The sequence below is a fragment of the Novosphingobium subterraneum genome, assembly GCF_000807925.1.
Lineage (GTDB): Bacteria > Pseudomonadota > Alphaproteobacteria > Sphingomonadales > Sphingomonadaceae > Novosphingobium > Novosphingobium subterraneum.
In genome coordinates this window covers 1-224,092 of the sequence record NZ_JRVC01000005.1, presented here as the reverse complement: position 1 = coordinate 224,092, position 224,092 = coordinate 1, and the positions used below count along the sequence as shown (strand labels likewise).

229 protein-coding genes, 2 tRNA genes and 2 pseudogenes (1 of these 233 cut by a window edge) are annotated in these 224,092 nt (G+C 63.2%); 116 read left to right on the top strand and 117 right to left on the bottom strand.

All coding sequences use genetic code 11. The features are described 5' to 3' along the window. The 5 genes from NJ75_RS07115 to NJ75_RS07095 all read left to right on the top strand — a co-directional run. Positions 1-92, top strand: partial view of an NAD(P)H-binding protein gene (locus NJ75_RS07115; protein ID WP_039332943.1) — the 3' portion only. It extends 856 nt beyond the left edge of the window; 92 of the gene's 948 nt are visible here — the last part of the coding sequence; its start codon lies off the left edge, out of view; its stop codon occupies positions 90-92. 68 nt (positions 93-160) lie between these two features. Further along, positions 161-1,576, top strand: coding sequence for an FGGY-family carbohydrate kinase (locus NJ75_RS07110; RefSeq protein WP_039332857.1), 1,416 nt, complete (start codon positions 161-163; stop codon positions 1,574-1,576). Then, positions 1,573-2,718, top strand: a complete 1,146-nt coding sequence (lldD, locus tag NJ75_RS07105; protein ID WP_039332855.1) for an FMN-dependent L-lactate dehydrogenase LldD — start codon at positions 1,573-1,575, stop codon at positions 2,716-2,718. Before NJ75_RS07110 ends, lldD begins: the two co-directional genes overlap by 4 nt. A gap of 19 nt (positions 2,719-2,737) precedes the next feature. After that, on the top strand, positions 2,738-3,811 hold the full coding sequence (gene rhaT, locus NJ75_RS07100) for an L-rhamnose/proton symporter RhaT (RefSeq protein WP_039332853.1): 1,074 nt from the start codon (positions 2,738-2,740) through the stop codon (positions 3,809-3,811). Between the two features lie 27 nt (positions 3,812-3,838). After that, positions 3,839-4,612 (top strand): DeoR/GlpR family DNA-binding transcription regulator, encoded by a 774-nt coding sequence (locus NJ75_RS07095; RefSeq protein ID WP_039332851.1) that lies wholly within the window; start codon positions 3,839-3,841, stop codon positions 4,610-4,612. 235 nt (positions 4,613-4,847) lie between these two features. Here NJ75_RS07095 and NJ75_RS07090 read toward each other — a convergent pair whose 3' ends face one another. Continuing rightward, positions 4,848-5,108: a hypothetical protein gene (locus NJ75_RS07090; RefSeq protein WP_230487782.1), complete on the bottom strand. Its 261-nt coding sequence runs from the start codon at positions 5,106-5,108 to the stop codon at positions 4,848-4,850. Positions 5,109-5,168: 60 nt separating this feature from the next. On the opposite strand from NJ75_RS07090, the gene NJ75_RS07085 reads away from it, so the two are divergent. Next, positions 5,169-5,411, top strand: a complete 243-nt coding sequence (locus NJ75_RS07085; RefSeq protein ID WP_039332849.1) for a helix-turn-helix domain-containing protein — start codon at positions 5,169-5,171, stop codon at positions 5,409-5,411. 3 nt (positions 5,412-5,414) lie between these two features. Here NJ75_RS07085 and NJ75_RS07080 read toward each other — a convergent pair whose 3' ends face one another. From NJ75_RS07080 to NJ75_RS07055, 6 genes are read right to left on the bottom strand one after another with little or no spacing between them, the layout of a single operon-like run. After that, positions 5,415-5,879: a low molecular weight protein-tyrosine-phosphatase gene (locus NJ75_RS07080; protein WP_039332848.1), complete on the bottom strand. Its 465-nt coding sequence runs from the start codon at positions 5,877-5,879 to the stop codon at positions 5,415-5,417. Further along, entirely contained in the window at positions 5,876-6,889 is a 1,014-nt protein-coding gene (locus tag NJ75_RS07075) for an acyl carrier protein (RefSeq protein ID WP_039332846.1), read from the bottom strand. Before NJ75_RS07075 ends, NJ75_RS07080 begins: the two co-directional genes overlap by 4 nt. Beyond that, a complete protein-coding gene (locus NJ75_RS07070; protein WP_039332844.1) occupies positions 6,882-9,086 on the bottom strand; it encodes a dehydrogenase E1 component subunit alpha/beta in 2,205 nt (734 codons plus the stop codon). Before NJ75_RS07070 ends, NJ75_RS07075 begins: the two co-directional genes overlap by 8 nt. 45 nt (positions 9,087-9,131) lie before the next feature. Further along, on the bottom strand, positions 9,132-10,028 hold the full coding sequence (locus tag NJ75_RS07065) for a carbon-nitrogen hydrolase family protein (RefSeq protein ID WP_039332842.1): 897 nt from the start codon (positions 10,026-10,028) through the stop codon (positions 9,132-9,134). Next, positions 10,022-10,609 carry a GNAT family N-acetyltransferase gene (locus tag NJ75_RS07060; RefSeq protein WP_039332840.1) on the bottom strand — a complete coding sequence of 196 codons (588 nt, stop codon included), beginning with the start codon at positions 10,607-10,609 and terminating at the stop codon, positions 10,022-10,024. Before NJ75_RS07060 ends, NJ75_RS07065 begins: the two co-directional genes overlap by 7 nt. Beyond that, entirely contained in the window at positions 10,609-11,031 is a 423-nt protein-coding gene (locus tag NJ75_RS07055; RefSeq protein WP_052242162.1) for a ketosteroid isomerase-related protein, read from the bottom strand. Before NJ75_RS07055 ends, NJ75_RS07060 begins: the two co-directional genes overlap by 1 nt. A 227-nt stretch (positions 11,032-11,258) precedes the next feature. Here NJ75_RS07055 and purC point away from each other — a divergent pair, with 227 nt between their 5' ends. The 4 genes from purC (at position 11,259) to NJ75_RS07035 (ending at position 18,485) form a co-directional block, all read left to right on the top strand. Continuing rightward, positions 11,259-12,044 carry a phosphoribosylaminoimidazolesuccinocarboxamide synthase gene (gene purC / locus NJ75_RS07050; protein WP_039332937.1) on the top strand — a complete coding sequence of 262 codons (786 nt, stop codon included), beginning with the start codon at positions 11,259-11,261 and terminating at the stop codon, positions 12,042-12,044. Between the two features lie 171 nt (positions 12,045-12,215). Next, a complete protein-coding gene (locus NJ75_RS07045) occupies positions 12,216-15,056 on the top strand; it encodes a M16 family metallopeptidase (RefSeq protein WP_052242146.1) in 2,841 nt (946 codons plus the stop codon). Positions 15,057-15,195: 139 nt separating this feature from the next. Further along, positions 15,196-17,505 carry a TonB-dependent receptor gene (locus NJ75_RS07040; RefSeq protein ID WP_039332838.1) on the top strand — a complete coding sequence of 770 codons (2,310 nt, stop codon included), beginning with the start codon at positions 15,196-15,198 and terminating at the stop codon, positions 17,503-17,505. Next, a complete protein-coding gene (locus NJ75_RS07035) occupies positions 17,505-18,485 on the top strand; it encodes an MBL fold metallo-hydrolase (RefSeq protein ID WP_039332836.1) in 981 nt (326 codons plus the stop codon). Before NJ75_RS07040 ends, NJ75_RS07035 begins: the two co-directional genes overlap by 1 nt. A gap of 110 nt (positions 18,486-18,595) precedes the next feature. Here NJ75_RS07035 and NJ75_RS07030 read toward each other — a convergent pair whose 3' ends face one another. Continuing rightward, positions 18,596-19,201 carry a TetR/AcrR family transcriptional regulator gene (locus NJ75_RS07030; protein ID WP_062342225.1) on the bottom strand — a complete coding sequence of 202 codons (606 nt, stop codon included), beginning with the start codon at positions 19,199-19,201 and terminating at the stop codon, positions 18,596-18,598. A 383-nt stretch (positions 19,202-19,584) separates the two neighbouring features. Between NJ75_RS07030 and purS the strand changes: the two genes are divergently transcribed. Further along, complete coding sequence (gene purS, locus NJ75_RS07025) at positions 19,585-19,818, top strand: phosphoribosylformylglycinamidine synthase subunit PurS (RefSeq protein ID WP_039332834.1); 234 nt, start codon at positions 19,585-19,587, stop codon at positions 19,816-19,818. Between the two features lie 17 nt (positions 19,819-19,835). After that, positions 19,836-20,513, top strand: a complete 678-nt coding sequence (gene purQ / locus NJ75_RS07020; RefSeq protein WP_039332831.1) for a phosphoribosylformylglycinamidine synthase subunit PurQ — start codon at positions 19,836-19,838, stop codon at positions 20,511-20,513. On the opposite strand, the gene NJ75_RS07015 is transcribed toward purQ, so the two are convergent. From NJ75_RS07015 to NJ75_RS07010, 3 genes are all read right to left on the bottom strand, one after another. Beyond that, positions 20,510-22,873, bottom strand: coding sequence for a putative bifunctional diguanylate cyclase/phosphodiesterase (locus NJ75_RS07015; protein ID WP_039332829.1), 2,364 nt, complete (start codon positions 22,871-22,873; stop codon positions 20,510-20,512). The genes purQ and NJ75_RS07015 overlap by 4 nt on opposite strands. Before the next feature lie 172 nt (positions 22,874-23,045). Next, positions 23,046-23,204 (bottom strand): hypothetical protein, encoded by a 159-nt coding sequence (locus tag NJ75_RS24720; RefSeq protein ID WP_011444689.1) that lies wholly within the window; start codon positions 23,202-23,204, stop codon positions 23,046-23,048. A gap of 120 nt (positions 23,205-23,324) precedes the next feature. Then, positions 23,325-24,920, bottom strand: a complete 1,596-nt coding sequence (locus tag NJ75_RS07010; RefSeq protein WP_039332828.1) for an isocitrate lyase — start codon at positions 24,918-24,920, stop codon at positions 23,325-23,327. Positions 24,921-25,066: 146 nt separating this feature from the next. Here NJ75_RS07010 and NJ75_RS07005 point away from each other — a divergent pair, with 146 nt between their 5' ends. Continuing rightward, positions 25,067-26,461, top strand: coding sequence for a helix-turn-helix domain-containing protein (locus NJ75_RS07005; RefSeq protein WP_039332826.1), 1,395 nt, complete (start codon positions 25,067-25,069; stop codon positions 26,459-26,461). Here the strand turns inward: NJ75_RS07005 and NJ75_RS23715 are convergent. Genes NJ75_RS23715 through NJ75_RS06995 form a run of 3 tightly spaced genes read right to left on the bottom strand, consistent with a single transcriptional unit; the run spans position 26,442 to position 28,994 of the window. Next, positions 26,442-26,603 (bottom strand): DUF2474 domain-containing protein, encoded by a 162-nt coding sequence (locus NJ75_RS23715; protein ID WP_082013299.1) that lies wholly within the window; start codon positions 26,601-26,603, stop codon positions 26,442-26,444. The genes NJ75_RS07005 and NJ75_RS23715 overlap by 20 nt on opposite strands. Then, a complete protein-coding gene (cydB, locus tag NJ75_RS07000) occupies positions 26,590-27,588 on the bottom strand; it encodes a cytochrome d ubiquinol oxidase subunit II (RefSeq protein WP_039332824.1) in 999 nt (332 codons plus the stop codon). Before cydB ends, NJ75_RS23715 begins: the two co-directional genes overlap by 14 nt. Further along, positions 27,585-28,994 (bottom strand): cytochrome ubiquinol oxidase subunit I, encoded by a 1,410-nt coding sequence (locus tag NJ75_RS06995; RefSeq protein WP_039332823.1) that lies wholly within the window; start codon positions 28,992-28,994, stop codon positions 27,585-27,587. The genes cydB and NJ75_RS06995 overlap by 4 nt, the downstream gene beginning before the upstream one ends. Positions 28,995-29,233: 239 nt before the next feature. On the opposite strand from NJ75_RS06995, the gene NJ75_RS06990 reads away from it, so the two are divergent. Genes NJ75_RS06990 through NJ75_RS06975 form a run of 4 tightly spaced genes read left to right on the top strand, consistent with a single transcriptional unit; the run spans position 29,234 to position 32,129 of the window. After that, positions 29,234-29,743 carry a GNAT family N-acetyltransferase gene (locus NJ75_RS06990; protein ID WP_039332933.1) on the top strand — a complete coding sequence of 170 codons (510 nt, stop codon included), beginning with the start codon at positions 29,234-29,236 and terminating at the stop codon, positions 29,741-29,743. Between the two features lie 22 nt (positions 29,744-29,765). Beyond that, positions 29,766-30,335 carry a DUF1285 domain-containing protein gene (locus tag NJ75_RS06985; protein ID WP_039332821.1) on the top strand — a complete coding sequence of 190 codons (570 nt, stop codon included), beginning with the start codon at positions 29,766-29,768 and terminating at the stop codon, positions 30,333-30,335. Beyond that, positions 30,332-30,934, top strand: a complete 603-nt coding sequence (locus tag NJ75_RS06980) for a CoA pyrophosphatase (protein ID WP_039332819.1) — start codon at positions 30,332-30,334, stop codon at positions 30,932-30,934. The genes NJ75_RS06985 and NJ75_RS06980 overlap by 4 nt, the downstream gene beginning before the upstream one ends. Further along, positions 30,927-32,129 (top strand): CCA tRNA nucleotidyltransferase, encoded by a 1,203-nt coding sequence (locus NJ75_RS06975; protein WP_039332817.1) that lies wholly within the window; start codon positions 30,927-30,929, stop codon positions 32,127-32,129. The genes NJ75_RS06980 and NJ75_RS06975 overlap by 8 nt, the downstream gene beginning before the upstream one ends. Here NJ75_RS06975 and NJ75_RS06970 read toward each other — a convergent pair. From NJ75_RS06970 to hisB, 16 genes are all read right to left on the bottom strand, one after another. Further along, positions 32,047-32,934, bottom strand: coding sequence for a phytanoyl-CoA dioxygenase family protein (locus NJ75_RS06970; protein WP_039332816.1), 888 nt, complete (start codon positions 32,932-32,934; stop codon positions 32,047-32,049). The genes NJ75_RS06975 and NJ75_RS06970 overlap by 83 nt on opposite strands. 1 nt (position 32,935) lies before the next feature. Next, the gene (locus NJ75_RS06965; RefSeq protein ID WP_039332814.1) at positions 32,936-33,469 is read right to left on the bottom strand and encodes a J domain-containing protein; all 534 of its coding nucleotides are present in this window, start codon (positions 33,467-33,469) and stop codon (positions 32,936-32,938) included. Positions 33,470-33,578: 109 nt separating this feature from the next. Further along, on the bottom strand, positions 33,579-34,097 hold the full coding sequence (gene pal, locus NJ75_RS06960) for a peptidoglycan-associated lipoprotein Pal (RefSeq protein WP_039332812.1): 519 nt from the start codon (positions 34,095-34,097) through the stop codon (positions 33,579-33,581). Positions 34,098-34,189: 92 nt separating this feature from the next. Continuing rightward, positions 34,190-35,569, bottom strand: a complete 1,380-nt coding sequence (tolB, locus tag NJ75_RS06955; protein WP_039332810.1) for a Tol-Pal system beta propeller repeat protein TolB — start codon at positions 35,567-35,569, stop codon at positions 34,190-34,192. Continuing rightward, complete coding sequence (locus tag NJ75_RS06950) at positions 35,566-36,525, bottom strand: hypothetical protein (protein ID WP_039332808.1); 960 nt, start codon at positions 36,523-36,525, stop codon at positions 35,566-35,568. The genes tolB and NJ75_RS06950 overlap by 4 nt, the downstream gene beginning before the upstream one ends. A 10-nt stretch (positions 36,526-36,535) precedes the next feature. Further along, complete coding sequence (locus NJ75_RS06945; protein WP_174544596.1) at positions 36,536-36,988, bottom strand: ExbD/TolR family protein; 453 nt, start codon at positions 36,986-36,988, stop codon at positions 36,536-36,538. 3 nt (positions 36,989-36,991) lie between these two features. Next, positions 36,992-37,693: a protein TolQ gene (tolQ, locus tag NJ75_RS06940; protein ID WP_039332807.1), complete on the bottom strand. Its 702-nt coding sequence runs from the start codon at positions 37,691-37,693 to the stop codon at positions 36,992-36,994. Continuing rightward, the gene (locus NJ75_RS06935) at positions 37,690-38,154 is read right to left on the bottom strand and encodes a YbgC/FadM family acyl-CoA thioesterase (protein WP_039332805.1); all 465 of its coding nucleotides are present in this window, start codon (positions 38,152-38,154) and stop codon (positions 37,690-37,692) included. Before NJ75_RS06935 ends, tolQ begins: the two co-directional genes overlap by 4 nt. A 75-nt stretch (positions 38,155-38,229) precedes the next feature. Beyond that, positions 38,230-38,607: a histidine triad nucleotide-binding protein gene (locus tag NJ75_RS06930; protein ID WP_039332803.1), complete on the bottom strand. Its 378-nt coding sequence runs from the start codon at positions 38,605-38,607 to the stop codon at positions 38,230-38,232. A 1-nt stretch (position 38,608) separates the two neighbouring features. Next, positions 38,609-38,932, bottom strand: coding sequence for a phosphoribosyl-ATP diphosphatase (locus NJ75_RS06925; protein WP_039332801.1), 324 nt, complete (start codon positions 38,930-38,932; stop codon positions 38,609-38,611). A 33-nt stretch (positions 38,933-38,965) separates the two neighbouring features. Continuing rightward, positions 38,966-39,130: a hypothetical protein gene (locus tag NJ75_RS24285; protein WP_156135729.1), complete on the bottom strand. Its 165-nt coding sequence runs from the start codon at positions 39,128-39,130 to the stop codon at positions 38,966-38,968. A 98-nt stretch (positions 39,131-39,228) separates the two neighbouring features. Then, on the bottom strand, positions 39,229-39,990 hold the full coding sequence (hisF, locus tag NJ75_RS06920) for an imidazole glycerol phosphate synthase subunit HisF (protein WP_039332799.1): 762 nt from the start codon (positions 39,988-39,990) through the stop codon (positions 39,229-39,231). Position 39,991: 1 nt separating this feature from the next. After that, positions 39,992-40,717: a 1-(5-phosphoribosyl)-5-[(5-phosphoribosylamino)methylideneamino]imidazole-4-carboxamide isomerase gene (gene hisA / locus NJ75_RS06915; RefSeq protein ID WP_039332797.1), complete on the bottom strand. Its 726-nt coding sequence runs from the start codon at positions 40,715-40,717 to the stop codon at positions 39,992-39,994. 22 nt (positions 40,718-40,739) lie between these two features. Next, positions 40,740-41,879: a glycoside hydrolase family 130 protein gene (locus NJ75_RS06910; protein WP_039332795.1), complete on the bottom strand. Its 1,140-nt coding sequence runs from the start codon at positions 41,877-41,879 to the stop codon at positions 40,740-40,742. A 67-nt stretch (positions 41,880-41,946) separates the two neighbouring features. Next, complete coding sequence (gene hisH, locus NJ75_RS06905; RefSeq protein WP_039332793.1) at positions 41,947-42,576, bottom strand: imidazole glycerol phosphate synthase subunit HisH; 630 nt, start codon at positions 42,574-42,576, stop codon at positions 41,947-41,949. Beyond that, positions 42,569-43,162, bottom strand: coding sequence for an imidazoleglycerol-phosphate dehydratase HisB (hisB, locus tag NJ75_RS06900; RefSeq protein WP_039332791.1), 594 nt, complete (start codon positions 43,160-43,162; stop codon positions 42,569-42,571). Before hisB ends, hisH begins: the two co-directional genes overlap by 8 nt. A gap of 86 nt (positions 43,163-43,248) precedes the next feature. On the opposite strand from hisB, the gene NJ75_RS06895 reads away from it, so the two are divergent. The 3 genes from NJ75_RS06895 to gmk are packed head-to-tail and all read left to right on the top strand — an operon-like array spanning position 43,249 to position 44,875. Next, a complete protein-coding gene (locus tag NJ75_RS06895; RefSeq protein ID WP_039332789.1) occupies positions 43,249-43,746 on the top strand; it encodes an SspB family protein in 498 nt (165 codons plus the stop codon). Between the two features lie 34 nt (positions 43,747-43,780). Further along, positions 43,781-44,173 (top strand): hypothetical protein, encoded by a 393-nt coding sequence (locus tag NJ75_RS06890; RefSeq protein WP_039332788.1) that lies wholly within the window; start codon positions 43,781-43,783, stop codon positions 44,171-44,173. A 51-nt stretch (positions 44,174-44,224) separates the two neighbouring features. Then, a complete protein-coding gene (gene gmk, locus NJ75_RS06885; RefSeq protein WP_039332785.1) occupies positions 44,225-44,875 on the top strand; it encodes a guanylate kinase in 651 nt (216 codons plus the stop codon). Between the two features lie 116 nt (positions 44,876-44,991). Here gmk and NJ75_RS06880 read toward each other — a convergent pair whose 3' ends face one another. The 3 genes from NJ75_RS06880 to NJ75_RS06870 form a co-directional block, all read right to left on the bottom strand. After that, a complete protein-coding gene (locus NJ75_RS06880) occupies positions 44,992-45,795 on the bottom strand; it encodes an SDR family oxidoreductase (protein WP_039332784.1) in 804 nt (267 codons plus the stop codon). 70 nt (positions 45,796-45,865) lie between these two features. Further along, a complete protein-coding gene (locus NJ75_RS06875) occupies positions 45,866-47,005 on the bottom strand; it encodes an acyl-CoA dehydrogenase family protein (protein WP_039332782.1) in 1,140 nt (379 codons plus the stop codon). Between the two features lie 3 nt (positions 47,006-47,008). Further along, entirely contained in the window at positions 47,009-48,169 is a 1,161-nt protein-coding gene (locus NJ75_RS06870) for an acyl-CoA dehydrogenase family protein (protein ID WP_039332780.1), read from the bottom strand. A 193-nt stretch (positions 48,170-48,362) separates the two neighbouring features. On the opposite strand from NJ75_RS06870, the gene NJ75_RS06865 reads away from it, so the two are divergent. The 6 genes from NJ75_RS06865 (at position 48,363) to NJ75_RS06840 (ending at position 54,609) form a co-directional block, all read left to right on the top strand. Further along, positions 48,363-49,211, top strand: a complete 849-nt coding sequence (locus tag NJ75_RS06865) for an SDR family NAD(P)-dependent oxidoreductase (protein ID WP_039332778.1) — start codon at positions 48,363-48,365, stop codon at positions 49,209-49,211. After that, positions 49,208-50,635 carry an MFS transporter gene (locus NJ75_RS06860; RefSeq protein WP_039332776.1) on the top strand — a complete coding sequence of 476 codons (1,428 nt, stop codon included), beginning with the start codon at positions 49,208-49,210 and terminating at the stop codon, positions 50,633-50,635. The genes NJ75_RS06865 and NJ75_RS06860 overlap by 4 nt, the downstream gene beginning before the upstream one ends. A 105-nt stretch (positions 50,636-50,740) precedes the next feature. Further along, positions 50,741-52,033, top strand: a complete 1,293-nt coding sequence (locus NJ75_RS06855) for an acyl-CoA dehydrogenase family protein (RefSeq protein ID WP_039332774.1) — start codon at positions 50,741-50,743, stop codon at positions 52,031-52,033. A gap of 11 nt (positions 52,034-52,044) precedes the next feature. After that, positions 52,045-53,133, top strand: a complete 1,089-nt coding sequence (locus NJ75_RS06850) for a Zn-dependent alcohol dehydrogenase (protein ID WP_039332772.1) — start codon at positions 52,045-52,047, stop codon at positions 53,131-53,133. Continuing rightward, a complete protein-coding gene (locus NJ75_RS06845; RefSeq protein ID WP_174544595.1) occupies positions 53,130-54,206 on the top strand; it encodes a phosphotransferase family protein in 1,077 nt (358 codons plus the stop codon). The genes NJ75_RS06850 and NJ75_RS06845 overlap by 4 nt, the downstream gene beginning before the upstream one ends. Positions 54,207-54,219: 13 nt before the next feature. Continuing rightward, entirely contained in the window at positions 54,220-54,609 is a 390-nt protein-coding gene (locus tag NJ75_RS06840) for a ribonuclease HI (protein WP_039332771.1), read from the top strand. 62 nt (positions 54,610-54,671) lie between these two features. Here NJ75_RS06840 and NJ75_RS06835 read toward each other — a convergent pair whose 3' ends face one another. Beyond that, positions 54,672-56,045 (bottom strand): class II 3-deoxy-7-phosphoheptulonate synthase, encoded by a 1,374-nt coding sequence (locus NJ75_RS06835; protein WP_039332769.1) that lies wholly within the window; start codon positions 56,043-56,045, stop codon positions 54,672-54,674. Between the two features lie 146 nt (positions 56,046-56,191). Between NJ75_RS06835 and NJ75_RS06830 the strand changes: the two genes are divergently transcribed. The 3 genes from NJ75_RS06830 to NJ75_RS06820 are packed head-to-tail and all read left to right on the top strand — an operon-like array spanning position 56,192 to position 59,402. After that, entirely contained in the window at positions 56,192-58,186 is a 1,995-nt protein-coding gene (locus NJ75_RS06830; protein WP_236727083.1) for a TadE/TadG family type IV pilus assembly protein, read from the top strand. Then, the gene (locus tag NJ75_RS06825; RefSeq protein ID WP_039332766.1) at positions 58,183-58,767 is read left to right on the top strand and encodes a TadE/TadG family type IV pilus assembly protein; all 585 of its coding nucleotides are present in this window, start codon (positions 58,183-58,185) and stop codon (positions 58,765-58,767) included. The genes NJ75_RS06830 and NJ75_RS06825 overlap by 4 nt, the downstream gene beginning before the upstream one ends. Further along, positions 58,764-59,402 (top strand): TadE/TadG family type IV pilus assembly protein, encoded by a 639-nt coding sequence (locus NJ75_RS06820; RefSeq protein WP_052242140.1) that lies wholly within the window; start codon positions 58,764-58,766, stop codon positions 59,400-59,402. Before NJ75_RS06825 ends, NJ75_RS06820 begins: the two co-directional genes overlap by 4 nt. A gap of 22 nt (positions 59,403-59,424) precedes the next feature. Here the strand turns inward: NJ75_RS06820 and NJ75_RS06815 are convergent, their stop codons facing one another. Both NJ75_RS06815 and NJ75_RS06810 read right to left on the bottom strand, forming a co-directional pair. Next, positions 59,425-62,316: a M16 family metallopeptidase gene (locus tag NJ75_RS06815; RefSeq protein ID WP_039332765.1), complete on the bottom strand. Its 2,892-nt coding sequence runs from the start codon at positions 62,314-62,316 to the stop codon at positions 59,425-59,427. A 54-nt stretch (positions 62,317-62,370) separates the two neighbouring features. Then, positions 62,371-62,937 carry an FKBP-type peptidyl-prolyl cis-trans isomerase gene (locus NJ75_RS06810; RefSeq protein ID WP_039332764.1) on the bottom strand — a complete coding sequence of 189 codons (567 nt, stop codon included), beginning with the start codon at positions 62,935-62,937 and terminating at the stop codon, positions 62,371-62,373. A 114-nt stretch (positions 62,938-63,051) separates the two neighbouring features. On the opposite strand from NJ75_RS06810, the gene NJ75_RS06805 reads away from it, so the two are divergent. The 12 genes from NJ75_RS06805 to NJ75_RS06750 all read left to right on the top strand — a co-directional run bounded on the left by NJ75_RS06805 (position 63,052) and on the right by NJ75_RS06750 (position 71,876). Further along, positions 63,052-63,630, top strand: a complete 579-nt coding sequence (locus tag NJ75_RS06805) for a NifU family protein (RefSeq protein ID WP_039332925.1) — start codon at positions 63,052-63,054, stop codon at positions 63,628-63,630. Between the two features lie 10 nt (positions 63,631-63,640). Next, entirely contained in the window at positions 63,641-64,258 is a 618-nt protein-coding gene (gene tsaB / locus NJ75_RS06800) for a tRNA (adenosine(37)-N6)-threonylcarbamoyltransferase complex dimerization subunit type 1 TsaB (RefSeq protein WP_039332763.1), read from the top strand. A gap of 20 nt (positions 64,259-64,278) precedes the next feature. Beyond that, positions 64,279-64,752 (top strand): GNAT family N-acetyltransferase, encoded by a 474-nt coding sequence (locus NJ75_RS06795; protein ID WP_039332762.1) that lies wholly within the window; start codon positions 64,279-64,281, stop codon positions 64,750-64,752. Between the two features lie 165 nt (positions 64,753-64,917). After that, the gene (locus NJ75_RS06790; RefSeq protein ID WP_039332761.1) at positions 64,918-65,355 is read left to right on the top strand and encodes a Ros/MucR family transcriptional regulator; all 438 of its coding nucleotides are present in this window, start codon (positions 64,918-64,920) and stop codon (positions 65,353-65,355) included. A 111-nt stretch (positions 65,356-65,466) separates the two neighbouring features. Beyond that, on the top strand, positions 65,467-65,889 hold the full coding sequence (locus NJ75_RS06785) for a Fur family transcriptional regulator (protein ID WP_039332758.1): 423 nt from the start codon (positions 65,467-65,469) through the stop codon (positions 65,887-65,889). Next, positions 65,873-66,646 (top strand): lysophospholipid acyltransferase family protein, encoded by a 774-nt coding sequence (locus tag NJ75_RS06780; protein ID WP_052242139.1) that lies wholly within the window; start codon positions 65,873-65,875, stop codon positions 66,644-66,646. Before NJ75_RS06785 ends, NJ75_RS06780 begins: the two co-directional genes overlap by 17 nt. Before the next feature lie 34 nt (positions 66,647-66,680). After that, a complete protein-coding gene (gene miaB, locus NJ75_RS06775; protein WP_039332756.1) occupies positions 66,681-68,006 on the top strand; it encodes a tRNA (N6-isopentenyl adenosine(37)-C2)-methylthiotransferase MiaB in 1,326 nt (441 codons plus the stop codon). An 87-nt stretch (positions 68,007-68,093) separates the two neighbouring features. Further along, entirely contained in the window at positions 68,094-69,116 is a 1,023-nt protein-coding gene (locus NJ75_RS06770; RefSeq protein WP_039332754.1) for a PhoH family protein, read from the top strand. After that, complete coding sequence (ybeY, locus tag NJ75_RS06765) at positions 69,113-69,616, top strand: rRNA maturation RNase YbeY (protein ID WP_039332751.1); 504 nt, start codon at positions 69,113-69,115, stop codon at positions 69,614-69,616. The genes NJ75_RS06770 and ybeY overlap by 4 nt, the downstream gene beginning before the upstream one ends. Before the next feature lie 20 nt (positions 69,617-69,636). Beyond that, complete coding sequence (locus NJ75_RS06760; protein WP_039332748.1) at positions 69,637-70,587, top strand: CBS domain-containing protein; 951 nt, start codon at positions 69,637-69,639, stop codon at positions 70,585-70,587. A gap of 9 nt (positions 70,588-70,596) precedes the next feature. Further along, on the top strand, positions 70,597-71,478 hold the full coding sequence (locus NJ75_RS06755; RefSeq protein ID WP_052242137.1) for a LysR substrate-binding domain-containing protein: 882 nt from the start codon (positions 70,597-70,599) through the stop codon (positions 71,476-71,478). Beyond that, positions 71,475-71,876, top strand: a complete 402-nt coding sequence (locus tag NJ75_RS06750) for a hypothetical protein (RefSeq protein WP_039332746.1) — start codon at positions 71,475-71,477, stop codon at positions 71,874-71,876. Before NJ75_RS06755 ends, NJ75_RS06750 begins: the two co-directional genes overlap by 4 nt. 216 nt (positions 71,877-72,092) lie before the next feature. Here NJ75_RS06750 and NJ75_RS06745 read toward each other — a convergent pair whose 3' ends face one another. Beyond that, positions 72,093-72,872: an inositol monophosphatase family protein gene (locus tag NJ75_RS06745; RefSeq protein WP_039332744.1), complete on the bottom strand. Its 780-nt coding sequence runs from the start codon at positions 72,870-72,872 to the stop codon at positions 72,093-72,095. A 166-nt stretch (positions 72,873-73,038) separates the two neighbouring features. Between NJ75_RS06745 and NJ75_RS06740 the strand changes: the two genes are divergently transcribed. Both NJ75_RS06740 and NJ75_RS06735 read left to right on the top strand, forming a co-directional pair. Then, positions 73,039-73,980: a helix-turn-helix transcriptional regulator gene (locus tag NJ75_RS06740; RefSeq protein WP_039332742.1), complete on the top strand. Its 942-nt coding sequence runs from the start codon at positions 73,039-73,041 to the stop codon at positions 73,978-73,980. 40 nt (positions 73,981-74,020) lie between these two features. Then, on the top strand, positions 74,021-74,359 hold the full coding sequence (locus NJ75_RS06735; RefSeq protein ID WP_039332740.1) for a hypothetical protein: 339 nt from the start codon (positions 74,021-74,023) through the stop codon (positions 74,357-74,359). A 12-nt stretch (positions 74,360-74,371) separates the two neighbouring features. Here NJ75_RS06735 and NJ75_RS06730 read toward each other — a convergent pair whose 3' ends face one another. Next, complete coding sequence (locus tag NJ75_RS06730) at positions 74,372-75,307, bottom strand: ribose-phosphate pyrophosphokinase (protein WP_039332738.1); 936 nt, start codon at positions 75,305-75,307, stop codon at positions 74,372-74,374. A gap of 118 nt (positions 75,308-75,425) precedes the next feature. Between NJ75_RS06730 and NJ75_RS06725 the strand changes: the two genes are divergently transcribed. The 4 genes from NJ75_RS06725 (at position 75,426) to gltX (ending at position 79,224) form a co-directional block, all read left to right on the top strand. Continuing rightward, entirely contained in the window at positions 75,426-77,096 is a 1,671-nt protein-coding gene (locus NJ75_RS06725; protein ID WP_039332736.1) for an NAD+ synthase, read from the top strand. 53 nt (positions 77,097-77,149) lie between these two features. Then, a complete protein-coding gene (locus tag NJ75_RS06720) occupies positions 77,150-77,347 on the top strand; it encodes a hypothetical protein (protein WP_039332734.1) in 198 nt (65 codons plus the stop codon). Positions 77,348-77,419: 72 nt separating this feature from the next. Continuing rightward, positions 77,420-77,848 (top strand): hypothetical protein, encoded by a 429-nt coding sequence (locus NJ75_RS06715; protein ID WP_039332732.1) that lies wholly within the window; start codon positions 77,420-77,422, stop codon positions 77,846-77,848. Between the two features lie 47 nt (positions 77,849-77,895). Continuing rightward, on the top strand, positions 77,896-79,224 hold the full coding sequence (gltX, locus tag NJ75_RS06710) for a glutamate--tRNA ligase (RefSeq protein WP_039332730.1): 1,329 nt from the start codon (positions 77,896-77,898) through the stop codon (positions 79,222-79,224). A gap of 168 nt (positions 79,225-79,392) precedes the next feature. On the opposite strand, the gene NJ75_RS06705 is transcribed toward gltX, so the two are convergent. Beyond that, positions 79,393-79,848: a peptidylprolyl isomerase gene (locus tag NJ75_RS06705; RefSeq protein WP_039332729.1), complete on the bottom strand. Its 456-nt coding sequence runs from the start codon at positions 79,846-79,848 to the stop codon at positions 79,393-79,395. Between the two features lie 110 nt (positions 79,849-79,958). Here NJ75_RS06705 and mgtE point away from each other — a divergent pair, with 110 nt between their 5' ends. Together mgtE and NJ75_RS06695 are read left to right on the top strand one after the other, a co-directional pair. Beyond that, a complete protein-coding gene (gene mgtE, locus NJ75_RS06700) occupies positions 79,959-81,404 on the top strand; it encodes a magnesium transporter (RefSeq protein WP_039332727.1) in 1,446 nt (481 codons plus the stop codon). Between the two features lie 15 nt (positions 81,405-81,419). Continuing rightward, positions 81,420-81,827: a DUF1489 domain-containing protein gene (locus tag NJ75_RS06695; protein ID WP_039332725.1), complete on the top strand. Its 408-nt coding sequence runs from the start codon at positions 81,420-81,422 to the stop codon at positions 81,825-81,827. On the opposite strand, the gene NJ75_RS06690 is transcribed toward NJ75_RS06695, so the two are convergent. The 4 genes from NJ75_RS06690 to NJ75_RS06675 are packed head-to-tail and all read right to left on the bottom strand — an operon-like array spanning position 81,824 to position 85,757. Further along, positions 81,824-82,516, bottom strand: a complete 693-nt coding sequence (locus tag NJ75_RS06690; protein WP_039332723.1) for a DsbA family oxidoreductase — start codon at positions 82,514-82,516, stop codon at positions 81,824-81,826. The genes NJ75_RS06695 and NJ75_RS06690 overlap by 4 nt on opposite strands. Further along, complete coding sequence (gene nudC / locus NJ75_RS06685; RefSeq protein WP_174544594.1) at positions 82,513-83,394, bottom strand: NAD(+) diphosphatase; 882 nt, start codon at positions 83,392-83,394, stop codon at positions 82,513-82,515. Before nudC ends, NJ75_RS06690 begins: the two co-directional genes overlap by 4 nt. Next, positions 83,394-84,689 (bottom strand): serine hydrolase domain-containing protein, encoded by a 1,296-nt coding sequence (locus NJ75_RS06680; protein WP_039332719.1) that lies wholly within the window; start codon positions 84,687-84,689, stop codon positions 83,394-83,396. Before NJ75_RS06680 ends, nudC begins: the two co-directional genes overlap by 1 nt. Before the next feature lie 3 nt (positions 84,690-84,692). Next, positions 84,693-85,757: an A/G-specific adenine glycosylase gene (locus tag NJ75_RS06675; protein ID WP_039332718.1), complete on the bottom strand. Its 1,065-nt coding sequence runs from the start codon at positions 85,755-85,757 to the stop codon at positions 84,693-84,695. A 29-nt stretch (positions 85,758-85,786) separates the two neighbouring features. On the opposite strand from NJ75_RS06675, the gene NJ75_RS06670 reads away from it, so the two are divergent. From NJ75_RS06670 to smc, 4 genes are all read left to right on the top strand, one after another. After that, positions 85,787-86,356: a DUF721 domain-containing protein gene (locus tag NJ75_RS06670; protein ID WP_039332920.1), complete on the top strand. Its 570-nt coding sequence runs from the start codon at positions 85,787-85,789 to the stop codon at positions 86,354-86,356. Continuing rightward, complete coding sequence (locus tag NJ75_RS06665; RefSeq protein ID WP_039332717.1) at positions 86,353-87,072, top strand: DsbA family protein; 720 nt, start codon at positions 86,353-86,355, stop codon at positions 87,070-87,072. Before NJ75_RS06670 ends, NJ75_RS06665 begins: the two co-directional genes overlap by 4 nt. A 211-nt stretch (positions 87,073-87,283) precedes the next feature. Then, positions 87,284-88,033, top strand: a complete 750-nt coding sequence (locus tag NJ75_RS06660; protein ID WP_039332715.1) for a thioredoxin domain-containing protein — start codon at positions 87,284-87,286, stop codon at positions 88,031-88,033. 31 nt (positions 88,034-88,064) lie between these two features. Continuing rightward, on the top strand, positions 88,065-91,505 hold the full coding sequence (gene smc, locus NJ75_RS06655; protein WP_039332713.1) for a chromosome segregation protein SMC: 3,441 nt from the start codon (positions 88,065-88,067) through the stop codon (positions 91,503-91,505). On the opposite strand, the gene soxR is transcribed toward smc, so the two are convergent. Next, a complete protein-coding gene (soxR, locus tag NJ75_RS06650) occupies positions 91,502-91,942 on the bottom strand; it encodes a redox-sensitive transcriptional activator SoxR (protein WP_039332918.1) in 441 nt (146 codons plus the stop codon). The two genes, smc and soxR, sit on opposite strands and share 4 nt — an antisense overlap. A 105-nt stretch (positions 91,943-92,047) precedes the next feature. On the opposite strand from soxR, the gene NJ75_RS06645 reads away from it, so the two are divergent. Then, entirely contained in the window at positions 92,048-92,425 is a 378-nt protein-coding gene (locus NJ75_RS06645) for a VOC family protein (RefSeq protein WP_039332712.1), read from the top strand. Further along, entirely contained in the window at positions 92,415-93,260 is an 846-nt protein-coding gene (locus NJ75_RS23230; protein WP_052242135.1) for an arylamine N-acetyltransferase family protein, read from the top strand. Before NJ75_RS06645 ends, NJ75_RS23230 begins: the two co-directional genes overlap by 11 nt. Here the strand turns inward: NJ75_RS23230 and ubiA are convergent. Then, positions 93,239-94,153, bottom strand: a complete 915-nt coding sequence (gene ubiA / locus NJ75_RS06635; RefSeq protein ID WP_039332710.1) for a 4-hydroxybenzoate octaprenyltransferase — start codon at positions 94,151-94,153, stop codon at positions 93,239-93,241. The genes NJ75_RS23230 and ubiA overlap by 22 nt on opposite strands. A gap of 46 nt (positions 94,154-94,199) precedes the next feature. Between ubiA and NJ75_RS06630 the strand changes: the two genes are divergently transcribed. The 3 genes from NJ75_RS06630 (at position 94,200) to NJ75_RS06620 (ending at position 96,733) form a co-directional block, all read left to right on the top strand. Beyond that, a complete protein-coding gene (locus NJ75_RS06630) occupies positions 94,200-94,949 on the top strand; it encodes a 16S rRNA (uracil(1498)-N(3))-methyltransferase (protein ID WP_039332708.1) in 750 nt (249 codons plus the stop codon). A gap of 111 nt (positions 94,950-95,060) precedes the next feature. Beyond that, complete coding sequence (locus NJ75_RS06625) at positions 95,061-96,434, top strand: glutamate--cysteine ligase (protein ID WP_039332706.1); 1,374 nt, start codon at positions 95,061-95,063, stop codon at positions 96,432-96,434. Next, complete coding sequence (locus NJ75_RS06620) at positions 96,434-96,733, top strand: putative quinol monooxygenase (protein ID WP_039332704.1); 300 nt, start codon at positions 96,434-96,436, stop codon at positions 96,731-96,733. The genes NJ75_RS06625 and NJ75_RS06620 overlap by 1 nt, the downstream gene beginning before the upstream one ends. Before the next feature lie 3 nt (positions 96,734-96,736). Here NJ75_RS06620 and NJ75_RS06615 read toward each other — a convergent pair whose 3' ends face one another. The 5 genes from NJ75_RS06615 to NJ75_RS06595 form a co-directional block, all read right to left on the bottom strand. Continuing rightward, a complete protein-coding gene (locus NJ75_RS06615; protein WP_082013296.1) occupies positions 96,737-98,071 on the bottom strand; it encodes a methyltransferase family protein in 1,335 nt (444 codons plus the stop codon). Between the two features lie 155 nt (positions 98,072-98,226). Continuing rightward, positions 98,227-99,567 (bottom strand): outer membrane protein assembly factor BamB family protein, encoded by a 1,341-nt coding sequence (locus NJ75_RS06610; RefSeq protein WP_039332699.1) that lies wholly within the window; start codon positions 99,565-99,567, stop codon positions 98,227-98,229. 18 nt (positions 99,568-99,585) lie between these two features. Then, positions 99,586-100,344, bottom strand: a complete 759-nt coding sequence (locus NJ75_RS06605; RefSeq protein ID WP_039332697.1) for a tetratricopeptide repeat protein — start codon at positions 100,342-100,344, stop codon at positions 99,586-99,588. 139 nt (positions 100,345-100,483) lie between these two features. Next, positions 100,484-101,653, bottom strand: coding sequence for a glycosyltransferase family 4 protein (locus tag NJ75_RS06600; RefSeq protein WP_039332695.1), 1,170 nt, complete (start codon positions 101,651-101,653; stop codon positions 100,484-100,486). Next, on the bottom strand, positions 101,650-102,504 hold the full coding sequence (locus NJ75_RS06595) for an alpha/beta fold hydrolase (protein ID WP_039332694.1): 855 nt from the start codon (positions 102,502-102,504) through the stop codon (positions 101,650-101,652). Before NJ75_RS06595 ends, NJ75_RS06600 begins: the two co-directional genes overlap by 4 nt. Positions 102,505-102,576: 72 nt before the next feature. On the opposite strand from NJ75_RS06595, the gene NJ75_RS06590 reads away from it, so the two are divergent. Then, on the top strand, positions 102,577-103,983 hold the full coding sequence (locus tag NJ75_RS06590) for a protein adenylyltransferase SelO (protein WP_039332692.1): 1,407 nt from the start codon (positions 102,577-102,579) through the stop codon (positions 103,981-103,983). 143 nt (positions 103,984-104,126) lie between these two features. Then, positions 104,127-105,542 carry a succinylglutamate-semialdehyde dehydrogenase gene (astD, locus tag NJ75_RS06585; RefSeq protein WP_039332690.1) on the top strand — a complete coding sequence of 472 codons (1,416 nt, stop codon included), beginning with the start codon at positions 104,127-104,129 and terminating at the stop codon, positions 105,540-105,542. A 4-nt stretch (positions 105,543-105,546) separates the two neighbouring features. Here astD and NJ75_RS06580 read toward each other — a convergent pair whose 3' ends face one another. Both NJ75_RS06580 and NJ75_RS06575 read right to left on the bottom strand, forming a co-directional pair. Continuing rightward, complete coding sequence (locus NJ75_RS06580) at positions 105,547-105,765, bottom strand: hypothetical protein (RefSeq protein WP_039332688.1); 219 nt, start codon at positions 105,763-105,765, stop codon at positions 105,547-105,549. A gap of 117 nt (positions 105,766-105,882) precedes the next feature. After that, the gene (locus NJ75_RS06575; protein WP_052242131.1) at positions 105,883-106,359 is read right to left on the bottom strand and encodes a glycine zipper 2TM domain-containing protein; all 477 of its coding nucleotides are present in this window, start codon (positions 106,357-106,359) and stop codon (positions 105,883-105,885) included. Between the two features lie 205 nt (positions 106,360-106,564). Here NJ75_RS06575 and rarD point away from each other — a divergent pair, with 205 nt between their 5' ends. Beyond that, positions 106,565-107,452 carry an EamA family transporter RarD gene (gene rarD, locus NJ75_RS06570; protein WP_039332686.1) on the top strand — a complete coding sequence of 296 codons (888 nt, stop codon included), beginning with the start codon at positions 106,565-106,567 and terminating at the stop codon, positions 107,450-107,452. A 4-nt stretch (positions 107,453-107,456) separates the two neighbouring features. Here the strand turns inward: rarD and pyrC are convergent, their stop codons facing one another. Continuing rightward, positions 107,457-108,497, bottom strand: coding sequence for a dihydroorotase (gene pyrC, locus NJ75_RS06565; RefSeq protein ID WP_039332684.1), 1,041 nt, complete (start codon positions 108,495-108,497; stop codon positions 107,457-107,459). 39 nt (positions 108,498-108,536) lie between these two features. Here pyrC and ygfZ point away from each other — a divergent pair, with 39 nt between their 5' ends. Then, positions 108,537-109,271: a CAF17-like 4Fe-4S cluster assembly/insertion protein YgfZ gene (gene ygfZ, locus NJ75_RS06560; protein WP_039332681.1), complete on the top strand. Its 735-nt coding sequence runs from the start codon at positions 108,537-108,539 to the stop codon at positions 109,269-109,271. On the opposite strand, the gene NJ75_RS06555 is transcribed toward ygfZ, so the two are convergent. Next, on the bottom strand, positions 109,255-109,842 hold the full coding sequence (locus tag NJ75_RS06555; protein ID WP_039332680.1) for a TetR/AcrR family transcriptional regulator: 588 nt from the start codon (positions 109,840-109,842) through the stop codon (positions 109,255-109,257). The two genes, ygfZ and NJ75_RS06555, sit on opposite strands and share 17 nt — an antisense overlap. 37 nt (positions 109,843-109,879) lie before the next feature. On the opposite strand from NJ75_RS06555, the gene NJ75_RS06550 reads away from it, so the two are divergent. Next, positions 109,880-110,764: a metal-dependent hydrolase gene (locus NJ75_RS06550; RefSeq protein ID WP_039332911.1), complete on the top strand. Its 885-nt coding sequence runs from the start codon at positions 109,880-109,882 to the stop codon at positions 110,762-110,764. Between the two features lie 37 nt (positions 110,765-110,801). Here NJ75_RS06550 and NJ75_RS06545 read toward each other — a convergent pair whose 3' ends face one another. The 3 genes from NJ75_RS06545 to rplU form a co-directional block, all read right to left on the bottom strand. Continuing rightward, positions 110,802-111,371, bottom strand: coding sequence for a GNAT family N-acetyltransferase (locus NJ75_RS06545; RefSeq protein ID WP_039332908.1), 570 nt, complete (start codon positions 111,369-111,371; stop codon positions 110,802-110,804). 232 nt (positions 111,372-111,603) lie between these two features. Next, entirely contained in the window at positions 111,604-111,873 is a 270-nt protein-coding gene (gene rpmA, locus NJ75_RS06540; RefSeq protein WP_039332678.1) for a 50S ribosomal protein L27, read from the bottom strand. 28 nt (positions 111,874-111,901) lie between these two features. Further along, positions 111,902-112,198: a 50S ribosomal protein L21 gene (rplU, locus tag NJ75_RS06535; protein WP_011444588.1), complete on the bottom strand. Its 297-nt coding sequence runs from the start codon at positions 112,196-112,198 to the stop codon at positions 111,902-111,904. A gap of 269 nt (positions 112,199-112,467) precedes the next feature. On the opposite strand from rplU, the gene NJ75_RS23225 reads away from it, so the two are divergent. Further along, positions 112,468-113,040, top strand: coding sequence for a hypothetical protein (locus NJ75_RS23225; RefSeq protein WP_156135728.1), 573 nt, complete (start codon positions 112,468-112,470; stop codon positions 113,038-113,040). A 51-nt stretch (positions 113,041-113,091) separates the two neighbouring features. Here NJ75_RS23225 and NJ75_RS06525 read toward each other — a convergent pair whose 3' ends face one another. The 16 genes from NJ75_RS06525 to coxB form a co-directional block, all read right to left on the bottom strand. Beyond that, entirely contained in the window at positions 113,092-113,514 is a 423-nt protein-coding gene (locus tag NJ75_RS06525) for a hypothetical protein (RefSeq protein WP_039332672.1), read from the bottom strand. Between the two features lie 63 nt (positions 113,515-113,577). Then, entirely contained in the window at positions 113,578-114,024 is a 447-nt protein-coding gene (locus NJ75_RS06520) for a molybdenum cofactor biosynthesis protein MoaE (RefSeq protein ID WP_039332671.1), read from the bottom strand. Then, entirely contained in the window at positions 114,017-114,253 is a 237-nt protein-coding gene (locus NJ75_RS06515) for a MoaD/ThiS family protein (protein ID WP_039332670.1), read from the bottom strand. Before NJ75_RS06515 ends, NJ75_RS06520 begins: the two co-directional genes overlap by 8 nt. 3 nt (positions 114,254-114,256) lie before the next feature. After that, entirely contained in the window at positions 114,257-115,261 is a 1,005-nt protein-coding gene (gene moaA / locus NJ75_RS06510; RefSeq protein ID WP_039332669.1) for a GTP 3',8-cyclase MoaA, read from the bottom strand. Next, the gene (locus NJ75_RS06505) at positions 115,258-116,019 is read right to left on the bottom strand and encodes an SDR family oxidoreductase (RefSeq protein WP_039332667.1); all 762 of its coding nucleotides are present in this window, start codon (positions 116,017-116,019) and stop codon (positions 115,258-115,260) included. The genes moaA and NJ75_RS06505 overlap by 4 nt, the downstream gene beginning before the upstream one ends. Continuing rightward, positions 116,016-116,390 carry a dihydroneopterin aldolase gene (locus NJ75_RS06500; protein ID WP_039332665.1) on the bottom strand — a complete coding sequence of 125 codons (375 nt, stop codon included), beginning with the start codon at positions 116,388-116,390 and terminating at the stop codon, positions 116,016-116,018. Before NJ75_RS06500 ends, NJ75_RS06505 begins: the two co-directional genes overlap by 4 nt. Positions 116,391-116,444: 54 nt before the next feature. Next, entirely contained in the window at positions 116,445-117,329 is an 885-nt protein-coding gene (locus NJ75_RS06495; protein ID WP_039332903.1) for a class I SAM-dependent methyltransferase, read from the bottom strand. Next, entirely contained in the window at positions 117,322-118,728 is a 1,407-nt protein-coding gene (gene thrC / locus NJ75_RS06490; RefSeq protein ID WP_039332663.1) for a threonine synthase, read from the bottom strand. The genes NJ75_RS06495 and thrC overlap by 8 nt, the downstream gene beginning before the upstream one ends. 59 nt (positions 118,729-118,787) lie before the next feature. Next, entirely contained in the window at positions 118,788-119,381 is a 594-nt protein-coding gene (locus NJ75_RS06485; protein WP_039332661.1) for an SURF1 family protein, read from the bottom strand. Continuing rightward, positions 119,381-119,752 (bottom strand): DUF983 domain-containing protein, encoded by a 372-nt coding sequence (locus tag NJ75_RS23710; protein ID WP_082013295.1) that lies wholly within the window; start codon positions 119,750-119,752, stop codon positions 119,381-119,383. The genes NJ75_RS06485 and NJ75_RS23710 overlap by 1 nt, the downstream gene beginning before the upstream one ends. Further along, positions 119,752-120,573, bottom strand: a complete 822-nt coding sequence (locus NJ75_RS06475; protein ID WP_039332657.1) for a cytochrome c oxidase subunit 3 — start codon at positions 120,571-120,573, stop codon at positions 119,752-119,754. Before NJ75_RS06475 ends, NJ75_RS23710 begins: the two co-directional genes overlap by 1 nt. 82 nt (positions 120,574-120,655) lie before the next feature. After that, on the bottom strand, positions 120,656-121,297 hold the full coding sequence (locus NJ75_RS06470; protein WP_039332656.1) for a cytochrome c oxidase assembly protein: 642 nt from the start codon (positions 121,295-121,297) through the stop codon (positions 120,656-120,658). Between the two features lies 1 nt (position 121,298). Then, on the bottom strand, positions 121,299-121,463 hold the full coding sequence (locus tag NJ75_RS24715; protein WP_169745704.1) for a hypothetical protein: 165 nt from the start codon (positions 121,461-121,463) through the stop codon (positions 121,299-121,301). Then, complete coding sequence (locus tag NJ75_RS06465) at positions 121,463-122,389, bottom strand: heme o synthase (RefSeq protein WP_039332654.1); 927 nt, start codon at positions 122,387-122,389, stop codon at positions 121,463-121,465. The genes NJ75_RS24715 and NJ75_RS06465 overlap by 1 nt, the downstream gene beginning before the upstream one ends. Positions 122,390-122,543: 154 nt before the next feature. Further along, positions 122,544-124,235, bottom strand: coding sequence for a cytochrome c oxidase subunit I (gene ctaD / locus NJ75_RS06460; protein WP_039332652.1), 1,692 nt, complete (start codon positions 124,233-124,235; stop codon positions 122,544-122,546). A 30-nt stretch (positions 124,236-124,265) separates the two neighbouring features. Continuing rightward, complete coding sequence (coxB, locus tag NJ75_RS06455) at positions 124,266-125,264, bottom strand: cytochrome c oxidase subunit II (protein WP_082013308.1); 999 nt, start codon at positions 125,262-125,264, stop codon at positions 124,266-124,268. Between the two features lie 269 nt (positions 125,265-125,533). Here coxB and pyrE point away from each other — a divergent pair, with 269 nt between their 5' ends. The 9 genes from pyrE (at position 125,534) to NJ75_RS06410 (ending at position 131,857) form a co-directional block, all read left to right on the top strand. Further along, the gene (gene pyrE, locus NJ75_RS06450) at positions 125,534-126,118 is read left to right on the top strand and encodes an orotate phosphoribosyltransferase (RefSeq protein WP_039332651.1); all 585 of its coding nucleotides are present in this window, start codon (positions 125,534-125,536) and stop codon (positions 126,116-126,118) included. Continuing rightward, complete coding sequence (locus NJ75_RS06445; protein WP_039332650.1) at positions 126,115-126,858, top strand: pyridoxine 5'-phosphate synthase; 744 nt, start codon at positions 126,115-126,117, stop codon at positions 126,856-126,858. Before pyrE ends, NJ75_RS06445 begins: the two co-directional genes overlap by 4 nt. Positions 126,859-126,868: 10 nt before the next feature. Then, on the top strand, positions 126,869-127,288 hold the full coding sequence (gene acpS / locus NJ75_RS06440) for a holo-ACP synthase (protein WP_039332649.1): 420 nt from the start codon (positions 126,869-126,871) through the stop codon (positions 127,286-127,288). A 62-nt stretch (positions 127,289-127,350) separates the two neighbouring features. Next, a complete protein-coding gene (lepB, locus tag NJ75_RS06435; protein WP_244885380.1) occupies positions 127,351-128,196 on the top strand; it encodes a signal peptidase I in 846 nt (281 codons plus the stop codon). A 5-nt stretch (positions 128,197-128,201) separates the two neighbouring features. Continuing rightward, entirely contained in the window at positions 128,202-129,263 is a 1,062-nt protein-coding gene (locus NJ75_RS06430; protein WP_039332899.1) for an AI-2E family transporter, read from the top strand. A 53-nt stretch (positions 129,264-129,316) separates the two neighbouring features. Continuing rightward, positions 129,317-130,423 carry a DUF3089 domain-containing protein gene (locus tag NJ75_RS06425; RefSeq protein ID WP_330217041.1) on the top strand — a complete coding sequence of 369 codons (1,107 nt, stop codon included), beginning with the start codon at positions 129,317-129,319 and terminating at the stop codon, positions 130,421-130,423. A gap of 20 nt (positions 130,424-130,443) precedes the next feature. Continuing rightward, complete coding sequence (gene ruvX / locus NJ75_RS06420) at positions 130,444-130,887, top strand: Holliday junction resolvase RuvX (RefSeq protein WP_236727081.1); 444 nt, start codon at positions 130,444-130,446, stop codon at positions 130,885-130,887. Positions 130,888-130,940: 53 nt separating this feature from the next. After that, a complete protein-coding gene (locus tag NJ75_RS06415; RefSeq protein WP_082013294.1) occupies positions 130,941-131,444 on the top strand; it encodes a PaaI family thioesterase in 504 nt (167 codons plus the stop codon). A gap of 50 nt (positions 131,445-131,494) precedes the next feature. Beyond that, complete coding sequence (locus NJ75_RS06410) at positions 131,495-131,857, top strand: PaaI family thioesterase (RefSeq protein WP_052242158.1); 363 nt, start codon at positions 131,495-131,497, stop codon at positions 131,855-131,857. Here the strand turns inward: NJ75_RS06410 and NJ75_RS06405 are convergent. The 4 genes from NJ75_RS06405 to NJ75_RS06390 are packed head-to-tail and all read right to left on the bottom strand — an operon-like array spanning position 131,854 to position 134,910. Next, positions 131,854-132,219, bottom strand: coding sequence for a DUF2794 domain-containing protein (locus NJ75_RS06405; RefSeq protein WP_230487778.1), 366 nt, complete (start codon positions 132,217-132,219; stop codon positions 131,854-131,856). The two genes, NJ75_RS06410 and NJ75_RS06405, sit on opposite strands and share 4 nt — an antisense overlap. Positions 132,220-132,221: 2 nt before the next feature. Continuing rightward, positions 132,222-132,947, bottom strand: a complete 726-nt coding sequence (gene epsC / locus NJ75_RS06400; RefSeq protein WP_039332639.1) for a serine O-acetyltransferase EpsC — start codon at positions 132,945-132,947, stop codon at positions 132,222-132,224. Positions 132,948-132,973: 26 nt separating this feature from the next. Continuing rightward, the gene (locus tag NJ75_RS06395) at positions 132,974-133,588 is read right to left on the bottom strand and encodes an HdaA/DnaA family protein (protein ID WP_039332637.1); all 615 of its coding nucleotides are present in this window, start codon (positions 133,586-133,588) and stop codon (positions 132,974-132,976) included. 32 nt (positions 133,589-133,620) lie between these two features. Continuing rightward, positions 133,621-134,910 carry a hypothetical protein gene (locus NJ75_RS06390; protein ID WP_052242127.1) on the bottom strand — a complete coding sequence of 430 codons (1,290 nt, stop codon included), beginning with the start codon at positions 134,908-134,910 and terminating at the stop codon, positions 133,621-133,623. A 112-nt stretch (positions 134,911-135,022) separates the two neighbouring features. On the opposite strand from NJ75_RS06390, the gene purM reads away from it, so the two are divergent. The 3 genes from purM to NJ75_RS06375 are packed head-to-tail and all read left to right on the top strand — an operon-like array spanning position 135,023 to position 138,214. Continuing rightward, positions 135,023-136,129, top strand: coding sequence for a phosphoribosylformylglycinamidine cyclo-ligase (purM, locus tag NJ75_RS06385; RefSeq protein WP_039332636.1), 1,107 nt, complete (start codon positions 135,023-135,025; stop codon positions 136,127-136,129). After that, positions 136,122-137,063, top strand: a complete 942-nt coding sequence (gene purN, locus NJ75_RS06380; RefSeq protein ID WP_039332634.1) for a phosphoribosylglycinamide formyltransferase — start codon at positions 136,122-136,124, stop codon at positions 137,061-137,063. Before purM ends, purN begins: the two co-directional genes overlap by 8 nt. An 8-nt stretch (positions 137,064-137,071) precedes the next feature. Beyond that, positions 137,072-138,214: an MFS transporter gene (locus NJ75_RS06375; RefSeq protein ID WP_039332632.1), complete on the top strand. Its 1,143-nt coding sequence runs from the start codon at positions 137,072-137,074 to the stop codon at positions 138,212-138,214. Here the strand turns inward: NJ75_RS06375 and NJ75_RS06370 are convergent. From NJ75_RS06370 to NJ75_RS06350, 7 genes and pseudogenes are all read right to left on the bottom strand, one after another. Then, positions 138,211-138,456 (bottom strand): hypothetical protein, encoded by a 246-nt coding sequence (locus NJ75_RS06370; protein WP_039332630.1) that lies wholly within the window; start codon positions 138,454-138,456, stop codon positions 138,211-138,213. The two genes, NJ75_RS06375 and NJ75_RS06370, sit on opposite strands and share 4 nt — an antisense overlap. 87 nt (positions 138,457-138,543) lie before the next feature. Next, a pseudogene (locus tag NJ75_RS25415) lies at positions 138,544-139,935 on the bottom strand (TonB-dependent receptor); the annotation flags it as partial. A 441-nt stretch (positions 139,936-140,376) separates the two neighbouring features. Further along, positions 140,377-140,853 (bottom strand): annotated as a pseudogene (locus tag NJ75_RS25410) (TonB-dependent receptor plug domain-containing protein); the annotation flags it as partial. A 227-nt stretch (positions 140,854-141,080) separates the two neighbouring features. After that, complete coding sequence (gene ndk, locus NJ75_RS06360; protein ID WP_039332627.1) at positions 141,081-141,503, bottom strand: nucleoside-diphosphate kinase; 423 nt, start codon at positions 141,501-141,503, stop codon at positions 141,081-141,083. Positions 141,504-141,581: 78 nt separating this feature from the next. Continuing rightward, the gene (locus NJ75_RS06355) at positions 141,582-142,013 is read right to left on the bottom strand and encodes a DNA polymerase III subunit chi (protein ID WP_039332625.1); all 432 of its coding nucleotides are present in this window, start codon (positions 142,011-142,013) and stop codon (positions 141,582-141,584) included. Continuing rightward, positions 142,013-142,168: a DUF2256 domain-containing protein gene (locus tag NJ75_RS23705; RefSeq protein ID WP_082013293.1), complete on the bottom strand. Its 156-nt coding sequence runs from the start codon at positions 142,166-142,168 to the stop codon at positions 142,013-142,015. Before NJ75_RS23705 ends, NJ75_RS06355 begins: the two co-directional genes overlap by 1 nt. Before the next feature lie 9 nt (positions 142,169-142,177). Then, entirely contained in the window at positions 142,178-143,650 is a 1,473-nt protein-coding gene (locus tag NJ75_RS06350) for a leucyl aminopeptidase (protein WP_039332623.1), read from the bottom strand. Between the two features lie 104 nt (positions 143,651-143,754). Between NJ75_RS06350 and NJ75_RS06345 the strand changes: the two genes are divergently transcribed. Then, a complete protein-coding gene (locus NJ75_RS06345; protein ID WP_039332621.1) occupies positions 143,755-146,034 on the top strand; it encodes an LPS-assembly protein LptD in 2,280 nt (759 codons plus the stop codon). 126 nt (positions 146,035-146,160) lie between these two features. Next, entirely contained in the window at positions 146,161-147,519 is a 1,359-nt protein-coding gene (locus NJ75_RS06340; RefSeq protein WP_039332619.1) for a peptidylprolyl isomerase, read from the top strand. Between the two features lie 3 nt (positions 147,520-147,522). Here NJ75_RS06340 and NJ75_RS06335 read toward each other — a convergent pair whose 3' ends face one another. Then, complete coding sequence (locus tag NJ75_RS06335) at positions 147,523-148,542, bottom strand: DNA topoisomerase IB (RefSeq protein WP_039332617.1); 1,020 nt, start codon at positions 148,540-148,542, stop codon at positions 147,523-147,525. A 90-nt stretch (positions 148,543-148,632) separates the two neighbouring features. On the opposite strand from NJ75_RS06335, the gene yghU reads away from it, so the two are divergent. Both yghU and NJ75_RS06325 read left to right on the top strand, forming a co-directional pair. Continuing rightward, positions 148,633-149,499: a glutathione-dependent disulfide-bond oxidoreductase gene (gene yghU, locus NJ75_RS06330; protein ID WP_039332615.1), complete on the top strand. Its 867-nt coding sequence runs from the start codon at positions 148,633-148,635 to the stop codon at positions 149,497-149,499. 88 nt (positions 149,500-149,587) lie between these two features. Further along, positions 149,588-149,662: transfer RNA gene (locus NJ75_RS06325), tRNA-Gln, on the top strand. Between the two features lie 435 nt (positions 149,663-150,097). Here NJ75_RS06325 and NJ75_RS06320 read toward each other — a convergent pair. Then, entirely contained in the window at positions 150,098-150,727 is a 630-nt protein-coding gene (locus NJ75_RS06320; protein ID WP_039332613.1) for a TetR/AcrR family transcriptional regulator, read from the bottom strand. 164 nt (positions 150,728-150,891) lie between these two features. On the opposite strand from NJ75_RS06320, the gene NJ75_RS06315 reads away from it, so the two are divergent. From NJ75_RS06315 to NJ75_RS06305, 3 genes are read left to right on the top strand one after another with little or no spacing between them, the layout of a single operon-like run. Continuing rightward, on the top strand, positions 150,892-153,093 hold the full coding sequence (locus tag NJ75_RS06315; protein ID WP_236727080.1) for a TonB-dependent receptor: 2,202 nt from the start codon (positions 150,892-150,894) through the stop codon (positions 153,091-153,093). A gap of 12 nt (positions 153,094-153,105) precedes the next feature. Beyond that, positions 153,106-153,885: an SDR family NAD(P)-dependent oxidoreductase gene (locus NJ75_RS06310; RefSeq protein WP_039332891.1), complete on the top strand. Its 780-nt coding sequence runs from the start codon at positions 153,106-153,108 to the stop codon at positions 153,883-153,885. A gap of 17 nt (positions 153,886-153,902) precedes the next feature. Continuing rightward, on the top strand, positions 153,903-154,766 hold the full coding sequence (locus NJ75_RS06305) for a tyrosine-protein phosphatase (RefSeq protein ID WP_169745702.1): 864 nt from the start codon (positions 153,903-153,905) through the stop codon (positions 154,764-154,766). A gap of 97 nt (positions 154,767-154,863) precedes the next feature. On the opposite strand, the gene NJ75_RS06300 is transcribed toward NJ75_RS06305, so the two are convergent. Continuing rightward, a complete protein-coding gene (locus tag NJ75_RS06300; protein WP_039332611.1) occupies positions 154,864-156,501 on the bottom strand; it encodes a sigma-54-dependent Fis family transcriptional regulator in 1,638 nt (545 codons plus the stop codon). A gap of 245 nt (positions 156,502-156,746) precedes the next feature. Between NJ75_RS06300 and NJ75_RS23700 the strand changes: the two genes are divergently transcribed. The 4 genes from NJ75_RS23700 (at position 156,747) to NJ75_RS06285 (ending at position 160,381) form a co-directional block, all read left to right on the top strand. Then, positions 156,747-157,097 (top strand): hypothetical protein, encoded by a 351-nt coding sequence (locus NJ75_RS23700; protein ID WP_062348066.1) that lies wholly within the window; start codon positions 156,747-156,749, stop codon positions 157,095-157,097. After that, on the top strand, positions 157,094-157,444 hold the full coding sequence (locus NJ75_RS06295) for a c-type cytochrome (protein WP_039332609.1): 351 nt from the start codon (positions 157,094-157,096) through the stop codon (positions 157,442-157,444). Before NJ75_RS23700 ends, NJ75_RS06295 begins: the two co-directional genes overlap by 4 nt. 17 nt (positions 157,445-157,461) lie before the next feature. After that, positions 157,462-159,048 (top strand): FAD-binding oxidoreductase, encoded by a 1,587-nt coding sequence (locus tag NJ75_RS06290; RefSeq protein ID WP_052242121.1) that lies wholly within the window; start codon positions 157,462-157,464, stop codon positions 159,046-159,048. Between the two features lie 127 nt (positions 159,049-159,175). Further along, positions 159,176-160,381 carry an aromatic ring-hydroxylating oxygenase subunit alpha gene (locus tag NJ75_RS06285; protein ID WP_052242119.1) on the top strand — a complete coding sequence of 402 codons (1,206 nt, stop codon included), beginning with the start codon at positions 159,176-159,178 and terminating at the stop codon, positions 160,379-160,381. Positions 160,382-160,557: 176 nt separating this feature from the next. On the opposite strand, the gene NJ75_RS06280 is transcribed toward NJ75_RS06285, so the two are convergent. After that, entirely contained in the window at positions 160,558-161,655 is a 1,098-nt protein-coding gene (locus NJ75_RS06280; protein WP_039332607.1) for an alpha/beta hydrolase fold domain-containing protein, read from the bottom strand. Positions 161,656-161,921: 266 nt separating this feature from the next. On the opposite strand from NJ75_RS06280, the gene NJ75_RS06275 reads away from it, so the two are divergent. From NJ75_RS06275 to NJ75_RS06260, 4 genes are all read left to right on the top strand, one after another. Further along, positions 161,922-162,884: an alpha/beta hydrolase gene (locus NJ75_RS06275; protein WP_236727086.1), complete on the top strand. Its 963-nt coding sequence runs from the start codon at positions 161,922-161,924 to the stop codon at positions 162,882-162,884. Between the two features lie 92 nt (positions 162,885-162,976). After that, a complete protein-coding gene (locus tag NJ75_RS06270) occupies positions 162,977-165,130 on the top strand; it encodes a TonB-dependent receptor (RefSeq protein ID WP_039332603.1) in 2,154 nt (717 codons plus the stop codon). A 67-nt stretch (positions 165,131-165,197) separates the two neighbouring features. Beyond that, on the top strand, positions 165,198-166,865 hold the full coding sequence (locus tag NJ75_RS06265; protein ID WP_052242117.1) for a carboxylesterase/lipase family protein: 1,668 nt from the start codon (positions 165,198-165,200) through the stop codon (positions 166,863-166,865). Between the two features lie 100 nt (positions 166,866-166,965). Further along, positions 166,966-167,967, top strand: coding sequence for a LacI family DNA-binding transcriptional regulator (locus tag NJ75_RS06260; protein WP_039332601.1), 1,002 nt, complete (start codon positions 166,966-166,968; stop codon positions 167,965-167,967). Here the strand turns inward: NJ75_RS06260 and NJ75_RS06255 are convergent. Next, positions 167,964-169,145, bottom strand: a complete 1,182-nt coding sequence (locus NJ75_RS06255) for a glycoside hydrolase family 68 protein (RefSeq protein ID WP_156135726.1) — start codon at positions 169,143-169,145, stop codon at positions 167,964-167,966. The genes NJ75_RS06260 and NJ75_RS06255 overlap by 4 nt on opposite strands. Before the next feature lie 308 nt (positions 169,146-169,453). On the opposite strand from NJ75_RS06255, the gene NJ75_RS06250 reads away from it, so the two are divergent. The 3 genes from NJ75_RS06250 (at position 169,454) to NJ75_RS06240 (ending at position 174,396) form a co-directional block, all read left to right on the top strand. Continuing rightward, positions 169,454-171,796 (top strand): TonB-dependent receptor, encoded by a 2,343-nt coding sequence (locus NJ75_RS06250; RefSeq protein WP_169804124.1) that lies wholly within the window; start codon positions 169,454-169,456, stop codon positions 171,794-171,796. Between the two features lie 67 nt (positions 171,797-171,863). Next, the gene (locus NJ75_RS06245; RefSeq protein WP_236727079.1) at positions 171,864-172,850 is read left to right on the top strand and encodes an alpha/beta hydrolase; all 987 of its coding nucleotides are present in this window, start codon (positions 171,864-171,866) and stop codon (positions 172,848-172,850) included. A gap of 256 nt (positions 172,851-173,106) precedes the next feature. Continuing rightward, positions 173,107-174,396 (top strand): adenylosuccinate synthase, encoded by a 1,290-nt coding sequence (locus tag NJ75_RS06240; RefSeq protein ID WP_039332593.1) that lies wholly within the window; start codon positions 173,107-173,109, stop codon positions 174,394-174,396. A 46-nt stretch (positions 174,397-174,442) separates the two neighbouring features. On the opposite strand, the gene NJ75_RS25015 is transcribed toward NJ75_RS06240, so the two are convergent. Beyond that, positions 174,443-177,112, bottom strand: a complete 2,670-nt coding sequence (locus tag NJ75_RS25015) for a beta strand repeat-containing protein (RefSeq protein WP_236727078.1) — start codon at positions 177,110-177,112, stop codon at positions 174,443-174,445. 25 nt (positions 177,113-177,137) lie between these two features. After that, positions 177,138-178,349 (bottom strand): surface lipoprotein assembly modifier, encoded by a 1,212-nt coding sequence (locus NJ75_RS06225; protein ID WP_236727077.1) that lies wholly within the window; start codon positions 178,347-178,349, stop codon positions 177,138-177,140. A gap of 335 nt (positions 178,350-178,684) precedes the next feature. Here NJ75_RS06225 and NJ75_RS06220 point away from each other — a divergent pair, with 335 nt between their 5' ends. After that, a complete protein-coding gene (locus NJ75_RS06220; RefSeq protein ID WP_052242114.1) occupies positions 178,685-179,716 on the top strand; it encodes a helix-turn-helix domain-containing protein in 1,032 nt (343 codons plus the stop codon). Positions 179,717-179,788: 72 nt separating this feature from the next. Here the strand turns inward: NJ75_RS06220 and NJ75_RS06215 are convergent, their stop codons facing one another. Genes NJ75_RS06215 through NJ75_RS06205 form a run of 3 tightly spaced genes read right to left on the bottom strand, consistent with a single transcriptional unit; the run spans position 179,789 to position 183,512 of the window. Then, positions 179,789-180,457 (bottom strand): SCO family protein, encoded by a 669-nt coding sequence (locus NJ75_RS06215; RefSeq protein ID WP_039332588.1) that lies wholly within the window; start codon positions 180,455-180,457, stop codon positions 179,789-179,791. A gap of 50 nt (positions 180,458-180,507) precedes the next feature. Then, a complete protein-coding gene (locus tag NJ75_RS06210; RefSeq protein WP_236727076.1) occupies positions 180,508-182,052 on the bottom strand; it encodes a DUF4139 domain-containing protein in 1,545 nt (514 codons plus the stop codon). Continuing rightward, positions 182,049-183,512 carry a DUF4139 domain-containing protein gene (locus NJ75_RS06205; RefSeq protein ID WP_039332586.1) on the bottom strand — a complete coding sequence of 488 codons (1,464 nt, stop codon included), beginning with the start codon at positions 183,510-183,512 and terminating at the stop codon, positions 182,049-182,051. Before NJ75_RS06205 ends, NJ75_RS06210 begins: the two co-directional genes overlap by 4 nt. Positions 183,513-183,614: 102 nt before the next feature. Here NJ75_RS06205 and NJ75_RS06200 point away from each other — a divergent pair, with 102 nt between their 5' ends. Then, entirely contained in the window at positions 183,615-185,369 is a 1,755-nt protein-coding gene (locus tag NJ75_RS06200; RefSeq protein WP_052242112.1) for a cation:proton antiporter domain-containing protein, read from the top strand. A 4-nt stretch (positions 185,370-185,373) separates the two neighbouring features. On the opposite strand, the gene NJ75_RS06195 is transcribed toward NJ75_RS06200, so the two are convergent. After that, on the bottom strand, positions 185,374-186,276 hold the full coding sequence (locus NJ75_RS06195; protein WP_039332584.1) for a LysR substrate-binding domain-containing protein: 903 nt from the start codon (positions 186,274-186,276) through the stop codon (positions 185,374-185,376). Positions 186,277-186,507: 231 nt separating this feature from the next. On the opposite strand from NJ75_RS06195, the gene NJ75_RS06190 reads away from it, so the two are divergent. Continuing rightward, positions 186,508-186,990, top strand: coding sequence for a hypothetical protein (locus tag NJ75_RS06190; RefSeq protein WP_039332582.1), 483 nt, complete (start codon positions 186,508-186,510; stop codon positions 186,988-186,990). 2 nt (positions 186,991-186,992) lie between these two features. Here NJ75_RS06190 and NJ75_RS06185 read toward each other — a convergent pair whose 3' ends face one another. Then, positions 186,993-187,859, bottom strand: a complete 867-nt coding sequence (locus NJ75_RS06185; protein ID WP_039332580.1) for a LysR substrate-binding domain-containing protein — start codon at positions 187,857-187,859, stop codon at positions 186,993-186,995. A 100-nt stretch (positions 187,860-187,959) separates the two neighbouring features. Here NJ75_RS06185 and NJ75_RS06180 point away from each other — a divergent pair, with 100 nt between their 5' ends. From NJ75_RS06180 to NJ75_RS06155, 6 genes are all read left to right on the top strand, one after another. Next, positions 187,960-189,366, top strand: a complete 1,407-nt coding sequence (locus tag NJ75_RS06180; protein ID WP_082013291.1) for a proton-conducting transporter transmembrane domain-containing protein — start codon at positions 187,960-187,962, stop codon at positions 189,364-189,366. Between the two features lie 4 nt (positions 189,367-189,370). After that, positions 189,371-191,923 (top strand): DUF2309 domain-containing protein, encoded by a 2,553-nt coding sequence (locus NJ75_RS06175; RefSeq protein ID WP_039332578.1) that lies wholly within the window; start codon positions 189,371-189,373, stop codon positions 191,921-191,923. Between the two features lie 82 nt (positions 191,924-192,005). Continuing rightward, positions 192,006-192,416 (top strand): hypothetical protein, encoded by a 411-nt coding sequence (locus NJ75_RS06170; protein WP_039332576.1) that lies wholly within the window; start codon positions 192,006-192,008, stop codon positions 192,414-192,416. 58 nt (positions 192,417-192,474) lie between these two features. Next, entirely contained in the window at positions 192,475-194,457 is a 1,983-nt protein-coding gene (locus NJ75_RS06165; protein WP_039332575.1) for a TonB-dependent receptor family protein, read from the top strand. A 154-nt stretch (positions 194,458-194,611) separates the two neighbouring features. Further along, positions 194,612-194,687 (top strand) — tRNA-Val (locus NJ75_RS06160). Positions 194,688-194,769: 82 nt separating this feature from the next. Continuing rightward, on the top strand, positions 194,770-195,438 hold the full coding sequence (locus tag NJ75_RS06155) for an extensin family protein (protein WP_052242108.1): 669 nt from the start codon (positions 194,770-194,772) through the stop codon (positions 195,436-195,438). A 71-nt stretch (positions 195,439-195,509) separates the two neighbouring features. On the opposite strand, the gene NJ75_RS06150 is transcribed toward NJ75_RS06155, so the two are convergent. The 5 genes from NJ75_RS06150 to NJ75_RS06130 all read right to left on the bottom strand — a co-directional run bounded on the left by NJ75_RS06150 (position 195,510) and on the right by NJ75_RS06130 (position 200,425). Next, positions 195,510-196,130 (bottom strand): response regulator transcription factor, encoded by a 621-nt coding sequence (locus tag NJ75_RS06150; protein ID WP_039332870.1) that lies wholly within the window; start codon positions 196,128-196,130, stop codon positions 195,510-195,512. A 277-nt stretch (positions 196,131-196,407) separates the two neighbouring features. Then, positions 196,408-197,157 (bottom strand): proteasome-type protease, encoded by a 750-nt coding sequence (locus NJ75_RS06145; protein ID WP_039332573.1) that lies wholly within the window; start codon positions 197,155-197,157, stop codon positions 196,408-196,410. 46 nt (positions 197,158-197,203) lie between these two features. After that, positions 197,204-198,031 (bottom strand): transglutaminase family protein, encoded by an 828-nt coding sequence (locus tag NJ75_RS06140; protein WP_369821047.1) that lies wholly within the window; start codon positions 198,029-198,031, stop codon positions 197,204-197,206. Beyond that, the gene (locus NJ75_RS06135; protein ID WP_039332507.1) at positions 198,028-198,975 is read right to left on the bottom strand and encodes an alpha-E domain-containing protein; all 948 of its coding nucleotides are present in this window, start codon (positions 198,973-198,975) and stop codon (positions 198,028-198,030) included. The genes NJ75_RS06140 and NJ75_RS06135 overlap by 4 nt, the downstream gene beginning before the upstream one ends. 16 nt (positions 198,976-198,991) lie before the next feature. Continuing rightward, complete coding sequence (locus NJ75_RS06130; protein WP_039332505.1) at positions 198,992-200,425, bottom strand: circularly permuted type 2 ATP-grasp protein; 1,434 nt, start codon at positions 200,423-200,425, stop codon at positions 198,992-198,994. A 195-nt stretch (positions 200,426-200,620) separates the two neighbouring features. On the opposite strand from NJ75_RS06130, the gene NJ75_RS06125 reads away from it, so the two are divergent. Then, positions 200,621-202,678: a molybdopterin oxidoreductase family protein gene (locus NJ75_RS06125; protein ID WP_039332502.1), complete on the top strand. Its 2,058-nt coding sequence runs from the start codon at positions 200,621-200,623 to the stop codon at positions 202,676-202,678. Positions 202,679-202,975: 297 nt separating this feature from the next. Here the strand turns inward: NJ75_RS06125 and NJ75_RS06120 are convergent, their stop codons facing one another. The 5 genes from NJ75_RS06120 to dksA all read right to left on the bottom strand — a co-directional run bounded on the left by NJ75_RS06120 (position 202,976) and on the right by dksA (position 206,804). Continuing rightward, positions 202,976-203,770, bottom strand: a complete 795-nt coding sequence (locus NJ75_RS06120; RefSeq protein ID WP_052242151.1) for an esterase/lipase family protein — start codon at positions 203,768-203,770, stop codon at positions 202,976-202,978. 97 nt (positions 203,771-203,867) lie between these two features. Beyond that, positions 203,868-204,296, bottom strand: a complete 429-nt coding sequence (locus NJ75_RS06115; RefSeq protein ID WP_052242106.1) for a DUF4112 domain-containing protein — start codon at positions 204,294-204,296, stop codon at positions 203,868-203,870. 5 nt (positions 204,297-204,301) lie between these two features. Next, the gene (locus NJ75_RS06110) at positions 204,302-205,768 is read right to left on the bottom strand and encodes an ABC transporter substrate-binding protein (RefSeq protein WP_039332500.1); all 1,467 of its coding nucleotides are present in this window, start codon (positions 205,766-205,768) and stop codon (positions 204,302-204,304) included. Between the two features lie 40 nt (positions 205,769-205,808). Next, a complete protein-coding gene (locus NJ75_RS06105) occupies positions 205,809-206,165 on the bottom strand; it encodes a PilZ domain-containing protein (protein ID WP_174544592.1) in 357 nt (118 codons plus the stop codon). A gap of 180 nt (positions 206,166-206,345) precedes the next feature. Beyond that, the gene (gene dksA / locus NJ75_RS06100; protein ID WP_039332497.1) at positions 206,346-206,804 is read right to left on the bottom strand and encodes an RNA polymerase-binding protein DksA; all 459 of its coding nucleotides are present in this window, start codon (positions 206,802-206,804) and stop codon (positions 206,346-206,348) included. A 294-nt stretch (positions 206,805-207,098) separates the two neighbouring features. Between dksA and NJ75_RS06095 the strand changes: the two genes are divergently transcribed. Then, positions 207,099-207,437, top strand: coding sequence for an SEL1-like repeat protein (locus NJ75_RS06095; RefSeq protein WP_039332496.1), 339 nt, complete (start codon positions 207,099-207,101; stop codon positions 207,435-207,437). Between the two features lie 9 nt (positions 207,438-207,446). Here NJ75_RS06095 and NJ75_RS06090 read toward each other — a convergent pair whose 3' ends face one another. Genes NJ75_RS06090 through NJ75_RS06070 form a run of 5 tightly spaced genes read right to left on the bottom strand, consistent with a single transcriptional unit; the run spans position 207,447 to position 210,629 of the window. Further along, a complete protein-coding gene (locus tag NJ75_RS06090) occupies positions 207,447-208,577 on the bottom strand; it encodes a GNAT family N-acetyltransferase (protein WP_039332495.1) in 1,131 nt (376 codons plus the stop codon). Positions 208,578-208,584: 7 nt separating this feature from the next. After that, positions 208,585-209,361 (bottom strand): glycerophosphodiester phosphodiesterase family protein, encoded by a 777-nt coding sequence (locus NJ75_RS06085; protein WP_039332493.1) that lies wholly within the window; start codon positions 209,359-209,361, stop codon positions 208,585-208,587. Continuing rightward, complete coding sequence (locus tag NJ75_RS06080) at positions 209,333-209,800, bottom strand: RidA family protein (RefSeq protein WP_039332489.1); 468 nt, start codon at positions 209,798-209,800, stop codon at positions 209,333-209,335. The genes NJ75_RS06085 and NJ75_RS06080 overlap by 29 nt, the downstream gene beginning before the upstream one ends. Then, entirely contained in the window at positions 209,797-210,429 is a 633-nt protein-coding gene (locus NJ75_RS06075; protein WP_039332486.1) for a hypothetical protein, read from the bottom strand. The genes NJ75_RS06080 and NJ75_RS06075 overlap by 4 nt, the downstream gene beginning before the upstream one ends. Then, positions 210,426-210,629 (bottom strand): DUF3572 family protein, encoded by a 204-nt coding sequence (locus NJ75_RS06070; RefSeq protein WP_322788216.1) that lies wholly within the window; start codon positions 210,627-210,629, stop codon positions 210,426-210,428. Before NJ75_RS06070 ends, NJ75_RS06075 begins: the two co-directional genes overlap by 4 nt. Positions 210,630-210,756: 127 nt before the next feature. Between NJ75_RS06070 and NJ75_RS06065 the strand changes: the two genes are divergently transcribed. Further along, the gene (locus NJ75_RS06065) at positions 210,757-211,119 is read left to right on the top strand and encodes a response regulator (RefSeq protein ID WP_039332483.1); all 363 of its coding nucleotides are present in this window, start codon (positions 210,757-210,759) and stop codon (positions 211,117-211,119) included. Between the two features lie 3 nt (positions 211,120-211,122). Here the strand turns inward: NJ75_RS06065 and NJ75_RS06060 are convergent, their stop codons facing one another. Then, positions 211,123-211,707 (bottom strand): Pycsar system effector family protein, encoded by a 585-nt coding sequence (locus NJ75_RS06060; RefSeq protein ID WP_039332482.1) that lies wholly within the window; start codon positions 211,705-211,707, stop codon positions 211,123-211,125. Between the two features lie 167 nt (positions 211,708-211,874). On the opposite strand from NJ75_RS06060, the gene NJ75_RS06055 reads away from it, so the two are divergent. Genes NJ75_RS06055 through NJ75_RS06045 form a run of 3 tightly spaced genes read left to right on the top strand, consistent with a single transcriptional unit; the run spans position 211,875 to position 214,106 of the window. Further along, positions 211,875-212,114, top strand: coding sequence for an acyl carrier protein (locus NJ75_RS06055; RefSeq protein ID WP_039332481.1), 240 nt, complete (start codon positions 211,875-211,877; stop codon positions 212,112-212,114). Positions 212,115-212,118: 4 nt separating this feature from the next. After that, positions 212,119-213,318, top strand: a complete 1,200-nt coding sequence (spt, locus tag NJ75_RS06050; protein WP_039332480.1) for a serine palmitoyltransferase — start codon at positions 212,119-212,121, stop codon at positions 213,316-213,318. Beyond that, positions 213,318-214,106, top strand: a complete 789-nt coding sequence (locus NJ75_RS06045) for a GDSL-type esterase/lipase family protein (protein WP_052242101.1) — start codon at positions 213,318-213,320, stop codon at positions 214,104-214,106. Before spt ends, NJ75_RS06045 begins: the two co-directional genes overlap by 1 nt. Here the strand turns inward: NJ75_RS06045 and NJ75_RS06040 are convergent. From NJ75_RS06040 to NJ75_RS06030, 3 genes are read right to left on the bottom strand one after another with little or no spacing between them, the layout of a single operon-like run. Beyond that, the gene (locus NJ75_RS06040; protein WP_039332479.1) at positions 214,103-214,990 is read right to left on the bottom strand and encodes a sterol desaturase family protein; all 888 of its coding nucleotides are present in this window, start codon (positions 214,988-214,990) and stop codon (positions 214,103-214,105) included. The two genes, NJ75_RS06045 and NJ75_RS06040, sit on opposite strands and share 4 nt — an antisense overlap. Further along, entirely contained in the window at positions 214,987-215,430 is a 444-nt protein-coding gene (locus NJ75_RS06035) for a hypothetical protein (protein WP_236727075.1), read from the bottom strand. The genes NJ75_RS06040 and NJ75_RS06035 overlap by 4 nt, the downstream gene beginning before the upstream one ends. 18 nt (positions 215,431-215,448) lie before the next feature. Beyond that, positions 215,449-215,883 (bottom strand): protein tyrosine phosphatase family protein, encoded by a 435-nt coding sequence (locus NJ75_RS06030; RefSeq protein ID WP_039332860.1) that lies wholly within the window; start codon positions 215,881-215,883, stop codon positions 215,449-215,451. Between the two features lie 303 nt (positions 215,884-216,186). Here NJ75_RS06030 and NJ75_RS25360 point away from each other — a divergent pair, with 303 nt between their 5' ends. From NJ75_RS25360 to NJ75_RS05995, 7 genes are all read left to right on the top strand, one after another. Then, the gene (locus tag NJ75_RS25360) at positions 216,187-216,990 is read left to right on the top strand and encodes a cold-shock protein (protein WP_039332478.1); all 804 of its coding nucleotides are present in this window, start codon (positions 216,187-216,189) and stop codon (positions 216,988-216,990) included. A 172-nt stretch (positions 216,991-217,162) separates the two neighbouring features. Beyond that, a complete protein-coding gene (locus NJ75_RS06020; protein ID WP_039332477.1) occupies positions 217,163-218,356 on the top strand; it encodes an aspartate aminotransferase family protein in 1,194 nt (397 codons plus the stop codon). Beyond that, positions 218,353-219,279 carry an ornithine carbamoyltransferase gene (gene argF / locus NJ75_RS06015; RefSeq protein WP_039332473.1) on the top strand — a complete coding sequence of 309 codons (927 nt, stop codon included), beginning with the start codon at positions 218,353-218,355 and terminating at the stop codon, positions 219,277-219,279. The genes NJ75_RS06020 and argF overlap by 4 nt, the downstream gene beginning before the upstream one ends. 57 nt (positions 219,280-219,336) lie before the next feature. Further along, a complete protein-coding gene (hslO, locus tag NJ75_RS06010; protein ID WP_052242148.1) occupies positions 219,337-220,197 on the top strand; it encodes an Hsp33 family molecular chaperone HslO in 861 nt (286 codons plus the stop codon). A gap of 148 nt (positions 220,198-220,345) precedes the next feature. Next, positions 220,346-220,774 (top strand): DUF3617 domain-containing protein, encoded by a 429-nt coding sequence (locus NJ75_RS06005; protein ID WP_236727074.1) that lies wholly within the window; start codon positions 220,346-220,348, stop codon positions 220,772-220,774. 67 nt (positions 220,775-220,841) lie between these two features. After that, the gene (gene queC, locus NJ75_RS06000; protein ID WP_039332470.1) at positions 220,842-221,540 is read left to right on the top strand and encodes a 7-cyano-7-deazaguanine synthase QueC; all 699 of its coding nucleotides are present in this window, start codon (positions 220,842-220,844) and stop codon (positions 221,538-221,540) included. After that, on the top strand, positions 221,515-223,107 hold the full coding sequence (locus tag NJ75_RS05995; RefSeq protein ID WP_039332468.1) for an MFS transporter: 1,593 nt from the start codon (positions 221,515-221,517) through the stop codon (positions 223,105-223,107). The genes queC and NJ75_RS05995 overlap by 26 nt, the downstream gene beginning before the upstream one ends. Here the strand turns inward: NJ75_RS05995 and NJ75_RS05990 are convergent, their stop codons facing one another. Both NJ75_RS05990 and NJ75_RS05985 read right to left on the bottom strand, forming a co-directional pair. Beyond that, on the bottom strand, positions 223,108-223,644 hold the full coding sequence (locus NJ75_RS05990) for a superoxide dismutase family protein (RefSeq protein ID WP_039332466.1): 537 nt from the start codon (positions 223,642-223,644) through the stop codon (positions 223,108-223,110). Positions 223,645-223,738: 94 nt separating this feature from the next. After that, positions 223,739-224,092: OmpA family protein (locus tag NJ75_RS05985; RefSeq protein WP_039332464.1), on the bottom strand; the 354-nt coding region annotated here is incomplete at its 5' end.

Genomic DNA, 224,092 nt, shown 5'->3' with positions numbered 1-224,092 from the left:
CATCGACGGGCAGCGACACCCTGTTCGACCATTATCGCGCCGTGCTGGATGGCCGTGCCAGCGTCGATCGCGGCGATCACGCGGTCTTCTGAGTTTTTGCTGGAAACGATCATATTTGATTGCTATTGATCGTTTATTGAAAAGTCTGCGGGAGAGCGCAGTGCCATCAGGCGCAACCATCGTCATCGATCTCGGCAAGACGCTGAGCAAGGTCAGCCTGTGGGACGCGGGCGGGACGATGCTCGACCGTCAGGTGCGCCCCAACGTGCCGCTGGAAATGGGCGGGATCCGTCGGCTCGATGCGCCCGCAACCGGCAAGTGGCTGATCGAGACGCTGGCTCGCTACGCCCATGCTCCGGTGGAGACGATCGTGCCGGTCGGCCACGGCGCGGGCGTGGTCGCGCTGGTCGATGGTGCGATGGCATTCCCGCCATTCGATTACGAGCAGGCCCTGCCGCCCGAGATCATGGCCGAATACCGCGCCCAGCGCGATGCCTTTGGCATGACCGGCTCCCCCGCTCTGCCCGATGGCCTGAACTTCGGCAGCCAGCTGTGGTGGATGGAGCGCCTGGCGCCCGAGGCGATGGCCCGCGCCACGTTGCTGCCCTGGGCGCAATACTGGGCGTGGTTCCTCACCGGCAATGCGTTGAGCGAAGTGACCAGCCTTGGCTGCCATTCAGACTTGTGGTGCCCGCAGGAGGCTGACTTCTCGCCCATGGCCAGACGCCTCGGCTGGGAGGAGCGCTTTGCCCCGCTCGCCCGCGCCGGCGATACCGTCGGCAAGATCCGCCCGGAGATTGCCGCGCAAACCGGTCTTTCTCCAAACGTCCGCGTGCTCGCCGGCCTGCACGATTCCAACGCCGCCCTGCTCGCCGCCCGAGGTTTTGCCGAGATGGCCGATCATGAGGCCACCGTGCTGTCCACCGGCACCTGGTTCATCGGTATGCGTTTGCCCGCAACGCCGGTCGATACGGCAAGCCTGCCCGAGGGCCGCGACTGCCTCGTCAACATAGACGTCCATGGCCGCCCCGTCCCCTCGGCGCGCTTCATGGGCGGTCGCGAGATCGAGACGCTGATCGAGATCGATACCCGCCGCGTCGACATCAAGCCTGACCAGCCCGCGCTTCTCGCGGCCGTGCCTGAAGTTCTGCGCGCCTCCCGCATGGTCCTGCCCACCCTGATGCGCGGTTTCGGCCCCTATCCGCAGGGCACCTTCGGCTGGGTCAACCGCCCGGAGGACTGGTACGAGCGCCGCGCCGCCGCCTGTCTCTATGCCGCGCTGGTCGCAGACACCTCGCTGGACCTGATCGGCTCGTCAGAACGCCTGCTCGTCGAAGGCCGTTTTGCCGAGGCCGAAGTCTTCGTGCGCGCGCTTGCCGCCCTTCGCCCCGACACCGCCGTCTATACCGCCAACGCCCATAACGACGTCTCGTTCGGCGCGCTGCGCCTGATCGATCCCACGCTCACCCCGCGCGGTGAACTCGTCCGTGTCGAACCGCTCGATGGTGACCTCGACACCTATCGCAACCGCTGGCACGCCGAGATCGACGCCGCGCCCGAGAGAACCGCCGCATGATCGCCGCCTCCATATCGGACTTCCGCGAACTCGCCCGCCGCCGCCTGCCCCACTTCCTGTTCGAATACACCGACGGCGGCTCCTACAGCGAGACGACGCTCAGGCGGAATGTCGAGGACCTGCGCGATATCGCGCTGCGCCAGCGCGTGCTTCGCGACGTTTCGGGGCTTGACCTGTCGACCGAACTGTTCGGCCAGAAGCTTGCTCTGCCTGTCGCCCTCGCCCCCATCGGCCTTGCCGGGATGAACGCGCGGCGCGGCGAATGCCAGGCAGTGCGCGCAGCCGAAACGGCTGGCATCCCTTTCACCCTCTCCACCGTCTCGGCCTGCTCGCTCGCCGAGGTGGCCAAGGCGGCAGCCAGGCCCTTCTGGTTCCAGCTCTACATGACCCGTGACCGCGGCTTCATGCGCGAATTGCTGCAGGAAGCGGTGGAGCTGAATTGCTCGACGCTGGTCTTCACCGTCGACATGCCGGTGCCGGGGAGCCGCTATCGCGACTATCACTCAGGCCTCGCCGGTGCCTCCGGGCTAACGGGCGCCATCCGCCGCACCCTGCAGGGCGCAGTGAAGCCTGCCTGGGCGTGGGATGTGGGCGTGATGGGCCGCCCGCATGGCCTCGGCAACGTGATCCGCAAGCTTGAGGGCAAGACCGGGATCGAGGACTTCTTCGCGTGGATGCGCGAGAACTTCGACAGTTCGATCTCGTGGAAGGACCTCGATTTCATCCGCTCCGAATGGAAGGGGCCGCTGGTCATAAAGGGCCTGCTCGATGCCGAGGACGCGGTGGAAGCGGCAAACCTCGGCGCCGATGGCATCGTCGTTTCCAACCACGGCGGCCGCCAGTTGGATGGCGTGCCCTCCACCGCACGCGCTCTGCCTGCCATTGCCGAGGCCGTGGGCGACCGGCTGACCGTGCTCGCCGATGGCGGCGTGCGTTCGGGGCTCGACGTGGTGCGCCTGCTCGCGCTTGGCGCAAAGGGCGTGCTGCTCGGCCGCGCCTGGGTCTTCGCCCTTGCCGCGCAGGGACAGCAAGGCGTCGAGCACATGCTCCGCCTGATCGAGGCCGAAATGCGCGTCGCCATGACGCTGACTGGCGTGAAAAGCATCAGCGAGATCGACAGCTCGATCCTCGTGAAGCCATAAGAACAAGGGACAGGAACCGATGGGCGCGAACCCGCTGCTGGGCGTAATCTTTCACTGGATCGGGGGCTTCTCCTCGGCCAGCTTCTATGTCCCCTACAAGCGCATCAGGCTGTGGTCGTGGGAGGTGTTCTGGCTGGCAGGCGGCCTGTTCTCCTGGGCGATCGCGCCGTGGCTGTTCGCCTCGATCCAGACGAAAGACCTCATTGGCGTCCTCTCCGCAACGCCGCGAGAAACTCTGATGTGGTGCTGGTTCTGGGGGGCAATGTGGGGCTTCGGCGGGCTGACCTTCGGCCTGACCATGCGCTATCTCGGCCTCTCGCTCGGTATGGCCGTGGCCTTGGGGCTGACCACCGTGATCGGCACGATGGGACCGCCGATCTTTGACGGCACACTGAGTGCCATCGCGGCAACGACCAGCGGCAAGCTGACGCTCCTTGGCATCCTGATCACGCTGGCGGGCATCGTCGTGGTCGCCCGCGCCGGCAATGCCAAGGAAGCCGACCTTGGTGGCGCAGCATCGGAGGGCGTGGCCGAATTCAACCTTCGCAAGGGCTTGCTTATCGCGACCTTCTCGGGCGTGATGTCCGGCTGTTTTGCCTGGGGCCTTGCCGCGGGCCAGCCGATCCGTGACCTGACGCTGGCCGCAGGCACAGATCCGCTTTCCCAGGGTCTCCCGGTACTCTGCGTCGTCCTCGCCGGTGGCCTCACCACCAATGCGCTGTGGTGCGCCTGGCTGATCGCGAAGAACCGCAGCTTCGGCCAGTTCTTCGGCGCAGCCTCGCCCGAGGCACAGCCGGGCGAACGTCCCAACCTGCTGGCCAACTGGCTGCTGGCCGCCTTGGGCGGCACGCTATGGTACGGCCAATTCTTCTTCTACACCATGGGCGAGAGCCAGATGGGCGAATACGGCTTCTCCTCGTGGACGCTGCACATGGCCTCGATCATCCTCTTCTCCACCCTCTGGGGCTTCGCGCTCAAGGAATGGAAGGGCGCATCGCCCCGCACCCGCGCGCTGGTGTGGACCGGTATCGGCCTCCTCGTCGGCTCGACCATTGTGATCGGCGCTGGCAACATGCTGCAGGCGAGTGCATAAGCGCCAAGTTAGGGACGATCGGGCACCATGCACGCGGCAGAACGGGAAAGACGCATCTTCGAGGCGCTGCGGCCAACCGGCTTTGTCAGCTATCGCGATCTCGAAGTCCTGCTCGATGCCTCGCCCGCGACGATCCGGCGTGACCTGACACGGCTCGAGGAGTCCGGCCAGATCGTCCGCGTTCACGGTGGAGCCAAGCTTCCCGAAACCGAAGATGCCGGTGGGCCGCGCCTTCTCGGCACCTCGTTCGATCAGAACATTACCCAGAACCTCGGCCCAAAGCAGGCAATCGGCAAGGCTGCAGCGGCGCTGTGCAGCCCAAGCGAAGGCGTGATGATCGATGGCGGCACAACCACGCTGCAGATGTGCCCCCATCTCGACGGTCTCGGACTGCAGGTGCTGACCAACTCGCTGCACATCGTCAACGCACTGCTCCCGCAGGCAGGCACGCGCATCCTGCTGCCATCGGGCGCAGTGTTTCGCGAACAGAACATCATCCTTGCCCCCGCCGGCGAGGAATCGATGCCACGCTTCCACGCCCCCCGCCTGTTCATGGGTGCCGCCGCCATCGGCCCGCAGGGCGCGATGCAGGCAGACCCGGTGCTGGTCGCCGCCGAACGTCGCCTGATCGACCGTGCCGAGGAAGTGATCCTCCTCGTCGACAGCAGCAAGTTCCGCAGCCAGTCAGGCACCATCGTCTGCGGTCTGGACGAGATCGACACCGTGATCACCGACAGCGGCATAACGCCGGAAATGGCAAAAACCCTGCAAGACGCCGGCGTGAAGCTGGTAATTGCCTGAACACAGAACAGTTCGGCACAACCGGAACACTGCCCCCTCCTCCGCTCGTCCTGAGCCTGTCGAAGGACACAAGCACAACGCCGGATGCTTCGACAAGCTCAGCATGAGCGCACTGGGAAGGGCCTTTGCTCCGATCCCGCTCGTCCTGAGCCTGTCGAAGGACATGCGCACGGTGCCAGATGCTTCGACAGGCTCAACATTTGCGGGGTTGGGCAGATTCAGAAAATAGGTCGCGCTACTTCGCCTGCCCGCGCATTTCCAGATAGGCCGCTTCGCGCGCTTCCGGCGAAAGCGTGAGAAGATAGCGGCTCGCCTCCCTGAACGTCAGGAACGGCTTGCCATCCACCACGATCGGCACGGTCCGCCCGTTGTAGATCCGCCGCAGCAATCGGCGTTGCGGTCTGGTGAGCGATGCGTCGGCCCTACCAGGTTCGATGTCAGGATCGGTTTCAGATCCGGCTTCAAGTTCCGTTTCAAGGCCCGTTTCAATGTTCATCTCAGGGCCTATAGGGCACAGGATCAACGCCTGCCATTTCAATCGGACAGAGGAGACAGAATGAGCGCCCGATTCACCGAAACCGAACTGTCCGAGCATTTCGCCCACTGCATCCAGGTACTCGGCGGCACGACCGCTGCCAGCCGCCGGCTCGGCGTCGACGAGCGCGCGATCCGGCGCTTCGTCACCGGCGAAAAGCCCATTTCCGAAAGGCTGCTGCAGGACACGGCAACCGTGCTGCAGGCGCTGATTGAGGAAGCCTCCGCTGCCGAAGCGCGGATCACGGCAGCCTTGGGCGCCTGATTCTCAGCGCAAGTAGCGCTTCACCAGCCGCTCCGCCGCTGCGCTGACGTCGGCCCAGGCCTGCTCGAAATCGTCCTCGTCGCCATAGTAGGGATCGATCACCGCCGTACCCTTGCGGCCAGGCACCAAATCCATCAACAGCCCGACTTCGGCAATGTGGCGCGAAGGCTCGATCCGGCGCAGGTCCTTGAGGTTCTGCTGGTCGAGCGCGAAGATGTGACCGAAGCGGTGGAAGTCTTCCGTCGTGACCTGCCGTGCGCGGTAGCTTGAGATATCGAGGCCGTGCTTCCGCGCGGTTTCCTGCGCCCGGGGATCGGGCGGTCGGCCGACATGCCAGTCACCGGTCCCCGCGGAATCGATGGTCATCGCCACGCCCGCTGCCACCGATTGCGCGCGCAAGGCCGCCTCGGCGAGAGGCGAGCGGCAGATGTTTCCAAGGCAGACGAACAGTATTGACGGTTGGCTCACGGGATCACGATACTCCGCTGGCTGGGTCTCCCCAGGCCAATCAGGAACGGATCCTCTCCCTGCCGCGCAGTGAACATGCTTCGTGACGCGATGTCCATCCATTTTCGAGCAATCAGCACCTGCCCGATAGCCCCGCCCAGCGTGTCGCCAGGCCCGAGCAAGACCACGCGATCCGGCGCGAACTCACGGATGCCCACGGTCATCGCGGCGGTGAAGTCGTAGGGGGCCAGGATCTGGTGCCCGAAAGTATAGTCCCACAGCGCCTCACGGTCGCTTTCGAACCGCCGCCACACCTTCCCTCGCCCGTCGATCAGCGGCACCTGCGGCTGATCGAACCAGTCCGCCGGAAACTGCGCCCGCGCCGCATCGCTGCTCTGCTGCATTAGCGGCGTGTGGAACGGCCCATGCCCAGCGAGCCGCATCGGCGGGCGCGAAAGTGGCGGCAAGTCCTTCTCGAACGCATCGAGCGCCGCAACCGGCCCCGCGACAACCAGCATTCCCCCCAGCCGGATCGAGGGCAGCACGCCGTGCCGCGCCATTGCCGCTTCAACCTCGGCCTGCAGTGCAGGATCGACCGTCCAATCCTCCCCCGCCAGCACCAGCACCGACTGTCCACCCGGCTCATGGCGCTGCGAATTGATCCCCATGCCATCGGCAATGGCAAAGCCATGCTCGGGCGAAACCGCCCCGGCACAGGCCAGCGCCGTGTACCAGCCCATCGAATTGCCGGTCACCGCGACAATCTCGAACCGCTCGCGGTCGATCTCGAGAAAATCCAGCCAGGCACAGGCGTGGATCAGCGGCGCCGCATTGTCCCCCCGCAAGTGCGCAGGCGTGAACTTCGCCGCCCCATCCAGTGCCGACAAGGTCTCCTTGCCCGCCTCGCCCCGCATCGCATCGAACCGCGCCAACCACTCCGACCCGGCATGATGCCGCCCCAGATAGCCCAGTTCCGGGGCATTGTAGGTGCCACGCCCGGGGCAGACGACAAGGACGGTTTCCTTAGCCACGCACCATCTCCAGCACCTTGGCCACGATCCCGTCCCGGCTCGGCAGGGTATGCGTCGCCGCGCGCGCCAGCGGGATGAAGCTGTCCGTCGCCGCCATGCGTGCAATTGCCTTGCCCGGCGCGCGCTCGGCCAGAAGCGCCATCAGCGCCTCGTTCTGCCCACCGGTGATGCGGCATTCGTCCACCACCAGCACGCGCGAACACGGCGCAACAGCCTCGATCACGGCATCTTCGTTCACCGGCCCCAACCAGCGCAAGTCGATCACGCGCACGTCCACGCCCTGCTCGGCCAGCAACTTGCGCGCCTGCAGCGAAAGATAGAATCCGTTGCCGTAAGTCACGATGGCAAGATCGGTGTCCTCGCCCGCAACACCGATCTGCCCGAAGGCAATCGCGCCCTCACCCGGCGGCTGATAGACGCTCGCCCACAAGCCATCCCCCGGCTCGTGCAAGTCCCGCGTCATGTAGAGCGCGATCGGCTCCACGAAGACGACGACGCGACCTTCCTCGTGCGCCAGCCGCACGCATTCGCGCAGCATTGCCACCGCATCGCGCCCATTGGACGGCACCGCCAGCACCACCCCCGGAATGTCGCGGAAGACAGCCAGCGAATTGTCGTTGTGGAAGTGCCCGCCAAAGCCCTTCTGGTATGGCAGCCCGGCGATCCGCACGACCATCGGGTTGGTGTACTGCCCGTTCGAGAAGAATGACAGCGTCGCCGCCTCGCCCCGGATCTGGTCCTCGGCATTGTGGACATAGGCGAGGAACTGGATCTCCGGCATCGGCAGCAGACCATTATGCGCCGCGCCAATCGCCAGCCCGAGGATCGCCTGCTCATCCAGCAAGGTATTGATCACCCGCGCCGAGCCGAACCGCGCATGCAGCTTCTGCGTGGCGGCATAGACCCCGCCCTTCGGCCCCACATCCTCTCCGCAGACGATGGCGTTGGGATACTGCAACAGCAGGTCCGCCATCGCCCAGCTGATCAGCTTTGCCATATGCTGCGGCTTGTCCATCGCGGCGGCATCGTCGGCAAAAAGCGCAGCACGGTCCTGCGGCGGGGCCAGCGGCCTCTCCACACCTTCGCGCTTCGGCGGCACGATGCTGGCCATCACCGCCGCCGCATCCGGCAGCTTGGGCCGCCGGATCGCCAGCTCCACCTGCCGCTCCAGCGTCGCCTCGATCTCGTCATAGACCGCGCGGACCTCTGGCGCGGTCATCACGCCTTCCTCGATGAGCAGCGCCGCGCTCGCCAGCAGCGGATCGCGCTCTTCCTCGGCCCGCACTTCTTCCTTCGTGCGATAGGAAAGCTGCACGTCGTTCCCGGCATGGCCGTAAAGCCGCACCGTCTTCATGTGCAGGAACACCGGCTTCCTCTGCCGCCGCGCCATCTGTTCGGCCTCGCGCGCCGCACGCATCGTATCGACAAGGTCCGAGCCATCACACCCGATGTAGTGCAGCCCTGCCCGCCCCGAGAAGTTCGCCTCGATCCACCCCGGCGGCGTCCGCGTGGAAATGCCGATGCCATTGTCTTCGCACAGGAAGATGATCGGCATGGGCGTACCCTGGAATGCCGCCCAGCACGCGGTATTGATCGCGCCCAGCGCGGTCGAATGATTGGCGCTGGCATCGCCAAAGCTGCACAACACCACGCCGTCCTTCGACAGAACCGTATCGCTCCAGCCCATGCGCCGCGCGATGCCGATGGAGAACGCGGCTCCCACCGCCTTGGGCAAATGGCTGGCAATGGTCGAAGTCTGCGGCGGGATGAACAGGCGCTTCGATCCCAGCACCTTGTGCCGCCCGCCGGAGATCGGGTCCTCGGCACTCGCGGCAAAGCTCAGCAGCATGTCCCACGCCGGGTTCTCGCCCGGCACGCGGTGGGCGCGGTGGATCTGGAACGCAGCGTCGCGATAATGAAGGAACGCCATGTCGTCGATGCGCAGCACTTCGGCCAGCACCGCATTGCCCTCGTGGCCCGAGGAGCCGATCGTATAGAACCCCTCGCCCCGCGCCTGCAGCTTGCGGCTCATCCTGTCGAGCTGGCGCGACAGCGCCTGCGACCGGAACAGCGCCGCCGCACTCTCGGGCTCCAGCCCCACATCCTTCAGTCCGAGGTTCGAGCGCCTGCGCGCCGTGCCGTTCTCCAGCGCATCAAGGAACTGCCGGTGGACCTGCTCGGCGGCATCAAGCGACATTGCGGATGGTTTCCCTCGTAACGAATCCGCGTGATAGCCGCAGGCCTAGCGCAAGTCCACGACCTCCACCGGCGGCAAGGCCACCGCCCCCGGCTGCTCCGACCAATGCCGCGCATTGAGCACGCCGCCATCGGCGCGCAGCTCTGCAACCTTCGCGGTATCGACCTCGGCAAAGACCCACTGCGCCGCGCCTTCGACGCCTACCGCCAGCACGCCATCCTCAGGCATCCCGCGATCCGGCGGCCCATAGACCGCCGCCGCCCCCCGGTTCTCGTCCACCGCCGGAGACCACGCCGCCTCTCCCACCGTCGGCGAGTGCACCGCATAGCACTGCCCCTCCAGCGCGCGCGCCTGCGCCCCGATCCGCACGCGCCAGTAGCCATGCAGCGTATCCGTGCACGAAGGCACCAGCAGCACTTCTGCCCCTGCTTCCACGCAGGCCCGCGCCAACAACGGAAACTCGCTGTCATAGCAGATCGAAACCGCCAGCCTTCCCAGCGCCGTATCGAACACCCGCAACGTGGCACCGGCGGCTATGTCCCACTGCTCCCGCTCGAACCGGGTCATCACCAGCTTGTCCTGAACCGAGGACTTGCCATTCGGCGCAAACAGCCGCGCGGCATTGCGAAAGCGCCCGTCCGCATCCTTGCGCGGTGCCGAGGCTGCCAGAATATGTAGGCCGGTTCGCGACGCAAGTTGGCCATGCAGTGCATCGACACGCGGCAGCAGCGCCGAAACCGTCTCGATCGACCCCGCCAGATCGCCCATCGTCGCCGGATCAAGGCTCGCCAGTTCCATCGCCCCGTATTCGGGAAACACGGCGAGCTTGGCACCCTGCGCTGCGGCCTGTTCCACCCACCGCGTCAGCTTGGCCTCATACGCCTCCCAGCTGTCCAACCGGTCAATCGGATACTGCGCAGCGGCGACGGTGAAGCTTACCATTGGCGCATCCAATATTGCATGAGGTTGACCCGCTCGGCCTCGTCGCCATGCTCCTTCCACGCAAGCTCGGTGGTCAGGTCCGGAACCACGGCATAGCCGCGCCGCGCCCAGAAGGCATCGAGGGGCGAATAGTCTTGCGGCTTGGCCGGATGGTCGTCAGCCCGCACCACGGCAGCAAAGCACGCGGCATTGGCACCACAGCGCACCGCCTGCGCCTCGCGCTGGTCGAAGAACGCATGCCCGATCCCGTGCCCGCGATACTCCGGCAGCAGCACGCTTTCGCCGAAATAGAACAGCCGCGCCACCTCGATTCCCCGTGCCTCGAAGGGTCTGCGAAACTCCGCCTTTTGGTGCATCATCGGCGCCGCCGTGGCCGCGCCGACTATCCGCGCCCCATCGAACGCTGCCACCAGCACCGCATCAGGCGCAGCGGCATATTCGGTCAGATAGTCCGCTTCATAGGCCGCATCGCCATCATAGAGATAGGGATAGGCCGCAAAGACCGTGATCCTCAAGGCGGCCAGATCATCCAGCGCCGCCGCGATCTCGTTTCCGGTCAGCGGCCGAACCTCGATCCCCATTACCCGACGACCTGCTTCGTCCAGTCGCCAAGGTTGTAGTACATGGTCAGCCGCGTGATCTTGCCGCCCTCGATCGCGAGGAACGCCCCGGCCGGCAGCACATAGGTCTGCCCGTTGGCCTCAGGCAGTCCTTCGTCGGTCGCCAGATATTGCCCGTGCACCACGAACTCCGCAGCCGCCCGCGTGCCGTCCTCGCTGGCCATCAGCACGATGTCTTCCAGCCGCTCCTTGTAGCAGCGCTCCATGTGCCTCAGGAATTCGGCAAACGCCGCCTTCCCGACAACCCGCTCGCCCTGGTTGATATCGTGTGCCACGTCATCGCTCAGGCATTCGAGCATCCCCTCCCAGTGGCCGGCATTGAACGCGGCGTAATAGCGGGCCAGCAGGGCAATCGCGTCAGTACGGGCGGCAGGGCTTGTCATCGGCAAAATCTCCTTCACCCTCCGGTCTAGCGCCCCCCGTCGCACCATTCCAGCGCTCCGCCCTGCAAGGCACCATTGCACGGGTGCGCGGAATTGCACTTTGGCGCGTGTTCGCCTATGGGCGGCAAGAACGCCCCGGCGCTTGCGATGGATTCGCCTCCAACGCGATGCCGGGGTTTTGTATTCTGGCCGGGCCGCTGCCCGGCGCCGTGCAGGAAGACGTTATCATGTCCCGTCGCCGCCAGATCTACGAAGGCAAGGCCAAGATCCTTTACGAAGGCCCCGAACCGGGCACGATCATCCAGTACTTCAAGGATGATGCCACCGCCTTCAACGCGCAGAAGCGCGGCACGATCAACGGCAAGGGCGTGATCAACAACCGCATCAGCGAGTACGTGTTCACGCGCCTCGCCCACATCGGCATTCCCACCCACTTCATCCGCCGCCTGAACATGCGCGAACAGCTCGTGCGCCAGGCAGAGATCATCCCGATCGAAGTGGTCGTGCGCAATATCGCCGCGGGCTCGATCTCAAAGCGTCTCGGCATCGAAGAGGGTGAACCGCTGCCGCATACCCTGATCGAATACTACTACAAGGACGATGCGCTGGGCGATCCGATGATCGCCGAAGAGCACATCGCCTGCTTCGGCTGGGCATCGAACGAGGAAATGCAGGACATCTCCTCGATGGCCATCCGCGTGAACGATTTCCTCTGCGGCATGTTCGCGGCGATCAACATCAGCCTCGTCGATTTCAAGCTCGAATTCGGCCGCATCTGGGACGGCGACTACAGCCGCGTGATCCTCGCTGACGAAATCAGCCCCGACGGTTGTCGCCTCTGGGACATGACCACCGGCGAAAAGCTCGACAAGGACCGCTTCCGCCGCGACCTCGGCGGCGAAGAGGAAGCCTACCAGGAAGTCGCCCGCCGCCTCGGCCTGCTCGAGAACGACGGCGGCCCAAGCGAAGTCTTCGACCTCGGCGCCCACCGCAAGCTCCGCGGGAAGAAGTAAACTTCAGGCCCTGCGCTGACATTCAAGACCCCCTTCGGCAACGGAGGGGGTTTTTATTTGTGCAGTCCCACCTCAATCCCGCTCGCCCTGAGCCCGTCGAAGGATGCTGGCACTTCCCTATCCCTAACAGCCCATTGCGCCACCGCGCCCAACCGGGCACATCGCTAGGCAATGTTCCTCCACCGCCTGCTTCCCCTCGCCGCAGCTCTCACCCTCGCCGCCTGCGCCGCGCAACCCGCAAGCGTAGATAGCGCGCCAAAACCGACCTGGGCCTTCCAGCAGAGCGACCTGCCGCCCGATCCCGCCTACCGTTACGGCCAGTTGCCCAACGGCATGCGCTTCATCATCCGCCGCAACGCCACGCCCGCCGGCACCGCGCAGGTGCGCATGGACATTGCCACCGGCTCGCTCGACGAGCGCGAGACCGAGCGCGGGTTTGCCCATTTCGTTGAGCATATGGCGTTCAACGGCTCGACCCGCGTGCCCGAAGGCGAGATGGTCAAGCTGCTCGAGCGCAACGGCCTGTCCTTCGGAGCAGACACCAACGCCCAGACCTCGTTCGAACAGACGCTCTATATGCTCGACCTGCCACGCAACGATGCGAAGCTGCTCGACACCGCGCTGATGCTGATGCGAGAAATCGCCAGCGAGCTGACCTTCGATCCGCAAGCCGTTGTGCGCGAACGCGGCGTCGTCCTGTCAGAACTGCGTGACGGGCAAGGCTGGAGCCGCACCAACCTCGAAGACCAGCTCGCGTTCTTCTACCCCGCAGCGACCTACCCCAGGCGCCTGCCCATCGGCACGGTCGAAACACTGAACGCTGCCACCGCCGATGCGCTCAAGGCCTTCTGGGCGCGCGAATACGTCCCGTCGAAGACCACGCTGATCGTGGTGGGCGATTTCGATACCGATGCGGTCGAACAGGCCATCCGCACCCGCTTCGCCGACTGGCAAGCCAAGGCGCAGACCCCGCGCCCCGATCAGGGCAAGGTCGAGCCGAAGCAGAAGGCCAGGGTCGACATCCACCTCGATCCGTCACTGTCCGAACGCGTCACCGCATCGCGGCACGGGGCCTGGCTCGACGAGCCCGACACCATCGCCAACCGCCGCCGCAACCTGCTGCGCCAGATCGGCTACGGCGTCGTCAACCGCCGCCTCGCCCGCCTCAACCGCGCCATCGACCCGCCGTTCCGAGGGGCGGGCTTCGGCACAAGCGAGGTGTTCAAAATCGGCCGCACCACCAATGTCATCGTCGACACCGTTGACGGCGGCTGGCAGCGAGGCCTCGCCGCCGCAGCCGGTGTCTACGCGCGCGCCCTCGCCACCGGCTTCACTAAGCCTGAGATCGACGAGCAACTCGCCAGCATCCGCACCGGCCTGGAGAACGCCGCCGCCGGGGCCGACACCCGCAGCCACGGCACGCTGGTCGCCGCCGCGCTCGCCCTGATCCGCGATGATCAGGTGCCGACGACGCCGCAATCCGGCCTCGCCCGGTTCAACCAGTTCGCGCCGACGATTACCCCGAAGACCGTCATGGCCGCACTGAAGGAAGAAGCCGTCCCCCTCAAGGACCCGCTGCTCCGCTTCCAGGGCCGCACCGCGCCCAAGGGTGGCGAGGAGGCACTGCGCAAAACCTGGGCCAAGGCCACCCGCGCCAAGGCCCCGGCCGGCGAAGTGCCCGCGCCGATCCCCTTCGCCTACACCGACTTCGGCCCGGCCGGCACCGTCGTGGCGGACACCACCGAACCGCTCTACGGCATCCGCCAAATCCGCTTTGCCAACAACGTCCGCCTCAACCTCAAGCGCACCGACCTCGCCAAGGACCGCATCGACGTCCGCCTCAATCTCGACGGCGGCGAAATGCTCGACACCCGGCAAGATCCCCTCGCCACCGAGATGACCGGCGTCCTCGCCCGCGGAGGCCTCGGCAAGCACAGCGAGGACGACCTCCAGACCCTGCTCGCCGGGCGCTCGGTCGCATTCGGCCTGAGCGCATCGGGCGATACCTTCTCGGCCGATGCGACCACAACCCCGCGCGACCTGACGCTGCAACTGCAGCTCTTCGCCGCGCTGCTGACCGACCCCGGCTACCGCCCCGAAGGCGAAGTGCTGTATCGCCAGAACATCGCCAACTTCTTCGCCCGCCTGCGCTCGAGCCCCGGCGCGGCCCTGTCCAACTCCATCGGCGGCATCCTTTCGGACAACGACCCGCGCTTCACGCTGCAACCGCAATCGGCCTACGCCGCGCTCGGCTATGGCAAGCTCAGGCAAGAAATATCCGACCGGCTCTCCCGCGGTGCGATCGAGATCTCGATCGTGGGCGACATCGACGAAGCAGCGGCGGTCGACGCCGTTGCCCGCACTTTCGGCGCCCTGCCCAAGCGGGAACCCGATTTCCGCGCCTACACCGCCGAACGCCAGCGGGGTTTCACGTCCAGGCGCGGTCTCCAGATCATCCGCCACACCGGCGAGGCCAATCAGGCCGTGGTCCGCTACACCTGGCCCACCCGCGACGACCGGGACCCGGATGAAGCGATGGCGCTCTCGCTGCTTGCCGAAGTCGCCGGGATCGAAGTGCTCGATACGGTGCGCGAGAACCTCGGCAAGGCATACAGTCCCGGCGCGTCCTCGGCCCTCAGCCGCGTCTGGACCGGCTACGGCACGTTCACGATGAACGCTTCGGTAGACCTCGCCGACGTCGCAGCCACCCGCGCCGCATTGGAAGAAACGGCGCGCTCCCTCATTGCCGCACCGGTCGACGCAGACGTGCTGCAGCGCGCCCGGGCCCCCATGCTCGAACGCATCGACAATTCGTTGAAGACCAACGGCGGCTGGAGTGCGCTCGCCGAACGTGCCCAGTCCCAGCCCGAGCGCCTCATTCGCGCCAAGGCGGCGCGCGCCCGGTTGGAAAAGCTCACCGCGACAGATCTGCAAATGATCGCCCGGCGCTATCTCGCCCCGGAGAAAGCGGTGCAGGTGCTCGTTCTGCCGGACGGAGCAGCCGTTCCTTGAGCACGAGCGCCGGTTCGCCCACCTCTCAATTCATAAATTTTGGGCATGTCCAAGTGCAAATATAATCTATTTTTCAAATCCAGTCTCCTCATGCATTCGTTTGCGCAAATCACAAGCCGTCGATCTACGGGAGACAAAAATGAGCAACAAATCAGTCATTCGCTGGACCGTGTCGCTGGCCGCCCTGTGTGCCGCCAGCCCGCTTCTCGCCCAGGAAGCACAGGTTTCAGACGAAGAACAGGGCATCACCGATATCGTCGTCACTGCACAGCGCCGTGAGGAAAGCTTGCAGCGAGCTGCCGTCGCGGTGACCGCCGTAACCGGGGCAGACATTGCCGAAGCCGGCATCACCGAACTGGTCGATCTCCAGAAGCTCGTGCCCGCCCTGGCCGTTTCGCCGACCGGCGGCACCACCAGCTTCTTCCTGCGCGGCGTTGGCACCAATTCGCAGAACTCGTTCTCGGAAAATGCCGTCGCCTTCAACTTCAACGGTGTCTACGTGGCGCGCCCATCGGCTCCTGCCGGTGCGTTCTACGATCTCGCCCGCGTCGAGGTGGTCAAGGGACCGCAGGGCACGCTTTACGGCCGAAACGCAACTGGCGGCGCCATCAACGTCATCCCGCGCAAGCCCGATCTCGGCAAGTTCGGCGGGGAAGTGCGCGCCGAATACGGAAACTACGACAGCAAGAAGGCATCGGCCGCGCTCAACCTTCCGATCGGTGATTCCGCGGCCCTGCGCGTCGCCGGGCAGGTCGTGGACCGTGATGGTTTCCTTACCGACGGCTACAACGACGAGAAGGGCGAAGGTGTGCGCGCCTCGTTCCTGATCGAACCGTCGGCGGACTGGTCGGTGCTGTTGGTCGGCGATTATTTCAACCAGCATGGCAAGGGTTGGGGCAGCGTCCTGCTCCCGAGTGCCACGCTGAATGCGCCAGACCTGAATGATCATGTCGGCATTTCCAGCCCCGCCGCGCTGGCCGCGATCCGCAACCTCGCCGCCGGCGTTTTCGCGCCACCGTTCTGCGGCGGCTTCGGCGGGTTCGTGACCAGCGGCTGCATCGATCTTCCGGCAGATACCGGCTTCCTCGACAACAAGTTCTATGGCCTGAGCGCGACGATCGAGGGCGACCTCGGCTTCGGCAAGCTCACGCTCCAGCCGGCCTGGCGCAAGACGGACATCAACTTCGTCACCTATCTCCCGGGCTTCCGCGGGGAAATCACCGAAAAGGCTGAACAGTTCTCGTTCGAAGCGCGCTTCGCGTCGGATCACGATGGCCCGCTCAACTATGTCCTGGGTGGCTTCTATTTCAAGGAAGACCAGAACGCGCTGAACTTCTTCCGCCAGGGTGATCTTTCCACCACGCGCTTCACGCCAAACGTCAACACGGAAAGCCTCGCCGCGTTCGGCCAGTTCACCTACAAGGTCACCGATGCGCTGCGGCTCGTTGCCGGCGGGCGCTATACCAAGGAAACCAAGGATCAGTTGACCGCCACGGTGTCCGGTGGACGGCCCGGACCGGTCAATCCGCCGCTGGGAGCGCCGTTCACCGGCGCGCTGGATTTCGAGAAGTTCACGTGGAAAGCCGGCATCGAGTTCGATGCGGGCCCTGCATCGCTTATCTATGCCGATGTTTCGACCGGCTTCAAATCCGGCGGTTTCTTCGTTGCCGCGCCACCGGAAAACACCTTCGCTCCCGAAACGCTCACGGCCTATACGCTGGGCAGCAAGAATCGCTTCTTCGACAACAAGCTGCAGGTGAATGTCGAGGCGTTCTACTGGGACTACACCAACCAGCAGATCACCTTCGTAGGCGGTGTGCGCACGGCGAACAACATCTTCGCCCAGGGTTCGCGCACCGAGAACGCGGGCAAATCCCGCATCTACGGGTTCGAAGCCGAAGTGCGCTTCCAGCCCAGCCGCAACGACCGGTTCGATCTCAATCTGCAGTACCTGAATGGCAAGTACAACAGCCTCAGGACGGCCAACTTCTCGCCCACGGGTGCGCCGGTGGCCACTGGCTGTACCACGCTGGGCAGCCGCCTCGCCAACCCGGGCGTCCCGGGCAACAATGCGCGCTTCTATGATATCGACTGTTCGGGCAAACCAGCCGTAAACGCGCCGAAGTGGTCGCTGGGCCTCGGATACGAACGCGGGTTCGACCTGTCCGATTCCATGCGTCTGCTGCTCGGTGGCCGGACCTCGATCGAATCCGGTCGCTTCCTCAATCCGAACTATCGCCCGGAAGAACGGCAAGGCGGCTTCATGATGTCCGATGCCTACCTCACGCTCGAGGGCGATGGTGGCCGCTGGACGCTCACCGGCTTCATCAACAACATCGAGGATGAAGAAGTGATCGTGCGGTCCGGTTCAAGGCCAATTCTCGACTTCTCCGTCGCGACGCTTGCTCCGCCCAGAACCTATGGCATCCGCATGGGATACACCTTCTGATGCGATTGGCCATCATCGCCGGCATCGCCATTGCTCTGGTCACGTCCGGAGAAGTCGCCCAGCTCGCAGCACATGAGTCATCTGAAAGTGGCTTACGCTTCATCACGCTTGGCACGATGGGTGGGCCGGTCGGTGATGGCCGCCGTTCTCAACCGGCCAACGCCCTCGTCGACGGGAAGGATCTCTATGTCGTCGATGCGGGCGACGGCGTCGTGCAGCAGATGGCCAAGGCCGGCCTGGCATTGCCGAACGTCAAGGCGGTGTTCCTCAGCCATCTGCACGCCGATCATACGGGCGGCCTCTCCGCGCTTCTGGCGCTGCGCAACCAGACTCTGGTTGCGCAGAAGCTGACGATCTACGGCCCGCCAGGAACGCGCGAAATGGTCGAGGGCATGATATCCTCGATGCGGCCCGCTGCTCGCGCGGGATACGGAATACCGGGCAAGCCCTGGCCCGATCCTGCAGGGACAGTCGCCGTCGTGGAAATGGGCGATGGGTTCAGGGCCAGCGTGGGCAACATGGTGGTCCGCGCAGTGCAGAACACCCACTATGATTTCGCCCCCGGCAGCGAGGAAGACAGATCCTTCAAGTCGCTTTCCTTCCGGTTCGATTTGCCCGGGCGATCCATTGCCTATACCGGCGATACCGGCCCGTCCGCCGCCGTCGAGAAGCTGGCGGCAGGGGCAGACCTGCTCGTGAGCGAAATGATCGACATTGATTCGACGATGGCAACGGTCGCCCGCAACTCGCCGAACATGCCGGAAAAGGCGAAGGCGGATCTGGTCCGGCACCTGACCACGCACCATCTCGCCCCGCCAGACGTCGGCAAGATGGCCAAGCATGCCGGGGTCAAGGCCGTGGTCGTCACGCATTTCGCGGGCGGCAGCACAAGCGCCGCGCAAGTCGAAGGCGTCACGGCCGGCGTCCGCGCCGAATACGCGGGCCCTGTCACGATCGCCAACGATCTCGATAGCTTCTAGGATCCACGTCCGGGGGCCATTATCGCCGCAGGCGGAACGCGCCCCTTTCTTCCACCCCTCCCGCAGGCGGGAGGGGGCGGGGGTAGGCCCCCAGCACCCAGCTCCCCGCCCTACCCGGTCGTCAGCCCGTAAAGCACCAACGCCGCCTGGTTCTCGGCCATCCAGTCCACGTTCAGCGGCTCTGCTCCCACCGGCTCGAACACGTTGCGCCACAGTGCGGCAAAGATGATTCCTCCTGCCACGCATTGTGCCGCCGTCTTCGGATCGGGGCAGGCAAACTCGCCCCGGGCAATGCCATGGGCAATCAGCCGCTCGATCGCGCCAAGGATGCATATCATTGCGGTTTCGTGGTAAAATCGGGCAAGTTCGGGGAAATTGCGGCCCTCGCCCACGATCAGGCGCGGCAGGAAGGCCATTTCCGGGCTGGCGATGCGCTTGATCGCGTTCTTCACGAAGGCGCGCAGCAATGCCGGCGCGGGCAGGCTGCCGTAGTCGCTCGGCAGCAGCGACGGCATCATTTCGGTGATGACTTCCGACACCAGCGCACGGAACAGCGCGTCCTTGCTGTCGAACGCGAGGTAGAGCGCCGCGCGGCTGATGCCGACGCGCCTGGCCACGTCCTCCATGCGTGCGGCGGCAAAGCCCCGTTCGGCAAATTCCTCGCGCGCAGCGTCCAGAATGCGCTCGCGTCTGTCTGCTGGCGTAACTCGTGGCATGGCCGCAAAATAACTGACACGTCAGTCATGTAAAGCGGTAAAAGTCCGGTGGCAGGGTTTCCGGATGCGTTGCGTGGGGTGCAGTTATGGTGTCCAGGCCGCCCTGCCACCGAAAGGAGATTTCTCCTTGCGGAGTAAGGCCTTGATGCCATCTTTCTGCGGCTTCGTCTCAGCGTTTTCCTACGTAAGCGTTTTGTGCTATATCCGGAAAACTGGCGGTTTACCGGGGGTCCCGGCCCATCCCTCAGTGCGCCCGCGTGCCTTTGCCGAAGTTTCTCCGGACAGTGTAAACCCCGTAAACCCTTCGCCTTGCTCTTTTGGCTCTCCCGATGCATAGGCGCCCCCAAGATTCTCCAGCATTCAGGTTCCGAAAGGCCCCGCCGATGAAGGTCCGCGTCATTGTCACCCTCAAGAACGGCGTCCTCGACCCCCAAGGCCGCGCCATCCACCACGCGCTTGAAGGCCTTGGTTTCGAAGGCGTGAACGACGTGCGCGCCGGGCGGGTCATTGAACTCGACGTGGCAGACACCACTTCGGATGCAGCGCTTGACGAGATGTGCAGCAAGCTCCTCGCCAACATGGTGATCGAGAACTACCGCATCGAAAAGGCCGCCTGAGCTTAGGAACCCGCGCCATGGCTTTCACCTCCGCCGTCATCACCTTCCCCGGCTCGAACTGCGATCGCGACATGGCGGTGGCGATCGAGCAGGTCTGCGGCGGCACGGTCCATCGCGTCTGGCACGGCGATGCCGACCTGCCTGAAAATCTCGATTTCATCGCCCTGCCCGGTGGCTTCTCCTATGGCGACTACTTACGCTCCGGCGCGATGGCGGCACGCTCACCGGTGATGCAGGCGGTAGTGCGCGCGGCTGAGCGCGGCGTGACCGTGCTCGGAGTATGCAACGGCTTCCAGGTGCTGACCGAGGCTGGTCTCCTGCCCGGCGCGCTGATGCGCAACGCCGGCATCCGCTTCGTCTGCCGCGACGTGAAGCTGACGGTCGAGAACAACCAATCGCTGTTCACCGCGGGCTATGACGCTGGCCAGCAGATCACGATCCCCGTCGCGCACCACGACGGCAACTTCTTCGCCGACGACGCGACGCTGGACCGGCTCGAAGGCGAAGGCCGCGTCGCGTTCCGTTATGCAGAGGCCGTCAACGGCTCGGCGCGCAACATCGCGGGCGTCCTCAATGATCGCGGCAACGTGCTGGGCATGATGCCGCACCCCGAGCGCATGATCGAAGCGGCGCAGGGTGGTTCGGACGGCCGCGCGCTGTTCGAAAGTGTCGTGCGCGGGCTCGTCGCCGCCTAACCTGCGGCCCGCTCCTTGAAGCGGGTCTGGCCAAACAGGGCCAGTGCGTCGGTCCGGTTCATCGGTCGGCCGAAGTAGTAGCCCTGGATCTTCTTGGCACCGAGACGGCGGATGCATTCGAGTTCGGCCTCGGTCTCGACGCCCTCGGCCGTCGTCGACATTTCCAGCGCGTCGGCCATGGCCACGACGGCGCGGACAATGGCAAGGCTCTCCGGATTGTCCTTGGCCGCGCCCTGCACGAAGCTGCGATCGACCTTGATCGTCGAGAAGCGCATCTTCCTGAGGTAGCCCAGCGACGAGTAGCCGGTGCCGAAATCGTCGAGCGCGACGCCGCAGCCGATGCCCATGAGGTTCTCGAGCGTCATCTGCGCCGTAGTACCATCGCGCACGAAGATGCTCTCGGTCACCTCGATCTCGAGCCGGTGCGGCGAAAGGCCGGTCGATGCGAGCGCGCCGACGACGGTTTCGGCGAAGTAGGGATCGAGCAACTGTTCGCCGGACACATTGACCGCGATCTTGACATGCTCGGGCCAGTTCCTCGCCTCGGCGCAGGCAGTACGCAGGACCCAATCACCGATCGGAACGATCAGGCGAGTGTCCTCGGCCAGCGGAATGAACTTGGCCGGGCTGACGAAGCCGTGCTCGGTGCTGTTCCACCGGATCAACGCCTCGAAGCTCAGCACCTGCTCGGTCGTCGCATCGACGACAGGCTGGTACATCAGCGAGAACTCGTTGCGCTCAAGCGCGTGGCGCAGCGAGAATTCGAGCTTGCGGCGTTCCTCGGCGTGGGCGTGGAGGGAAGGCTCGTAAGTACAGTGCCGCCCACCGCCTTCATCTTTGGCGCGGTAGAGCGCAAGGTCGGCGTTACGCAGCAGGGTCTCGACCGTCGAACCATCACGCGGCCCGATCGCCGAGCCGACGCTGGCACCGACATAGAGCATGTGGTGATCGATCTCGTAGGGCTGCGAGAGCGTGGAGATGATTGCCACGCTGAGATCGGTGACGCGCGCCTCGTCGGCCGCATCGCGGATGACGACAGCGAACTCGTCGCCCCCCAGACGTCCGCAGACCTCGCCTTCCTGCATGATCAGCTTGAGCCGATCCGAGACGAGGGCAAGAAGCTGGTCACCGACGAGGTGGCCGAGCGTATCGTTGATCGCCTTGAAGCGGTCGAGGTCGATCATCAGGAAAGCGCAGCGCGTGCGCCACTTCTCGGCATAGCCCATCGCCTCGCCGAGGGCCTCGGTCAGCATCAGGCGGTTGGGCAGGCCGGTCAGCGTATCGTAGCGCGCAAGGTAGGCGATCTTTTCGGCGCTTTCGCGCTGCTCGGTCACGTCCGACCCAACGCCGCGGAAGCCGACGAAAGTGCCGTTTTCATCGAACTTGGGTGAGGCCGAAAGCTCCCACCAGCGATAGCCGCCATGGAGCGACACGCGCACAAGCAGGTTGGAGAAGCTTTCGCGGCGCTTGAGACGCTCGGCCAGATCGTGGAGGCTGGAATGGAAGTGGCCGGAATCCCAGGCTGGCCCTGCGACAAGCTGGATCAGGGGCTTGCCATCGACATCCTCGGGGTCCTCGCCCAGCGCGAAGGCAAAACGCGGGCTGACCGAGCGGACCCGGCGGTTGGCATCGACCTGCCAGAGCCAGTCGGCATCTCCTTCCTCGAATTCGCGCAGCAGCAGCGACACGACTTCGGCCTTCTCCGCCATGCCGGCCTCGGCGACGCGCGCGCCCAAGAAAGTGCGCGCGGCCTCTACCCCGCCGACGCTGACGATGAGCACGAAAGCGACCGCGACCGCTGCGGCGATGTATTCCCCCCAGAACAGGAATGCAGCCACGCCCGACAGACCGACAATCCCGCCGAACATCACCGTAGCCATCGGCATGGCAGCAAATGTCACGGCCATGCCGGTCATCAGCATGGCAAGGACTGTCCACAGCGTCATGCGCTGCGCCTGATCTCCGAACGGGGAAAAGACCAGCATGGGGATGGCCCAGATCAGCGCTACGAATAGCGAGCTGATAGTCTGCCGGTGCATCTCCTGACGGCTTACCCTCCGCCGGTCCGCATCGATAAGCGTGCGATCGAACCTTGCGCCGGAGATAAGGACGCCAACCAGCAGCGCCATCCAACCGACCAGAAACGCGACGTGGACTTCGCCAGCATAGGTCTGCACAACGAGCAGAGCCGCCATTGCGTGAGCGACAAGCCGGGCGAACGTCAACTTCGCGAGGCTGGAGTACTGCAAGCCTCGCAACCTGCCCCAATCACCTTCGGCCGGATCACGCAATCCGATCACGGCAAGGATCGGCAGTTTCGCCGGTAAAGCGTCGGGTTCGGGCGCGATCGGGTTCGTCACAATGGTTGAATTACAAGGAATTCATTATCCAATCGTAAGCAGCGGTAAACTTTGGCGCACCACCAACCCCGCAAAAAAGGCCCGCCGCGCCTTGGTTGAGGCGCGACGGGCCGGACTTTCCTCCCCAGGAAAGGTCCTGTCAGGCAGCGAAGAGTGTTAACGCCGCGAAGTGTTAACGACCGAGGGCGCTGCCAAGCCGGTGGTAAAGGTTCGAGAACTTGACCGATTCGGGCTGGTCCTCGATTGCCTTCAGGTAGTGCAGTACGGCTTCGCGGATCAGCTTGAAGTCCTCGGTCGAGAGGACCGCGCGGGCACGTGCAGGTTCAGCCATGGTGGGTCTCCTTCTTGGATCTTCGAGGCTTGATTGCCGCGAGGATTTGCTTGGGTGGGAGGGGGAACACCCCTCCCCAACCCCTCCCCTTGAGGGGAGGGGCTTTCTTTAGTTCGCAACTTATGCGGCGAACTGGTTCATCGTGTTGTGGGCGCCGCCAGCCTTGAGGGCGGCCTCACCGGCGAAGTATTCCTTGTGGTCGTCACCGATGTCGGAGCCGGCCATGTTCTGGTGCTTCACGCAAGCGATCCCCTGGCGTATTTCCTCGCGCTGGACATTCTTGACGTATCCGAGCATGCCTTGTTCGCCGAAATATGCCTTGGCGAGATTGTCGGTGCTTAGCGCCGCAGTGTGATAGGTCGGTAGCGTGATCAGGTGGTGGAATATGCCCGCCAGCTTGCTCGCTTCGCGCTGAAAAGTACGGATGCGCTCGTCGGCTTCGTCGGCGAGCGCACTACCGTCATAGACCACGCTCATCAGCTTCGCCCGATCATAGGCCGAGAGGTCACGTCCTTCGGCCTCCCAGGCGTCGAACACCTGCTGGCGGAAGTTCAGCGTCCAGTTGAACGACGGGCTGTTGTTGTAGACCAGCTTGGCGTTCGGGATCACTTCGCGGATGCGGCTGACCATGCCGCCGATCTGGCCGATGTGCGGCTTTTCGGTCTCGATCCACAGCAGGTCCGCGCCGTTCTGAAGCGAAGTGATGCAATCGAGCACGCAGCGGTCCTCGCCGGTTCCACTGCGGAACTGGTAGAGGTTCGAAGGCAGGCGCTTCGGCCGCATCAGCTTGCCGTCGCGAGCGATCAGCACGTCGCCGTGGCCGAGGTTGGCGGCATCGACCTCCTCGCAATCGAGGAAGCTGTTGTACTGGTCGCCGAGGTCGCCCGGCTCCTTGACGAAGGCGATCTGCTTGGTGAGGCCAGCGCCAAGGCTGTCGGTGCGGGCAACGATCACGCCGTCATCGACGCCGAGTTCCATGAAGGCGTAGCGGACCGCGCGGATCTTCGCGAGGAAGTCCTCGTGCGGAACGGTGACCTTGCCGTCCTGGTGGCCGCACTGCTTTTCGTCCGAGACCTGGTTTTCGATCTGGATGCAGCAGGCGCCTGCTTCGATGAACTTCTTGGCGAGCAGGTAGGTCGCCTCCGCATTGCCGAAGCCTGCGTCGATATCTGCGATGATCGGAACCACGTGGGTTTCGAATTCGTCGATCTTGTGCAGAAGGCGGTGGGTATTGACCGCGTCGCCCGCCTTCTTGGCAGCATCGAGATCGCGGAACAGCATGCCGAGCTCGCGAGCGTCAGCCTGCTTGAGGAAGGTGTAGAGTTCCTCGATCAGCGCCGGAACACTGGTCTTCTCGTGCATCGACTGGTCGGGCAGCGGGCCGAATTCGCTGCGCAGCGCGGCGACCATCCAGCCAGAAAGATAGAGGTAGCGGCCCTTGGTGGTGCCGAAGTGCTTCTTGATGGAGATCATCTTCTGCTGGCCGATGAAACCGTGCCAGCAGCCGAGCGACTGCGTGTAATTCGCCGGATCAGCGTCATAAGCTTCCATATCGCGGCGCATGATCTTCGCGGTGTAGCGGGCGATGTCGAGGCCGGTGTGGAAGCGGTTCTGCAGGCGCATGCGGGCCACGCTCTCGGGCTCGATGCCATCCCAGGTCTGGGCGAAAGGCGCGATGGCCTTGCCTGCTTCGACGATCTTGCTGTGGTAGGTCATGTCCCGTGTTCCCTCACGTGGTGTGCGTCTGTGTGAGATCGGGGTAACGCGCGAATCGATGAAGCGGAACGGCGCGCGGAGTGATGTTGTCAAACTTTACAGGATATGCTTGTAAAGTTGTGCAGTCACTACAAGAGGCGTGTGAAGTGTCGACAAAACCGTTGTACCTTGGACCTCGGCTCAAGCGCATCCGTCGCGAACTGGGGCTGACACAGCAGGCGATGGCGGACGAGCTGGGTATTTCGCCAAGCTACATCGCGCTGATCGAACGGAACCAGAGGCCGCTGACTGCCGACTTGCTGCTGCGCCTGGCGCGGGCCTACAAGCTGGACATGGCGAACCTCGCCAGCGACGAGCGCGACGATTATGCGCGGCGACTGACCGATGCCTTGCGCGATCCGATCTTCAACGACATCGACCTGCCGGCACTGGAAGTGTCGGACGTGGCGGCCAGCTTTCCCGGGGTGACCGAGGCCCTGCTGCGGCTTTACGGTGCGTGGCAGCGCGAGCAGCAGGCATTGGCCGAGCAGCGAAGTGCTGTTCCAGGGACCGGGGCGAGCGATCCGGTGGGCGAGGCACGCCGCTTTGTGGCAGCGCGGCGCAACTATTTCCCGGCAATCGATGCGAAGGCCGAGGAACTGTCGGACGAAATCGCGAAGGCGGGCGGCGCGGCAGAGTGGCTGCGGCTGCGCGGAGTGCGGGTGCGCTTTCTCCCGCCAGACGTAATGATGGATGCGGTGCGCAGATATGACCGGCACAACGAGCAATTGCTGATTGATGACACGCTGTCGCCTTCTGGCCGCGCCTGGCAACTGATGCAGCACATTTCCTACACCGCGCTGCGGGGTGAGATCGCGGGCGTGATTCGGGGGGAAAGCTTTGCCAGCGAGACGGCGGCGCAATTGGTGCGGCGGGCGCTGGCGGGCTACGCGGCGGCGGCGCTGGTGATGCCCTATGACCGGTTCGCGCGGGCAGTGGATGCCCGCAGGTACGACATCGAAGCGCTGTCCGGGCAGTTCGGCGCGAGTTTCGAGCAGGTGGCGCACCGGCTGACCACGCTCAACCGGCCAGGGCAGGAGCGCGTGCCGTTCTTCTTCATCCGCGTCGATACGGCGGGCAATGTGTCGAAACGGCTGGACGGCGCGGGCTTTCCCTTTGCGGCGCATGGCGGCGGATGTCCGCTGTGGAGCGTGCACGAATGCTTCCGCACCCCGGGCGAGATCGTGACGCAGTGGGTGGAGCTGCCGGACGGGCAGCGCTTTTTCTCGCTGGCGCGGACGGTGACTTCGGGCGGTGGCGGGTTCGGTCGGGCGCGATGGACGCGCGCGATCGCGCTGGCCTGTGCGGCCGAGCACGCACCGCGACTCGTCTATGCGGCGGGGGCCGACCCAAAGGCGGTGGAGGCAACGCCGATCGGGGTGACCTGCCGGCTGTGCCATCGCGCGCAATGCACGGCGCGGGCCGAGCCGCCGATCGGGCGCGAGATCCTGCCCGACGACTACCGGCGCGGGGCCGAACCGTTCAGCTTTGCGGAGAGTTGAGCCAGTAGCGGATGACTATGGCGACAGCGCCGAGCGCAGCCACGCTCCCCAGCCAGATCGCCGCCATCCAGCCCAGACGCTGCCACAGGGGCTTTGCCTCGGCCCGCTCCGCGCCATCGAGGCGGGGGTCAATGATAGCCATGTTCGCCCACCTTGCCCCGGAAGACCCAGTAGGCCCAGCCCGTATAGGCGAGGATCAGCGGCATGATCAGGCCGACGCCGATCAGCATGAAGACCTGTGAGCGCTCCGGCGCGGCAGCGTCCCAGATCGAAATGCTCTGTGGCACGACCCATGGCCACATCGAGACGCCCAGCCCGATCATGCCGAGCAGGAACAGGCCGAGCGCGTAGAGGAACGGACGCACGGCGTGACGCTGTTGGAGCGAGCGCAGGAGCGAGATGGCGAGTGCTGCCGTCGCCAGCGGAACCGGTGTAAGCCAGAAGACCATCGGTTCGGTGAACCAACGCTGGAAGTACTGCCCCGCAAGGAACGGCGTGGCGAGGCTGACAGCAGCCATGAGCGCCAGCGTGGCCCATGCGGCGCGGCGGGCGAAGGCGAAGGCCTTGTCCTCGGCGCTGCCCTCGACCTTGATCGCCAGCCAGCAGGCGCCGAGCAGCGCATAGCCCGCGACAACTCCCGCACCGGTCAGGAGCGAATAGGGTGACAGCCAGTCGAGCCAGCCCCCGGCATAGGCCCTCCCCTCAACGTGGATGCCCTGCAGCAGCGCGCCGAGGGTGATGCCTTGTGCGAGGGCCGCGACAAGCGAGCCGGCGAAGAAGGCACGGTCCCAGAACGCGCGATGGCGGGGATCGCGCCAGCGGAACTCGAAAGCGACGCCGCGGAAGACGAGGCCGAGGAGCATGGCGATGATCAACGGGTAGGTCGCCGGCAGGATGATCGCATAGGCCAGCGGGAAGGCGGCGAGCAGCCCTCCTCCGCCCAGCACCAGCCAGGTCTCGTTGCCGTCCCACACCGGGGCGATGGCATTCATCGCCTGATCGCGCTCGGCGCCTTCGTCAAACCACGGGAAGAGGATGCCGATGCCGAGGTCGAAACCGTCCATCACGACATACATCAGCACGGCGAAGGCGATGATCAGGGCCCAGATGACAGTGAGGTCGATCATTGCACTTCCTCCTGCTGCTGGGCGGGCGTGATCCCGGCAGAGCGGATCGGGGCGCGCTCTTCCTGTTCCGGGCCCGGCTCGTGCGGATGTGGCGCGTCCTTCATGAGATGCAGGATGTACCACGTGCCGATGCCGAAGACCGCGAAGTAGACGACGACGAAGGCGGCGAGCGAGGTGGCGACGGCAGGCGCGGCGATCGGGCTGACTGAATCTGCGGTGCGCAGCAGGCCGTAGACTGTCCAGGGCTGGCGGCCGACCTCGGTCGTCACCCAACCGGCGATCACTGCGATAAAGCCCGAGGGCCCCATCAGCACGGCAAGGCGGTGGAGCAGCGGCCAGTCGTACAACTTCTTGCGCGTGCGGGCGAGCAGGCTCCACAGGCCGAGGCCGAGCATGAGAAAACCGAGGCCGACCATGATGCGGAATGACCAGAAAACGATCCACACCGGCGGCCGGTTGTGCGGCGCGATGGTGTCCAGTCCCGCGAGGGGGGCGTCGGGATCATGCTTCAGGACAAGGCTCGAGGCCTTGGGGATGCCGATGGCGTAATCGAGCTTCTGGTCCTTGTCGTTTGGAATGCCGAACAGGTAGAGCGGTGCGCCTTCAGGGTGGGACTGGTAGTGCCCTTCCATGGCCATGACCTTGGCGGGCTGGTGCTCGAGCGTGTTGAGGCCATGCATGTCGCCGACGAAGATCTGCACCGGCGCGACGATTGCGGCCATCCACATCGCCATCGAGAACATCTTGCGGGCGTGAAGGTTTGCGCGGTCACGAAGCAAATGCCACGCGCCGACTGCGCCGACGACGAAAGCCGTGGTCAGGTATGCAGCAATCACGGTGTGGACGAGGCGATAGGGGAAGCTGGGGTTGAAGATGATCGCCGCCCAGCTTGGACCGGGCAGGAACTCGCCGTTCGGTCCCATCTCGAAGCCGGTCGGCGTCTGCATCCAGGAATTGACCGAGAGAATCCAGAACGCCGAAATGAAGGTGCCGATGGCCACCATCAGCGTGGCGGCGAAGTGCAGTCCCCTACCTACCCGGTTCATGCCGAACAGCATCACGCCAAGGAAGCCAGCCTCGAGGAAGAAGGCGGTGAGAACCTCGTAGGCCATGAGGGGCCCGATCACGCCGCCGACCTTGTCGGAAAAGACCGACCAGTTGGTGCCGAACTGGTAGGACATGACCAGACCCGAGACCACGCCCATCGCGAAGGCGACGGAGAAGATCTTCAGCCAGTAGCGGAACAGGTCGAGATAAAGCTGCTTGCCGGTCTTCAGCCAGAGCGCCTCAAGCACGGCGAGATAGCTGGCGAGGCCGATCGAAAAAGCCGGGAAGATGAAGTGGAAGCTCACCGTGAAGGCGAACTGCATACGCGCCAGAACCAGCGCGGCCGTTTGGCTGTCCATACCTGCGAACACGTTTATCTCCCCTGCACGGGATCGGGCGTCTTCTCGTGGCGCCTCAATCACTTCCTAGCCATATATGAGCATGAGCTAAAGTGATATTCCCGAAGCAGCGCTTGCAGTTTCTGCATCCTGAAAACCGCTGTGCAAGCGCGCCGTTCCTCCAAACTTGCAGCATGTGGCCTTGGGGGCTATCGGCGCGCATCCCGCCCGCCTTCGCAGGGCCGAAGAAAGCACCGCCGTTGTCCAAGATCATCCCGCTTGCCGATGTCGATCCCGCGCTGATCGAGCAGTTGCTCGATGCTGCGTTCGAGCCGACACGGCACCAGCGAACCGCCTACAAGGTGCGCGAGGGCATGGAATGGCTGCCAAACCTGTCGTTCGCCGCGCTCGACGACGAGGACATGCTGGCGGGCACGATCCAGTGCTGGCCGGTGGCGCTCACCGATGACAGTGGCCGCATGCATCCGATGATCATGGTCGGCCCGGTGGCGGTCATGCCGCATCTTCAGGGCGAAGGCTTCGGCAAGGCGCTGATGACGGCGGCGCTTACCGCGATCGATCCGCGCGCGCCGCTGCCGCAAGTGCTGATCGGCGATCCCGAGTATTACGAGCGCTTCTTCGGCTTCAGCAACGCCCAGACTGGCGGATGGCGCCTGCCGGGGCCGTACGAGCAGCATCGCCTGCTGTGCCGCACCGCCAATCCTGCCGTCCTGCCGCAAGAGGGCATGTTGGGGCCTTGGCGGCGCTGATCCGATCTGGCATCGGCAAACGGTGCCTTACACTCCCCCGCCCGAACTCGCATCCTTGAGCCTTGCCGAACTTGCTGCGCAGGTTGCTGCGCGCAAGCTGCCGCCCATCGACCAGTGGAGCCCGCAGGAGATCGGAGACAGCGAAATGCGCATCGCCGCAGATGGCCGCTGGTTCCATCAGGGTGGCGAAATCCGGCGTCCAGCAATGGTGCGCGCGTTTTCCTCGCTGTTGACGCGCGACGAGCGGGGCCAGCACTGGCTGGTAACGCCGTTCCAGAAGCTGGCGATCGCTGTGGAGGACGCCGCCTTCCTGGCGACTGACATGCAGGCCAAGCTGGACCCCGAGGGGCGCACGGCATTGGCTTTCCGGCTCAATAGCGACGATCTGGTGGTCTGCGGGCCGGACCATCCGCTGCGGGTTTCGGGCACGGCTGAGATCCCGGCCTTTTACCTCGCCGTCCGAAACGGAACAGAGGCCCGGCTCAACCGCAGCACCTACGGACAGCTCATCGATCATGCCCTGTCGCTGGGCAGCGCTGACCTTGCCGTGGAAAGTCTTGGCCACCGCTTCGTGCTGGTGCCCGGCACATGAATTTGCTGACAAGGCTTACGGACCTGTATGCCGAAGGACACCGGGAGCCTGCCAAGGAGCTCTACGAAGACTGGCGCCCACTGCCCGAGCACGGTTTGCGCCCTGCCGCTGTACTGATTGCGGTGACCGAGCGACAGAACCATCCGGATGGCCCCGGGGTTCTCCTGATCCACCGGCCTTCGCACATGCGCGCGCATCCGGGACAAGCCGCTTTTCCGGGCGGCAAGCTCGATCCCGGCGAGACCCCGGTCGAGGCAGCCCTGCGCGAAGCCAACGAGGAATTGGGCATCCGGCCGGAAGACGTGTCCGTGATCGGCGAAACCGACCGGTTCCGCACGGGCACGGGTTATGACATCACGCCCGTGCTGGCGCTGGTGCCGCCGGATCTGCCGCTTCAACCCAATCCAGCGGAAGTGGCGAGCTGGTTCGAGCCCCCTTTGGGCTTCCTGCTCGACCCGATGCGGCATGTCTGGCAATCGGCGGAATGGAACGGGCGCAAGGGGCGCTTCATCGAGATCCTTTGGAACGAGCATCGCATATGGGGCGTGACGGCGGCGATCATTTCCAACCTGGCCAAGCGGATCAGCTGGCATGACTGAGCGCCTGCCCGCCGCTGCGTGGACAAGACGCGAGGACCTCGCCGCCCTTGTAACCGCGCTCGATCCGCATGCCGAGGGCAACTGCCGGTGGGTGGGCGGCGTGGTGCGCGACACGATTCTCGGCCATGCCCCGAAAGACGTAGACATGGCCACGACGCTGCTGCCAGAGGAAACCGCCGCCCGGCTGGGCCAGGCGGGGATCAAGGCCGTGCCGACGGGCATTGCCCATGGCACGATCACTGCGGTTCTCGACGGTGGCACGGTCGAGATCACCACGCTGCGTCGCGACGTTTCCACCGATGGCCGCCATGCGACGGTGGCATTTTCCACCGACTGGCGCGACGATGCAGCCCGCCGGGATTTCACGATCAACGCGCTTTACGCCGATCCGCGCAGCCTGGAACTGTTCGACTATCACGGCGGCCTTGCGGATCTGGCCAATCGGCAGGTGCGTTTCATTGGCGATGCCCGCGAGCGCATCCGCGAAGATTACCTGCGCATCCTGCGTTACTTCCGCTTTCAGGCCCGCTTTGGCTCCATTCCCGCAGACAAGGCTTCAGAGGAAGCCGTTTCCGAGCTTGCCGCGGGATTGAAAGGGCTTTCTCGCGAACGTGTCGGCTGGGAGCTGATGAACCTGCTGGGCCTGCCAGATCCCGCGCCGACCGTCCGTCGCATGGCCGAACTCGGCGTTCTGGCCCATGTCCTGCCAGAGGCAACCGAGGCTGGCCTGGCATTGCTGGATACCCTTATCGACAACGAGCAGGCTGCCGGAGCGCAGGCCGTGGCACTGCGTCGTCTTGCCGCGCTCCTGCCGGCGGGCCCGGCTCTGGCCGAACAGGTTGCCGCCCGACTGCGCCTTTCCATTGCCCAGCGCAAGCGGCTTGCCATTGCTGCCGCCCGCGACGGCGAAGAGACCGATGCGCGTGCCCTTGCCTACCGCGTGGGTATCGAGGAAGCGCGTGACCGGCTGCTGCTGGCAGGTCAGGCAACGGCTCCGCTGGAGGGGTGGAACGTGCCCCAACTGCCGATCAAGGGCGGAGACATTGTTGCCCGCGGCATAAAGGCGGGCCCGGAGGTCGCGCGCATTCTTCGTCAGGTGGAAGCGCGGTGGATCAAAGCGCAGTTTCCGGACGCCGGGCAAGTCTTCGCAATGCTCGATGAAATCGTGGCGCATACCAGCGCACAAGGCGGTTGAAGGTCTGAGCCGCGCTGACAACGCCAGGCATCGGCCTGGCCCGCGCGAAATGCCTGTGGCGATCGGCAGCGATCCTTGCCCGCGCGTCCCGCCCGATGACAAGCTTGCGCGCATCCGGCACGAAGTTGGTGGAATCCTGCCAGAAGGCGCGGCAGGCAGTTGCGTAGAACATGGGCCGTGGCTCGGCGCTGCTGTTGGGCTGTCCGCGATGCCGGACCCGGAAATCCCAGATCATGCAATTGCCGCGCAGCACGGCGTTCCACACCGAGCCATCTGCACTATCAGGTGATTGCAAGATACGGTGCGTGCCCGGCAGGAATTCGGTCGAGCCGTTGACTTCGTCAACATCGACGAGCGGGATGGAAATCGTCAGCGCAAATGGCGGCAGCATCGCTGCAATCGTCTTGTCCTCGAACAGATGCGGACTGTCGGAGTGCAGCTTCTGCACCGTGGAACCCGGAAAGGAGCTGATGACGCCGAAGGATTCGTAGACCCAATTGTTGCCCAGGGCTTTGTCCAGCAAGGCAAGCAGCGCCGGGTTTTGCAGAAGGTCGATGCAGCCCGCCATCCTGCCGGCGATCGGGACAAGGCCGTTGATCCGCTTCGTGCCAACCACCCAGATGTCCTCCGGGAGCGGAGCGCGCGTGTCGAACGCGCCGGGAATGGATTGGCGCAGGGCCAGGGCCAGTTCGTCAATCCGCTGCGCAGGCCAAAGCCCTTCGAGGGCAACCACCCCGTCTCTTGATAACGCCTCGGCAGCGTCATCCGCGGCCTCTCCGCCGAAACGCGAGATGCCTGCTGTCATCTCAGCCCTTCCACTCGCGACGTTCTTCGGCAGCACGAAGCACCTCGTAGGACACCTGCAGCTTCTGGAACTGCTCTGCCGCGGCCTTGTCGCCGGGCCGCACATCGGGGTGGACTTCCTTGGCCCTGGAGCGCCAGGCCTTCTTCACCGCGTCGAAATCGGCATCCGGATCGAGGCCAAGGGTTTCGAGGGCGCGCAGTTCGTCCCGGCTGCGCGTGCCATCGCCAGAACCGCCCCATTCGGCCCATGCAGCCTGGCGAAAACCAGAGGCTTCGCCACGCTCTTCGGCTTCGCGACGTTCGGCCTCTTCCTTGTCCAGCCCTTCGAAGTAGTTCCAGCCCTGATTGTATTCCGCCGCGTGCTGCTGACAGAAATACCAGCGTTCAGGGTTGTTGGGGGACTTGGGCGCCGGGCAATCGCCCTTCTGGTCGCATCCCGCACGGTCGCACAGCCGCACTGGCGCAGCCTCGAAGGCGCTGCCGTAGCCACGCCAGCGCGGGAAGCCCCAGTCAGACGATCGTGTATTGCGTGCCATGCCTCAATCCCAAGCCAAACCCGCAGGAAAGGTCAAGATGGGTGTGGTGCCGGCAATGCGAAAGGCCCGAACCTGGCGGGGTTCGGGCCTTGCCTGCATTGTCGGGTGATCAGTTGACCGTGACGGTGACCGCGCGGCGGTTGCGCGCCCACGAATCCTCGTCCGAACCAAGCGCCAGCGGGCGTTCCTTGCCATAGCTGACAACCGTGATCCGCGATGGATCTACGCCGAGGCTGACCAGGTAGTTCTTGGCCGCATTGGCGCGGCGTTCACCCAGCGCAATGTTGTAGTCGCGCGTGCCGCGCTCGTCGCAGTGGCCTTCGATGGTGATGGCCTTGGCCGGATAGCGGGCCAGCCACGAGGCCTGGCTTTGCAGGATGCCCTGGTCGGATGCGTCGATGTTGTAGCGGTCCGTATCGAAGTTCACGGTGTCGGAGATGACCGACGCCACGAAATCGGCCTGGCTGCCGGGAACCGGGCCGGTCGGCTGCGTAGTCTGCGGGGTCGTCTGCGTTGTCGTGGTGGCACCGGGCTCAGGCGGAAGCTGCTTGGGCTTCGATGCGCAGGCACCGAGGCCAAGCGTGAGAGCAGCAAGGCCGGCAATCAGGATCGGACGGGTCATGGGCATTCTCCTTGGGAGAGAGGGGGAGAGATGGCGACGCAAGGTGCAGTTTCAGCGATGAATTGACAAGGGCGCAAATCGCCCTTGCCAAGGCAGGGTCAGGGCAGAACCGGCCCCCATGCAGGGTCTGAACCATCAACCGGCGTGTTGAGTTTCCGTTCATTTCGACCAGTCAGGTCGACTTGCCAGATGCCGGTCTTGCCGCTGCCGCGCTCGGTGCGGAAGAATTGCACGATACGGCCGTTGGGCGACCACGTCGGGGCTTCATCCTGCCACGAATCCGTGAGGAACCGCATGCCCTTGCCGTACGGGTCGGTCACAGCGATACGGAAGTTGCCGCCGATATGGGTAAAGGCGATCTGGTCTCCACGTGGCGACCATTCCGGCGTGGCGGCGCGACCTCCGAAGAAACTGATGCGCTTCTGGTTCGAGCCGTCCGCGTCCATCACGTAAAGCTGCTGGCTGCCCGAACGGTCGCTTTCGAAGACGATCTTGCTGCCATCGGGCGAGTACGAGCCGCCGACGTCGATGCCGGGGCTGTCGGTGAGACGTGTCGACTGGCCGCCAGTGGCGGGCACGCGATAGATGTCTGTGTTGCCGGCGATGGCCATCGAATAGAGGATCCACTTGCCATCGGGCGACCAGCGTGGGGCGAAAGTGGGATTGGTGCTTGAGGTTACCAGCGTCTGCTGGCCGGTGCCGACGTTGTAGACGTAGATGCGCGGCGCACCGTTCAGGTAGCTCAAGTAGACGATCCGGCTGTAGTCAGGGGAATAGCGCGGGGTAAGCGCCGTCGCCTGCCCGTTGGTGATGAAGCGATGGTTGGCGCCATCGGAATCCATGATCGCAAGTTGCTTGCGGCGACGGTCCTTGGGGCCGGTCTCGGCAATGTAGGCAATCTTGCTGTCGAAGAACGGGCTTTCGCCGGAGAGGCGCGAATAGACCATGTCGGCGCACTTGTGCGCGGCGCGCCGCCATTCCTCAGGCTTGACGACATAGCCCTGCCGCGCGAGTTCGGACCCGAGCGCAACGTCATAGAGATAGCAGCCGACTGTGAGGCGGCCATCTTCGTTCGCCTTGACGAAGCCTTGTACCAGCATTTCAGCCGAACGCCCGCGCCAGGTGTCGAACGTCGGCGCAGCGACTTGCGGGAAGGCGACTTCGGGAAGCTGATCGGGACCGACCGGCTTGAACAGACCGTTGTTGCGCAGGTCGTTGTAGACGACGCGCGCGACATTGCGGCCGAGCGCTTCGGTGTTGCCGCCTTCGGCTGCGGTGGCGACCGAGGCGTTGGTGGGAAAGGACGGGATGGCAATGCCGAGGTCCTGCCATTCGTTCTCATCGGAGACAGAGCCGGTCAGCCCTTCGTCGGCAGAGGCCTGCGCCGCAGTGGAGGAAGGAAGCGCAGTCTGCTGTGCAGCGACGAGCGCAGGCACCGAGACAAGCCCTGCGGCAACAACAAGGGAACGCATCTTCATTGGGACAACTTCCTGTCAAAGCGGAAGGCGGCAACGCGCTTCCAGCCGGAATAGTAGGTATCTGGCAGATCGAACGGAGCGGCCAATTGCACAGCGCGAATCGCCTGCTCGGCATGCCGTTTGGCTTGCGCCTCGTTGGCGGGGGTAATGCCCTGCTGATCGACGACGCGAGGGCGACCGGCGAGGCTGCCATCCGGGTTGAGGTCCCAGGCCAGGATAGTCACCAGCTTGTCGGCGTCGACGCCCTGGGGCGCCGCCCAGTGCGGCTTGATCTGGCGCGAAATCGCGCCCGCCAGCGACGACCTGACCTCGGGTCCTATCGTTGCTGCAGGGGCCGTCTTTGCTGTTCCCGGCTTGGTGGAGCCGGGAATGCCTTTCAGAAAGTCCGAGCCGATTCGCGAACCGCCCGTGGGAGCATCCGGCCTGCGGCGGGGGCTGGTATCACCGGAACCGGACTTTGGCGTCGTGGCCTTCGCCGGTGCAGGCTTCGCCGCCGGTTTCGCTGGCGCAGGCTTGGCCGGAGCCGGCTTTGCAGGAGCGGGCTTCGGAGGAGCAGGCCTTGGCGGCGCCGGTTTGGGCGGTGCAGGCTTTGGTTGCGGCTGCGGCTTGGGCGCGGGCTTGGGCGGCGCGGGCACCGGCTTGGGCTGCGGTTGCGGCGGCGGTGGAACGGGTCTGGGCGGCTCAGGCAGCGGCTGCGGTTGCGCAACCGGCTCAGGCGCGGGCTCGCCCAGTTCGGGCGCAACGTCAGGCGCCGCCTCGGCCATGGGGTCGGGCGAGGTCGACTGATCGGCAATCTCTTCGGAGAACGTCACTTCCATGCGCTGCGGCGGTGGCTTCACCGTCTTGCCCGGTGGGGAAAGCATGAGGAAGCCGAGCAGGCCCGCGTGAGCCAGCGCGGCAATGGCCAGCCCTGCGCCTTCCTGCTTCGAGAGTCCTCCTGCGGTAGGATCGCGCATCGCTTCTGACCTATTGCGGTGCGGATGAACTGTTGGTGACCAGCGAGATCGACTTGAAGCCCGCAGCGTTCAACTCTCCCATCACGGCAGCGACGCGGCCCCAATCGAGCACGCGATCTGCGCGCAAGGTCACCAGCGGGGGCTTCGGCCCCTTCTGCAGCCCGGCAAGGCGGTCGGTCAGCTCGCCGGGGGCGAGCTGCTGATCATCGAGGAAGACGTTGCCCTGAGCATCGATAGTGACGGTGATCTGGTCCTGCTGCTGGTCGAGCGGGTCCGCCTTGCTGTCGGGCAAGTCGACCGGCACGCCAGCGGCCAGCATCGGCGCGGTGACCATGAAGATGATCAGCAGCACGAGCATGACGTCGACCAGCGGGGTGACGTTGATTTCGCTCATCGCGGCACGACCGCCACGCCCCCTGCGACCTCTGCCGCCTCCGCTGCCGGAACCCATGGACATCGCCATGACTCAGGCCTCCAGTTCGCGGCTGAGCGAGGCGTGGAAGCGGTCGGCGAAGCGATAGAGGCGGGTCTCGAAGCGGTTCACGCGGTGCGAAAAGCGGTTGTAGGCGATGACTGCGGGAATGGCGGCGAACAGACCGATGGCCGTGGCGAACAGCGCCTCGGAGATGCCGGGTGCGACGACGGCAAGCGAGGAGTTCTGCTGCGCACCGATGTTGAAGAAGCTATCCATGATGCCCCAGACAGTACCGAACAGGCCAACAAATGGGGCCACCGACCCGACGGTCGCGAGGAAATTGAGGCGACTGGCCAGCGCGTCTGTCTCAGTGACGACTGCGCCATCGAGCGCGGTGGTCAAGCGCTGGCGAGTGCCTTCGCGATCGATGGCCTTGCCCGAGGTGGAACGGCGCCATTCGACGAGCGCTGCATTGACGACGCGGGCGGAAGGGAGATCGCGGCCCTTGTTGTCCTTCTGGAACTGGTCGATGTCGCGTGCCTCCCAGAATTCGCGCTCGTACTTGTCACAGCCCTTCTGGACGCTGCCCATCTTCAGCGAAAAACCGATGATGATCGTCCACGTCCAGATGCTGGCGAGCACGAGCCCGACCATGACACCCTGGACGACATAGTCTGCATCGAGGAACAGCTGCACGGGGTTGAGCGAAGTCGGCGCGAAGGCAACGCCATTAGCGAGCATCGGGAGAATCATGCGGTATCCTGTCCTTCGGGAGCAGTTGTGATTGTCTGGAAAGCGGCCATCCATTCGCGCGGCTGGCGACGGGGACGGCCATTGGGCGCGACGAAGGCGACGCGCACCCTCGCCTCGCACAGAAGCGTCCCGTCCCTGAACGCACGCTGCACGATTCGGCAGGTGGCTGGGGAAAGTTCGGCGACGTGGCTGTGGACCATGACCTCATCATCAAGCTTGGCGGGGCGCAGATAACGCAGGTCCATCTCGCTGACGGCGTAGGCGCCCTCGCCGGCTTCGTGCGCAGCGCGCTGGTCTATGCCGAGCAGGCGCAGCATGTCGGAGCGGGCACGTTCAAACCAGCGCAGGTAATTGGCGTGATAGACCACGCCCGAAAGGTCCGTGTCCTCGAAGTAGACGCGGACCGGGTAAAGGTGCTGAGGGCCATCGAACAGGCCGGAGGGTGCAAGCGGAACGGACATTCGGCGGTGACCCTACCCTTGCGACGAGTCGAAGGGCAAGGGGTGGTTAACGCCTTACCCCCGTGTTCCCCCCGTTCAGCGCACCAGCATCGGGCCAAGCGGCTGGCCGGCAAAGAGGTGGACGTGCAGATGCGGCACTTCCTGATGGCTGTTGGTGCCGGTGTTGGCGAGCAGGCGATAGCCCGGAGCCACCAGACCGAGATCACGCGCTACCTTGCCGACTGCGCGGACGAAGCCGGCGATTTCGGCCTCCGAAGCCTTCTCGGAGAAATCGTCCCAGCACACGTAGGCGCCCTTGGGGATCACGAGGACGTGGATCGGCGCCTGCGGGTTGATGTCGTGAAATGCCAGCGCATAATCGTCTTCATAAACCGTGCGGTTGGGGATCTCCCCGCGCAGGATCTTGGCGAAGATGTTCTGGTCGTCGTAGGGGAGCGTTGCATCAACGGCCATGTCAGTTGCTCCGGCTGGCTTTTTCAGCGATGCCCGAGGTGCCTTCGCGCCGCTCGAGTTCGGCAAGCACTTCGGCGAGCGGCACGTCCTTGGCGGAGAGCAGCACCATCAGGTGGAAGATGAGGTCCGCCGCTTCGCCGACGAGTTCCTTGCGGTCTCCAGCCAATGCAGCGATGACAGTTTCCGTGCCCTCCTCGCCAACCTTCTGGGCTATCTTGGCGATACCCTTGGCATTGAGCTTGGCGACGTAGCTGGCGGAAGGATCGCCCGCGCGGCGCTGGGCTATCGTGGCTTCGAGCCGGGCGAGGATTTCACCGTGTTCCATGGGCAGCGCAATGGCGCGGAACGGGCGGTGCGGTCAACCCCGGCGCTTGGCGATCTGGCGGCCGACGATGAGACCGACGAGCCCCAAGGCGAAGAGTGCGCCGTCAGTCGGTTCGGGAATCGAGATGCCGGCCGACTGCGCCAGCGACGGAGAAACCGACGCGAGGACCGCAAGAAGGATGGTACCGATACGAAGCACAGGGCAAGCGACCTTGAGTTGTTAACCCCAACCCAATGCCAGACCGCGTGATTCGGTAAAATCCCTTGTAACAAATGGTTAATGACCCATCTTGGGACTCAGGAGCGTGCTGGCAGACCTGCAGCCCGCAGCGCGGCGTGGGCTTCTGCAATCGAGTGGGTTCCGAAGTGGAAGATCGATGCCGCCAGCACCGCGCTGGCATGGCCTTCGGTTACACCTGCGACAAGGTGTTCGAGACTGCCGACGCCACCGCTGGCAATCACCGGGACCGGCACGGCATCAGCGATGGCGCGGGTCAGTTCCAGGTCGTAGCCCTTTTGCGTCCCGTCACCGTCCATCGAAGTGACGAGCAGTTCCCCCGCGCCCAGCGTGGCAAGGTTCACGGCGTGGGCCAGCGCGTCGATGCCAGTTGCCTTGCGCCCGCCGTGGGTGAATATCTCCCATTTGCCCGACCCGGTGCGTCGCGCATCGACCGAGCCAACCACGCACTGCGCGCCGAACTTCTCGGCAATGTCGCGCACCAGTTCGGGACGGGCGACGGCGGCGGAATTGACTGCGACCTTGTCGGCACCAGCGAGGAGGAGGGCGCGGGCGTCCTCGACTGCCCTCACCCCACCGCCGACTGTCAGCGGCATGAAACAGACTTCCGCAGTCCGCGCGACGACATCAAGCAGGGTGCCGCGGCCTTCATGGCTGGCGGAGATGTCGAGGAAGCACAACTCGTCCGCCCCGGCCTTGTCATAGGCGCGCGCCTGCTCGACCGGATCGCCGGCATCGCGCAGGTCGACGAAGTTGACGCCCTTGACCACGCGGCCATTGGCGACATCGAGACAGGGGATGACGCGGACGCGGACGGTCATGTCAGGCCTCGGCCATCGCAATGGCAGCCGCAAGATCGAGCTTGCCTTCGAACAGCGCACGGCCGGTGATGACACCTTCGATGCCGTCGGCTTCATGAATCTTGAGCATCCGGATGTCGTCGATGCCCTTGACGCCGCCGCTGGCGATCACGGGAATGTCGACGCGGCGCGCGAGTTCGACGGTGGCGTCAAGATTCACGCCCTTGAGCAGGCCGTCGCGTCCGATGTCGGTGAAGAGCAGGCTGGCAACGCCCGCATCCTCGAACCGGCGGGCGAGATCGACGACCGAGACGTCGGACACGTCGGCCCAGCCCTCGGTGGCGACCATGCCGTCGCGTGCGTCAACCGCGACGACGATGCCGCCGGGGAACTCCTTTGCCATGTCCTTGACGAACTGCGGGTCCTTGAGCGCAGCCGTGCCCATGACGACGCGGCTGACACCGACGTCGAACCAGCCCGAGACCGCCTCACGCGTGCGGATGCCGCCGCCAAGCTGGACGTGGCCGGGGAACGACTTGAGGATTCCCTCCACCGCCTCGCGGTTCTCGGCGCGACCGGCGAACGAACCGTCGAGATCGACGACGTGGAGGTACTGCGAACCGGCCTCGGCGAAGAGGCTCGCCTGATGGGCGGGGTTATCGCCGTAGACCGTGGCGCGGTCCATGTCTCCTTCGGCGAGGCGAACGACCTGGCCAGCTTTCAGGTCAATGGCGGGAAAGACGATCATGGACCGCGCGCCTAGCAGCGGATTACGCCGAACGGAAGGCTTCCTTGGGCACATGGGTGATGCGGCAGGCAAGATCGGCCTCGCCCGAGGCGACGATGTAGCAATCCTCCAACTCAGCGATGCCGGTCGTGAACACGACATCGCGCAAGTAGAGCAGGTCTTCGAGCGGGCGGGTGAGTTCCGGGTTGGGTTCAAGCAGCGGGGTGTGGCTGCCGCCGATGGTTTTCCATGGCTCTTCCGGGTCGAGGAGGGTCCAGTAGGTACGGTAGATGCCCACGATCTCCTTCGGTTCGACGCCGTGCCAGAGGGTAAGCCAGCCACGCTGGCCGTCAATCTCCGTGAGGATCGGGGGTGTGCCACCACCCATGCGCGCCGTTGCGGCGGTACCAGCATGCGGACGGATGCCTGGTTCGAGGCGAGGACGCCAGTGAAGGGCATCCGGCGAAGTCGCAAGGTTGATCGAGGGGCCGGAGCGCCATTCGCTGCCAGGCGGGTAGGCGAAGTAGAGGTCGCCCAAGGGGCGGGTCTGTGCCCAGTATTCGCCGTGAACAAGGCCCTCGAAGATCAACATGTCCTTGTTCTGGTGATCGAGAGCGATGCCTTCGAAATGCCAGTTCAGGCCATCTTCCGAGGAATAGAGCGTGGTCGAGTGTCGTTCCGGGCTGACCGAGCAGGTGGTCATCAGATAGGCGCCCTCGCCCATGCGCGAGATGCGGGCATCCTCGATGCCGTAGCACTGGAACGAACCTTGCGGCGCGATTGCCTTGTCATAGTGGATTGCGATGACATCAAGCCCGTCGGCCGACATCTCGACCGGCAACAGCCATGACAGGGAGGTCAGCGCCATGATCTTCCAGCCGCCACCATGCAGAAGGAACTTGCGAGGGTCCGAAGTATCGGCAAGCTCCAGCGGCCAGCCATCTAGAACGTAGCCCCCGTCGTGCCAGCGAATCGCATGGACCTTGCCATCGCGGATTGGCTGGCGCAGGGCCTCGGCCACGCGGACCATGAAGAGCAGGTTGCCGTTTGGCAGGACCGTCATGCCGGGGTTGAAGGCCCCCAGAACGTAAGTTTCCGCATCGAAGTGGCCGCGCAACGGTGACTGCGCGAGGTCCACCATGAAGGGCGTGAATACCAGGCGGTCGAACGGAAACGTGGTCATGCGGCAGGGCCTCCTTCAAAGGAAGGAAAGGTCTGGGCGCGTGTTACAGTTCCCTCAGGCTAACCTGTCAGGGCTTCCATTCAAGGAAGCGATTGAGCAGCGACAGGCCGTAGGACTGGCTTTTTTCCGGGTGGAACTGCACGCCGAGAATATTGTCGCGCGCGACGGCGGCGACGATCCCGCCGCCGTGATCGCTCATCGCCGCCACGTGCGTGCCCTCTTCGGGCACGAAGTGGTAGGAGTGCAGGAAATAGGCTTCGCCGGGCTCGAGCAGTTCGGCACCGCCCTGGTGCGGCATCGGCGCGACATCGTTCCAGCCCATGTGGGGCACCTTGATCGACGGATCGGCGGGTTCGATCACGCGGACTTCGCCCCCGATCCAGCCAAGCCCGTCGGTCGTGCCGAACTCGATGCCGCGATCCGCCAGAAGCTGCATGCCGACGCAGATGCCGAGGAAAGGAGCACCGCCGACGAGGACGCGCTCTTCCATTGCCTCGACAAGGCCGGGCACAGCGCAAAGCGCCGAGATGCAGGCGCGGAAGGCACCGACGCCGGGCAGGACGATACGATCCGCGGCCCGGACGACATTGGGATCGGCCGTCACCACCACGCCTTCGGCACCGGCTGCCTTGAGGGCGTTGGCGACGGAGCGCAGATTGCCCGCGCCGTAATCGACCAGCGCGAGGGTATCAGCCACCGAGAATGCCCTTGGTCGAAGGGACGGCATCGGCCTTGCGCGGATCGATGGTGATCGCTGCACGCATCGCGCGGGCAAAGCCCTTGTAGATGCCCTCGATGATGTGGTGGTTGTTCGAGCCGTAGAGGCTTTCGATGTGCAGCGTGATGCCGGCTGCCTGGCTGATCGACTGGAACCAGTGCTCGAACAGCTCGGTATCCATCTCGCCCAAGCGAGGCTGCGTGAACGAGGCCTTCCAGATCAGCACCGGGCGACCCGAAATGTCGAGCGCGACGCGGCTCAGCGCCTCGTCCATCGGCGAATAGGTGTGGCCGTACCGGGTTATGCCCTTCTTGTCGCCCAGCGCCTGCGAGATGGCCTGGCCGAGCGCGATGGCGCTGTCCTCGGTGGTGTGGTGCTGGTCGACATGGAGGTCACCCTTCACCCGGCATTCGATATCGATCAGCGAGTGCCGGCTGAACTGCTCGATCATGTGATCGAGGAAGCCGATGCCCGTTTCCACCTTGTAGGTGCCGGTGCCATCGAGGTTCACCGACACGGCAATGTCGGTTTCCTCGGTCTTTCGCGTGATCGATCCGGTGCGCATGGGAAAGCGCCTATACGCCGCTCCGGTTTAGAATCAATGTCCGTCCCCACTTGACCCGAAGGGCCGGGGCGGTCAGTTGTGGCGGCATGAGCGATGCACCTGACAGCCTGATCCCCTACGACGAAATCGTGCAGGAGGCGCTACGCGCCGTTGTCGGACGCGTGCTGGGCCAAGTGGCAGCCGGCGGCGGGATGCTGCCGGGCACCCATCACTTCTATATCACCTTCAAGACCGGCGCTCCGGGCGTGGACATTCCGCAGCGCCTGCGCGAACGCTTCCCCGACGAGATGACGATCGTGCTCCAGAACAAGTTCTGGGACCTCAAGGTCGAGGCAGATCAGTTCAGCGTTGGCCTTTCATTCAATCAGATCCCTTCGACGCTGGTGATTCCGTTCTCGGCAATCACGGCTTTCGTCGATCCGGCAGTCGATTTCGGTCTGCAATTCCAGGCAGTTGTCGATGACGAGGCGGAACCTGTCGAGCCTGCCGAAAACGATTCGCCGGAACAAGCCGACACGCCTGCCGTTGAGCGGACCGAGGACGGATCGAACGTCGTCACTGTCGATTTCGGCAAGAAGAAGTAAGGGGCACAACGCCCCGCTGACAGAAGGCAAGGGCATGGCTAAGAAGGGCAAGAAGCTGGCAAATGCGGCCAAGGATGCCGCTGACAAGGTGCCTGCCCCCAGCCCCAACCCGATGACCAACTTGATCCTGGCCGATATTGCCCTCCGCGCCGGGGGCTCGTTGCTTCGCCGTGGCGTTGAAAAAGGCCTGATCGGGACGAAGATGGGTTCAAAGAAGGCGGGTCGTGTGATCCAGGGGCGCACGATGATGCAGACTCTGGTCGGGACTGCCATCGCCCGGGTTGCAACCCGCTCCGTTCCCGGCGCGATCGTTGTCGGGGGTGGTCTTCTGGCCAAGACGCTTTACGATCGCCGCCGTAGCAGAACCGCCGAGGCAGCTGGCGAAGCGGCAATCGAGGAACAGGCCGAGCGCGGCAAGAAGGGCTGATCGGAGCCGTCCCCCCTTGACCGGGCGGGAACCGATGCGCCACTAGCGCACATGGTCCACGAGTCCCAAGACGACGACACCCTGCACCGCCGGGGCCTGATGCTCATCCTGTCCTCGCCCTCCGGCGCCGGCAAGACGACGATCGCGCGCAAGCTTCTCGCCGAAGATGACGAGATCGCGGCATCTGTTTCCGTGACGACGCGGCCGATGCGGCCTGGCGAAGTCGAGGGCAAGGACTACTACTTCGTCGACAAGGCCGAGTTCGACCGCATGGTCGAGGCGAACGAGTTCTATGAATGGGCAGTGGTCTTCGGCAATTGCTATGGCACACCCAAGGCGCACATTCGCGACCGGCTGAAAGCGGGCGGAGATGTCCTGTTCGACATCGACTGGCAGGGCACGCAGCAGCTGTACCAGAAAGCGCAGGCCGACGTGGTGCGCGTGTTCATCCTGCCGCCGAGCCTCGATGAACTGCGCCGCCGCCTGACCGGACGCGGCACCGACAGCGCGGAGGTTATCGCGGCGCGCATGGACCGGGCACAAGCCGAGATCAGCCACTGGGACGGTTACGACTACGTCGTGATCAACGACGAGGTTGAGGGCTGCTTCGAAAAGGTGCGAGAGATCCTTGCTGCCGAGCGCATGAAGCGCACGCGCCAGACCGGGCTGATCGACTTCGTGCGTGGGTTGATGCGGGGGTAGTATCTCATCTGGAAGTGTTGCGTCCCCGCGCAGGCGGGGACCTCAGCGGTTTGACGCCAAAATTCCGTAACAACACTTGCGTCCCCGCCTTCGCGGGGGCGCAAATGTCAGCGCCATCAATGCCCCGATGGATCCACGGCATTCTCAGGAATCCAGCCGTTGACGATACCGCCATCGATCGGCAGCGGCGTGCCGACGACATAGTCGCCCGCGCGGCTGGCGAGGAAGATCGCGCCCCCGGCCATGTCTTCAATCGTGCCGATCCGCCTGGATGGGATGCCCTTGGCAGAGGCTTCGGGATTCTTCGCCGCAGCCTTGTTCATCTCTGATGGGAAAGCTCCTGGACAGATGCAGCTTGCGACGATCTGGTCCCGGATCAGCCGCGCCGCCATCCGCTTGGTCAACTGGATGACGGCAGCCTTTGATGCCTGGTAGCTGTAGGTCTCCCAAGCATTGAGACGCAGGCCATCGACCGAGGCGATATTGATCACCTTGGCGGGCTGTTCCTTGCTGGCGGCGGCCTTGAGCAGTCCGTGCAGCTTCTGAGTGAGGAAGAACGGCGTCTTGACGTTCAGGTCCATGACCTTGTCCCAGCCAACTTCGGGAAAATCCTCGAAGTCTGCGCCCCAGGCAGCGCCCGCGTTGTTCACGAGAATGTCGAGCTTGTTTTCGCGGCCAGCAAGGTCTGCGGCGAGCTGTTCAATGCCGGCGACGTTGGAAATGTCACCGGGCAGTGCGATGCACCGATCGCCAAGGCGGCTGGCGGTTTCCTCGACCACGGCAGCCTTGCGAGCGGTGATGTACACCCGCTCGCAACCTGCGGCGAGGAAGCCTTCGGCGATCATCTCGCCAATCCCGCGCGAACCACCAGTCACGACCGCAATGCGGCCTTCAAGGCTGAAAAGCTTGCTGAAATCCATGTTGTCGTTCCCCTGCGCGCCCGTTTCCCGGGTCGTGTCCCCCTCCCCTGCCGAGGAGGGGGCGATTGCATCAATAGCCGCTAAGCTGAGCCACGCGCTCGGCATGGTAATACTGGTCGCCCATGAACTCGGCGAGCGAACGGTCGCGCTTCATGTAGAGGCCGATGTCGTATTCGTCGGTCATGCCGACGCCGCCATGCATCTGAACGCCTTCGCGAACCGAGAGGTTGCAGGCCTTGGCCGCCTTGGCCTTGGCAACCGAAACCATGAGGTCGGCCTTCTCCGAATTGCCGTCGAGCAGTTGCTGCGCCTTGATCACGGCGGCTTCGGCGATTTCCAGCTCGGAATAGAGGTGCGCGGCGCGGTGCTGAAGCGCCTGGAATTCTCCGATCAGCTGGCCGAACTGCTTGCGCGTCTTGAGGTAGGTGGTGGTGATGTCGAATGCCCCCTGCCCGACACCGGTCAGTTCGGCAGCAGCGCCGATGCGGCCTGCACGGAGAACCTTGTTCAGCAGCTCGCGACCGCCATCGACTTCTCCGATAACGCAATCGCCGTCGAGTTCGACACTGTCGAAGGTGACGTTGCTGGCCATCGCGCTGTCGACGAGGCGCAGGTTCTCGTGGGACACGCCCGATGCGTCCTTGGGTACGGCGAACAGCGTGATGCCGTCGTTGTCGGTATCGCTGCCCGACGTGCGCGCAGCGACGATGATCGCGTCAGCCGAGGCTCCATGCACGACGAAGGCCTTGCTGCCCTGAAGGCGGAAGCCGTTACCAGCCTTTTCGGCCTTGCAGGCGATGCGTTCGGGGCGATGTTTCGGACCTTCGTCGACCGCTACGGCCAATACACTGTCGCCGGCCATTACCCCTGGGAGCCAGCGGCCGCGCAGCTCGTCCGATCCGCCGGCAAGCGCCGTCACGCCCATGACCGAGGTGGTCAGGAATGGCGAAGGGGTAAGGTTGCGACCGATTTCGCGCAGGACGATGCCTGCCTCGACGTGGCCCATCGCCAGACCGCCATCAGCCTCGGCAGCAAGCATGCCGGTGAGGCCCATCTCGGCGAACTGCTTCCACAGGGCATGGCCGAAGCCATCCTGGCAGTTCATGTCGCGATAGTGGCGCAGCTGCTTCTTGATGCCGCCTTCATCGGCCATGAAGCCGGTGACGCTTTCGGCCAGCATGGCCTGATCTTCGGTGTGGAAAAGGGGCATCGATCAGGCTCCCGGCAGTTCGAGGATGCGTTTTGCAACGACGTTGAGCATGACTTCGCTGGTGCCGCCCTCGATCGAGTTGGCCTTGGTGCGCAGCCACGAACGCGACGGGGAGCCGCCATTGGTGCGCTCGCTCTCCCATTCGAGTGCCGTCGCTCCGCCTGCCGACATCAGCAGTTCGTGACGGCGCTTGTTCAGTTCAGTGCCGGCATACTTCATCATGTTGGGCTGCGCGGGATGGGCACGGCCGACCTTGGCCTCATCCAGGAACTTCTCGCCCATGCAGGCATAGGCCAAGGCATCGACATCGAACATGGCGAGGTCGGCGCGCAGGATCGGGTCTTCGAGACCGTTACGGGCAACGATCGCGCCGATGGCGTTGAGGCGATCGCCGCCGCCCGCACCCGAGATCATCTCGCGCTCATGCCCGAGCAAGTACTTGGCGACGTCCCAGCCGCGATTCAGTTCTCCGACGATCTGGTTCTTCGGCACCACGACGTTGTCGAAGAAGGTTTCGCAAAACGGCGAATTGCCGCTGATCAGCTTGATCGGCTTGGTCGTCACGCCCGGGGTGGTCATGTCGAACAGCAGGAAGCTGATGCCCTGGTACTTGTTGGCCTTGTCGGTGCGGACAAGGCAGAAGATCCAGTCAGCCTTATCAGCATAAGAGGTCCAGATCTTCTGGCCGTTGACGACCCAGTGATCGCCCTTGTCCTCGCCGAAAGTCTGCAAGCTGACGAGGTCCGAGCCCGAGCCGGGTTCCGAATAGCCCTGGCACCAGCGGATTTCGCCGCGGGCGATCTGGTTGAGGTAGTGAACCTTCTGCTCCTCCGTGCCGAACTTCAGCAGTGCGGGGCCGAGCATCCAGATGCCGAAGCTGGACAGCGGCGGACGGGCGCCGATGCGGGCGCATTCCTCGCGCCAGATCTTCGCCTCGGCCGGAGACATGCCGGCGCCACCATAGGGCTTGGGCCAATCGGGCACGGTGTATCCCTTGGCTGCGCAGCGCTCCATCCAGGTCTTCTGCGCCTCGTTCTTGAACTTGAAGTTGCGTCCGCCCCAGCAGACGTCGCCTTCGTCGCGGACGGGCTCGCGCATTTCGGCAGGGCAGTTCTCTTCAAGCCATGCGCGGATTTCCGCGCGGAAAGCATCAAGGTCTGACATGGTTATGCTCCTCTCTTAATCGGAAGGTTAAGGCGAGTCGCGATGGTCTGGCAAGGGCGGATTTGCGGCGCCTTTCCTGCGCTTTGGGGCAAGTGCCGCTTGCCGTAGCGTAAACCCCATCGCCATTGACGGACGGTCTTTCGCGCCTAAGCTGACGTAAACGTAAAACGACATAAGAACGCTGGAGAGAGGGATGCGATTCAACGGCAAGACGGTCGTCGTGACCGGCGCAGCTTCGGGAATCGGGAGGGCGAGCGCGATCGCTTTTGCGGCCGAGGGGGCAACGGTCTACGCTGCCGACATCGACGAGGCCGGCCTTCTGGCGACGGCGAGCGCATCCAACGGCAAGGTCGTCACTGCCCGCTGCGATGTCACGCGTTGCGAGGACATCAAGGCCCTGATGGACCGCGCCGCGGCAGAGACCGGCGGCATCGACTCGGTCTTCAACAATGCAGGCGCTGGCGGCGACAGAGCCCCGATCGACGAGATCGAGCCCGAAGGCTGGGACCGGACTATGGACCTGCTGCTGCGTTCGGTCGCGTTCGGCATCCGCTACGCCGTCCCCCACATGATCGGGCGCAAGGGCGCATCGTTCGTCAATACTTCAAGCGTTGCCGCAGTCGGACCGGGCTATTCGCCCACTGCCTATGCGGTCGCCAAGGCTGGCGTCCTGCACCTGACCAAAGTCGCCGCGGCCGACCTTGCCAAGCACCAGATCCGGGTCAACGCGGTCCAGCCGGGCTTCATCAACACCAACATCTTCACCGCTTCGCTGGATATGCCCGCCGAACTGGAGGCGCAGGCCAAGGGCGCGATTGCCGCAATGTCGCAGCAGGCGCAGCCGGTGGCGCGCGGCGGACAGCCTGACGACATTGCGCAAGCCGTGCTGTTCCTCGCCAGCGAGGCGGCGGGCTTTGTCACGGGTACATCGCTCATCGTCGATGGCGGGATCACCATCGGGCCGCGTCATAGCTGGGACCCGAACATGCCGGGTCTGTTCGACGCGCTGCAGCAGATGGTCGACAGCGGAAAGGCTGCATGATCCCGATCGAAGGCCGCGTGCCGACCCGGCTCGCCCTGGCGAACGGGTTGGGCAGTGTCGCCTATGGCGTAAAGGACAATGGCTTCGCCACGTTCCTGCTGCTGTTCTACAATCAGGTCCTTGGCATGGACGCGCGGCTGGTCAGCCTGGCCCTCCTGATCGCGCTGGTCTTCGACGGGTTGATCGACCCGATAGTGGGGCATTTCAGCGACCGCACCAGAACCGCCTGGGGCAGGCGATTGCCCTACCTGTATATCGCGCCAATCCCTCTCGGGCTTGCCTGGATATTCCTGTGGTCTCCGATCGGAGAGCCGAGCTTTGCCGTGTTGCTGGCATCAGCCATCATCGTGCGCGCATTGGTGGCGATGTGCGAAGTTCCGTCTGCAGCCTTGGTTGCCGAGATCAGCCGCGACTACGACGAGAGGACGCGCCTGACACGCTTCCGCTTCCTGTTCTCATGGGGGGGCGGGCTGCTGATGCTTTTGCTCGCCTATGGCGTGTTCCTGCCCGACGCGATGCTGGCACGCGAAGGTTATCGCAACTTCGGCCTGTTCGGCGCAGCGCTGATGGTGACCTGCGTGCTGGTTTCGGCATTCGGGCAACATCGGGCAGTTGCCGGCTGGCCACCGGAACGGGGGGCGACAGGGAAGAGCGCCCTCGCTTCTCTGGGCGAAATTCGCGAGAGCTTCTCACATCCTGCCTGCCTCATCGTGATGGCAGGCATTGCAGCGGCGCTGACCGCGCAGGGCATCACGTTTGCCTTGTCGAACTACCTTTACCTCTACGTCTGGAAATTCACGCCAACCGCCTTGCAGGCCTTCCCATTCCTGCTCTTCGCCAGCGTCGTGGGAGCATCGCTGCTCGTCGGACGCGCTCAACTGCGCTGGGGCAAGGCGGGGACAGTCATGCGGATGGCGCCGCTGGGCATGGTCTTCTGGGCAGGCCCGCTACTGTTGCGCTGGCTGGGTCTGTGGGCAGCAGACGGTTCTACCTTGTCGCTGGGGGGAATGTTTGCATGCACTCTGCTTTCGAACACCTTCACCGTCACCGGCACCATGACCTTGTGGTCCATGGTTGCGGATGTTGTGGAGGCGTCCGAGGAACAGACCGGGCGAAGGTCGGAAGGGACACTGTCGGCAGGCGCATTCCTTGCCTCGAAGTGTGCAGGCGGGCTTGGCGTGTTCTGTACCGGGCTGCTACTGAGCTTTGCGGGACTGGAACCCAACACCGCCCCCGATGCCGTCGCGCCGGAAGTGACATATCGCCTCAGTCTTGCCTATTGCGCCAGCATTGCCGTGCTGGCGGGAATGACCGCATTCGTGGTCCGGCGATTTCCGATTGACCGGGCGACGCACCAGGCTCGACTTGAACGGCTCAATCAGGTGGCAAGGGCCGATCCCGATGCCGCGGGATTGCATCCCTGACGCCGCAATGATCCCAATCAACGACAGAACTTAATCGGTCACTTAATTTCCGCTTGAATTCGCGCATGGCCCGATGGACATTGCCGGGCAACCAAGGAGAGGCTCATGGATTTCGAACCGACCGACCGCCAGAAGTATTGGCGTGACCGCGTCCGCCAGTTCATCGAGGACAACGTCCGCCCGCGCTACAAGGACTACAAGGCCGAACAGGCGACGGGTGACCGGTGGAAGGTTTTGCAGACGGTCGAGCAGGAGAAGGCCAAGGCCAAGGCTGCCGGAATCTGGAACCTGTTCATGCCGCCGCGCAACGGCGGTCACCATCATGTCGAGGAAAGCTTCGAATTCGAAGGTCCGGGCCTGACCAACCTTGAATATGCACTTTGCGCCGAGGAAATGGGCCGCATCGGCTGGGCCAGCGAGGTGTTCAACTGCTCCGCACCTGATACCGGGAACATGGAAGTGTTCCATCGCTACGGCACTCTCGAGCAGAAGGAGCAGTGGCTGCGCCCATTGATGAACGGCGAGATTCGCTCCGCCTTCCTGATGACCGAACCGGCCGTCGCCTCGTCGGACGCGACCAACATCGAAACCTCGATCCGCCGCGAGGGCGACGAGTACGTGATAAACGGGCGCAAGTGGTGGTCGTCGGGCGTGGGCGATCCGCGTTGCAAGATCGCCATCGTCATGGGAAAGACCGACTTCGAGGCCAAGCGTCACCAGCAGCAGTCGATGATCCTGATGCCGCTCGACGCGCCGGGCGTGGAGATCGTCCGTCACCTGCCCGTCTTCGGCTATGACGACGCGCCGCACGGCCACATGGAAGTGGTGATGAACAACGTGCGCGTGCCCGCATCCAACATCCTGCTCGGCGAAGGTCGCGGCTTCGAGATTGCGCAGGGACGCCTCGGGCCGGGCCGCATCCATCACTGCATGCGCACGATCGGCGTGGCCGAGGAGGCGATTGCCAAGATGGCCAAGCGCCTGCAATCGCGCGTGGCCTTCGGCAAGCGCGTGGCTGATCAATCGATCTGGGAATGGCGCATCGCGCAGGCCCGCATCGACATCGAAATGACCCGCCTGCTCTGTCTCAAGGCGGCGGACATGATGGACAAGGTCGGCAACAAGTCGGCTGCGCTGGAAATTGCGATGATCAAGGTCCAGGCGCCGAACATGGCCTTGCGGATCATCGACGATGCGATCCAGGCCCATGGCGGCGGCGGCGTTTCGGAAGACTTCGGTCTTGCCGAAGCCTATGCCCACCAGCGGACGCTGCGACTGGCCGATGGACCAGACGAAGTTCACGCCCGCGCCATCGCCCGCATCGAATTTGCCCGTCATTCGGAATTGCCCTCGGGCGACCGTGGCTTCAGTTCGGGCGATCTGGGCGTGGCTCGGTAAGGAGAGAGAAGATGAAAGCCGCCGTACTCGTCGAACCGGGCAAACCGCTCGAAATCCAGGACCTGACCGTTTCAAAGCCGGGTCCGCACGAAGTTCTGATCCGTACGGCCGCTTGCGGGCTGTGTCATTCGGACCTGCACTTCATCGAGGGCGCCTATCCGCATCCGCTCCCGGCCGTGCCAGGACATGAAGCAGCCGGGATCGTCGAGGCCGTGGGTTCGGAAGTGCGGACCGTGAAGGTGGGTGACGCGGTCGTCACCTGCCTGTCGGCCTTCTGCGGGCACTGCGAGTTCTGCGTCACCGGACGCATGTCGCTGTGCCTCGGTGCCGACACCCGGCGCGGGGTTGGCGCGCCCCCGCGCCTCACCCGCACCGACGATGGCAGCACCGTGAACCAGATGCTGAACCTTTCGGCCTTTGCCGAGCAGATGCTGGTGCATGAACATGCCTGCGTCGCGATCACGCCGGACATGCCGCTCGACCGCGCCGCCGTAATCGGATGTGCGGTGACGACCGGTGCCGGCGCCGTGTTCAACGCCGCCAAGCTGACGCCGGGCGAAACGATCTGCGTCGTCGGCTGCGGCGGAGTGGGACTGGCCACCGTCAATGCCGCAAAGATTGCAGGGGCCGGACGAATCATCGCTGTCGACCCCATGCCCGAGAAGCGCGAACTGGCGCTGAAGCTCGGCGCGACCGATGCGATCGACGCAGGGCCGGATGCAGCCAGGGAAATCGTCGAGATGACCAAGGGCGGCGTCCACCATGCCATCGAGGCAGTGGGCAGGCCGGCTTCCGGCGACCTGGCAGTTGCTTCGCTGCGGCGCGGCGGGACGGCCACTATCCTCGGCATGATGCCGCTTAATCACAAGGTCGGCCTGTCGGCGATGGACCTGCTGTCGGACAAGAAGCTGCAAGGCGCCATCATGGGCGGCAATCACTTCCCCGTGGATCTGCCGCGTCTGGTTGACTTCTACATGCGCGGGCTTCTCGATCTCGACACCATCATTGCCGAACGAATTCCGTTGGAGGGCATCAACGTAGGGTTCGAGAAGATGAAGCAGGGCAATTCTGCCCGCTCGGTCATCGTGTTCGGCCAATGAGCGAGGCGGTGATGGACGCACAGGCAGCGTTTACGGGAACGGTCGTTCCCGAAGGCGCGGACAAGCTGGATGAGGCAAGCCTGACCCGCTGGTTCGAGGAAAACGTGGCGGGCTTTCAGGGCCCGCTTACGGTCTCGAAATTCAAGGGCGGGCAATCGAACCCGACCTACAAGATCGACAGCCCTTCAGGGCCCTACGTGCTGCGGCGAAAGCCCTTCGGCAAACTGCTGCCATCGGCCCATGCGGTGGACCGCGAATACAAGGTTCAGGCGGGGCTATCAGGAACAGGCTTCCCGGTTGCTCGCCAGTATGGGCTGTGCACGGACGACAGCGTCATCGGGTCGTGGTTCTATGTCATGGGCTGTGTCGACGGGCGGACGATCTGGGACGGCGCAATGCCGGGCGCCACACCGGAATTCCGGCGTGCGACCTACGACGCCATGGTCGATACGCTTGCCGCATTGCATTCGGTTGATATCGAGCAGGCCGGGCTTTCCGACTTCGGCAAGCCTGGCAATTACTTCGGCCGGCAAGTCGATCGCTGGACCAAGCAGTATCGCCTTTCGGAAACCGAGACGATGCCCGAGATGGAGCGGCTTATCGAATGGCTGCCCGCAACCCTCCCCGAGCAGACGCGGACCAGCGTGGTGCATGGCGATTATCGCATCGACAACATGATCTTCCATCCCACGCAAGCCAAGGTCGTTGCGGTGCTCGATTGGGAACTGTCCACGCTGGGCGATCCGCTTGCCGACTTCACCTATTTCTGCACGGCATGGGTGCAGGACAATGGCGGACGTTCGGGCGTGCAGGACCTGGACCGCAAGGCGCTGGGCATTCCGGAACTTGAAGAAGTGGTTGCACGATACTGCGAAAAGACCGGACGTGACGGATTGCCGGGGCTTGACTGGTACATTGCCTACAACTTCTTCAGGCTGGCAGGCATCATCCAGGGGATCAAGAAGCGCGTGATCGACGGGACAGCCTCAAGCGCTCACGCCAAGGCGATGTCGGAAAGAGTCCGACCGCTGGCAGAGCTGGCGTTGAGTTTTGCGGTGAAGGCCGGGGCCTGATACCGCGCCACCCATGGCAGAGCACAAGCGTCTCAAGGTCTACTTCGACGGCGGCTGCCGGCCCAACCCGGGTCCCATCGAGGTTGCGGCTGTAATGCGTGGGATGGCCCAAGTGCGCACCGATCTTGGCAACGGCACCAATGGCGATGCCGAATGGCTGGCCCTGATCCATGCGCTTGAAGTGGCACAGGCCAGTGGCGCCGCCGCATTCGATCTGTTGGGAGACAGCCGTTCGGTGATCGCACAGGCCAATGGCCGCGCGAAAGCGGCTTCGCCAAGTGACCGGGTGCATCTGGAGCGCTTCCGGAAGCTGGCTGGAGCGAATCCGCCCACGCGTGTTCGATGGGTTAAGCGCGAGCAGAACCTTGCGGGCATATTCTTGAACGCCAGACACCCGCGCTAGGCAAAGAAATAGCCCCGGAGGCAGAACCCCCGGGGCCATGATTTTGCAGTCTGGGAAGGACGTCAGGCAGCTTCGGCCTTTGCCCCTTCCCGCTCGGCATTCAGTGCCTCGGCCAGCAGGAATGCCAGTTCGATCGACTGCGCTGCATTGAGACGCGGATCACAATGGGTGTGATAGCGATCGGCCAGCCCTTCCTGGGTGATCGCGACGGCACCACCGGTGCACTCGGTCACATCCTGGCCGGTCATCTCGATGTGAATCCCGCCAGCGTGGGTGCCTTCGGCGCGGTGGACCGCGAAGAAGCCCTTCACCTCGGTCAGGATACGGTCGAACGGCCGCGTCTTGTAGCCGTTGTCGGCCTTGATGACATTGCCGTGCATCGGATCGCACGACCACACCACGGGATGGCCTTCGCGCTTCACGGCGCGAACCAGCGGAGCCAGCCCTGCCTCGACCTTGTCGTGGCCGAAGCGGCTGATCAGCGTCATGCGGCCGGCCTCGCGCGAGGGATTCAGCGTATCGAGCATGCGCAGCAGCGCATCGACGCTGAGCGAAGGACCGCACTTCATCCCGATCGGGTTGTTGACGCCGCGCAGGTATTCGACGTGGGCCGAACCTTCGAAGCGGGTACGATCACCGATCCACAGCATGTGGGCGCTGGTGTCGTACCATTCGCCGGTCAGCGAATCCTGCCGGGTCATCGCTTCCTCGTAGGCCAGAAGCAGCGCTTCGTGGCTGGTGTAGAAGCTGGTGCCCTGAAGCTGCGGCACGGTACGCGGATCGACGCCGCAGGCTTCCATGAAGTCGAGCGCTTCACCGATCTTGTCGGCGGTTTCACGGAACTTCGTGGCCCACGGGCTCTTGCCGATGTGGTCCAGCGTCCACTGGTGGACCTGGCGCAAGTTGGCGTAGCCGCCGCCCGCGAAGGCGCGCAGCAGGTTCAGTGTCGCCGCTGCCTGGCTGTAGGCCCGCAGCATGCGCTCAGGGTCCGGAATGCGCGATTCCGCAGTGAAATCAATGCCATTGATATTGTCACCGAGGTAGCTCGGCAGTTCAACGTCACCGATTTTCTCAACCGGGGAGGAACGCGGCTTGGCAAATTGCCCGGCCATGCGGCCCACCTTTACCACCGGTTGCTTGCTGGCAAAGGTCAGCACGACCGCCATCTGCAGCAGCACGCGGAACGTGTCGCGAATGTTGTTCGGATGGAATTCGGCAAAGCTCTCGGCACAGTCTCCGCCCTGCAGCAGGAAACCCTTGCCTGCGGCCACCTGCGCGAGGTCGGCCTTCAGAGCGCGCGCCTCACCTGCAAAGACCAGCGGCGGAAAGCTCGTCAGGGTCTTCTCGACCTCGTTCAGCTTTTCGGCATCGGGATAGACCGGCAGATGCCGCCCTTCAAACCCGCGCCACGAATCCGCAGTCCAGTTCTGTGCCACTTTCCATTCCTTTCAAGAGGCGCGCCCATACGCCGCCTGCGCAGGAAAAGCAAAGGAAGGCTTGCTGTCACAGCAATCGATCATCGCGATCACGCCCAAGGCCACCGATAGGGAATTTTCCTTAGTCACCTCATCAGGATGTCTTGGTGGACGAGCGGTTAACCGTGCAGATCCCACCAAAGGTCGTTCGTTTTCCCATGCTTGCCCTTCGCCGCTTCCTGACTTTACTGGCCCGAAGCCGCGGTGGAAACATCCTGCCTCTATCGGCGATGGCAATCTTCGCCGTGGCCGCGCTGATTGGCGGCGCCATCGACATAAGCCGCGCCTGGCGCACCCAGACGAGGCTGCAGGCGGCATGCGACGCAGGTGTTCTGGCAGGCCGTCGAGCCGTAACCACAAACGGCTTCGATGCCGCGGCAAAGACGCAGGCGGACAATTACTTCTTCGCAAACTTCGACGAGACTCACCAAGGTTCGCGAGACACGACTTTCGAGCCGACCTCGGCGGACAAAGGCGGCACGATCGATGCCGTGGCCACAACCATGCTTCCGCCCCTGATGATGCAGATCTTCGGCTTCCAGGGTTTTGATCTGAGCGTCAGATGCACGGCCTCGATGGGCGTGGGCAACAGCGACATCATGATGGTCCTCGATACCACTGGCTCCATGGCCTCACTGCTGGCGGGAAGTACGCAGACACGCATCGAGGCACTGCGCGCTGCCATGAAGAACTTCCACAGCACTGTCGAGAACGCCTTGTCGGGCACAAACGCACGTGTGCGATACGGATTCGTGCCGTACAGTTCGTCAGTCAACGTTGGCAGGCTTCTACACGACCTGGGTCCGTCGTATCTGGTTGACAGTTGGACAATCCAGTCTCGTCATGCGGTTTACCGAACCGTTCAGACCTTGAGTGGCTACGGCACGCCGAGAAGCGGGACACCGACGACCACAACTACAACGCCAACCTACTCCCTCTGGGCCAACTACGGCTCCAACATCTACCTGACGTCGACATCATGTAACAACGCAAAGCCAGCCGATACGGCCTGGGCCAATTCAGGGAGTGCCACCTCCACCTCGACGACGACAACGAACTCGTCCGGTCAACGGGTTGTGACGACCGTCGTGACCCAGCCGCAGACGGCGACTTTCTATCAGTGCGCCTGGCTGATCCTGAACTACAGGATCCAGTCGCGAACCGGCTCGCGCAACTCCGTGACGACGACGACCACGACGGCCGATCCGATCTATACAAGCTCGCAAGTCTTCGATCGTTGGGAGTATCGCCCAGTGACCTTTGACACGAGCCGGTTCAAGAATTTCGAAGCGGTCTCGACACCAACCGGCGAAAACGGCGCGTCTGTTTCTTCAACTTGGAAAGGGTGCGTCGAGGAGCGTGCAACCGTATCCGAGCCGAGCTTCACGTGGTCATCGCTGGGGGGCTTCAACCCGGCCGGCGCCTTGGACCTCGAAATCGATTCCGCCCCTGACAGTTCTGCTTCGACCAAATGGGCGCCCATGTGGCCCGACGTCGCCTACATACGGACGGTCACCTACAATGGCACTGTGTACATGAACAGTGCAGTACCGTCATCGCAGGGACAGCAGGCGGCATCCTTCTGCCCGACTGGCGCGCGCTTGCTGGCCACGATGAACAAGACCGCGTTCGACGCGTTCGCGGATTCACTCGTTCCCGAAGGCGCGACCTACCATGACATCGGGATGGTATGGGGAGCGCGGCTGGCATCGCCAGACGGCTTATGGTCGAGCACTGTTCGCCAAGCGCCCACGAACGGCGGCGAGGTTTCGCGCCATCTGATCTTCATGACCGATGGCGAAATGGCACCCAGCTACTCCATCCAATCAGCCTGGGGCATTGAGTACCATGATCGCCGTGTCACCGATGATGGTGTAAACGAAGACGCTGCGCGCCATAACTCACGGTTCCTTGCCCTGTGCGAAGCCGTGAAGGCCAAAGGCATCCGCATATGGGTCATCGCGTTTGCACAGGCCATGACGCCCGAACTCCAGACATGCGCCTCCAGCGCGAGTGCCTTCACGGCAGCCAACGCAAACCAGTTGGATGCGGCATTCCAGTCGATCGCAAAACAGGTCGGCGAACTGCGAGTGGTGCAATGACCGAAATGCGGCTCAGGACTGATGACGAAGGTGCAACAGTCGTCGAATTCGCGATTGTCGTGCCCCTGTTCCTGTTGCTGCTGATCGGCATCATGGACATCGGGCAGATGGTTTATGGCAAATCGGTCCTGACCGGCGCTGTACACCGCGCAGCGCGCGATTCTTCATTGGAAACGCGCAACACCAGCGAAGCCGACGCCTCGGTACTCGACGCCATCCGTCCGGTGCTTCCTGGCGTAACCATCAAGACGAGCCGGACCAGCTATTACGACTTTGCCGACGTCGGCAGGGCCGAGAAATGGAACGACAAGAACGCCAATGCCGTGTGCGATGCCGGCGAGACCTTTACCGACGAAAACCGAAATGGCCAATGGGACCAGGACGTTGGGCAAAAGGACAGCGCCGGTACCGCCAATGACGTCGTCGTCTACAAGGTGACAGCAACCTTCAAACCCGTGTTCCAGGTGCCCTTCCTGCCCAAAATGTGGTCGGAACGAACGCTCACGGCTACCGCAGTGACCAAGAACCAGCCGTTCGGCAACCAGACGGGCTATGGCGCCACGGCCGGGAGCTGCCCATGAAGCTACTGCAAAGTCTGTTCAGCCGACAGGACGGGGTATCGACCATCGAGTTTGCTCTGGTTGTGCCTGTATTCATGATCCTGGGCATGTATGGGGCCGAAATCGCATGGCTCAACGCCGCTTCAATGGAAGCGAGCCAGGTTGCTCTGGCGCTTGCTGACAATGCTTCCCGTCTTGGCCAAACCGACAATAGCGGCGTGACCCCCACGATTACCAGCAACGACGTACACTCGGTCCTGACAGGCGCATTGGAGGAAGGCTCGAATATCGATCTGGCCGAGAATGGCCGGGTCATCCTGTCCAGCCTTGAAGTCCATCCACTGACTGGCAAGCACTATGTTCATTGGCAGAAGTGCATGGGCAAGGGCCGCCAGACCTCTGCGCATGGCAAGCCAGATCTCACAGGCAGCGCATTGTCCTCGATAGCTTCGGGCATTTCGCTCGGCGGTAGAAAGATCACGTCATCCAGCAAGGGCGCGGTCATGGTCGCCGAAGTCTGGTACGAGTACAAAGGCCTGTTCGGAACGATGTTCGTCAAGCCGATCACGATACACGAACAGGCAGCCATCATCGTCCGTGACGACCGTAATGTCGGCCCTGGCCTGAGCGGTACGAACGACAAGATCGAATGCTGACACAGGCCTGAGGACATTTCGGTCAGCGTTTTTCCGGGACAACCTCCAGGCGCCAGCTCTTGTCCGCTCGCAGGTATTTCTGCGCCAGAGCCTGCATGCGCTCGGGCGTTGTCTGGCTGTAATCGTTGAGGATCGTGCGGATCGCAGCAATCTTGCGCGGATCGTATGCAGCTCCTTCCAGCTGGTACATGTAGAAGCCATTTCCAGTGCTGGCCCGCGTGATCAGTTGCTTGAGCGGTTCAGTCACCCGGCTGATCTCGTCTGCTGAAGGCGGCGTAGCAGCAAGTTCAGCTGCGATCTTGTCAACGGCAGCAAAGAAAGTGTCGAAATCTCCCGGCCGCAATTGGACCATCGCTGAGAGGTACCCGCCCGATGGCAGATCCAGGGGCCAGCTTGAACCGACTTGTGGTGCATAGCTCGCTCCCACCTTTTCGCGCATCGCATCGAACAGGCGATTGTTGAAGATCTGCGCCAGGATTTCGAGCTGGCGGCTTTCACGCACACCGGCCTGGCCGCCCCCGGTTGGCCATGCCACCACGGCTGCGGCCTGCGAGGGATCGCCGCGATGGGTCAGAACCAGCGGTTCGGCGTTGTGTGCCGGGATGTTCGGGGCAAGTGTCGGCGCCGCTGTCGGAGTGCGGACCGGCAAGGCGCCGAAAGTCTTTTCCAGAGCAGCCAATGCCTGTTCGCGCGTGAAATCGCCAAACATGTCGATCTCGATCGGTCCTTCCGAAAGCAGCGGCTCCCATGTCTTGCGGAAGCCCTCCGGAGTTACCTTCTCCAGCTCGGCCGGGTTTGGCGTCGCATAGCGCGGGTCTCCATCGCGCAACAGCCAGTTGAGATCGCGATTGAGTACCGCATTGGGAGCCGAATTGTAGCTTTCGTACTGGAGCTTTGCCGCGGCCTTGGCACGCAACACCGGATTGGCATCCCAACGCGGCATGCCCAGCTTGGCAGCCATGAGATAGAGCTGGTCGGCAAGGTCCGCCGGGCGCGTATCGGCCGAAAGCACGAATGCCGTGTCGTCTATGTCGAAATCGAGGCTCAACTTGCGGCCTGTCGCCAGACGGTCCAGATCATCCCGCCCGAGTGCGCCGATGCCGCTGTCCATCAGCGCCACCTCGCCGATCGGGCCATAAACCGCATCTTGGGGCTGGATCGCCGAGTACCCGCCGCCAAACCTGGCCTTGATGATGATGCGGCCTGGCTCGGCGTCATTGGGCCACAGCAGAACGCGAACACCGTTGGAGAGTTCGACCTGCTCGATGCCTAGCAACCCGATCGGTCGCGCGCTGGCGACAGTGCCAGGTGTGCCAACGGGTGGAAGGTCCGAAAACTTGAGGGCGTTTGCCGCCACGCGGCTTTCCGATGCCGCCTTGACAGGCGCAGTCAATGCCGCGCGCAAGGAGGCTTCGTCAGCTTCGCCAGCCTTTGGCGTGATCATCATCGGGCGTACCACGGTGCCCCTGAACAAGGCACGGGTATGTTCAAGCACGGCTTGCGGCTTGAACAAGGGTATGGAACGCCTGAATATGTCGTAGACGGTGTCGGGGTTGGCTACGGTCTCGCGGATATCGACGGCGTTGACGATATCGTCAGCCGCCTTGGACCCGGCAATGGTGGACTGCGTTTCGACCGAGACCTTGAAGGCGACTTCAAATTCGGCAACTTCGCGGTCGATCTCTGCCTGAGAGGGCGGCGTGGCCAAAGCATCGGCAATGACCGAGCGCACGTCTGTTACCGCACTTTTCCAGTCCTCGCTCAATGGCGTGACCGTCACGATCGTGGCGTCTGCGGATCGCGAAAGCTCCTGCTTCATCTCGTCCACGGACGCCACCAGATAGCTCCCGCCGCCCCGCGCCCTGGCCTCAAGCCTGCGATTGATCAAAGCCAGCGCGAGCCGATCAATCATCAGGCCCTGGTTGTAGACAATGGTATCGTTGACCTTTGTCCATGGACGCAGGATCGCCCAGTTTACCAGTCGTGGCAGGTCCGGCTCGACCAGCACTTTCGCTTCGCCGACCGGGTTCTTGGGATCGATGCCGGCGGGCGCAATCGGCTTGCCGAAATCAGGCTGCAACGGCTTCTTGCCGGCCACCTGCCACCCGCCGAACCATTGTTCGATCCGCGCGACCAGTGCTGCCGGGTCAGCATCGCCGGCCACCACGATCACGGTATTGTCGGGGCGATACCACTTGTCATGGAAGGCCTTTACCGCAGCAGCGTCGGCCGCTTCGAGAGTTTCCACCGTGCCGATAGGGCTGCGCGATGCCAGGAGCTGCCCCTTGAAGAACAGCCCCCGCGTGGCGTCCAGCACCCGCGATTGCGCGCTGGTGCGTTCGCGCATTTCGGCAAGAACGATCGGAACCTCGGTCTTGACGCCACGATCGGTGAAGATCGGCGCAGTGATCATCCCCGACAGCAGCTTGAACGTCTCGTCCAGCTTGGGTGCAGTCGCATTGGGAATGTCGAGCTTGTAAACCGTCTGCGTGGGACTGGTCTCGGCGTTGGTATCGCTTCCGAAGGTGGCACCCAGCCGCTGCCACGTTGGGATCGTCTCGCCTTCCTTTAGATACTTCGATTCACGGAAGGTCAGGTGTTCGATGAGGTGCGCATAGCCCCGCTGCGGCTCGGTCTCGTACATCGAACCCGCATCCACCAGTACGCGGATCGATACCTGCTCGGGCGGAACGCCGCTGTGGCGAACCGCATAACGGATGCCGTTCGGCAGGATGCCAAAGGTCCAGGCCTTGTCCTGCGGAACGTCCGAACCCTTGTAGAGCCACGGAACGTTGGACTTCGTCGCCGCGCTCGGGGCTTTTGCAGGAGCTTCGGCAACCACGGGAGCCGCCGAAACCAGCAGGAGGGAAAGAAACAGGCCGAAGCGCCGGGCGCGCGTGTTACGGGATCGCATCAGCCGACTATAGGAAGCCTTCTCATGAAGGACCAGTGAATAGACCCGTTACTTTCAGGGCGTTGTCGTGGCCGGCTGCGCAGGTTGGGTTGCAGATTGGGCAGCACGCATGGCTTCGACTTCTGCAACGGTCTTGAAGTCGACCAGTTCGACCTGGAACACGAGATCCGCATTTGCACCGATCGGGCCTGAGCCTTCAGCGCCATAACCAAGCGCCGAGGGCACGCAGAGACGCATCAGGCTGCCCTTGGACAGAAGCTGCAGGCCTTCAGAGAAGCCCGGAATGACGCCATCCACGGGAAATGCCGCCTGCATGCCCTGGTCGAACACCTCCCCATTGGCGGCAAGATAGCCGACGTAATTGACCAGCACGTAATCACTCTTGGTCGGCTTTGCGCCTTCGGCTGGCTTCAGGAGCATCGTGCCGAGCCCACTAGCAGTCTTGGCAGAGCAGAGGCGCTGTGCGGGCGCGACCACCGGATTCAGCGGCATCGGGATGGCGACAGCCGATGGGGCGACCGGCTTTGGCGCAGGTGCGGCGGCATTCAAGGCCGAAGCACCGAAGGTGCAGGCAAGAACGGCAGGGGCGAGGCGGACGAGCGCAAGGGGGAGCTTGATCATCTCGCTGCATTAGCGAGCCTTGCGAGGTTCCGCCATGAGACCTTGCGCTGAAACTGCGCAAAACCCGGCCTGTCGGGCCCTTGACCACGCGAAGGACTGGCCTACATGCGAATCATGTTCATCGAGACAGAAACCACGCCCAACCCCGCCACGCTCAAGTTCCTGCCCGGCGAGCAGGTCATGGCAAGCGGAACGCGCGAGTTCACTTCGCCTGAAGCTGCTGAGGCATCGCCCCTCGCGCAGGCGCTGTTCGATCTTGGTGACGTGACCGGCGTGCTGTTCGGGCGCGATTTCGTTTCGGTCACCGCCGCACCCGGCGTAGAATGGGCCGGCCTGAAACCGCAGGTTCTGGCGATCCTGCTCGATCATTTCGTCAGCCAGGCTCCGCTGTTCCTGGGGGGCACTGCCGCCGGCATCGCGGTTCCTGCCGAAGCTGATGAAAGCTTCGCCGACGACCCGGCCGACGCCGACATCATCGACCAGATCAAGGATCTGATCGAAACGCGCGTGCGGCCTGCGGTGGCCAATGACGGCGGAGATATCATCTACAAGGGCTTCCGCGAGGGCGTGGTCTACCTCCAGATGCAGGGCGCCTGCTCGGGCTGCCCGTCGTCGACAGCTACGCTGAAGAACGGGATCGAGAGCCTGCTCAAGCACTACGTGCCCGAAGTTACTGAAGTTCGAGCAGCCTGATCTGACGGCGATGCGCAAACTCGTGATAGACTGCGCGACAGAAGCTTGTTCAGTCGCGCTGATCGAGGATGGCGTACTTGTGGCTGGTGAATACGCGCTGCTTGGTCGCGGTCATGCTGAACGTCTGGTCCCCATGATTGCTGCCCTTCCCGACAAGGGCATGGCGGATGTGATCGCGATAGACGTCGGCCCCGGAAGCTTCACAGGCATTCGCGTCGGCCTTGCTGCAGCACGAGCCCTTGCACTGGCATGGAATGCGCGATTGCAGGGGTATGAAAGCCTCGCGCTGGTTGCAGCGATGGCCCTTTCGGAACGGCCAGGCTCGGCTGTCGACGTCTGCATGACTGGCGGTCACGGCGAGTGGTTTTTCCAACCCTTCGACTCTGACGCAACACCGCTCGCTCCCCTTGCATCGCTCACGCCTGCCCAGGCCAAGTCGAGAAGCACGGCTCTGTTGCTGGCAGGCAGCCAGGCTGCAGCACTCGCCGCCGACCGCACTCATGCGGTTGCGATCAGCTTGCATCCCGATGCTCGCTGCGCTGGCCTTTTGGACGAGCGGGCGTTCCATAGAGATCCCAGGCCAAGCTACGGTCGCGCGCCCGATGCCCGCCTTCCTTCGGCAGCATGACCGAAGGGATAGGCTGACCGATGACTCCGCCACCCGATGATATCGACCGGATCATGGCCGTCATGGACCAGGCATTCGCCGCGGAGTACGGTGAGGCCTGGAACCGCAAGCAGGTAAGCGACGCGCTACTGGTCGGCAATTGTCGCTACGGCCTCATTGCACCAGATGGTAGCCAAGACTTGGAATCCGGCGATGAAACTGCCGGTTTTTTCCTGAGTCGTGCGATCATCGACGAGGAAGAACTTCTCCTTTTCGCAATTTCTCCGAAGTACCGGCGAAAAGGATTGGGGCACGCACTTTTAGGTCGCTTTATCCTGTCCGCAAAGCAGAACGGGATGCGCCGCGTTTTCCTCGAGATGCGCGATAACAATCCCGCTGGCTTTCTTTATGCCGCGCACGGATTCCGCCAAATTGGATTAAGACCGGCTTATTATCGCACCCCCAGCGGGGCCAGAATTGATGCGATAAGCCAGGAACTTGCACTCGGCAATTGAAACAATACTTAGGATTAACCTAAGTAGCATTGACAGCGTCGTCGATCTGTCGTGAAACCGGTTGTATCCTTGTGGGATGCGACTATAAATGTGATCTGGATCACCAAACCAAGTCGCGAGTCCAGATGCCTCCGCGCAGGACAAACATAGAAAGCCGGTTTTGCCATGAGTGAAATTCAGAACGACATGCGGGAGACGCTGATCACCCTCACTTCGGACATCGTTGCCGCGCATGTGAGCAACAACAGCGTCTCGGTGAACGATCTCCCGGCATTGATTTCAAACGTGTATTCTGCGCTGGCCGGGCTGGAAAAGCCGGTAGTTGCCGAAGAGCCCGCTCCGGAACCTGCCGTTTCGATCCGCGCTTCGGTGAAGAACGATCACATCGTCTGCCTGGAAGATGGCAAGAAGCTGAAGATGCTCAAGCGCCACCTCGCAACGCGCTACAACATGACGCCGGAACAGTATCGCGCCCGCTGGAATCTTCCTGCCGACTATCCGATGGTCGCGCCGGCCTACGCCGAAAAGCGCCGTGAACTTGCCAAGAAGATCGGCCTCGGCCGCAAGCCGGCGCCCAAGCGCGGCCGCAAGACCGCTGCCTGATCCGCGGGCAGATTGGTGGCAATGACTGTGCGCAATACGATTGCGTACAGTTGAAGATTTGGCCCGCCGGTCTATAGATCGGCGGGCCGATCCTTTCATGACGAGTACCCAGTGCATCAGCCGATCGACATCGAAGCTCTCTGCGCCGAACGCGGCCTGCGCATTACCGACCAGCGCAGGACAATCGCGCGCGTCCTTTCGGAGAGCGACGACCATCCGGACGTCGAGAAGCTGCACGAACGCGCCTCGGCCATCGACTCGCGCATTTCGATCGCGACGGTTTACCGCACCGTGCGCCTGTTCGAAGAAGCCGGCATTCTCGACCGGCATGACTTCGGTGATGGCCGCGCCCGTTACGAAGCGACGCCTGAGGCGCATCACGATCACCTGATCGACGTCGAGACCGGGAAGGTCATCGAATTCGTCGATCCCGAACTAGAACAACTCCAGCGCCAGATCGCGGAAAAACTTGGCTACCGACTGGTCGATCATCGCATGGAGCTTTACGGCGTGAAGCTTGAACGCGACGGCTGACGCTATCCCTCGTCAGGCAATTTCGCTTGTCGGACGCCTGCGCATCGCAGTGCGGCTCGCAGCGATGCTGGTTCTGTTGCTCGTATGCGTACCGCTTTATTACGTCTGGCGAATCCTGCGGCTGCACAATCCCTGGCCACGGGTGTTCCTTGGCGGCATCGCCCGCATCGCCGGCACGCGTGTCGCGATCTCGGGGGAGCCTTCGCGCAAGGGCGCGTTTCTCCTCTCCAATCATGTCAGCTGGCTCGACATCCCGGTCATCTCAGGCGCGAGCGGTAGCGCCTTCGTTGCCCACTCAGGGCTTGCCGATGTCGGTCTGCTCAAATGGCTGTGCGAAATGAACGACACGGTGTTCGTCGCCCGTCATGACCGGCGCTCGGTCCATACCCAGGTCGAACAGGTGCGTGCAGCTCTCACCGACACTGGTGCGCTCACCGTGTTTCCGGAAGGCACCACGAGCAACGGCGTCAGCCTGCTGCCATTCAAGTCGTCACTATTGTCCGCGCTGGATCCGCCCCCGCCCGGCATTGCGATACAGCCGGTGTGGCTCGACTACGGGCCGGACGTTGCGGCGATAGCATGGGTGGGGGAGGAACATGGGCTGGACAATTTCCTCAAGATCCTCGCCCGGAGTAAGCCGATCCCGGTGACAGTGCATTTCCTCGCGCCACTCGGACCTGAGGAGACAGCGAACCGCAAGGTAATGGCTACAGCGGCACGCGAACGCATCCTCGCAGCGATGAACGGCGCGCGTTAGACAAACCCTGCCAAATCCACTATCGGCGCGGCCCATGTCTTCCACCGCAACTTCTTCCCCCAAGACGTTCCGCGTCAAGAGCTTCGGCTGCCAGATGAACGTCTATGATGGCGAGCGCATGGCCGAACTCTTGGCAGCAGAAGGAATGTCTGCCGCCCGCGACGGGGATGACGCCGACCTCGTCGTTCTAAACACCTGCCACATCCGCGAGAAAGCGACCGAAAAGGTCTATTCCGATATCGGCCGGCTGCGCCGGGAAGATGGCTCGGCACCCATGATCGCAGTCGCGGGTTGCGTGGCCCAGGCTGAAGGCGAGGAAATCATGACCCGCGCGCCAAGCGTGAAGGTGGTGGTCGGCCCGCAATCGTACCACCGCTTGCCGGAAATGGTTGCCGAGGCCACTTCCGGAAAGCGCGCCACCGAAACCGACATGCCGGCAGAGGCCAAGTTTGCGGCCTTGCCCAAGCGCCGCAAGTCAGCCCCCACCGCCTTCCTCACTGTGCAGGAAGGCTGCGACAAGTTCTGCACCTACTGCGTCGTGCCCTATACGCGCGGTGCGGAGATCAGCCGCCCGTTTGCCGATCTGATAGAAGAGGCGAAGCTGCTCGTTGCCGGCGGTGCGCGCGAGATCACGCTGCTTGGGCAGAACGTGAATGCGTGGACTGGAGAGGACGACAAGGGCCGCAGCATCGGCCTTGACGGGCTGGCGCGCGCCCTAGCAGCTGACCCGGACCTGAAGCGCATCCGCTACACAACCAGCCATCCCAACGACATGACCGATGGCCTGATCGCCGCGCATGGCGAACTTGAGAAGCTGATGCCTTTCCTCCACCTGCCGGTGCAGGCGGGCAGCGATCGTGTGCTCAAGGCGATGAACCGCAGCCACACCGCAGACAGCTACCTCAAGGTGCTCGACCGGATCCGAGCCGCCCGGCCCGACATCGCGCTGTCGGGCGATTTCATCGTCGGTTTCCCGGGGGAGACTGATGCAGAATTCGAGGAAACGCTGCGTCTCGTCGACGCCGTCGGCTATGCGCAGGCGTTCAGCTTCAAGTATTCCGCCCGCCCCGGCACCCCGGCTGCGACGATGCCCGACCATGTTCCGGCAGCAGTGATGGACGAGCGCCTTCAGCGCCTGCAAGCGGCGCTCAACCGCGATCAATTGGCTTTCAATCAGGGCAGCGTCGGCAAGACCTGCGAAGTCCTCGTCGAACGCAAGGGCAAGCATCCCGGCCAGTGGCTCGGCAAATCGCCCTGGCTGCAATCCGTGCACTTCGCCGGCGAAGCCGAGATCGGCCAGATGGTTACGGTGAAGCTTGTTGAAGCCGGTCCGAACTCGCTGGCAGGTCAGCTCGTCTAATTGCCCTGTGCAAAGTCTGCGCGCGCGTCTTGTGCGCGCAACTTCCGTTCCTATGCTCTGAATCAGGCCCAAACCTGAAAGGAGCTCATGGCCCGTAAACCCCATCGCGCCGACGAGGCGCATCATCGCCCGGAAACACAGCATCGCCGTGCCCGGGTCGAGGTCGAGTTTGACGAGCAGACCGTGCTTGGCGCCCTGTTCGGCCAATTCGACACCAATCTCGTGCAGATCGAGAATCGGCTGGGAGTTTACATTTCGGCGCGCGGCAACCGCGTGCTGATCGAAGGGCCCGACGACGCTGTCGCCCGAGCGCGCGACGTGCTGAAGGGCATGCATCAGCGGCTGCTGTCGGGGCAGGAACTTGATTCCGGCGCGGTCGAATCGCTGATCGCGATGAGCGTCGAGCCGACACTTGAGGGCATCATCACCGGGGCGCCGGGTGGTGCGCCGCCGATCATGATCCGCACGCGCAAGAAAACCATCATTCCGCGCAGTCCGACGCAGATCGACTACATGAAGGCGTTGATCAGCCACGACGTGATCTTCGCGCTCGGTCCGGCGGGTACCGGCAAGACCTACCTCGCCGTAGCGCAGGCCGTAGCGCAACTGATCTCCGGTTCAGTACAACGCCTGATCCTGTCACGCCCGGCTGTGGAAGCCGGCGAACGCCTCGGCTTCCTGCCCGGCGACATGAAGGAGAAGGTCGACCCCTACCTTCGTCCGCTCTATGACGCGCTGTACGATTGCATGCCGCCCGAACAGGTCGAGCGCCGCATTGCGAGCGGCGAAATCGAGATCGCGCCCATCGCCTTCATGCGCGGGCGCACGCTCGCGGATGCCTTCGTCATCCTCGACGAAGCGCAGAACACCACGCCTGCACAAATGAAGATGTTCCTCACCCGCTTTGGCCAGAACAGCCGCATGGTGATCTGCGGTGACCCCAAGCAGGTCGACTTGCCCGGCGGTGTCGGCGCCAGCGGCCTGAACGACGCGGTACAGCGTCTCGAAGGGGTCGAAGGCATCGCAACGGTGCGCTTCAATACCGCCGACGTGGTGCGCCATCCAATCGTCGGACGCATTGTCGAGGCATATGAAGGGAAGGACGCTTGAGCGCGCCAATCCTTGAAATCGACATCGATCCGGTCTGGGGCGAGGAAACCGATTGGGAGGACCTCGCCAATCGCGCCGCTGAAGCCACGGCGCAGATCGCCGGCGAACTGGCGCACGAGAACCTGCTGGTCAGCCTCGTCATGGCCGATGACGAGGAAGTTCACGCGCTCAACAAGCAGTGGCGCGCCAAGGACAAGCCGACCAATGTCCTGTCCTTCCCGATGTTGAGTCGCGAGGAAGTCCTTCATGCGGCGCGGGATACCGACGCGCCTGGAATGCTCGGCGACCTGATCCTTGCGCACGGGGTGTGCACGCGCGAAGCGGCGGAAAAGGGCGTGTCGGTAGAGGTCCATGCCACCCATCTGGTAGTTCATGGCCTGCTCCATCTTGCCGGCTACGACCACGAACTGGGTGAGGCCGAAGCCGAGGAAATGGAGAATCTGGAGCGGAAGGCGCTTGCGCTGATGGGCATTGCCGACCCATATGCGGTCGAAGACTGAACAAGTGAGGGAATACGACAGTGCCCGAGGGCAATGGCTCCGCCGGCGACAGCCGGTCGGGAGACGGAGACAGTAGCAGTAGTCGCGCCCTGTGGCGCGCGATCAGGGCCTTCTTCAGAGGTCCGGACCACGATCAATCGCTCCGCGCACAGATCGAGGAAGCGATCGACGAGCACGAGGGCGAGGTCCATCAGGATAACGGCAGCAACGGCAACGGCGACCTTGTTCCGCTCGAGCGCCAGATGCTGCGCAACCTGCTTCACTTCAGCGAACACGACGCCGATGACGTAGCCATTCCGCGCGGCGAGATCATCGCCGTGCCAGCCTCGGCGACGTTCGAGGAGATGGTCGCGTCCTTTGCCGAGCACGGCCACAGCCGCCTGCCCGTCTATGGCGAATCGCTCGACGAGATCGTCGGCATGATCCACGTGAAGGACGTTTTCGTCATCATCGCTGGCATGATGCTGTCGAACAAGCAGCCGCCCAAGGACTGGACGAGCCTGATGCGACAGCCTCTGTTCGTGCCGCAGGCCAGGGGCGCACTTGACGTATTGGCCGACATGCGCAGCCGCCGTACGCATCTTGCAGTGGTGATCGACGAGTATTCGGGCACAGATGGCATCATCACCATCGAAGACCTGGTCGAGGAAATCATCGGCGAGATCGAGGACGAACACGACGATGCGCCCGAAGAACTGCTCCGCAGGATCGATCCTGATACCTGGGATGCCGATGCGCGGGCAGAACTGGATGACGTCGCGGACACCGTCGATCCAAGGCTTGCGGAAGTGGAGGAAGACGTGGATACGCTCGGCGGTCTGGCCGTGGTATTGGCAGGCGAAGTGCCGCCTGTCGGTCGCGTGCTTGAACATGCCAGTGGTTGGCGGCTTGAAGTGACCGGAGGCGATGAACGGCGCCTCACCCGCCTCAGGCTGCATGCGCCACAGGCAGTGCTGGCCGAAGAAGAATAGGACGAAGAGATGATCCGCCGCCTGCCCCCACTGCGTTCGCTCGAGGCGTTCATTCGCGTCGTGCGCGCAGGCTCGGCCAAGACGGCGGCCGCGGAACTTGCGCTAAGTCCTTCGGCCCTGTCGCGTCGTCTCGGCGCGCTTGAGGATTTCATCGGCAAGCCGCTGTTCGAACGCAAGCATCAGGCGCTGAAGCTCACTGAAGAAGGCCAGCAGCTTTACGATGCCGTTGCTCCGCTGATCGACGAGATGGCAGACCGCGTCGATCGACTGATCGATACCGGCAAGGTCATGCGCCTGCGGCTTGGCGTCCTGCCGCTGTTCGGCAGCCAGCGCCTGTTTCCGCGCCTCGGCGAACTGCGCAAGCTTCATCCGCAGTTGCACATCGATATCGATTCAGGCCACGCCGCCGAGACCAAGCTTGGCGACACCATCGATGCCGCCATCGTCCTTTCGGAAGGGCCGGACGCCTCTCTGCATTCGGTGCGCCTTGATCACAACCGGGTCCACGCGATAACTTCGCGCGAATTGGCCGCCGAGCTTGGCGAGCGTCCCGATATAGCCAAGCTCTCCAAGCAAACCTTCCTTGTACATAATGACCTTCCCGCCAGCTTCGAGGCATGGAAGAAAGCGCTACACCTCGAAAAACTCGAACCGGCCGCGATCGATCACTTCGATTCCGGTCAGCTGATCCTCGAGGCAGCGGCGCAGGGTCTTGGCATCGCGATCATGCACGATGACCATTACCATCGCAGCCATGATTCCCGCCTCGCCCGGCTTTACGATATCGATGTCGACAGTCCCTATTCGTACTGGTTCGTATGCCGCCCGCGGGCGCTGCAATCGCGGCCGGTGCGCCTGTTCCACGACTGGATGCTGAAGGCAGGGCTTTGAGCGCCAGCCGCCGCCGCGCCGTTGCGGTGAAGATCCACTGCCCGATTTCTGCCCTGACACTCACTGCATTGCTCAATGGCGAGGGCGACGCGATCGAACGCGACCCCGCCGCAGCTGCCATGCTCGCCGTGATCCGCGCCGACAATCCCTTGGGTGACTTCAAGCTCTACAATGGCGTTTGCGAGATATCGCCGGGATGGGAAAGCTACCAGCCCGGGCCGGACGCCAAGCCGACGATGGGAAGTGCGGGTGAGCGCGCCCTCTCGCCGACCGCGATCATTACGACCTACGCCGATGCGGACGCAGACCTCGCGCCCGCACTCGATGCGCTCATGGCTGCGCACCCTTGGGAGATACCGGTCATCGAACTGTCCGAGGTACAGCTACTGGTGCGCTGAAGAAGATCTTTGCCTCTTGTCCGATAGCTGGAGCCCTGCGCTACACGATCCGCTGGAGCGATCAGGCGCCGCATCTGACAGACTATTGGATCGAGCCATCCGATTGCCTGCCGCTACTGCCGGTCCTGCCCTCAATAGGAGAGCGCTACGAGTTGATGGAACTTTCGCGCTCGCCCGGCAACTCGCGCTGAGGGGCGGACGGGATCATCGGCCAGCTCAGTGCGCGCAAGCCAACGCCTCCACCACGTCTTCCAGCCGCGCCGGATCTCCCAGTGCGATCACGTGGCCGTCCGAACCGGCATGCAAGGGATCGCCATTCCAGTCGGCCATCGTGCCACCGGCACCTTCGACAATCGGCACCAGCGCGGCCCAGTCGTGAAGCTTGAGGTTCGCCTCACAGACAACGTCGAGCTGCCCCGTGGCGAGCATGGCGTAATTGTAGCAATCGCCACCCATCACCATGCGCTTGTGATCGGTTTTCGCAGCAAGGCCCATGAAGTGCCCGCCATCGTGGTCGTCGAAATAATGCGGCCCGGTCGTCGCCAGCGTGGCTTCTGACAGTTCACGACAGATTCGCGTCTGCACCGGTTTGCCGTTAAGCGTAGTCCGCTTGCCCATGGCACCGACCCAGCGCTCCCCGGTGATGGGCTGGTCCAGCACGCCGAGCACCGGAAACCCTTCGACCACCAGCGCGATCAATGTGCCGAAGATCGGACGGCCGGCCAGGAAACCCGCTGTTCCGTCGATCGGATCAAGCACCCAGCTCCGACCCGACGAACCGGCGGTCGAACCGAATTCCTCGCCAATGATGGTGTCGCGCGGCACCTCTGCCGTCAAGATGCGCCGCATGGCCTCTTCAGCCGCACGGTCAGCCAGGGTTACCGGCGTAGCGTCGCCCTTCCGCTCGGCGGCTACTGTGCGGAAGTGCGGGCGAATGGCCTCCGCCGCCGCGTCGGCGAGACGCATGGCAAGGGCGATGTCGTTTTCAAGCTTCATCCCCCGGCTCTGCCTGCTTTCAACCAATACGGTCAACCCGCAAGACCAGAATCGGCATTGGACAAATGTGCCTGCGCAATTTTAAGGAAGGCGTGACAAACCGCACGCATGAAAGGTTTTTGGGGCGCTAGACCTTCATGCACCGATTGTCTTGGGGGCACGCTAGATGAGTCGCAGCAACAGGCCGGGCGTTGATCGCGCGATAGTTTCGCCGATCGCAACGCGCGATGGCCAGCCGATTTCCTACAGCCGGGCCCCGGCTCCCGACCTCGATCGCTGGATTGGAAGGCTCTACGTCACCATCGTCGGGACCCCGCCTGAACATCGCCTAGACTGTGGACTGTTGAGCGATTTCGCGTGCATCCGGATTCAGTTGCGCGGCAAGTGGGAGGCCACCACGGCGGATGGCGTGCGCACTTCCGAGCAAGCGGCAATGCTGTTCGGTCCACATTCTCGTCGGATGCCGATCAGCGTCACCGGCAGCTTCATCAGCATCGGCATCTTCCTGCGACCTGGCGTCTGTCATGCGCTGCGGGGTCCGGACATTGCCACGCTGACAGACAGGCTGGCCCCTTTCGCCGATCTGGGGATGCCGGAACAGCGCTGGTTAGACCTGTTCGATCCCGATGCGTCGCCGGAAGACTGGGTCAAGGCCATGGAATGCGAGATGCGCAGCCTGATCGCTGATCGCGCCGTGCGCGAGCCGGATCCGATTTCAGCCCACTTCGAGGCCGCCGCATTTGCCGATCCCACGATCAGCGTTGCACGGCTTGCCGAAAAGCTGGGCGTGACGCAGCGTCGGCTGGAAAGGATAGCTCACCGCGACTTCGGCATGCCACCCAAGCAGGTCTTGCGGCGTGCCCGCGCGCTCGACATGGCGAGTCACCTGCGCGGCGTGGCAGATCAAGAAGAGGCCGAGGCAATTGCCTTGCGCTATTATGACCAGAGCCACCTGATACGCGAATTCACCGCTCTGTTCGGGATGAGCCCGCGCCAGTTCGTCGACCGCCCTCAGCCACTTATGACGTTGGGCCTTGAAACACGGCAGGCCCGCAGGCTGGAGGAAATACGCAGGCTGGAACCCGGCGAGGTCAAGCCCTGGGAGTGACCAGCATTGCGCGCTTCCGCTTCACCACCTAGGCTCAGGCATGGCCAGGGCTGACCGTCTCGAACGTCTCGACAAACGCCGCTCCGAAATGGAAGCGGACTATCGCGCTGTGCTGATCCAAGCGCTTGAAGTGACCGCGGCGGGCAAGTGGGGCCTGTTCGATCACAACGCGGACAAGATAATGCGCGCCGCCACTGCACCGATTATCGACAACCTCACCGAGATTGCCGACGAGATCGCTGAGGCGCGCGAGGCCTTGTTCATGGAGCCGTTCACCCTCCACGACGAGTTCATGGCTTCCCGCGGCAAGCCTCCGGCCAATGCTGTGGGCGAGCCGAAGCAGGCTCGCGCATGGCTGGAGCGCCTGAAAAACGGCTGACTTGCGGCAGGATCAGTCGAACAGGCTGGAAACCGAGCTTTCGTCGGCAATGCGGCGCACGGCCTCGCCGATCAGCGGGGCAATCGTCAGCACGCGGATGCGGTCGGAAGCGGCGGTCGCTTCGGTCGGCATGATCGTGTCGGTGATCACCAGTTCCTTGAGCGCGGAATTGCTGACGCGCGCCACTGCGCCGCCCGAAAGCACGCCGTGGGTAATGTAGGCCGAGACGCCCGCCGCGCCTTCGTCCATCAGTGCCTGCGCTGCGTTGCACAGCGTGCCGCCCGAATCGATGATGTCGTCGATCAGGATGCACATGCGGCCCTTGACGTCGCCGATGATGTTCATGACTTCGGACTGGCCGGGGCGGTCGCGGCGCTTGTCGACGATGGCGAGCGGCGCGTTGTTCAGGCGCTTGGCCAGCGAACGTGCACGGACCACACCGCCGACGTCGGGCGACACTACCATCAGTTCCTGCGTACCGTAGCGGGTCTGGATGTCGGCTGCCATCACCGGGGCTGCAAACAGGTTGTCGGTCGGGATGTCGAAGAAGCCCTGGATCTGGCCGGCGTGGAGGTCCACCGCCAGCACGCGATCGGCGCCTGCCTGCGTGATCAGGTTGGCAACGAGCTTGGCCGAGATCGGCGTACGCGGCCCGGGCTTGCGGTCCTGGCGGGCATAGCCGAAGTAGGGGACAACCGCCGTGATGCGCTTTGCCGAAGCACGGCGAAGCGCGTCGATGCAGATCAGCAGTTCCATTAGGTTGTCGTTCGCCGGGTAGGCGGTGGACTGGACGACGAAGACGTCCTCGCCACGGACGTTCTCGTGGATTTCCACGAAAACTTCCTCGTCAGCGAAGCGGCGCACGCTGGCGTCGGTCAGCGGCATTTCGAGATAGGCCGAAATGGCGCGGGCGAGCGGCAGGTTGGAGTTGCCGGCCATGATCTTCATTGCGTGCGATTCCCTCGGATTCGATCCCCAACGCGCCCTTAGCCCATGATGACAGCTTTGCAACTCTTGGCAGCCATGGGCGTTGCCGCCCAGCGAACAGTCCCTTAGGAGTTGGGCCATGGCCGATACGCTTCGCATCACGCTCGCCCAACTCAACCAGTCGGTTGGGGATCTCGCCGCCAATGTCGCGGCCATGCTTGCCGTGCGGGAGAGCAACCCGGATTCGGACCTGATCGTCTATCCGGAACTGATGCTGATCGGCTATCCGCCGGAAGACCTGATCATGAAGCCGGCCCTGATCGAGCGAGCTGCCACCGAACTCGAAAAGCTGGCCAAGGTCACTGCAGATGGCGGCCCCGCCATGCTCGTGGGCTCGGTTTTCGTCCGCGATGGTGACCTCCACAATGGCGTCGCCCTGCTCGAAGGCGGTCGCATCGCAGCCACCCGCTTCAAGTACGAATTGCCCAATTACGGCACGTTTGACGAAAAGCGCTATTTCATGCCCGGCCCCTTGCCGGAGCCCGTGCTGTTCAAGGGCGCGATGCTGGGACTGCCGATCTGCGAGGACATCTGGCACCCCGACGTCTGTCGCCACCTCGCCGACCTCGGCGCCGAAATCTTCATCTGCATCAACGGCAGCCCTTACGAGATCGACAAGGACGTGCTGCGCATCGACGGCGTGGCCAAGCGCCGCGCGATCGATACCGGCATCCCGCTGGCCTACCTTAACCGCGTCGGCGGGCAGGACGAGATCGTGTTCGATGGGGCGAGCTTCGTCGTCGGCCCCGAAGGCGCGCTGTGGGTGCAGATGCCGGACTGGGAAGAATCCGTCGTCACCACCGTCTGGACCCAGACCGCTGTCGGCTCCGGTTCGCGCTGGCGCTGCGAACCCGGCGTCGATCACGAACTCGCCGAGCATCCCGAAGACATCTACTGCGCCATGGTCATGGCCCTGCGCGACTATGTGAACAAGAACCGCTTCCCCGGCGTTGTCCTTGGGCTGTCTGGCGGCATCGATTCGGCGATCTGCGCGGCCATTGCCGTCGATGCTCTTGGCCCCGATCGCGTGTGGTGCGTCATGCTGCCAAGCCGCTACACTTCGCAGGAGAGCCTCGACGACGCTGCGGGTTGCGCGCAAATGCTCGGCGTCCGGCTCGACACTGTGCCGATCGCTCCGGCTGTCGATGCCTTTGACGGCATGCTCGCCCCGGTGTTCGCCGGCAAGCAGCCCGACCTTACCGAAGAGAACATCCAGTCGCGCATTCGTGGCGTGACCCTGATGGCACTGTCGAACAAGTTCGGCCCGATGCTGGTCACCACCGGCAACAAGAGCGAAATGAGCGTCGGCTACGCCACGATCTATGGCGACATGAACGGCGGCTACAACCCGCTGAAGGACGCCTACAAGACCACGGTCTTTGCCGTGTCCGAATGGCGAAACGCGCATCGCCCAAAGATTGGCCTGGGTCCTGATGGCCTGGTCATGCCGCAGCGGATCATCACCAAGCCGCCAAGCGCCGAATTGCGCCCCGACCAGAAGGATTCGGACTCACTCCCGCCTTACGACGTGCTCGATGCGATCCTGCAGGGGCTGGTGGAGAACGAGAAGAGCGTCGACCAGATCGTGGCCGAAGGGCATGACCGCGCGACCGTCAGCCGCATCGAACGGCTGCTCAACATCGCTGAATACAAGCGCCGCCAGGCCCCTCCTGGCGTGAAGCTGGGCGCGCGCAACTATGGGCGCGACCGGCGTTATCCGATAACCCACGGTTTCCGAACCGGAACCTGACATCCTCCATCCCGTAGTTGTTTTGTCATTCAACTATCTGGGAATATTCACGAATGCGCAAAAGCTCCCGCCTCAAGGGAAGCGGCTATCTGGTGTCGAGCGTCAGCGTCGTTCTGCTCGGCGTGCCCGCGCTCAAGTCCGCCCAAGACGAGCCACTGATGCTTGCTTTCATGCTTGCCGGCATGCTGCTGTCAATCGTCGGCATGGCGCTTCGCTGGCGATCCCACCGCGTAGCGGCGACTAGGGAGTAGTTGCGAACGATTCGCATTGACCTGAGCCAAGCTCATGTTAACTTGCGAATCGTTCGCAAGAAAGGATGTGCAATGCCTGCAGGCCAGTCCTCCACCCGCTACTCCGCCCTGATCGACAGCATGGCCCGCCCACAGGACGTGCGCGGCCTGTCGCTGAAGGGCCTGCACGTGACCATGGCGATGCGACTGTGTGCACTGTTTGAAGCCTCTGGCCGCGATCCCGTGCCCGACCTTGCCCAGCGCTACCGCTCCATCGAAGCGGCCTGCGCCGTCCACGGGCTCGTGCAGACGATCAAGCAGGTCTGGCCCGAACCGTTCCTGGTCAACCGCCCCTGTTGTCTTGCCATGACGCCGGACGAGACCACTCTTGCAGCCCTTGCCCGCGCCGCCGTCTCGGGCAAGCGCGAAGCCTTCTCGGAAAGCATCGCGGGCTTTGTCCGCGCTGACCGCCACGAAGCGCTCTACAACGCGACGATCCATGCCGTGGCGCTGATACCCTAGAGTCCCCGGCCTTCCCCTTGCAGCAGCGGCGCGCTAGGGCAGCGCGCATGACCACGGTAACCCGCTTCGCCCCTTCGCCCACCGGCAAGCTTCATGTCGGCAACGTCCGCACTGCGCTCCACAGCTGGCTTCTGGCGAAGAAGACCGGCGGCCGATTCCTGCTGCGCATCGACGATACCGATGCCGAGCGCAGCCGCGAGGAGCATGTCGATTCCATCCGTGCCGACCTTGCCTGGCTCGGCCTGACCTACGACGGCGAGGAGCGCCAGTCGCTGCGCACCGAACTCTACGAGCGCGAGTTCCAGCGTCTGGTCGACGCGGGCCGCATCTACCGTTGCTACGAGACTGCACAGGAACTGGACCTCAAGCGCAAGATTCTGCTCGGCCGCGGCCTGCCACCGATTTACGATCGCGCCGCGCTCAAGCTGACCGAGGCTGACCACGCCGCAAAAGCCGCTGCGGGCGAAACCCCTCACTGGCGCTTCCTGCTCGATCACGTACAGCCGATTACCTGGGAAGACGGTATTCGCGGCCCCCAGAACTTTGATCCGCGCCAGATGTCCGACCCAGTGATCCGCCGCGCTGACGGCTCCTGGCTCTACATGCTCCCCTCGGCAATCGACGACATTGCCATGGGCATTACCGATGTGCTGCGCGGCGAAGATCACGTCTCGAACACCGCCACGCAGCTTCAGATGTTTACCGCTCTTGGTGCCCGGCCTCCCCGGTTTGCCCATGAAGCGCTGCTGACCGGAAGCGAGGGCAAGCTGTCCAAGCGCCTCGGCGCATTGGGGATGGCCGATTTTCGCGAACAGGGCATCGAACCGGAGGCAATTGTCGCCTTGCTCGCCCGCCTTGGCACGTCCGATCCGGTCGATCCGTCACTCGATGCTGCTGCACTGGCTGAGAACTTCGACCTGTCCCGCTTCGGCCGCGCACCGGCCCGCTTCGACGAAGCCGACCTCCACCGCGTGAACGCCCAGATCGTTCACCGCCTGCCATACGCCCGCGTTGCCCATCTTCTGCCCGAAGGCATGGGCCAAACTGCTTGGGATGCCATCCGCCCCAATCTCGCCCATATCGACGAGGCGAAGGACTGGTGGCAGGTCGTGACCGGACCGGTGACCGTGCCTGCGTTCGACGAGGAAACCCGCGCCTACCTGGCGCAAGCCGCCCAGGTTGCAATCACACTCGACTGGTCTGCCGAGCCGTGGCGCGCATTGACCAGCGCCCTCAAGGACAGCACCGGCCGCAAGGGCAAGTCCCTGTTCCTGCCGCTGCGTCAAGCGCTGACGGGCCATGACCACGGACCCGAAATGGCCGCCCTCCTGCCGCTGATCGCGCAGGACGAGGCAGTGCGGCGGCTGAAGTTTTAATTTCCAACCCGCTCGTCCTGAGCCTGTCGAAGGACGCTGGCATTGCGCCGGATGCTTCGACAAGCTCAGCATGAGCGGGCTCAAGTCAATCATTGACAAGCACGGCGCCAATGAAAAAGGGGCGGCAGCCGTCAGGCCCCGCCCCTCTTTTCTTGACCAGCAGTCCAATCAGGCAGCGACGACCTTCGCTTCCTTGATCACGCCCGGGTTCGCCGGCGGCTCACCCTTGGGCAGCGCGTCGATCAGGTCCATGCCGCTCTCGACCTGGCCCCACACGGTGTACTGCTTGTCGAGGAAGCGTGCATCGTCAAAGCAGATGAAGAACTGGCTGTTGGCCGAATGCGGATAGCTCGTGCGAGCCATCGAGCACACGCCGCGGACGTGAGGTTCATCGTTGAATTCGGCCTTGAGGTCTGGCTTGCTCGAACCGCCCATGCCGGTGCCCTGCGGGCAGCCGCCCTGCGCCATGAAGCCCGGAATCACGCGGTGGAACTTCACGCCGTTGTAGAAGCCCTCGTTCGCCAGTTCCTTGATGCGCTCGACGTGGCCGGGGGCCAGATCGGGACGCAGCTTGATCACGACATCGCCGGAATCGAGCGTGAGGACCAGTTTTTCGTCAGCCATTAGTCGCAATCCTTGCTTGTTTGCGCGCCGATATAAGGCTTCCGAAAATAAAGTCACGCATAGGTCTGCCGACTGGTTGCAATTGCCGCATCAGCCGGTAACCCGCCCCTATGGAGCGCGACGACGACATCATCGACAGCCTGCTCCCCGACGTGGACGATGCGCCCGCGCCGGCCGAACCCTCGCGCAATTCCGAAAGCCTTGACGAGGAGGACAATACCCTTCGTCCCAGCTTCGTCCGCCGCGTCGCCGAGGCACTCGAAGCCGGTGACGACGAGACCGTCTACAATCTTGTCGAACCGCTCCACCCGGCCGATATCGCCGACCTTTTCGAGCTGATCGACCAGGATGACCGCGTCAAGCTGGCCCGGGCGATCAACGACCTCATGGGCGGCGAGGTTCTTGCCGAGCTCAACGATCACGTCCGCGAACTGCTGGTCGAAGAGCTCGAGCCCGAGGAAGTCGCCGACCTAGCCGAGCAGATGGAGACGGACGACGCCGTCGCCCTGATCGAGGACCTCGACGAGGAAGACCAGCAGGCCGTCCTGGCCGAGATGGAACCGGAAGATCGCGCCGCGATCGAATCCGCGCTGTCCTATCCGGAAGAAACCGCCGGCCGCCTGATGAGCCGCGATCTTATCGCGGTGCCCGAGGCGATGACCGTCGGTGACCTGATCGACTACCTGCGCCGCGACGACGAACTGCCCACCGAATTCTGGGAAGTGTTCATCGTCGACCACAAGCATCATCCGGTCGGCACCTGCAGCCTTTCATGGATCCTGCGCGCGCCGCGGAGCGTTCCGCTGGCCGACGTGATGAAGCGCGACCAGACGCTGATCCCGGTCTCGATGGATCAGGAAGAAGTCGCGCTGCGCTTCCAGAAATACGCGCTGATTTCAGCCGCGGTGGTGGACGAAAGCGGCCGCCTCGTCGGCCAGATCACCGTCGACGATATCGTCCACATCATTCAGGAAGAGGCGAGCGAGGACATCCTGCGCCTGTCCGGTGCCGGCGATGGCGACATCAACGAGCCGATCCTGCTCACCGTTCGCACCCGGCTGACCTGGCTGGTGGTCAACCTTGGCACGGCGCTGGTTGCCGCCTCGGTCGTCGGCATGTTCCAGGGCGCCATCGCCCGCTTTGCCTTGCTCGCAGTGCTGATGCCGATCGTGTCGGGAATGGGCGGCAATGCCGGAACGCAGACACTGGCCGTGGTCGTGCGCGCAATTGCCACCAATCAGCTGACCAGTTCGAACACGATCCGCATGATCCTGCGCGAGTTGCGAATCGCGGCCACCAACGGCGCGGCGCTGGGTATCCTGATCGGGCTGGGCACGGGTCTCCTGTTTGCCAACCCGCTGCTCGGTGCCGTCATCGGCTCGGCCATGGTCATCAACAACCTTGTGGCCGGCCTTGCCGGTATTCTGGTTCCGGTCACGCTTGATCGGCTCAAGGTGGATCCGGCTGTCTCTTCGGCCGTATTCGTGACCATGGCGACCGATGTCATGGGCTTCTTCTCGTTCCTCGGCCTCGCCGTGCTGAGCGGCCTTGCCTGATCCGGAAGAAGTTTCATGCCCCTGCACATGACCAAGGTGGCCTACGGCGCCCAATCACTGGCCGAGATCCACGAATGGTTCTCGGACACCGGCCGTCGCGGTGGCGCGAAAGTTGCCTATCTCACCACGCGCAACCGCCCGAAGCGCGCCGAGGAAATGATCGGCGGCTCGCTTTACTGGATCCACAAGCATCAGCTTGTCGCGCGATCGGAGATCGTCGGTTTCGAGGAAGCCGAAGGCGGCCGCACAAACATTGTCGTCAGCACCCGCCTGATCGATGTCCACCCCAAGCCCCGCCGCGCGCATCAGGGCTGGCGCTATCTCGAAGAAGCAGATGCCCCGGCTGATCTGGGTGACGGAGAAGCGGGCGAAGTCCTGCCCGCCCAGATTGCTTCGGAACTCGCCAAGCTTGGATTGGTCTAGGCTTTCCCGGCCGCTTCGCGAGCCAGGACCTTGCGGATCAGGTCGCTGTAGACTTCAGGCTCCTGCGCGCCGGGCACAATCAACTTGCCGTTGATTACCACCGCCGGCACGCCTGTGACGTTCCAGTCCCAAGCCTGCCGCTCCTCGGCGGTGACGATCGCATCGATCTGCGGGTCGATCATCGCCTGCAGCGCGTTAAGCCGTGGCAGGCCGACGCTCTCTGCAACCTCGGCCAGCACTTCCGGGTCAGACACGTTGCGCCGCGCCTGAAAGTGCGCGTCGAACAGCGCGCGTTTGAGCGCCTGCTGACGCTCCGGCCCGAAAGCACGCAGGGCCCAAGTCAGTAGCCGGTGCGCCATCCGCGTGTTCCACATCATCGCGGGTGGAGCATCACCTTCGCCGGTGTAATCGAACGAATAGCCCGCGCGCTCGGCGGCCTGCCGCAAGGTTTCGCGCACGCCTGCCGACTGCTCTGCCGTGCGGCCATACTTGCGCTGGATATGCGCGGCTTGCTCCTCGCCTTCCTCGGGCATGTCGGGGTTGAGCTCGAACGGATGGAAGCGCACGGTCGCATCCACTTCGCCGTCCATGCTGGCCAGCGCCTTGTCGAGCTGCTTCAGCCCGATCACGCACCACGGGCACATCACGTCCGACCAGATGTCGAGCGTGACATTTGCAGGCGCGCTCATTGCGACAACCACCACTTGAGCAGGTGATGCGCCACGGCGAACGGCGGCGGCGCAATGAAAGCGCCGTCCTCGGCACCACTCATCGCATAACGGACTTCCTCGCGGGTGAACCACCGCGCGTCATCGAGTTCGGTCGCGTCGATGGTGATTTCCCGCTGCGTGGTGAAGGCGTGGCAAGCAATCATCAACGACGAAGGGAATGGCCAGGGCTGGCTCGCCACATAGCGCACCTCATCTACCTTCACCCCTGCCTCTTCCTGCACCTCGCGGCGAACCGCGTCCTCAAGGCCCTCCCCCGGCTCGACGAAACCCGCCAGCGCCGAATAGCGCCGGGGCGGAAAGCGTGGCTGACGGCCGAGCAGCAGTTCGCCCTCGCACTCGACCGTCATGATTGTCACCGGATCGACACGCGGAAAGTGTTCGCTCTTGCATGCCTCGTTGCTGCAGGTACGTTGCCAGCCGCCCTTGGCCAGCCTCGTCGCCGATCCGCAGCGAGCGCAGAAGCGGTGCCGCGCATGCCAGTCGACCAGGCTGCGCGCTCCGCCATAGATCGAAAGGTCGCCCGTCGAGAGTGATCCCATCGCCGCCCACAACCGTGGATTGGGCGGCGCAACGCTTCCGACGATCGCCGGCGTCACCTGTGCAAAACAGCCGCGTCCATCTTCGCTCAGACCAAGGAACACCAGTTCCGCCTCTGGATCGGCATCGGCCAGCGTGCCCCAATCCAGCCCGCCGTCGGGCGCGATCACCGGATCGATCCCTTCCAGCCGCAGCAGCCGCGCGCGCCAGTTCATCAGGCTGCCCAGCTTGTCCGCATCGCCACGAATGTGATCGGCGCGGTCGAGTCCGCCGCCAGCAAATGCAATCGTCGTGTCCATCAGGCTGCGGCCTTCTTCCCCGTTACGTCGGCCAGCACGGCCTTCGCGAATTCCCTGTGCACCGGATAGGCATCTGACGGCATGTATTGAGTATAGACTCCCGCCCGCAGCCCGACCCGGTAATTGACGAAGCCCACAGTGCCTGCCGCCCCGGCCCAGCCATAGGTCCCGGCATCCTCGCCCAGCCCCACCGAACCGCCGGCGCCAAAGCCGTTGCCCTTGATAAAGGCCTGCGACAGGTCTGTGCCTGCCGGCAGGAGATTGCTGGTGCCGAGGCGCACGGCAGTCTCGCTCATCACCTGCCTGCCATCGATCCGCCCGAAGCCCAGCAGCATTCGCAGGAATCGGTCATAGTCGCGAGGGCTTGAAACCAGCCCTGCCCCGCCGAACGGGTAGGGCGGCTGATCGAGATAGATCGAAGCCTTGGCTGGATCGATCGGCAGCAAGGCACCCCCCACCGCGGCGTAGTTCGTGGTCAGCCGCCCCACTTCGCTCTCGGGCACGCGGAACCAGGTCGAGGTCATGCCGCAGGGGGCGAACAGCCGCTCGGCCAGAAACACGTCGAACGGCTTGCCCGATGCCACTTCGATCACCCGCCCCATCAGGTCGAGCGCAACCGAATAGCTCCACACCGTACCCGGCTCGTAGACCAGCGGCATCGTTGCCAGGACATCGGCGAACTCGGCAAGGCTGCCCAGTGGCTTGGGCGCATCCATGCCCGGAAGCCGCATGCGGCTGGCCTGCCCCGGCACAAGCCCCGCGTTGATGTATGCGTCCTTGATCGGGCCCTTCTGGATGATCGAATAGCCAAGACCTGCGGTGTGCGTCAGCAGGTGCCTAACCGTGATCTGTGACCTTGCCGGGAGCAGATCGGTCATCGAACCGTCAGGCGTGACCTGAACCTGCATCTTGCCGAAGGCAGGCAGCAGATCGGCAATCGGTTGGTCGAGCCGGAGCTTGCCTTCATCCACCAGCATCATCGCCGCCATTCCGGTAATCGGCTTGGTCATCGAATAGATGCGGAACAGGCTGTCCATCTCGATAGCTGGCGCAATCCCCTTGGCCAAAGTGCCGCGGGCGATGTCCATCGGCGCCTCGCTTGCCCCCCAGCCCAGCGCCGCGATCATGCCGGGCAGCTTGCCCGACGAGACATAGCCATCGAGCATTCCCGCAACCGTCGGAAAGCGCGCTTCCGCCGCAGCGCTTGCCCACGCCATGCGCGGCAAGGCCATGCTTCCGGCGACCAACCCGAGCGACCCGATGAACCCGCGCCGCGAAACCGAAATCTGCTGCATTGCTCAGTCTGTCCTTCCAGCGACCACCAGCCGCGCCGCCTTGGCGAACACGGTCGGCAATCCGGCAGCCTCGATTGTCTCGACCGGCCACCATTCTCCTTGCGGAAGACTAACCGCTTGTGGCTGAACCGAAAGCATCAATTGCAATTCGAGATCGAAATGCGTGAAGCCGTGGCGCACTATTCCGCCAGCGCGCCAATCTCCCGCCAGCGCATCTGCGCCATCACCCTTGGCCGACCAGCCATCGTCAGGCAGAGCGCGCATCCCGCCCAGCATTCCGCGCCCGGGCCGGCGCACCAGCAGGACCTTGCCATCGCGCTCCACCCAATAGACCCGGCCGGTCCGAACCGGCTTGGCCTTCTTCGCCGCCTTCACCGGCAGCCGCTCGGGCGAACCTTGCGCGTAACCACGGCATCCCTCGCGCAATGGACACAGCATGCAGCGCGGAGACCTTGCCGTGCAGATCGTCGCGCCCAGATCCATCATCCCTTGCGCAAAGTCCCCGGCGCGCTCCTCCGGTGTCACCTGCCCCGCCGCAAAACGGATTGCCGCCTTACCCGCAGGGAGGGGTTCGTCGATCGCGAACAGCCGCGCCACGACCCGCTCGACGTTGGCATCGACCACCACTGCGCGGCGCCCGAACGCGATCGCGGCAACGGCAGCAGCAGTGTATTCCCCCAGTCCCGGCAATTCGCGCAAGCCCGCCTCGGTATCGGGAAAGTTCCCGCCGCGCGCCGCCACGGCCCGTGCGCAGGCCAGCAGATTGCGGGCGCGGGCATAATAACCGAGGCCCGCCCACGCTGCCATCACATCGGCATCGTCGGCCGCTGCCAGATCTCCCACCGTCGGCCAGACCTCGGTGAATTTGGAATAGTATGGCCCCACCGCCGCCACGGTCGTCTGCTGCAACATCACTTCGGACAGCCAGACCCTGTAGGGGTCCTGCCGCTCCTCTCCGGGCAAGCGTCGCCATGGCAGGCGTCGTGCGTTGGTATCGTACCACGCCAGCAGAAGCGGGGCGATTGCCTCCGGATCGAACGACTTTGCGGCTTCCTCTCTGGCTTGCATCGCGCACCTATGGCATGGCGCGAAGCGATATGGAAAGCACCCCTTCGGACGCGCCGAAACGCAAGAGCGCCCGGTCCACCAAGACCGAGGCGGGCAAGCTCTACGAGCGCCCCAGGGGCGGCGAAGCGCGCCAGATCGCCGATCTCATGCCCGCCATCGGCCGCACCGCCTTCCGCCGCTTCGGCTTCGTGCAATCCAGCGTGGTCACCCGCTGGCCCGAGATCGTGGGTGAGCGGCATGCGCGCCACTGCATGCCCGAATCGATCCGCTTTCCCCCGGGCGAGAAATCCGAAGGCATCCTGCAACTGGTCGTCAGCCCGGCACATGCGCCGCTGATCCAACACGTCACGCCCGAAATCATTGACCGGGTGAACCGCTTTTTCGGCTACAATGCCGTAGCCAAGGTAAAGATACGGCAAGGCGCCGTTCAGGCACCAAAGCCCAAGGAAGCACCGCGTGCGGCGCCTCCCTCGCTGAAGCCGATACCGATGGAACTGGGGGATTCGCTGCGCGATATCGGCGATCCTGAACTGCGCACGGTGCTGGAATCGCTGGCGCGCAGTCTCGATAGTGCAACCGGGGGGAAGAAGATCGGATGATCCGCAAGTTTGCAGCAGCAGCAATCGCCGCCGCAGCGCTCGTCGCAACGGGAGCTTCGGGGCAGGCCGCCAAAAAGCCTGCACCGCGCCCGGCAGGCGGCCTCAACTGGGCCGTCACCGGCTCCATCACGGCTGAAGGCCATCACGTGCTCGGCAACCCCGCCGCCAAGTTGCGCTTGATCGAATTCGTCAGCTACACCTGCCCGCACTGCTCGCATTTCGAGACCGAGTCCGAAGGCCAGCTCAAGATCGGCATGATCGCCCCCGGCAAGGGCGCAGTTGAAGTGCGCAATTTCGTGCGCGATCCGGTGGACATGACCGTGGCGCTCATCACCAATTGCGTGCCCGCCAACCGCTTCTTCCAGCTGCACACTGCCTTCATGCGCCTGCAGCCGCAGTGGATCGGCCCGCTTTCGAACGCCACCGCAGCGCAGCGCCAGCGGTGGACAACCGGCCCCTTCGCCACCCGCACCCGCGCCATCGCCAGCGACTTCAAGTTCTACGAATTCATGGCAGCCCGTGGGATGGACCGTCAGGCGATGGACCGTTGCCTGTCGAACGAAGCGCTGGCCAACAAGCTTGCCCAGCGGACCAATGACGCTGCCGAGAAGCTCGGCGTCACCGGCACCCCCAGCTTCATGATCGATGGCATCCTGCTCGCAGGCACCCATGACTGGGATTCGCTGCGCCCGCAAATCCTCGCGCGGATGGATTGAGGAAGTTTCATATTTCGGGCCTCATGGGCCCCGGCCTGCGCCGGGGCGACAAGCAAGAAGGCCATTCATTTCTCCGTTGCCCCGGCGCAGGCCGGGGCCCATGACCTCTCGATCAACCGCCATCCACAACCCCACCGCACACCCCCTTCAAACCCCGGCAACAATCCGCTAGCGTCCTTCCAAACCGCCAGAAAACGGGAATATCCAGACGATGAAACTCGCCCGCGCGCTCCTGCTTGCCACCCTTCCGCTGACGCTTGGCCTTGCCGCCTGTGACAAGAAGGACGCCGCTGCCGGAGGCGAGATTGCCAGCGCAGAGCCGATTGCCAAGGTTCCTGCGCCCGCCGGCCAGTCGTGGACCGAAACTTTCTCGGTCACGCCCGAAGGCGGTTACCTGATGGGCAATCCCAACGCCCCGATCAAGCTGATCGAATTCGGCGCGCTGTCGTGCTCGCACTGCGCGGAATTTTCGGAAAAGGGCTTCCCCAAGCTGCGCGATGAATACATCGCATCGGGCCGCGTTTCCTATGAACTGCGCCTGTTCCTGCTGAACGCGCTCGACATGCCGGCGGTGCTGCTGGCCACGTGCGGCGCCCCCGAAGCTGTGATTCCGCTGTCGGAGCAGTTCTGGGCCTGGCAACCCAACATGTTCACCAACCTGCAGAAGGACGAAGCCGCCTTCCAGCAGATCCAGAACCTTCCCGCTGACAAGCGCTTTGCCGGCATTGCCCAGCTCGGCGGCATGAGCGAATTCTTCGCCTCGCGCGGCATTGCGGCCGCTCAGGGCTCGTCATGCCTGGCTGACAGCGCCAAGGCGACAAAGCTTGCCACCACCAACGAACAGTGGAGCAAGGAGTTCGACATCACCGGCACGCCGACCTTCTTCCTCAACGGCAGCAAGACCGGCGTTGCCAGTTGGCAGGAACTCGAACCGCTGCTGCAGAAGGCTGGCGCCCGCTAAGGGGGCCGAGACGGGTCGGGGGGCCTGATCGGTGCAATTCAAGCGCTTGAAACTCTCCGGTTTCAAGAGCTTCGTCGAACCTGCCGAACTGCGCATCGAACCTGGCCTCACCGGCGTCGTTGGCCCCAACGGCTGCGGCAAGTCGAACCTTCTCGAAGCCATCCGCTGGGTCATGGGCGAAAGCTCGCCCAAATCCATGCGCGGCGGCGGCATGGAAGACGTGATCTTTGCCGGGACCGCAACCCGCCCGGCCCGGTCCTTTGCCGAAGTCCTGCTCACCGCCGAAACCGATCCTGACGGGCCATTCGGGGCAGAGCTTGAAGTCATCCGCCGCATCGAGCGCGGCGCAGGCAGCGCCTATCGCGTCAACGGAAAGGACGTTCGCGCCAAGGACGTGGCGCTGGTCTTTGCTGACGCGGCAACTGGCGCGCACAGCCCAGCCCTGGTCAGCCAGGGCCGGATCGCCGCAGTAATCGCCGCCAAGCCTGCCGAACGTCGCATGATGCTCGAAGAAGCGGCCGGGATTGCGGGCCTCCACGTGCGGCGCCGCGATGCCGAACAGAAGTTGCGCGCAACCGAGGCAAACCTGGCGCGGCTTGAAGACATGCTGGCAGGCCTCGAAAGCCAGATCGGCACGCTCAGGCGGCAGGCCCGTGCTGCCGAGCGTTATCGCGCCGTCAGCGAGAAGATCCGCCTCGCCGAAGCCCGCCTCGTCTTCGCCCGCTGGCGCGATGCAGCCGCCGCCGCCGATGCTGCACGCAAGCAGGCCGTCGCGGCCGAGGAAGCAGTGAAGCGGGCTACCGACCTCGCGCAAGCGGCCCAGAAAGCCCAGCACAAGGCTGCTGCAGCCTTGGCCGAGGCGCGGGACGAACTGTTCGACCGGCGCCAGGACGCCGCAGCCCACGGCCAGCGCATGGCCTCGCTCACGGCGCAGCTCGAAGCGGCTGAGCAGCGGGTCAAGGACATCGATCGCCAGCTGACTCGGATCGAGGAAGACCGCGCCAGCGCGGATCGGCTGACCGAAGATGCCGCCGCCGCAATGGCGAAACTGGAGCAGGACCTCACCGCAGCCGAGGACTCGCTTGCCGCCGATAGCGAACGTCGCCCCACGCTGGCCGCAGCCGTGGACGACGCCGATCGTGCCGCCCGTGCAGCCGAAGTCGCCCTCGCTCAACGTGTGGCGGAGCAGGCCGGGATCGATGCCGAATGGCGCGTGGCCGAAGCAGCCGTCGCCGCTGCGCGCCAAAGGCTGACCCGGCTCGATGGCGATGCCGCGCGCTTGACCCAGCAGGCCGAAGCGCTTGCCCGAGAAGCCGATCCGGCTGCGCAGATTGCCGAGGCGGAAGCAAAGCGCGCGGCCGCCGCGGAGGCCATCGCGTCTGCCGAAGAACGCCGCGCGGCCCCCACCGGCCGGCGCGAAGCCCTGCCCGCCCGCCGTGACGCTACCAGCAATGCGTTGGCCCAAGCCCGCGCCGATCTTGCCGGGATCGAGCGTGAAGCCGACGCGCTCGCCCGCGACAAGGCGGCGCGGGAGAAAGCGCGCTCCGCCAAGGGCTTGGGCCAGTCTGCCATTGCCGGAACCCGCGCTGCTCCAGGCTACGAGCGCGCCTTGGCCGCCGTGCTCGGGCGTGACGCCTCCGCTCCGGTGGGCGCGGCCCCGGCCACTGCGGAGGGGCGCTTCTGGACAGGTGCGCAAGTGCCTGAGCCACTTGCGGATTCGCTGGCCCATCACGTCCCCCAGTGCCCGCCCGAACTGTCAGCGCGCCTCGCCCTGGTTCGCGTCGTCGATGCCGACGAAGGTCAGGCGCTCGTCCCCGGCGAATGGCTGGTCACAAAGGCCGGGCACTTGCGCCGCTGGGACGGATTCATCGCGCGGGGCGAAGGGGCCGCAGAAGCCGCTGCGCTTGAGGCCGAGAACCGGCTGGCGGAGTTGCAGGCGCTCCTGCCCGAGCGGCGCGCAGCGGTCTTGTCTGCCGAGACCGCGCAGGAAGAGGTTCGCGCCAGGCTCTCCGAGGTGCAGGGCGAACTCACGCAAGTGGAACGCGCGCTCTCTGCCGCTGCGGATGCCGAGCGTATGGCACTGCGGGCATTGGATGCCGCAGAGGCAGCGCGGGCGCGGCTCGAACAGCGCAAGGCGGAACTGACGCGGGCGCAGGAAGAGCTTTCGGATCAACGCCTTGCGGCCCAGGCGGAAGTGACGGCGGCTGAGGACAAGCGCAGCACCCTGCCCGATCCGGCGGCGGGCCGGGCGGCGCTGGAAGCGGCGCGCGCGCGCAACGACGCGGCCCGCGTCACCCTGCAATCCGCCACCGCCGCGTCGGCTGCGCTCGAACAGCAGATCGCCGCGGGCAAGGAGCGGCTGGCGGGCCTCAAGGGCGATATCCGTGCGTGGCAGGCCCGTTCTGGCGATGCCGCCAAGCGCCTTGCCGAGATGACCGGGCGGCGCGAGGAGCTGGAAACCGAGCGCGCGATCTCTGCCGCCAAGCCTGCGGGACTGATTTCCGAGATCGAACAGGGCGAGGGAATCCGCGCGCGGCTCACTCTCCAACTCTCCGAGGCAGAGCGGCAACTCTCCGAGGCGGAAGGCCAACTCTCGCAGGCAGAGGCCACACTCTCGACCGCAAACGAGGCGCTCGCCACGGCCCGCGAAGGTCGCGCCGGGGCATCGGCTCGTGCCGAGAACGAAGACGCCCGCCGACAGGAGATGGCGGCCATTTCCGGCGAGCGCTTCCAATGCCCTCCCCCCCTCCTGCCCGAGCGGTTCGAATTTTCCTCAGCCGACGTTGCCGCCGCGACCGAGGAGTCGGCGACGATGGACCGTCTCTCGGCGGAGCGGGAGCGCATTGGGCCGGTGAACCTCGTGGCGGCTGACGAGCTGAAGGATGCCGAGGAAAAGCATGGTACCTCGGTGGCCGAGCAGGCGGAGCTAACCGAGGCAGTTCATAGACTTAGAGGCTCCATCGGCAGCCTCAACCGCGAAGGGCGCGAGCGCCTGCGGGCGGCATTCGAGGCGGTCGATGGCCACTTCCGCCGCCTGTTCAGCCGACTGTTCGGCGGTGGCGAGGCGCATCTGGCGCTGGTCGATTCCGACGATCCGCTGGAAGCAGGCCTCGAAATCTTCGCGCAGCCACCCGGCAAGCGCCTGCAATCGTTAACTCTTCTTTCGGGCGGCGAGCAGGCGCTGACTGCCGTCGCGCTGATCTTCGCGCTATTCCTGACCAACCCCGCCCCGATCTGCGTGCTCGACGAAGTCGACGCGCCGCTTGACGATGCCAACATCGAGCGGTTCTGCGACTTGCTCGATGCGATGGTCGCCGAAACCCGCACCCGCTACCTGATCGTCACGCACAACGCCGTGACGATGAGCCGCATGCACCGCCTGTTCGGTGTGACGATGGTAGAGCGCGGCGTATCGCGCCTTGTCAGCGTGGACTTGGGCGGTGCAGTGGAACTGCTTGAGAACGCGGGCTAATCCAGCACATACCTTGGTCCCGGCCCAGCTGCGGCGGCGCGGTCATCCTTGTTGTAGAGCTGGCAGCGTTCGAGGCTGAGGCAGCCGCAGCCTATGCATTCGTCAAGCTTGTTGCGGGTGCGGGTAAGGAGCTGGATGCGGCTGTCGATTTCCTTGCGCAATGAGCGACTTATGCGCTGCCAATCAAGCACGTTCGGGGTGCGGCCCTGCGGCAGGGCGGCGAGTTCGCGTTCGATCTCTGCCAGGCCAAGCCCGAGCTTCTGCGCGATCTGCACAAAGCTCAACCGGCGGATGTCGGAGCGAAGGAAGCGGCGCTGATTCCCGCCCGTGCGGATCGAGGTGACGAGCCCGCGATCCTCGTAATAACGGATGGCGCTGACCGCGAGGCCGGTGCGGCGCGCGAGCGTGCCGATCGGGATGAGATCGTTGCGGGTAATGGCCAAGGTTCTGCGACTCCACGCTTTCCGCTTGACCTCAAGTTAACTTGAGGTTGCAGATTCGCAAGCATCGATTCGACACCGTATCCCGAAAGGACCCCGACGATGCCGTCTGCCCGCCTTGAACACGTCAACATCTCGGTCAGCGATGCCGAACGCTCTGCGGCGTTCTTCACTGAGCTTTGCGGGTGGCACGAACGCTGGCGTGGCCTGGCAATCGACGATGGATTTTCGATCCATCTCGGCACCGAGAACCATTACATCGTGTTCTATACCCCGCCGGGTGGTGTCTTGACGCGCTTTGCCAAAGGCATGCCGCTGCAGCACGTGGGCATCGAAGTGGATGACCTCGCCGCTGCCGAGCAGATCGTGATTGCAGCGGGGCTCGAGCCGTTCAATCATGCGGACTATGAGCCGGGCCGGCGGTTCTATTTCTATGACTGGGACGGGATCGAATTCGAAGTGGTCAGCTATGGCGATTGAACCGCTCTCCCCTGCGCAACTGGCCGCCTATCTGGCGCGGATCGGCGTGTCCGCGCCTGTGGCCGCCGACCTGCCGACGCTGGATGCCATCGTGAGGGCGCATGTTCAGGCAATCCCGTTCGAAAACATCGATGTACAGCTTGGTCGCAGCCTGACGATCGATCCTGCCGTGGCCTTCGCCAAGCTGGTGGAAGCGCGGCGCGGAGGCTGGTGCTATGAGCACAATGGCGTACTGGGCGCGGCATTGTCGGCAATCGGGTTCGATGTCGTGCGGATGAGCGCCGGGGTCATGCGACAAGCGCGCGGCGATGAGTGCATGGGTTCGCACTTGTGCCTGCTGGTGCAGTGCGATGGGCCGAAGCTGGTCGATGCGGGGTTCGGAAGCTGGCTCGGCGCGCCGGTGCCGCTCGAACCGGGGCAGTGGATGCATGATCCGCTGCCGGTGTCGCTCGGCCGGACAGACGACGCGATGTGGCGGGTTTCCGTCAGCCTTGGTCCCACAGCGATGTCGTACGATTTCGTGGACCAACCTGCCGACGAGGATCAGCTCTCGGCGCTATGCCATTGGCAGGCCGGTGATCCTGCCTCGGTCTTCGTACAGAACTTGACCGTGCAGAGGCGGCTTTCGGGCAGCTACCTGATGCTCAGGGGCAAGGTGCTCACGGTTGTGGGAGCGCATGGCGAAGAGCGGCGCGAACTGGGCTCCGCTCGGGAGCTGGTCAGCATCCTGCACGACCTGTTCCTGATCGACGTGCCCGAAGCGGCTGACCTGTGGCCCGCGATCGAGGCCCGCCACGAGGCGCTGTTCGGCGCTCAGGCCGCGCCGATGACGTAGCAGGCCGCGGCCATCAGCAAGCCGGCAAAGCGGTTCGAGCGAAACTTGGCCAGCGGATCGGCACCATCTTCCTTGAGCGTGGCGACCTGCCACAGGAGGTGGAGCGAGACCGGTGCCAGTGCCAGCAATGCGAGCGGATCGGCGCGCGTGAGCCAGATCGCCCCTGCCCAGCACAGCAAGGCCATCGTGTAGAGCCCGCCGACGCCTGCACGAACGTGGCGCCCGAACGAAAGCGCGGAGGAGCCGATGCCGACCATGGCATCGTCCTCGCGGTCCTGCAGGGCGTAGATGGTGTCATAGGCCATGCACCAGGCCCAGCACCCGGCGTAGAGCGCAGCCAGCGGGGCGAGGCGTTCGAAGCCCGTCGCCTCGACCCAGCCGACCGGCGCGCCCCATGTAAAGACAAGACCAAGCCACGCCTGCGGCCAGCCGGTAACGCGCTTCATGAAGGGATAGGCGGCCACGAGCGCGAGACTGCCAAGCGCCACGACCTGCGCTTCCCAGCGCAGTTGGAGCAGGACCACAAGACCTACGGCGCAGAGCGTGAGCAGCCAGATCCACGCGGTACGCTTGGTGGTTGCGCCGCTGGCAATGGGACGAGCCGCGGTGCGGGCGACGCGGGCGTCGAGATCGGCATCGACGATATCGTTGTAGACGCACCCTGCCCCGCGCATGGCGATGGCTCCCAAAAGCATCCACGCGAGGATGCCCCAGCGCGCCGTGCCGCCGCCCAGGAACAGGCCCCAGGCGCAGGGCCAGAACAGCAGCCACCAGCCGATCGGCCGGTCGAACCGCGCCAGCAAGGCAAGGTTGCGCCATGGCTGCGGCAGGCTGGCGACCAGACCCTTATGTTCGCTGTCGGGGACGATCGTTTCGGAAGTGGTCGAAGTCACATTACAGACTCTTAACGAAAGGCATGATCCGCGCTAGGCGGTGGGGATGACCGCGACTCCTGCCTGGCCACCGAAATCCGCGCCGCGGCTGTTCGTCGATACGACGTTGAGCGAGGGAATGCGACTGCCGATCGAGGGGCAGCAGGCGCATTATCTGGGCAAGGTCATGCGCGTGGGAGCAGGCGATGCGGTGATCGTCTGCGATAACCGCACCGGTGAGTGGCTGGCGCGCGTGACCGAGGCCGGCAAGCGCGAGGTGGTCGTCGAGGTCGAGCGGCGTCAGCGTGAACGCGAGGAAGTTCCTGATTTCTGGCTCTGCGCGGCACTGCTGAAGAAGCCGAACTTCGATCTGGTGCTGGAAAAGGCGACAGAACTGGGCGCGGCAAAGATCGTGCCGGTAGTGACGCGGCGCTGTGTCGCGGACAAGCTGAACCCGGAACGCGCGCTGACGATCATGACCGAGGCGGCCGAGCAGTGCGCCCGCACGGCGTTGCCGGACCTTGGCGAGACGGTGAAGCTGGAGCATCTGCTGCGCGACTGGCCGGAAGGGCGAACGCTGTTCTTTGCCGACGAGAACGGCGGGATGCCGGCGGCAGTGGCGTTTTCGATCCATAACGGGCCGGCCGCCTTGCTGATCGGGCCGGAGGGCGGGTTTGACGAGGCGGAGCGGGCCTTGGTGAGGGCGCATCCGGCGGCAGCGGCGCTTTCGCTGGGACCGCGCATCCTTCGCGGCGAGACGGCGGCGATCGCCGGGACGGCCTTGTGGATGGGCATGCAGGGCGACTGGTTCGGATGAGAGCAACCTGAAGTTACAGGCGATTGGCGCGCTCTTGGCAACATTGCCTTGCAGGTGACGTGCTACAATTAGGCTGGCTAAAAGCTGTCCCGCCCATTAACGGAAGCGGGCATGAGCACGCGGCAAGTTTCAAATAGCAACGATCCCGTCATCGAGAGCCGCGACATGCTCGTGGTGCCGATGCAGAAGGGCGAAAAGCCCAAGGAAAACTGGCGGATCGGCACCGAGCACGAAAAGTTCGTCTACCGCACGGCTGACCGTGCGGCGCCTTCATATGGCGAGCAAGGCGGCATTCGCGACCTGCTGAACGCGCTGACAGAGTATGGTTGGGAGCCGATCATCGAGGGCGGGAACGTCATCGCGATGTCTGGCCCCGATGGTGCGGTGAGCCTGGAGCCGGCCGGACAGCTGGAGCTTTCGGGCGCGCCGCTGGTGAACCTGCACCAGACCTGTGCCGAGACCGGGCGTCACCTGGCGCAGGTCAAGACGATCGGCGACAAGCTGGGCCTTGCCTATCTTGGCATGGGGTTGTGGCCGGACAAGACCCGCGAAGAGCTGCCGATCATGCCCAAGGGCCGCTATGACATCATGCTGCGGCACATGCCGCGCGTGGGCTCGATGGGCCTCGACATGATGCTGCGGACCTGCACGATCCAGACCAACCTCGATTATCGATCCGAGGCGGACATGGTGCAGAAGTTCCGCGTCAGCCTTGCGCTGCAGCCGCTGGCGACGGCGCTGTTCGCCAATTCGCCGTTCCTCGAAGGCAAGCCCAACGGGTTCCTGTCGTACCGCAGCCATATCTGGACCGACACCGATCCGGCGCGCACGGGGATGCTCTCGTTCGTGTTCGAAGAAGGCTTCGGGTACGAGCGCTATGTCGAGTACATGCTCGACGTGCCGATGTATTTCGTGTTCCGCGACGGCAAGTACATCGATGCGGCAGGGCTTTCGTTCCGCGATTTCCTCGACGGCAAGCTATCGGTGCTGCCCGGCGAGAAGCCGACGCTTTCGGACTGGAACGACCATCTTTCGACCGCCTTCCCCGAAGTGCGGCTCAAGTCGTTCCTGGAAATGCGCGGGGCCGATGGTGGTCCATGGAGCCGTATCTGCGCGCTGCCGGCGCTGTGGGTGGGCTTGCTCTACGATCAGGGCGCGCTCGATGCGGCGTGGGACCTGGTCAAGGGCTGGGACATGGAAGGGCGCGAACGCCTGCGCGCCGAAGTGCCCAAGCTGGGGCTTGATGCGTCGCTGCCGGGTGGGGGCAAGTTGCGCGATGTTGCTGCCGAAGTTCTGGCGATCTCGCGCTCTGGCCTGGCTGCACGCGCGCAGTTGAACGAGGCGGGTGACAACGAGACGGGCTATCTCCAGCCGCTCGACGAGATTGTCTCTTCGGGCAAGACCCCCGCCGAACGCCTGCTTGACCTCTACCACGGCGAATGGGGCGGCGACCTTTCGCGCATCTATGGCGAGAAGAGCTTCTGATGATCATCGTGATGGGCACTGTTCGCGTTCCGGTCGAGAACATCGAGGCGATCCGCCCGATGATGGCCAAGGTCATCGCTGCGACCTTGGCCGAGGATGGCTGCATCCAGTATGCCTATGCGCAGGACGTGCTCGATCCCGAGCTGATCCATATCGCCGAGAAGTGGCGCGACATGGGCGCGCTCAAGGCGCATTTCCAGACCGAGCACATGAAGGCGTGGGCGCAGGAGCGTGCGACGCTGGGGCTGTTCGAGCGCAAGATTCGCGTGTTCGAGAGCGACGAGGGCGCGGAGGTCTGACGCCTATTCGGCGGGCTGGACAACTGGCCGGCACGGCGTGACAGCGCGGGCGAGCTTGCGCAGGATCGACGTGATAAGGCCGTGTTCGGCCATCCACGCATGGTATTCGCGATACTTGGCGTCTTCGGCAAGAAGGTGCTGCTCCTCGGTGCGGGCGCGCCAGTAGTAGACCGCGCTGACGAGGCCGAGGATCACGGTGTTGCGGATCGCATCGACCATCGAGCCGCTGGTGGTGAGGAACGGCAGCGAGGCGAGCCACCAGTAGGCGTTCTTGGACAGGTAGGCGGGGTGGCGGGTGTAGCGGTAGGGGCCGTTGGTCAGGACGCCGCGATAGGTGAGGTTCGAAAAGCGCAGGCCGAAGGCGACGGTGGCCCAGGCGTACACGGCGGTGAGGAACACCAGCGCTCCTGCCCAGAGCCAGAGCAGGCCGGTGTGACCCTGGAGCCAGTAGGCCCATTCCGCGCCATTGTGGCGATAATCCAGCACGTCGCCATCGCCCATGAGGATGAACGGCGGGTAGCAGATCAGCGCTGCCACCCATGCCGACAGGTGCGGGTTGGCGGTGCGGATCTGCGCGTCCAGGGGCTTCATGGTGACGAGGTAGCCGACCATGGCGATCTGCACGTCGATCATGAACATCGTCTCGATCAACAGGGTGCCGAGCGCGACGGGGTCGTCGAGAACGGAAGCCCAGTCGAAGTGGATGACTGCGGCGAAGCCACCGGGCACGATCGAGATCATGAAGGCACAGAAGAAGCCCTTGACCAGCCAGGCCAGGGCGTGGCGCTTCACTTCCGCCGGGTCCCAGGGTTCGCGCCCGATGAGCATGGCGCCGAAGTGCCACGATGCATCGCGCGGGTTGACGAGGACGCGGTCCAGCCAGAGGACATAAGGGATGGCGCCAAGGAACAGGAATGGCGCGGCCGTTTCCAGCACTTCCATCGCGAAGACGTATTGTCCGCGCCAGTACCAGCGGGCGATGCAGTAGGCAAAGCCGATGACGGCCCACGTGGTCCAGAGCCCGGCGATCTTGGTGATCGAGATGTCGAGGACCTCGCGCAAGGGGCGTGGGCGAGACCAGTCTATGCCGGTCGATGGGCGCAGGTGGACCTTCTCCACCAGCAGCGCGTAACCGATCATCGCGCTACCCGAGAACAGCAGGGCGGCGAGCGCAGCGGAGGGGCCGTCCATCACTTCAGCGGGGGCAGAGAGGCCCAGCGTGGTGACGATCTGAGGCCAGAAGCGGCAGGTGAGGACCCACAGCACAAGGCCGATGACCCCGGCAAGGCCGGTGCCTGCGGAGACGTCTGACGGAGGCGGGGCCGGACGGGCGCTCATGCACCTGTCCATCGCATCAAAGGGTTAGGATATGGTTGTGATGACCAACCTTGCGCGGGCATCCTTCGACAGGCTCAGGGTGAGCGGCCCTTTGATGAGCCGCTACCAAATCCGCTCATGCTGAGCTTGTCGAAGCATCAGACCCAAGGCCGCGCTCAGCGGAACGCGGTGATCTTGCCGCCATCATCGAGGATATAGAGCGTCTGGTTGGCGACGATGGGCGCAAGGGTGACGCTGGAGCCGACCTTGGTGAATTCGCTTACCGTGCCGTCATTTACCGAGGCGCGCATGACTTCACCGCGCGAGTTGGCGATCCACAGCTGGTTGCCGGCAAGAACGGGGCCGGTCCAGAGAATCTGGTTCTTCTTCTTCTTTTCGTTCCGGTAGCGCTGGAGCTGCGTCATCCAGCGGACCTTGCCGCTCGACTTGGCGATGCACAGCAGCTTGGCTTCGTCGGTCAGCGCGAAGATCCAGTCTCCGGCGATGGCGGGGGTGGAGATGCCTGCGAGGTTCAATTCCCAGATGCGCTGGCCGGTGACCAGTTCATAGGCGGCCATGCGTCCGCCCTGCCCCAGCGCATAGACGCGGCCGCGTTCGATGATCGGATCGGCGTCGATGTCGGTCAGGGTCGAAACCGAGGTGGCGATCGAGGTGCGAGCCAGAGCGTCAGCCCAAAGCTGGCGACCGTTCTCATAGCGATAGGCGACGAGCTCGCCCGAGGAGAAACCGGCGACAATGGTGCCCTGCCCTGCTGCTGGCGAGGCAACGCCGAACACGTTGGTCTGGCCTACCGAAGCGCTTTCATTCCACAGCACGGCGCCATCGGCTTCGTTGAGGGCAAAGAGCTGGTTATCCTGACTCATCACCATGACCTGCCCGAAAGCGACCGTGGGCGAGCCGCGCAACGGGCCAGCGGGCTTCACACGCCACTTGATTTCGCCCGAGCTGGCATCAAGCGAGGCGACCTCGCCCACGCCGTTGGTGACGTAGACCTTGCCGTCATCATAGGATGCGCCACCGCCGAAGGTGGAGCCGGCGTTCTGCTTTTCAGCGCGGACCGAGGTGTCCCACACGCGGGCGCCGGTGCTTGCGTCAAAGGCATGGACGGTGCCGTCCGTATCCATCGCGAAGAGCTTGCCGCCGCCAACGACCGGCGATGCGGCGAGGCGCTGGCGGGCATTCGAGCCCTTGATCGAGACGCTGAAGGCGCGCGAGGGCGATTCCGCAAGGGCGGCGTGGCCGTAGGATTTCGAGGCGTTGCCGCCGCCTTGCGCAAACTCGGTGTTCACTTCCGCAGCGGGAAGCACGACCGTCATCAGCGAGATCGAATCATCGACCTTGGTGCCGGCATCGATCTTGGAGAGGATCGGCTGGCGCGAACCGACCGTCGGCGTGGTCTTCACGCCCTTCTTAAAGACGCCGCAACCGCCAAGAGCGAGCGCGAGAACCACCACGCTGGTCAGCGAAGCGCGGCGGAAATTGGGTTTCGGCGTCATCGAATGCATCCTCAAAACTTATTGCGCGCTCTGCACTATCGTGGCGGTGCCGGGATCCTCCACGGCATCCACCCCGAGCAACCCGGCCATCTGGCGCGTGCGGCGGCGCAGGGTATCAGGCACGGTCTTGTCCTTGGCGATCTGCGCGAACATCGCCCCGGCAAGGTCGTTCTTGCCCTGCTTGACATAGGCCATGCCGACGAGTTCACCCGCGCTGCCGAACCAGGCATTGCCGGGTACGGCCAGCGGCTTCAGACGCTCAACCACCTTGTCAGGACCGAGCTGGTCGAAAGTCAGCGAGACTTCGCGGATCGTGGCGAGATCACGGTAGGCCTGCGGAATGTCGGCATCGGCGGCAATCGCGGCAAAAGCCTTGGCCGCTTCCGCGTTCTTGCCCTGTTCGGACAGGACTCCCGCCGCCAGCATCTTCGCCGTAGCGCGGTAACCGTCAGTCCCTTCGGCAGCGAGGGGGGCAACCGCATCGGTGGCAGCCTTGAGATTGCGCACTTCCAGGTTGTCGAGTGCCTTCGTCAGCACTTCGCCTTGTTCGGCAGCCTTGGCGTTGCTGTGGTTTTCATACCAGAGATAGCCGCCCAGACCGAGCAGGCCCGCCACGATCAGCGCACCGACGGGCTTACCGTACTTCTGGATCGCGGTGTAGACCTGATCTTCGCGCAGGGCATCGTCCACTTCGCGCAGGAAGGCATCGCCCTGCCCGGCCGAACGCTCGGCGAGTTGGTTGGAACGGGATTGCGGACTATCAGGACGGAGAGCCAAGGCAGCGCTTTCGGGAATTGGTTGACGTTTGCTAGCGTGTGTCTGGCGCGGTGTTTAGCGGATGGGCCCGCCTTTTCAACGGAATTGATTGCTCGTGCCCCACCTGCCGCGACGAGCGTGAACGCTTGCTGAAGGCTGTTCAGCGGAACGGGTTGGTCCCCAGCGCCTGCGCGTAGACTTGCGCGTAGAGGTTCGCCATCACGGACTCATCGAATTCGGCGCGGGCGCGATCACGATTGGCCTTGCCGATGGCGCGGCGCAGCGGTTCGTCACCAGCGAGCGTGGCGATTGCGCCGGCGAAGGCAGCCTCATCGTTGGCGGGCACGATGAAGCGCCGGTTTGGCTCCGCCACCATTTCCGCGACGTCACCCACGGCCGGGCTGGCAACGGCGAGCCCGGCGGCCATGGCCTCGATCACCGAAAGCGGTGCCTGTTCGCTGTCGGACGAGAGCGCGAAGAGATCGAACAGGCCGACGGCGAGCGACGGATCGGCGACGTGACCGGGCAGGTGAACGCGGTGGCCGAGCTCCAGGCGGATGGCCTCGGCTGTGATCGCCTCGCGTTCCGGGCCTTCGCCGAGGATGACAAGGTGCCATTCGGGCGGCAGATCCTTCATCGCGCGGACCATGCGCGGCAGGTTCTTCACCGCGCGCAGGCCGGCGAGCGTGCCGAGCCACTTCTCGCCGGGGCGCTTGACCACGCGAGGCAGCAGGTCGGGCTTGGGCTTGCGGGCATAGAGACCAGTGTCGATGCCGTTGGCGATGCGCTGAACCCGGCTGCGCGGCTGGTGCCAGACGGTGAGTGCAATGTGCTCAAGCTGACGCGAGGGGACCATCAGCGCACTGGCGCGGGCAAGCGCAACGCGACGGTACCAGTTGCGGCTGGTCTTGAGGCCATCGGCCTCGTCGGCATTGAAGCCGTCTTCATGGTGGATCAGGGGAGGAAGGCCCATGGTCGGCGCGAAGACCGCATGGGCCATGCACGCGTCCATCGCGCCCCAGTTGTAGGTGAGGACGAGGTCGAATCCCCGCATCGCGCGGGCGAGCTGGCGCAGGCGGCCAACGCCAAGCTTTCCCGCAAGCGGCGGAAAGCCGAACGGGAAAAACGCGGACACCTTCTTGTCGATCAGGGCCTTGGCGCCCATCGCGCCAGGTTGAGCCGAGACGATGTGATGCTCGATCGGCTGATCTTTCTGCCCCTTCCCCCAGCGGTTCATCAGCGCGACGGCGCGCCGTTCCTTGCCGCCTGCATCGAACGTCGAATGCAGGTGGAGCAGTTTCAGGGGTCCCTTGACCGGTGGGCGGCTCATGCCCGGGCCAGCAGCCGTCCGATCGCGGCGATGCTTTCCGGCTCATCGAGTGTTGGCGCATGGCCGGTGCGCGGGAGAGTGACGAGTTCGACGCCGGGCCGTGAGGCCATCTTTTGTGCGGTGGCCGCTTCGAGAATGTCGGAATTCTCGCCGCGCAAGATCAGCAGCGGACGGGTGGCGAGTGCATCGAACAGCGGCCACATGTCGACTTGCGGGGTCGCGCCGGCGGGAGCCTCGAACGGCTCGGCAATCTTCATGTCATAGTCGAAGGCGATGCGTCCGCCGGTACCCAGGACCATGATGCGCTTGGCATAGCGGAGCCATTGGGTGATGTCCCAATCGGGGTAGACATCGCCGCTGCTTTCCTGAAGCGCGCGGGCGGCGTGCATCCAGGTTTCGAAGTTTCGCCCCTGACCGACATAGCCGCGGATGCGTTCGAGGCCTTTCTCTGAGACCTCGGGGCCGACGTCGTTGAGCACGGCGGCGGCGATGCGCTGTGGGTTGGCGGCCGCGAGCAGCATGGTGAGCAAGCCACCGAGCGAGGTGCCGATGGAAACGAAACGCTCGATCCCTTCCTGCGCCAGCAGCGCCTCGACGTCCTGCAGATAGTGCATAGGCGTGTAGGTCATCGGGTCCTTGGCGTAATCACTGTCACCGCGGCCGCGCATTTCCGGGCAGAGGACCCGCCATGTGCCGGCAAGGCGGGCAGCAAGATCTTCGAAATCGCGGGCGTTACGGGTCAATCCCGGCAGGCAGATTACCGGGGGTTTGCTGGAATCGCCGTCGAAGTAGCGAAAATGCAGGCGCAATCCGTCGCTGCTGGTCCAGTAGCGATCTTCGTATTCGGCCATTTCGTCTGGTATTCCGCGTGAAATCGGGGGTGCCTGCTTGCGGGCAGGCCTGGTCATGCCCACTATTGCCGGATGCAGGCGCTCCCGCAAGACGCGATCTATCGCCCCTCACCCCGTATCATGGCTCTGGCCGACTGGATCGGCGATCCGGTGAAGGCGGCGGACTTTCCCGAAACCATACTGCGCTGGCGCAATGACCGGGCGGCAGCCGAGATCGGCTTGGCGCGTCTGACCGATCAGGAATGGGTGCGACATTTCGGGCGTTTCGAGCCTTTGGTCGACAACATGCCCGGACCGCTGGCGCTACGGTATCACGGGCATCAGTTCCGGGTTTACAACCCTGACCTGGGCGACGGGCGCGGGTTTACCTTTGCACAGATGCTCGACGCAGGCGGGCGGCAGATGGATCTGGGCACTAAGGGTTCCGGCCAGACGCCGTGGAGCCGCGCAGGCGATGGGCGGCTGACGCTGAAAGGCGCAGTGCGCGAGATTCTGGCGACCGAGATGCTCGAGGCGCTGGGGGTGAATACTAGCCGCACACTTTCGGTGATCGAGACCGGCGAATCGCTGTATCGTGGGGACGAACCCTCGCCGACGCGATCGGCAGTGCTGGTACGCTTGAGCCATGGGCACATCCGCATCGGCACGTTCCAGCGGCTGGCGGCGCTGGAGCTCGAAGACGAGATGGCGCAACTGGTGACCTACTGCCTCGCGAACTTTCCGGGGGGCCACGCAGATGCGCCCCATCCGGCGGTGCGGTTCTTCAATCAGGTTGTCGAGCGCATGGCCGACATGGCGGCGAGCTACATGGTGGCAGGCTTCGTCCATGGCGTGCTCAATTCCGACAACATGAACGTGACGGGCGAAAGCTTCGACTATGGGCCGTGGCGTTGGCTGCCGAAGTGGGATCCTGGCTTCACCGCGGCGTACTTCGATCACCAGGGGCTTTATGCCTATGGCCGCCAGCCCGAGGCAATTCACTGGAATTGCGGGCAGTTGGCCGTGGCCTTGCGCACGCTGGTAGAGGCGCCGCCGCTGATCGAGGCGCTCAACCGCTATCCCGAGCTGTACCAGCAGGCCATGACGAAGCGATGGCTGTGGCGGCTGGGTGTGGAACAGCGAGGGCTGGAAGAGGATACGGCGCTGATCGGGGCGTGCGAAAAGGTGATGGCAACCCGGGGACTGGGACCGGATGCGTTCTTCTTCACCCATCGCGGCGGGCGCGGACCGTTCGGGGCAAGCGAGGAGGAGCAGGCGCTGAAGGCATCGTTGGCGCCTTACGTTGCGACCGACAGTAGCCATCCGTACTGGTCCGATGCAGCACCGCAGTCCATGCTGATCGATGAAGTGGAGGCGATCTGGGCTCCGATTGCCGGACAGGACGACTGGAGCGGTCTGTTCGCCAAAGTCGATGCAGTGCGGCGCATGGGCGAGGCAATGGGCGCAAGGCCGGAACCTGTGGGTCATTCGGCCGCGTGAATTCCGCCCCGTTTGAAATCCGAAAGGCAGGGGTGGTCCCGCCCATGAATTTTGTTTAATCGGTAACCAACGCTGCGTTACGGTACGCCCGGGATCGGGACCCATCGTTCGCGCAAGAATTGAAAAGAAGAGCAGGCAAATCCGTGGCAGCTGCCGAAATCGTTTCGTTTGAACCCGCAACCGGCGCCGAAGTGTGGCGCGGCAAGATCGGCGACGTCGAAGAAGTCGTCGCGCGTGCGCGCAGGGCCTGGCCGGCATGGGCAGCGCAGCCCCTTGCCACGCGCATCGAGCTGGTGCGCCGCTTCGCCAACGAAGTGCGCAAGGACGCCGACAAGCTGGCGACAATGATCTCGCGCGAGACAGGCAAGCCGCTGTGGGAAGCGCGCACTGAAGTCGAAAGTGTCGTCAACAAGGTCGAGATCTCGATCCGCGCCTATGCCGACCGCACGTCGCAACGCAAGCTGGATAGCGCGCTGCAAGGCACGGCGGCGCTGCGCCACAAGCCGCATGGCGTGCTGGCAGTGCTCGGGCCATACAACTTCCCGGCCCACCTGCCCAACGGCCATATCGTGCCGGCTCTGATTGCCGGCAATGCCGTGGTGTTCAAGCCTTCGGAAAAGACCCCGGCGACAGGTGAACTGCTGGCGCAGTGCTTCCACCGGGCGGGCATCTCGGCGGCTGTGGTCCAGGTGCTGATCGGTGGCCCCGCCGAGGGTCAGGCGCTGGTCGCCCATGACGGGATCGACGGCGTGCTGTTCACCGGCTCTGCCCACGCCGGCATCGCGATCAACCGCAAGCTGGCCTCGAATCCCGGCAAGATCGTGGCGCTGGAGATGGGCGGCAACAACCCGATCGTGGTGTGGGATACACCCAAGATCGAGGATACCGCCACGCTGATCGTGCAATCGGCGTTCACCAGCGCCGGGCAGCGTTGCACGGCCGGGCGGCGCCTGATCGTCAAATCTTCGATGTACGACGAGGTGGTGAGCCAGGTGAAGCATCTGGCCGACCGGATCATCGTCGGCGCTCCGTTCGACGAGCCGGCGCCCTTCATGGGCCCGGTGATCGACAACCGTACGGCTGACGGGCTGACCGAAAGTTTCGTCTACCTGCTGTCGTCGGGCGGACGGCCGATCAAGCACATGGTGCGGCTTCAGGACGGACTGCCGTTCCTGAGCCCGGCGATCATCGACGTTACCGGCATTGCCGAGCGGCCTGATGTGGAACTGTTCGGCCCGCTCCTGCAGGTGGTGAAGGTCGATGATTTCGACGAGGCGATTGCCGAGGCGAACAACACGCGGTTCGGTCTTTCTGCCTCGCTGATCGGCGGCACCCCGCAGGACTACAACCGCTTCTGGGCCAATATCAGAGCGGGCGTGGTCAACTGGAACAGGCCGACCAATGGTGCGTCGTCTGCCGCGCCGTTTGGCGGTGTCGGGCTTTCAGGCAACCACCGGCCGAGCGCCTATTACGCGGCGGACTATTGCGCCTACCCGGTCGCCTCGAGCGAGATGGACCAACCGCGCGCAAGCATCGGCGTGGGCCTGCGCAGCGAATAGGCATTCAGCTTTTCGGATCGGGGAGCGGGAGCGCCGGGTCGATCGGACCGCCGGGAACGATCGCGAGATTGCGCATGTTCTGCTGGCTGAGGTCGGGATCGACCATGAGCTGTCCTTCGAGGGCCTCGGTCATTACCGGGTCCAGCGGGGTCTTGTCCTGCTCGACAGGCGCAGAACCGCAGGCAGCGAGAGTCAGTGTAAGAACGAGGCCAAGGCTGCGCATGATGGTGAACTAGCGCGGCATGGTTAAGAAAAAGGGAGCGTCCCGCATCTGCGGAGCGCTCCCTCGCCGACCTTTCAGTGCGACCCGAAGGACGGTCAATAACTCAGGAGGCCTGACTTAGCGGCAACGCGAGCCGCCACGGTCGACCTCGCGGCCGAGCAGGGCGCCACCGGCGGCGCCGAGGATCGCGCCGAGAGTGCGGTCGCCATAGTCACCGGCGACTTCACGGCCGAGCAGGGCGCCGGCTGCACCACCGATCAAGAGGCCAGTCGTGCCGTTCGAGCGGCGGCAGTAGTAGCGGCCATCATTGCCGCGCCAGACGCGGGTGTTGCGATAGACGGGGTCGCCATAATAGCGACGGTCGTTACCGCGGTAATAGTTGCGGTCGTAGCCACGGCCGTAATAGCGGTCACCGCGCCAGTCGCGGTCGCGACGGCCATGTTCCCAGCTCTCGCCATTCCAGCCTTCATTCCACTGGGCGGCAACGGCGGTGCTCGCCTGAGCCTGCGGAAGGACTGCAGCGCTTGCCGGAACGGCAGCAGCGACGGTTGATGCGGCAACCAGGGCCAGGGCGGTATTCTTCAGGTTGAACATTGACGTTCTCCTCATTTGATCGAGGACCCGCACCGTTCGGAGTCTGGTCCTGTTGCTTCGTTGGTTAAGATTTACGCCCGCCAACCTGAACAGATCGCAACCGGGGCGTCAGATTTGAACTTTGCGGCGAACCGATTGCCGTTGCCGATGAAACGAGGGCCAGAGCGGGGTTGGCCCCGTTCGACATTGCTGGCAGGGACGCCTCATGAACGAATCCAGCACCTTACGCCGGGGACTCGCATCAGCACTGGCGGCTTATGTGATGTGGGGCCTGCTCCCGCTCTATTTCCGCGCGCTTCACGCGGTGCCCCCGCTCGAACTGGTGGGCTGGCGGGTTCTGTTCACGGTACCGGTGTGCTTCGTGATCATCAGCTTCCGCAAGCAATGGCCGGATGTCAGGGCCGCGCTGACCAGCGGCCATGTGCTCGGCCTGCTTGTGCTGAGCGCGCTGCTGATCGGATCGAACTGGCTGATCTTCGTGATCGCCATCAACAGCGGGCACGTTCTGGCGACTAGCCTTGGCTACTATATCAACCCGCTGATCAACGTCGTTCTCGGCACGGTCTTCCTCGGCGAGCGGCTGACCCGGGTACAATGGGTGGCGGTGGCGCTGGCTGGTGCGGGAATAGCCCTGCTGCTCGGGGGCGCGCTGGATACGCTGGCGGTCGCGCTATCGTTGGCGTTCACGTTCGCGTTCTATGGCTTCGTGCGGAAGAAGGCGCCGGTCGGTGCGGTTCCTGGCCTGACGATCGAGACCGTGCTGCTGGTGGCGCCAGCGCTGGTCATCGTCTGGCTTGGCGCGGTTTCACCCGCGGGGTCGGCCCTCGCGATGGGCGGGCATGAGACCCCGCTGCTGATCGCTTCGGGAGTGGCGACGGCGATACCGCTGCTGCTGTTCGCCGTGGCAGCGCGGAGCCTACCGCTCTCGACCTTGGGCTTCGTCCAGTTCCTGTCACCCACGCTCAGCTTCATTCTCGGGCTGACGGTGTTCGGCGAAGCGCTCGACGCTACAAGGCTCGCCTGCTTCGCGTTGATCTGGGCGGCAATCGCGCTCTACAGTTGGGACATGGTGAAGCGGGCCCGTCAGGCCTGAAGGTTTAAGCCAGCCGCCATGCGAGAGTTTCGCCAGCATGGAACGGCACGATCAGCGTGCCGTTGCAATCGAGCACTTCAGGGACTTCCACCGGAGCCTTCTCGAGCGTGATCGTGCTTTCGTTCACCGGCATGCGATAGAACGCCGGGCCGTTGAGCGAGGCGAACGCCTCGAAGCGGTCCAGCGCGCCTTCCTCGTCGAACACGGTGACGTAGCTTTCGAGCGCGAAGGGCGCGTTGAAGATGCCGGCGCAGCCGCAGGCAGTTTCCTTGAGGTGCTTGGCGTGCGGCGCGGTGTCAGTACCGAGAAACACGCGCTCGCAATTGGAGGTGGCAAGCTTGCGCAGGGCAAGGCGGTGCTTCTCGCGCTTGGCCACCGGCAGGCAAAAGGCATGTGGCCGGATGCCGCCGACCAGCATGGCGTTGCGGTTGATGTGGAGGTGCTGCGGCGTGATCGTGGCCGCGACGTTCGGCCCCGCCCCTTGCACGAACTGCGCGGCTTCCTCGGTGGTGATATGTTCGAAAACAATCCTGAGCTCGGGCATGTCGGCAACAAGGCGCGTCAGTGTGCGGTCGATGAAAACGGCTTCGCGATCGAAGATGTCGACGTGGCTGTCGGTGACTTCGCCATGGATCAGCAGCGGCATGCCGATGCGCTGCATGACCTCCAGCACCGGATAGATATTGCGGATGTCGGTGACACCGTGGGCAGATCCGGTGGTGGCATGGGCGGGGTAAAGCTTGGCCGCGATGAACACACCTTCGGCAAAACCGCGCTCGACTTCGGCAGTGTCGGTCGAATCGGTCAGGTAAAGCGTCATCAGCGGGTTGAAATCGCTGCCCGCCGGGAGCGCGGCAAGGATGCGGTCGCGATAGGCGGCAACGCCCGCAACATCGGTCATCGGCGGCGAAAGGTTTGGCATGACGATCGCCCTGGCAAACTGGCGCGCGGTATAAGGTGCGACACCAACGAGCACGTCCTTGTCGCGCAAGTGGGTGTGCCAGTCATCGGGGCGGCGGATCGTCAGAGTCGTCGTTGTCGTCATGGGGTTCCCCTTAGCGGTGACGCTTCCTATCTACCAGTCATGACCCGCCTCTTCGAACGCACCCTGATCCGCCTTTCTCCGCTTGAGCCCGGCGAGGATGTTGCCGGTTTCCTGCAGGGGCTTGTGACCCACGACGTCAAAGGTGTGCTGCCGGTGTGGGCGGCGCTGCTGAGCCCGCAGGGCAAGGTGCTGTTCGACTTTATCGTCTGGCCCGATGGCGTGGATGGCCTGCTGATCGATTGCGAGGCGGCCAGTGCCGATGCCCTGGCCAAGCGCCTCATGCTCTACCGGCTGCGGCGCAAGATCGGGATTGAACGGGCCGATTCGCTCGGCGTGTTCTGGGAGGATCACCCCGGCGATGGAGGCGCGGACGATCCCCGCCTGCGCGCGCTGGGGCAGCGGTGGATTGCGCCGGTGTCCGATGCTGACGAAGCGGGAGACGATGCATGGCGCGCGCATCGACTCAAGTTGGGCGTGGCCGAAGGCCAGGCTGAATTGGGCAACGGCGAAGTGCTCTGGCTTGAGTGCAACGCCGTGGACCTCAATGGCGTGAGCTTCACCAAGGGCTGCTATGTGGGTCAGGAGAATACGGCGCGGATGAACTGGCGACAGAAGGTCAATCGTCGGCTGGTGGTGGTGCCGCTGGACAAGTCAGACCCGGCGCGGCAGCGCGTGGCCTATGCGGACCTTGGCCTTGCGGTTGACCATCGCCGGGTGGATGACATTCCAGCCGACCTTGCCCCGGACTGGATGGACCTCAATCCGCCTGAGTAACCTGTCCGGCGGCAATTCCTTCGATCAGCATCTGTTCGGCGCGATCGCGCGCTGCGGTGCGTGGCAGTTCCAGACCCTTGGCAAGCGGGCCGCCCATCAAGGCATCGCCCAAGGCCATGAGCGTGAGCGCAAGGGTGGTGCTGCGCTGCGCGTCGGAACTGTATTCCTCAAGATCGACGACGAGATCGTGAATGGTGTCAACGATGGGGTCGAGCGCATCCTCGTTGCCGGAAAGCAACATCCACGAGGCCAGCGCGCCCGCGCCTTCACGGTCAAAGGCATCAAATGTCAGGTCCACGACATCGCGGGGTTTGCCGATGCCCGAGCGGCTGGCGATCACCGCATCGCGGATAGTGGCGCAGATCGTCTCGGCAAGATGCTTGGCCAGTGCCTTCTGGAGACCGGACGCGGAGCCGAAGTGATGCAGCAGGTTGGCGTGCGTACGACCGATTCGCCCGGCAACAGCCTTGAGCGTGACAGCCTGAGGGCCCGCTTCCACCAGCAGCGCGCGCGCGGCTTCGAGCGCAGCCATGCGGCTTTCTTCAGGCGGAAGACGCTTCCTTATTGACATTGGTGTAAGCACGCCTAGATTACGGCTCATGACTGCCATGACCCCCACGATCGCCCTAGAGCGCACCGCCGCCTCCGGCAAGGCCGTGCCCACCCCATCGGACCTGACGATCACGATACGCGACCGTCGCTTTGGCCGCAATGAGCCTGCGGGCCGCTGGTGGCTGGCTGGCGATCCGGTGGCAACAGCGTGGCACAATGCACTGTCGGGCACGTTTCCTCGCGGCGAGGCGTTCTTCATCGAAGCGGTCAAGGCGCACCGCGATGGCGTGCCGTCAAAGCTCGAGGCCGAGATCCGGGCTTTCGTGAAGCAGGAGATCAACCACACGCGCGAGCACATCGCGTTCAACCGTCAGGCCGAAAACGCCGGTTACGACATGGCGCGGATCGACAAGCGCGTCGAGGAACTGCTGGCGCTGACCAAGGACCGCCCGGTCATTCTCAACCTGGCGGCCACCATGGCGCTGGAGCACTACACCGCGATGATGGCGCACGAATTCCTTGCCAACCCTGCACACTTTGCCGGGGCAGAGCAGGAAGCCGCCGACATGTGGCGCTGGCACGCGATCGAGGAAATCGAGCACAAGGGCGTTGCCTATGACACCTGGCTCCATGCCACGCGCAACTGGAGCCGGTGGAAACGCTGGAAGGTCAAGAGCCTGATGATGGTGGTGGTGACGAAGAACTTCATCGCCCACCGCGTCGAGGACACGATGGACCTGCTGGCGCAGGACGGGCTAACGGGCGCCAAGTGGAAGTGGAAGCTGGCCGCCTATCTGCTCTGGAAGCCCGGCGTGATCCGCCGCATCTTCCCGGCCTGGCTCAGCTACTTCCTGCCGGGGTTCCACCCGTGGCAGCACGACGACCGCGCGCTGATCGGCAAGGCGGACAGCGAGTTTCCCGATGCGGTGATTCCGCGCTGAAGATCGAAGGGCTCCCCGTGGGGAGCCCTTTTTTACATCAGGCGGCGCGTCGCATCGGCTCGAATCCGCCATCTTCCGGGCCGTCACAATCGACCGGGGCAACCAGATCAATGACGTGGTGGATAGTGGGCGCAGGCCTGGCCCGCGCCGGACTATGGCCGAGGCGGATTTCGCCGGTCGGCCGGAAGCCTGCCTTCTCCAGAACCCTTGCCGAGGCCGGATTGTCGGCGAAATGGCGCGCATTGACGCGGCGATGGCCGAGCGTGCGCGCCAACGAGAGGAGGCTGCGCACGGCTTCGGTAGCAAAGCCGCGGCCCCAGTGCGCCTGTGCGACCCAGTAGCCAAGTTCGGTCTCGCCCGCATCCTCGATGAGGCCGACGCAGCCGATCAGCCGCGATCCATGGGCACCTGGAAGCGTTGCAAGGAAGTGCGGGTGATTGTCCCCCTGGGGAGCCGCGACGAAACGCTTGGCGTCGTCGGGGCCATAGGGCCATGGCGCGCGCGAGAGATTGCGCACGACGGCCTCATCGTCGATCAGGGCATGGAGTTCGGCCCAGTCCTCCGGCCAGGCAGGCCGCAGGAACAGCCGTTCGCTGCGAATGAACATCAGATTCTCCTTCATCGGCCCCTCTGCAAGCGCGCCTAAAACGCTGACGTGACAGAGGTATTGCGCCCTTCGCCGGATCGGACAGTCTTTGCATCCGATTGCGAGGGGAGCGGTTTGCGTCCGAGGGAGACATGAAAAGAGGGAGATGGGCGGGGCCCTCTCCCTCTATCGGCCAGCTACGAAGTGCTGGCGGGGCCACCCCATCGGGATGGCCCTTTGAATGACCATCCGGTTATTCAGCCGCTTCGGCCATCATGTCGACCGACACGTACTTCCGGCCAAGCTTGCCAGCGTGGAAGCGTACGCGGCCTTCGCCAAGCGCGAACAGGGTGTGATCCTTGCCCATGCCGACGTTGGCGCCCGGGTACACCTTGGTACCGCGCTGGCGGATGATGATGTTGCCGCCGACCACTTCCTGGCCGCCGAACTTCTTCACGCCGAGGCGACGACCGGCTGAGTCGCGACCGTTGCGCGAAGAGCCGCCTGCTTTCTTGTGTGCCATCTCAGATTACTCCGAATTCCGTTTGCGCTCAGGCGACCGAGACGATGCGCAGCAGGGTCATCTGCTGACGGTGACCGTTGCGGCGACGATAGTTGTGGCGACGGCGCTTCTTGAACACGATCACCTTCTCCGACTTCGCCTGGGCGATGATCTCTGCCGAAACAGTGACCTTCGCGGCGTCAGCCAGCGAATCGCCTTCACCAGCGAGGAGGACTTCACCCAGCGTGATCTTGTCGCCGGCTTCGCCTGCCAGCTTCTCGACCGCGATCTTGTCTCCGGCGGCGACCCGATACTGCTTGCCGCCCGTGCGCACGATTGCGAACATCGTTCTGTGTATCCGTTCCAAAAGCCCGGTTGCCCTGGGCGATTCCAAATGAGGCGCCCAACGCCTGCGAATCGCTGACTGAGGGCAACATACCGATACCCCGCTGCTGCAGGGTCCCGGAAAGAGTGGCGCGGATAGTCAAACACGGCCCCGCTGTCAATGCCCGCAATCAAGGGAACTTGGCAGCTTCGCGCCCGAAATCCGGCTTCGTGACGCCCGGCCACCAAGCAAGGCTGGCGAGCGCGCGTGCGCATGCTATGGCGACGTTCATGGCTCGCCACAAGACTTTGATCGCCCTGCGCACAGCCGCTCCGCGTGTTGCCGCCCATCGTGCTGCCATCGTGGCCGCTCTCGCCGCTGCTACCCTGCTGGGCGGCTGCGCCGACCGCGACAGGTTCCCCTCCCTCGCCCGGAGGCCCGCAGAAGACGCCTATCGCACAGCGCAGGCGGCGCCTCCTGCTCCGCCCGCTCCGGCCCTCATGTCCGAAGGCATGGCCAAGCGGTTGGCTGACCTGACCGAGCGAGCGCGCGACGCACATTCTGCATTCGAGGGCGCTCGAGCCTCGGCCACCCGCGCCGTCAGCGCCGCACGCGGCGCACCGAAGGGCACGGAGAACTGGTCAGTGGCATCGCTGGCGGTGGCGCAACTGGAATCGGCGCGGGCGCGGGCCGGACTGCCGCTTGCCGATCTTGACCGGCTGGAGGCAGAGGCAAGCAATCGTGCGGTCGACGGGTCCGATGCAGATCTCAAGGCCGTGCGCGAGGCGCGCGGGCAGGTCGAGGCGCTGGTCGCAAGTGAGACTTCGGTAATCGATTCGCTGCTTTCGCAACTTGCCGGATAGGAAAAGGGCGCCGCGCCCAAGCGCAGCGCCCTTCGGGGGGTAATCGATAGGTCAGCGGACCGTCGCGACAATGACGGCGATGGCAAGGCCCCACACCGCGATCAGCACTGGCAGGATCAGCACCTGCGCCATGGCCGAGCCGGCATCAAGCTTGCCCGAAAGGGTCTGGATGCCCTTGCGGCGGAAATCGTACCAGCCGAGCGCATCGGGGTGCCGGTCCGCGCCGAGCTTGGTCCAGACCGCCGGGATACCGAAAGCGCAGGCGACGAAGAGCACGAATATCGTCATCGGGATGGCAAGTTCGCCATTGCCGAAGATCGAGGCCATCATGGCAATGAAGGCGAGATAGCCGCCAGCCGACACGGCATAGAGCCCGCCGGGCAGGCCAAAGTTGCGATCGACAGTGGTGTGGTGCGGCTGCTCGACGATTTCGGCGACATGCTCGATCCGGTCGGCGGCGATGTGCATGCTCATGGACTGGGCTCCTTTTGCTGGAGCCTTCATGCGCCTGTCGCGGAGGCTATTCCTTGACGCGAATCAAATGCGCCAGCGGGAAATGTCTTCGTGATCCTCTGGCCTGGGTTCGATCCAGCGCCAACCCGCTGCGGTCTTCTCACGCTTCCAGAACCACGATTCGCTCTTGAGGTGGTCCATGGCGAAATCGGCGGCGGCGAAAGCGTCACGACGATGGCGGGCGGCGGCACAGACGAGGACGATCGCGTCACCGGGATACATCACGCCGCTGCGATGGAGGATGAGCAGGCCTTCGACGGGCCACCGCTTCTCGGTGACCCGGGCCAGCTCTTGCATTCCGGGGAGGGTCATCGGTTCATAGTGCTGCAGTTCGAGCGCTTCGACGCCGCCCGAATCGCGAACCTGGCCGAGAAAGGTGACGATGCCGCCCGCGTCGGGGTGACGCGCATTGAACGACGCGATCTCGGAGGCAGGATCGAACGCCTCGAGCGAGAGACGGACGTCAGCCACCGCTGACCGGGGGAAGGAAGGCGAGTTCGTCACCTTGGCCAAGGACAATGCCGCCGACGTCAGTGAGGAGGCGGCCATTGAGCGCCATACGGACCTTCTCGCCCAGCAACTGGACGGCGAGTCCAGGATCGAGCGTCGCAAGGACCTGTTCGACCGGTCCGGGCTGGACTGCCATTTCGGGCAGGCCGGCCACGTCTTCCAGCCTCCCCAAGAACACCAGCTTTGCCATGGTTCAGCCGCCCGTCGTGGACATGTGGCGCGACACGGCCGGCGCGCTGCCAGGCCTGTCGATCACGAAGGAATGACGTTCCTGCTTTTCGCCCATGGCGCGAGCGAAACATTCGGACAGGGCACTGTCCGGATTATCGGAGCGCAGCGCGGCACGCAGGTCGACGCGCCCTTCGCCACCGAGGCACATGTAGAGTTGGCCGGTGGCCGTGACGCGCACGCGGTTGCAACCGGCGCAGAAATTGCCGGTAAGCGGAGTTATGAAGCCGAGGCGACCGCCGGTTTCGGCAATGTCGACGTAGCGCGCCGGGCCGCCGGAGCGTGCATCGCTGTCGGTCAGGGTCCAGCGCGTCTCGAGATCGCGGCGGACGGCATCGAGCGGGAGGTAGTGATCGAAGCGGTCGCCTTCGATCTCGCCGAGCGGCATGACCTCGATAAGAGTCATGTCGTGCCCTGCACCATGCGCCCATTCGATCAGCCCGGGAATTTCGGCCTCATTGATGTCCTTGAGCGCGACGGCGTTGATCTTGACCCTGAGGCCCGCGGCTTTGGCAGCGGCGATGCCTTCAAGCACCTGCGGCAGCATGTCGCGCCGGGAGAGCTTGGCAAATGCCCCACGGTCCAGCGTGTCGAGCGAGACGTTGATCCGCTTGACGCCCGCGGCCGCGAGGTCATCGGCGAATTCGGTCAGCCGCGTACCGTTGGTCGTCAGCGTCAGTTCGTCTAGCCCATCGCCCAGTTTGCGGCCCAGCGCGCGGACCAGATCCATCATGTCGCGGCGGACCAGCGGCTCGCCCCCGGTCAGACGAATCTTGCGAACGCCGCGGGCAATGAAGTGGAGCGAGAGGCGGTGCAGCTCTTCGAGAGTAAGGACTTCAGCCTTGGGCAGGAACTCCATGCGCTCGGGCATGCAGTAGGCGCAGCGCAAGTCGCAGCGGTCGGTCACCGAAAGGCGGAGGTAGGTGATCCGGCGGGCGAACCGATCAATTAGAGGCGCTTGGCTGCTCACTTCTCGAGATATACGAAGTCGCGCGCGTAAGATTCAAGAGCCGCGCCGGCATCGACGAACAAAGTCTGCCCGGTGACCGATTTGGCGCTCGCAAGGTAGTGCACGGCGTCGGCGATTTCGTCGGCGCCAGGGAGGCGCTTGAGCGGCATGATGTCCTCGAGCCGCCGCCATTGTTCGGCGTCGTAATCAGCAGTCGGCAGGATCAGGCCCGGCGCGACCCCGTTGACGCGCACCTTGGGCGCCATGGCGCGGGCCATCGTTCGCACCGAGGCATGAAGCGCCTGCTTCGAAAGCGTGTAGCTGATCTGGTCCGGCACGGGATTGAGCACGCGCTGGTCGAGGATGTTGACCACGGAACCGCCCCGCTCGCCCAAGGCCTCGGCGAAGGCGCGGGTCAGCAGCAGCGGGGCGAACAGGTTCACACGGAAGTGCTGTTCGAGCGCTTCGGAGGTGATCGTCTCGGCGCGATCATCATGGAACAGCGAGGCGCAGTTCACCAGCAGGTCGGGCGAGCGACCGGCAAGCGCGGTCACTTCGCAGAGCAGGTTGGGTGGATAGGCGGGATCTTCGAGGTCGCCCGATACGGGATGGACCGCTGCACCGAGCCATTCGAGCTGGGCCTTGAATTCATTGTCGAATGTCGAGGCGCGGTGGGCGTGGAGGGCCAGGTCCCAGCCCTCACCCGCAAGCTTGCGGGCAATCGCGCCGCCGATCCGGCGCCAACCGCCGGTGACCAGCGCGAGTGGGCGCTGGCTCAAGCCTTGCGCTCGCGCTTCAGGGTGATCCCGATTTCCTCGCCGTTCTCGCTGATCGCCAGCTTCACGATCTTCACTTCCACCCACTGGACCCGATCATCCTGCAACATCAGCGTTTCGATGATGTGGTCTGCCACGGCCTCGATCAGCTTGAAATGCACCCCCTTGGGCAAGCCGTCGGTGGCCGCAAACTTGAGGTCCATGTAGTTCTTGCTGGCGGCAAGCGGGCAATCGGCGGTGTAGCGATCCTGATGCCTGAGCCCGACTCGCATCGTGATGCGCAGGGGCTGCGGACGGCCGGTCTCTTCCGAATAGATCCCGGTCAGGACATCGGTTTCGAGATTGGCGACTTCGAGGATCAGGCTGTCTGACATGGGATGAGCTCTTTGGCACCGGCGCGACCTCAAGTCCATCGCACCGGGTGGGATTCAGCTTTTCCAGCGGGCGAAGATGGCCGTGGGCAAGTGACGTCCGCCCCCACCCTGTTCGCGGATGCAGAGGTCGCCGTGCTCGATCGTGCCGGGCAGGTCCTTCAGGGCCTCTGCCAGAAGCCCGGCAATGGCGAGGGAGGACATACGGACAGCATAGACGGTGAGGAACAGGAAGCGGCTGTCGGCGTCAAGCAGTTGCGCGCAATCGGCAATCAGGCCGGGAAGGCTCTCCTCAAGACGCCAGACTTCGCCATCAGGGCCACGGCCGAACTTCGGTGGATCGAGGATGATGCCATCGTAGCGGCGACCGCGGCGGACTTCGCGGGCGGTGAACTTGGCAGCGTCATCAATGATCCAGCGGACCGGGCGTTCGGCCATGCCTGACAATTGTGCATTGGCGCGGGCCTGGGCGACAGACTTCTTCGAGGCGTCGACGTGGGTGACCGGACCGTAATCGGACAGCGCCAGCGTGCCGACGCCGGTGTAGCCGAACAGGTTCAAAGTCTGCGCGTCAGGCTTGCCGGCAAGACGCTCGCCCATCCAGTCCCACACCGGAGCCATGTCCGGGAAGAAGCCGAGGTGCCGGAACGGGGTGCAGGAGGCGGTGAAGCGGACGTCGTTCCAGCCAAGCTCCCAGCCCTCGCGCGGGACCGGGCGATCGAACTGCCAGCGACCGCCACCGTCCTCGTCGGAACCTGGGACGAACTCGGCGTCGGCGCTCCAGTCCGAAGTGCGCGGTGTCCACATCGCCTGCGGTTCAGGGCGGATGAACCGGTGCGGGCCGTATTGCTCCAGCTTCCGACCGTGGCCGGAATCGAGCAGGGCGAAGTCCGCCCAGCCCTCGCCGACCATCAACTTCGGCTGGAGATCGAGATCAGCCATGCTTGAGCGTGGCGCGCTCGGCGACGTAGGCGGCGACAGCATCATACTCGCCGGGAAGGCGATCATAGCGCTCCTCGCGCTCGAACAGGTCACCTACGCGCGAAGGCAGGCCCGGGCGGACGCCGGTGGCGCGCTCTACCGCGTCGACGAACTTGGCGGGATGGGCAGTGGCGAGCGTGACGATCGGCACGCCCGCGGGGATACCTTCTGCAACGCGAGCGGCGTGGAGGCCGATTGCCGTGTGGGGATCGAGCACTTCGCCGCAAGCCTCATAGGCCCAGCGCATGGCATTGGCCATCTGCCCGGCATCGGCGCGCTCGGAGGTGACCAATTCAGCTGCCGATTCGCGCTGCGCGTTGGTCAGCTGCATCGCCCTGGTCGCCTCGAAGTGCTTCATCTGCGCGGCAAGCGCAGAGCCGTCTCGGCCGCAGCCGTCGAACAGCAGGCGTTCGAAGTTCGAGGACACCTGGATGTCCATCGATGGCGCAGCCGTTGGCGTGACGGTGCTGGCGGAATAGTCGCCGCTGGACAGCGCGCGGTGGAGGATGTCGTTGACGTTGGTTGCAACGATGAGGCGCTCGATCGGCAGGCCCATCTTGGCCGCGACGTACCCTGCAAAGACATCGCCGAAGTTGCCCGTCGGAACCGAGAACGCAACCTTGCGCTGTGGTGCGCCAAGCTGGAGCGCGGCGTAGAAGTAGTAGACTACCTGCGCCATCAACCGTGCCCAGTTGATCGAGTTCACCGCTGCGATGCCGAAGCGGCTGGTCATTGCGGCATCGTTGAACATGCGCTTCACCATCGCCTGAGCGTCGTCGAAGCTGCCGTCGATGGCGATGTTGTGGACGTTGGGCGCGATGACCGTGGTCATCTGGCGACGCTGCACGTCGGACACGCGGCCATGTGGATGGAGCATGAAAATGTCCACCTTGGCACGGCCGGCAACAGCGTCGATCGCGGCCGAGCCGGTATCGCCCGAGGTCGCGCCGACGATAGTGATGTGATCATCGCCGCGCGCAAGGAACTCCTCGAACAGCAGGCCGAGCAGCTGCAGCGCGACGTCCTTGAACGCGAGCGTGGGGCCGTGGAACAGTTCGAGCACCCACTGCGTCTCGTCGAGCTGCTTGAGCGGGACGACAGCGGCGTGGGCGAAACGGCCATATGCCTGTTCGCACAGTTCAAGCAGGCGGTCCGGCGTCAGACAGTCGCCGACAAAGGGCTGCATGATCGTCTGCGCCAGCTTCGCGTAGGGCAAACCGGCCATGGCGGCGATCTCGTCCGCGCTGAACTGCGGCCATGTCTCGGGCACGTAGAGGCCGCCATCTGAGGCGAGGCCTGCGAGCGTGACGCCCTGGAAATCGAGCGAGGGTGCCTGCCCCCGGGTGCTGACGTACTTCATGGGTTTGCGCGGTTAGCGGCCAAGGGCGCAAAGGGCAAGGATTGAGGCGCCCCTTGCTTTCAGGACGGTGAGCCCCGCTCCCGCCAACGCTTGCGCAGGGCGAGGGCATAAATGATCTGTGCCACACCGGCGAAGAAGAACCATTGCACCGCATAGGCAAGGTGGTTGTTTGGAATGTCGCTGGGGTTTGGCTTCGCACTGGCCTCGAAGCCGGAAACCGCGGGGTCGGCTATCAGGCGAGCGTTTCCATCCATGTAGGGCACAATCAAACCACTGACCTCTCCGCCTTCCCACTCCGGATGCTGGGGGCCTTGGGTCCAGCCTACCTGGACATACGCTGTCTTGTTCCCATCAATCCCGCAGAGCACGACATGGACGTAACCTGCCTGATCTTTGCCGTTTCGCCCGGCGATGGAGTTCCAATCCGAGGTGAAGCGGCAAGTCACGCTCGACCGGCGGAACAGAACGGCTTCTGTCTGCTGCGGATCGGCCGAAGGGAACGGCACTGCCGCCGGATTTGCCATGGCCGCCACGTAATGTGCCATGAGGTTCTGCTTCCACTGCAGCCGCTCAAGCTGCCAGACCCCGAGCCCGATCATGGTCAGGATAGCAGCGATCACGATCACGGTAGAGACAATCGGCACGCGCCGCATCAAAGAAGACCTTCCTTTTCGAGTCGCGCCATCAGCACGGTTGCCTTGGCATAGCGCAGGGCGACGGTCACGACGGCCGGGACGAGCGTTCCCCACAGGCCAATCAGCGCCCAGATCGGCAACTGGACAATATCGTCCAGCTTGAGCGCAGCAAGGACCAGCAGGATCGTGATGGGGAGGACCACGAGATACATTCCCCGCCCTCGCGGCTCATGTCGTTCGAATTCCAGCCCGCATGAAGCGCACCGTTCCGCCAGAGCCCCGAGCCCAGCCCACAGCCCTTTCGCGCCACAGCGTGGGCATAAACCGAAAAGGGCAGCCTGGGTGATCCCCGGCTGCCCCTTCGTGTTCTGGCTTTTGCCTTCGGGCATCAGTGGGTGGGATAACCCCAGCTGCCCCAGACGTAGATCGCCACGAACAGGAACAGCCAAACCACGTCAACGAAGTGCCAATACCACGCAGCCGCTTCGAAGCCGAAGTGCTGGCGCGGGGTGAAATGGCCCTTGTACGCACGAATAAGGCACACGATCAGGAAGATCGTGCCAACGATCACGTGGAAGCCGTGGAACCCGGTCGCCATGTAGAACGACGAACCGAAAGTGTTGGTGCCGAAGGCGAACGGAGCACCAGCGTATTCATAAGCCTGGATGCCCGAGAAAAGCAGACCGAGCAGGATCGTCGCCCAAAGGCCCTTCTTGAGACCTTCGCGATCACCATGGATCAGAGCGTGGTGCGCCCAGGTCAGCGTGGTGCCCGAGCAGAGCAGGATCAGGGTGTTGAGCAACGGCAGGTCAAAGGGATCCATCACCGCTTCGATCGCCTTGGGTGGCCACTGGCCACCAACCACTTCGGCCAATTCCGACGGGAACAGCGAAAAGTCGAAGAACGCCCAGAACCAGCCGACGAAGAACATCACTTCGGAAGCGATGAAAAGAATCATGCCGTAGCGCTGATGGAGCTGAACGACCGGAGTATGGTCGCCCGCATGCGCTTCCTTGATGATCTTGCCGAACCACGAGAAGAACGTGACGATGACGCCCAGCAGGCCAAGCAGCATGACGGCAGTGCCGCCAGCCATCTTGTGCATATAGAGCACGCCACCGCTGGTCATGGTCAGGGCCGAGATGGCACCGACGAAGGGCCACACGTCGGGCGGAAGGATATGATAATCGTGGTTCTTTGCGCCGGCCATGATCGCCTCAATTCCCCCAGTCAAATCTGGTCGTAATGGCTTGCCCGCAGCAGGACGCTACAGGAGCAGTTCATCTGGGCCTTTATCGCCGTGCTTGCGCGCGGTCCAGAGGCTTTTCTGTCAATGAGGCAAGTGGCTTGTTCGCAGCGGAATTGCCCGCCTGCGCCGCACCTTCGGTAGTCTCGTGGAACGTGTAGCTCAACGTGATCTCCTCGATGTTGCTGGCGCCGGGATCGTCGAGAATCGCGGGATCGACATAGTAGATCACCGGCATGCGCACATCCTGGCCGGGCATCAGCTTCTGTTCGGTGAAGCAGAAGCACTGGATCTTGTTGAAGTACTTGCCAGCCTGCTCGGGTGAGACGTTAAATATCGCGGTTCCGGTGATCGGGCGGCCCGAGAGGTTCCGGGCCTCGAACGTTGCGATCTTGCGTTCACCGATGCGGAGATCCTGCGTCACCTGCTGCGGCTTGAACATCCACGGCATGCCCGGCGCAGTGTTGGCGTCGAAGCGGACGCGGATCATCCTGGCGGCGACCTTTACGCCGGCCAGTTTCTCCGAATCCGCGCGCTGCGTGGTGCCACCGTAACCGGTCACCTGACAGAACAGGCGGTAAAGCGGAACCGAAGCATACCCCAATCCAAGCATGGCAAGGGCTGCACCCGCAGCCATCAGGCCCACGTTGCGGTTCTTGCGCGGGTCGGGCAGGACTGCGCCGGCCATGTCAGTGGTTCACTTGTGCAGCGATCTTCACGATCGAGATCGCGAAGAACAGCACGGCAAGCGAACCGAGCACGATGCCGAGGACCTTGTTGCGGCTGCGCTGACGCGCGCGATAGAGCGTGGTCTCTTCCTTGCCGAGGTGCGTATTCTGCTTGGGGTCGTTCATCATTGCCAGCCTTGCACTGTGGCAAGCCGGTCCCCCGCCAGCATGCCGAAAAGGACGAAGAGATAGAGTACCGAATAGGCGAAGAGGCGCTTTTCAGGCTTCATCTTGTCATCGGGCTCCGAACTGCGCAGTCCCACTTGAATCGAGAGCGCCACGAAGATCACCCCCAGCACCAGCGCGGAAACACCGTAGACCCAGCCGGTTCCGCCGATCCACCACGGCGCGAGCGTGACGGGCAGAAGCAGCAATGCGTAGATCAGAATCTGACGGCGCGTGGACTTCTCGCCTGCAACGACCGGCATCATCGGAATACCAACCTTGGCGTAATCGATCTGCACGAACAGGGCGAGTGCCCAGAAGTGAGGCGGCGTCCACATGAAGATGATCAGGAACAGCAGAACAGGCATCAGCGTGATGTTGCCCGTCACCGCTACCCAGCCGATCAACGGCGGGAACGCCCCTGCCCCGCCACCGATCACGATGTTCTGCGGCGTCCGAGGCTTGAGCCAGACGGTGTAGATCCAGGCGTAGTAGAAGATCGAGAAGGCGAGGATGGCTGCCGCAAGCCAGTTCACGCCCAGCCCCATGATCACCACGGACGCTCCCGACAGCGCAAAACCGAAGTCACGCGCCGAGGTCGGGTCCATGCGGCCTGACGGCAGCGGCCGCTTTGACGTGCGCTTCATGCCTGCGTCGATATCGGCTTCCCACCACATGTTGAGCGCCGCAGCGCCGCCAGCACCGACGGCGATGCACAGGATGGCAGTGAAGGCGAGGATCGGGTGAATCTGGCCGGGCGCGGCTAGAAGGCCGCACAGGCCGCTGAAGATGACCAGCGTCATCACGCGCGGCTTGGTCAGCGCGAAGAAATCGCGCCACTCCGCGGGCAGGGCTACGGTCGAGCCGAGGGGTGTTGCAGAATCCATGATTGGCCGCGCCTATACGCGCACCTGACGTTCATGGAAAGCGAAACGGGACGAGGCGTTCGGGCAGGTTTGTTGTGCTTGGTCCGGACAGGAGAAGGGCCCCCGGATCGCTCCGGAGGCCCTTTCTGTTTCAGCCCTTGGGCCGACGATAAGCTCAGTGTGCGTGAGCGGCGTCGTCGATCACCGGCAGGGTTTCGAACTGGTGGAACGGCGGGGGCGAGGACAGAGTCCACTCCAGCGTCGTCGCACCTTCACCCCAGTAGTTGGCTTCAGCCTTCTTGCCGGCAAGGAATGCGTAGAGGATGTTGATGAAGAAGATCACGATGGAGACGGCCATGATGACGTACCCGATCGAAGCGATCTTGTTCCAGTATGAGTAGGCCAGAGCGTAGTCCGGATAACGACGCGGCATGCCCTGAACCCCGAGGAAGTGCATCGGGAAGAAGATCAGGTTCACGCCGACGAAGAACACCCAGAACTGAAGGTGGCTCAGGAACTCGGAGTGCATGCGGCCGCTCATCTTCGGGAACCAGTAGTAGAACCCGGCGAAGAGCGAGGTCACGGCACCCAGCGACAGCACGTAGTGGAAGTGTGCGACCACGTAGTAAGTGTCGTGCAGATTGTCGTCCACGCCGCCGTTGGCCAGCACCACGCCGGTGACACCACCCACGGTGAACAGGAAGATGAAGCCCAGCGCCCAGACCATCGGGGACTTGAACTCGAGGCTGCCGCCCCACATCGTCGCGATCCACGAGAAGATCTTGATGCCGGTCGGCACTGCAATGACCATGGTCGCGGCGGTGAAGTACATCTTCGTGTTCACGTCGAGGCCGGTGGTGTACATGTGGTGCGCCCACACGATGAAGCCGACGACGCCGATCGCAACCATGGCGTAGGCCATGCCCAGGTAGCCGAACACCGGCTTCTTCGAGAAGGTCGAGATGATCTGGCTGATGATGCCGAAGCCCGGCAGAATCATGATGTACACTTCGGGGTGGCCGAAGAACCAGAACAGGTGCTGGTAGAGAACCGGATCACCACCGCCGGCAGGATCGAAGAAGGTCGTGCCGAAGTTGCGATCGGTCAGCAGCATGGTGATGGCGGCGGCCAGAACCGGCAGCGCCAGCAGCAACAGGAACGCGGTGACGAGCACGGACCACACGAACAGCGGCATCTTGTGCAGGGTCATGCCCGGCGCACGCATGTTGAAGATCGTGGTGATGAAATTGATCGCGCCGAGGATCGAACCCGCGCCCGAAAGGTGCAGCGAGAAGATCGCGAAATCGACGGCCGGTCCGACCGAACCCGAGGTGGACAGCGGTGCATAGACCGTCCAGCCCGTGCCGGCACCGATGCCCGTGCCGCCCGGCATGAATGCCGAGAACATGAGCGAGCAGAAACCAACGAAAGTCAGCCAGAACGACACGTTGTTCATGCGCGGGAAGGCCATGTCCGGCGCACCGATCATGATCGGAACGAACCAGTTGCCAAAGCCGCCGATGATTGCCGGCATGACCATAAAGAACACCATGATCAGACCGTGGGCGGTGATCAGCACGTTCCACATGTGGAGCGTGGCGTTGAAATCAGCCGCGTTGCCTCCAAGGAACTCGGTCCACCACCCAAGGTACTGAATACCAGGCGCAGCGAGTTCGGCACGCATGATGCCGGATACGGCACCACCGATAACCCCCGCGAAGATTGCGAAGATCAGGTAGAGCGTGCCGATGTCCTTGTGATTGGTAGACATGAACCAGCGGGCGAAAAACCCAGGCTTGTGGTCATGATCGTGGTCGTGCGCATCGTGATGCGCATCGAAACCTTCGTTTGCTGGAATGGTGGCCATCTCGGTCAAACCTTGTGCATGAACATCGCGTCAGGCGGCAGGAGCGGCTGGAGCCGCCCCAACGGTGCCGCCGGGCTGGGTCTTCACCCAAGCCTCGAACTTGTCGCGCGGCAGGGCTTCCACCGCGATCGGCATATAGCCGTGGCGGGCGCCGCACAGCTCGGAGCACTGGCCGTAATAAACGCCCGGCTCCTTGATGAAGAGTACCTTCTCGTTGATGCGGCCCGGCACGGCGTCGAGCTTGAACCACAGCGACGGTACGGCAAAAGCGTGGATCACGTCCGAACCGATGGTCTGGATGCGGATCGGCTCACCCGCCGGAACGACCATGCGGTTATCCACCGCCAGGTGCGCAGGCTCGCCCGCCTTGAGAGCATCTTCTTCCGACAGCATGTTCGAAATGACTTCGAAACCTCCGTTGTCAGGATAAGTGTAGCCCCAGTACCACTGATAGCCGGTGACCTTGACGGTCAGCGCACCCTTAGGGGCGGGATCGTACTGGTGAGCAAGAAGGCGGATGGACGGAACCGCGATCACGACCAGGATGAGAACCGGAACCAGCGTCCAGATCACTTCGATCAGCGTGTTGTGGCTGGTCTTCGAAGCGACCGGGTTGGCGCGCTTGTTGAACTTGGCCATGACGACCAGCAGCAGCACCAGCACGAGGATAGAGATAGCAACGATGATCGGCATGAGGATCACGTCGTGCATCCAGAGGCCTTCCTCGCCGATCGGCGAATACTGGTCCTGGAAGGTCCATCCCTTGTCGACCGGCTGGCCCTTGCCGGCAGTCGGCTTCATGGGAGTGTAGTAGCCCTTGTCAACCGGTGCGGCTTCGGCGGCAACTGCAGGCGCAGCCGAGTCGCTGGCGGCCGCAGCCGGCGCAGCGGCAACCGGAGCTGCAGCTTCGGTTGCAACCGGCGCAGCAGGTGCTGCAGCCATGGCCTGGGTCCCGAAAGTCAGCGCGGCAGCGACGCCAAAGGTCCGGAAAGCTTTGCCCATGGAACGGGCGGTATCGGCAAGACTCATCGTCAAAGTTTCCGCTTTTTCCCTGTTTGCGCGCTTGTTGCGCTGCATCAAGGAGGCACTTGCGCACCTCCTCTAAGTCCCTCGATTGGAGCGGCCTATACGCGTAGCTGTCCCAAGCCTCAAGCGGCAGAACGCATATTTTTCATGGGGCTCTCATGGCCATTCGGGCAATGCCGAAACAGTCCGTCACAACGCTGTTCGAAAAGGGTTGCTCCCGGCGCAGGCAGGGGCCATTTGCGGGGCGTTGCGGCAATATTCCAGGCAGACCGATGCTCGAAGACGACATCCTTTCCGAATTCCGTGCCAGCCAGGCGTTGCTCGAAGGGCACTTCCTGCTCTCCTCAGGGCGTCACAGCGCGCACTACCTGCAATGCGCCCGTGTCCTGATGGACCCGATGCGCGCCTCGCGTCTAGCTGCGGCAACCGCTCAGAAGATTCCGCGCGAATTGCGCCAGCAGATCCAGAAGGTGGTGTCGCCGGCCATGGGCGGCGTAATCATCGGGCATGAAATGGGACGCGCGCTGGGTGTCGAGGCTATGTTCGTCGAGCGTCCGACCGGGACGTTCCAGTTGCGCCGTGGCTTCTCGCTGAACCAGGGTGAGAAGGTGCTGATGGTCGAGGACGTGGTGACGACCGGCCTTTCCAGCCGCGAGGCCATCAAGGCCATCGAGGAAGCCGGCGGCCAGGTCATCGCGGCGGCGGCGCTCGTCGACCGATCGGCCGGTAGCGTCGACCTCGGCGTTCCGTTCTTCCCGCTCGTCGCGCTGAACTTTCCGACTTATGCGCCCGATGAACTGCCGCCCGAACTGGCCGCGACCGAAGCGGTCAAGCCGGGCAGCCGGGCCAAGCCGTGAGCAGCGTTCTAACACCGGGCCGCCTCCGCCTGGGCGTGAACATCGATCACGTCGCAACGATCCGCAATGCCCGAGGCGGAGACCATCCGGATCCGGTTCGCGCAGCCGAGATCGTTGCCAGCGTAGGCGGTGATGGGATCACCGCACACCTGCGCGAAGATCGCCGGCACATCCGCGACGAGGACCTCGCCCGCATTCAGGCGGCCACCAACCTGCCGCTCAACCTCGAGATGGCCGCGACCGACGAGATGCTCGAGATCGCGCTGCGCCATAAGCCGCACGCTGCCTGCATCGTCCCGGAGCGGCGCGAGGAGCGGACGACCGAGGGCGGGCTTGATGCCGCCGGCCAGCACAACCGGCTTGCCCCGATCGTGGCACGCCTTTCGGATGCCGGAATCAGGGTAAGCCTGTTCATCGCACCCGAGGCCCGCCAGATCGAGGCGGCAATGAAGCTCGGCGCACCGGTGGTTGAACTGCATACCGGTGAATATGCGCACGCTGAAGGCGACGCGCGCGCAATCGAATTGAAGCGTATTGCCGATATGGCTGCGCTCGCAGCACGGAACGGGATCGAGCCGCATGCGGGACATGGCCTGACTTACGAGAACGTCCAGCCGATCGCAGCGATTCCGCAGCTGGCCGAACTGAACATCGGCCACTACCTCATAGGGGAAGCCATCTTTGTCGGACTCGAGGCAGCGGTGCGCCGCATGCGCGACCTGATGGACGAAGCACGGTAACGGCCGAAGCATGATCATCGGCATGGGCTCGGACCTCTGTAACATCGAGCGGATCCGGAACTCGATCGATCGTTTCGGCGACCGCTTCATTGATCGCGTGTTCACCGAAGTCGAGAAGGCCAAGGCCGCACGCCGCCCTCTCACCATAGCTGGCACGCTGGCCAAGCGCTTTGCCGCCAAGGAGGCGTTTTCCAAGGCCGTCGGGACCGGATTTAAGGCCGGTGTGTTCATGAAGGACATCGGAGTCGTCAACGCGAAGTCGGGAGCGCCGACGCTTGCCTTGACAGGGGGGGCTGCAGCTCGCCTTGCCGCGATAACCCCCGATGGTTACGAGGCGATTGTTCACCTGACCTTGACCGACGACCACCCGTGGGCTCAGGCCTTCGTTGTCATCGAGGCCCGCCCCCTGGCAGAAAAGTCCGCAGTTTGACCGCCGAAACCCCAGCCCAGCCACAGCAAGAGCTTTCACCTCCCCCGCCACCGCCCGGTGGCGTGGATTGGTGGGCAGAGATCCGCGGTCTTTTCCTGATGCTGCTGGCGGTCGTGACGTTTCACAGCCTGATTGCCAAGCCCTTCTACATTCCCTCGATCTCGATGATGCCGAACCTCCTGGTGGGCGACCGGTTGATCGTTGCCAAATACCCCTACGGCTGGTCCTGGGTCTCGGCATCCTTCCACATCCTGCCTCGCGGGTCGGAGCGCTTGCTGCCCAAGACCCCGGAATATGGCGACATCGTGATTGCCGTGCCGCCGGACAGGGATGAGGACTACATCAAGCGGGTCGTCGCTCTTCCCGGGGACCGGATCGCGGTCATCCACGGACAGATCATCCTGAACGGAAAACTCGTCCCGCAACAAGCCGAGCCGCCAGTGCAGATCCCTGCCGATCCGCAATTGTCGTGTGACGGCGCCCCCTGCTACGACATGTTCGAGCGCTACCGGACCCGTCTGGATGATGGCCGCGAAGTCTTCGAGCTGCCGGCATTCCGGGAGACACTCCCCAACGGGGCCAGCTATGTGATCATCGACCACATGGATCAGGTGCTGGACAACTATCAGGAAACGCTCGTTCCGCCGGGACATGTCTTCCTTATGGGGGACAACCGCGACCATTCGGCCGATAGTCGGGCTCTGATCGAGGAACGTGGCCTTGGTGGACCGGTGCCACTGGCCAATGTCGGCGGCCGGGCCGAGTTCGTCACCTTTTCGCTCGATGGCAGCGAAAGCTGGAACCCGTGGACCTGGTGGACCGCCTTGCGCAAAGATCGCGCCTGGACCAGACTGCGCCCGGAAATCGGCCAGCAATCCTTGGTGACGGACGATCCAGACAAGCGGTGATGCAAATGGATGAATGCGAACCCACCGCTACGGCCGGTCCGACCGATATAACCGACAATCTGGTGCGGAGAGAGGCAAAGAAGGCCGCAGTCTGGTTGGGAATCGCTGGGTTGTTCGCGCTGGCGGTGCTGCTGGCGCAGCCAATCATGGTCATCATCGGCGGCATTGTCTTTGCGGCCATGATCGACGGAGGCCAACGGCTGATCGCAAGGGTCCTGCCGCGAATTCCCCGCAGCTTCAGGATCGTCATCGTCCTGGTTGGCACGCTGGCATTCCTGGTGTGGGTGGTGATCTTTGCTGGCGGGCAGATCGCAGCGCAGGCAGCCGAACTGCCCCAGGTCATCCAGACGCAGCTCACCAGGTTGAGCGCCTGGGCGGAAGGGCACGGCGTGAATGTGCAGAATCTGGATCTGCAGAACATCGCGGGTCAGGTTCTAGGCAGCGTCGGACAGGTCACGCGGGCGCTTGGAGGCGTACTGAACGGATTCACCACTGCCTTTCTGATCCTCATTCTGTCGATCTACTTCGTTCTCGAGCCGGACCTCTACCGCCGGGGCGTTGCCTGGATGCTGCCGGAAGACAGCCGCGAGCACTGGGAAACGACTGCTCTGCGCATGGGCAAATCTCTGCGCATGCTGCTGTTCGGCCGCCTCCTCGGAATGACAGTGGAAGGCGTGGCCACCTGGGCCCTGCTTGCGTGGTGGGGTGTGCCGATGGCTGCTTTGCTTGGTCTGCTGACCGGGCTGCTGGCATTCCTGCCGAATATCGGCGCGCCGATTTCCGGAGCCCTGATGATCATGGTCGGCTTTTCCGGTGGCACGGAGATGGGACTGTTCTGCATTGCCGTCTACATCGTCGTGCAGACGGTGGACGGGAATGTGATCGTGCCAATGGTTGCCAGGAGGACAGTCGATCTTGCACCCGCGCTCGTGCTCGGCGCACAGTTGATGTTCGGGCTGCTGTTCGGAATTCTCGGCCTTATGCTGGCGGATCCAATCGTCGCCATGATGAAGATCATGCTCGAACGCCAGGCTGAACGCAACTCTGCAAACCGGGTCGATAGCTGAATCTGGCCCCTCGAGATTTGAGACGAAGAATGGTCCGCAAGTTCCTGTATCTCATGGCTCTCCTCATCGTGATGGTGATTGCTGCGGTCTTCGCGCTGAGCATCTGGCAGAACGAGCTGACCCGCTTCGCATTTGTTCCGCGAGTTTCATACGGCAGGCTCGAGCCTCTTCCGGCCGATGCCTATTCCGGAAACAAGATGTGGTTCGCGCGGCCGGGGATGCAGAACGACCCGGCGCAGTGGGTCCCGACAGGCGTGGACAATAGCGGAGCAAAGGGGCCTGCTGCGGTTTTTTTCATTCACCCTACGAGCTATCTTGCTCGCGAGAACTGGAATGGACCCCTGGACGACGCTGACAGCAATCGGCGCGCAACCTTTTTCGTGCAAGGCATGGCATCGGCCTTCAACCAGCAGTCACAAGTCTGGGCTCCACGCTACCGTCAGGCCGCTTTCGGCGCTTTTCTCACCGACAAGGCCGAAGGGGAGATGGCGCTTGAATCTGCGTACGCCGATGTGCGCCAGGCTTTCGATGCGTTCCTGGCGAACGTGCCCGCCGACAAGCCGATCGTGCTGGCGGGTCACAGCCAGGGCGCCCTTCACCTCTTGCACCTGCTCAAGGATCGGGTTGCGGACACAACGCTCGCGTCGCGGATAGTCGCGGCCTATCCGATCGGCTGGCCGATATCGGTTGAGCATGATCTGCCACAGATGGGACTTCCGGCCTGCGCTTCGGCCGAGGCGGCAGGATGCGTGATGACCTGGGCCAGTTTTGCCGAGCCTGCCGATCCCGAGCTGGTACTGGAAGCCTACCGCACGAGGCCTGCCCTGGATGGCAAGCAGAAGGACGCGCGCCCCGTACTTTGCACGAATCCGCTGACCGGAAGCGTGGGCGGCTCCGCCCCGGCTGCCGCCAATCTGGGCACGTTGAAGCCGAGTGAGCATCTCGATTCCGGAGAACTGATCCCGAAGGCCGTGCCTGCGCGTTGCGATGCCAAGACCGGCTTGTTGATGATCGGGGATGCGCCCGATCTCGGGCCCTTCGTTCTTCCGGGAAACAACTATCACGTTTACGACATACCGTTGTTCTGGGCGAACCTGCGCGCCGATGTAGCTCGGCGGGCGGCGGCATGGGAAAAGCTGCACGGGCGTGCGGCCAAGTGATCACCCAGTCGGCCCTTTGCATGCGCGACGAGTTGCCCGAAGGCGGGGTGCTGATGGGGCTGGATACTGGCACCAAGACCATCGGCATTGCCCTGTGCGACCGAGACTGGCGCTTCGCCACGGCAGGCAAGACACTTCAGCGCGGCAAATTCACCGCCGACAAGGCAAAGCTGCAGGCGCTGATCGAGGAACGCGGTGTCGTAGGGCTCGTGATTGGTCTGCCGCTCAATATGGACGGATCGGAAAGCCCGAGGTCGCAAGGCGCCAGAGCTATCGCTCGCAACCTCGAGGATCTTGGGCTGCCGATCCTCCTTTGGGACGAGCGGTGGACTACGCAGGCCGCCGAGCGGGCGATGATCGAGCAGGACTTCAGCCGGGCCAAGCGGGCAGAACGCATCGATTCACACGCCGCTGCCCTGATCCTGCAAGGCGCCATCGACGCACTGGCCGGAAGCGCATTTTAATCGCCCGCTTAATACGCTTGTAATCGCACCATAGCTGCGGCAGGGAAACAATCATGGATACAACGCCCGAACCCGCCGGAGGAAGGCCCGCGATTCCGCCGGGCATGGATTTCAATCCGAAGCAGTTCGGCAAATTCATGATGCGCCACGGGCATACCGGCTTCATAGGCATGCAGTATCGCACTCATGGGGATAACTGGGTCGAGCTTGGCCTGCCTTGGCGCGAGGACTTGGTCGGCGATCGCGAGACGGGCGTACTCGCTTCCGGCCCGATAATCAGTTTGCTGGACAATGCCACGTCGATGTCCGTCTGGGCACTGCGCGGCGGCTTTCGCCCGCAAGTGACGTTGGACCTGCGTGTCGACTATGTTCGCGCCGCAACGCCAGGCAAAACGATTATTGCCTGGGCAGAGTGCTACCAGTTGAAGAAGTCGATGGCGTTCGTCCGGGGCATTGCCCACGACGGCGACATCACTGATCCCGTAGCGCACGCTGCCGGCATCTTCATCCAGGTCCAAGCAGACGGTTGGGCGCGTTCACCAGGAGAAGCGAAGTGAGCGAAGCTGGCGTTCTCTTGTCGGAAAAGTTGCCGCCCTATGCGCGATCAATGGGCATGCGAATCGCTGGCATGCTGGACGACGCCCCGCTTCTGGCAATGGATTTTTCCGATCGAGCCATGGGTCGGCCTGGGTTCCTTCACGGCGGCGCTATCGCAGGCATGATGGAAATCGCCGCGATCATGGCCCTTCACGCCCATCTCGGCGAGGAGGACGCCAGGATGCGAATCAAGCCGGTGAACATTTCCGTCGAGTACCTGCGAGGCGGCGTGACGGTGGAAACCTTCGCGCGCGGCGAGGTTATCCGCGCAGGAAGGCGCATTGCCAACGTGCGCGCAGAAGCTTGGCAGTCTGATCGCGACAAACCGCTGGCAAGCTGCTGGATGAATTTCCTGATCAAGCCGAAGAGCTAATCCTCCACGACCTTCATCAAACGGCGCTCGAGCGGCGACAGAACACCCGCCAAATCATGGCCGCGCTTGAGGACTTGCCCGGCTTCTCCGAACAGTGCCCACATGCCCTGCTTGCTGCGCAGCGAGGGCCGTTTTTCAATCCTTGCCGTGGGGCGTTCCGCGGTTCGCTTGAACGCTGCGAAGACAGCAGCATCCTTGCCAAAGTCCATTGCATAATCGCGCCACAGGCCGGCTGCGACCATGCGACCGTACAGATCGAGGATCTTCAGCAGCTCTGGCCGTTCGAAGCCGACCTGCTGGATGGCACGCGCGTTCGGGAATGGGACGACGGTGCCGGACGTCCCGGCATCAGGGCCGGTCACGCTCAGCTGCGGTTCCTTCTGCCGACCGTGGTCGGAGTTGGCGCAGGCGAGGTATCGTCGCCACCCGTCTGAGCAGCGACGAGTGCCGCAACCTGTGCCTTCAGCGCTGCGACTTCGGCCTCAAGCTCATCAACCCGCGAGCCGCCGTTCGGCTCGCACGGCTCCTTGCACGGAGTGCCGTAGGGAATGAATTCCTTAAGCCACGTTTCTGCAGGCACCAGCGTGGAGCGAGCTTTCAGCCCGACCATCGTAGCGCCTTCAGGCACATCGTCGGTCACAACGGCGTTTGCCCCTACTCGAGCGCGAGGACCAACAGTGATCGGCCCCAGGATCTGGGCACCCGAGCCGATGATCGCATTGTCGCTCAACGTCGGGTGACGCTTTCCAGGGATACCATTTGCAGGGTTCGTCCCGCCTAGCGTGACGCACTGGTAGATGGTGACATTGTCGCCAATCTCGGCCGTCTCGCCAATGACGGTGAAACCGTGGTCGATAAACAGGTGCTTGCCGATCCTGGCGCCCGGATGGATGTCGATCGCAGTCAAAAAACGGGAAAAATGGTTCACCAGACGAGCCAGGAAGAACAGCTTGGCCTCGAACAGCCAATGCGCGACTCGGTGGAAACCCACGGCCCAAAGTCCCGGGTAGAGGAGAATCTCCCAACGCGAGCGGGGCGCGGGATCGCGCGAGCGGATCGAGTCCAGATAGGCGATCAGGCCGTTGAACATGCCCTGATTCTCTCTCTTTCAGGCGCTTAAAGCAAGCGCGGCTGGAATTCCCCTGTCCGCTCGGCAAGCGCGTCGCGGACCAGTGATATGGTGACGGGTGATTTACGCTCAAGAGACAGACGGTCAAGAGTTTCAATCAGCAACTCGATTTCTGCGTGCGTGCGTTCCACTCTGGGCAGGAGGTAGGCGATTGCCTGTTCGCCCAGAACAAGCCCTCGCCGCGCGGAATGTTCCACGATCAAGCCCGCCATGAGCTCGTCGTCTGGTGCGCCGATCTCGATCAGCAGGGCCGAACCCAGGCGCGAGGCGAGATCGGGCAGAGTGATCGTCCAGTCACCCGGAGCGCGATCGCTTACCAGCAAAAGGGGACGTCCCGAAGCTTGTGCGCGGTTCCATTTATGGAAAATCTCGTCCTCAGGCAGCGAATCGGCGCTGTCCAACACCTCCCCTGCCCCACTCTCAGCAAACCAGCGCGCCAGCAGGCTTTTGCCCGAGCGTGGTGGGCCGACGAGAATTGCGGTGCGGAAGGGCCAGGTGGCAGCCGACTGCAGCGCTTCGATCACAGGGACCAGGCAGGGCCCCATGACCACGGTTTCGGCACCGCGCGCTGTCACGAGCGGAAGGGCGATCTGCGAAGACATCTGCCGAATATACGCTCGAATCGCGGTTCGGGTTACTTGCGAATCGAAAGCGCGCCCGCGCCGACCGTCACACGCCAGCCCTGCGCCCGCAATGCTGCGGCCAACGTATCTATTTCGCCCGCGTAGGTGACGCGCATGACCGACGTGCCGCCAATCGCGATCGAACTTGAGACCGCGCTCTTCACCCCGGGGATGCCACGCACTGCGGCCATGCCGGCGTCGACCGCCGGGCCGTCCGCAGTGGCGAACTGGATGGTTATGGTTGCTCCGCCCGCAGCCACCGTCGGCGTGGCAGCGGCGCTTGGCGTGGCTTCGGGAGCGGTCGCCGAGGCAGGCGTGGCGACCGGCCCTGCGCTTGCCAGCGTCTGCTCGATCAGCTTCGGATCGATTTCGGTCACCATGTTGAGCGTCGGATCGGGCTTCAGGACCCCTGCAACGAGAGCCTGGGTGTAGATGCCGTCCAGCCGGCCGATCGCATCTTCCAGCATCCTGGGCAGATCAGCTTCGCTCTTGGCGGTCAGGGTGAAGCTGCCGAGGAAGCGATTGTCCGGACCGTAGCGCGCGGTGAACGTGCCGGTCACAGGGCCCCCGGGGAATTGCCGGTCCAGGCGCGCGATTGGCATGATCACGTCGGACGCTCCGAATTCGTCCAGGATCAGCCGCCACCAGTTGCGACTGCGCCTATCAAGCTGCCCCGCCGTCAACAGGAGCGAATCGGAGCCTGCGCCAGCTGGTCGCACGTAGTCGATCGCGCTGCTGCCTGTGCGATACTCCGCCCACGCCTTCTGCCATGGAGTGCGGGTTTCGTAAACCGTCGCCACGCCGCCCTGGTAGAGGACCGGCACGACCAGCAGCGGCGCCGAGCGGGCCTTCGCGCCGGTCATGCCGAGTCGTTCACCGGTGCGGGCGCGGTCGAAGATCACGCCGAGACGCGCGATGTAACGGCGCGGACCGATCTGTTCGTGCTCGACAACCACAGCCGAAACCATCGATTCGATCGTCGAATCATCGAGCCCTGGAGCGGCCCCGCCACTGCCGTTGCTTTCCCAGAGCTTGGTCCACGCCTTGCGCTGCGCTTCACGCCAGCCCTTGTTGCGTGCGTCCTCGGCATTGTCACCGCCGACGTTCACCTCGATCCCACGCACTTCATAGTCGCCATTGCTGGCGATCGGCGGAATGCCGCGATCACCCTCGATCTGCGCGACAAGAGCAGCCCCGCCCAGCCCCGCGACGAGGGCAATGCCCAGCATCAGCGCCTTGCGGTTCTTCGCTTTTTCGAGTGGCAGATGCAGGGCGACCAAGGGAACTCCGAAACCAGTCATGGCCGAAGGTCCGGCCGGTAACGCACACGGAATTCGAATTCCGCAATTGGATGCCCGCTTTTGCCGAAACGAAAGTGGAAATCCAAGCAGGAAAGCGCTAGGCGCGCGCACCATGAGCGACAAGCAGGAAAAGCCCGAGAGCTATAGCTACGCCAAGGCTGGCGTGAACATCGCCGCTGGCAATGCGCTGGTGAAGGCCATTGGCCCGTTGGCGAAGTCAACCGCCCGGCCCGGCGCGGATGCGGAGCTCGGCGGCTTCGGCGGCTTCTTCGACCTCAAGGCGGCGGGCTACAAGGACCCGCTTCTTGTCGCTGGCAACGATGGCGTTGGCACCAAGGTCAAGCTGGCGATCGATCACGACCGGCATGACAAGATCGGCATCGATCTTGTCGCGATGTGCGTGAACGACCTGATTGTGCAGGGGGCCGAACCGCTCTTCTTCCTCGATTACTTCGCCACCGGCCGTCTGGACAATGGCGTGGCCGAGCGCGTGGTCGCCGGAATTGCGGAGGGCTGCAAGCAGGCCGGATGCGCCCTGATCGGTGGCGAAACCGCGGAAATGCCCGGCATGTATGCCGACGGAGACTACGATCTCGCTGGCTTCTGCGTTGGTGCCGTTGAGCGCGGTGAGCAACTGACCGGCGGCCGCGTGGCGGAAGGCAACGTGCTGCTCGGCCTCGCCTCGTCTGGCGTTCACTCGAACGGTTACTCGCTGGTGCGTCGTCTCGCTGCAGACAAGGGCTGGAAGCTTGACCGCCCTGCCCTGTTCGACAACGAGCGCCTGCTGATTGATTACCTCATCGAGCCGACCCGCATCTACGTGAAGAGCCTGCTGCCCTTCATCCGCTCGGGCCGCATCAACGCGCTGGCCCACATCACCGGCGGTGGCCTGCTCGAGAACGTGCCCCGCGTCTTGCCGCAAGGCCTTCATGCGCGCATCGATGCCGACAGCTGGGAGCAGAGCCGCTTGATGGCGTTCCTGCAGGCCCAAGGGAATATCGAACCCGAGGAAATGGCCCGCACCTTCAACTGCGGCATCGGCATGATCCTGGCGGTAGAAGCGGCCGAGGCCGATTCGCTTGCCGCCGATCTCGCCGCGGCTGGTGAAACGGTCTATCGCGTCGGGACGATCGTCGCGGGCGAAAAGGGCTGCACCGTCACCGGCAGCGCCGAGACTTGGTCCGCCCGCGAGGCATGGGAAGCCACCCACATTGGCTGACCGGGTCCCCGTCGCCGTCTTCATTTCGGGCAGCGGCACCAACATGGCCGCGCTGCTCTATGCAAGCCGTGCGGCGGACTGTCCTTATGAGATCGTACTCGTTCTCTCGAACAACCCGGATGCTTCGGGTCTGAAACTTGCCGAGGCTGAGGGGGTGGCGACGTTCTGCCTGCCGCACAAGGGCATTCCCCGGCCAGAGCACGACGCGATGATGGAGGCCGAGGTGGTCCGGGCCGGGGCGCGCTATATCGCCCTTGCCGGCTACATGCGCATTCTGAGCCCCGAATTTGTCGGACGCTGGGAAGGTCGGATGCTCAACATCCACCCTTCGCTGCTGCCCAAGTACAAGGGCCTGCACACCCACGATCGCGCGATCGAGGCTGGGGACAGCCACGGTGGGTGCACAGTGCATCTCGTGACCGCAGAACTCGACGATGGCCCGATCCTCGGCCAGACGCCGGTAGCAATCATTCCGGGCGATACCGGCGACAGTCTTGCCGCTCGTGTCCTGTTCGCCGAGCACCAGCTCTATTCGCGAACCCTCGCCAGCTATGTTGCTCGCGAGAACAGCGCTGGATGGTTGCTCGAGAAGGTGCGCGGCCTCGCTGCTGCCCTTCCTGATGTCGAAGAGCGTGAAAGCCACGGTGCCCCCGGCTGGCGCGTGGGCGGCAAGTACTTCGCCTATTTCAACGATCAGCACCATGGCGCCCCGCACATAGCACTGCTGGTGAAGACGAGCGGTCAGGACGAACTGGCCGCCCTGATCGAGCAGGACGAGGACACCTGGTTCCGGCCAGCCTACTATGGCGCAAGCGGCTGGGCAGGGCTGATTCTCAACCGTCCCGATGTCGACTGGGAGCACGCAGCCGACTGGCTTCGCCGCAGCTGGGCCGCCGTGGCGCCCAAGCGGCTCGCCGCAATGGTGGAGTTCTAAAGAACGCCATGCAGCTCACGGCCATCCGCCGCATTTACGCACACACAGGTCTGCAATCGTTTGTTGAGGCGAGCGGCGGGCTTTTCGTGGTCGGTTTTCTGGTCAAGCAGGGGCTGAGCCCGGCACTTGCGCTGGCCAGTTTTGCTCTAGTGCTGCTTTCGCGCTTCGCCCTGCGAGCGGCGGTACTGCCCATTGCCCATGCGCACGGACTGCGCACCGTGCTGTTGCTGGGCTGCGGAGTGCGCGCAGCTTCGTTCCTTATGCTGCCGTTCGTCGAGGGCATGGGACTGCTGCTGGTGGCGTATATCCTGGTCTCCGGGCTTGGCAGCGTGCTCTATTGGACCGGCTATCACGCCTACGTCTCCGCTGCAGGCGATAACGCTGCGTTGGGGCGACAGGTGTCGATCCAGCAGGCGACCACCGCCGCAGTGGGAATCGTTGCCCCAGTTGCGGGGGGCTTTCTGCTTTCCGGCGCCGGGCCAGTCATCGGCTTTGCCGTGATTGCGGCGATGCAGCTGCTCGCGGGCCTGCCGCTGACGGGCGCGCCCAATCCGGCGGTCCCGCGCGAAAGCCGTGCAGACCCTGCGATCGTCAGCGCGGGGCGTAGAATCTATTTTGCCGAAGGGCTCCAGTCGGGCTGCTCGGTCGTGGTCTGGAACCTCGCGCTGTTCGCCACCCTGGGGCAGAGTTTCGAGAGCTTTGGCGGCGCGCTTGCGCTTGCCGGATTGGGCGCAGCGGCAGGCAGCCTGATCATCGGCCGGCTGATCGACGGCGGGCGCGGGACGTATTCTCTAGCGCTGGCTTATGGCCTTGGCGCTGCGGTTCTGGTGCTCAAGGCCCTTGCGTGGGCCTCACCCCTGCCCGCGCTGATCGCAACTGCGCTCGGTGCGCTGGCCGCGCCCATGCTGGCAACTGCCATGCTTTCGCCGCTTTATGCCATGGCCCAGCGCTCGCAATGCACGCTGCGCTTCAACATGGCCACCGAGGGCGGGTGGGACCTCGGTTGCTCTTCTGCCGCACTGGTTGCCGCAGCACTACTTGCCACGGATTTCGGCTACACTATGCCGATCCTGCTTGGCCTGCTCGCCATAGCCGGGATCGGGTGGGGCCTCACGCAATGGTATCGCGGCGAACGCGCCCTCACTGCCTAGATCTCGCTGGCCTGCACATTGGGACGGTTCTCGCGCGTCCCACGATAGCGAACGGACCTGTCGCTGGAATCGCCTGCAATCACCACATGATCTTCGTGCACTTCCAGCAGTTCGCCGGCGAAAGGCATGTCCTCGAACATCGGACTGCCGACGATACGATAGCTGACCGTATCACCGACCTTGAATGTCACAGCATCGAAGTTGAACTCGAACGGACAGTCGCCCCCACCCATGCCCTGCATCTTCAGGTCTCCTCTTGCGCATGACTTAAACAGAAAAGGCCGCCGGGGTGAACCGGCAGCCTCTTGTCATTTCGCCCGGGCGATGGCTCAGAATTCGTAGCCAAGCGTCACGCCGTAGGTCCGCGGCGGCATCAGCGTGCCACCGATGGTGCGGCTGGTGGCAACCGCGTAGCTGCCCGCCCAGACCAGTTCGTTGGTCAGGTTGCGCACCCAGAGATTTACCGAAGTCCGGTCGTCCGAATGGCGGTACTTCACGTTCGCATCAACCATCACATAGCCGTCAGCGGCCATGCGATCGTCGTTGAACTCGGTGTGGTACTGCTTTGAACGGTAGGACACGTTCGTGCCGAACAACACGCTGGCCCCGCTCGAAAGGTCGGCCGTGTAGGTCGGGTTGAAGTTCAGCGTCCACTTCGGGCTCATGCGGGTAGCGTTCCCGGACAGGTCCTCGTCAGGCAGCGAAGCGCCGCCAGGGCCGAACAGCGCCGCGTTCAGCGGGTTCTTCGAGAAGAACTTGGTGAACTTGGAGTTCAGGTAGGCTGCCGAAGCGTCAATGGCGAGGCCATCGATCGGGCGCCAGCGCAGCTCGAACTCCGCACCATAGGCCCGCGACTCCGCTGCGTTTTCCAGAGCGCTGGCAAAGAACGGCGGGTTGGGGATCGGGAAGGTCCGCTGGAACTGGCCGTTCTTGAGCTTCTGGTAGAACACGGCAAGGTTCGTCTGCAGCGAGCCGGCGCTATACTTGATGCCGCCTTCGAAGGCCTCGACCTTCTCGGGGTTCACGAACGGCGTGACCGCAGTGGCCGAACGGCGCGAACCGATTTCGGCGGTGCCGGACTTGAACCCGCGCGACCAGTTGAAATACGCCATCACATCGTCATTCGGACGGAACTCGACGCCGAGCGAGGGCGAGAAGTCGTCCCAGGTCTTCGATGTGTCCCACTGCAAGGGATCAAGCACGAAGCCGGTCGCGGCGGTGCCGATGCCGCTGTTGTTCTTGATCTTGCGCTTTTCCCACGAATAGCGGCCACCGGCCTTGATCGAGAACTGCTCGGTCAGGTCGTAGGTCACGTTGCCAAACACGGCCCAGGTCTCGACATCAAGCTTGCCGTCGAACTGGACGCGATAGGGGTCGGTGTTGGTCAGCACGTCAAAGCCGATGTGGTTTTCGACGCGGATGTGGTCCTTCAGGTAGAAGCCGGCGAAAACGGCATGCAGTTTGTCTGTATCGACGTTGAGCTGCAGTTCCTGGCTGAACTGGTTCTCGAATACCGGCTGCCAGTGGTTGGCGCTGGTACGCACGGCGTTGGTCTGCGCCAGCGGATAACCGGCGTAGGACGACATGTCGAAGTCATGGAAGAAGATCGCGCGGAAGTTGCGGTAGCTTGTCAGAGACTTGAGCGCGACCGTATCGGACGCCGCATAGTCCATGATGCCGGTGAAGGCATACTGCTTGCGATCGTTGATCGGGTCATAGTTGGTGTTGAGATTGCGCACGTTCTTGGCGAACGATGCTGCGCTGCCGTCGGCGTTGGTGCGCTGGCCCAAGGCAGTCAGGCTCGGAACCGTCGTGCCGGGGAACGAAACTTCGCGGAACTTCACAGCGAGCGAACGATCGTTCTCGGTGTGAAGTTCACCCGTCAGCAGGATGGACAGCTTGTCGGTCGGCAGGAACTGCAGATGACCGCGCACCGACCACTGGTTGGCGTTGTCGATCTCGTTGCCCGTGAATTCGTTGATGCCAAAGCCATCGCGCTTGATGCGCTGGACCGCGAGGCGAGCGCGTACGCCTTCGGTGATCGGACCGCCGATCGCGGCATCGGTCTGCACCAGGAACGCATCGCCACCGAGGGTCTGGCGAACGTAGCCATCGAGCTTGTCGGTGGGTTTGGCGGTGATCAAGTTGACTGCGCCGCCGGTGGCATTGCGACCGTAGAGCGTGCCCTGAGGCCCGCGCAACACTTCAACGCGCTCGAGATCGAACATCGAGCCAAGCTGGGCCTGCGCGAGGCTGACGACGACACCATCGACATGGAGCGCGACCGACGGGTCAACGCCCGGGAGCGAGCTCGACAAGCCGATGCCGCGGATGAACAGCTTTGCGAAGTTGAAGTCGTTGCCGAAGCTGATCGATGGAACCAGCGCCTGCAGGCCTTCAAGATTGACAGTGTTGTTGGCGGCAAGCTGCTCGGTGCCAACAGCAGCAACCGAAAGCGAGACGTCTGACAGCGACTGCGCACGCTTCTGCGCGGTCACGATAATTTCGCCGCCGTCCTCTGAGGACGCTGCGTCCTGAGCGGCGTCCTGCGCCAGAACAGGCTGCGAAAGAGCGAAAGCTGCAGCGGCAAACAGACTGGTGCGCGCCAGCAGGCGCGCGGAAGCGCGGGTTGTGAACATCAGGTATCCTCCCTGAAGAGGCTGGAAGGCCTCAGCGTTCTCGTGTTGGAACAACCGGCTACCTACGCCTTGTATGCTCCGCTTACAATTATGGTTATGTGGGATAACATGTGATTTGCAACGAAGCGTTGCATCTGCGCAACATTGACCGAAGGTCCGTCTCGCGCCCACGAAAAAGGCCGGAGCATCTCTGCCCCGGCCCCTCAATCAGCGGCGGCTTTCGCCGATCAGCCGACGATTTCTTCGGGCTTGAAGAAGTAGGCGATTTCGATCGCCGCGTTCTCGTCCGAGTCCGAGCCGTGGACCGTGTTGGCTTCGATCGATTCAGCCAATTCCTTGCGGATCGTGCCGGGCTCGGCGTTGGCAGGGTTGGTTGCACCCATGATGTCGCGGTTGCGCTGCATGGCGTTCTCGCCTTCGAGAACCTGCACGACGACCGGACCCGAGATCATGAACTCGACGAGGTCGTTGAAGAAGGGGCGTTCCTTGTGAACGGCGTAGAAGCCTTCTGCCTGCTCGCGCGTCATGTGGATACGCTTCGAAGCGACGACGCGAAGGCCTGCTTCTTCCAGCATCTTGGTGACCGCGCCGGTCAGGTTGCGACGCGTGGCGTCGGGCTTGATGATCGAGAAAGTGCGGGTAACCGCCATGGGAGCGTTCCTTGCGATAGGGGGAATCTGATTGCGCGCGCCCCTAGCGATGTTTGTGCTGCGGTGCAAGGATGGCGCTCAGGGCCCTTCCTTCCACTTGCCGCCCTCTTGCCGCCAATAGCGGCGCTCGACGCCTTCGCGGCTGCCGAGCATGCGCCAGCATCCCCGTGCATCGTCAATCCGCGCGGGCGGGAACAGCAGGAACACCCGTTCAAACTCACCCTCGCGCCAGATACCGTCGGCGAGCGCCATGTACCTTGCGCGATTGGCGGGCTCTGGCGCATCGGACAGCAGGACCGGCTGGCGCTCGTCCTGATCGGTCCCGGCACGGCCGTTGGCGAGAAATGTCTCGGGCAAGCGTGTCCAAAGTGCCTCACTGACACTGCGAAGCTGCGCCTCGTCTTCCGACACGACCAACAGCCGTTCTCCTGCGCCAAGCGTATTGCGCGCAATCAGCGGCAGGACCTGTTCGGCCGGATCACTGGTAAGCTGGTAGAAATCGACGCGCATCAGCCTGCAACCTTGCCCTTGCCGCTACGGCAGCGGTCGGAACAGAACTTCACGTTATCCCAATCCCGCTCCCACTTCTTGCGCCAAGTGAACGGCAGCCCGCAAGCGGCGCAAATCTTGGTAGGAAGGTCAGATTTGCGCCGCATCTTGGGCATGGGAAAGCCTCAAGCCTCCAGCACGTCGCGGACGTAGCGGTCGAGCACGCGCACACCGAAGCCGGTGGCGCCCTTGTCCCAGGTCTGGCCGGGCTTGTCAGCCCAGACCATGCCGGCAATGTCGAGGTGCGCCCAGGCCACGCCCTTGTCGATGTAGCGCTGGAGGAATTGCGCCGCGGTGATCGATCCGCCGTAACGCGGGCCAACATTCTTCATGTCGGCGATCGGACTGTCGATCAGCTTGTCGTATGAAGGGCCGAGCGGGAAGCGCCACAGCTTGTCGCCCGAAGCCTTGCCGGCTGCATCGAGCTTGGCGGCAAGGTCATCGTCATTGGCAAACATGCCGCCGTATTCATGGCCGAGCGAAATGATCATGGCGCCTGTCAGGGTAGCGAGATCGACGATCGTCTTGGGGGAATACTCCTTCTGCACCCAAGTCAGCGCATCACACAGCACAAGGCGGCCCTCGGCATCGGTGTTGATCACCTCGACCGTCTGGCCGGACATCGAGGTCACCACGTCACCAGGGCGCTGAGCGTTACCGTCGGGCATGTTTTCGACAAGGCCGCACACGCCGATGACGTCTGCCTTGGCCTTGCGCTTGGCCAGCGCGAGCATTGTCCCGGCAACAGCGCCAGCGCCGCCCATGTCCCACTTCATGTCTTCCATGCCGGCGGCAGGCTTGATCGAGATGCCGCCGGTATCGAAGGTGACACCCTTGCCGACAAAGGCGGTCGGGCCAGAAGAACTTGAGGCTCCGGCCTCTGCCCCCTTCCAGCGCATGGCGAGCAGCTTCGGCTCACGAACCGAACCTTGGGCCACGCCAAGCAGTGCGCCCATGCCCAGCTCGGTCATCTCCTTGAGGCCCAGCACGAGGATCTCGACGCCGGTGCCCTCGAGCCGCGCCTTGGCGCGCTCGACGAAGCTTTCGGGGTAAATGATGTTGGCGGGTTCAGCGACGAGTTCACGCGTGAACTCGATGCCTTCGGCAAGCGCCGATTCTATTTCCCAAGCTGCCGCAGCGCCTTCCGGGGCATTGACCGCCACGATTTCAGTCAGCGACGGCTTCTGCTCATCGCTCAGCTTGGTGCGATAGACATCATGGCGCCAGCCGCGCAGGCGTGCACCGAAGAGAACGGACGCTGCCTCGGCACCGGACAGGCCCGAGCCGCTGAAGTCGATCGCCAAAGAAGTCTCGCCCGATGTCAGGTACTTTGCGGTCAGTGCCGCGCCGGCCTTCTCAAGACTGGCGCTGCGCTCGGTGGCGTCTGCCTTGCCCAAACCGGCCAACGCGAGCCGCTTCACGCCTGCATCGTGCGCAACGAAAGCTTCGAATACCTGGCCCACCTTTCCGGCAAACCGGGCGGCCGCAGCACCTTCGCGCACCACTGCGTCAAGATCGGACGGCAGCGCATCCTGCGCCACGAGACGGGCGACCAGACGGGGAAGCGGGGCATCGCTGGTGCGGAAAACGACCTTCATGGGGAACTCCTGAACGGAATGGACGTCACACTTCGACGCAAGCTGGGCGGGAAGCGGAAATTGTGGAATTGCAGTTAGGGTGCACTGGTGCGATAGGCAAGCGCATGCAACCCGCCCGGCGGCCGCAGCCGCAAGCCCTTGATCGTCGCTTGCGCCTTGCGCGTATTGCCGCTGCCTCTGCCGCGGCATTGTTCCCGCTCGCCGCATCGCAGGCCCTTGCGCAGGAAGCGCCGATGGCCTCGCCCGCCGGCGACGAATCGAGCGTAGACGATCAGGTCCGCTTTGAAGCCGACAAGGTCCGCTACGACAGCAACGCCGAAAAGGTCTTTGCCGAGGGCAATGTCGTTCTGCGCCACGATGTTCAGACAGTGCGTGCAGACAATGTCACCTGGGACCGCAACACAGGGCAGATCCTTGCGACAGGCAACATCCGATTCGTGGATGAAGACGGCAACATCGTCTACACCGATCAGGTCGAGCTGACGGACGAATTCAAGGCTGGCGCTATCGAGGACCTGCTGGTGGTGTTGCGTACCGGGGGCCGCCTTGCCGCCGAACGCGGCACGCGCGACGAATCCGGCAACATGACGCTCGAGAACGCGGCCTATTCGGGCTGTGCAGTCGAAGATGACAAGGGCTGTCCTAAGAGGCCGAGTTGGGAAGTGACGGCAGCCCGCGTCTATTTCGACGCCAATCAGAAGCGCGTGAAGTACAAGGGCGCCACGCTCCACATGTTCGGCGTGCCGATCCTGCCACTGCCCGGCCTGGGACACACCTCGGACTTCCGTGCCGAAACAGGCCTGTTGATTCCCGACTTCCGCCTTGGTGCAGCCAACGGCGCGGAAATCAGCGAGACCTGGTACTGGCGCATCGCCGACAACCGCGACCTTGCGTTGACCGGCACTTTCTATACCGGCTCGCTACCGATGCTGACGGCCAAGTACCGGCATCTCACCAACCTCGGTGCGTTCCAGGTTACCGGCTATGCGACGCGAAGCGCGCGCATTCCGCTTGGCAGCACCTCGACGGGCGCAGCCAACGCCAGCCAGCAATCATGGCGCGGGTATCTCGACGCCAACGGGAAGCTCCAGTTCTCGCCGCACTGGAGCCTGACCGGCAACGCACGTTTTGCCTCCGACCGCACCTTCCTGCGCCGCTACGACATCAGCCGTGACGACCGCCTGCGGTCTTCGCTGAACCTCGAGCGCATCGACGACGACAGCTATCTCTCGATTGCCGGCTGGGTGACGCAGACGGTCCGCGTCAACGATCCACAGGGCATGGTGCCGCTCGCCCTGCCAGCGATCGACTATCGCAAGAGGATGGCGTTCGACGGTGTTCCAGGACGGTTCGAACTGGAGGCCAACAGCCTGGCCATCGTCCGCACTGCGGGGCAGGACAGCCAGCGCGCCTTCGCGCGGGCGCAATGGGATCTGCGCACGATAACTGGGATGGGTCAGGAAGTAACCCTGACCGGCCTTTTGCGCGGCGATGCCTATCACAGTTCGGACAACGACCTTACTACAACGGCCATCTATCGGGGCCTGCCCGGTTGGCAGACTCGTGGAATTGCCACCGCAGCCATCGATGTGAAGTGGCCTTTTGTGGGCGATGCGTTCGGCGGCACGCAAGTGCTGACGCCTCGCCTGCAAGTCGTCGCGACTCCGGGCGTTCGCAATTTCGAAATCCCGAACGAGGATTCGCGCTCGGTCGATCTGGAGGACACCAACCTCTTCGCGCTGAACCGCTTTCCGGGTCACGACCGTATCGAAGATGGGGTACGTTTCACATATGGCTTTGACTGGACGTTCCAGCGTCCGGGCCTCCGGGTCATGACAACCATCGGGCAGAGCTATCGTCTATCAAGCCAGGCGACGATCCTGCCTGACGGCACCGGGTTGACCAATCGCGCCTCGGACTACGTCGGTCGCACGACCGTCCGTTTCGGCGACGTCATCAAGTTCACGCATCGCTTCCGGCTCGACAAAGACAGCTTTGCGCTGCGCCGCAACGAGTTCGACGCGACGATTGGCAACCATCGGCGCTACATCGAAGCAGGCTACCTCAAGCTCAACCGCAATATTGCGACCGCGTTCGAGGATCTTCAGGACCGTGAAGAGCTGCGCATTGCCGCGCGCACGCCAATCACCAATGCGTTTTCGGTGTTTGGTTCGGCAATCGTAAACCTGACGGACCGGAATGAAGACCCGACGCGCACGTCGGATGGATTCCAGATGTTGCGGCACCGCCTAGGCGTGGCCTACACCGACGATTGCCTCGACCTGTCGTTCACTTGGCGGCGTGACTATGTGAACATCGGTGACGCGGTGCGCGGCAACTCGTTCCAGATATCCCTCTCGCTCAAGAACCTCGGGGTGAAATAGCCTCTTCTATTGCCCTTTTGCGTCTGATGCGCCACTCAGCTTGGGTTAAGCCGTACGCGGCCAGAGAGAGATCATAGCAGAAGGCCGCCTTACGAGCGCCAGTTCGACAGGACAAATTCCAAGACCATGACGTCCAAGCTGAAGATCACCCGCAAAGCGGTTTCGCGCACGCTGGGTTCCACCGCCATGGCGCTCGGCGCGCTTTCGATCGCCGCCTCGCCGGTTCTGGCGCAGGGAGCAAATGCGCCTCTCAACATTCCAGCCAATCCAACCATGTTCGGAACGAACGATCCGAACGTTCGTCGCGCGACCGCCATCATCAATGGCGAGATCGTGACGGGCACCGACGTGGAACAGCGTCTAGCCCTGATCGTGTCGGCCAACGGTGGAAAGATCAGCGCAGAAGAAACCGAACGCCTGCGCATGCAGGTGTTGCGCAATCTGATCGACGAGACGCTGCAGATCCAGGAAGCCAAGGCAGCTGACGTCCCGGCCGACGACGCTCAGGTGGAATCGACCTATGAGCGCGTGGCCACGCAGAACTTCGGCCAGTCGCCCGAGGCGATGGAAAAGTATCTCGCACGCATCGGCTCTTCAGCAGCTTCGCTCAAGCGTCAGATCCGCGGTGAAATTGCGTGGCAGAACCTGCTGCGACGCAACGTACAGCCTTTCGTCAACATCTCGGAAGGCGAAGTGCAGGAAGCCATTCAGCGACTGCAGGCCTCGAAGGGCACCGATGAATACCGCATCGGCGAAATCTTCCTCGCCGCAACCGATGAGAACAAGGCTCAGGTCTTTGCGAACGCAGAGAAAATCGTCGAGCAGCTGAAGCAGGGAGGAAGTTTCGTCGCCTATGCCCGGCAGTACTCGGAAGCGTCGACGGCTTCAGTAGGCGGTGATCTGGGCTGGATCCGTCTTGGGCAGCTACCGACCGAGCTGGCGTCAGCTGCGGGATCGATGGCTCCCGGGCAGCTTGCAGGCCCGGTAGAAATCCGTGGTGGATTCTCCATCCTGTACCTCATCGACAAGCGCCAGGTACTTACCGCCGATCCGCGTGATGCCTTGCTCAGCCTCAAGCAGATCTCCATCGAGTTTGCCAAAGGCACCACCAATGAGCAGGCGACCAAGCGCGCAGCAGAGTTTGCTGCGACCGTGAAAGCGATCAAGGGCTGTGGCGATGCCGAAGCGCAAGCCACGAAGATCGGCGCCACTGTTGTCGCCAACGATCAGATCAAGGCCCGTGATCTGCCGGCCCAGCTTCAGGACACGTTGCTGAACCTTCAGGTCGGGCAAACAACCCCTCCATTCGGCTCGATCGACGAGGGTGTTCGCGTACTGATGCTCTGCGGTCGCGATGATCCGCAGGTCGCCAGCGGCCCCAACTTTGACGAGATGATGGCGCAGATGGAGGACGATCGCGTGAACAAACGCGCCCAGACCTACCTTCGCGACTTGCGACGCGACGCTGTCATCGAATACAATTGATCATCAACCGGCGGCTCTGATCAGTTCGGCAGCCGTCGGGCCACTTTCTAGCAGCTCCAACAGCCCTCGCTCGTGCCGCGACAACCATCGCGTGGCGCGAGGTAGCCGGAGCTGCTGCCGCCAGTGATCTTGCTCATCGAGCAAGCCAAGCACCGCAGGATGGATATAACTCTTCCGGGCGATTGCCGGCGTGTTGCCGAGGTGGTCCGAGACTTCCGCCAACAGCGTCTTGAGCGAAACCTGATCAGGGGCTTGCGCCAATGTTGCAAAACCAAGCACGCTTGCTCGCCAGGTTCTGAAGTGCTTGGCAGTGAAGTCTTCGCCCATCACCTCGCGCAGCCAGTCGTTGACGTCCGCCGAGCCCACCGGGCAGGGGCAGCCATCTTCGTCTAGGTACTGAAAGAGGTGCTGCCCCGGCAGATCCTGCATCTTTTTCACGAAGCGGACGAGTCCCCGATCAGTTACCTGCATTTCCCGATCCTTGCCCGATTTGGCCCGGAAGCGCAGACGAAGCACCTGTCCCTTCACTTCGGCGTGCCGCATTCTCAGCGTCGTCGCGCCGAAACTGCTGTTGGCTCGCACATAGGCTTCGTTGCCGATGCGTATCCCGCCGGTGTCCAGTAACCGCACGACGCTGGCAATGCAGCGGTCGCGCGAGAGCTTGCTACGCTCCAGTTCATCCGACACGCGCGCTCTGACCAGTGGTAGGAGATGCCCGAATGCGGCACAGCGATCGAACTTCTCGCTTTCCCGTTCGGCTCGGAAGTCGGGATGATAACGATATTGCTTGCGTCCCTTCGCATCGGTCCCCGTCGCCAGAATATGACCGTTAGGAGCGGGACAGTACCAAGTGTCCACATAAGCCGGAGGCAAGGCAATCGCATTCAGACGGGCAATCTCGGCACGGTCGGCGATGCGTCGGCCTTTTGCATCGAAATAGGCCCAGCCTCTGCCGCATCGCCTGCGTGTCACGCCGGGAAGGTTGTCATCGACATGCACGAGTTTTGCGGCTTTGCTCTCCATGAGTTGGCGAACGGCTGCAGAGCACTTGCAGTTCCCGTGACCAGCCGCGATATAGTATGTAACACTAACAAATTTAGAAGGAGCCCCTTGATGTCAGAAGAGTACGTTCCACCCAAGGTCTGGACTTGGGACAAGGCCAATGGCGGCGCCTTCGCCAGCGTCAACCGCCCCATCGCCGGCCCCACAAGCGAGCGCGAGCTGCCCGTCGGCAAGCATCCGTTCCAGGTCTATTCGCTGGGCACGCCTAACGGTCAGAAGGCGACGATCATGCTGGAAGAGCTGCTCCAGATGGGCTTCTCCGAAGCGGAATACGACGCTTGGCTGATCAAGATCTTCGATGGTGATCAGTTTACGACGGGCTTCGTCGACATCAACCCGAACTCCAAGATCCCTGCGATGGTCGACCGGTCCGGACCGGAACCGTTCCGGGTTTTCGAATCAGGCGCAATTCTCATGCATCTGGCTGAGAAATTTGGCGTCCTCTTGCCGACATCCGGTCAGGCGCGTGCCGAATGCTTGTCCTGGCTGTTCTGGCAGGTCGGTTCGGCACCCTTCATCGGGGGAGGCTTCGGCCATTTCTACAACTACGCGCCGATCAAGATAGAATACGCCATCGACCGCTATGCGATGGAAACCAAACGCCTGTTCGACGTCGCCAATCGCCAGCTTGCCAAAACCCGCTATCTCGCAGGTGACGATTACACCATCGCCGACCTTGCGACTTACACCTGGTTTGGCAACATCTACCGGGGCGAGGCCTATGGCGAAGCTGCAACTTTCCTTTCGATGCACGAATATGAGCACGTCGGACGCTGGGTCGCGGAAATCGACGCGCGCCCTGGCGTACTGCGGGGCCGGCTTGTAAACTCGCAGAAAGGCCTTGCGGAACGCCACGACGCGAGCGACTTCGACGCCCTCCCCCCTGAAAAGTTGCAGAGCATCGTCAAGGGCTTCTGATGAAATCGAAATGGGTGGACGGACCTCCGCCACCCCTTTCAAGCCCTCTTGGCATATGCCCTGACCACGCTATAAGCGCGCCTCCTGATGGGGCGTCGCCAAGTGGTAAGGCACCGGTTTTTGGTACCGGCATTCGCAGGTTCGAATCCTGCCGCCCCAGCCAGCAGTGCCCAAATATTTGAAATTGGTGTGCGGCAAGCGCTGGAAACATGGGGTTTCCATGAAGTGTTGCCATTCAGGGGAGAACTTTCCCGTGCACCCTGGTCCCAGCTCTTTCCCCGCGCTGCGCCGTCCACATTTTTGACGGCAGATCCGCATTGCCGATAGCGATCCACTTCGGAAGCGCTGCATTCTTTCTGCAGCGCAGCTTTGATGGGGCTGGAGGAAGACCTGAGGTATCGCAGCAACGACAGTATTATGGCCCTTGGGCACGTAAGCCAACGCGTTCTTCGTGATGTGGGCGCGGCACCGCTGTCAGGTTGTGCCGTGCACGCGGGCGATCGAGGCCTTGCGCCCCTCGTGGGCAGCCAAAGGCTTCCATTACATGGATTTGCGCAACAATCTCTTGCTCAATGAAATCCCAAGTCCGTTTCGACCGCTACTTGAGGACGACCGCAACGGCTTGCTGGTGAACAACCGCGCGGAATGAAGCCAGAGTTGCAGGGTCCGCTGGGTCGTAGCGTCTCCCGGTGCCCAACTGATTGGCATTGCAAACATAGAACAGCGCCCCAGCCGCAACGCTGTTTAGGATGTGCACCGCCGGGACTTCACGAAAACTGCCTTCCGCCACGCCTGATGCGAGGATCCCTTCCAAGTCTCGCAGGGCGGTGTCGGAGAACTGCACCGGATCCTCGCCTCGTGGCGTGGGATCGGCCACCACGCGTTGGATGATACGCGCTGCCGTCGGGCGGTGGACAAGGAAGTCGAGCCAGGCGTCGAACAGCCCAAGCAAGCGATCCAGCGGCGTGTTCGCACCCTGCATCCGCTCGGTCACGAATTGGTGCATGGCAGTGAAGATGTCCGCCTCGACCTCATCATAGAGCTGCTGCTTGCCAGGGAAGTAGTAGACGATTGATGGCCGACGAATGCCGACGACTTGCGCGACATCTTCTAGGCGGGCGGCCGCATATCCAACCTCTGCAAACACCTGCTCGGCAGCGCTCAGTATCGCACTGCGCGTTGCGTCTCCGCGTGCCTGCCGGGCAACGGGTCTGGAGGCGTTGGACAATCGTATCCCCTCAATTGAATGGCCGGTCAAACCGCCCGACCTGAGAGCTGTCATAGTCGCTCTCATAGCCAAGCCCAAGCCACGCAGTGCTCCTCGCATAAAGCACCTTGCTATTCTACCGTCGGGTAGGTAGAAAATCTACCGTGATGTAGATAACCGCGGGCATGGCCGTGGAAGTGCGGGAGAGAATCATGAAGGGATTGGAAAACTTGGCGAGTGCCGTCGCATTGTCGATGACGCTCGGGTCGTCGCCGTCACTCGCGCAAGACGCGGCCGGACAAGCGAGTGAATCCGCCACAGATGGCGGCATCGCCGAAATAGTGGTGACTGCGCAGAAGCGCGCCGAGTCCTTGCAAAAGACGCCTTTGTCGATCGTTGCGCTCACGTCGGCCGATCTTGAGCGAAAGGGTATCCTGGATCTGACCGATCTACGTTCGCAGGTGCCAGCGCTTCAAGTCACGCCCCATCCCAACAGCGCCACGACGGCCCGCGTTTTCGTGAGAGGTGTGGGTAACAACGATGACCAGATCACGGTTGACCCCAGCGTCGCGGTTTATCTCGACGGAATCTATGTTGCGCGCGGACAGGGGCTCGCGGCGGAAATCGCCGAGGTCGAGCGTATAGAAGTGCTGCGCGGGCCGCAGGGCTCACTTTACGGGCGCAATGCTACAGGTGGGGCAATCAACTACATCACCCGCAAGCCGGCACTAGGCGAGTTCCATGCGCGCCAGACGCTTGCGCTCGGGAACTATGACCAGTTCCGTTCGCGCACGAGTGTTAATGTGCCACTGGGCGACAGCATCGCAGTCGAGCTTGCCTACCTGCACAGCGAGAAGGACGGGTTCGTGCGGAACCTCGGCACGGGAGTCTCCCGCTTCGGCGATCAGATTCGCCAGGCTTATCGCGCAACGGCGCTGTGGCAACCGAGCCCAGACATCGAGCTGCGCTATGCCTACGACCGGTCGGACATCGCCGATACGCCGACGTACATGGTCCTGGCACCCTTTCATCCCGCGCTTGCGACCAGACCAACCTATGGGTCATCCGCAGTCCGGGGATTGCTGGCAAACGACGTGTCCGCACAGGGCCATGGCCTCACGGCAAGCTGGGCGGTGTCGGAAGCGCTGACGTTGAAGTCCATCACTGGTTATCGCAAGCTCGCCAACTCCACCAACCAGAATTACCTGACCGGAGCACTCGGCGCTTTCCCGGTCTTCGTCACCGCATTCGACCAAAAACAGCGGCAGTGGAGCGAGGAACTGCAGGCGGTGGGATCAGCGCTAGACAGCCAGCTCGAATACACGCTTGGCGCATACTTCTTCGACGAGAAGGCATTTAGCTTTGACAGCACTGTGCCGACCGGTCGTCCGACTTCCCTGCGCACCGCGACAGTTCACAACCGCGCCTGGGCGCTCTACGGCCAGGCGACCTGGCGTCCAGCCGCTATCGAGGGGCTCTATCTTACAGGAGGGCTGCGTTGGTCGCAGGACGAACGCGAAGCAACCTTGGACCAGCGCAGCGTAGCGCTGAACGGCACTATCGTTACTCGTCCTCAAAGCCGGGGTAGCAACACTTTCAGCGACTACAGTCCAAGCGTCATCCTCGGCTACCAGGCCAGCACGGATCTCAATCTTTATGCCAAGTGGTCTCGCGGATACAAATCCGGCGGGTACAACTTGCGCGCGAGCACGATCAGCCGTTTTGCGGTGGGATATGGACCGGAAAGGTTGGACAGCTTCGAGTTCGGCGTGAAGTCGAGCTGGCTCGACAATCGCCTGCGCGCCAACATCGCGCTGTTCCGTGCAAACTACCGCGATATCCAGGTCAACATCCAATCGGACCCGGCCAATCCGGCTGTGACCGACATCTTCAATGCCGGGCGGGCGCGCATCCAGGGATTGGAGCTGGACCTTACGGCGAAACCCGCGAGCACATTCACCTTAAGTGCCAACTATGCATATCTCGATGCAGGTTATCGCGAGGTCAGGGATCAGATCACCGGCGCCAATATCGCAGGCCGCTTCAATTTCGTGGAGGCCCCGCGCCACACCCTCACAGTGGGCGCGGAGTGGGTGCTTTCATCAACACCCCTTGGCGTACCAAGCGCCAGCGTCGACTACTACATGCAGAGCGACAAGTTTTCCTCGACCACCGACTCTCGCTACATCATCGGGGATTACGGCCTGCTTAGCGCGAGGGTTGCCCTCAGTGACATGCCGATCGGGGTGGGCAAGTGGCAGCTGGCTGCCTTCGGGCGCAATCTCACTGACACCAAGTACTATGTCGCCCATTTTTCCGCTGGACTTCCCGCAGCCTTCTTTGGCGATCCACGCAGCTACGGCCTCGAACTTCGCTTTGAGTACTGACGGATGACCCTGATGAAGAACCTTGAGCCAGCTGTCGCTTACCTTTCCACACCGGTGATCGTTACCGGTGGCGCATCTGGGATCGGTCTTGCGACTGCCGAGGCGCTGGCTGCTGTCGGACGGCCCGTGGCGCTGTGGGACATCAATGGCGACGCCGCAATCCGCGCAGCCGAACGAATTGCCCTCGAATTCGGAGTGAGGACTCTGGGTTTTGCCGTCGACCTGCGTGAGCTCGCAGCGTTCGGTCGTGCTCTCACGGCCACACGCGAGGCACTCGGACCAATCGGAGCACTGGTCCATTCCGCAGGAACCGTCGACACGGATTCGATCGATGGACTTACCCCGCAAAGCTGGGACAGCGGTATCGCGATTCACCTTCGAGCCCTAGCGTTTCTGGTGAAGGAGCTGCGCGAGGACATGGCTGGACAGGCCGGTTCGGCAGTGGTCGCCGTCAGCTCGATCAATGCAACCTTGGGAAACGCGGTCAACCCGGTCTACACAGCCGCAAAGGGAGGAATGCTTTCGCTGGTACGGTCGCTGGCTGATCGTCTCGCGCGCGACGGTATCCGCATCAACGCGGTTTCGCCGGGCCAGATCGTGACACCAATGACGAAGCCGGTCATCGACGCGCTGCCTCAAGGGTTTTTCGAAAAGCGCGTCCTGCTTGAGAGGCTTGGCCAGCCCGCAGAGGTTGCAAGAGCCATACGCTTTCTGCTTTCGTCCGAGGCTAGTTACATCACGGCGACAGAACTCGTCGTGGATGGTGGCAATATCTCGTCCCAACGCGGATGAGGGAGAGGGAGATCACAATGCGACTGGCAAATGCATTCGCCCTCGGGCTCTTCATTTCTGGTTGTTCGCCCGCGCCAATGCCGCCGGCATTGCAGGCCCATGCCAAGCAGGCGGCCCCCTCGCTGCGACTGGCCGGCGCGCCCAACTTTCGCGACATAGGAGGCTACGAAACGGAGAACGGCGGTAAAGTCAGGACAGGCATTGCCTATCGTTCGGATCAGATCAATCTCCTTGGTGATGCCGATCTTGCAGCACTTGACGCCTTGCATCCCGCTGCGGTGGTTGACCTCAGGACTGCGACCGAGAGGCAAAGGGAACCGGATCGAGTGCCGCCGGGCGTCGACTACGTTGTCCTCGATGTCGCGGCCGACAGCACGGAATCACTGGGCGGAGACATGCGCCTTGCCATGACGCAAATCGCGCAAGGACAAGGAGAGGCGCTCCTTGTGGCAGCAAACCGTGAGTTCGTTACCCTCCCCAGCGCGCGGCAGTCCTACGCCGGCCTGATACGGCTCATCCTATCATCGAAAAGGCCTGTGATCTTTCACTGCACCGCCGGGAAGGACCGCACAGGGTGGGCGACTGCCATCATCCTGACATTGCTAGGCGCAACACGCGAAACTGTTTTGCAGGATTACCTTCTCAGCAACGAACGGCTTGCAGCGAAGAATGCATCAACCCTGTCAGCCGTCGCAGCTTCACAAAGCAATATACCGCCCGCATACCTCGAGCCTGTACTGACAGTGAAAGCCAAATACATCGAGGCAGCATTCTTCGAAGTCGACAGAACCTATGGATCATTTGACAAATATGCGCGTGATGGCCTTGGATTATCGGAAGAAGAAATCCAAGGACTAAGAGAGAAATTTCTTTCGTCCTGAACACAAAAGGGAGCTCAATCGGCCCAGTGAAAACCTGTTCGGTCAGTCCGTGAACCAATGGCGCAATATTGGAAGAAATATCGCAGTCAACATTCGCTCAGTTCGAATTCTTTTCATCCCGCGCACGACCCGCAGATAGCCGGTATATGAGTTGCGACCTTGTAATGCCTAGTTGCCTTGCCGCGCGCGTCCTGTTGCCTGAAGCGTTGGCCAAGGCCCTTTCGATCATCTGCTTTTCGACAGTCGCAAGATCAAGCCCGGCATCGACGAGCGCAGCAGCCGCTCCTGGGTCAGAGCCAGGGGGCTGCAGACTTCCGCCCTGAGGCCTCCACACAGGTGGACCAAGGATTTCTCCGCCGCTGAACAGATGATGCTGGCGCAGGGGCTCGCCGTCGCGTGCCATGATCACCCCTCGCTCGATCACGTTCTCCAACTCGCGAATGTTGCCGGGCCAATCATAGCCGAGCATGGCTGCAATCGCCGACTCCTCGAAGCCAGTTACCCGTCGTCCATGCCGCTCAGCATAGAGCGCGAGGAAGTGTTCCATCAGCAGGGGCAGGTCCGCGCGCCGCTCCCGCAGTGGCGGAATCCTAATCGGAAACACGTTAAGGCGATAGAACAGATCCGCGCGAAAGGTCCCTGCCTCCACCGCGGCTCTCAGATCAGAGTTGGTCGCGGCGACCAGACGCACGTCGGACTCTTGCAGCTTCGTGCCCCCAACGCGTTCGAATTCGCCTTCTTGAATGGCTCGCAACAGCTTGCCTTGGGCTGCGAGCGAAAGAGTCCCGATCTCGTCGAGAAAGAGGGTGCCGCCACTAGCCCGTTCGAAGCGTCCCGGCCTAGATACGTTTGCACCTGTAAATGCACCCCTCTCAACCCCGAACAGCTCGGCCTCGAGAAGATTTTCGGGAATAGCTGCGCAGTTTACGGCAATGAACGGGCCTGCCGCACGCCGTCCCATCGCGTGAAGATTACGTGCAAAGATTTCCTTGCCCACCCCGCTTTCGCCAGAGAACAGCACGACGGCATCGGTATCGGCCACATGGCCCAGCAGGTCGAAGGCAACGTTGAATCCCGCGGAGGCGCCAACGATCTGCCTCCCGAGGATTGGTTTGCCGCGCGGCAAGTGTGCTGGCGAGACCTCGCCCAATTGCGACCCCCGCATGTAGCGCACATCGCCGTCCCCGTCCTGCCACTCATCAGCAGGACGGCCGACAATGCGGCAGCACTCGTGCCCCATGGCCACGCATTCAACCTCGCGGAACAGGATGGGGCGACCGAGAAAAACGCTGGCATATCCGCTGGCATAGCCGATCTGAGACCATCCAGCGGGATAGGCTCCGCGCCCGAACAGTTCGAGGTGCGCCTCACACTCGGTCGAGCCGCGCCAGATGTATTCCGCTGCGAAAGTGCCCGTCGCCGTGTCCACCTTCACGCTGACCGGATCGGTGCGGACCATGCCTTCAAGCATGTGCAGTTCCGGCCCGACGGCGAACATCTGCTCAATCGTGGCATCAGGCCTCACCTTGGCTGCGATCTCGGCATCCATTGCGCCGCTGTTGTACCCCTGCCGCGTGAACACACCGCGCGCCTTGTCGAGACCTACAGCCTCGATGACTTCGTGCCGCAGGAGACCGAACGCGCGGGCATGGATCATCATCATTCGCCGCCCGGCGAGCCAGATATGACCTTGCGCATGATCGAAGTGTAGCTGGTTGAAAAGGTCGTCGGACATGCAGCAACCGTATTATTTCAAACAATGATTCACAAGCGCTGTTCGAAATCAGACATTTTGCCCATCAAGTTTTCGCCCAGTCTCGGCGACAGTAGCCGTCCCGAAGAACCGATATACTCGTGAATTCAGCATGATGCGCCCGCGTCGAAATGACGAACGCAGACTTGGCACGGCCATTGCGATGGATAGGCAATAGAAGCGCTCAACGGCGATGCCAGCCCCGTGGCAACAGAGAGGAGAACTGCATGTCCGATGCCTTGCCTGCGATAAGCCGCAGAACCTTTATTTCCGTCAGCACACTGGCAGGGGTCGCAACAGCAGCACCGTTAGCGGCCTCCACCATAGCTTGGTCCGGCCCCCTAGCTATCGCGTCCCAGCGTTCTGCCATACCCGCCGGCTGGCAGGGGAGTGCGACGGTACTAGCTGGTGACTACTTTCAACGTCTTGGCCAGATCCGCATCGCGTTAGCCACCAGCGTAGGGCGCAAGTTGGCTCTCTTCCTGGATGGTGCGGATGAAGCTCTGTTCGACATCGCCTTAATTGACCGCCGCGCAACGCTGCGTCCGGTCGTCCTTCCCGCAGGAGGAGTTGCATGAACCTGAGCATCCTGTCCAAATGTGCCACGTTCGGCGCGGTACTCGTGGTCGCCCTTGCCCTTCCGGCAGATGCCGCTCCTCCAGCGCCCGCCCGCAACGGACAGTCTGGTCAATGGGCATCGCCACAGGTCCTGTGGGAGCAAACCTGCGCCCGCTGCCACACAACGGGGGTTGGCCCCGAACTGCGCGGCCGCGCGCTACCCCAGGAATACGTCGTCAGCGTAGTGCGCAATGGCATGCTGGCGATGCCGGCATTCCCGCATTCGGCAATAGATGATGCCTCACTCAGCGACATCGCGCGCTTTGTCTCCACCTCGAGGCTGCCAAAGCCTGCGGCAAAGCACTGAGAGCAAAGGAGAGATAGATGCCAAGCAAGAAGCCTGCTCCTGTCGCGCAACCAGCGGCACCCGCAGATCCCGCCGTGCTGCCCGCTGGCGTCAGTGCCGCCGACATGCACGCCGCCATCACGAAGTTCGTTGCGATTCTCGGCCCACAGAATGTCATCACCGATGCCGACCACATCGCGCCCTACACCAAGGTCATGATTGCCGAGAGCGAGGACCTGCATCGTCCGTCCGCAGTGCTCTATGCCCGCGAAGTTTCGGAGATCCAGCAGATCCTTAAGGTCTGCAACGAATTCAAGGTGCCGATCTGGACGATCTCGACCGGGCGCAACTTCGGCTACGGTTCGGCCGCGCCCCAAAGCGCCGGCCAGGTTGTGCTCGACCTCAAGCACATGAACCGCATTCTCGATGTGGATCCCGTGCTGTGCACTGCGCTGGTCGAACCCGGGGTGACCTACCAGCAACTCAAGGATTACCTCGAGGAAAACGACATACCTTTGTGGCTGTCTTGCCCGGCTCCCTCCGCGATCGCCGGACCTCTCGGCAATACGGTTGACCGCGGTGTCGGCTACACGCCCTATGGCGAACACTTCATGATGCAGTGCGGAATGGAGGTTGTTCTGGCCAACGGCGACGTCCTGCGCACCGGCATGGGCGGGGTCGAGGGCACAAGCGCCTGGCAGGTCTTCAAGTGGGGTTACGGCCCCTACCTCGACGGCATCTTCACGCAGTCCAACTACGGTATCGTCACCAAGATGGGCATGTGGCTGATGCCAAAGCCTCCGGTCTACAAACCGTTCTGCATCCGCTACGACAAGGACGAGGATATCCACGATATCGTGGAGACGCTGCGGCCCCTGCGCATCGCCAACGTCATTCCCAATGCGATGGTTTTTGCAAATGTCATGTGGGAAGCCGCCGCGATCATGCCGCGCAGCAAGTATTACGACGGCGACGGTGTGACGCCCGACAGCGTGCTCGAGGAGATCAAGGCAAAGGAGGGCCTCGGCGCGTGGAACGTCTATGCGGCGCTTTACGGCACCAAGGAACAGGTCGAGGTCAACTGGCAGATCATCACTGGCGCAATCAAAGCCAGCGGCAAGGGCACGATCATCACGGAAGAGCAGGCCGCCGGCACCCAGCCCTTCGATTATCGCGCAAAGTTGATGCGCGGCGACATGACCTTGCAGGAGTTCGGCCTGTATCGTTGGCGCGGCGGCGGCGGCTCGATGTGGTTTGCCCCCGTAACTGCAGCGAAAGGTAGTGAAACTGTTGAACAGACTCGCCTCGCCAAGCAGATCCTTGGCGAATACGGGCTTGATTACGTGGCCGAATATATCGTCGGGATGCGGGACATGCACCATGTGATCGACGTGCTCTACAACCGCTCGGATCCGGACGAGATGGCCCGAGCGCATGAATGCTTCGCCAAACTGCTCAGCGAATTCGGCAAGCGCGGCTATGCGGTCTATCGCGTCAACACGGCCTTCATGGACCAGGCGGCCGACCTGTTCGGCCCGGTCAAGCGCAAGGTCGACCAGACGTTGAAGAGGGCGCTCGATCCTAACGGAATCCTTGCGCCTGGCAAATCCGGCATCAGGATTTGAGCAGATCCGAGCCGCTTGCAGAGCGTGAACTCACTGAAAGTCCAGCTGCGTCCTTCGTCGGGACGTGGTTGGACGTGGCTCGCCCGAGCGCAATGGCGCCGGCAAAGTAAGACGCAGAGGAACTGGAATGGACGTCAGATCGGTCCTGGTCGCAGATGCCCGGCGCATGCTCGAACGCCTTGCCAGCGGCAGCATCACTCGTGCCCCCAAGGTGACCAGCAGGCCATCGTCGATCTACACCGATGCGGATCAGTTCGAGCGTGAGAAGGAGCACCTGTTCCGACGCGTACCATTGCTGCTGGCAGCGTCGTGTGAGCTGCGCAATCCGGGCGATTGCAAGGTGATGGACGTGGTTGGCGTGCCGTTGCTAATCGTGCGCGGGAAGGACGGAGTGGTGCGCACATTCCTTAATGCCTGTACCCACCGTGGGGCGCGCCTCATGCGCGAATGCGGGAACGCAGCGCGGCTGACCTGTCCCTACCATGCATGGAGCTTCCGGCTCGATGGATCGCTGCTGAGCATTGCAGCGCGGGAGTCTTTCGGCGAGATCGACCGCGACGCCGCCGGTCTTGTTTCATTCCCCACTACCGAGCGGGCGGGACTTGTATGGGCCATCATCGACCCCGCCGCCGAACCCGATTTTGACGCCTTCCTCAGCGGGTTCGACCAGTTGCTTGCACAGTTCGGGTTCGACACGTGGCATCATTTCAAGAGCCGCAGCCTACCCGGCGCGAACTGGAAGCTCGCGTTCGATGCCCACCTCGAGTTCTACCATCTGCCCGTATTGCACCGAGAGACCTTTGGTTCTGGCATGAGCAATCTCGCCGAATACTTTTACCTTGGCCCGCATCAGCGCCTCGGTTTGCTGACCAAAGCGGACCATGTACTCGAACAGGATGACATCGCCGGCCTCGCCGACATGCCAGAGAGCGAATGGCCGCTCGCCTCCCTGCTGTTCGGCGAATGGATCGTCTTCCCGAACGTCTCGATCAACTGCTTTTACAAGGGCGGCCGCGGCGTGATCCTGTCCCAGGTCTGGCCTGGCCAGACCGTAGGAGAATCCGAAACCGTGCAGATATTCTTGCACGAGAACCCGCCGGATGAAGAACACCTTGCAGATGCAACGGCGATGTCGGACTTCCTCGGTAAAGTCGTCGGAACCGAAGACCTGCCAATGTCACGCGAGCAGCAGTCAGTACTCTCATCGGGTCTGCTCCGCGAGGTTCGCTTTGGCCGGAATGAGGGCGGTGTCCAGCATTTCCACGAGTGGGTGGATCGATTTGCGGATTCGCCAAAGGACCTGCCAATGGCACAAGTGATGCAGCGTCCGTGATGGTGCCGGTTTCACCGGCACGTCTCTCACTTTCCCGGAAATCTGTCATCAACAACTGGCGCCCGCTCCGACCATCGGTGGCAGCCACCCAGGTTATCAAGCCACCAGGTGAACGCTGTTTGGAGGCCCAAATCGCAGGATCTCCCAGCCAAAGATGACTCCTTCAGGTGCGCAGATCAGCGACCGAGGTGGCCATCAAAAAAACGGAGCATCACGTCGTACGCTTCAAGCGATTCGGGAATATCGGAATTGTAGAAGAACCCGTGAAAAAGCCCCTCCCAAACGTGGAGATCGGCTTTGACGCCAAGCGCAACCAGGCGAGAATGTGTCTTCACGGCAGAGCTTAGCTCAAAGCCCCTTGTTCCGGAAATGATCAGCGTTGGTGGAAACTGACGCAGCGTTTCATCTGAGGACCCTGGCGAAACGGTGGGATCTTTCGGATCTGCCCCCTTGAAATAAGGCAGCGCGGTCCAAGGCAATTGCGCGTCGGCCGGCCAGTCCGGGGCAGCACGCGCGTCGCCGATGGCAGCGGTCATATAGTCCGCATCCCCACCGAAGCCGAAGGCGGAAGTGGTGAGCCCAGCACAGAATACTCCGATCGCACCGGGACGTGGCAGGCGGTGCTTCTGAAACCATGCCGTAGCCATACCGGTTAGCATTCCGCCCGCAGAGCACCCATAAATGCCGATATTGCGCGCCGGGTAAGTTTTGAGCAATTCGCGATATACTGCAGCCACGTCCTCACTGGCAGCGGGAAAGACATGAACAGGTCCTTGGCGGTAGTCGACCGATACGACACGGACTTTGCCGATTGCGGTGACAGGGATGGATTCCAGCTCTGCGCACCCCGGGAAACAACCCATGAAGCCGCCACCGTGAAGATTGATCAACACGCGCTTGCGATTTTTGCGTAAAACGCCCTCTCGAGGGCTGTAATCCAGAACGTGCACGCCGCCGATCTGGCGCTCGACCATGGTCGGAGCGAAAGTTGCCTTCGCCTTCGCCAAGTATCCCTGCATGAACACGGGCACGCCAGCCACCTGCTTTAGCTGCTCCGGATCCTGCATGGCCTTGAGGTGGTCGGTCAGATAGGCCTTGGCCTCAGCGCTCAGCATCGAAGAGACCGGCACCGCCATGGCGGGCACATGGACCGTACCATCGTCATCCACCTGGATTACGGAGGGCATGCTGGCCTGCGCAAAGGACTTGGCGACGGGGCCGAGCAGCAGTGCAGGTGCGACCAATGACGCCACAATTCGCTTCAACCCCGACATCGCTGTACCCTCTCTTAGCAGCTGGAGCAGTCCGATCGCTTGCTGCGGATGTGCGTAATCGATTGCATTATTCTCCGCAAGGCGTAAGAAATCGATTACGCATTCACCAAGACTCCGTAAGAGAGCATGGCCTGGAGAGACCAAACGTGAACTTCACCCGAAGGACGGCTGGCGCAGCAGCCCTGGCAACGGCATTGATGCCTTCCTTGCTAGGCGCGCGCGAAAGGGGCGGTGCGGCGGTTCTTGGAAAGGCCGCTGTGACTCCGATGACACTGCTCGATCCTGAACTGCGCGACGGGGCAAAGCTGATCCTCGCCCAGCCCCTGCCCGATCCTCTCGATCATGCTGCGATTGTGGCCATGCGCAAAGCCGCGCCACCACCACCGGAAATTTTGCCTGCGCCCGCCCCTGCGGTCGACTTCCGCATGATTCCGGGCTCTCACGGCCACCCACCTGTCAAGGTCGCAGTAATTGGTGCAGGCCGAAAGACGGAGTTGCGACCTGCGGTCCTGCACATCCATGGAGGCGGCTTCATCGTCGGACGCATGGCCGACACCATACCCGCATCACAGCAACTGGCGCAGGAATTCGACTGCATCGTGGTCGAAGTGGACTACCGCCTTTCCCCTGAAGCGCGCTTTCCGGGGCCGCTAGAGGACTGCCACGCGGCGCTGGCATGGGTCCATGAAAACGCAGATGATCTAGGCGTGGACCGCGCGAGGATCGCCGTGAAGGGTGAAAGCGCCGGGGGTGGACTTGCCGCCATGCTTGCCTTGGCTGCCCGCGACCGGCGAAGCGTCCCGTTGTGCTGTCAAATCCTGATCTATCCGATGTTGGATGACCGGACCGGATCAACCCGACGCGTGCCGGATTTCATCGGCACGATCGGTTGGAATGAAACAGGTAATGTCGTAGGCTGGAGCAGCTTGCTCGGCCAGCCTGCCGGCCAAACCAAGGTCCCGGCTGGCGCAGTTCCGGCGAGGATGCCCAACCTAGAGGGCTTGCCCCGTACGTTCATTGGCGTGGGATCGCTTGATCTCTTCGTCGAAGAGGACATGATCTACGCTCAACGGCTCGTGCAGGCTGGCGTCCCTACTGAACTGCTCGTCTCGCCTGGCGCGTTTCATGGGTTCGACTTCGTGGTGCCTGATGCTAACGTATCGCGAGCCTTTGCCAGCGCGTGGAAGCGCACGTTGCGCATGGCTTTCGCCCGACCCGCGGCAGCCTGACAACCATATTCTTTAATGCCGCCGCTGAAGGCCTCAATCACCAACACGTGCGCAATCGATTACCCAACTATTCGAACAAAGGGAGGATTAGGATGAAAGTTTCTCAGCATGCAGCCAAGCTGCGCCTTGGCCTGATCGCTTCGGCAGCCTGTGGCTTGGTCGTGTCTGCACCGAGCTTGGCGCAGGATGCTTCTGCCGGCAGCGCGAACGCCCCAGTGGATGCGGGCGAGATCGTCGTGACAGCGCTCAAGTCCGGTTCGGTTCGACTCGACAAGGTGCCGCTGGCAATTCAGGCGTTCAACGGCGATGTGCTGAAACAACGCAACGTGCGCGATGGCGCGGACCTCATCCAACTGATCCCTGGCGCCTCACAGGCACAGGAAATCGGGGCGGGTTATCGCATTTTCTCGTTTCGTGGTTCGGGCGCCGGCGGTCCCATTGGCGATGGCCTGATCGGCTACTACCTCGACGACACGCCCTTCGGCGTGCCCAACAATCAGGCCGCTCCGCCGGTGCAGTATTTCGATATCGACCGCGTTGAAGTTCTGCGCGGTCCGCAGGGGACCCTCTATGGCCTTGGCTCTTCGGCTGGGACCATCATCTATCACACCAAAAACCCCGACCTCGATCAGGTGACCTACGCCGGAGAACTTGAACTGTCCAAATCGGCCGAGGCGAGCGATCCGAACTATCGGGGGGCAGCCGCGATCTCCTTCCCGCTGGTCCCCGGCAAGCTAGGCCTGCGTGTGAGCGGCGGATACGATCGTCGCGCCGGCGTGGCCGACATCTATTCCGGAGCGCCGACTGGTACCCCGCGCGAGCGGGACGCAAACCATGTCACCTCCAAGGACGTGCAGGCCGTGCTGCTCTGGAAGCCGGACGAGCTTACTTCGGTTCGGACGCGCTTTTGGTACTTCGCCACGGATCAGAAATACCTCAACGTGATCAACTCGCTCGACCCGCCGTTCGCGGCCTTTCAAGGCGACGTTGTCGGCTTTGACAAGCGCCGTGCCTGGTATGCATCAAACACCCTCGAGCGCGAATTCGGCGCCGTCACGTTGACTAACGCGACATCCTACCAGAAGTCCTTGCCCGGCGGCTTCCAGGTCGGCCTCAACCTTGGCGCGCCGCTTGGCACCGGCGTGCTGATCAACGGCGGCGACGCGCGCAACTTCGTAAACGAGTTGCGGGTTGCTACAAGCGATGCCGGGCCGCTCAAGGGCGTGGCCGGCGTTTTTTACCAGAACGCGCGCAGTCTCTACACGTTCAGCCTGACGTTCCCGGCCTTTGGCCTGAACGGGCAAACCATCACCAAGACCGAGAATGCAGCAGTGTTCTCCGAGGTGAGCTATGAACTGTTCGGCGGCAAGCTCGTACCGCTGGTCGGCTTGCGCTATTTCAAAGACCGACGCGAAGCGGACTCCATCTCGAACGGAGTGCGAGTTCAGAGCCAGGCGCGGCCCGACGCATTGACCTGGCGGGCCAACCTCGCGTTCAACCCCAGTTCCGACTGGATGCTGTTTTTCAACGCTGGCACCGGTTTCCGCAGTGGAATTCTTCAGTCACAAGCACAGGCCGACGCGGTGATCGCGGATGGCGTGCCGAGCGGCATCTCGCTGACGCCGGACCAGCTGCGCAACCTTGAAGTGGGCATGAAGGGGGCACTGCTGGACGGGGCGCTGCGGGTGGCCGTCAGCCTTTACGACATAAAATACACGAACATCCAGAGCGCCTTCAACACGTCGATCGGGCTGGCGGCTTTTGCTAACCTCGGCGATGGCAAAGCGCAGGGGATCGACATGGAAATGACATGGCGGACGCCGCTTCAGGGCTTGACGCTCAATGCCATCGGTAACGTCAACGACTCCAAGTTCACACGCGTCCGCCCAGCGTTCGCCGGAGCCGATCCTCGCATTTCCAACGGCTTGCGCCTGCTCAACACGCCAACACACAATTTCCGTTTGGATGCGAGCTACGAACGGCCGATCGGCAATGCCACGCTTTTCGCTACCAGTTCGGCAACCTTCATCGGCCGTTCGCGTCTTGGGGATGCCACGGTCAACGAGATCAATCCCTACGAACTCTATCAGGCGAGCATCGGCGTGCGGTTTGATCGATACGAAGTGCGCCTGTTCGGGGACAACCTGTCCGATTTACGCGGCCCCACCTCCGCCAACGGTCCTACGCTTCTGGCAGGGCCACGCCCGCGCACGATCGGGGTGACATTCCGCGTCAACACCAACTGATGCAATTCTCGGTGATACCACTCCTTCCCCCAAAGGTATCGCCGAGGTCGCATAAGGATGCGAGGGTATGCAGAGGCGCGATATCATCACTGCTGCGACCGGTGTTGGAGCAATTGCCTTGGCACCAACTGCAGCAACGTCTGCGCAGGACCAGGCGATGCCGTTCTTTGACAAGAGGGCGCCAATTTATACCGATGCAGCACGACTTACGGTCAGGACCACTGCCGGACCCATTAGGGGCTACCGGCAGGGCGCAGTTACCGTGTTCAAGGGCGTGCCCTATGGAGCGCCCACCGGTGGTGCCAATCGCTTTCGTGAACCGCGCCCACCCGAGCCCTGGAACGGTGTTCGCTCATGCCTTCACTACGGCCCGATTGCACCGCAGGACAAGGGCATGGGACGCTTCCGTGATGAGGAAGCCTTCATCTTCCGCTGGAACGACGCCGTCGAGGATGAAGATTGCCTTCGACTCAACATATGGACTCCAGCTATTGATGCCGCGCGCCGTCCAGTGCTCGTCTGGTTGCATGGGGGCGGCTTTGCTGCCGGATCCGGGCATGACATTCCGGCATTCGATGGCACGAATCTGGCTACCAGTGGCAACGCGGTGGTGGTTACGCTCAATCACCGACTGAACCTGCTGGGGTTTTTCGATCTGTCCGACTGGGGCGAGGAGCATGTTACCTCGGCCAATCTCGGCATGCTTGATATCGTAGCTGCACTGCGCTGGGTGCGCGACAATATTGCCCGATTTGGAGGGGATCCCTCGCGCGTGACGATCTTCGGCCAGTCGGGCGGAGGGGCCAAGGTCACTGCGCTGATGGCGATGCCCACGGCCAAGGGGCTGTATCACCGAGCGATGGTGCTTAGCGGGTCCTTCGCGATGTTCAACACGCCGACCAAGACCCGCCGGCTTTCCCGCCTAATTCTTGACGAGCTCGACATTGCCAAGGGCGATCTGGCCTCTCTGCAAACGCGGCCTTATTCAGAAATGCAGGCGGCAGCCCAGCGGGTCCTTGCCCGGGTCAATCCGCCTTTCGACAGCTTTGTAGACGTGCGCCGGATTCCGGATATGCTGAACTTCGCCCCGACGCTGGACGGGCAAACGCTGCTGGCAGACCCCATGCATCCAGAATTTGCGGCGAACGATCCGCAAGTCCCACTGATCATCGGCTCCACGCTCAACGAATTTGTTACCGGCATCAACGATCCCGCAGCGTTCGAGATGGACGAAGCAGCACTTCAGCGCAGGGTCGAACGATTCGCTCCCGGCAGGGCAGAAGCAGTTATCGCCGGATTTCGGGCGAATGCGCAGAACGAAAAGCCCTTCGCATTGTGGTCTCGCATCGCGACTGCACCAATCCGCGACGCCGTGATCAATCAGGCGAGAAGGCGGTTCGAAAGCAAATGCTCCCCGACGTGGCTGTTCTGGTTCACTTGGCAGACTCCGGTGCTTGAGGGTCGACCGATGGCTTTCCATTGCCTCGACATTCCGTTCTGGTTCGGAAACACTCAGACCTGTGCATCGATGACCGGCGGTGGAATGGACGCGGTGGCCCTGTCCAATAGCATGGTTCAGGCTCTGTCGGCGTTTGCCGCCCAAGGCGCGCCGGCGGCCCGCGGCATTCCGCCGTGGCGCGCCGCATCGCCAGACGATATGGCATCGCTGCAGTTGGATTCTTCACCGACCATGATCGGAGAAGACGACGCAGCAGAACGCGCCACTCTCACATGAATGTGCGCTTGCAGTTTGCCACTGGCGACACCGCGTGTAGGTGTCACATCAGCGCGGAGAGCTATTATCCTTGAAGGCGGGCAACGGTAGTCGAACAGGCATGGTCAGCGTCAAGAATCTCAAGGAATTTGCCGAACTGGCGGGAGTTTCGACCGCCACCGCTTCTCGCGCATTGACCGGATCGGGGCGCGTAAGTGACGAGACGCGCAAACGCATAGCCGTTCTGGCAGAAAAACTCGGCTATCAGCCCAACATTGCGGCTCGCAACCTGCGCACGCAGCGTACGATGACCATCGGCGTGCTGGTACCCTTGGGGCACGAAGCCCTGCAGCACCTGTCAGACCCATTCTTCAACACGATGACAGGCTTTCTGGCCGATGCTTTTGCCGAAAACGGTTACGACATGCTGTTGTCACGCGTGCTTCCCCGCAACGACCGCTGGATGGACCGCTTCATCGGAAGTGGGCGAGTCGACGGTATCGTGGTCGTCGGCCAATCGGACCAGTTCCACGTCATCGAAACCATATCGCGGCGTTACGAGCCAATGGTGGTTTGGGGCGGCTACTCGCCCGGTCAGCACCACTGTTCGATCGGATCGGACAACCGACTCGGCGGCAGGCTCGCGGCAATGCACCTGATTGACCGAGGCTGCAGACGCATAGCCTATGCCGGGCCGTTGGAAGGTTCGGAGTTCGGCGAGCGTCTTGATGGTGCCCGGCGGGCGCTGCTTGAGGCGGGGGCAACTCCGCTTGTGGAACTGCGCACGCATTTCGAACCGGATGCCGCCTATGCCGACGTGCGTGAGCAACTGGGCAACATGGCGCAAATCCCCGACGGTATCGTCGCCGGATCCGACGTGACCGCGATCAGCGTGATCAGGGCGCTACGCGACCTTGGTCAGCGCGTACCGGATGACGTCCGCGTGATTGGCTACGACGGCCTGCCGATCGGCGAGCACATGAGCCCGCCGCTCAGCACAATCGACCAGCAGTTGCGGCACGGAGCGCAACTGCTCACACAGACGCTCCTTCGTAGGATCGCCGGAGAGGCGACGCGATCCAGCCAGATCGAGCCGCACGTCATCGTGCGCGGATCGACCTAGACAACCACCCGCGATGTCCCTCCGTCCAGCGCGATGCGGAAGAACGGCGCCGGGTACCCCGCAAACCGTTCACGCCGCAGCTGGGCAGTGGTAAGGGTAGCAGGGTCGGCGACCCCTGGAAAATCTGCGAACCCGATGACCCGGAGATCATCCATCACCCACCAGCTGTATTCCTGTGCTGGCGCGTCAACGGGGTTTGCGGCAATAAGTCCGTGGCCGTTCAGGAACATGAATGGCCCCAGCGGCCCATCCGAAACGGCACCGTAAAGCCCTGTCGGCCCCGAGGAACCGCTAGCTGCAAACACCTTCCGCTGAGTTGACCAGAACAAATAGTAGCGACCATCAACGACCCTCATGTGCGGGCGCTCGAGTTCGTTGTTGAAGCCCGCCGCGCTAAGCACAGGCGGCAGAAGGCGCCAGCCGGAACCTTCTGCGCCGATGGCTTCAGCTACTCCTATCACACCGATCCATCGCGATGGCGACTTAGCACATGATCCTGTGAGGAACAGGAAGGAACGGCCACTGGCGGGATCACGGAAAAAGCCCGGATCGCGGAAACCAAATATTTCCCCTCCAACACCGGTGATCTGGTTGGCAATCATGTAATCTTTTCCGTCGGCCTCGACGGATTCAACGGGCCTTGACCAGTCAGACAGGATTACGGCCCCGTCCGCTTCGGAAAACCGGCAACGAGCCTCGAACAGGCGCTGCTCAAGGGTTGCCATAGAGGATCCACGCCGCCCGGCAGCGGTAAAGTATACCGTAAGCTCGCCTTTTTCCTCATCCAGGACTGCAGAGCCGGACCATTCGCGATCGCCGGGGGTGAAGCCATCGGGAAAAACCGGTTGGTGAAGCGTCCAGCGGCCATCGTACTCGCTTGCCAGACGGATACGGGCGATTGCGTGGCGGGAATCGGGGTCGGCGGCCACAGGCGCAGTAAGAATCATCCAGAACGCCGCACCATTGAAGCGAGGCAGCGTGCCGTCGGCCCGTTCGATAGGCCACATGTCCCAAAGGTCGAAGCCATCCACGCGGGCAGCGGGTGCTGGCGAGAGAGTGGGAATGGAGTTGGTTTCGGAGAGCGCCAACCCACCCAGGTCTGCAGCACTCCACATCGTCGGGCTCGCACAAGCCCCGGAGGCAACGCGTTTGCCAGTCTCGGAAACGGTAGTTGCCATAGTGAGATCTTCCTCCGGGAGGATTGCGCGAAGATTGCGCAATCGTTGACTCTTCTTGCCCAATCAGATGGCGGAGCGAGAGTGCGCGGGAATATCCACGGCTCAACGACTCCAGCAAAATTCCGGCAGAGCCCAAAATTTCACAGTACTTTTTGGCTCACCGCACCTGAATGCTCCACCCTTTTTAGGTTAGAGCAATCGATTGCGCAATCGCATCTTTTGTGATGAAAGGAGCCCGAATCGGACGAAGACAGGAAAAGTCGCGTCCAAACCGGCCAGGACTGCGCCGATCAAGGGAGGGAATACCCATGCACACACGTTCCGTTCTGCTGGCCTCAGTAGCAATTGCAGCGTCATCCATGACTGCCAATGCACAGGATGTGGCAACACCTCAGGATGACGGATCATCCGTACCGACCGAGATCGTCGTCACAGCTCAGAAGAGCAGCGAACGGCTCTCGAAGGCTCCCGTTGCCGTCAGCGTTGTTTCGCAATCACTGCTTGATCGACAGGGCCTGACCACCAGCGAACAGATCGCGACCACGGTGCCAACGCTCAAGCTTTCGCAGAACGGATTTGCCATTCGCGGAATTGGCTCGAACAATGGCTTTAGCGGCTATTCCACAGTCGCAACCCAGTTCGACGGTATCTACAATCCGTCCCCCGTCGCACTTTCGCTGGCCTTGTTCGATCTTGGAGCCATCGAAGTGCTGCGCGGCCCGCAAGGCACAGTGTATGGGCGCAATGCCACTGCCGGTGTCGTGAACATTAACACAGCCGACCCGGGACGTAATTTCGGTGGCAGCGCCAGCCTGCAGTATGGCCGCTTCAATGATATCCGTGCGCAAGCTGCCGTAGATCTGCCAGTGAACGACATGCTGCGCGTCCGCGTAGCGGCGTTCCATCAGGTCAACGACGGGTACGGCCCCAGGTTTGCGGCGCGCCGCTTTGACAAGATTGACCTTTCGGCGGTGCGCGTTACCACGGTATTCGATCCGGCGCCGAACCTCAGTTGGCGCCTGTCGGGCTCCTATGCCCGGAACACCGGCACAGTCGCATCAGTGTTCCTGCGCAACTACAACGTCTATCCGCAGGCAGATCTGGTGGCGGGCACGTTCGGCCCGGTCACGATCGTCCCCTCGGATGCGATCAATCCCGGCTTGGATACCGTAACCAGCAACCGGCAGGACATCACCAGCTATGACGTACGTTCGAAGCTGGTGTGGGATGCCACCGATAGCCTCAGCTTCACATACCTTGCCGGTTATTCACTCCTCAAGAACGACGGCGTCACGGCCTCGACCGGCGTGTTCTCGCAGGAATACATCGATCATCGCACCCGCACCTGGTCCCACGAAGTTGACGTGAATTACGAGAATGGCCCGCTCAAGCTAGTTGGCGGCGCATTCCTGTATGAGGATCGCCAGCCCTCGGGCACCCGACTGCTGCACGCCGGCAATACGGCGCCCGCTCCTTTCAATCTGGTTTTCAACCTCTTCGGCGCGAAGGTCGTCGGGACAGGCGATCAGATCTCCACGATTGACGCTGTCGATGTGGTCAACACTTATGCCGGTGTGGGCAGCAAGTCTCGCGCCCTGTTCGGACAGGCAACCTTCGCGATTGCACCATCGCTTCGCCTTGTCGCGGGTATCCGCTCAACCTGGGATACGGTTACCAGCCATGAGCAACAACTGGTTTGCCCGGGCCAGTCGTTTGACCGCGATACAATCGCCCCCGATGTCTGCCCGACCTTCACGATCGCCTATACCGATGATCGCAACCGTCCGAGCGCGAAATACAGCAAGGTCAGTTGGAAGCTGGGCATCGACGCCGACGTGACTGAGAACCTGCTCGCATATGCTACGGTCTCGACCGGCTATCGCGGGGGTGGCCTGCAGCCGAGTTCCAATCCGGCGAACTTCCGAAGCTATGCGCCTGAAACCGTCGACAATTTCGAGCTGGGTCTGCGCGCCAACCTGATGGGTGGCCGCCTGTTCCTTGGCGCCACGGCCTATCAGATGAACTACAAGGACCTGCAGGTGTCGTCGATTATCGTCGATCCGGTGCAAGGCCCGATACCGGTTACGACCAATGCGGCCCGGGCGCGCATTCGTGGCATCGAGCTGGAAACAACCTTCCGCCCCACCCCGGCAGATCGGTTCACGGCCTACTTCTCTTGGCTGGATACCAAGTTCCTGCGATTTGCCAACGCACCTGACAATCTGGGCTCAGCCGATACGATCTACAACATCTTCGCGCCGATCCTGGGCTTTGCGCCGATTGCGCCGGCAGTTGCCGATTACTCGGGCAATCGGCTGCCTTTTGCACCACGCTTCAGCGGGCGCTTCAGCTATGCTCACGAGTTTGAAACCGCTTCTGGCTGGAAGATCACTCCGGCAGTCGACTTCTTCGCGCAGACGGCAACATTCGCCAGCGTGGACAACGCCATCCAAGGCCGGATTGCAGGTTACACGAAGACCGATTTCAACCTGCAGTTCGACGAACCTTCGGGGCATGCCTACCTCAACGTGTTCATGAACAACGTCGAGGACCGTCGCATCCCCACAACCGTCGTTCCCGTTTGGAGTTCGACGACCGCCAGCTATGCCATGCCGCAAACCTATGGCTTGCGCGTCGGCTTCAAGTATTGATCGCATTGACAACAGGAAGCGCCGTGGCCGGAGCGATGATCTCCGGCCACGCATGCCGGAGAAGGTCATGCGTATGCCGGTCGATCGCAGGCAAATGCTGCTGGGAAGTGGGCTTTTTCTGATGACTTTACCTGTCAGCGCCGCAAGGGAAGCGCTGAAGATTCCGCAAGGAGCCGGACCGCTTCCGGCCGAATGGATCGGAGCGCCGTCGATCACCTTGTGGGACGGCCTGCCGCCCGGAAGCCCGCGTACAGCGCCCAAGCCATCAATCACACTCGACCCCACTTTCATTACAGGGGTCGCCCGACCGGAGATGCGCTTGTTCCGTCCAAAAAGGAGCAACGGGCAGGCTATACTGACGATCCCGGGCGGAGCCTACACGTTCGTCTCGATCCGCAATGAAGGCACGGACGTTGCGCGTACCTTCACTGAACTGGGCTACACCGTATTCGTGCTAGTTTACCGCCTTCCTGGCGAAGGCTGGGCGAATCGCGCCGATGTGCCATTGCAGGACGCACAGCGGGCGATGCGCTTGATCAAGAGTCGGGCAGGACAATTCTCCATCGATCCCGACAGGATTTCCGTGATCGGATTTTCTGCAGGTGGTCATCTTGCTGCATCGTTGATCACCGCCGGCAGGGACGGCTGCTATGATGGGCGCGATGCGGCGGACCAGTTGGATCCGCTGCCCAGCCTCGCCGCTCTGATCTACCCGGTTATAAGCACCGAACCGCCCTACACGCATCAGCAGTCGGTTGAAATGTTGCTCGGCCCAAATCCGACTGCTGAGGCAATTGAGCGCCGCTCTCCTGCACGCCGTATCGGTGCAAACACGCCCCCAACCTTCCTCGTGCACGCTCTTGATGACGTGCCAGTGCCATCCCAGAATTCCCTGCTGTTCCTCGATGCGATGCAGCGCGCCAGGCGTCCGGTTGAAATTCATCTGTTCGAAGAAGGGGGCCATGGTTTCGGCATCGGCCCATCCAATGCGCCGGCGGGACAGTGGCCCCAACTTTTGAGTGCCTTCATTGCCCGCCACATGGCACCGTCCTGACAACAGGCCTTGGCTTGGCCGACAGTTGCAGCAAGGCAACCCGGTCTCCCCGCGATAGGTTCGAGCTGCTGTCGGCAAGCCGAGGAGACCTTCGATCTCACCAGCCCAGTTCGCGGCGCCCTTGACTTTGGGTTGCCTATGCCACTAGGGCGCGCACCGAAAACCGGGGTCTTGCCCCGCTCATCCATCCCGTTTCGCCGAGTCCTGTCGAAGGGCGTCTTGAGGATCCACCCGGGCAGGGTGGAGGAGTGTATTCATGGCCAATGTAACCGTTATCGGCGCCCAATGGGGCGACGAAGGCAAAGGCAAGATCGTTGACTGGCTGGCCAGCCGTGCCGATGCCGTTGTCCGCTTCCAGGGTGGGCATAACGCCGGCCACACCCTCGTTGTCGGCGAACAGGTCTACAAGCTTTCTCTGCTACCCTCGGGCATTGTCACTGGCACACTCTCGATCATCGGCAACGGTGTGGTACTCGATCCGTGGGCGCTGAAGGCCGAGATCGAAAAGCTGACCGCGCAGGGCGTCGAGATCAATGCCGAAAACTTCGCCATTGCCGACAATTGCCCCCTAATTCTGCCCCTGCACCGCGACCTTGACGGTCTGCGCGAACAGGCAGCCGGCTCAGGCAAGATCGGCACCACGGGCCGCGGCATCGGCCCTGCCTATGAAGACAAAGTCGGCCGCCGCGCGATCCGCGTGTGCGACCTTGCCCATCTCGATGCGCTCGATGTCCAACTCGATCGCCTCTGCGCGCATCATGATGCGCTGCGTGCAGGCTTTGGACAGCCGCCGGTCGATCGCGCCGCACTGATCGCCGAACTGCGCGAGATAGCGCCGTACGTCCTGCAGTTCGCCCAGCCGGTCTGGAAGCGCCTCAACACCGTCCGCAAGGCCGGCGCGCGCATCCTGTTCGAGGGCGCGCAGGGCGTCTTGCTCGACGTTGACCACGGCACTTATCCGTTCGTCACCTCGTCCAACACCGTCTCGGGCACCGCCGCGTCCGGTTCGGGTCTTGGCCCTTCGCAGACAGGTTTCGTGCTTGGTATCGTCAAGGCCTACACCACCCGCGTCGGCTCCGGGCCGTTCCCTACCGAGCTTGAGGACGAAGTCGGCCAGCGCCTTGGCGAGCGTGGCCACGAATTCGGTACGGTCACGGGGCGCAAGCGCCGCTGCGGCTGGTTTGACGCGGTGCTGGTGCGTCAGTCCTGCGCCATCTCTGGCGTGACTGGGATTGCTCTCACCAAGCTTGACGTGCTGGACGGTTTCGAGAAGGTGAAGATCTGCACCGGCTACCGCCTGCGCGGAAAGGTGCTGGACTACTTCCCGGCCCACGCCGCCGATCAGGCTGAGGTTGAGCCCATCTACGAAGAGATGGACGGCTGGGATGGCACCACTGCTGGCGCGCGTTCGTGGGCTGACTTGCCCGCCCAGGCGATCAAGTACATCCAGCGCGTGCAGGAATTGATCGAAACGCCGGTTGCCCTTGTCAGCACCAGCCCGGAGCGCGAGGACACGATCCTTGTGCGCGATCCCTTCGTCGATTGAACACCTGCAGCCTCACCGTCCGGGCGGATGGTGAGGCTGCAAAGCTTCAGTTCTTCTTGCCGACGGTCACACCTGAATAGATCGATTGCTGTCCGCCCGGCGGATTCAGCTGCAGGAGGAACGAGCCGCCCCATTCGGCAGCGTTGGCTCCAAAGAACATGCCGTTGAGGAAGCTGGTGCTGAGCACGTCGGTGCCGGTTCCCCTGAGGGAGAACGTGTTGCCAACGCCGCAGCCCGGACAATTGCCTGCAAGCGATCCACTGTAAGTGAAGTTGCCGAGGCTCGACGTCGCGTTATTGCCGACATCTGTCGCCGTCAACGCGAGGACTGCGCTGCCAGTGCCTGCGGCGAAGTCTGCCGTGAAAGTGCTGGTCCCCGAAAGCGAAGCCTCGCGCTGCGTCGCACCGTTCCGGCCATAACCGTAGACTACCCCGGAATAGCTTGCCGAGCCCGTTCGCGGGATCTGGAAGCTTGGCGTCAGGCCGCCGAACGGCACATAGTAGTGCGTCGCCACCTGGCGTCCGTCTACCGTGTCGGTTCGCACCACTTCGGCAAAACTGGTGTAAGTCAGGGCAATCGAGGGGTTGCCGCTACCGAACTTGAACACCCGCGCCGTGTAATCGGCACCGCGATACACATCGAAGGTGCTGGTGCTTTCCGCCGCCTTATAGTCCGCCGCCGCCAGCGTCTGCGACAGCTGCACGGCGTTGCCGAAGTTCGTGCCAGTCGTCTTCGACGTGAGAACATATGACTTGTTCGTCGGGTTGTAGGTAACCTCGACATTGGTATCGAGAAGCGCCTGCTCCGCCGGGCTGAGACCGTTGACGACATAGTACTGGGAATCGTTGCCATTCAGCACAGTAGTCGTCGTGAGGCCGGCAAGTCCGCTCTGGGAAGCGGTGCTGTCCGAACCGCGGCCGCCTGCAAGCGTAGCTGCCATGACGGCACCGCCGGAACTGTTGGCCTGAACCACCGCCCCGATCTGCTCCCCAGCCGGACCGAAGAACTTGCCGGTCAGCGTGCCGTTGTAATCGGTCGTACCATCGAAGGTGATGTCACCATTGAACGCATTGGCGCTTGATGAAAGCGTCGCGTTTCCGCTCCAGTTGCCTGCATCCGATTGGGTGCCCGGCAGGCCCGCCGAGGTGCCCGGAATGGCATTGCCAACAGTATAGGCTCCAAGCGTCGAAACGGCGCCAGTCTGGAAGTTGACGTTGAAACTGCCATTGCCGTTCACGCCACTGATCTTCGACCCGTTGGCCAGTATCCCGCCATTGAGGGAAACGTTGAAGGCAGCCGTCCCGGTTCGCGGGGTTGAGGAATTGGCCGTCGCGAAACCATAAACGAACGCATCTATCTGGCCGATGCTCGATTGCCGGTCGGTCAGAATGCCTGCGCGCAGGTAGTCGCTGCTTGTGTAGAAGTCATACGTCAGCCCGACCTGTCCCGCCTTTGTCGGCTGCCACATGATCCGGCCATCAGAACCGTAAAACACCAGTGGCGATCCATTCTCACCCTGATGCACAGACGCAAGCCCGCTGCCGGCGCCCACTGCTGAAAGATAGCCTGCTCCATCAAGGGTGCCCTTCACGGAGGCGCTCAACGGTTGATAGAACTGGTCGGTGGAAGGGCTGGCAAGGCTGGTCGAGGTATTGACCGGTGTCGTGCCGCGAGCGCCGTAGATCACACCGGTTGCGGCGACGTCCGAGTTGGGGTTTTGCGAGAAGGCCGCCCCAACTTCCTCGGCGTTGGGGCCGAAGAAAGCCCCGTGCAACTCACCCGTTCCGGCGCTGCCCAAGGTCAACTGGCCAAGAAAACTGTTCGCGCTCTTGGACAGCAGCGCAAAGGCGTTCCAGTTATAGCCCCGCGCGGTGACATTGGTCTGAACATCGGTCTCGTCGTAGAAGCCGCTTCCGGCAATGCCGCCGGACAGGAAATCGACCGAAAGCTTGCCTGTCCCTCCCAGCGCATAAATGTTCGTGCTGAACGTCCGCGCGCCCAGCAGCTTTACATCGAAGCTGGCCGCGCCCGTCCTCGGCAGCGTTCCGTTCGGCGTCTGTACCCCATAGGCGAAGGAGGAAATGCGCCCATCGATCGTGGTGCTTCCATTGACCTGGCGCTGCCAGATCCCTGCCCCCACGAAACGGGTCTGACCTGCGGCTGTGCCTGTCGTGGTCAACGAGAGGAACTCGGTCGTATTGCCCGAAACGAACTTGTAGGTCGTAATTGCGCTGTTCGATTGCGTCGCGTCGATGTCGCCTGGACCGAAAGTGCGGCTGCGCGTGCCGTCCGAGACAGTCCAGGAGCGGTTAGTGGCGTTGTAGGAGACCGTGAGCGCCAAGGCTGAAGCCGAGGTGCTGACCGCGGCGCCATTGGTCGGAACACTTACAGTTCCGACAGATGCCACATTCTTGAAACTTTCGCTGACAAGCGGCGCGACCAGGCTCGTGTTTGCTGTCGGTGTCGGTGTCGGTGTCGGTGTCGGTGTGGGCGTAGGCGTGGGTGTAGGTGTAGGTGTAGGCGTCGGTGTGGGTGTGGGTGTCGGCGTAGGCGTAGGCGTAGGCGTAGGCGTAGGCGTAGGCGTAGGCGTAGGCGTAGGCGCAGGCGTAGGCACCGGAGTGCTGCTGACGCCATTGCCGCCACCGCCGCACGCTGCCAGCATCAATGCAATGGTCAAGGCAGACGCTGTCGCCGCCCTGCGGTCATGTCTGGTCATTGCCCCTCTCCCCTTTTTCCTTACGCTAGAATGCCGACGTCAGGCCAAATTCCGCCGCGCGCCGATCAAAATCGAAAATGCCCACCGTCGAACGGTTCCGCTCTATCCTGAGGCGCAGGAAAGGTGCGATGCCCTTCCACTGGATGGCGCGGAACGTTGCCGAAAGCCCGAGGCTGAACCGGTCATCCACACGCTTTCTCGGATAGAGGAACAGGCGCTCATCGGCCTCCAGGCGCGAGTAGCTTCCGTCCATCACGACCGTCGTCCTGCCCAGTTCCCTGAACACATACGCCGATGTCCCGCCGGTCCAATCTGACCAACCCGGATCGCGCGCTGAGGTGCGGCTCATCCGCAATTGCATCCCGCCGCCAAAGCGCGCGCTGAAGGCATGATCGATCCCGAGCGTGCCCGCATAAATGGTTGAATCCTGCAAGTCGTTGCGGCGATTGTCGAGGCGCGAGACAGCCGCTTCGGCACGCACCTGCGATCGCTTGCCCAAGGGGTGCTGGAAAACCGCAGTGCCCCCCCATCCTTGGCTGAACGCCGCTTGGCCGTACCCGCGCCAGGACGGGCCTCCTGAGAAAGTGATCCGGTCTGCACCGGACTGGAACTCTGGTCCGAATTGCACGGCCAGCGCATAATCGTCGAACTGTCCGGAGCGATAGAAGTCAGCGCTGCCTGATACCCGCGCGAGCAGACGGGCTCCGGCGCTAAGCGGCACGCGGAGATACCCCTGCGCGCGCGCCGCAAGCCCCAGGCCGGACTTGGCTTTGGCGTCGTCGCTTAGGGTAAAGTCGCCTATGACAGTGCCTAGCGTGTCTGCCCTTGTTGCGCGATTGATGTTGCTGTCTGGCGCAAGCGCAAGCTCCAGGCTGCCGCCAAGGGGTTTTGCCGCAGCAAGCGCCGCAGCGTAGAAACGCACGGCACGCTCGACGTCTGCCGGAAGTTGGCCACTGGCTTGGGCGGCACGCATTTCACGCTCGGCGGCGCCAAGTCGCCCCATCATCGCGTCCATCCGGGCCAGCTCAAGTCGCACCCGCGCGGCATCCGGCTTTTCGTCGAGGATGCGACGCAGTTCGACCGCAGCATCGCGCGTTCGCTTCATCTGGTCGGCAAGCATCATCGCCAGGCGAAACCTTGCTTCGCTCCGCAACTCGATATCTGGGTTGCCCGCCAAGGCGCGATAGGCCGTCTCTGCCGTGGCGTAATCGCCAGCATCGCGAGCAGAATCGGCCAATTGGAAAAGTTGCGCCGCTGTCAGCTGCAAGCTGGGCGCCGATTCGTCCTGCTTGGCATTTTCATGTGCTGTTTCAATGAGAAATCGCTGAGACTGCACTAGTTGCGCTGGAACATCCGAAATGGAGGCAGTTTGCAGTAAGAACACCGATCCGATATTGCGAACAAATCAGCAGTTATCAAGCGCGGAAAAGACGTCGTTTCAACCGAGGCCATATTCACCTGCCCCCGGGTCACCGCGAAACTATATCCAGAATCGAGATAAACGATCTTGACCTGATCCACATATGTTCCACTCATGTTCGCACTTAGGGCAAGTACTGAGGGAACATTGCAATGACGCTGGTCCAAGCCTTCGCACCAAACTTTGCTGCAACAGATTTTGACGTCCCTCCTTTCGCCGACGAGCAGGCAGCGTGGCTCAGCCCTTCCGCGCCTCTTGCCGTGTCAATCTTCGCCGATCGTAGTTATCTGCGCATGGAGATGGCCGAAGATGCATCGGCTGCAGGGTTGCGCGTCTGCGGCACGGGCGAGCTGGCGCAATTGCTCAATGCGCGTGCAGAGCAGACCTTGGGCGATCTGGTACTGGTTGATTGCCCGCTCCTCGAAGGTGCCGACATTGCAGCACTTGTCTCGCTGGATGAACGTGCTGCCCGCACAAGTAGCCAGTTGATCGTTTCGACGAGCGTGGGGGCACTGGATGATGTATTCGGTTGCCTCGATCAGTCCGGTGCGCAGATCCTCGTCAATCCATCTCGGTCGGACCGGGTCATCGCGCTCGGCCACGTCCTCGCCTCTCCTACGCTCTCGGCCAAGGGAGGCCGAGTTCGTGAGCTGTCGGATACCGATCGCATGTCCTTGCTTCGCTTGACCCAGCAGGTAAGCGAAATCGCCAATCGCCTGGAAACGCTGTCTGGCTCATCGGCGGCGACTGATCACGTCCAGGCCTCCGCCTTCGCTTTTGATGCGACCGGAGAGCGTGACTGTGCCGGCGTGCGTATCGCGCGAGGTACTCGCCCCTCGCTGCCCGACCCTCGCCTTGTCCGCAAGATCATACGCCAGCGCCAGTTGCGCGCCCGCTTCTTCGAAGGCGATCTGTTCGCTGACCCTGCATGGGACATGCTGCTCGATCTCACGGCGGCGCGGGCCGAACACAAAAGGGTTTCCGTCACATCTCTGTGCATTGCATCGGGCGTTCCGCCGACAACTGCGCTGCGGTGGATCGGCCAGTTGACCGAGGCCGAGCTTCTTTGCCGGGCGGAGGATGTTACGGATCGCCGCCGCGCGTTCATCGCCCTTTCGGACAAAGCGGCTGACGCAATGGCGCACTACTTTGCGGAAATCGAGGCGGCCGTGCCACCGCTCTGACAACCAGCAACTCAAGTTCGGCAACCGCGAGAGACAAAGCCAGCCGCTCCGCAGCCCGACAACGAGATAGAGTTATCGACGCCTGTCCAAGGTGGCGTGAGACATTTCGGTTTTCGGCGGTGGGCTTACTGCGGCGTCACGCAATTTGGCTTCGATCCGGGCGTCGGCTTCCTGCGGACTGACCGTATCCCAAAAATCGCCGTCCACGTTGTAGAGGAACGCCTTCGTCGTATGCTCGATGCGGTAGTTGTCGCCGGACTGCGGAATGATCTTCACGAAGACACCAGCATTGTCCGTAATGCGGTTTATGACTTGCGGTTCGCCTGTCAGCGCGATGATATTCTCCCCAAGGCTTTTGACAAAGGCATCAAGGCGTTCCGGAGTGTCCCGCGCAGGATCTACGGTGATGAACACGATCGGCAGGTCTTCATGCGTCCACCCCATCCGGGCTCGGATGCGCGAAAGCCGAGCAAGCATCGCCGGGCATCTGTCGGGACAGGATGCATAGCCGAAGTATGTAATGTACGGATGCCCCTTTAGGCTGGACCGCTGAAATAGTGATCCGTCCTGCGCGACGAGCCGATAGTTGCCGTCTTCAGCAACACCTGACTGTTCGTATCGCCTCTCCGGCCGCGCAGCCCACCACAGATACCCCGCCGCGCCAAGCAATAGCAGAAGCACGACAATCAGCCGCAGCTTACGCTCCATGAACGATCGCCGGAAGTCGCTCTGCATGGTCATGCCGCCGAGATAGCAGGTGAAAATCTCTTCGGAAGGATAAGTGTCGGTTTTTAGTCAGAATTAACAATCCTGTACGTCAGACTGGCCTTGCCGCGCGCAGGTATCACGACCGACCAGATCGTCCGTCCGTCCCTGCGCACAAGACGTCGCTGCGAGATACCCTCCATTCTCCCACCTGAGAAAATCCGGGCCTCGAAGCGCACAGGAACCGGCCGAGCATTGCTCACGTCCAATGCTACCGTACGCGATACGTCGTCAGAAGCGATCTGCCGGACGCTGGCCGCAATCTGCGTCGCCTCTCCAAGCACGATCTCGACGTCCTCCCCCACCGCGCGGTCTGGAAGCCCACCCTCCCCGGCCAAAAGCATTGCCCCTTGATCCGGGCCAGAGCGAACCGGTTCGAACACCGTTACCGGCCCACCCGGCAACGGCAGGCCCAACCCGTCTTCCTTGCGGTTGCGCGTGCGCAACATCTGGCGCACCTCTCCGACCCTGTCTTCGGAGACATCCGCACGATAGAGTGCCTCCATCTTCACGTCATGCTTCTGCGCCAACGCGACCTGCTTCTGCGCATTGGCCGCCACGGTAACCGGCACTGGCACCCGGTACAGCTTGAGATCGCCAAGGCCCTCCTGCTGCACGGTGACGGGCGCATTGAACGGACCCACACGCTGAGCCGTGACCACGATGTCGGCCATTTCCATCGCCGGCGCGGGCATGACCATAGGCGGAGGCGGCGGTGCAGGCGGGGGCGGTGGTGCCAGCTGCGACAGCGAACAGGTCAGTTCCAGTTCCCCGCCCGAGGGCTTTTCCCCTTGGGAGCTGTCCTCGCGGTTGACCTTGCCCGCGATCGCCGCAGTCTCCGCATCGGCAAAACTCATGGAATCGCTGCTGGCCAGGGTTACCCACGCCGAGACATCGGCCGTCTGGCCATCCGCGTTCATTCGCACGACGTAGTTGGATTGCCAATCGAAACCCCAAGCGAGGTAGGACAAGGACAGCGTTGCCTTGTGCGCCACCTGGCTATCCGTTTCGATTGAAAGCGTCGGCTTCGCAGACAGGTCCCATGGTGCTTCGGGATAGAGTATTTCGTCCTCGAGGCCGCCGCAGTTGGCAACCTCGAAGCCCGCTGCCGTCTGCACGATGGCAGCCCCATCAGGGCCAGAGCGGATCACCGCGCGCTCTTCGCGGACCGTGTCGGTCGCAAGGTCGGTTCGCCGCAAGATCACCGGCCGGCCAAACATGCGCGCATAGAGGCTGCGCGGCGAAAGCAGGTCTGCATCAAGGTTCTTCTCCCGCACGCCCGAAGGCAGTCCGGTGACGATCGCGCTTTCCGGGAACAACCCCGCCGCCACGCCTTCGAAGCGCACGGTGGCCTTGCCCGCAGGTATATCCACGGTGCGCTTCTCGGTAACGAGTGCGTAGCCTTCAAGCCAATCGAGATCCATCGCCTCGTCGCTGTCCCGGTCGGGCGCGCGATAGATGCTGACCGAGACGCTGTCGGACCCGGGCGATGTGACAAGGCCCTGTCCCAGCGCTGGTGCCGCGCTCAGCATCAGGGCCACGATGGCAAGGCGGCGCACCGGCGCGCTCAATATCGCGTGTCGAACTGCACGGTCAGCGTGGCCTCGCCATTGGCAGAGACCGGGACCTGCCACACCCGCTCGTCGGCCGAGCGCTGCTCGCCCTTGATGCTCTCGCTCGGCACGCGCGCATCATGCCACCAATTGTCGAGCCCGCCCTGTACCACTTCAACCGTCACCGGCGTGGCCCGGGCGTTGGTCACCTTGTAGGTCATTGTCGTGCGCCAGAACACCTTCTCGCTCTCCACCGTCACTTCGCTGGGGGCCTTGCCCGGCGTGGTGATGCGATAGCGCGCAGTCTTCTCCCATTCCCCGCTGTCGATCCGGTCGCGCTTTTCAAGCACCGGCTGGACCTTCACGTCGAACGCCTCGCCAGTCTTGAGGGCAAGGCTGGATCCCATCGGGGTGTGGCCGATTGCATTCTCGCCGATGAACTGCGGCTGCCCGCGCGCATCGCGCATGTAGACCCGCACCGTGCCTGCAGGCAGGGCATCGCCCAGTCCGGCTTCCCTTGATGTCGAAAAGCGCAGCACCGTATCGGCGCTCTGCGGCTCGGTCTGGCTGGAAAGCCAGCCGTTGCGGAAGTGATAAGCCTTGGTCGCGGGCGCGCCGCCGACGTCGAGGAAGCTGACTTGCTTCTGCTGCGCATTGGCCACCGTGGTTCGCCCGGCAATCGGATAGACGTAGGAGTCGCCCAGGCTCTCGCGATTTGCACTTTGCGTTCCGGGTCGGTTCCCCGGCATCATCGGACGCTGGGGCCGAAATCCGCCATTATAGCCGCCGCTGCCATCGCCGACTGCGCCCGCCACCAACAGCACCTTGGCCTTGTCAAACGTCGTGCCGCTATTGTTGGTGAGCGTGATCCAGCCCTGCACATCAATCTTGCCGGCTGCCTCATCGAACAATGCCACGTAATCGGCCTTCCAGCCGAACCCGCGCGAGAGATAGCTCAGCGAAACCGGGCGCGCGCCCGGCGCGGTCGTGTCCAGGGTTACCGACAACGTCGGGCGCGCCCGCAAGCCCGGCGGCAAGCTGGAAAACAGCACTCGCGCACCGTAATTCTGCAAGACTTCGATGTGGTTTCCCACGCGGACGATCGTTCCGCCGTTATTGGCGAGGATTGTCGCCGTCTCGCGCTTGTCGTCTGCCCCGCGCACGAGTGTCACGGTCTGTCCAACCGCTTTGTCCATCAGCTTTTCGGGCGTCAGCAGGTCGTAGTCGAAGTTCTGTTCGACAATGCTCGTGCCCCCGGCATTCAGCGTCACTGTCTCTGGTCGGATGGCTGCAGAAACATCAGGAAACTCCTGACGATGCCGCCCCGTCGGCAAAGACATCTGCCGCACGTCCTGCACCAGCGCGAGATCGTTGTTGTAGATGGTGAGCGAGACGTCGCCTTGCGCGCTTGTCGGAATGGTCTGAGCCAGAGCCACTATGGGAACAGCCGATCCCAGAAGACCAAGAACCTTGCGCATCTGCCCCTCCACCGTTCTCGAAAGGCTAACCTCTCTCCGGTGGCAGATCAACGCAGGCTGAACGACGGTTGCGATGAAACATGAGCGGCCTAAAGAGGAAAGATGGCCGAACACACATCAATGCTCCGCGATGGATTCCTTCTGCTCGGCTTCGCCTTGGCCTTCGTGTTGATCTTCCGACGCTTGGGGCTGGGGGCGACCTTGGGCTATCTCGTGGCCGGAGCTGTTGTCGGCCCGCAATTGCTGGGTCTGGTTGGCGATGCGGAAGAGAAGCTCGGCATCGCCGAACTGGGCATAACCTTGCTGTTGTTCCTGGTCGGGCTGGAATTGAACCCATCCCGGCTGTGGAAGATGAAGCGCGACATCCTCGGCCTTGGCCTGCTTCAGGTAACCGCTTGTGGGCTCGCCGTCGCAGGCATGATCCTGTTGACGACGGATTTCAGCTGGGAAGCAGCGCTGGCCCTGGGCCTGCCGCTGGCGCTCTCGTCCACGGCGCAGGTGCTGCCTATGCTGCAATCCTCGGGCCGATTGCGCACGCCGTTCGGCGAACGCGCCTTTGCGATCCTGCTCTTCCAGGATCTTTCGATCATCCCGATGATCACGATCATCACGGCAATGAGCCGCAACCCCGCCGATGCCGGGGGCCCTCCCGGGTGGCTGATGGTGCTCTACACTCTCGGCGCCATCGGGGGACTGATCGCCGCTGGCCGCTATCTGATCCGGCCGCTCTTCCGCCTGATCGGCAATCTGGGCGAGCGCGAGATGTTCGTGGTCGCTGCCTTGTTTACAGTCATGGCGTCGGCAGCCGTCATGGAACTCCTAGGTCTGTCGACTGCTTTGGGCGCATTTGTCGCAGGCGTCATGCTGGCAGACAGCCCCTATCGTCACGAACTCGAAGCCGATGTCGAGCCGTTCCGCTCGATTCTGCTCGGGCTCTTCTTCCTCGCCGTGGGCATGATGCTCAACCTTGCCGCCATCGCCGAGCGCCCCCTGTTCGTCGCGGGAATGGCCCTCGGCCTGATCGCGGTGAAGGCGGCGATCATCTTCGGCATCGGCCGCCTCTTCGGCATGCCCTGGCGCGGCGCACTCGCCCTCGGCCTGCTGCTCAGCCAAGGCGGCGAATTCGGCTTCGTGATGTTCACGCAGGCGCAAAGAGCACTGCTCATCGCTCCCGAAGCCGCCAGCCTGTTCGGAGCTGTTGTCACCCTGTCGATGGCCACGACGCCGTTTTTGATGATGGCGACAGCAGGGATCCGACGCGAAGCGGAGAATGCTTCGCACGGAGAGCGCGAAGGCCCCCAGCCCGACGGTTCGAACGCCGTGGTCGTGGGTTTTGGCCGCTTCGGGCAGGGTGTCACGCAGATGCTTCTGGCCAGCAACATCCCGGTAACAATGGTCGATACCGACATTGAGATGATCGACGTGGCAGCCACGTTCGGGGCCAAGGTCTATTTCGGCGACGGGACAAGGCTCGATCTGCTGCGTCAAGCCGGGGCAGCGGAAGCGGAGATGATCTTCTTCTGCATGGACGGCGATCAGGTCACGACTGATCTGGTCGAAGCCGTGCACGAAGCTTTCCCGCGCGCGTCAATCTACGTTCGCGCCTACGACCGGCGCGCGCTCATCCGGCTGCGCGGCACGCCAGTCAGCGCCGTCGTGCGCGAAGTGATGGAGTCCGCGGTCAAGATGGCGCGCGTCGCCCTCGCTGACGCAGGCCTCTCGGCAGAAGATATTGCGCGCGCCGAAGACATGTTCCGCGCCAATGATCGCGAACGGCTCAAACTGCAGATCGAAGCGGGCGACGTCCGTGTCGCGCGTGACCGTATCATCACGGAGCCGCAAGGGCGTCCGGCCTGACGGGCTAGGCAAGCAACTCGGCGGCTTCGTCGCGAATGCGCTGCGCCAAGGTGCGGTAATCGTCCGCACTTGCCGATTTGGCACGCCAGGCAGCAACGATGGCACGTTCGCAGCGCCAATTCTGAACCGGCAAGCGAACGACCAGAGCATCGCCCCCCACTTCCGACCGAAGGTAAAGCTCTGGCAGAATTGCCAGACCAACACCGCTGCCCACCATCTGGTGAATGCTGTCCAGGCTTGTCCCCTCGTAATCCAGCAGCATCTCGGCACCGAGTTCGGCGCAGACACGCTGGACTTGCTGGTGATAGTGGTGGCGTGGATCAAGCGTCAGGAAGCGCTCACCCTTGAGGTCCGACCGGTCAATGTGGGCAATCCCGGCGAGGTGATGGCTGCGCGATGCCACAACGCTCATGGGCTCGTCGAACAGGGGGACGACCTCCAGGTCCTCACCAATCACCGGCCCCGGCCCCACCATCAGATCTATCCGACCCGAAGCGAGATCACGGGTCTGTTCGGCCGGGATCCCTTCACGGATATAGAAGCGCAAGTCGCTCTGTTCGGCATTGAGCGCGCCGATCAGGGCAGGCAAAAGGTAAGGCCCGAGAGTGGGCGTGATCCCCAGCCGGACGATCCCGGAAGGCTGCTTGCGCGCGCGCGCCGCAACCGCGCGGATGTCGCGGATTTCCCGCAACACCCGGCGCGCTCTTTCGGATATCTCGCGACCGACCGGCGTCAATTCCACGCTTTGCGCTGCGCGATCGATCAACGCGGTGCCGAGCCGATCTTCAAGAGCACGTAACTGATGGCTGAGGGTAGGTTGCGAAATGTTGCAGGATTGTGCCGCGCGTCCGAAGTGACGCAGTTCGGCAACCGCCAGGAAATACTCAAGCTGTCTGACTGTAGGCATGACACCTCCGATAGAAGAATTCTATCGATTCGTCGCCGCTCTTTCGATTGGACGCAATGGCTTGGCCCCGGCATTGTGCAGGGGCAAGGCAAAAGAGGATGCCCCGCCGACGGTCGATCTCCCACAGTTCACGCTCGTCCCCCCTCGCTGAACTGCCCGACTGTCCCTTGATGCCTTGCCGGGGCGACGCACCGCCAGTCCGCGTCGCCCCCACGAGTTTCGCAACGGGCCTTGCGCGATCAACCCGGCGCAAGGCGCGCCACTGCCGACCTGGCCCGCCCCCGGAAGCGGCAAGCCGACGGCAGCGGAGCACTGGCGGCGCATCGTGACGACCCTGGCACGAGGCGCCGCCAGACAATTCAGGGCTATCCCGCCCAGACCGAGAGGTCACTTGCCATGCTGAAGATATTGGCCGCGATTGCCGTAACGACCGGAACGCCCCAACCGCTGGAGGCCCACCACGCCTACCGCTTGCCTGAAACCTCGTCTCCTCGCCCTGTCGCGCATGATCGGCGCTGTTCAAGCACGCGCGAGGTCACGGTCTGTGCAAAGCGAGGCGATGGCCTACGCTTGGTCATGGATGGCGTAGAGGCCGGGCCACCGCTTCACCAGGCGCAGCTGCGGATCGCACCATCGCGCTGTGCCAACCCGGTCGAGAACGGATTGCGCTGCATCCGGCCCGAAGTGTTCGCCCGCTTGAACCTCGACGACTGAGGTCACGCTCCGCGTTCCAGTGCTGCGATGATGTGCTGGGCCAACAAGTGCGCCGTATCCGAAAGGCCGGGCGCTTCGAGCAGGGCGATCTCGGTGTCGTAAAGCGGCGGCAGGCCAGCCTCCTCTCCAGCTGTCGCCAAGCCGGCAGGCACCATTTCCAGCGGCAGTACGGTGATCCCAAGTCCTGCACGCACCGCAGAAAGACTCCCCGCCAGGCTGGTCGATGTATAGGCCACGCGCCAGCCGCGCCCTATCGCGTCCAGTGCCTCGGTGGCGCGTTTGCGATAGACGCACGGCTCGGGCGAAACCACCAACGGCACCCGCTCGAAGTCTGCCGCTGATTGTCGGTCCCGCGCGACCCAGACCAGTGGCTCGCGCCACACCCGAACGCCGTCCTGCACGTCTTGCGTCGGCTGGCGCTTTACCAGGACCAGATCGAAGTGACCTGCGTGAAAGCGCTCGAGGAGATTGAGAGTCAGATCGCAAGTTACCTCAAGCTCGACCAGCGGGTGCGCCTCGGTGAATGCTGCAAGAACCGAGGGCAGATGGGCCGTTGCAAAATCCTCGGGCACGCCGACGCGGACCGACCCGGCAATGTCCGGCTCGAACATCTCGGCCAAGGTTGCATCGTTCAGCCGCAGAATTTGCCGGGCCGGGCCGATCAGCCGTTCGCCTTCGGACGTGATCGAAAGGTGTCGCGGGCTCCGCAGGAACAGCGAGCGCCCGACCTGCTCTTCAAGGCGCTTCAGTTGCAGGGATATCGCCGACTGCGTCCGGCCCAGCCTCTCACCGGCGCGGGTAAAGCTTCCCGTATCGGCAATCGTCACGAAGCAGCGCAAAAGGTCGATGTCGAGGTTCCGCAGGGCCATGACGGGATTTTATCATTGACGTTTGCAATCTTCAATATTTCATAAATTCGTTTCTAAAATCATCGACGGTGCTGCACCTGCGAAACGAAGGAGGCACACGATGAACCCGACAACCATGACTGCACCTGCCACAAAAAGGGGCTTGGCGCTTCGCCTCAAGCCGGCCGACTGGCCCGTTTTCGCCCTTGGCTCCCTGCTTGCCGCAACTATCGCCACCGGCCATGCCATGGTCACTACCCCAGGCGTCGCCCTGTCAGGACTTGGCATCCTGATCGCCGTCGTTGTCCTTGCCTTCTCCCGTCGACAACTGCGCGCAGACCGGCGCAGTGATTCCTTCACACGCCTCGCGACCAGCCTTGCCATAGCGACTGTCTTGCTGGGCCTGACCGCCGACGCCATGCTGCTCGCTGCCGCCTGGATCGTCTCGGGCCGCCTCATGGCTGGATTGATCGGCCATGTTGGCGAATGGAGCGAAGCCCGCGATGCCGCACGCCGCGCCACAATTGCCTTCACGATTGGCGACGTGGCGCTGATCGGCGCAGTGACCTTGCTCTCGATTGCCGCCGGATCGAGCGATATCGTTGCCATAAGGTCTGTTGCAGTCGGCTCCTCCTCTCTTCTGACGACCGCAGCCGCCTTTCTCCTGGTCATCGCCGCACTGGCCCGCTGTGCGATCCCGCCGTTCTCGAACTGGTTGATGCGCTCGCTGGCCGCGCCGACCCCGGTGTCCGCCCTGATGCATGCCGGTTTCGTCAATGCAGGTGGGTTTCTGCTCATCCAGTTTGCCCCCGTTCTCGAGGCATCGCCCCACGCGCGTTACGCGCTCTTTGCTACCGGCGTCGTCGCAGCATTGGTCGGCAGTGCCATCATGCTGGTGCGTGCCGACGTGAAGGGATCGCTCGCGGCATCGACCATCGCGCAGATGGGCTTCATGCTGCTCACGGTTGCGCTCGGCGCCTATGCTGCGGCTCTTTGGCACATGGTCGCTCACGGCCTGTTCAAGGCCTGGCTGTTCCTCGGCTCGGCAGGCACCATTTCCACCAGGCCGACACGTTCCAAGGGTCTGGCCCAGCCGTGGCCTGCGCTCATCGCGCTCGCAACGATCGTCGGCGCAATCTTCCTGATCGAGGCGCGCCGGGCTGATGCACTCCTGCCAGTCTGCCTCGCACTCACTGCGCTGCTCAGTGCCATGGCCGTTGCGTCACGATCTCTGCCGCGTGGACCACTGGGCGCAGTCGTGGCCCTGATGCCGGGCGCTCTGATTGCCCTCAACGCTGCGGTGCTCGTTCTGATGACCGCACTCCAGCCCGATGCCGCCCAGCCATTGCTGTCGCCTTACGGGCAGCTTGGCATCCTCTCGCTGTTTCTCACCGGATGGGTCTGGCAGCAACGCATCGTGAGCGGCGAACAGGCTCTGCCTCCCTCCCTCTTCGCTCGCCTGCTTCATGCGGGCAACGCCCTCACCACTTCCACCCCCGTCTCCACCACCGTCATTGCGAAGGACTGAAGCCATGAACATTGCTACTGCGTCACTCGCACCCGATACCGGCGTTCCAGCTAGCCTCCAGGAAGAACGGCGCGAACTGCAGGCCCTAGTAGATATTGCCGGGCAGACTGTTGCCCCGCTCTGGCCGCTGGACAGTGCCATCGCCGTCAACCCGCTGTCGGGCTTCGAAGACCTCCCGTTCGAGGACGCCCTGCCCCAGGCTGCCCAGCTCTTCGGCGCCCGCCCCTCCCTCTCGCTGGTCCAGTGGCGCGCGCTCAAGGCAGAAGGCCGCATTGCTGATATCGCTTTCCGCAAGGCCGTGGTCGCCGCGCTTGGCGGTCTGGAACCCGCATTCGCGCCGCTTGGCCCCGATCTCAACGCCTATAACCTTCTGGTGGCGCGCCTTGTCGAGCTTCCAGCGGACGACACTCCGGTTGTCCGCCGGGAACTCACCACGCCGATCGCCATACTTGCGCGGTACCTCGCGGCCTTCTTCGACCGCAACGCCACGCTCACCCTGCCCGGTCGTCAGCACGGCCTGTACAGCAGCATGAGCGCGGCGCTTCGTCATGATCCGGGCCTTGTCCGCGCTGGTGACGATACCGCCGCACACTGGCTCGCGAACGTCCCTGCCGATCCTCTCGAGATGCTGCTCTTTGCCGCGCGCCGCGATGGCGTCTCCCGTGACCGGCGCCTTGGCTGGCTGCGTGGCCTCGTCGCCACCTTGCCGGGTTGGGCCGCGCATCTGCGCTGGCGCAGCGAGCATGGCGGCCCTGCCGCCAGTGCATCTGCCCCGGCATCGATGATCGAACTGATGGCACTGGTCGCGCTCGTCGAAGGCAGCGTTCGCAGCGGTCCCCGGGCACTGGCAGAACCTTCGCGCCAACACGCCCATGTCTGCCGCACGCTGCTTGCGCATTTCGGTCTTGACCCGGAAACGCCCGCCACGTGGTCGCAGGCTGCACGTGAGAGCCTGAACCGCATCGCCGCGATGTCGCTGGCCGAACTGGGACTGATCTTCCAGCAAGCAGCAGAGGCCAGCTTCCTCGGCACGATCGCCCCCCAGCTCGAAGGCGCATCGGCAAGACAGACCGCAAATGCCAAGGCGCCGGTTGCGGAAGCCCAGGCAGTGTTCTGCATCGATGTCCGGTCCGAACCCATGCGCCGCGCGCTGGAAGCACAGGGCCGCTACGAAACGGTTGGCTATGCCGGCTTCTTCGGGCTGCCCATCGCCATCTCGCCGGCCTGTGATGCACCGGAGCGCAACCAGCTGCCGGTGCTGCTTTCGCCCTCCCACGTCGTTGCCGAACGCGCCGCGCAAGGGCAGGAGGCCGAGGCCAATGCACTGCTGGCGCGCCATGCCGCCCTCGCCGACGCCCGCGCCATTCTCGATACGACCAAGGGCGGTGCAACGGGCTTTGCGACGGCGGAGGCCGCTGGCCCGCTGGCAGCGGTCGCCCTGCTCGCGCGCACGCTTGCCCCACGCCTGACAGACGCCTTCCGCAGACGATTGGTGGGCGAACGGGGACACGTTCTCACGCCCGCCGCCTGCAACGATCATGGCCATGGCCACGGCAGCAACGCGATCCCGCTGGAACAACGCATTGCCTATGCGCGCACCATGTTCTCGCTGACCGGACTTTCGCCGGATACCGCGCGCCTCGTCGCGCTTGTCGGCCACGGCGGCTGCACCACCAACAATGCCTTCGCGGCAAGCCTCGATTGCGGCGCCTGCGGTGGCCATCCGGGTGGCCCGAACGCACGGCTCATGGCATCCATCCTCAACGACGGTCAGGTCCGCGCAGGCCTGGCCGATCAGGGCATTGCCATTCCGGATGATAGCTGGTTCATCGCCGCGCAGCACGATACCACCCGCGACGTGGTCGAAATCTTCGACCGCCAGCTCGTGCCGGGAAGCCACGTGGCCGATCTCGCCAGGTTCGAGCATGCCCTGCAAAGGGCCGGTGCGCAGTGCCGCAACGAGCGCGCCGCCCGCCTTGGCCGCTCTGCCGAAGACCTGTTGACCGGGGCCGCGCACTGGGGAGAAGTCCGCCCGGAATGGGGCCTGTCCGGCAACGCCGCCTTCATCGTCGGCCCGCGCGCGCTGACCGCGGAAATCGACCTTGGCGGCAGCGCCTTCCTTCACAGCTATGACTGGACAAGGGACAAGGATGGCAGCGCACTTGCGGGCATCATGACTGCGCCGATGATCGTCGCCCAGTGGATCAATTGCCAGTACCTGTTCTCGACCATCGACAACGAGGTGTTCGGCGCGGGCGACAAGACGACGCAGAATGTGGTCGGGGGCTTTGGCGTCGTGCAGGGCAGCGGCGGCGATCTCTGTGTCGGCCTGCCGCGGCAGTCGCTGTTCCATGATGATGGCACACCCTACCACACACCACGCCGCCTTGCGGTCATCATCGAGGCACCGCTCCAGCGAGTCCAGGACATCGTCCTGGCGCATGATGTGGTCGGCCGACTGGTTGAAAACGGCTGGATCAATCTTGTCGTCATCGATCCGTGGAAGCACAAGGCCCACCACTGGGTCCGCGGCGAATGGGCCGCCCGGCCCTGCTGATCGGACCATGTTGATCGCTCGCTGCTGAAAACTTGATGAAAACCCATGACACCGCCCGCCTCTCATCATAGGGGCGGGCGCCATGAGGGGCCTGCGCGCATTCCTGCTGCATAACCGCCATCTGGCAGTGCTGCTGGTCGCGCTGGCGCTCGCCATGAAGGCCTTGGTCCCGGCTGGCTACATGGTCGGCGGCACCTCGCGCGCGATTACCATTCTGGTCTGCGCCGACAGTACCGGTGCACACTCGGCGGTTCAGGTCACCATCCCGCAAGGCGCTAAGGAAACCGCCGCCAAGGATCACAAGCCCTGCACTTTCGCAGGCCACGGCGCCGCTCTCCTGGGCGGGGCCGATCCGATCCAGCTCGCCGTCGCGCTGGCCTTCGTGCTGGCGCTGGGCTTCCTCGCCATCGCGGTCCCACGCCTTGCTCCATCGCGCCGCATCCTGCCGCCTCCGTGCGGCCCGCCCTCGGAAATCGCCACCTCGATAGCCTGACCGAACCGGTCATCCTGCCCGCCGTCTGAACCCAGACGCGATCGAAAGCGATTCCCGCATGACTACCCGCATACTCGCCGTGGCCCCTCTGGCCATGGCCTTCTCGCTCGCCACTCCTGCCCACGCCGAAGACGCCGCAGCCGAAGGCGCCGCGATCATCGTCATCGGTCATGGCGATGCCTCCATTGCCGAACAAGAGGCAGCCGCAACGCCCGGCGGTACCGATGTCGTTGCTTACGAAGACTTCGCCGACCGCACCGTGATTTCCTTGCGCGATACGCTGGCCTTTTCGCCCGGAGTCTACAGCCAGCCGCGCTTCGGACAGGAGGTCCGCATCTCGGTCCGCGGCTCGGGCCTCTCGCGCAGCTTCCACATGCGTGGCCTGACGCTGCTTCAGGATGGCGTTCCGATCAACCTTGCCGACGACAACGGCGATTTCCAGGAGCTTGAGCCAATCTTCCTCGATCATCTCGAGGTCTATCGCGGCGCCAATGCCCTTCGCTTCGGCTCAGGTACACTGGGCGGCGCGATCAATGGCGTAACGCCACGCGGCGACAGCGCGCGCGGTCTTTACGCCCGCTTCGATGGTGGCTCGTTCGGCCTCGCGCGAGGTCTGGTTTCCGCAGGCTTCGGCGATAGCACAGCCAGCGCCTGGGCCGGGATCAGCGCCGACCGCCACGATGGCGACCGGCAACACGCCAGTCGCCGATCCCTACGCTTCAACGGCAACGTCGGTCTCTCTCTGGCCGAGAACCTCAGCACGCGCTTCTACGTCACCGCCAGCCATATCCGGCAGGAGTTGCCCGGCGCACTCTCCCTTGCCGATGCCCTGACCACGCCGCAGAAAGGCAACTTCACCGGCGATCAGGAACGCAATATCGATTCCCTGCGCTTGCAGAACCGTACAGCCTTCGATCTCGGCCCGCTCGAACTCACTGTCGGTGGCTTCTACAACATCAAGCAACTCGATCACCCGATCTTCATGATGATCGACCAGAAGTCAGACGATCGCGGCCTCTTCGCCCGTGCCGAATGGGAGGCGGGGATTGTCTCGATCACCCTCGGCGGCGGATCCCGCTGGGGCACGACCCGCGCCCGGCAATTCATCAACAACGGCGGCAAGCGCGGCGCACTGACCTTCCGCGCACAGCAGCGCGCGCGCACGTCCTCCGCGTATGGGGAACTGCGGGTCTCTCCAGTGGAGAGTCTCACCCTGATTGCCGGGGGCATCTATGCCAATGGTGCTCGTCGGCAGGAACGCGAACTGCCTTCGACTGTCACCGGCAATGCCTCCTTCGATGCCTTCTCCCCCCGCTTCGGTGCACTGTGGATCCCGGCAGCAGGAGTTCAGGTCTATGCCAACTACAGCCGCTCTGCCGAATTCCCGACCTTCGTCGAGCTTGCCCAGCAAGCCGCCTTCGTGCCCGTACGCCCGCAACGGGCATGGACGGCGGAAATCGGCACGCGCGGCCGCCTGGGCACGTTGGAATGGGACATATCGCTCTATCGCGCCAACCTGACCGGCGAGATGCTGCAGTACACACCCGATGACAATGTCGGCATCCCCGCTGCCACGTTCAACGCAGGTCGCACGCGCCATCAGGGCGTCGAGGCCGGTCTCTCGTGGCAGCCGGCCGGCTGGCTCCGCCTTCGCCAGATCTGGCAGTATTCGGACTTCCGCTTCCGCGGCGATGTCCAGTTTGCCGACAACCACCTGCCTGTCGTCCCGCGCCATGTCCTGCGCAGCGAAGTCCGCTTGGGCGGCGATACCCTGCACATCGCACCCAGCCTCGAATGGGTCCCGCAGGGCGCCTTTGCGGACTATCGCAACACCGTTCGCGCGCCCGGCTATGCGCTTGTCGGATTAAGCGCGGGAGCCTCGCTGACGAGCGATATCGATCTCTTCGCCGACTTGCGCAACATCACTGGGAAGAAGGCCGTAGGCGACATCGCCGCCGTCATCACCGCATCTGGCACTTCGGCAATCTACTACCCGGCTGAGCGCCGCGCGGTCTATGCCGGCCTGCGCGCCAGGTTCTGACATCTTGACGAAGCGTGGTGGCGGCAGACAATGCTGCTGTCACCACACGGGCGCCAAGACTCCAGCATTGATCAGCAACGGGATCACCTGAGCATGCGCGCGCCCCATTGACCTCGTCGGCGAATCCGCGCAATAGCGCCCCACCTCGCATGAGGGGCGCTTAGCTCAGTTGGTAGAGCATCTCGTTTACACCGAGAGGGTCGGCGGTTCGAGCCCGTCAGCGCCCACCACCGTTCCCAGCCACATGCCTCATGCGATAGTCCGTGCGTCTGCGTGCTGTGCAAGCCGTGTGATTGCCAGTATCCTTGGGTCATGGTCCGGCGCGTACTCATCGCCTTATCGCTGACCGCCTTGACTGCCGGGTGCGTAGGGTCTCCCGAGCAGCCGGTGCGCAAGCCTTCGCGCTCGAGCACTGGAGCCTCGCTCAGCCAGTCCCCGCAGACTCGGGCCTGTCTCGCCAATCTTGGCGCTGCGCAAGCCCGCTTCACCCCGCTCGCCGACCAATACTACGGCGCAGGCTGCTCGACTCTCGGCACGGTCAGGCTTGAGTCCCTGCGTGCTGACAATGGCCTGCTGAACATCACCAATCTCGGCCCGGTGTCCTGCCCGGCCGCAAACGCGCTGCAAGGTTGGGCGCGTTTCGGGGTGGACCGTGCTGCCCGCCAGATCCTTGGCAGCCCGCTCCAGCGGATCGAGACCATGGGCAGTTATTCCTGCCGCAATGTTGCGGGCACCAGCCGCTTATCCGCGCACGCCACGGCCAATGCCATCGACATCGCCGCCTTCCGCCTGGCCGATGGCCGACGGATCAGCATCGTCAATGACTGGAACTCCCCCTCACCGCAGGTTCGGGCCTTTCTGCGCACGATCCGCGACAGCGCATGCAAGCGCTTCGGCACCGTGCTGACCCCGGATTACAACGCTGCCCACCGCGATCATCTGCATCTCGAACCGGGCGGCCTCAAGTCGTTCTGCCGCTAAAGCTGGCGTAAAAGCAAAGGGCGGAGGTTGCCCCCCGCCCTTCGCGTTCCGGTCAATCGTGCCAAATTGCGTCAGGCCGCGACGTCGTCCAGTCCGGTCGCCTCGATCCGCAGGCGGACCGCTTCGGCGGCATGGCGGGCGCCAAGCTTGCCCATCATCTTCATGCGGTGGATCTCCACCGTGCGCGGGCTGATGTCGAGCTCACGCGCAATTGCCTTGTTGCTCTGCCCTTCGGCAAGGCGATCGAGGACTTCACGTTCACGCAACGAAAGGCGGGCAATGCGCTGGCGCGCTTCGGCAGCACGGGCGCGCTGGGCGCGGTAGGCTTCGGCTTCGCGGCTGGCGCGGGCGACGGCTTCATTCAGGGGGCCGATCTGCGTCGGCATGGCGAGATAATCAAGCGCACCGGCCTTTATCGCACGGACCACCGCTGCCGTCTGGGGTGGCTCGGCAATTGCGATGACCGGCAGCCAGTGGCCCGCCTGCATCATCACCGAAATGAGCCGCGGGATGCCTTCTCCCACCGGCTCGTCCTGGGCCAGGACAAGGCCGCCGGAAGGTGCATGCGCCAGCAGTTCCTCAGCATTGGCGTAAATCTCGGCGTGATGGCCGGCAGCGAAGGCAAGCCGGGCCAATTGAGCCCTGCGGGCGGAATCCCCATCGAGGATGTGAAGAGTGACACGATCAACCATGACGCTCATTAAGCGCCTGATTTTTTGACTTTGCCACTTGGGTTAGCTTCGTAATGAACCAGAACTGACGTTCATCGGCCCGCTATAAAGGTTTTTCCTTAGGATGAACGCTTCCGGAACGGAGCATTTAGGGCGACGTTAACCAAGAAATGTGATGCAGCACACGAAATTCACGTGTTTTTCGTAGCGAGATCCAGCACTTAAGGACGTCTTGAAAGGTCGTCATTAACCAGACTGGACGTTTTCGAATCACCATTCTCGAATCGAGATTACAGAATTACCCCACGCCGATGTCGAACTTGTAATCCGGTAGCGAATGGAATGCCTGCCGCAGAGCTTCGCTCCAGCTGGAAGAGATGGATTTGAAATAGGGGTCGCTGGCAAGAATGCGACGCTGGTGCAGCGGCTCGAACCGATCACGCTCCATGACGAGCAGATCGAACGGCAGACCTACCGAAAGATTTGCCGCCACCGTTGAATCGAACGAGACCATCAGCAGCTTCACTGCGTCCTCGAAACTCATGGACCGATCGTAGCCGCGAAGCAGGATCGGTCGGCCGTACTTTGTCTCGCCGATCTGGAAGAACGGCGTATCGAAGCTCGCCTCGATGAAGTTCCCCTCCGGGTAGATCATGAACAGCCGCGGCTCCATGTCCTGGATCTGCCCGGCCACGATCATCGAAGCAGTGAAGCGCGGCCCTTCCGACCGCATTCCGTTGTCCTGCCGCCCTTCTATCACGTTGCGCAGGAGGTTGCCGACAAGCGTCGCCACCTGGAACATCGTCGGCGCCTCGAGGATCGATGGTCGCCGGTCGCTCGGCGCCTTGTTGCGCTCCTCGAGCTGCGAGATGACGGCCTGCGTCGTTGCCAGATTGCCGGCCGTCATGATCGTGATCTGCCGTTCTCCGGGAACGGACCAATGATGCATCTTCCGGAATACGGATATGTTGTCGACGCCCGAATTGGTCCGGGTGTCGCTCATCATCACCAGGCCCTTGTCGAGGATCATCCCCACGCAATATGTCATCGCCCTGCCCCGATCCCGCCTGGACTCAAACTAAAAATGGTGTGGCCTATTGTTCCACACGCTGCTGTTCCACGGCAAGCTTCACATGCATCGTTTCGTCAAGTGCGCCGTATCGGATACCTGTGATTGGGGCTGCATCCTGATAGTCACGACCGGTCGCCACGCGGACATAGCGGGCATCGGGGCTGATGCCGTTGGACACGTCAAAACCGACCCAGCCCAGCCCTTCGACATGCGCTTCCGCCCAGGCGTGGCCGGCGTCCTGCTCGATCCGGTCATTCATCATCAGGTAGCCACTAACATAGCGCGCCGGGATGCCCAGGGACCGCGCAGCGCCGATGAACACGTGCGCATGATCCTGGCACACGCCCCGCCCTGCTGCGAGGGCACCCTCGGCGGTCGTCTCCGCATTGGTGTGCCCGGTCGAATATGCGACCCGCTCGCGGATCAGCGCGGAGAGGGCATGCAGCGTGGCAAGCGTGTTCCCCTCCTGCGGCACGGCCGAGGCCAGCGAACGGATGCGTGGGCCAACCTTGGTCAGGTCGGTCGGTTCGAGAAACTGCCACATCGGCACAAAGCCGGAATGCTTGCCCATGATACCGGCTTCGTCGTTGGTGGCCACCAGCCCCTCACACCGGATCGTCACTTCCTGCACGCCCTGGTCGAACGAAATCAGGGCGACGTGATTGCAGTGCGCATCGTCGTACTCCACCTGAAGCTGCGCACCCTCGAATGACATCCGCCATTCCAGCACGCGCTGGCCAGCCGAAGTCTTCGGCTTCAACCGAAGCCTCTGCAGCCCGCGGCTGACCGGCCCGGAAAAGACGTAATGCGTGGTATGATCGATGGCGAGACGCATAGGACGGTGGCTCAATCGATGAAGCGGTAATCGCGCTGGATCTGCATCGCCAGCGTGGTGTTGTTGCGGATGAACGTGCCGATGAATTCGTGCAGGCCCTGCTCGAAGATCGCATCGATCGTCGCCTGATGGAACTGGCAATCGGCATCGCGCAGGATTTCATGGCAATGCATCTCGCTGCCATATTCCCGCGCAAGGCTGGCAAGATTCGAACGCAGCTTGGAATAGCAGAACGCCAGGCTGCGCGGAAAACGGCCATCAAGGATCAGGAACTCGGCAATGCCCCGCGGGTCCATCCGCCCGGCATTGAGCCAGCGATAGGCCCGCTCGCCCGCGACCGAGCGCAGCACGTTTTCCCACTGCACGTTGTCGAGGCTCGATCCGACATAGGAGATCGACGGCAGCAGCACGTAATACTTCACGTCGAGAATGCGCGCGGTGTTGTCTGCCCGCTCGATGAAGCTGCCCAGCCTCGCGAAGTTGTAGATCTCGTTGCGCAGCATGGTGCCTTCCATGGCCCCACGCACTTGCGTCGACTGGCGGCGTACAAGGTCGAGCACGTCGCCCAGCCGCGTCTCGGTCACTGGCCGCGCCAGCGCTTCCTTCAGCTTCATCCAGCCGTCGTTGACCGATTCCCACACCTCGCGGGTGATGCCGCCACGCACCATGCGGGCGTTGGTGCGCGCCATCTCGGTCATCTCCAGCACGCTGCCGGGATTGTCCTTGTCGCGCAGGATGTAATTGAACACGTGCGCGCCCGTGTACTCCGCGCCATACCGCGCCTCATAGCCCGGCCGCAGCCCCAGCGTGACGATGAGCGAACGCCATTCGTCCGAAGCATCGGAAGCATCGCGGGTCAGCGCCATGCGGAAGCCCGCCTCGATCAGGCGCGAGATGTTCTCGGCCCGCTCGAGGTAGCGGAACAGCCAGAAAATGCCGTTTGCGGATCTGCCTAACATTGGATTTCCTTAGGCATCAGTCGTCCAGTACCCAGCTGTCCTTGGTCCCGCCGCCCTGCGACGAGTTGACCACCAGCGATCCCTTCTTCAGAGCCACGCGCGTGAGGCCGCCCGGCGTGATGTCGATCCCGTTGGGGCTGACCAGCACGAACGGGCGCAGATCGACGTGGCGCGGCGCCAGCCCCGCCTTGGTCAGGATCGGCACGGTGGAAAGCGAGAGCGTGGGCTGCGCTATATAGTTCTCGGGCTTGGCGCGCAGCTTGGCCTCGAACGCCGCCAGTTCCTTGCGCGAGGATGTCGGCCCGATCAGCATGCCATAACCGCCCGATCCGTGAACTTCCTTGACCACCAGTTCGGCAAGATTGTCGAGCACGTACTTCAGCGATTCCGGCTCGGCACAGCGCCAGGTCGGCACGTTCTGCAGGATCGGCTTTTCGCCGGTGTAGAACTCGACGATCTCGGGCATGAACGAATAGATTGCCTTGTCGTCGCAGATGCCCGTTCCCGGCGCATTGGCAATCGTGATCCCGCCCGCGCGATAGACGTCCATGATCCCCGATACGCCCAGCACCGAATTGGGATTGAATGTCAGCGGATCGAGGTATTCGTCGTCCACCCGCCGATAGAGCACGTCGATCGGCTCATACCCGCGCGTCGTGCGCATTGCGATGCGCCCGTTCTCGATTCGCAAATCGCTGCCTTCGACAAGTTCCGCACCCATCTGATCGGCCAGAAAGGCATGTTCGAAATAGGCCGAATTGTAGATCCCCGGCGTCAGCACCGCGACGACAGGCTTCTTCCCATCGCACGCGGGCGGCGCACAGGCGGCGAGGCTGCGGGCAAGGCGGCGTGGATAGTCCGAAACCTCGCGCACACGAACACGAGTGAACAGTTCCGGGAACATCGCCATCATCGTCTCGCGGTTCTCCAGCATGTAGGAGACGCCGCTTGGCGTGCGGGCATTGTCCTCCAGCACCATGAAATCGTCCTCGCCAGTGCGGACAAGGTCGATGCCGACGATGTGGGTGTAGACCCCGCCCGGCGGCGTGAAGCCGACCATCTCCGGCAGGAACGCCACGTTGCCTTTCAGCAGCCGCGCCGGAAGCCTGCCCGAACGCACGATCTCCTGCCGGTGGTAAAGGTCATGCAGAAAGGCATTGAGTGCCCGCACCCGCTGCTCGATCCCGCGCGACAGCTTGCGCCATTGCTGCGCCGTGATGATCCGGGGCACCATGTCGAAGGGAATGAGGCGCTCTTCCGCGTCCTCGTTGCCATAGACGTTGAAGGTTATTCCGGTGCGACGGAAGAAAGCCTCGGCCTCGCTGCCCTTGCGTCTTAGCAGATCCGGTGGCTGCTCGTCGTACCACTGGCAATATCCAGCGTAAGCAGGCCGCACCGAGCCATCGGCGTTGAGCATCTCGTCATAGGACGAGGGCGAGGTTGTTTTCATAGGCACATCCCGTCTGAACCCCAAGCTTGCACAACGAATCCGCTTTGCCAAGCGCGCCAATGCTGCACTGCGAAATAAAGTTGGAGCCGGCGTGCCTGCAGCAATCGGGCATGGAATCTGGCAAGCAATTCCGCTTGCTTCGGCCTGCCTGGAATGAGACTTAATCGCTCAACTAAAAGTTCCGGGAGAACGGCGATGCCACAGGTCCACAAGCGCACCTGCCACATCTGCGAAGCCAACTGCGGCGTGCTGATCGAGGTCGAAGCCGGCAAGGTTCTTTCGATCAAGGGTGATCCTGACAACCCGTTGTCTCGCGGGCATATCTGCCCAAAGGGCACCGCCCTGCAGGACTTGCAGGAGGACCCTGACCGCCTGCGCAAACCCTTGAAGCGCGTCGGTTCGGACTGGCACGAAATCAGCTTTGAACAGGCCTTTGCCGAGATCGGCGAGAAGACCCGCGCCATCCTTGCCCGCGATCCCGGCAGCACGGCCGTCTACGTCGGCAATCCCAACGCGCACTCCTATGGCAACGCGCTCAACATCGGCTTTCTTGAAAAGGCACTGCGCACGCGGAACAAGTTCTCCGCCAGCACGGTCGACCAGATGCCCCATCAGGTCGCCAATCTGCGCCTGTGGGGCCACGCCAGCATGTTCCCGATTCCCGATGCGGACCGCACGCAGACTTTGATCATCCTCGGCGGAAACCCGATGGCGTCGAACGGCTCGCTGTGGACCGTCCCGGATTTCCGCAACCGCATGAAGGACTTGCGAGACCGGGGTGGCGAACTCGTCGTCATCGACCCGCGCCGCACCGAAACCGCCAGGATCGCAGACAGACATCTGTTCATTCGCCCGGCCACCGACGTCTGGTTCCTCGTCGCACTGCTCAAGGCAGTCATGGCGCGCAAACCCCACCGCCCCGTGCAGGATTTCGTCACCGGCCTCGACGAAGTCGGCGCCCTGCTGCAGCGTTTTGACAGCGAGGCCTGCGCCACGGCCTGCGGCATCGCCCTGCCTGAAATCGAGCGCCTGGCTGACCGCTTTGCCGCAGGGCCAGCCGCGCTCTACGGCCGCATGGGGATCGCCACGCAGGCGCATGGCACGCTGAACGCCTGGCTTATCTCCTTGATAAACATTGCCTCAGGCCAGCTCGATCGCGAGGGCGGCTGGGTGTTCGGACGGGCTGCGGTGGACACCGTCAGCGTCCTCCCGCCGGGCTCGATCGGCAAGCACACCTCCCGCGTTTCCGGCCACCGCTCGGTCCTCGGCGAATTTCCCGCCGCCGCCATGGCCGAGGAGATCGAGACGCCCGGCGAAGGCCAGATCAAGGCCCTGTTCGTCGTCGCCGGCAACCCCGTCCTGTCCACGCCCAACGGCTCGCGCCTGGCCAAAGCACTGGAATCGCTGGACTTGATGGTGTCCATAGACATCTACCGCAACGCCACCAGCGCCCACGCCCACTACGTCCTGCCACCCACTGGCCCGCTGGAGCGCGACCACTACGGCCTGTTCCTCCTGCCCATGGCCGCGCGCACCATTGCGGTCTATTCGCCCCCCACCCTGCCGCAGGCCGAAGGAAGCTTGCACGACTGGGAAATCCTCCGCTGCCTCGCCAGCGCGATCAGCGGGCAACCAGTGCAGGCACCCACCCCGCGCGAGGCGCTTGACGGACTTCTCCAAACCGGGCCCTACGCCCTCACTCTCCAACAGGTAGAAGCCTCGCCTTCGGGCATCGATCTGGGTCCACCGCCCACCGGTCAGTTACCCGCCCGCCTGCGTTCCGCCTCGAAGAGTGTGGCCTGTGCCATACCAGAGTTCATGGTTTGCCTCGGAGAGTTGGAAATCCCCGAAAATGATAATTCCGTTAGTTCTCTGAGACTTATCGGAAGACGCCACTTGCGCACCAACAACTCCTGGCTCGCCAACAGCCGCCGCCTCATCAAGGGCCCCGATCGCTGCACGGTGATGATCAATCCGGCCGACGCAGAACAACGCGGCATCGCTGATGGTGCCACCGTCAAGGTCCGCTCAAGTACTGGAGAAATAAGGCTTTCTGCCGAGGTCACCGAAGACATGATGCCCGGCACCGTCTCCATCCCCCACGGCTGGGGCCACGCCCTCCCCGGCGTCGCCATGGCCAATGCCCTCGGCAAACCCGGCGTCAGCGTCAACGATATCACGCTGAACGAAATCGACCCGCTCTCCGGCAACGCCGCACTGAGCGGCATCGCGGTGGAAGTGGAACTGGCTTGATCTCGCAGAAATCGTAATTCACACCAAGACAATCACTCCTCGGCAGCGAGCGATCTTTTCGACAGCTTTTGAACGGCATCCAGATGGTTGGCTATGGTACGCCAATGCGTGGACTGGCGGCGTCCTGGTCTCAGCTGAAGAGCGTGAAATCTACCTGCAGTTCAAACCTTTAGCGTTCAGACGAGCTCTGGCTGGACGAAAGCCTAGTTCACCGTGCAGACCATACTGGCCAATGTTTAAGCGCATGGTTGCAGCAATGCTCACTGGCGTTGATCCCGCATCTCCGCCAAATCAACGTCAGTAGGCAGCCACCAGCCGCTTCAGCATCGCGGCCACATCGGGGTGCGCGGCGAAGCCCAGGTGGGTGCAACGCATTGGAATTGCCAGGTCTCGCTCACCCTTGCGCCCGCAGGCGGAGCGGTGGGATACGATGCCGTCGCGGGGGCTCCACAGGGCGACAGTCGGCACCGGCGGCTTGGTTGCCATGTCGCGGCCGATGGGCGGTTCGTCCACCGAATGGCCCGCAATCAACTGGTAGGCGCGCCAGGCATTGTTGGCGCGGCGGTCTCCGGAAAAGGGCGTGCCCATGGTGACGACCAGCCGCACCGCTTCGGGGTGGGCCTTGGCGACCTCGCGCGCGAACAGGCCGCCGAGGCTCCAGCCGACCAGCACCAGCGGCTCGCCTTCCTTGCGCGCCATGGTGACGACACGTTCGCACAGCCGTTCGAAGCGGTCCTCAGTGGGGCCGAAGTTGAAGCCCAGGCCCCAGTCGCTGACGCGGTGCCCTGCGGCTTCAAGCGCAAGGCGCAGCGGCTTCATCCGCACCGGATGGGTGCCGAAGCCGGGCAGCAGCATCACAGCGCGCGATTCGCCGGCAGGTTCATCTTGCACAGGCATCTGCCGCGAGGCCTGCCAATGCTCTATCGGCGTGCGCAACTCACCCAGAAACGCCTGCCACTTCGGTCCACGCACATCCACAGGGCGCGACTGCAAGGCAAGACTTCCGCGCCGCGCGATCTCCTCGCGCAGCAGCGAAAGGCGGGCAGTCGCCTGCCCGAGTCCCGCCGCCCCTTGCTGAAGATTGAAGATCATTGCCATTGCCTGCCCGCTATCGACCGAACCAGCGATGAACGCCAGCATTTGGCAATTGTTTCAAATTCGCGTCAAGAATCGACAAGCGAGCGCGATATCAACCCTCGATGACGCGGCTCTGGGGATGGTGCTTGTCGAGATGCTTGCGCAGAATTCGGAGATTGCGCGAGTTCGAGCGGAAGAACAGGTCGAAGGCGTCGCCCACTAGCGGCACGGCGCCGAGTGCAGTGTCGAACGCAACATTCGCGCCCATGCGCCACAGCTTCCATTTTGGCAGGCCAAGGTTGCGCGCTTCCCACACAATGTAGGCGCCCATCGCGGCGGTCAGCACATCGCCAAGAACGGGGACAAGACCGGCAATCGCGTCCAGGCCAACCTCGCGCCGGATGCCGGGGATGGTGAAGCTGCGCTCCAGCACGCGCTCCAGCATTTCGACGCGCTGGCGAACCGAGGCGGGATCGTTGCCGATGCCCGGCAATTCCGGGCGTATGCGCTGGGGACGGTTGGCGGAAGCGGAGTGGTCCATGCCCCTTATCTGGGAAGCCATGCCATCGGCGGCAAGGGATGCCAGCCCCAGGGGTTCGCCGCGAAGCCCGATGTGCCGCTGCGGACCATCGACCAGCGCAAGGGCCGGGCGATAGGGATGAAACCGTTGGCCGCAGTGATTTCCGCCTCGGCCTCGGCCAGCAATGCGGCACGGGCTGCCGGATCGATCGATTTGCGGGCTTCGGCCACGCGCTCGTCTCCTACCGGACTGCACACCGCCTTCTGCACCGTGCATGACAACTGATTGAGAAACCACGTCGCACGGCCATATCGCGCGGCGATGTCGACGAGGCGCAGGTCTGCACGGTCACGCTCGCCCACGCGCCGGATCGACAGGCCGATGCGGGCAAAATCGCTTTGCAGCTGATCGAAGACCCGTCCTGAACCAGGTCCCGCCGGCATGGCTATATTCAGCGTCGGGATGGCCTTGCCCGCGCCTTTCCAGGCCGCAACGCGGCCGGCGGCCTGATTCTGGCGTTGCTCGACCGACATGCCCTGCCATCGTTCGCCAATCGTGCCGAGATCATCCTCGACATCGGGCGAAACGACGCGGGTGGTGCCTTGCCAGCCGCCGATATTGAAGCGGCCGATCACTGCTTCCCGGTCGATCGCCATGGCCAGCGCCTCTCGGTTGGCGGACGCGCCGAGAAAACCTTGGGTGCTATCGATCATCAGGCCAAACAGGCCGATGACCGGATCAAGCTGGACGTTGCCCCGCGTGAGCCCGATCGAGCCGGCCAGGGGCAGCGTATCGATCCGCCCACCGAGCAGGACATCGGCGTAACCGTCGTTGAAAAGAGCCACAGCCTTGTCGGGCGAGGCGAAAGTCAGTGCAAGCTTGCGCGCGCGCCGCGCGAAATCGGGCTGCTTGGGCAAGCCGCGCTGTTCGGGCGGAATGAGCGTGAAGATGCTGGCACCTTCCCCATCCTGTCCCTTCGCCATGGGCCCGGTGCCCTTGCCCTGCCACAGCAGCGCCATTTCAGGCTGGGCCAGCAATATCAGCAATTCTGGAACTGGAGCTGAAAGGTCTATCTCGATCACGCGATCGGCCATCACGCGCACTTCGTCGATCGCGGCCAGATCGAGCCCCAAGGCCCTGCCCTTCAACCCGGCAATCGTCTTGCGCAGGGCAGCGGCGGCAGCATCGGCGGTAATGCGCTTGCCATCGGGCCAGGTGCCGTCGCGCAGGCGGAAAATGTAGCTTTGCCCGTTGTCGGTAACGATCCAGCGGTCGGCCAGCGCGGGCACAACGCGGCCTCGCTCATCGAAGCTGACAAGGCCTTCGTGGGTGGCGGAGCGCAGGAGTTGCGCGGCAGGCGAAAGGCGCTGGCCAGACTCCTTGAGCGCGGAGGAATTGCCCATCACGGCAATTTCGAGGGTGCCTTCACGCGATTGGTCGCAAGCGCCGAGCGCAAGGGCCAAGGCAGTCATAACGGCATGGCGCGGGATCATGGCGCCAGCCTAAGCCAGCAGCGCGCCAGCGTCCAGAAGGTCAGATCTTGCGCAATGGCCCCGTCTGCGTGGCGATCGGGACCTTCACGAAACGCGGTGTCGAAGGCCCGTTGCCGACGGGAGCGCGAGCGAGCTTGGGATCGACCTCCTCGACGAAGGCAATGCCGAAACGGTTATCCTGAATCCAGGCAACAACCCCTTCGACCCAGCCGATGTTTCGCAAGTTTACCTGAACCGGAGTTCCCCGCATCACCTTCATCTCGCCTTCGGCCATCATGCCGCCTGCGGAAAGGTTGCGAACCTTTACGCGGTGCTCGGCCTCGCTCCCGGAAAGGCGCACTTCGGCCATCAGGAAAAGGCTGTCGCGCCCCAGTTGCCGATGGTCGATGTCTGTCACCAAAGGTCCTGTCTTCCTTCGAGGAAACCCACGCATGCCAACCCATGTGGGTCGGCACGCACCGAACTACCGATAATTCGTAGCTCTTTCCTAAACGTCGAGGGTAAACAAGAGGTTGCCACGGCGGTTTGTTAACCTGAATGTCATGGTCCCGGACAGGTCATGGCCGGGACCACAGCCTCACATGTCCCGCGAAATTTTTTCCCTGCGTTCATGCGCTTCCTGCGCCTCGACTGTCATCGTCGCGATCGGGCGGGCGATGAGGCGACCGAGGCCGATGGGCTCACCGGTCACTTCGCAGTAACCATATTCGCCTTCATCAATCCGGCGCATGGCGGAATCAATCTTGGCGATGAGCTTGCGCTGGCGATCACGGGTGCGCAGTTCAATGCCCCAGTCGGTCTCGCTCGAGGCGCGGTCGTTGAGGTCGGGTTCGCGGATCGGTCCGTCCTGCAGCGCGGTCAGCGTGCCAGCCGCGGCGGAAAGGATCGACTTCTTCCATTCCATCAGCAGGCGGCGAAACCAGTCCTGCTGGGCTTCATTCATGTAGGGTTCGTCGTCATTGGGAACATAATCGCTCGGCATCGCACGACGCGCTTTTGCCAGAACGTCAATCTCGTCACTCAAGACCCCAGCCATTCGGCCCTCCGCATAACAAGCTATCCGCCCCTCCCGGCCTGCATCATTCCCTTGTCAGGCGTGCAAGCTCTTGTCTTCGCGCGCCTATAGGATTGGCCCGTGACGCGCACAAGCACTTAGGCGGCCATGATGCATTAATGACGACTGAAGCGTGAGAAGACGCACAGGGTTTTCCCAATCTGTTTCATCCGAAAGCTGATTTGTTTCAGCATTAACCATTTGTTGACCAAGATCGTTGACCTTCGTCCTGTCGGAAGACCGGGGGTTCGGCCTTCCTTTCAGGGGGTAGAGGTTATGGGACAGACCTGGATAAAGCTGATTACCACGGAAGGGACACCGATCAGCGAATCGCGCGATGTTGCCGACATGCTGGTGGCAACTTGCCTTGCTGCCGCCGCTGCAGGCGACACGAGCGCGCTGTTCGATCTGGGCGTTGCCTATTCGACCGGCAGTCACGGCGTGGACTGCGACCTGATCGAGGCACACAAGTGGTTCAACCTTGCAGCCGTCGGCGGTCATGACGAAGCTGCCCAATGCCGGGCAGACGTCTCCGACGAGATGACCGCGCGCGAGATTGCCGAAGCGCAGCGCCGAGCACGTGAATGGCTGCGGGCAGGACGCGCGGCGGCTTGAACTGCCAATTCATCCCTTCCTGAACGGGGTCCGCTCTCCAAGATACATCTGGTCTTGCGCGATGCCTGCGCGTTCGCGTTCGAGAAAATCGGCGACCGCGCTGCGGAAGTTGGGATCGGCGATGTAATGGGCTGACCAGGTGCGGACGGGTTCGTAACCCCTTGCAAGCTTGTGGCCCCCTTGGGCGCCTGCTTCCACCCGCGACAGGCCGAGCGCGATGGCAGCATTGATTGCTTGATAATAGCAGAGTTCGAAGTGGAGGAAGGGCTTCTCCACCACTGCGCCCCAGTAACGGCCGTAGAGCGCGTCCCTGCCAATGAAGTTGAGCGCGCCCGCCACGGGTTCGTCGCCATCGAAGGCGAGGACGAGGAGGACCTTGTCGGCCATGCGTTCGCCGATCAGGTCGAAGGCGGCACGGGTCAGATAGGGGCGGCCCCATTTGCGCATCCCCGTATCCTGATAGAACACCCAGAACGCGTCCCAGTGTTGGGGGCGGATGGCATCGCCGGTCAGCTGGCGGATCTCGACGCCGTCCTGCGCCTTGGCCCGCTCCTTGCGCAGGTTCTTGCGCTTTTCGGAACTCAGCGCGCCGAGGAAGTCGGCAAAGCTTTCATAGCCACGGTTCTCCCAGTGGAACTGGATGTCCGAGCGGGGTAACCAGCCGGCCTGTTCGAACAGCGGCAACTGACCCGGCTCGATGAAGGTGGCGTGGGCTGAGGACAGGCCGTTGCTGTTACAGAGCTGTTCAGCGGCGCGCAGGAGCGGGATTGCGAGCTCCGGGCGATCTCCGAGCAGCAGGCGGGGGCCGGTGGCGGGAGTGAACGGAGCGCTGATCTGCAGCTTGGGGTAATAGTTGCCCCCTGCCCTGGCCCAAGCGTCCGCCCACGAATGGTCGAACACGTACTCGCCCTGGCTGTGGCTCTTGAGGTAAGCGGGCAGTGCTGCGGCGGGCTTGCCACCTTCGCCCTCGATCACGATGGGCAGTGGTGACCAGCCGGAGCGGCCGCCGACCGATCCAGAATCCTCAAGCAGTTTCAGGAAAGCGTGGGAAACGAAGGGGTTGCCGTCACCTGCAAGCCGGTCCCAGTCCTCGGCGGCGATTTCCGAGACGGACTTGTGGATGCGCGCGGTGTAAGTCACGCGAGGGTCATGCCCCGACGCCTGCGCCCTCGGCAATAGGTCCATCGGCACAGTCTGCCGCACGCGCGGCGAGCTCGGCGGAGCGGACGGTCCATGTCAGGACCGGGAAGCCGCGCTTGCGATGGGCGGCGGCAAACTTGCTCGGCAGATCGCGCACGTCCCATGCAAGAAACTGGGGGCGAGCCTGCCAGAAGGCAAAGTGCAGTTTGAGCGTGGCGAGGAGCGTGCGCTTGCCCTCCTCGGTCACGACAAGGCCGTGGACCACGTGCGGCGAATGGCGACCGAACCAGCGGCAGACGCGCGGGTCGAAGCTCATGACGGCAACGGGCCCGCGATAGCCTTCAAGCCCACGGCGCACAGCCAGGCACAATGGCGCGACCCGGATTTCGCGCTTCGACTTTAGTTCGATCAGCAGCGGCGCGCGACCGGCGACAGAATCGAGGAAGGTGCGCAGGGTGGGGATGCAGTCGCTGCTGCCGGTCAGCTGAATCTTGGCCAGCGCATCGGCGCGCCGTTCGATCACCGGACCGGTTTCGGCGGTCAGGCGATCGAGGTCCCAATCGTGGAAGACCACTGCCTGACCATCAGCGGTGCGCTGGACATCGCATTCGATGCCCATGCCCCGCTCGATGGCAAGGGCGAACGCGCTGGGCGAATTTTCGGGAACGCCGGCCCCGTGCAAGCCGCGATGGGCGTAGCTCACGCCTCGCAGCCAGCCGACCCGCGCCTGATCCGGCGCGGGGACCAGAAAGCGGTCAAGCAGGGCGAACAGCAAGGACAGCATCGACTTCCACCGCAGCGCCCAAGGGCAGGACAGGCACGCCGACCGCGCTGCGGGCGTGCTTGCCAGCGTCGCCGAAAGCCGCAGCCATCAGCTCGGACGCGCCATTGGCGACCTTCGGCTGATCGGTGAAGTCCGCGGTCGAGCTGATGAACGCACCAAGCTTGACCACGCGCTCCACGCGATCGAGCGAGCCCAATGCCGCCTTGACCTGGGCGAGGATCATCAACCCGCAAGCCTGGGCGGCGGCGGTGCCATCCTCAAGGCTGACGTTCTCGCCGAGGCGGCCAGTCACCAGCTTGCCATCGATGAAGGGAAGCTGGCCCGAGACGTGGAGCAGCCCGTTCGCCTCGACCGTCGGCACATAGGCGGCAACAGGCGCGGCGGCCTGCGGCAGCGTGTGCCCGAGGGCTGCCAGCTTTGCTTCAACGGGATCGGTCACGCGTCTTCTCCATGTATTTGTTCGAGTATCCAGGGCAGTGCCGCTTCCCAGTCATCGATCCGGGCGTGGGCATGGCCGGCCTTGTGGGCGCAGTCGATATGGGGGCTGAGCAGCGGTTCGCCGCACAGGTGCAGGCGGATCACCTCGGGCGTCAGTTGCGAAACCGAATCGTGGTGCTGCGGCAGATCGTCAATGAACAGGGCGCGCGAGGGATTGTACTCGTCGAGGATCGCCTTGAGCGCAGGGCCTTTCGGCCCTTGGTTGGTGAAGACGCGAGCGTTGATGCCGACATCGGCCAGCTGGCGCGCGCGCATGTCACGGCGGTGATCGTTGAGATTGGTCAGGATCACCACGTCGGCGTCCTGCCCGACCGCGTTGATCCCGGCGACGGCACCGGCAATGGCCTGCTGGCGATACATCTCGGTATCGAAGAACTTGTTGAGCAGGTTCCAGATTTCCTGTGGCGGCACCAGCTCGCCATCCTTGGCGTAGCGCATCGCCTTGGAGAAATCGGCGCTGTCCATCTTGAAGCTGACGCCTTGGCTTTCGCCCAGCCAGTCACGGAACGGGGCGACCATGTGCAGCAGCACCTCGTCGCAATCGCTGACGATCAGGGGGCGGCTACTCATGACAATTCCTTCCGGGCGGCAATCAGGGTTTCGGGCGAGATGTCGAGCGCGAAAGCCGCGTTGACAAGGTCTGCCTCGTGATTGGCAAGAAAATCGAGAACGGCAGCGAGCATGGAGGGATCGCCAAGGCCCGCGCGCAACTCGTCGGGTGTCAGGCCAGTGAGGCTGAGGAACCGCTCGGCGCGGTCACCATCGGACAGGACCCAGCCGAGAGCCTGCAGCGCAAGGGCAGCGGCATCGATGGGGGAGGAAGGCTCGCGGATGATTGTCAGGGCCTTTCGCGGGCAATAAGGGTGGCGCCGTCAGCTTTCGAAAACAGGCGTGTCAGTGGCAAAAAGAATTCTGGTTGTCGAGGACAACGACCTCAACCGCAAGCTGTTCTGCGACTTGCTGCGCGCCAAGGGTTTCGAGGTGGAACCGGTGGCCGATGGCCGCGAGGCGATCGAGAAGACGCGCCTGTTCATGCCGCATCTGGTGATCATGGACATCCAGCTGCCGAACGTCTCGGGCATTGACCTGATCGAGGCGATCAAGGCGGACGAGGAGCTGAAGGCGATCCCGATACTTGCCGTGACGGCCTATGCCGGCAAGGGCGACGAAGAGACTATCCGCGCGGCAGGCGCCGAGGGCTATCTTGCCAAGCCGGTGTCGATCGGGCCGTTCATGGTGGCGGTGAACGCCTTGGTTTGAGAGTTACATCGCCGCCGCAACGCTGCTCGCGTGTTCGATCACGAAGGTGACGACTGTCAGGCACAGGCCGGTCATGAAGCTCTTGTAGGCGTAGGCGAGGTATTTGTACTTCTTGCGCTGCAGGACCTGCCCGTTCTGGTAGATATCGTGGAGCATGGTGCGGAACACGGTTTCGTCGGCCCGCAATTCGGACATGATTGAATCGGTCCACTCGCCCTCGTCCATATGGGTGAAGTAGCCGAAGAACAGCTTGTTGGGCTTGCCATCGTTCAGCTTTGCAGACCTGGGGTTGCTGACCGATGGCAGGACCGCGAACACCGCGCACATGGCCGAGATGAACGCAAACAGCGCCAGCACGCCCAGCGACCACGGCATTGCGCCGCTCTTCGCCTGCCCAACCGCGATGGTGAACACGAGAAACGTCGCGCCCATCAGGATCGAGGCCTTGGCATCGGCCATCTGGCTTAGCGTCAGGTTGATCTGCTGCGATGTGCGCACCAGGTGAATGGCGTGATTGGAGTATCCCGAGGGCGACGGCATCGATGGTGCGGCCAGCGGTTGCTCGGCCTGTTCCTCGACTTGTGCCATCATTCCCCCCTGCCGTTCTGTGCGCCGCTTCTGGGCGCCGTTCTGTGCGGTTATCCGTAATTCCGGGGATGACACAGAGGCAGCGTGCTTGACAAGCAGTGCCATTGGCCGCTTTTCGGCCTTAATCGTCTGGCAGGGGGCCTCTCCTGCTCCTTGGAGAAGAATTGATGGATCGCGCCGCAACCGCCGAAAAGATCGCCGAACTGATCGAACCCTTCAACAAGAAGGGCATCGCAATCACCGAAGCGACCACTTTTGCTGGCGATCTGGAATGGGATAGCCTGACCGTGATGGATTTCGTCGCGGCCATCGAGGATGACTTCGACATCATCATCAGCATGAACCAGCAGGCCGAGATCGAAACCTACGGCCAGTTGATCGATGCAGTGACGAAGCTGCAGGGATAAGCCAATGACCGATCTTTTCAGCAAGTTCGACCCACTGATCGAACAGCGCCGCGCGCTGCTGGCAGGTGGGGTGGAAGATCCGTTCAACCTCGTGATGGAACGGGTGATCAGCCCGACCGTTGCGGTGTGCAACGGGCGCGAGACGATCCTGCTCGGCACCTACAACTACATGGGCATGACCTTCGACCCCGACGTGATCGCGGCGGGCAAGCAGGCCCTCGATGATTTCGGTTCGGGCACTACGGGCAGCCGCGTGCTGAACGGAACCTATGCCGGGCACAAGGCCTGCGAAGAAGCGCTCAAGGAGTTCTATGGCATGGATCATGCCATGGTGTTCTCCACCGGCTACCAGGCCAATCTCGGCATCATCAGCACGATTGCCGGCAAGGGTGACTACATCATCCTCGACATCGACAGCCACGCTTCCATCTGGGACGGCTGCAAGATGGGCGATGCCGAAGTGGTGCCGTTCAAGCACAACGACATTGAGGCCATGGAAAAGCGCCTGAAGCGCGTGCCGGAAGGTGCGGGCAAGCTGGTGGTGTTGGAAGGCGTCTACTCGATGCTGGGCGACATCGCCCCGCTCAAGGACATGATCCGCGTTGCGAAGGAATATGGCGCGATGGTGCTGGTGGACGAGGCGCACTCGATGGGCTTCATCGGCCCCAACGGGCGCGGCGTGGCCGAGGATCAAGGGTGTCTCGAGGACGTCGATTTCGTGATCGGCACGTTCTCGAAGTCGGTCGGCACCGTCGGCGGCTTCTGCGTTTCCAACCATCCCAAGTTCGAGATCATGCGACTGGTGTGCCGTCCCTACGTGTTCACCGCCTCACTTCCGCCGAGCGTGGTGCACACGGCTGCAACGTCTATCCGCAAGCTTATGCACGCCGGAAACAAGCGGGCACACCTGTGGGAGAACTCGAAGACGCTGCACAAGGGCCTGCGCGACAAGGGCTTCCAGCTGGGCACCAGCGAAGCGCAGAGCGCGATCATTTCCGTGATCATGCCCGATCTCGAGCGGGGCGCGGCAATGTGGGAAGCGCTCCTGCACGAAGGGCTTTACGTGAACCTTGCCCGTCCCCCGGCAACGCCCGCAGGCATGACACTGCTGCGCTGTTCGCTTTGCGCCGAGCATTCTGCCGAGCAGGTCGGCAAGATCATCGGCATGTTCGAACGCGCCGGAAAGGCCGTGGGAATCATCTGATGCGGTTGGTTCTGGGAGCAGTTCTGGCTCTGGCAGCGCTTCCGGCATGGGCGCAGAACCGTCCTCCCGTTGCGCCCCCGGTGACCCCGCCGGGCGACGGAATGATCGAGAAGCCCTGCCCCACCGACACGCGCGGGCTGTTCTTCGGCCATCCCTATGTGCGCCAGTACGACTGGGCGTGGCAATGCCGCTATGCCGAGGCTGACAAGCAGTTGGCACAGACGCCGCGCGTGGTCTTCATCGGGGATTCTATCACCGAGAACTGGGTGGGCCTCGCACCGTCGCTGTTCGTCGCAGGAGCTGTCGGGCGGGGGATCAGCGGACAGACCAGCCCGCAGATACTGGTGCGGTTCTATCAGGATGTGGTCAGGCTGCGGCCCAAGGTCGTGCACATCATGATCGGTACCAACGACCTTGCGGGCAACACCGGACCGAACAGCCCCGAGATGTACACCAACCATATCGCGGCAATGGTTGATCTGGCCAAGGCGAACGGCACCGCCGTGGTGATCGGCAGCATTCTGCCAGCCGCCAAGTTCCCGTGGAAACCGGCGCTTTCGCCCGCAAGGCAGGTTGTTGCGCTGAATGCCTGGCTCAAGGACTATGCCAAGGCTCGTGGTGCGGTTTATGCCGATTACCACGCAGCGCTGGTCAATGCCGAGGGCGGGATCAATCCGGAGCTGGCACCCGATGGCATTCATCCGAACGCCAAAGGCTATGCGGTAATGGAGCCCATCGCCAAGGCGGCGATTGCCGAAGCCGAGAAGCAGGCAGCGAAGAAGCGTTAATCGGCGCCGTTGCGCTCAAGCCAGCGTGCGCGGATTGCGTCCGAGCCTTCACGGCTGCCATCGTGGCTCCAGCCCGGCTCGCGCACCAGGTACGAGAGCTTGTGCCGGAACGGCGCGTGCCAGAAATCGGCTAGCATTCCCCGCCATTCATGGAACGCGGCATGCAGCAGGTGGAAGCTGCCCAATTGCTTGACGATGCCGTAGCGGATCGCAAGATCGTCGCGCTCGCGCTGGAACGTTCCGAACAGGCGATCCCACACGATCAGCGCCCCGGCATAGTTGCGATCGAGGTAAATCGGGTTGGTGGCGTGATGAACGCGGTGGTGCGAAGGCGTGTTGAACACTGCCTCGAACCAGCGCGGCATGCGCAGGACCGCCTCGGTGTGGATCCAGAACTGGTAGATCAGGTTGGCACCGCCGACGGTGACGATCATCGCCGGATGGAAGCCGAGAAACGCCGGCCAGATGCGGAAGATGAAAGACAGGGCGAAGAAGCCGGTCCAGGTCTGCCGCAGCGCGGTCGACAGGTTGTAGTGCTGGCTCGAATGGTGATTGACGTGGCTCGCCCAGAACCAGCGCACGCGGTGTCCGGTGCGGTGAGCCCAATAGTAATTGAAGTCATCGAGCACGAAGCAGGCAATCCAAGCCCACCACGCAGACGGCACCGTTGCCACACGGTGATCGTAGAGCCACATCGCCCCAGCAAAGACGACGCCAGCCGTCAGTGCCCCGGCAACGGTGCTGCCAAGGCCCAGCGCTAGGCTGGTCAGGGTATCGCGCGGTTCGTACTTTTCGGGGGCGCTGCGTGCGGCCCAGATCATCTCGGCGAGCACCATGACAACGAAGAACGGCACCGCATAGGTGACTACATCAATCGGCTTCATGCGGCTGCTCCGAGGCGGCGGAGGCTGGCAGCCCAGACCTGCGCCTGATCGCCCAGGTCCAGTGTGACCGTGCCGAAGCGTCGGTCATCGGTGGCGATGGTAAGAAAGCGCCCATCGAGCCGCACCCCGGCGTGGCTGGTCAGCTGGCGTGTGGCGAAATGGCTGCCATGCTGGCGGATGAGCAGGACCCGGCCGAGCCCGTCGCGCGCAAGCGCACCGATGCGGGCGCGGTCGACGACGATGTCCTGAGCCTCGAAGCCGCAGATCGCATCCTCGGCCAAAGCGCGCGCTTCGTCGGCGCCGTCAATGCGGGGGTCGCCGCCGAGTTGCATGCGGCGCGCCAGCCATGCCAGCATGAGTATCGCCAGAAGCGACCCCAGCAATTGCAGAACCTTGGCCACGACCGGATTGCCCAGTGCGGTCTCGATCAGAGTGTTCACCCCCGCCCCCGGTGCGCGTTATCCGGCCTGCCCGGCGAGCATGTCGACTGTCGCCCGGATCGGCGAAATGTCATACCCGGCGCCAGCCGCCCTCGTGGCAATCTCGTCAGGGTCAAGGCCGGAGCGAGCCTGCGCGAGCGCCCAGAGCAGGGTCGAACGGGTGCCGGAGCGACAGTAGGCGAGCACGGGCGCGTCGCCCGCCTGAGCCAGCGCCGCCTGCATCGCCTCGACCTGCGGCATCGAGAAGCCGGCGTGGCTGACCGGAATCGCGACATAGGCGATTCCGGCATCGCGTGCGGCCGCTTCGATATCGGCGCCCGGAGTCTGATCGTCGGATTCACCTTCAGGACGGTTGTTGATGATCATGCCGATGCCCAGCGCCTTGGCATAGGCCACTTCGGCGAGGCCGATCTGCGGACTGGCATAAGTCTTTTCGTCGATCTTGCGAAACATCTGGTGGGTCCTGACAATCTGTTCGCCACGCTTCTGCCCAATGCTCATGCCCGGGGCAAGTACGGCGCTAGCCGCAGGCACGAGCATTGGGCAGATCGGCACAAATGCCACAGTTTTCGGGACGAATTGTGGCCGCCTTGTCGATTCCGTTAGCGGTCCTGCATTTTTGCTCTATAGTCTTGGCCGCAAAGGTAAGGTCCGGCCTCTTGAGTCCGGCACTGATTCCCTCGTCGCGCCGCCGGTTCCCGCGTCCGGCCTGCGGTGCCGTGAAGGTTGGGGCGGATTGAAGGTCTATTGATTTCTATGGGTTTTGACAGAGGGCGGCGCGGTCGCGGCAGAGACAAGCGCGACGGATTCGGCGACGAAGGCGGTTTTGATCCCTACGGCGGCGGCGGTGGCGGCTTTGGCGGCGGCGGTTATGGTGACCGTGGCGGCTTTGGCGGCGGCGATCGCTTTGGCGGCGGCGGCGGACGTGGCGGCTTCGGCGGCGGTGATCGCGGCGGCTTCGGCGGTGGTGATCGCGGCGGCTTCGGCGGCGGCGATCGCGGCGGCTTCGGCGGCGGTGGTCCGCGCGGCGGCGGTGGCGGCTTCGGCGGCGGTCGTGGCGGCGGTATGCCTGCCCAGGTTGTCGGCACCGGCAAGGGTGTCGTCAAGTTCTTCAACGGCCAGAAGGGCTTCGGCTTCATCTCGCGCGAAGACGGTGGTGAGGACGTGTTCGTCCACATCAGCGCAGTCGAGCGTGCCGGCCTTGAAGGCTTGGCTGAAGGCCAGACGCTGGAATTCAACCTCGTCGACCGTGGTGGCAAGATTTCTGCTGCAGACCTTCAGGTCGTGGGCGATGTCATCCCCGTGGCTTCGAAGCCCGCTGCCCCGCAGCGCGAGCTGACTGGCGAAAAGGCCACCGGCACGGTCAAGTTCTTCAACGCGATGAAGGGCTTCGGCTTCATCACTCGCGATGACGGCCAACCCGACGCATTCGTGCACATCAGCGCCGTCGAACGCTCGGGCCTGCGCGAGCTGAACGAAGGCGACAAGCTGGAATTCGACCTCGAGGTCGATCGACGAGGCAAGCACTCGGCGGTCAACCTGGTGCCGATTCAGGGTTGATCCCGATTGCATCGCTTCCGGTAGTCTGACCGGCGGCCTGCAACCACATACGCGCACAGATGGCGGTCCTGAAGGGCCGCCATTTGTCGTTTGTCGATTCCCCTTTTTCTATCTGGCTCGCGCAGTATTGTTGCGCCATCTGGAAACATTCGTGACTGAACAGGAGAGTTCTATGTCGATCACCCCGCTGATGCCCGTGTACCCCCGGTGCGGCGTGCGTCCGGTGCGAGGCGAGCATTGCCACCTGATTTCCGAAGATGGCACGCGCTACCTCGATTTTGCCAGCGGCATCGCAGTGAACCTGCTCGGTCATTCGAACGAACACCTGATCGGCGCGATCCAGAAACAGGCTGCGACGCTGATGCATGTGTCGAATCTCTACGGCAGCCCGCAGGGTGAACATCTCGCCCAGCGCCTGGTCGACCTGACCTTTGCCGACACCGTGTTCTTCACGAACTCGGGCGCCGAGGCTGTCGAGTGCGCGATCAAGACCGCGCGCGCCTATCACTCGGCCGTGGGCAATGACCACAAGTACGAGCTGATCACTTTCAAGAACGCCTTCCATGGCCGCACGATGGCCACGATCAGTGCCTCCAATCAGGAGAAGATGCACAAGGGCTTCCTGCCGCTGCTCGAAGGCTTCAAGTACGTCGACTTCGACGACCTCGAAGGCGCCAAGGCAGCAATGGGTCCGAACACCGCCGGCTTCCTGGTCGAGCCCATCCAGGGCGAAGGCGGCATCCGCGATGCCTCGGACGAGTTCCTCAAGGGCCTGCGCACGCTGTGCGACGAACATGACCTCGTGCTGATCTTCGATGAAGTGCAGTGCGGTGTTGCCCGCACCGGCACGCTCTATGCCTACGAACAGTATGGCATCACGCCTGACGTGATGGCGACTGCCAAGGGCATCGGCGGCGGCTTCCCGATGGGTGCTTGCCTCGCCACGGAAAAGGCGGCGCGCGGCATGGTCGCCGGCACGCACGGCAGCACCTATGGCGGCAACCCGCTGGCCATGGCAGCCGGCGAAGCTGTGCTCGATGTGGTCGCCAACGAGGAATTCCTCAGCGAAGTGCGTGCCAAGGGTGAGCGGCTGCGCGGCCGTATTGAACAGTTCATCGGCAACTACCCTGACCTGTTCATCGGCGTTCGCGGGCGTGGCCTGATGCTCGGCCTCATGATGAAGGTCGAACCGCGTCCGTTCGTCGCCCACATGCGCGACAACCACCAGCTGCTGACCGTTTCGGCAGGCGACAACACCGTCCGGGTGATCCCGCCGCTTGTGATCGACGACAGCCACATCGACGAATTCATGGAGCGTCTTTCAGCCGCTGCGGCCAGCTACGCGCCGGAGGCGCCGGTTACATGACCAAGCACTTCCTGAACCTCACCGATGCTGGCGGCGTTTCCATCGCCGCCATGCTGAATGACGCGATAGACCGGAAGGCTGTGCGCGCCGCTCTTCCCAAGGGCCAGCCAGACGCAGACGCGCCACTGGCCGGTCGCGTGCTGGCCATGGTGTTCGAAAAGAATTCCACGCGCACCCGCGTGTCGTTCGACATTGCCATGCGCCAACTTGGCGGTTCGGCGCTGATCCTCGATGCGGGTACCACCCAGCTCGGCCGCGGCGAGACGATCGCCGACACGGCGCGTGTGCTCAGCCGCATGGCAGACGCCATCATGCTGCGCACCGACGACCATGCCAAGGTCGAGGAACTGGCCCGCTATGCCAGCGTTCCGGTGATCAATGGCCTCACCGACCTGTCCCACCCCTGCCAGATCATGGCGGACCTGCTCACCGTGATCGAGCATGGCAAGGCCCTGCCCGGCCTGGAGGTCGCCTGGCTGGGCGATGGCAACAACGTGCTCAACTCGATCGTCGAAGCGGCCGGACTGTTGAAGTTCAACGTGCGCATCGGCGTGCCGGAAGGTTATGAATCTGACGCTGCGATGATCGAGGCGGCAAAGCTGGCTGGCGGCGGCATCCGTGTGGTCCGCGATCCGGTAAAGGCTGTTCGCGGAGCCGACGTTGTCGTCACCGACACGTGGATTTCGATGGGCCAGGCCCATGCCGAAGCCAAGCTGGCGGCAATGGAACCTTATCAGGTGAACGATGCGCTTATGGCCCACGCCAAGCCCGACGCCCTGTTCCTGCATTGTCTGCCCGCGCATCGCAACGAGGAGGTCACGGACTCCGTGATCGACGGCCCTCGCTCGGTCGTGTGGGATGAGGCCGAGAACCGCATTCATGCGCAGAAGTCTGTGCTGCGCTGGGTGTTCGGCCAGATTTGAAGGATGTGAAGTCAAGTGAGTGAACAGGTCCAGCCGTCCACCGGTTTCGATACGGTGATGCAGTTCACCCTGCCGCACAAGAATGCGCGCGGCCGGGCAGTGCGGCTGGGCCCGGTTCTCGACACGATCCTGTCTGCCCATGCCTATCCTGCGCCGATCCGCCACCTGCTGGCCGAAGCGCTGACGATCACCGCCCTGCTGGGATCACTGCTGAAGGGCGACGACAGCCAATTGACGCTGCAGGCGCAGACGCAAGACGGCATCGTCGACCTCTTGGTCTGCGACTATCGCAATGGCGAGCTGCGTGGCTACGTCCGGCATGACCGGGCACGGTTGGACGAGTTGGGTCCGGTGCCGTCGCTCTTCTCCCTGTTCGGCGAAGGATACTTGGCGATCACCTTTGACCTTGCCGCAACCGGGCAGCGTTATCAGGGCGTCGTGCCGCTTGAGGGCAATTCGCTGGCAGAAGCGTGCCAGAGCTATTTCTTTCAGTCCGAACAAATACCCACGCTGATTCGTATCGGCGTCAGCAACACCCCTGGCGCATGCGTCGCAGGGGGCCTGCTGCTACAGCACCTGCCAGAAGGCGAGGAAGGCCGCGAGCGTCTGCATGTGCAGCTGGACCATCCCGAGTGGGAGCACGTCTCCGTCCTCGGTGGCTCGATCAGCGAGGCAGAGCTGGTTGATCCGGCGCTCGACCTCGAAAGCGTAGTGTGGCGCCTGTTCCACGAGGAGCCGGAAATCCGGGCCGAGACCGGTACGGCCCTCACCCGCGGTTGCCGCTGCACGATCGAACATTATCGCGACATCTTGTCCCGCTTTGCCGCATCCGAGCGCGCGGAGATGGAGAATGACGACGGGCTCATCGTGGTGGATTGCGCGTTCTGTTCGCGGGAATTTGCGATCGAACTGGACTGACAATCAGGCCTTGACCTAAAATGTGACAGTACTTTTCACATTTGGTCGCGCACTGTGACCGTTCCGTCGCGCGAAACACCGTGATAAGATCAAGCATTGAGTGAGCAACGGCACAGACGCCGGCGCTCATGGGTGCGAGTGGAGCTTCATGTCATCACGTCTGGTCCCGCTTCGCGGCCTCGGTCGCGCCACAGTCCTGTCTGCCATTGCGGCTGGAGCCTTCGCCGCGACGTCGGGCGTCGCGCAAGGGCCTGCCCTTGCCATGCTTGATCGGTTGGAGCCGGGTCTGTGGGAAGTGCGCGCCCGCGATGAGTCCGATACCGTGCAGCTATGCGTGGACAATGGCCGGAAGCTTATCCAGGTGCGCCACCGTGGCGAGGCTTGCCGGCGGTTTGTCATCGACGATGCGCCGAATATGGTGACGGTGCAGTACACCTGCCCGGCCGGTGGCTATGGCCACACCCGGGTCCGCTTCGAGAACCCGCGCCTTGCACAACTGGAAACGCAGGGGATCGACAACGGCCTGCCGTTCAACTTCGTCGCCGAAGCACGGCGTCTCGGTCCCTGCCCACGTTGAGACAGGAAGCATAAAGTTACGCGCGAGACCATTGCATCGGGCCGACGGCACGGCTAGCCCATTGGCAATGTTGCAAAGCCCTGAAGTCGCCCAAGCTCCTCTCGCAGTCGTTCTCCTTTCGGGCGGACTCGATTCGATGGTTTGCGCAGGGCTGGCCAAGGAGCAGGGATTCCGCGTTCTTGCGCTGACGATTGATTACAACCAGCGGCACCGCATTGAGCTCGACGCGGCGCGCGTGATCGCAGAGCGCGTCGGCGTGGAACGCCACGTCATCCTGCCACTGGACTTGCGCCAGTTCGGCGGTTCTGCGCTGACTGCGGATATCGACGTGCCCAAGGACGGCGTGGGAGACGACATCCCGGTGACCTATGTCCCGGCCCGTAACCTCGTGTTTCTGTCGCTCGCCCTGGCTTGGGCAGAAGCTGCTGGCTCGAAGGACCTGTTCATCGGGGTGAACGCCCTGGACTATTCAGGCTACCCCGATTGCCGGCCGGAGTTCGTGCAGGGCTTCGAAGGCCTGGCGCGGATCGCCACCAAGATCGGCAGCGAGGGTGGGACAGTAACTGTCCATGCCCCGCTCCAACACCTCAAGAAATCACGGATCGCGCAGGAAGCAGCGCGACTGGGGCTCGATGCTGGCCAGAGCTGGTCCTGCTACGATCCCCTGACCGATGGGAGAGCCTGCGGCGTATGCGACAGTTGTCGCCTGCGACGCGCAGGGTTTGAAGAGGCAGGCCTGAATGACGGAACCCGGTACAGCGACTAGCACGGACCCGACGCACCCTCAGGAACAGGAAGCGACTGCGTACAGCTGGTACGTCTTGAGCATTCTGGTGCTAGTCTACGTCCTAAATTTCGTTGACCGGCAGATCCTTTCGATCCTGGCCAACGATATCAAGAAGGACCTGTCGCTTACCGACGCGGACCTCGGCTTCCTTTACGGAACCGCCTTTGCAGTGTTTTACTCGCTGTTCGGCATTCCCCTCGGCCGTCTCGCCGACAGCTGGCATAGAGTCCGCCTGATGAGTGCCGGACTCGCGTTGTGGTCACTGATGACAGCGGTCTCGGGCCTGTCTCGGACCGGGGGACAACTCACCGCCGCGCGCATCGGCGTCGGTGTAGGAGAGGCGACGGCGAGCCCGGCGGCCTATTCCCTGATTTCGGACTACTTCCCGCAAAGGCTGCGCGCAACCGCCTTGTCGATCTACTCCTCCGGGTTGTTCCTGGGGGGCGGCCTGTCCCTGCTGGTGGGGGGCCTTATCGTCGAGCAATGGAACGCGGCGTACCCCGCAGGAGGCCCCTTCGGCCTTGTTGGCTGGCAGGCAGCCTTCATGGCCGTTGGCCTGCCCGGAGTGCTTCTGGCCTTGCTCGTTGCCACCCTGCGCGAACCCATACGCGGCGCCATCGACGGACTGCCAACGCCCAGCGTGGAGCGCCCTTTCAAGGGATTTTTCGCAGAACTCGTCACGGTGATCCCGCCGTTGACGCTGATCGGCGCTGCGCGGCGCGGCGCCATGGCCCTGATCGCCAATCTCGCGGTGGCCGTGGTCATTGCCGGCGGGGTCTACGCACTTACCATGCTGCTGGGACGACCGACGCGTCAGCAATGGATCTTCGTGGGGGTTGGCCTTTACGCGGTCTACAGTTGGGCAAGCGCCTTGCGGGCGCGCGACCTGCCAACCTTCCGCCTGATCTGGGGAACCCCTGCATTCCTGTGCACGACGCTTGGATACGGCATGGTGGCGTTCACTTCGTACGCCACGTCCTACTGGGCCGCTCCTTACGCCGAGCGCGTGTTCGCCATTGCCAAAGGTGACCTTGGATGGTTCATCGGCGCGCCCGGTGCCTTGGCCGGGTTCCTCGGCGTGATCATTGGTGGCCGCATTGCCGACCATCTGTACAAACGACATTCTGCCGGGCGGATCATGGTGACCTTGTTCGGGCTGATTGCGCCTATCGTCCCAATGGTCATTGCCTTCCGGACCGACAGCTTCGCAACTTTCGTAGCCATGCTGTTTGTGGCGCAGACGATGTCGAGCAGCGCGCTGGGCGGTGCCGCGGCAACCAGTCAATCCCTGGTCTTGCCGCGCATGCGGGGCACTGCCACGGCCACGTTCTTCCTCGCCACGACACTGGTCGGTCTCGCGCTCGGGCCGTTCATGGCGGGCTACGTGTCGGCGACCAACGGCGATGATCTGTCGCTCGGCGTGCTGTCCACGCTTGCGGCAGCGCCGATCGGGCTGGTTCTTCTCATCGTGGCAATTCGCAGTGTCCCCGGAGCGCTGGCCAGCCTCGATCAGCGGGCACGCGCAGCCGGGGAAACCCTCGCCTGATCAGGCGCCCTGGGTAAGTACACCACAGGCAACGCGGCCCCCGCTATTGCCGCTGGGGTCGGTCTTGTAATCGTCCGGCCCGGCGTGGACGACGATGGCGGTGCCATCGGTATCGAACAGGCTGGCCAGCACCGTGGCGGCTGTACCGCTGAGGGGCGCGCTCAACGTCCCGGTCCCGTCAGCTGCAACGGTGATGTTCGGAAGATCCCCCAGGTGCGGGCCGGCGGGGTTCATCGTGCCATGTTGGTGAGCGGTGGGATTCAAATGACCACCGGCCGATGTGAAGTCCGGAGCCTCGCACTTTCCGGTCGTATGCATGTGGATCCCATGCTGCCCGGCCGACATTCCCCGCACATCAGCAACGAGCGAGAGCGCAGTCCCCGACTGCTCGATCCTGACAGTGCCTACCGAAGCGCCCGCAGCGTCTGAAAGCGTAGCCCGTGCCAGCGTCGATGTCTGGTCCGCCTGGTCCATCGTTGCACATGCGCCCAGCAGAAGCGAGCAGGCGAGAGGCAGGATTGCGGCCTTGGATAGCATTACAACGGTCTCCGATCAGTTGGCGCCCTAGCTCATAACGAAAAAGGGGCCGGATTTCTCCGACCCCTCGTTCTTTTTCCGGCAAAGCCGAAGCTTACATGCCCGAACCCGGACCGTACGTGATTTCCACGCGACGGTTCTGAAGTTCGCGAACGCCGTCGGCGGTCGGAACGCGGTTGTTGCTTTCGCCGAATGCCTGGCTGGTGATCGAGCCATCCGGAATGCCATGCGAGGTGAGGTACGAACGGACCGACACGTTGCGGCGCTCCGAAAGGGCCTGGTTGTACTTCACGGTACCCGAACGGTCGGCATAACCGGCCAGCATGATCGGAACGCTCGCGCAGTTGCCGTAGGCGGTAACCGCGTTGTCGAGGATCGTAGCCGCCTCAGGCGTGATGTCCGACTTATCCCAGTCGAAGAACACGATGTACGGCCCCTTGTTGCAGAC

Excerpts from the sequence above, each read along its gene's own strand:
- lldD (WP_039332855.1), top strand. The coding sequence starts at position 1,573 with ATGATCGCCGCCTCCATATCGGACTTCCGCGAACTCGCCCGCCGCCGC.
- rhaT (WP_039332853.1), top strand. The coding sequence starts at position 2,738 with ATGGGCGCGAACCCGCTGCTGGGCGTAATCTTTCACTGGATCGGGGGC.
- NJ75_RS07095 (WP_039332851.1), top strand. The coding sequence starts at position 3,839 with ATGCACGCGGCAGAACGGGAAAGACGCATCTTCGAGGCGCTGCGGCCA.
- NJ75_RS07090 (WP_230487782.1), bottom strand. The coding sequence starts at position 5,108 with ATGAACATTGAAACGGGCCTTGAAACGGAACTTGAAGCCGGATCTGAA.
- NJ75_RS07085 (WP_039332849.1), top strand. The coding sequence starts at position 5,169 with ATGAGCGCCCGATTCACCGAAACCGAACTGTCCGAGCATTTCGCCCAC.
- NJ75_RS07070 (WP_039332844.1), bottom strand. The coding sequence starts at position 9,086 with ATGTCGCTTGATGCCGCCGAGCAGGTCCACCGGCAGTTCCTTGATGCG.
- NJ75_RS07065 (WP_039332842.1), bottom strand. The coding sequence starts at position 10,028 with ATGGTAAGCTTCACCGTCGCCGCTGCGCAGTATCCGATTGACCGGTTG.
- NJ75_RS07060 (WP_039332840.1), bottom strand. The coding sequence starts at position 10,609 with ATGGGGATCGAGGTTCGGCCGCTGACCGGAAACGAGATCGCGGCGGCG.
- NJ75_RS07055 (WP_052242162.1), bottom strand. The coding sequence starts at position 11,031 with ATGACAAGCCCTGCCGCCCGTACTGACGCGATTGCCCTGCTGGCCCGC.
- purC (WP_039332937.1), top strand. The coding sequence starts at position 11,259 with ATGTCCCGTCGCCGCCAGATCTACGAAGGCAAGGCCAAGATCCTTTAC.
- NJ75_RS07045 (WP_052242146.1), top strand. The coding sequence starts at position 12,216 with ATGTTCCTCCACCGCCTGCTTCCCCTCGCCGCAGCTCTCACCCTCGCC.
- NJ75_RS07040 (WP_039332838.1), top strand. The coding sequence starts at position 15,196 with ATGAGCAACAAATCAGTCATTCGCTGGACCGTGTCGCTGGCCGCCCTG.
- NJ75_RS07035 (WP_039332836.1), top strand. The coding sequence starts at position 17,505 with ATGCGATTGGCCATCATCGCCGGCATCGCCATTGCTCTGGTCACGTCC.
- NJ75_RS07030 (WP_062342225.1), bottom strand. The coding sequence starts at position 19,201 with ATGCCACGAGTTACGCCAGCAGACAGACGCGAGCGCATTCTGGACGCT.
- purS (WP_039332834.1), top strand. The coding sequence starts at position 19,585 with ATGAAGGTCCGCGTCATTGTCACCCTCAAGAACGGCGTCCTCGACCCC.
- purQ (WP_039332831.1), top strand. The coding sequence starts at position 19,836 with ATGGCTTTCACCTCCGCCGTCATCACCTTCCCCGGCTCGAACTGCGAT.
- NJ75_RS24720 (WP_011444689.1), bottom strand. The coding sequence starts at position 23,204 with ATGGCTGAACCTGCACGTGCCCGCGCGGTCCTCTCGACCGAGGACTTC.
- NJ75_RS07010 (WP_039332828.1), bottom strand. The coding sequence starts at position 24,920 with ATGACCTACCACAGCAAGATCGTCGAAGCAGGCAAGGCCATCGCGCCT.
- NJ75_RS23715 (WP_082013299.1), bottom strand. The coding sequence starts at position 26,603 with ATGGCTATCATTGACCCCCGCCTCGATGGCGCGGAGCGGGCCGAGGCA.
- cydB (WP_039332824.1), bottom strand. The coding sequence starts at position 27,588 with ATGATCGACCTCACTGTCATCTGGGCCCTGATCATCGCCTTCGCCGTG.
- NJ75_RS06995 (WP_039332823.1), bottom strand. The coding sequence starts at position 28,994 with ATGGACAGCCAAACGGCCGCGCTGGTTCTGGCGCGTATGCAGTTCGCC.
- NJ75_RS06980 (WP_039332819.1), top strand. The coding sequence starts at position 30,332 with ATGAATTTGCTGACAAGGCTTACGGACCTGTATGCCGAAGGACACCGG.
- NJ75_RS06975 (WP_039332817.1), top strand. The coding sequence starts at position 30,927 with ATGACTGAGCGCCTGCCCGCCGCTGCGTGGACAAGACGCGAGGACCTC.
- NJ75_RS06970 (WP_039332816.1), bottom strand. The coding sequence starts at position 32,934 with ATGACAGCAGGCATCTCGCGTTTCGGCGGAGAGGCCGCGGATGACGCT.
- NJ75_RS06965 (WP_039332814.1), bottom strand. The coding sequence starts at position 33,469 with ATGGCACGCAATACACGATCGTCTGACTGGGGCTTCCCGCGCTGGCGT.
- pal (WP_039332812.1), bottom strand. The coding sequence starts at position 34,097 with ATGCCCATGACCCGTCCGATCCTGATTGCCGGCCTTGCTGCTCTCACG.
- tolB (WP_039332810.1), bottom strand. The coding sequence starts at position 35,569 with ATGAAGATGCGTTCCCTTGTTGTTGCCGCAGGGCTTGTCTCGGTGCCT.
- NJ75_RS06950 (WP_039332808.1), bottom strand. The coding sequence starts at position 36,525 with ATGCGCGATCCTACCGCAGGAGGACTCTCGAAGCAGGAAGGCGCAGGG.
- NJ75_RS06945 (WP_174544596.1), bottom strand. The coding sequence starts at position 36,988 with ATGGCGATGTCCATGGGTTCCGGCAGCGGAGGCGGCAGAGGTCGCAGG.
- tolQ (WP_039332807.1), bottom strand. The coding sequence starts at position 37,693 with ATGATTCTCCCGATGCTCGCTAATGGCGTTGCCTTCGCGCCGACTTCG.
- NJ75_RS06935 (WP_039332805.1), bottom strand. The coding sequence starts at position 38,154 with ATGTCCGTTCCGCTTGCACCCTCCGGCCTGTTCGATGGCCCTCAGCAC.
- NJ75_RS06930 (WP_039332803.1), bottom strand. The coding sequence starts at position 38,607 with ATGGCCGTTGATGCAACGCTCCCCTACGACGACCAGAACATCTTCGCC.
- NJ75_RS06925 (WP_039332801.1), bottom strand. The coding sequence starts at position 38,932 with ATGGAACACGGTGAAATCCTCGCCCGGCTCGAAGCCACGATAGCCCAG.
- hisF (WP_039332799.1), bottom strand. The coding sequence starts at position 39,990 with ATGACCGTCCGCGTCCGCGTCATCCCCTGTCTCGATGTCGCCAATGGC.
- hisA (WP_039332797.1), bottom strand. The coding sequence starts at position 40,717 with ATGATCGTCTTTCCCGCCATTGACCTGAAAGCTGGCCAGGTCGTTCGC.
- NJ75_RS06910 (WP_039332795.1), bottom strand. The coding sequence starts at position 41,879 with ATGACCACGTTTCCGTTCGACCGCCTGGTATTCACGCCCTTCATGGTG.
- hisB (WP_039332791.1), bottom strand. The coding sequence starts at position 43,162 with ATGCGCACCGGATCGATCACGCGAAAGACCGAGGAAACCGACATTGCC.
- NJ75_RS06895 (WP_039332789.1), top strand. The coding sequence starts at position 43,249 with ATGAGCGATGCACCTGACAGCCTGATCCCCTACGACGAAATCGTGCAG.
- NJ75_RS06890 (WP_039332788.1), top strand. The coding sequence starts at position 43,781 with ATGGCTAAGAAGGGCAAGAAGCTGGCAAATGCGGCCAAGGATGCCGCT.
- gmk (WP_039332785.1), top strand. The coding sequence starts at position 44,225 with ATGGTCCACGAGTCCCAAGACGACGACACCCTGCACCGCCGGGGCCTG.
- NJ75_RS06880 (WP_039332784.1), bottom strand. The coding sequence starts at position 45,795 with ATGGATTTCAGCAAGCTTTTCAGCCTTGAAGGCCGCATTGCGGTCGTG.
- NJ75_RS06875 (WP_039332782.1), bottom strand. The coding sequence starts at position 47,005 with ATGCCCCTTTTCCACACCGAAGATCAGGCCATGCTGGCCGAAAGCGTC.
- NJ75_RS06870 (WP_039332780.1), bottom strand. The coding sequence starts at position 48,169 with ATGTCAGACCTTGATGCTTTCCGCGCGGAAATCCGCGCATGGCTTGAA.
- NJ75_RS06865 (WP_039332778.1), top strand. The coding sequence starts at position 48,363 with ATGCGATTCAACGGCAAGACGGTCGTCGTGACCGGCGCAGCTTCGGGA.
- NJ75_RS06860 (WP_039332776.1), top strand. The coding sequence starts at position 49,208 with ATGATCCCGATCGAAGGCCGCGTGCCGACCCGGCTCGCCCTGGCGAAC.
- NJ75_RS06855 (WP_039332774.1), top strand. The coding sequence starts at position 50,741 with ATGGATTTCGAACCGACCGACCGCCAGAAGTATTGGCGTGACCGCGTC.
- NJ75_RS06850 (WP_039332772.1), top strand. The coding sequence starts at position 52,045 with ATGAAAGCCGCCGTACTCGTCGAACCGGGCAAACCGCTCGAAATCCAG.
- NJ75_RS06845 (WP_174544595.1), top strand. The coding sequence starts at position 53,130 with ATGAGCGAGGCGGTGATGGACGCACAGGCAGCGTTTACGGGAACGGTC.
- NJ75_RS06840 (WP_039332771.1), top strand. The coding sequence starts at position 54,220 with ATGGCAGAGCACAAGCGTCTCAAGGTCTACTTCGACGGCGGCTGCCGG.
- NJ75_RS06825 (WP_039332766.1), top strand. The coding sequence starts at position 58,183 with ATGACCGAAATGCGGCTCAGGACTGATGACGAAGGTGCAACAGTCGTC.
- NJ75_RS06820 (WP_052242140.1), top strand. The coding sequence starts at position 58,764 with ATGAAGCTACTGCAAAGTCTGTTCAGCCGACAGGACGGGGTATCGACC.
- NJ75_RS06815 (WP_039332765.1), bottom strand. The coding sequence starts at position 62,316 with ATGCGATCCCGTAACACGCGCGCCCGGCGCTTCGGCCTGTTTCTTTCC.
- NJ75_RS06810 (WP_039332764.1), bottom strand. The coding sequence starts at position 62,937 with ATGATCAAGCTCCCCCTTGCGCTCGTCCGCCTCGCCCCTGCCGTTCTT.
- NJ75_RS06805 (WP_039332925.1), top strand. The coding sequence starts at position 63,052 with ATGTTCATCGAGACAGAAACCACGCCCAACCCCGCCACGCTCAAGTTC.
- tsaB (WP_039332763.1), top strand. The coding sequence starts at position 63,641 with ATGCGCAAACTCGTGATAGACTGCGCGACAGAAGCTTGTTCAGTCGCG.
- NJ75_RS06795 (WP_039332762.1), top strand. The coding sequence starts at position 64,279 with ATGACTCCGCCACCCGATGATATCGACCGGATCATGGCCGTCATGGAC.
- NJ75_RS06790 (WP_039332761.1), top strand. The coding sequence starts at position 64,918 with ATGAGTGAAATTCAGAACGACATGCGGGAGACGCTGATCACCCTCACT.
- miaB (WP_039332756.1), top strand. The coding sequence starts at position 66,681 with ATGTCTTCCACCGCAACTTCTTCCCCCAAGACGTTCCGCGTCAAGAGC.
- NJ75_RS06770 (WP_039332754.1), top strand. The coding sequence starts at position 68,094 with ATGGCCCGTAAACCCCATCGCGCCGACGAGGCGCATCATCGCCCGGAA.
- NJ75_RS06755 (WP_052242137.1), top strand. The coding sequence starts at position 70,597 with ATGATCCGCCGCCTGCCCCCACTGCGTTCGCTCGAGGCGTTCATTCGC.
- NJ75_RS06745 (WP_039332744.1), bottom strand. The coding sequence starts at position 72,872 with ATGAAGCTTGAAAACGACATCGCCCTTGCCATGCGTCTCGCCGACGCG.
- NJ75_RS06740 (WP_039332742.1), top strand. The coding sequence starts at position 73,039 with ATGAGTCGCAGCAACAGGCCGGGCGTTGATCGCGCGATAGTTTCGCCG.
- NJ75_RS06735 (WP_039332740.1), top strand. The coding sequence starts at position 74,021 with ATGGCCAGGGCTGACCGTCTCGAACGTCTCGACAAACGCCGCTCCGAA.
- NJ75_RS06730 (WP_039332738.1), bottom strand. The coding sequence starts at position 75,307 with ATGAAGATCATGGCCGGCAACTCCAACCTGCCGCTCGCCCGCGCCATT.
- NJ75_RS06725 (WP_039332736.1), top strand. The coding sequence starts at position 75,426 with ATGGCCGATACGCTTCGCATCACGCTCGCCCAACTCAACCAGTCGGTT.
- NJ75_RS06720 (WP_039332734.1), top strand. The coding sequence starts at position 77,150 with ATGCGCAAAAGCTCCCGCCTCAAGGGAAGCGGCTATCTGGTGTCGAGC.
- NJ75_RS06715 (WP_039332732.1), top strand. The coding sequence starts at position 77,420 with ATGCCTGCAGGCCAGTCCTCCACCCGCTACTCCGCCCTGATCGACAGC.
- gltX (WP_039332730.1), top strand. The coding sequence starts at position 77,896 with ATGACCACGGTAACCCGCTTCGCCCCTTCGCCCACCGGCAAGCTTCAT.
- NJ75_RS06705 (WP_039332729.1), bottom strand. The coding sequence starts at position 79,848 with ATGGCTGACGAAAAACTGGTCCTCACGCTCGATTCCGGCGATGTCGTG.
- mgtE (WP_039332727.1), top strand. The coding sequence starts at position 79,959 with ATGGAGCGCGACGACGACATCATCGACAGCCTGCTCCCCGACGTGGAC.
- NJ75_RS06695 (WP_039332725.1), top strand. The coding sequence starts at position 81,420 with ATGCCCCTGCACATGACCAAGGTGGCCTACGGCGCCCAATCACTGGCC.
- NJ75_RS06690 (WP_039332723.1), bottom strand. The coding sequence starts at position 82,516 with ATGAGCGCGCCTGCAAATGTCACGCTCGACATCTGGTCGGACGTGATG.
- nudC (WP_174544594.1), bottom strand. The coding sequence starts at position 83,394 with ATGGACACGACGATTGCATTTGCTGGCGGCGGACTCGACCGCGCCGAT.
- NJ75_RS06680 (WP_039332719.1), bottom strand. The coding sequence starts at position 84,689 with ATGCAGCAGATTTCGGTTTCGCGGCGCGGGTTCATCGGGTCGCTCGGG.
- NJ75_RS06675 (WP_039332718.1), bottom strand. The coding sequence starts at position 85,757 with ATGCAAGCCAGAGAGGAAGCCGCAAAGTCGTTCGATCCGGAGGCAATC.
- NJ75_RS06670 (WP_039332920.1), top strand. The coding sequence starts at position 85,787 with ATGGAAAGCACCCCTTCGGACGCGCCGAAACGCAAGAGCGCCCGGTCC.
- NJ75_RS06665 (WP_039332717.1), top strand. The coding sequence starts at position 86,353 with ATGATCCGCAAGTTTGCAGCAGCAGCAATCGCCGCCGCAGCGCTCGTC.
- NJ75_RS06660 (WP_039332715.1), top strand. The coding sequence starts at position 87,284 with ATGAAACTCGCCCGCGCGCTCCTGCTTGCCACCCTTCCGCTGACGCTT.
- NJ75_RS06645 (WP_039332712.1), top strand. The coding sequence starts at position 92,048 with ATGCCGTCTGCCCGCCTTGAACACGTCAACATCTCGGTCAGCGATGCC.
- NJ75_RS23230 (WP_052242135.1), top strand. The coding sequence starts at position 92,415 with ATGGCGATTGAACCGCTCTCCCCTGCGCAACTGGCCGCCTATCTGGCG.
- NJ75_RS06630 (WP_039332708.1), top strand. The coding sequence starts at position 94,200 with ATGACCGCGACTCCTGCCTGGCCACCGAAATCCGCGCCGCGGCTGTTC.
- NJ75_RS06625 (WP_039332706.1), top strand. The coding sequence starts at position 95,061 with ATGAGCACGCGGCAAGTTTCAAATAGCAACGATCCCGTCATCGAGAGC.
- NJ75_RS06620 (WP_039332704.1), top strand. The coding sequence starts at position 96,434 with ATGATCATCGTGATGGGCACTGTTCGCGTTCCGGTCGAGAACATCGAG.
- NJ75_RS06615 (WP_082013296.1), bottom strand. The coding sequence starts at position 98,071 with ATGAGCGCCCGTCCGGCCCCGCCTCCGTCAGACGTCTCCGCAGGCACC.
- NJ75_RS06610 (WP_039332699.1), bottom strand. The coding sequence starts at position 99,567 with ATGACGCCGAAACCCAATTTCCGCCGCGCTTCGCTGACCAGCGTGGTG.
- NJ75_RS06600 (WP_039332695.1), bottom strand. The coding sequence starts at position 101,653 with ATGAGCCGCCCACCGGTCAAGGGACCCCTGAAACTGCTCCACCTGCAT.
- NJ75_RS06595 (WP_039332694.1), bottom strand. The coding sequence starts at position 102,504 with ATGGCCGAATACGAAGATCGCTACTGGACCAGCAGCGACGGATTGCGC.
- NJ75_RS06590 (WP_039332692.1), top strand. The coding sequence starts at position 102,577 with ATGCAGGCGCTCCCGCAAGACGCGATCTATCGCCCCTCACCCCGTATC.
- NJ75_RS06580 (WP_039332688.1), bottom strand. The coding sequence starts at position 105,765 with ATGCGCAGCCTTGGCCTCGTTCTTACACTGACTCTCGCTGCCTGCGGT.
- NJ75_RS06575 (WP_052242131.1), bottom strand. The coding sequence starts at position 106,359 with ATGTTCAACCTGAAGAATACCGCCCTGGCCCTGGTTGCCGCATCAACC.
- rarD (WP_039332686.1), top strand. The coding sequence starts at position 106,565 with ATGAACGAATCCAGCACCTTACGCCGGGGACTCGCATCAGCACTGGCG.
- pyrC (WP_039332684.1), bottom strand. The coding sequence starts at position 108,497 with ATGACGACAACGACGACTCTGACGATCCGCCGCCCCGATGACTGGCAC.
- ygfZ (WP_039332681.1), top strand. The coding sequence starts at position 108,537 with ATGACCCGCCTCTTCGAACGCACCCTGATCCGCCTTTCTCCGCTTGAG.
- NJ75_RS06555 (WP_039332680.1), bottom strand. The coding sequence starts at position 109,842 with ATGTCAATAAGGAAGCGTCTTCCGCCTGAAGAAAGCCGCATGGCTGCG.
- NJ75_RS06550 (WP_039332911.1), top strand. The coding sequence starts at position 109,880 with ATGACCCCCACGATCGCCCTAGAGCGCACCGCCGCCTCCGGCAAGGCC.
- NJ75_RS06545 (WP_039332908.1), bottom strand. The coding sequence starts at position 111,371 with ATGTTCATTCGCAGCGAACGGCTGTTCCTGCGGCCTGCCTGGCCGGAG.
- rpmA (WP_039332678.1), bottom strand. The coding sequence starts at position 111,873 with ATGGCACACAAGAAAGCAGGCGGCTCTTCGCGCAACGGTCGCGACTCA.
- rplU (WP_011444588.1), bottom strand. The coding sequence starts at position 112,198 with ATGTTCGCAATCGTGCGCACGGGCGGCAAGCAGTATCGGGTCGCCGCC.
- NJ75_RS23225 (WP_156135728.1), top strand. The coding sequence starts at position 112,468 with ATGGCTCGCCACAAGACTTTGATCGCCCTGCGCACAGCCGCTCCGCGT.
- NJ75_RS06525 (WP_039332672.1), bottom strand. The coding sequence starts at position 113,514 with ATGAGCATGCACATCGCCGCCGACCGGATCGAGCATGTCGCCGAAATC.
- NJ75_RS06515 (WP_039332670.1), bottom strand. The coding sequence starts at position 114,253 with ATGGCAAAGCTGGTGTTCTTGGGGAGGCTGGAAGACGTGGCCGGCCTG.
- NJ75_RS06500 (WP_039332665.1), bottom strand. The coding sequence starts at position 116,390 with ATGTCAGACAGCCTGATCCTCGAAGTCGCCAATCTCGAAACCGATGTC.
- NJ75_RS06495 (WP_039332903.1), bottom strand. The coding sequence starts at position 117,329 with ATGGCTGATCTCGATCTCCAGCCGAAGTTGATGGTCGGCGAGGGCTGG.
- thrC (WP_039332663.1), bottom strand. The coding sequence starts at position 118,728 with ATGAAGTACGTCAGCACCCGGGGGCAGGCACCCTCGCTCGATTTCCAG.
- NJ75_RS06485 (WP_039332661.1), bottom strand. The coding sequence starts at position 119,381 with ATGCGGCGCGTGCCGATTGTCTCTACCGTGATCGTGATCGCTGCTATC.
- NJ75_RS23710 (WP_082013295.1), bottom strand. The coding sequence starts at position 119,752 with ATGCCCGAAGGCAAAAGCCAGAACACGAAGGGGCAGCCGGGGATCACC.
- NJ75_RS06475 (WP_039332657.1), bottom strand. The coding sequence starts at position 120,573 with ATGGCCGGCGCAAAGAACCACGATTATCATATCCTTCCGCCCGACGTG.
- NJ75_RS06470 (WP_039332656.1), bottom strand. The coding sequence starts at position 121,297 with ATGGCCGGCGCAGTCCTGCCCGACCCGCGCAAGAACCGCAACGTGGGC.
- NJ75_RS24715 (WP_169745704.1), bottom strand. The coding sequence starts at position 121,463 with ATGAACGACCCCAAGCAGAATACGCACCTCGGCAAGGAAGAGACCACG.
- NJ75_RS06465 (WP_039332654.1), bottom strand. The coding sequence starts at position 122,389 with ATGGATTCTGCAACACCCCTCGGCTCGACCGTAGCCCTGCCCGCGGAG.
- ctaD (WP_039332652.1), bottom strand. The coding sequence starts at position 124,235 with ATGGCCACCATTCCAGCAAACGAAGGTTTCGATGCGCATCACGATGCG.
- coxB (WP_082013308.1), bottom strand. The coding sequence starts at position 125,264 with ATGAGTCTTGCCGATACCGCCCGTTCCATGGGCAAAGCTTTCCGGACC.
- pyrE (WP_039332651.1), top strand. The coding sequence starts at position 125,534 with ATGCTCGAAGACGACATCCTTTCCGAATTCCGTGCCAGCCAGGCGTTG.
- acpS (WP_039332649.1), top strand. The coding sequence starts at position 126,869 with ATGATCATCGGCATGGGCTCGGACCTCTGTAACATCGAGCGGATCCGG.
- NJ75_RS06430 (WP_039332899.1), top strand. The coding sequence starts at position 128,202 with ATGGATGAATGCGAACCCACCGCTACGGCCGGTCCGACCGATATAACC.
- NJ75_RS06425 (WP_330217041.1), top strand. The coding sequence starts at position 129,317 with ATGGCTCTCCTCATCGTGATGGTGATTGCTGCGGTCTTCGCGCTGAGC.
- ruvX (WP_236727081.1), top strand. The coding sequence starts at position 130,444 with ATGCGCGACGAGTTGCCCGAAGGCGGGGTGCTGATGGGGCTGGATACT.
- NJ75_RS06415 (WP_082013294.1), top strand. The coding sequence starts at position 130,941 with ATGGATACAACGCCCGAACCCGCCGGAGGAAGGCCCGCGATTCCGCCG.
- NJ75_RS06410 (WP_052242158.1), top strand. The coding sequence starts at position 131,495 with ATGGGCATGCGAATCGCTGGCATGCTGGACGACGCCCCGCTTCTGGCA.
- epsC (WP_039332639.1), bottom strand. The coding sequence starts at position 132,947 with ATGTTCAACGGCCTGATCGCCTATCTGGACTCGATCCGCTCGCGCGAT.
- NJ75_RS06395 (WP_039332637.1), bottom strand. The coding sequence starts at position 133,588 with ATGTCTTCGCAGATCGCCCTTCCGCTCGTGACAGCGCGCGGTGCCGAA.
- NJ75_RS06390 (WP_052242127.1), bottom strand. The coding sequence starts at position 134,910 with ATGACTGGTTTCGGAGTTCCCTTGGTCGCCCTGCATCTGCCACTCGAA.
- purM (WP_039332636.1), top strand. The coding sequence starts at position 135,023 with ATGAGCGACAAGCAGGAAAAGCCCGAGAGCTATAGCTACGCCAAGGCT.
- NJ75_RS06375 (WP_039332632.1), top strand. The coding sequence starts at position 137,072 with ATGCAGCTCACGGCCATCCGCCGCATTTACGCACACACAGGTCTGCAA.
- NJ75_RS06370 (WP_039332630.1), bottom strand. The coding sequence starts at position 138,456 with ATGCAGGGCATGGGTGGGGGCGACTGTCCGTTCGAGTTCAACTTCGAT.
- ndk (WP_039332627.1), bottom strand. The coding sequence starts at position 141,503 with ATGGCGGTTACCCGCACTTTCTCGATCATCAAGCCCGACGCCACGCGT.
- NJ75_RS06355 (WP_039332625.1), bottom strand. The coding sequence starts at position 142,013 with ATGCGCGTCGATTTCTACCAGCTTACCAGTGATCCGGCCGAACAGGTC.
- NJ75_RS23705 (WP_082013293.1), bottom strand. The coding sequence starts at position 142,168 with ATGCCCAAGATGCGGCGCAAATCTGACCTTCCTACCAAGATTTGCGCC.
- NJ75_RS06350 (WP_039332623.1), bottom strand. The coding sequence starts at position 143,650 with ATGAAGGTCGTTTTCCGCACCAGCGATGCCCCGCTTCCCCGTCTGGTC.
- NJ75_RS06345 (WP_039332621.1), top strand. The coding sequence starts at position 143,755 with ATGCAACCCGCCCGGCGGCCGCAGCCGCAAGCCCTTGATCGTCGCTTG.
- NJ75_RS06340 (WP_039332619.1), top strand. The coding sequence starts at position 146,161 with ATGACGTCCAAGCTGAAGATCACCCGCAAAGCGGTTTCGCGCACGCTG.
- NJ75_RS06335 (WP_039332617.1), bottom strand. The coding sequence starts at position 148,542 with ATGGAGAGCAAAGCCGCAAAACTCGTGCATGTCGATGACAACCTTCCC.
- yghU (WP_039332615.1), top strand. The coding sequence starts at position 148,633 with ATGTCAGAAGAGTACGTTCCACCCAAGGTCTGGACTTGGGACAAGGCC.
- NJ75_RS06315 (WP_236727080.1), top strand. The coding sequence starts at position 150,892 with ATGGCCGTGGAAGTGCGGGAGAGAATCATGAAGGGATTGGAAAACTTG.
- NJ75_RS06310 (WP_039332891.1), top strand. The coding sequence starts at position 153,106 with ATGAAGAACCTTGAGCCAGCTGTCGCTTACCTTTCCACACCGGTGATC.
- NJ75_RS06305 (WP_169745702.1), top strand. The coding sequence starts at position 153,903 with ATGCGACTGGCAAATGCATTCGCCCTCGGGCTCTTCATTTCTGGTTGT.
- NJ75_RS06300 (WP_039332611.1), bottom strand. The coding sequence starts at position 156,501 with ATGTCCGACGACCTTTTCAACCAGCTACACTTCGATCATGCGCAAGGT.
- NJ75_RS23700 (WP_062348066.1), top strand. The coding sequence starts at position 156,747 with ATGTCCGATGCCTTGCCTGCGATAAGCCGCAGAACCTTTATTTCCGTC.
- NJ75_RS06295 (WP_039332609.1), top strand. The coding sequence starts at position 157,094 with ATGAACCTGAGCATCCTGTCCAAATGTGCCACGTTCGGCGCGGTACTC.
- NJ75_RS06290 (WP_052242121.1), top strand. The coding sequence starts at position 157,462 with ATGCCAAGCAAGAAGCCTGCTCCTGTCGCGCAACCAGCGGCACCCGCA.
- NJ75_RS06285 (WP_052242119.1), top strand. The coding sequence starts at position 159,176 with ATGGACGTCAGATCGGTCCTGGTCGCAGATGCCCGGCGCATGCTCGAA.
- NJ75_RS06280 (WP_039332607.1), bottom strand. The coding sequence starts at position 161,655 with ATGTCGGGGTTGAAGCGAATTGTGGCGTCATTGGTCGCACCTGCACTG.
- NJ75_RS06275 (WP_236727086.1), top strand. The coding sequence starts at position 161,922 with ATGACACTGCTCGATCCTGAACTGCGCGACGGGGCAAAGCTGATCCTC.
- NJ75_RS06270 (WP_039332603.1), top strand. The coding sequence starts at position 162,977 with ATGAAAGTTTCTCAGCATGCAGCCAAGCTGCGCCTTGGCCTGATCGCT.
- NJ75_RS06265 (WP_052242117.1), top strand. The coding sequence starts at position 165,198 with ATGCAGAGGCGCGATATCATCACTGCTGCGACCGGTGTTGGAGCAATT.
- NJ75_RS06260 (WP_039332601.1), top strand. The coding sequence starts at position 166,966 with ATGGTCAGCGTCAAGAATCTCAAGGAATTTGCCGAACTGGCGGGAGTT.
- NJ75_RS06255 (WP_156135726.1), bottom strand. The coding sequence starts at position 169,145 with ATGGCAACTACCGTTTCCGAGACTGGCAAACGCGTTGCCTCCGGGGCT.
- NJ75_RS06250 (WP_169804124.1), top strand. The coding sequence starts at position 169,454 with ATGCACACACGTTCCGTTCTGCTGGCCTCAGTAGCAATTGCAGCGTCA.
- NJ75_RS06245 (WP_236727079.1), top strand. The coding sequence starts at position 171,864 with ATGCGTATGCCGGTCGATCGCAGGCAAATGCTGCTGGGAAGTGGGCTT.
- NJ75_RS06240 (WP_039332593.1), top strand. The coding sequence starts at position 173,107 with ATGGCCAATGTAACCGTTATCGGCGCCCAATGGGGCGACGAAGGCAAA.
- NJ75_RS25015 (WP_236727078.1), bottom strand. The coding sequence starts at position 177,112 with ATGACCAGACATGACCGCAGGGCGGCGACAGCGTCTGCCTTGACCATT.
- NJ75_RS06220 (WP_052242114.1), top strand. The coding sequence starts at position 178,685 with ATGACGCTGGTCCAAGCCTTCGCACCAAACTTTGCTGCAACAGATTTT.
- NJ75_RS06215 (WP_039332588.1), bottom strand. The coding sequence starts at position 180,457 with ATGACCATGCAGAGCGACTTCCGGCGATCGTTCATGGAGCGTAAGCTG.
- NJ75_RS06205 (WP_039332586.1), bottom strand. The coding sequence starts at position 183,512 with ATGCGCAAGGTTCTTGGTCTTCTGGGATCGGCTGTTCCCATAGTGGCT.
- NJ75_RS06200 (WP_052242112.1), top strand. The coding sequence starts at position 183,615 with ATGGCCGAACACACATCAATGCTCCGCGATGGATTCCTTCTGCTCGGC.
- NJ75_RS06195 (WP_039332584.1), bottom strand. The coding sequence starts at position 186,276 with ATGCCTACAGTCAGACAGCTTGAGTATTTCCTGGCGGTTGCCGAACTG.
- NJ75_RS06185 (WP_039332580.1), bottom strand. The coding sequence starts at position 187,859 with ATGGCCCTGCGGAACCTCGACATCGACCTTTTGCGCTGCTTCGTGACG.
- NJ75_RS06180 (WP_082013291.1), top strand. The coding sequence starts at position 187,960 with ATGAACCCGACAACCATGACTGCACCTGCCACAAAAAGGGGCTTGGCG.
- NJ75_RS06175 (WP_039332578.1), top strand. The coding sequence starts at position 189,371 with ATGAACATTGCTACTGCGTCACTCGCACCCGATACCGGCGTTCCAGCT.
- NJ75_RS06170 (WP_039332576.1), top strand. The coding sequence starts at position 192,006 with ATGAGGGGCCTGCGCGCATTCCTGCTGCATAACCGCCATCTGGCAGTG.
- NJ75_RS06165 (WP_039332575.1), top strand. The coding sequence starts at position 192,475 with ATGACTACCCGCATACTCGCCGTGGCCCCTCTGGCCATGGCCTTCTCG.
- NJ75_RS06155 (WP_052242108.1), top strand. The coding sequence starts at position 194,770 with ATGGTCCGGCGCGTACTCATCGCCTTATCGCTGACCGCCTTGACTGCC.
- NJ75_RS06150 (WP_039332870.1), bottom strand. The coding sequence starts at position 196,130 with ATGGTTGATCGTGTCACTCTTCACATCCTCGATGGGGATTCCGCCCGC.
- NJ75_RS06145 (WP_039332573.1), bottom strand. The coding sequence starts at position 197,157 with ATGACATATTGCGTGGGGATGATCCTCGACAAGGGCCTGGTGATGATG.
- NJ75_RS06135 (WP_039332507.1), bottom strand. The coding sequence starts at position 198,975 with ATGTTAGGCAGATCCGCAAACGGCATTTTCTGGCTGTTCCGCTACCTC.
- NJ75_RS06130 (WP_039332505.1), bottom strand. The coding sequence starts at position 200,425 with ATGAAAACAACCTCGCCCTCGTCCTATGACGAGATGCTCAACGCCGAT.
- NJ75_RS06125 (WP_039332502.1), top strand. The coding sequence starts at position 200,621 with ATGCCACAGGTCCACAAGCGCACCTGCCACATCTGCGAAGCCAACTGC.
- NJ75_RS06120 (WP_052242151.1), bottom strand. The coding sequence starts at position 203,770 with ATGATCTTCAATCTTCAGCAAGGGGCGGCGGGACTCGGGCAGGCGACT.
- NJ75_RS06115 (WP_052242106.1), bottom strand. The coding sequence starts at position 204,296 with ATGGACCACTCCGCTTCCGCCAACCGTCCCCAGCGCATACGCCCGGAA.
- NJ75_RS06110 (WP_039332500.1), bottom strand. The coding sequence starts at position 205,768 with ATGATCCCGCGCCATGCCGTTATGACTGCCTTGGCCCTTGCGCTCGGC.
- dksA (WP_039332497.1), bottom strand. The coding sequence starts at position 206,804 with ATGGCTGGGGTCTTGAGTGACGAGATTGACGTTCTGGCAAAAGCGCGT.
- NJ75_RS06095 (WP_039332496.1), top strand. The coding sequence starts at position 207,099 with ATGGGACAGACCTGGATAAAGCTGATTACCACGGAAGGGACACCGATC.
- NJ75_RS06085 (WP_039332493.1), bottom strand. The coding sequence starts at position 209,361 with ATGCTGTCCTTGCTGTTCGCCCTGCTTGACCGCTTTCTGGTCCCCGCG.
- NJ75_RS06075 (WP_039332486.1), bottom strand. The coding sequence starts at position 210,429 with ATGAGTAGCCGCCCCCTGATCGTCAGCGATTGCGACGAGGTGCTGCTG.
- NJ75_RS06060 (WP_039332482.1), bottom strand. The coding sequence starts at position 211,707 with ATGGCACAAGTCGAGGAACAGGCCGAGCAACCGCTGGCCGCACCATCG.
- NJ75_RS06055 (WP_039332481.1), top strand. The coding sequence starts at position 211,875 with ATGGATCGCGCCGCAACCGCCGAAAAGATCGCCGAACTGATCGAACCC.
- spt (WP_039332480.1), top strand. The coding sequence starts at position 212,119 with ATGACCGATCTTTTCAGCAAGTTCGACCCACTGATCGAACAGCGCCGC.
- NJ75_RS06045 (WP_052242101.1), top strand. The coding sequence starts at position 213,318 with ATGCGGTTGGTTCTGGGAGCAGTTCTGGCTCTGGCAGCGCTTCCGGCA.
- NJ75_RS06040 (WP_039332479.1), bottom strand. The coding sequence starts at position 214,990 with ATGAAGCCGATTGATGTAGTCACCTATGCGGTGCCGTTCTTCGTTGTC.
- NJ75_RS06030 (WP_039332860.1), bottom strand. The coding sequence starts at position 215,883 with ATGTTTCGCAAGATCGACGAAAAGACTTATGCCAGTCCGCAGATCGGC.
- NJ75_RS25360 (WP_039332478.1), top strand. The coding sequence starts at position 216,187 with ATGGGTTTTGACAGAGGGCGGCGCGGTCGCGGCAGAGACAAGCGCGAC.
- NJ75_RS06020 (WP_039332477.1), top strand. The coding sequence starts at position 217,163 with ATGTCGATCACCCCGCTGATGCCCGTGTACCCCCGGTGCGGCGTGCGT.
- argF (WP_039332473.1), top strand. The coding sequence starts at position 218,353 with ATGACCAAGCACTTCCTGAACCTCACCGATGCTGGCGGCGTTTCCATC.
- hslO (WP_052242148.1), top strand. The coding sequence starts at position 219,337 with ATGCAGTTCACCCTGCCGCACAAGAATGCGCGCGGCCGGGCAGTGCGG.
- NJ75_RS06005 (WP_236727074.1), top strand. The coding sequence starts at position 220,346 with ATGTCATCACGTCTGGTCCCGCTTCGCGGCCTCGGTCGCGCCACAGTC.
- queC (WP_039332470.1), top strand. The coding sequence starts at position 220,842 with ATGTTGCAAAGCCCTGAAGTCGCCCAAGCTCCTCTCGCAGTCGTTCTC.
- NJ75_RS05995 (WP_039332468.1), top strand. The coding sequence starts at position 221,515 with ATGACGGAACCCGGTACAGCGACTAGCACGGACCCGACGCACCCTCAG.
- NJ75_RS05990 (WP_039332466.1), bottom strand. The coding sequence starts at position 223,644 with ATGCTATCCAAGGCCGCAATCCTGCCTCTCGCCTGCTCGCTTCTGCTG.